Annotated in this window: 197 protein-coding genes, 2 tRNA genes and 4 pseudogenes (1 of these 203 running past the window's edge); 88 read left to right on the top strand and 115 right to left on the bottom strand. The window is 66.4% G+C overall.

The window, feature by feature from the left end; genetic code table 11:
- A protein-coding gene (locus ASC94_RS24470; protein WP_056402080.1) for an APC family permease crosses the window boundary here: on the bottom strand, positions 1–560 show its beginning. 1,402 nt of this gene lie to the left of the window's left edge; the window shows 560 of its 1,962 coding nt (coding positions 1–560); it begins with the start codon at positions 558–560; the stop codon falls past the left edge of the window.
- A gap of 123 nt (positions 561–683) precedes the next feature.
- On the opposite strand from ASC94_RS24470, the gene ASC94_RS24465 reads away from it, so the two are divergent.
- The 3 genes from ASC94_RS24465 to ASC94_RS24455 all read left to right on the top strand — a co-directional run bounded on the left by ASC94_RS24465 (position 684) and on the right by ASC94_RS24455 (position 5,517).
- Positions 684–768 (top strand) — tRNA-Leu (locus ASC94_RS24465).
- Between the two features lie 187 nt (positions 769–955).
- Positions 956–4,528 carry an MHYT domain-containing protein gene (locus tag ASC94_RS24460; RefSeq protein WP_056402077.1) on the top strand — a complete coding sequence of 1,191 codons (3,573 nt, stop codon included), beginning with the start codon at positions 956–958 and terminating at the stop codon, positions 4,526–4,528.
- Complete coding sequence (locus tag ASC94_RS24455) at positions 4,525–5,517, top strand: HD domain-containing phosphohydrolase (RefSeq protein WP_056402075.1); 993 nt, start codon at positions 4,525–4,527, stop codon at positions 5,515–5,517. Before ASC94_RS24460 ends, ASC94_RS24455 begins: the two co-directional genes overlap by 4 nt.
- Positions 5,518–5,669: 152 nt before the next feature.
- Here ASC94_RS24455 and ASC94_RS24450 read toward each other — a convergent pair whose 3' ends face one another.
- From ASC94_RS24450 to ASC94_RS24430, 5 genes are all read right to left on the bottom strand, one after another.
- Positions 5,670–6,800: a glycosyltransferase family 4 protein gene (locus ASC94_RS24450; protein ID WP_056402072.1), complete on the bottom strand. Its 1,131-nt coding sequence runs from the start codon at positions 6,798–6,800 to the stop codon at positions 5,670–5,672.
- A gap of 4 nt (positions 6,801–6,804) precedes the next feature.
- The gene (locus ASC94_RS24445; protein WP_307718850.1) at positions 6,805–7,938 is read right to left on the bottom strand and encodes a glycosyltransferase family 1 protein; all 1,134 of its coding nucleotides are present in this window, start codon (positions 7,936–7,938) and stop codon (positions 6,805–6,807) included.
- 5 nt (positions 7,939–7,943) lie between these two features.
- Complete coding sequence (locus ASC94_RS24440; RefSeq protein ID WP_157201567.1) at positions 7,944–8,888, bottom strand: NAD-dependent epimerase/dehydratase family protein; 945 nt, start codon at positions 8,886–8,888, stop codon at positions 7,944–7,946.
- Positions 8,888–9,931, bottom strand: a complete 1,044-nt coding sequence (gene gmd / locus ASC94_RS24435) for a GDP-mannose 4,6-dehydratase (RefSeq protein ID WP_056402494.1) — start codon at positions 9,929–9,931, stop codon at positions 8,888–8,890. The genes ASC94_RS24440 and gmd overlap by 1 nt, the downstream gene beginning before the upstream one ends.
- A 124-nt stretch (positions 9,932–10,055) precedes the next feature.
- Entirely contained in the window at positions 10,056–12,374 is a 2,319-nt protein-coding gene (locus tag ASC94_RS24430; protein ID WP_056402065.1) for an NADP-dependent malic enzyme, read from the bottom strand.
- A gap of 276 nt (positions 12,375–12,650) precedes the next feature.
- Between ASC94_RS24430 and ASC94_RS24425 the strand changes: the two genes are divergently transcribed.
- Both ASC94_RS24425 and thiL read left to right on the top strand, forming a co-directional pair.
- On the top strand, positions 12,651–12,866 hold the full coding sequence (locus ASC94_RS24425; RefSeq protein WP_056402061.1) for a hypothetical protein: 216 nt from the start codon (positions 12,651–12,653) through the stop codon (positions 12,864–12,866).
- A 20-nt stretch (positions 12,867–12,886) separates the two neighbouring features.
- Positions 12,887–14,047, top strand: coding sequence for a thiamine-phosphate kinase (gene thiL, locus ASC94_RS24420; protein ID WP_056402058.1), 1,161 nt, complete (start codon positions 12,887–12,889; stop codon positions 14,045–14,047).
- Between the two features lie 254 nt (positions 14,048–14,301).
- On the opposite strand, the gene ASC94_RS24415 is transcribed toward thiL, so the two are convergent.
- Genes ASC94_RS24415 through ASC94_RS24405 form a run of 3 tightly spaced genes read right to left on the bottom strand, consistent with a single transcriptional unit; the run spans position 14,302 to position 19,546 of the window.
- Positions 14,302–16,911 carry an EAL domain-containing protein gene (locus ASC94_RS24415; RefSeq protein WP_056402055.1) on the bottom strand — a complete coding sequence of 870 codons (2,610 nt, stop codon included), beginning with the start codon at positions 16,909–16,911 and terminating at the stop codon, positions 14,302–14,304.
- The gene (locus tag ASC94_RS24410) at positions 16,908–18,986 is read right to left on the bottom strand and encodes an ATP-binding protein (RefSeq protein WP_229417390.1); all 2,079 of its coding nucleotides are present in this window, start codon (positions 18,984–18,986) and stop codon (positions 16,908–16,910) included. Before ASC94_RS24410 ends, ASC94_RS24415 begins: the two co-directional genes overlap by 4 nt.
- The gene (locus tag ASC94_RS24405; protein ID WP_056402052.1) at positions 18,983–19,546 is read right to left on the bottom strand and encodes a YfiR family protein; all 564 of its coding nucleotides are present in this window, start codon (positions 19,544–19,546) and stop codon (positions 18,983–18,985) included. Before ASC94_RS24405 ends, ASC94_RS24410 begins: the two co-directional genes overlap by 4 nt.
- A gap of 156 nt (positions 19,547–19,702) precedes the next feature.
- Here ASC94_RS24405 and ASC94_RS24400 point away from each other — a divergent pair, with 156 nt between their 5' ends.
- From ASC94_RS24400 to ASC94_RS24380, 5 genes are read left to right on the top strand one after another with little or no spacing between them, the layout of a single operon-like run.
- A complete protein-coding gene (locus tag ASC94_RS24400; RefSeq protein ID WP_229417389.1) occupies positions 19,703–20,209 on the top strand; it encodes a CinA family protein in 507 nt (168 codons plus the stop codon).
- Between the two features lie 40 nt (positions 20,210–20,249).
- On the top strand, positions 20,250–20,978 hold the full coding sequence (locus ASC94_RS24395; RefSeq protein WP_056402049.1) for a hypothetical protein: 729 nt from the start codon (positions 20,250–20,252) through the stop codon (positions 20,976–20,978).
- Positions 20,979–20,990: 12 nt separating this feature from the next.
- Positions 20,991–21,497 (top strand): hypothetical protein, encoded by a 507-nt coding sequence (locus ASC94_RS24390; protein ID WP_056402046.1) that lies wholly within the window; start codon positions 20,991–20,993, stop codon positions 21,495–21,497.
- Positions 21,498–21,547: 50 nt separating this feature from the next.
- The gene (locus ASC94_RS24385) at positions 21,548–21,850 is read left to right on the top strand and encodes a helix-turn-helix transcriptional regulator (protein ID WP_056402043.1); all 303 of its coding nucleotides are present in this window, start codon (positions 21,548–21,550) and stop codon (positions 21,848–21,850) included.
- A 3-nt stretch (positions 21,851–21,853) separates the two neighbouring features.
- Positions 21,854–22,957 carry a cation diffusion facilitator family transporter gene (locus ASC94_RS24380; protein WP_056402039.1) on the top strand — a complete coding sequence of 368 codons (1,104 nt, stop codon included), beginning with the start codon at positions 21,854–21,856 and terminating at the stop codon, positions 22,955–22,957.
- 28 nt (positions 22,958–22,985) lie between these two features.
- Here ASC94_RS24380 and cysK read toward each other — a convergent pair whose 3' ends face one another.
- Entirely contained in the window at positions 22,986–23,921 is a 936-nt protein-coding gene (gene cysK, locus ASC94_RS24375) for a cysteine synthase A (protein ID WP_056402037.1), read from the bottom strand.
- Positions 23,922–24,006: 85 nt separating this feature from the next.
- A complete protein-coding gene (locus ASC94_RS24370; protein WP_056402034.1) occupies positions 24,007–24,507 on the bottom strand; it encodes an FKBP-type peptidyl-prolyl cis-trans isomerase in 501 nt (166 codons plus the stop codon).
- A gap of 35 nt (positions 24,508–24,542) precedes the next feature.
- On the opposite strand from ASC94_RS24370, the gene thpR reads away from it, so the two are divergent.
- Complete coding sequence (gene thpR / locus ASC94_RS24365) at positions 24,543–25,079, top strand: RNA 2',3'-cyclic phosphodiesterase (protein WP_056402031.1); 537 nt, start codon at positions 24,543–24,545, stop codon at positions 25,077–25,079.
- An 82-nt stretch (positions 25,080–25,161) separates the two neighbouring features.
- Here the strand turns inward: thpR and tcdA are convergent, their stop codons facing one another.
- Positions 25,162–25,992, bottom strand: a complete 831-nt coding sequence (tcdA, locus tag ASC94_RS24360) for a tRNA cyclic N6-threonylcarbamoyladenosine(37) synthase TcdA (protein WP_056402029.1) — start codon at positions 25,990–25,992, stop codon at positions 25,162–25,164.
- A gap of 81 nt (positions 25,993–26,073) precedes the next feature.
- Here tcdA and pdxH point away from each other — a divergent pair, with 81 nt between their 5' ends.
- Entirely contained in the window at positions 26,074–27,285 is a 1,212-nt protein-coding gene (gene pdxH / locus ASC94_RS32050) for a pyridoxamine 5'-phosphate oxidase (protein WP_082616813.1), read from the top strand.
- Between the two features lie 15 nt (positions 27,286–27,300).
- The gene (locus ASC94_RS24350; protein ID WP_056402026.1) at positions 27,301–28,518 is read left to right on the top strand and encodes a cyclopropane-fatty-acyl-phospholipid synthase family protein; all 1,218 of its coding nucleotides are present in this window, start codon (positions 27,301–27,303) and stop codon (positions 28,516–28,518) included.
- Positions 28,519–28,530: 12 nt separating this feature from the next.
- Here ASC94_RS24350 and ASC94_RS24345 read toward each other — a convergent pair whose 3' ends face one another.
- The 3 genes from ASC94_RS24345 to msrA are packed head-to-tail and all read right to left on the bottom strand — an operon-like array spanning position 28,531 to position 32,419.
- On the bottom strand, positions 28,531–30,762 hold the full coding sequence (locus ASC94_RS24345; RefSeq protein WP_056402023.1) for a PAS domain-containing hybrid sensor histidine kinase/response regulator: 2,232 nt from the start codon (positions 30,760–30,762) through the stop codon (positions 28,531–28,533).
- 21 nt (positions 30,763–30,783) lie between these two features.
- Complete coding sequence (locus ASC94_RS24340; RefSeq protein ID WP_056402022.1) at positions 30,784–31,818, bottom strand: HD-GYP domain-containing protein; 1,035 nt, start codon at positions 31,816–31,818, stop codon at positions 30,784–30,786.
- Positions 31,819–31,876: 58 nt separating this feature from the next.
- Complete coding sequence (msrA, locus tag ASC94_RS24335) at positions 31,877–32,419, bottom strand: peptide-methionine (S)-S-oxide reductase MsrA (RefSeq protein ID WP_056402017.1); 543 nt, start codon at positions 32,417–32,419, stop codon at positions 31,877–31,879.
- Between the two features lie 125 nt (positions 32,420–32,544).
- Between msrA and ASC94_RS24330 the strand changes: the two genes are divergently transcribed.
- Positions 32,545–33,048, top strand: a complete 504-nt coding sequence (locus ASC94_RS24330) for a flavin reductase family protein (RefSeq protein ID WP_056402015.1) — start codon at positions 32,545–32,547, stop codon at positions 33,046–33,048.
- Positions 33,049–33,167: 119 nt separating this feature from the next.
- Positions 33,168–34,352, top strand: a complete 1,185-nt coding sequence (locus ASC94_RS24325; protein ID WP_056402012.1) for an acyl-CoA dehydrogenase — start codon at positions 33,168–33,170, stop codon at positions 34,350–34,352.
- Positions 34,353–34,443: 91 nt separating this feature from the next.
- On the opposite strand, the gene ASC94_RS24320 is transcribed toward ASC94_RS24325, so the two are convergent.
- From ASC94_RS24320 to ASC94_RS24260, 13 genes are all read right to left on the bottom strand, one after another.
- Positions 34,444–35,124: an OmpW family protein gene (locus tag ASC94_RS24320; RefSeq protein WP_200955814.1), complete on the bottom strand. Its 681-nt coding sequence runs from the start codon at positions 35,122–35,124 to the stop codon at positions 34,444–34,446.
- A 27-nt stretch (positions 35,125–35,151) separates the two neighbouring features.
- Positions 35,152–36,525, bottom strand: coding sequence for an SGNH/GDSL hydrolase family protein (locus ASC94_RS24315; protein WP_056402008.1), 1,374 nt, complete (start codon positions 36,523–36,525; stop codon positions 35,152–35,154).
- 154 nt (positions 36,526–36,679) lie between these two features.
- Complete coding sequence (locus ASC94_RS24310) at positions 36,680–38,197, bottom strand: S9 family peptidase (RefSeq protein ID WP_082616812.1); 1,518 nt, start codon at positions 38,195–38,197, stop codon at positions 36,680–36,682.
- Positions 38,198–38,271: 74 nt separating this feature from the next.
- On the bottom strand, positions 38,272–39,936 hold the full coding sequence (locus tag ASC94_RS24305; RefSeq protein WP_082616811.1) for a S9 family peptidase: 1,665 nt from the start codon (positions 39,934–39,936) through the stop codon (positions 38,272–38,274).
- Between the two features lie 53 nt (positions 39,937–39,989).
- On the bottom strand, positions 39,990–41,192 hold the full coding sequence (locus tag ASC94_RS24300) for an L-threonylcarbamoyladenylate synthase (RefSeq protein WP_056402000.1): 1,203 nt from the start codon (positions 41,190–41,192) through the stop codon (positions 39,990–39,992).
- Positions 41,189–42,412 carry a 5-(carboxyamino)imidazole ribonucleotide synthase gene (locus ASC94_RS24295; protein WP_056401997.1) on the bottom strand — a complete coding sequence of 408 codons (1,224 nt, stop codon included), beginning with the start codon at positions 42,410–42,412 and terminating at the stop codon, positions 41,189–41,191. Before ASC94_RS24295 ends, ASC94_RS24300 begins: the two co-directional genes overlap by 4 nt.
- A 4-nt stretch (positions 42,413–42,416) precedes the next feature.
- Positions 42,417–42,914 carry a 5-(carboxyamino)imidazole ribonucleotide mutase gene (purE, locus tag ASC94_RS24290; RefSeq protein WP_056401992.1) on the bottom strand — a complete coding sequence of 166 codons (498 nt, stop codon included), beginning with the start codon at positions 42,912–42,914 and terminating at the stop codon, positions 42,417–42,419.
- A 2-nt stretch (positions 42,915–42,916) separates the two neighbouring features.
- A complete protein-coding gene (locus ASC94_RS24285; RefSeq protein ID WP_056402480.1) occupies positions 42,917–43,810 on the bottom strand; it encodes a phosphoribosylaminoimidazolesuccinocarboxamide synthase in 894 nt (297 codons plus the stop codon).
- Positions 43,811–43,927: 117 nt separating this feature from the next.
- Entirely contained in the window at positions 43,928–44,992 is a 1,065-nt protein-coding gene (gene fba, locus ASC94_RS24280; RefSeq protein ID WP_056401987.1) for a class II fructose-bisphosphate aldolase, read from the bottom strand.
- Positions 44,993–45,078: 86 nt separating this feature from the next.
- Positions 45,079–46,527 carry a pyruvate kinase gene (pyk, locus tag ASC94_RS24275; protein WP_056401983.1) on the bottom strand — a complete coding sequence of 483 codons (1,449 nt, stop codon included), beginning with the start codon at positions 46,525–46,527 and terminating at the stop codon, positions 45,079–45,081.
- Between the two features lie 127 nt (positions 46,528–46,654).
- Positions 46,655–47,866 (bottom strand): phosphoglycerate kinase, encoded by a 1,212-nt coding sequence (locus tag ASC94_RS24270; RefSeq protein ID WP_082616810.1) that lies wholly within the window; start codon positions 47,864–47,866, stop codon positions 46,655–46,657.
- A 63-nt stretch (positions 47,867–47,929) separates the two neighbouring features.
- Positions 47,930–48,262, bottom strand: coding sequence for an AzlD domain-containing protein (locus tag ASC94_RS24265; RefSeq protein WP_056401980.1), 333 nt, complete (start codon positions 48,260–48,262; stop codon positions 47,930–47,932).
- Positions 48,255–49,031 (bottom strand): AzlC family ABC transporter permease, encoded by a 777-nt coding sequence (locus tag ASC94_RS24260; RefSeq protein ID WP_082616809.1) that lies wholly within the window; start codon positions 49,029–49,031, stop codon positions 48,255–48,257. The genes ASC94_RS24265 and ASC94_RS24260 overlap by 8 nt, the downstream gene beginning before the upstream one ends.
- Before the next feature lie 152 nt (positions 49,032–49,183).
- Between ASC94_RS24260 and ASC94_RS24255 the strand changes: the two genes are divergently transcribed.
- From ASC94_RS24255 to ASC94_RS24240, 4 genes are read left to right on the top strand one after another with little or no spacing between them, the layout of a single operon-like run.
- Positions 49,184–49,393: a zinc-finger domain-containing protein gene (locus ASC94_RS24255; protein ID WP_056401977.1), complete on the top strand. Its 210-nt coding sequence runs from the start codon at positions 49,184–49,186 to the stop codon at positions 49,391–49,393.
- Positions 49,394–49,437: 44 nt separating this feature from the next.
- Positions 49,438–49,857 carry a nuclear transport factor 2 family protein gene (locus ASC94_RS24250; protein ID WP_056401975.1) on the top strand — a complete coding sequence of 140 codons (420 nt, stop codon included), beginning with the start codon at positions 49,438–49,440 and terminating at the stop codon, positions 49,855–49,857.
- A gap of 13 nt (positions 49,858–49,870) precedes the next feature.
- On the top strand, positions 49,871–50,863 hold the full coding sequence (locus ASC94_RS24245) for a YheT family hydrolase (RefSeq protein ID WP_056401972.1): 993 nt from the start codon (positions 49,871–49,873) through the stop codon (positions 50,861–50,863).
- A gap of 3 nt (positions 50,864–50,866) precedes the next feature.
- Entirely contained in the window at positions 50,867–51,484 is a 618-nt protein-coding gene (locus tag ASC94_RS24240) for a DUF2946 family protein (RefSeq protein ID WP_056401969.1), read from the top strand.
- Between the two features lie 20 nt (positions 51,485–51,504).
- On the opposite strand, the gene ASC94_RS24235 is transcribed toward ASC94_RS24240, so the two are convergent.
- Positions 51,505–57,780 (bottom strand): papain-like cysteine protease family protein, encoded by a 6,276-nt coding sequence (locus ASC94_RS24235; protein WP_056401966.1) that lies wholly within the window; start codon positions 57,778–57,780, stop codon positions 51,505–51,507.
- Positions 57,781–57,926: 146 nt separating this feature from the next.
- Complete coding sequence (locus tag ASC94_RS24230) at positions 57,927–59,423, bottom strand: M48 family metalloprotease (protein ID WP_056402472.1); 1,497 nt, start codon at positions 59,421–59,423, stop codon at positions 57,927–57,929.
- 113 nt (positions 59,424–59,536) lie between these two features.
- Here ASC94_RS24230 and moaC point away from each other — a divergent pair, with 113 nt between their 5' ends.
- A complete protein-coding gene (moaC, locus tag ASC94_RS24225) occupies positions 59,537–60,040 on the top strand; it encodes a cyclic pyranopterin monophosphate synthase MoaC (RefSeq protein ID WP_056401963.1) in 504 nt (167 codons plus the stop codon).
- 111 nt (positions 60,041–60,151) lie between these two features.
- Positions 60,152–60,865, top strand: a complete 714-nt coding sequence (locus ASC94_RS24220) for a flagellar brake protein (protein WP_056401959.1) — start codon at positions 60,152–60,154, stop codon at positions 60,863–60,865.
- Between the two features lie 80 nt (positions 60,866–60,945).
- On the opposite strand, the gene ASC94_RS24215 is transcribed toward ASC94_RS24220, so the two are convergent.
- From ASC94_RS24215 to recA, 7 genes are all read right to left on the bottom strand, one after another.
- Positions 60,946–61,452, bottom strand: coding sequence for a pilin (locus ASC94_RS24215; protein WP_082616808.1), 507 nt, complete (start codon positions 61,450–61,452; stop codon positions 60,946–60,948).
- A 181-nt stretch (positions 61,453–61,633) separates the two neighbouring features.
- Positions 61,634–62,359, bottom strand: coding sequence for an FHA domain-containing protein (locus ASC94_RS24210; protein ID WP_056401953.1), 726 nt, complete (start codon positions 62,357–62,359; stop codon positions 61,634–61,636).
- Positions 62,360–62,481: 122 nt separating this feature from the next.
- On the bottom strand, positions 62,482–63,363 hold the full coding sequence (gene sucD, locus ASC94_RS24205) for a succinate--CoA ligase subunit alpha (protein ID WP_056401948.1): 882 nt from the start codon (positions 63,361–63,363) through the stop codon (positions 62,482–62,484).
- Between the two features lie 13 nt (positions 63,364–63,376).
- Positions 63,377–64,546 carry an ADP-forming succinate--CoA ligase subunit beta gene (gene sucC, locus ASC94_RS24200; protein WP_056401945.1) on the bottom strand — a complete coding sequence of 390 codons (1,170 nt, stop codon included), beginning with the start codon at positions 64,544–64,546 and terminating at the stop codon, positions 63,377–63,379.
- A gap of 83 nt (positions 64,547–64,629) precedes the next feature.
- Positions 64,630–65,199 (bottom strand): DUF2889 domain-containing protein, encoded by a 570-nt coding sequence (locus tag ASC94_RS24195; RefSeq protein WP_056401941.1) that lies wholly within the window; start codon positions 65,197–65,199, stop codon positions 64,630–64,632.
- A 220-nt stretch (positions 65,200–65,419) separates the two neighbouring features.
- Positions 65,420–65,875, bottom strand: coding sequence for a recombination regulator RecX (gene recX / locus ASC94_RS24190; RefSeq protein ID WP_056401938.1), 456 nt, complete (start codon positions 65,873–65,875; stop codon positions 65,420–65,422).
- A gap of 175 nt (positions 65,876–66,050) precedes the next feature.
- Positions 66,051–67,118: a recombinase RecA gene (gene recA, locus ASC94_RS24185; RefSeq protein ID WP_056401935.1), complete on the bottom strand. Its 1,068-nt coding sequence runs from the start codon at positions 67,116–67,118 to the stop codon at positions 66,051–66,053.
- A 160-nt stretch (positions 67,119–67,278) separates the two neighbouring features.
- Between recA and ASC94_RS24180 the strand changes: the two genes are divergently transcribed.
- The 11 genes from ASC94_RS24180 (at position 67,279) to ASC94_RS24130 (ending at position 85,559) form a co-directional block, all read left to right on the top strand.
- On the top strand, positions 67,279–67,971 hold the full coding sequence (locus tag ASC94_RS24180; protein ID WP_056401932.1) for a response regulator transcription factor: 693 nt from the start codon (positions 67,279–67,281) through the stop codon (positions 67,969–67,971).
- A 3-nt stretch (positions 67,972–67,974) separates the two neighbouring features.
- On the top strand, positions 67,975–69,513 hold the full coding sequence (locus ASC94_RS24175) for a sensor histidine kinase N-terminal domain-containing protein (protein ID WP_373888137.1): 1,539 nt from the start codon (positions 67,975–67,977) through the stop codon (positions 69,511–69,513).
- Positions 69,506–69,853, top strand: a complete 348-nt coding sequence (locus ASC94_RS24170; RefSeq protein WP_056401929.1) for a DUF4212 domain-containing protein — start codon at positions 69,506–69,508, stop codon at positions 69,851–69,853. The genes ASC94_RS24175 and ASC94_RS24170 overlap by 8 nt, the downstream gene beginning before the upstream one ends.
- Complete coding sequence (locus ASC94_RS24165; protein ID WP_056401926.1) at positions 69,850–71,898, top strand: sodium:solute symporter family protein; 2,049 nt, start codon at positions 69,850–69,852, stop codon at positions 71,896–71,898. The genes ASC94_RS24170 and ASC94_RS24165 overlap by 4 nt, the downstream gene beginning before the upstream one ends.
- A gap of 65 nt (positions 71,899–71,963) precedes the next feature.
- Positions 71,964–73,988 carry a S9 family peptidase gene (locus tag ASC94_RS24160; protein WP_082616807.1) on the top strand — a complete coding sequence of 675 codons (2,025 nt, stop codon included), beginning with the start codon at positions 71,964–71,966 and terminating at the stop codon, positions 73,986–73,988.
- Between the two features lie 11 nt (positions 73,989–73,999).
- Positions 74,000–75,997, top strand: coding sequence for a S9 family peptidase (locus tag ASC94_RS24155; protein ID WP_056401923.1), 1,998 nt, complete (start codon positions 74,000–74,002; stop codon positions 75,995–75,997).
- Between the two features lie 45 nt (positions 75,998–76,042).
- On the top strand, positions 76,043–78,067 hold the full coding sequence (locus ASC94_RS24150; protein ID WP_056401920.1) for an alpha/beta fold hydrolase: 2,025 nt from the start codon (positions 76,043–76,045) through the stop codon (positions 78,065–78,067).
- Complete coding sequence (locus tag ASC94_RS24145; protein ID WP_056401917.1) at positions 78,057–80,144, top strand: prolyl oligopeptidase family serine peptidase; 2,088 nt, start codon at positions 78,057–78,059, stop codon at positions 80,142–80,144. Before ASC94_RS24150 ends, ASC94_RS24145 begins: the two co-directional genes overlap by 11 nt.
- A 44-nt stretch (positions 80,145–80,188) precedes the next feature.
- Positions 80,189–82,207: a S9 family peptidase gene (locus ASC94_RS24140; RefSeq protein ID WP_056401914.1), complete on the top strand. Its 2,019-nt coding sequence runs from the start codon at positions 80,189–80,191 to the stop codon at positions 82,205–82,207.
- Positions 82,208–82,282: 75 nt separating this feature from the next.
- On the top strand, positions 82,283–84,286 hold the full coding sequence (locus tag ASC94_RS24135) for an alpha/beta fold hydrolase (protein WP_056401911.1): 2,004 nt from the start codon (positions 82,283–82,285) through the stop codon (positions 84,284–84,286).
- 52 nt (positions 84,287–84,338) lie between these two features.
- Positions 84,339–85,559 (top strand): 6-phosphofructokinase, encoded by a 1,221-nt coding sequence (locus ASC94_RS24130; protein ID WP_056401908.1) that lies wholly within the window; start codon positions 84,339–84,341, stop codon positions 85,557–85,559.
- A 33-nt stretch (positions 85,560–85,592) separates the two neighbouring features.
- Here the strand turns inward: ASC94_RS24130 and ASC94_RS24125 are convergent, their stop codons facing one another.
- From ASC94_RS24125 to ASC94_RS24110, 4 genes are all read right to left on the bottom strand, one after another.
- A complete protein-coding gene (locus ASC94_RS24125; protein WP_056401905.1) occupies positions 85,593–85,982 on the bottom strand; it encodes a nuclear transport factor 2 family protein in 390 nt (129 codons plus the stop codon).
- A 65-nt stretch (positions 85,983–86,047) separates the two neighbouring features.
- On the bottom strand, positions 86,048–86,698 hold the full coding sequence (locus ASC94_RS24120; RefSeq protein ID WP_056401902.1) for a DsbA family protein: 651 nt from the start codon (positions 86,696–86,698) through the stop codon (positions 86,048–86,050).
- Positions 86,695–86,934 (bottom strand): 4-oxalocrotonate tautomerase family protein, encoded by a 240-nt coding sequence (locus ASC94_RS24115; protein WP_056401899.1) that lies wholly within the window; start codon positions 86,932–86,934, stop codon positions 86,695–86,697. The genes ASC94_RS24120 and ASC94_RS24115 overlap by 4 nt, the downstream gene beginning before the upstream one ends.
- 33 nt (positions 86,935–86,967) lie before the next feature.
- Entirely contained in the window at positions 86,968–87,729 is a 762-nt protein-coding gene (locus tag ASC94_RS24110; RefSeq protein WP_056401896.1) for an SDR family NAD(P)-dependent oxidoreductase, read from the bottom strand.
- Positions 87,730–87,855: 126 nt separating this feature from the next.
- Here ASC94_RS24110 and ASC94_RS24105 point away from each other — a divergent pair, with 126 nt between their 5' ends.
- Positions 87,856–88,773: a LysR family transcriptional regulator gene (locus ASC94_RS24105; RefSeq protein ID WP_056401893.1), complete on the top strand. Its 918-nt coding sequence runs from the start codon at positions 87,856–87,858 to the stop codon at positions 88,771–88,773.
- Positions 88,774–88,873: 100 nt separating this feature from the next.
- Here the strand turns inward: ASC94_RS24105 and ASC94_RS24100 are convergent, their stop codons facing one another.
- Together ASC94_RS24100 and ASC94_RS24095 are read right to left on the bottom strand one after the other, a co-directional pair.
- A complete protein-coding gene (locus tag ASC94_RS24100) occupies positions 88,874–89,857 on the bottom strand; it encodes an enoyl-CoA hydratase/isomerase family protein (RefSeq protein ID WP_229417388.1) in 984 nt (327 codons plus the stop codon).
- 13 nt (positions 89,858–89,870) lie between these two features.
- Positions 89,871–90,425 (bottom strand): flavodoxin family protein, encoded by a 555-nt coding sequence (locus tag ASC94_RS24095; RefSeq protein WP_056401889.1) that lies wholly within the window; start codon positions 90,423–90,425, stop codon positions 89,871–89,873.
- A gap of 285 nt (positions 90,426–90,710) precedes the next feature.
- Here ASC94_RS24095 and ASC94_RS33875 point away from each other — a divergent pair.
- Positions 90,711–90,874, top strand: a pseudogene (locus ASC94_RS33875) (type VI secretion system tube protein Hcp); the annotation flags it as partial.
- Positions 90,875–91,201: 327 nt separating this feature from the next.
- Here the strand turns inward: ASC94_RS33875 and ASC94_RS24090 are convergent.
- The 3 genes from ASC94_RS24090 to purM all read right to left on the bottom strand — a co-directional run bounded on the left by ASC94_RS24090 (position 91,202) and on the right by purM (position 93,209).
- Entirely contained in the window at positions 91,202–91,633 is a 432-nt protein-coding gene (locus ASC94_RS24090; RefSeq protein ID WP_056401886.1) for a DUF86 domain-containing protein, read from the bottom strand.
- Positions 91,608–92,051, bottom strand: coding sequence for a nucleotidyltransferase domain-containing protein (locus ASC94_RS24085; protein WP_229417387.1), 444 nt, complete (start codon positions 92,049–92,051; stop codon positions 91,608–91,610). Before ASC94_RS24085 ends, ASC94_RS24090 begins: the two co-directional genes overlap by 26 nt.
- Positions 92,052–92,165: 114 nt before the next feature.
- A complete protein-coding gene (gene purM / locus ASC94_RS24080; RefSeq protein ID WP_056401880.1) occupies positions 92,166–93,209 on the bottom strand; it encodes a phosphoribosylformylglycinamidine cyclo-ligase in 1,044 nt (347 codons plus the stop codon).
- Positions 93,210–93,348: 139 nt separating this feature from the next.
- Between purM and ASC94_RS24075 the strand changes: the two genes are divergently transcribed.
- From ASC94_RS24075 to panB, 7 genes are all read left to right on the top strand, one after another.
- A complete protein-coding gene (locus ASC94_RS24075) occupies positions 93,349–94,431 on the top strand; it encodes an AI-2E family transporter (protein ID WP_056401876.1) in 1,083 nt (360 codons plus the stop codon).
- A 36-nt stretch (positions 94,432–94,467) separates the two neighbouring features.
- Entirely contained in the window at positions 94,468–95,136 is a 669-nt protein-coding gene (gene hda / locus ASC94_RS24070; RefSeq protein ID WP_056401873.1) for a DnaA regulatory inactivator Hda, read from the top strand.
- On the top strand, positions 95,136–95,807 hold the full coding sequence (locus ASC94_RS24065; RefSeq protein ID WP_056402459.1) for an HAD family phosphatase: 672 nt from the start codon (positions 95,136–95,138) through the stop codon (positions 95,805–95,807). The genes hda and ASC94_RS24065 overlap by 1 nt, the downstream gene beginning before the upstream one ends.
- Positions 95,800–97,413: a polynucleotide adenylyltransferase PcnB gene (gene pcnB, locus ASC94_RS24060; protein ID WP_082616804.1), complete on the top strand. Its 1,614-nt coding sequence runs from the start codon at positions 95,800–95,802 to the stop codon at positions 97,411–97,413. Before ASC94_RS24065 ends, pcnB begins: the two co-directional genes overlap by 8 nt.
- A complete protein-coding gene (gene folK, locus ASC94_RS24055; protein WP_056401870.1) occupies positions 97,410–97,907 on the top strand; it encodes a 2-amino-4-hydroxy-6-hydroxymethyldihydropteridine diphosphokinase in 498 nt (165 codons plus the stop codon). The genes pcnB and folK overlap by 4 nt, the downstream gene beginning before the upstream one ends.
- Positions 97,908–97,914: 7 nt before the next feature.
- A complete protein-coding gene (locus ASC94_RS24050; RefSeq protein WP_056401868.1) occupies positions 97,915–98,250 on the top strand; it encodes a DMT family protein in 336 nt (111 codons plus the stop codon).
- A gap of 176 nt (positions 98,251–98,426) precedes the next feature.
- The gene (gene panB, locus ASC94_RS24045) at positions 98,427–99,299 is read left to right on the top strand and encodes a 3-methyl-2-oxobutanoate hydroxymethyltransferase (RefSeq protein WP_056401865.1); all 873 of its coding nucleotides are present in this window, start codon (positions 98,427–98,429) and stop codon (positions 99,297–99,299) included.
- Positions 99,300–99,413: 114 nt separating this feature from the next.
- On the opposite strand, the gene ASC94_RS24040 is transcribed toward panB, so the two are convergent.
- The 31 genes and pseudogenes from ASC94_RS24040 to ASC94_RS23890 all read right to left on the bottom strand — a co-directional run bounded on the left by ASC94_RS24040 (position 99,414) and on the right by ASC94_RS23890 (position 138,361).
- Positions 99,414–100,901, bottom strand: a complete 1,488-nt coding sequence (locus tag ASC94_RS24040) for an aldehyde dehydrogenase (RefSeq protein ID WP_056401862.1) — start codon at positions 100,899–100,901, stop codon at positions 99,414–99,416.
- A gap of 104 nt (positions 100,902–101,005) precedes the next feature.
- Entirely contained in the window at positions 101,006–101,845 is an 840-nt protein-coding gene (locus ASC94_RS24035; RefSeq protein WP_056401859.1) for an ABC transporter permease, read from the bottom strand.
- On the bottom strand, positions 101,842–102,759 hold the full coding sequence (locus ASC94_RS24030; protein ID WP_056401855.1) for an ABC transporter permease subunit: 918 nt from the start codon (positions 102,757–102,759) through the stop codon (positions 101,842–101,844). The genes ASC94_RS24035 and ASC94_RS24030 overlap by 4 nt, the downstream gene beginning before the upstream one ends.
- Before the next feature lie 16 nt (positions 102,760–102,775).
- The gene (locus ASC94_RS24025; RefSeq protein WP_056401851.1) at positions 102,776–103,912 is read right to left on the bottom strand and encodes an ABC transporter ATP-binding protein; all 1,137 of its coding nucleotides are present in this window, start codon (positions 103,910–103,912) and stop codon (positions 102,776–102,778) included.
- Between the two features lie 161 nt (positions 103,913–104,073).
- Positions 104,074–105,450 carry an aspartate aminotransferase family protein gene (locus ASC94_RS24020; protein ID WP_056401848.1) on the bottom strand — a complete coding sequence of 459 codons (1,377 nt, stop codon included), beginning with the start codon at positions 105,448–105,450 and terminating at the stop codon, positions 104,074–104,076.
- 12 nt (positions 105,451–105,462) lie between these two features.
- Positions 105,463–106,833: a glutamine synthetase family protein gene (locus tag ASC94_RS24015; RefSeq protein ID WP_056401846.1), complete on the bottom strand. Its 1,371-nt coding sequence runs from the start codon at positions 106,831–106,833 to the stop codon at positions 105,463–105,465.
- 79 nt (positions 106,834–106,912) lie between these two features.
- Complete coding sequence (locus ASC94_RS24010; protein ID WP_056401842.1) at positions 106,913–107,668, bottom strand: gamma-glutamyl-gamma-aminobutyrate hydrolase family protein; 756 nt, start codon at positions 107,666–107,668, stop codon at positions 106,913–106,915.
- Between the two features lie 136 nt (positions 107,669–107,804).
- Positions 107,805–110,534: a nitrate reductase gene (locus ASC94_RS24005; protein ID WP_056401838.1), complete on the bottom strand. Its 2,730-nt coding sequence runs from the start codon at positions 110,532–110,534 to the stop codon at positions 107,805–107,807.
- 19 nt (positions 110,535–110,553) lie between these two features.
- On the bottom strand, positions 110,554–111,762 hold the full coding sequence (locus tag ASC94_RS24000; protein WP_056401835.1) for an NAD(P)/FAD-dependent oxidoreductase: 1,209 nt from the start codon (positions 111,760–111,762) through the stop codon (positions 110,554–110,556).
- On the bottom strand, positions 111,762–112,109 hold the full coding sequence (gene nirD, locus ASC94_RS23995; protein ID WP_056401832.1) for a nitrite reductase small subunit NirD: 348 nt from the start codon (positions 112,107–112,109) through the stop codon (positions 111,762–111,764). Before nirD ends, ASC94_RS24000 begins: the two co-directional genes overlap by 1 nt.
- Before the next feature lie 11 nt (positions 112,110–112,120).
- Positions 112,121–114,652, bottom strand: coding sequence for a nitrite reductase large subunit NirB (nirB, locus tag ASC94_RS23990; protein WP_056401830.1), 2,532 nt, complete (start codon positions 114,650–114,652; stop codon positions 112,121–112,123).
- A gap of 18 nt (positions 114,653–114,670) precedes the next feature.
- Positions 114,671–115,969, bottom strand: coding sequence for an MFS transporter (locus tag ASC94_RS23985; protein WP_056401827.1), 1,299 nt, complete (start codon positions 115,967–115,969; stop codon positions 114,671–114,673).
- Positions 115,970–116,184: 215 nt separating this feature from the next.
- Positions 116,185–116,994 carry a uroporphyrinogen-III C-methyltransferase gene (gene cobA / locus ASC94_RS23980; protein ID WP_056401823.1) on the bottom strand — a complete coding sequence of 270 codons (810 nt, stop codon included), beginning with the start codon at positions 116,992–116,994 and terminating at the stop codon, positions 116,185–116,187.
- 11 nt (positions 116,995–117,005) lie between these two features.
- Positions 117,006–117,680, bottom strand: coding sequence for a methyl-accepting chemotaxis protein (locus ASC94_RS23975; RefSeq protein WP_056402456.1), 675 nt, complete (start codon positions 117,678–117,680; stop codon positions 117,006–117,008).
- 34 nt (positions 117,681–117,714) lie between these two features.
- A complete protein-coding gene (locus tag ASC94_RS23970; RefSeq protein WP_056401820.1) occupies positions 117,715–118,857 on the bottom strand; it encodes a CmpA/NrtA family ABC transporter substrate-binding protein in 1,143 nt (380 codons plus the stop codon).
- 48 nt (positions 118,858–118,905) lie between these two features.
- Positions 118,906–119,523, bottom strand: coding sequence for an ANTAR domain-containing response regulator (locus tag ASC94_RS23965; protein ID WP_082616803.1), 618 nt, complete (start codon positions 119,521–119,523; stop codon positions 118,906–118,908).
- Positions 119,524–119,584: 61 nt separating this feature from the next.
- A complete protein-coding gene (locus tag ASC94_RS23960) occupies positions 119,585–120,823 on the bottom strand; it encodes a dipeptidase (protein ID WP_082616802.1) in 1,239 nt (412 codons plus the stop codon).
- A gap of 59 nt (positions 120,824–120,882) precedes the next feature.
- Entirely contained in the window at positions 120,883–121,755 is an 873-nt protein-coding gene (locus ASC94_RS23955) for an ABC transporter permease (protein ID WP_056401814.1), read from the bottom strand.
- 272 nt (positions 121,756–122,027) lie between these two features.
- Positions 122,028–122,903, bottom strand: a pseudogene (locus tag ASC94_RS23950) (ABC transporter ATP-binding protein); the annotation flags it as partial.
- Positions 122,904–122,909: 6 nt separating this feature from the next.
- Positions 122,910–123,914 carry an ABC transporter substrate-binding protein gene (locus tag ASC94_RS23945; RefSeq protein WP_056401811.1) on the bottom strand — a complete coding sequence of 335 codons (1,005 nt, stop codon included), beginning with the start codon at positions 123,912–123,914 and terminating at the stop codon, positions 122,910–122,912.
- Between the two features lie 17 nt (positions 123,915–123,931).
- Positions 123,932–124,807, bottom strand: coding sequence for a TauD/TfdA family dioxygenase (locus ASC94_RS23940; protein WP_056401808.1), 876 nt, complete (start codon positions 124,805–124,807; stop codon positions 123,932–123,934).
- A 72-nt stretch (positions 124,808–124,879) separates the two neighbouring features.
- Positions 124,880–126,364, bottom strand: coding sequence for a UdgX family uracil-DNA binding protein (locus tag ASC94_RS23935; RefSeq protein WP_082616826.1), 1,485 nt, complete (start codon positions 126,362–126,364; stop codon positions 124,880–124,882).
- Between the two features lie 11 nt (positions 126,365–126,375).
- The gene (locus ASC94_RS23930; RefSeq protein WP_056401802.1) at positions 126,376–127,617 is read right to left on the bottom strand and encodes a putative DNA modification/repair radical SAM protein; all 1,242 of its coding nucleotides are present in this window, start codon (positions 127,615–127,617) and stop codon (positions 126,376–126,378) included.
- 155 nt (positions 127,618–127,772) lie between these two features.
- Positions 127,773–128,447 carry a carbonate dehydratase gene (gene can / locus ASC94_RS23925; protein ID WP_056401799.1) on the bottom strand — a complete coding sequence of 225 codons (675 nt, stop codon included), beginning with the start codon at positions 128,445–128,447 and terminating at the stop codon, positions 127,773–127,775.
- Positions 128,448–128,585: 138 nt separating this feature from the next.
- Complete coding sequence (gene dnaJ / locus ASC94_RS23920) at positions 128,586–129,713, bottom strand: molecular chaperone DnaJ (protein ID WP_056401797.1); 1,128 nt, start codon at positions 129,711–129,713, stop codon at positions 128,586–128,588.
- A 123-nt stretch (positions 129,714–129,836) separates the two neighbouring features.
- Positions 129,837–131,783, bottom strand: a complete 1,947-nt coding sequence (gene dnaK / locus ASC94_RS23915) for a molecular chaperone DnaK (RefSeq protein ID WP_056401795.1) — start codon at positions 131,781–131,783, stop codon at positions 129,837–129,839.
- 93 nt (positions 131,784–131,876) lie between these two features.
- Entirely contained in the window at positions 131,877–132,422 is a 546-nt protein-coding gene (gene grpE, locus ASC94_RS23910) for a nucleotide exchange factor GrpE (protein WP_056401793.1), read from the bottom strand.
- 400 nt (positions 132,423–132,822) lie between these two features.
- Positions 132,823–133,932 (bottom strand): ferrochelatase, encoded by a 1,110-nt coding sequence (gene hemH, locus ASC94_RS23905; protein ID WP_056401789.1) that lies wholly within the window; start codon positions 133,930–133,932, stop codon positions 132,823–132,825.
- A gap of 126 nt (positions 133,933–134,058) precedes the next feature.
- The gene (locus ASC94_RS23900; RefSeq protein WP_082616801.1) at positions 134,059–135,669 is read right to left on the bottom strand and encodes a patatin-like phospholipase family protein; all 1,611 of its coding nucleotides are present in this window, start codon (positions 135,667–135,669) and stop codon (positions 134,059–134,061) included.
- Positions 135,670–135,771: 102 nt separating this feature from the next.
- Positions 135,772–137,439, bottom strand: a complete 1,668-nt coding sequence (recN, locus tag ASC94_RS23895) for a DNA repair protein RecN (protein WP_056401782.1) — start codon at positions 137,437–137,439, stop codon at positions 135,772–135,774.
- A 19-nt stretch (positions 137,440–137,458) separates the two neighbouring features.
- Positions 137,459–138,361 carry an NAD kinase gene (locus tag ASC94_RS23890; protein WP_056401780.1) on the bottom strand — a complete coding sequence of 301 codons (903 nt, stop codon included), beginning with the start codon at positions 138,359–138,361 and terminating at the stop codon, positions 137,459–137,461.
- A 172-nt stretch (positions 138,362–138,533) separates the two neighbouring features.
- On the opposite strand from ASC94_RS23890, the gene ASC94_RS23885 reads away from it, so the two are divergent.
- The gene (locus tag ASC94_RS23885) at positions 138,534–138,914 is read left to right on the top strand and encodes a VOC family protein (RefSeq protein ID WP_056401777.1); all 381 of its coding nucleotides are present in this window, start codon (positions 138,534–138,536) and stop codon (positions 138,912–138,914) included.
- Between the two features lie 15 nt (positions 138,915–138,929).
- Here ASC94_RS23885 and ASC94_RS23880 read toward each other — a convergent pair whose 3' ends face one another.
- Entirely contained in the window at positions 138,930–139,850 is a 921-nt protein-coding gene (locus tag ASC94_RS23880) for a DUF3667 domain-containing protein (protein WP_056401774.1), read from the bottom strand.
- 146 nt (positions 139,851–139,996) lie between these two features.
- Between ASC94_RS23880 and ASC94_RS23875 the strand changes: the two genes are divergently transcribed.
- From ASC94_RS23875 to ASC94_RS32740, 19 genes are all read left to right on the top strand, one after another.
- Positions 139,997–140,257 (top strand): hypothetical protein, encoded by a 261-nt coding sequence (locus tag ASC94_RS23875; protein WP_229417386.1) that lies wholly within the window; start codon positions 139,997–139,999, stop codon positions 140,255–140,257.
- 29 nt (positions 140,258–140,286) lie between these two features.
- The gene (locus tag ASC94_RS23870; RefSeq protein ID WP_056401772.1) at positions 140,287–141,618 is read left to right on the top strand and encodes a sorbosone dehydrogenase family protein; all 1,332 of its coding nucleotides are present in this window, start codon (positions 140,287–140,289) and stop codon (positions 141,616–141,618) included.
- Between the two features lie 96 nt (positions 141,619–141,714).
- Positions 141,715–142,236 carry a PRC-barrel domain-containing protein gene (locus tag ASC94_RS23865; protein WP_056401769.1) on the top strand — a complete coding sequence of 174 codons (522 nt, stop codon included), beginning with the start codon at positions 141,715–141,717 and terminating at the stop codon, positions 142,234–142,236.
- 53 nt (positions 142,237–142,289) lie between these two features.
- Positions 142,290–142,700, top strand: a complete 411-nt coding sequence (gene gloA / locus ASC94_RS23860) for a lactoylglutathione lyase (RefSeq protein ID WP_082616800.1) — start codon at positions 142,290–142,292, stop codon at positions 142,698–142,700.
- 11 nt (positions 142,701–142,711) lie between these two features.
- Complete coding sequence (locus tag ASC94_RS23855; RefSeq protein WP_056401766.1) at positions 142,712–143,590, top strand: hypothetical protein; 879 nt, start codon at positions 142,712–142,714, stop codon at positions 143,588–143,590.
- 556 nt (positions 143,591–144,146) lie between these two features.
- A complete protein-coding gene (locus ASC94_RS23850) occupies positions 144,147–145,526 on the top strand; it encodes a radical SAM/SPASM domain-containing protein (RefSeq protein WP_056401764.1) in 1,380 nt (459 codons plus the stop codon).
- Entirely contained in the window at positions 145,523–146,578 is a 1,056-nt protein-coding gene (locus ASC94_RS23845; RefSeq protein WP_056401761.1) for a hypothetical protein, read from the top strand. The genes ASC94_RS23850 and ASC94_RS23845 overlap by 4 nt, the downstream gene beginning before the upstream one ends.
- A 217-nt stretch (positions 146,579–146,795) precedes the next feature.
- On the top strand, positions 146,796–147,653 hold the full coding sequence (locus ASC94_RS23840; protein WP_157201565.1) for a hypothetical protein: 858 nt from the start codon (positions 146,796–146,798) through the stop codon (positions 147,651–147,653).
- Entirely contained in the window at positions 147,650–149,683 is a 2,034-nt protein-coding gene (locus ASC94_RS23835; RefSeq protein ID WP_056401757.1) for an MFS transporter, read from the top strand. The genes ASC94_RS23840 and ASC94_RS23835 overlap by 4 nt, the downstream gene beginning before the upstream one ends.
- Positions 149,670–150,761 (top strand): ABC transporter substrate-binding protein, encoded by a 1,092-nt coding sequence (locus ASC94_RS23830; protein WP_056401754.1) that lies wholly within the window; start codon positions 149,670–149,672, stop codon positions 150,759–150,761. Before ASC94_RS23835 ends, ASC94_RS23830 begins: the two co-directional genes overlap by 14 nt.
- Before the next feature lie 106 nt (positions 150,762–150,867).
- Entirely contained in the window at positions 150,868–151,038 is a 171-nt protein-coding gene (locus tag ASC94_RS32755; RefSeq protein ID WP_157201564.1) for a hypothetical protein, read from the top strand.
- A 36-nt stretch (positions 151,039–151,074) separates the two neighbouring features.
- A complete protein-coding gene (locus ASC94_RS32750; protein ID WP_157201563.1) occupies positions 151,075–151,230 on the top strand; it encodes a hypothetical protein in 156 nt (51 codons plus the stop codon).
- 34 nt (positions 151,231–151,264) lie between these two features.
- Complete coding sequence (locus ASC94_RS32745; RefSeq protein WP_157201562.1) at positions 151,265–151,414, top strand: hypothetical protein; 150 nt, start codon at positions 151,265–151,267, stop codon at positions 151,412–151,414.
- 135 nt (positions 151,415–151,549) lie between these two features.
- Positions 151,550–153,172, top strand: a complete 1,623-nt coding sequence (locus ASC94_RS23825; RefSeq protein WP_162251449.1) for a TolC family protein — start codon at positions 151,550–151,552, stop codon at positions 153,170–153,172.
- Between the two features lie 20 nt (positions 153,173–153,192).
- A complete protein-coding gene (locus tag ASC94_RS23820) occupies positions 153,193–154,458 on the top strand; it encodes an NHLP bacteriocin system secretion protein (protein ID WP_056401749.1) in 1,266 nt (421 codons plus the stop codon).
- Positions 154,458–156,665, top strand: coding sequence for an NHLP family bacteriocin export ABC transporter peptidase/permease/ATPase subunit (locus ASC94_RS23815; protein WP_200955813.1), 2,208 nt, complete (start codon positions 154,458–154,460; stop codon positions 156,663–156,665). The genes ASC94_RS23820 and ASC94_RS23815 overlap by 1 nt, the downstream gene beginning before the upstream one ends.
- A complete protein-coding gene (locus tag ASC94_RS23810; protein WP_056401746.1) occupies positions 156,658–159,555 on the top strand; it encodes an NHLP bacteriocin export ABC transporter permease/ATPase subunit in 2,898 nt (965 codons plus the stop codon). Before ASC94_RS23815 ends, ASC94_RS23810 begins: the two co-directional genes overlap by 8 nt.
- Before the next feature lie 9 nt (positions 159,556–159,564).
- Positions 159,565–160,782, top strand: coding sequence for an ABC transporter substrate-binding protein (locus ASC94_RS23805; protein ID WP_056401743.1), 1,218 nt, complete (start codon positions 159,565–159,567; stop codon positions 160,780–160,782).
- 93 nt (positions 160,783–160,875) lie between these two features.
- Complete coding sequence (locus tag ASC94_RS32740; protein ID WP_157201561.1) at positions 160,876–161,052, top strand: hypothetical protein; 177 nt, start codon at positions 160,876–160,878, stop codon at positions 161,050–161,052.
- Between the two features lie 119 nt (positions 161,053–161,171).
- On the opposite strand, the gene ASC94_RS23800 is transcribed toward ASC94_RS32740, so the two are convergent.
- The 5 genes from ASC94_RS23800 to ASC94_RS23780 all read right to left on the bottom strand — a co-directional run bounded on the left by ASC94_RS23800 (position 161,172) and on the right by ASC94_RS23780 (position 165,235).
- Positions 161,172–162,491 (bottom strand): TolC family outer membrane protein, encoded by a 1,320-nt coding sequence (locus ASC94_RS23800; RefSeq protein ID WP_056401740.1) that lies wholly within the window; start codon positions 162,489–162,491, stop codon positions 161,172–161,174.
- Between the two features lie 26 nt (positions 162,492–162,517).
- Positions 162,518–162,841 (bottom strand): rhodanese-like domain-containing protein, encoded by a 324-nt coding sequence (locus tag ASC94_RS23795; protein ID WP_056401738.1) that lies wholly within the window; start codon positions 162,839–162,841, stop codon positions 162,518–162,520.
- An 18-nt stretch (positions 162,842–162,859) separates the two neighbouring features.
- Positions 162,860–163,510: a protein-L-isoaspartate O-methyltransferase gene (locus tag ASC94_RS23790; RefSeq protein WP_056401735.1), complete on the bottom strand. Its 651-nt coding sequence runs from the start codon at positions 163,508–163,510 to the stop codon at positions 162,860–162,862.
- A gap of 148 nt (positions 163,511–163,658) precedes the next feature.
- On the bottom strand, positions 163,659–164,321 hold the full coding sequence (locus ASC94_RS23785; RefSeq protein ID WP_056401732.1) for a TetR/AcrR family transcriptional regulator: 663 nt from the start codon (positions 164,319–164,321) through the stop codon (positions 163,659–163,661).
- A 203-nt stretch (positions 164,322–164,524) separates the two neighbouring features.
- Entirely contained in the window at positions 164,525–165,235 is a 711-nt protein-coding gene (locus ASC94_RS23780; RefSeq protein ID WP_056401729.1) for a cation transporter, read from the bottom strand.
- Between the two features lie 377 nt (positions 165,236–165,612).
- Between ASC94_RS23780 and ASC94_RS23775 the strand changes: the two genes are divergently transcribed.
- The 9 genes from ASC94_RS23775 (at position 165,613) to ASC94_RS33870 (ending at position 176,763) form a co-directional block, all read left to right on the top strand.
- On the top strand, positions 165,613–166,749 hold the full coding sequence (locus tag ASC94_RS23775; RefSeq protein WP_056401726.1) for a sensor histidine kinase KdpD: 1,137 nt from the start codon (positions 165,613–165,615) through the stop codon (positions 166,747–166,749).
- A gap of 157 nt (positions 166,750–166,906) precedes the next feature.
- The gene (locus ASC94_RS23770; RefSeq protein WP_056401722.1) at positions 166,907–167,098 is read left to right on the top strand and encodes a hypothetical protein; all 192 of its coding nucleotides are present in this window, start codon (positions 166,907–166,909) and stop codon (positions 167,096–167,098) included.
- Between the two features lie 137 nt (positions 167,099–167,235).
- Complete coding sequence (locus ASC94_RS23765; RefSeq protein WP_056401719.1) at positions 167,236–167,472, top strand: hypothetical protein; 237 nt, start codon at positions 167,236–167,238, stop codon at positions 167,470–167,472.
- A 241-nt stretch (positions 167,473–167,713) separates the two neighbouring features.
- On the top strand, positions 167,714–168,847 hold the full coding sequence (locus ASC94_RS23760; protein ID WP_200955812.1) for a sensor histidine kinase KdpD: 1,134 nt from the start codon (positions 167,714–167,716) through the stop codon (positions 168,845–168,847).
- Between the two features lie 107 nt (positions 168,848–168,954).
- Positions 168,955–170,310: a chromate efflux transporter gene (gene chrA / locus ASC94_RS23755; protein ID WP_056401717.1), complete on the top strand. Its 1,356-nt coding sequence runs from the start codon at positions 168,955–168,957 to the stop codon at positions 170,308–170,310.
- Between the two features lie 169 nt (positions 170,311–170,479).
- Positions 170,480–171,985, top strand: coding sequence for a DUF4331 domain-containing protein (locus ASC94_RS23750; RefSeq protein WP_056401714.1), 1,506 nt, complete (start codon positions 170,480–170,482; stop codon positions 171,983–171,985).
- A gap of 10 nt (positions 171,986–171,995) precedes the next feature.
- On the top strand, positions 171,996–172,256 hold the full coding sequence (locus tag ASC94_RS23745; protein ID WP_056401711.1) for a hypothetical protein: 261 nt from the start codon (positions 171,996–171,998) through the stop codon (positions 172,254–172,256).
- Between the two features lie 65 nt (positions 172,257–172,321).
- Positions 172,322–173,626, top strand: a complete 1,305-nt coding sequence (locus ASC94_RS23740; protein WP_229417385.1) for a hypothetical protein — start codon at positions 172,322–172,324, stop codon at positions 173,624–173,626.
- Positions 173,623–176,763 carry a TonB-dependent receptor domain-containing protein gene (locus ASC94_RS33870; RefSeq protein WP_082616799.1) on the top strand — a complete coding sequence of 1,047 codons (3,141 nt, stop codon included), beginning with the start codon at positions 173,623–173,625 and terminating at the stop codon, positions 176,761–176,763. Before ASC94_RS23740 ends, ASC94_RS33870 begins: the two co-directional genes overlap by 4 nt.
- Before the next feature lie 9 nt (positions 176,764–176,772).
- Here ASC94_RS33870 and ASC94_RS23730 read toward each other — a convergent pair whose 3' ends face one another.
- From ASC94_RS23730 to ASC94_RS23705, 6 genes and pseudogenes are all read right to left on the bottom strand, one after another.
- Positions 176,773–177,486: an anti-sigma factor domain-containing protein gene (locus ASC94_RS23730; protein ID WP_056401708.1), complete on the bottom strand. Its 714-nt coding sequence runs from the start codon at positions 177,484–177,486 to the stop codon at positions 176,773–176,775.
- Positions 177,483–178,070, bottom strand: coding sequence for a sigma-70 family RNA polymerase sigma factor (locus ASC94_RS23725; RefSeq protein ID WP_056401705.1), 588 nt, complete (start codon positions 178,068–178,070; stop codon positions 177,483–177,485). The genes ASC94_RS23730 and ASC94_RS23725 overlap by 4 nt, the downstream gene beginning before the upstream one ends.
- Positions 178,071–178,193: 123 nt before the next feature.
- Positions 178,194–178,916: a GGDEF domain-containing protein gene (locus ASC94_RS23720; protein ID WP_056401702.1), complete on the bottom strand. Its 723-nt coding sequence runs from the start codon at positions 178,914–178,916 to the stop codon at positions 178,194–178,196.
- Positions 178,909–179,298, bottom strand: a complete 390-nt coding sequence (locus ASC94_RS23715; protein ID WP_056401700.1) for a DUF1987 domain-containing protein — start codon at positions 179,296–179,298, stop codon at positions 178,909–178,911. Before ASC94_RS23715 ends, ASC94_RS23720 begins: the two co-directional genes overlap by 8 nt.
- Before the next feature lie 17 nt (positions 179,299–179,315).
- Positions 179,316–179,873, bottom strand: coding sequence for a SiaB family protein kinase (locus ASC94_RS23710; RefSeq protein WP_056401695.1), 558 nt, complete (start codon positions 179,871–179,873; stop codon positions 179,316–179,318).
- A gap of 13 nt (positions 179,874–179,886) precedes the next feature.
- Positions 179,887–181,125, bottom strand: a pseudogene (locus ASC94_RS23705) (SpoIIE family protein phosphatase).
- A 210-nt stretch (positions 181,126–181,335) separates the two neighbouring features.
- Here ASC94_RS23705 and ASC94_RS23700 point away from each other — a divergent pair.
- The 4 genes from ASC94_RS23700 to ASC94_RS23685 all read left to right on the top strand — a co-directional run bounded on the left by ASC94_RS23700 (position 181,336) and on the right by ASC94_RS23685 (position 184,614).
- The gene (locus ASC94_RS23700) at positions 181,336–182,319 is read left to right on the top strand and encodes a CHAD domain-containing protein (RefSeq protein ID WP_056401692.1); all 984 of its coding nucleotides are present in this window, start codon (positions 181,336–181,338) and stop codon (positions 182,317–182,319) included.
- Positions 182,320–182,471: 152 nt separating this feature from the next.
- Complete coding sequence (locus ASC94_RS23695) at positions 182,472–183,149, top strand: HlyD family efflux transporter periplasmic adaptor subunit (RefSeq protein WP_082616797.1); 678 nt, start codon at positions 182,472–182,474, stop codon at positions 183,147–183,149.
- Positions 183,150–183,201: 52 nt separating this feature from the next.
- On the top strand, positions 183,202–183,477 hold the full coding sequence (locus ASC94_RS33865; protein WP_056401690.1) for a YkgJ family cysteine cluster protein: 276 nt from the start codon (positions 183,202–183,204) through the stop codon (positions 183,475–183,477).
- Positions 183,478–183,525: 48 nt separating this feature from the next.
- Positions 183,526–184,614: an alpha/beta hydrolase gene (locus ASC94_RS23685; RefSeq protein WP_056401688.1), complete on the top strand. Its 1,089-nt coding sequence runs from the start codon at positions 183,526–183,528 to the stop codon at positions 184,612–184,614.
- A 65-nt stretch (positions 184,615–184,679) separates the two neighbouring features.
- Here the strand turns inward: ASC94_RS23685 and ASC94_RS32735 are convergent, their stop codons facing one another.
- Complete coding sequence (locus ASC94_RS32735; protein WP_157201560.1) at positions 184,680–184,853, bottom strand: hypothetical protein; 174 nt, start codon at positions 184,851–184,853, stop codon at positions 184,680–184,682.
- Positions 184,854–184,949: 96 nt separating this feature from the next.
- Complete coding sequence (locus ASC94_RS23680; protein ID WP_056401686.1) at positions 184,950–185,930, bottom strand: aldo/keto reductase; 981 nt, start codon at positions 185,928–185,930, stop codon at positions 184,950–184,952.
- A 106-nt stretch (positions 185,931–186,036) separates the two neighbouring features.
- On the opposite strand from ASC94_RS23680, the gene ASC94_RS23675 reads away from it, so the two are divergent.
- Complete coding sequence (locus ASC94_RS23675) at positions 186,037–186,963, top strand: LysR substrate-binding domain-containing protein (protein WP_056401684.1); 927 nt, start codon at positions 186,037–186,039, stop codon at positions 186,961–186,963.
- Here the strand turns inward: ASC94_RS23675 and ASC94_RS23670 are convergent.
- On the bottom strand, positions 186,902–188,110 hold the full coding sequence (locus tag ASC94_RS23670; RefSeq protein WP_056401681.1) for an MFS transporter: 1,209 nt from the start codon (positions 188,108–188,110) through the stop codon (positions 186,902–186,904). The two genes, ASC94_RS23675 and ASC94_RS23670, sit on opposite strands and share 62 nt — an antisense overlap.
- 203 nt (positions 188,111–188,313) lie before the next feature.
- Here ASC94_RS23670 and ASC94_RS23665 point away from each other — a divergent pair, with 203 nt between their 5' ends.
- The gene (locus ASC94_RS23665; RefSeq protein ID WP_056401678.1) at positions 188,314–189,147 is read left to right on the top strand and encodes an undecaprenyl-diphosphate phosphatase; all 834 of its coding nucleotides are present in this window, start codon (positions 188,314–188,316) and stop codon (positions 189,145–189,147) included.
- 8 nt (positions 189,148–189,155) lie between these two features.
- Positions 189,156–190,982, top strand: a complete 1,827-nt coding sequence (gene recQ, locus ASC94_RS23660; RefSeq protein ID WP_056401677.1) for a DNA helicase RecQ — start codon at positions 189,156–189,158, stop codon at positions 190,980–190,982.
- Between the two features lie 56 nt (positions 190,983–191,038).
- Here the strand turns inward: recQ and ASC94_RS23655 are convergent, their stop codons facing one another.
- Positions 191,039–191,971, bottom strand: a complete 933-nt coding sequence (locus tag ASC94_RS23655; RefSeq protein WP_056401675.1) for a helix-turn-helix domain-containing protein — start codon at positions 191,969–191,971, stop codon at positions 191,039–191,041.
- A gap of 255 nt (positions 191,972–192,226) precedes the next feature.
- Here ASC94_RS23655 and ASC94_RS23650 point away from each other — a divergent pair, with 255 nt between their 5' ends.
- A complete protein-coding gene (locus tag ASC94_RS23650; RefSeq protein ID WP_056402431.1) occupies positions 192,227–193,129 on the top strand; it encodes a DMT family transporter in 903 nt (300 codons plus the stop codon).
- 18 nt (positions 193,130–193,147) lie between these two features.
- Complete coding sequence (locus ASC94_RS23645; RefSeq protein WP_056401672.1) at positions 193,148–194,932, top strand: amidohydrolase; 1,785 nt, start codon at positions 193,148–193,150, stop codon at positions 194,930–194,932.
- A 3-nt stretch (positions 194,933–194,935) separates the two neighbouring features.
- On the opposite strand, the gene trmB is transcribed toward ASC94_RS23645, so the two are convergent.
- The gene (trmB, locus tag ASC94_RS23640; protein WP_056401670.1) at positions 194,936–195,616 is read right to left on the bottom strand and encodes a tRNA (guanosine(46)-N7)-methyltransferase TrmB; all 681 of its coding nucleotides are present in this window, start codon (positions 195,614–195,616) and stop codon (positions 194,936–194,938) included.
- A 178-nt stretch (positions 195,617–195,794) separates the two neighbouring features.
- Here trmB and ASC94_RS23635 point away from each other — a divergent pair, with 178 nt between their 5' ends.
- Both ASC94_RS23635 and ASC94_RS23630 read left to right on the top strand, forming a co-directional pair.
- Positions 195,795–196,274: a hypothetical protein gene (locus ASC94_RS23635; RefSeq protein ID WP_056401668.1), complete on the top strand. Its 480-nt coding sequence runs from the start codon at positions 195,795–195,797 to the stop codon at positions 196,272–196,274.
- A 27-nt stretch (positions 196,275–196,301) separates the two neighbouring features.
- Entirely contained in the window at positions 196,302–197,783 is a 1,482-nt protein-coding gene (locus ASC94_RS23630) for a DUF4214 domain-containing protein (RefSeq protein ID WP_056401665.1), read from the top strand.
- Positions 197,784–197,796: 13 nt separating this feature from the next.
- On the opposite strand, the gene ASC94_RS23625 is transcribed toward ASC94_RS23630, so the two are convergent.
- From ASC94_RS23625 to ASC94_RS23615, 3 genes are all read right to left on the bottom strand, one after another.
- Positions 197,797–197,870, bottom strand: a tRNA-Gly gene (locus ASC94_RS23625).
- 80 nt (positions 197,871–197,950) lie between these two features.
- Positions 197,951–198,304, bottom strand: a complete 354-nt coding sequence (locus ASC94_RS23620; RefSeq protein ID WP_082616795.1) for an energy transducer TonB — start codon at positions 198,302–198,304, stop codon at positions 197,951–197,953.
- A 147-nt stretch (positions 198,305–198,451) separates the two neighbouring features.
- Positions 198,452–199,609, bottom strand: coding sequence for a sugar-transfer associated ATP-grasp domain-containing protein (locus ASC94_RS23615; protein ID WP_056401659.1), 1,158 nt, complete (start codon positions 199,607–199,609; stop codon positions 198,452–198,454).
- 144 nt (positions 199,610–199,753) lie between these two features.
- Here ASC94_RS23615 and ASC94_RS23610 point away from each other — a divergent pair, with 144 nt between their 5' ends.
- Positions 199,754–201,025, top strand: a complete 1,272-nt coding sequence (locus tag ASC94_RS23610) for a M28 family peptidase (protein WP_056401655.1) — start codon at positions 199,754–199,756, stop codon at positions 201,023–201,025.
- Between the two features lie 113 nt (positions 201,026–201,138).
- Positions 201,139–202,776 carry a methyl-accepting chemotaxis protein gene (locus tag ASC94_RS23605; RefSeq protein WP_056401651.1) on the top strand — a complete coding sequence of 546 codons (1,638 nt, stop codon included), beginning with the start codon at positions 201,139–201,141 and terminating at the stop codon, positions 202,774–202,776.
- Here ASC94_RS23605 and ASC94_RS23600 read toward each other — a convergent pair.
- Positions 202,773–203,804 (bottom strand): TraB/GumN family protein, encoded by a 1,032-nt coding sequence (locus ASC94_RS23600; protein WP_056401648.1) that lies wholly within the window; start codon positions 203,802–203,804, stop codon positions 202,773–202,775. The two genes, ASC94_RS23605 and ASC94_RS23600, sit on opposite strands and share 4 nt — an antisense overlap.
- A gap of 80 nt (positions 203,805–203,884) precedes the next feature.
- On the opposite strand from ASC94_RS23600, the gene ASC94_RS23595 reads away from it, so the two are divergent.
- Complete coding sequence (locus ASC94_RS23595; protein ID WP_056401646.1) at positions 203,885–205,066, top strand: dienelactone hydrolase family protein; 1,182 nt, start codon at positions 203,885–203,887, stop codon at positions 205,064–205,066.
- Between the two features lie 90 nt (positions 205,067–205,156).
- Here ASC94_RS23595 and ASC94_RS23590 read toward each other — a convergent pair whose 3' ends face one another.
- The 11 genes from ASC94_RS23590 to leuS form a co-directional block, all read right to left on the bottom strand.
- Positions 205,157–206,773, bottom strand: a complete 1,617-nt coding sequence (locus tag ASC94_RS23590; protein ID WP_056401639.1) for a tetratricopeptide repeat protein — start codon at positions 206,771–206,773, stop codon at positions 205,157–205,159.
- Between the two features lie 16 nt (positions 206,774–206,789).
- Positions 206,790–209,078 carry an EAL domain-containing protein gene (locus ASC94_RS23585; RefSeq protein ID WP_082616793.1) on the bottom strand — a complete coding sequence of 763 codons (2,289 nt, stop codon included), beginning with the start codon at positions 209,076–209,078 and terminating at the stop codon, positions 206,790–206,792.
- Positions 209,075–211,234, bottom strand: a complete 2,160-nt coding sequence (locus ASC94_RS23580) for an HDOD domain-containing protein (protein WP_056401637.1) — start codon at positions 211,232–211,234, stop codon at positions 209,075–209,077. Before ASC94_RS23580 ends, ASC94_RS23585 begins: the two co-directional genes overlap by 4 nt.
- Before the next feature lie 201 nt (positions 211,235–211,435).
- Complete coding sequence (locus tag ASC94_RS23575; RefSeq protein WP_082616792.1) at positions 211,436–212,719, bottom strand: multidrug effflux MFS transporter; 1,284 nt, start codon at positions 212,717–212,719, stop codon at positions 211,436–211,438.
- 136 nt (positions 212,720–212,855) lie between these two features.
- The gene (locus ASC94_RS23570) at positions 212,856–214,058 is read right to left on the bottom strand and encodes a class I SAM-dependent RNA methyltransferase (RefSeq protein WP_373888136.1); all 1,203 of its coding nucleotides are present in this window, start codon (positions 214,056–214,058) and stop codon (positions 212,856–212,858) included.
- Between the two features lie 56 nt (positions 214,059–214,114).
- A complete protein-coding gene (locus ASC94_RS23565; RefSeq protein ID WP_056401630.1) occupies positions 214,115–214,717 on the bottom strand; it encodes a 2-hydroxychromene-2-carboxylate isomerase in 603 nt (200 codons plus the stop codon).
- Positions 214,718–214,728: 11 nt separating this feature from the next.
- Positions 214,729–215,160 carry a CopD family protein gene (locus tag ASC94_RS23560; RefSeq protein WP_056401627.1) on the bottom strand — a complete coding sequence of 144 codons (432 nt, stop codon included), beginning with the start codon at positions 215,158–215,160 and terminating at the stop codon, positions 214,729–214,731.
- A gap of 22 nt (positions 215,161–215,182) precedes the next feature.
- On the bottom strand, positions 215,183–216,448 hold the full coding sequence (locus ASC94_RS23555) for a glutamate-5-semialdehyde dehydrogenase (RefSeq protein WP_056401624.1): 1,266 nt from the start codon (positions 216,446–216,448) through the stop codon (positions 215,183–215,185).
- A 359-nt stretch (positions 216,449–216,807) separates the two neighbouring features.
- Entirely contained in the window at positions 216,808–217,824 is a 1,017-nt protein-coding gene (gene holA, locus ASC94_RS23550; RefSeq protein ID WP_056401621.1) for a DNA polymerase III subunit delta, read from the bottom strand.
- A 19-nt stretch (positions 217,825–217,843) separates the two neighbouring features.
- The gene (gene lptE / locus ASC94_RS23545; protein WP_056401618.1) at positions 217,844–218,428 is read right to left on the bottom strand and encodes an LPS assembly lipoprotein LptE; all 585 of its coding nucleotides are present in this window, start codon (positions 218,426–218,428) and stop codon (positions 217,844–217,846) included.
- Between the two features lie 2 nt (positions 218,429–218,430).
- A complete protein-coding gene (leuS, locus tag ASC94_RS23540; protein WP_056401615.1) occupies positions 218,431–221,082 on the bottom strand; it encodes a leucine--tRNA ligase in 2,652 nt (883 codons plus the stop codon).
- A gap of 55 nt (positions 221,083–221,137) precedes the next feature.
- Here leuS and ASC94_RS34075 point away from each other — a divergent pair, with 55 nt between their 5' ends.
- The 4 genes from ASC94_RS34075 to map all read left to right on the top strand — a co-directional run bounded on the left by ASC94_RS34075 (position 221,138) and on the right by map (position 223,535).
- Positions 221,138–222,001 (top strand): helix-turn-helix domain-containing protein, encoded by an 864-nt coding sequence (locus tag ASC94_RS34075; RefSeq protein ID WP_056401612.1) that lies wholly within the window; start codon positions 221,138–221,140, stop codon positions 221,999–222,001.
- A 70-nt stretch (positions 222,002–222,071) separates the two neighbouring features.
- Positions 222,072–222,437 (top strand): VOC family protein, encoded by a 366-nt coding sequence (locus ASC94_RS23530; protein WP_056401609.1) that lies wholly within the window; start codon positions 222,072–222,074, stop codon positions 222,435–222,437.
- A gap of 71 nt (positions 222,438–222,508) precedes the next feature.
- The gene (locus tag ASC94_RS23525; protein ID WP_056401606.1) at positions 222,509–222,751 is read left to right on the top strand and encodes a ParD-like family protein; all 243 of its coding nucleotides are present in this window, start codon (positions 222,509–222,511) and stop codon (positions 222,749–222,751) included.
- Positions 222,744–223,535 (top strand): type I methionyl aminopeptidase, encoded by a 792-nt coding sequence (map, locus tag ASC94_RS23520; protein ID WP_056401603.1) that lies wholly within the window; start codon positions 222,744–222,746, stop codon positions 223,533–223,535. Before ASC94_RS23525 ends, map begins: the two co-directional genes overlap by 8 nt.
- 1 nt (position 223,536) lies before the next feature.
- On the opposite strand, the gene ASC94_RS23515 is transcribed toward map, so the two are convergent.
- From ASC94_RS23515 to ASC94_RS33030, 6 genes and pseudogenes are all read right to left on the bottom strand, one after another.
- Positions 223,537–224,364 (bottom strand): PoNe immunity protein domain-containing protein, encoded by an 828-nt coding sequence (locus ASC94_RS23515; protein ID WP_056401600.1) that lies wholly within the window; start codon positions 224,362–224,364, stop codon positions 223,537–223,539.
- The gene (locus tag ASC94_RS23510) at positions 224,361–225,170 is read right to left on the bottom strand and encodes a PoNe immunity protein domain-containing protein (protein ID WP_056401597.1); all 810 of its coding nucleotides are present in this window, start codon (positions 225,168–225,170) and stop codon (positions 224,361–224,363) included. The genes ASC94_RS23515 and ASC94_RS23510 overlap by 4 nt, the downstream gene beginning before the upstream one ends.
- On the bottom strand, positions 225,167–225,418 hold the full coding sequence (locus tag ASC94_RS23505; RefSeq protein ID WP_056401594.1) for a PoNe immunity protein domain-containing protein: 252 nt from the start codon (positions 225,416–225,418) through the stop codon (positions 225,167–225,169). The genes ASC94_RS23510 and ASC94_RS23505 overlap by 4 nt, the downstream gene beginning before the upstream one ends.
- Positions 225,415–225,951, bottom strand: a complete 537-nt coding sequence (locus ASC94_RS23500) for a DUF1910 domain-containing protein (RefSeq protein ID WP_056401591.1) — start codon at positions 225,949–225,951, stop codon at positions 225,415–225,417. Before ASC94_RS23500 ends, ASC94_RS23505 begins: the two co-directional genes overlap by 4 nt.
- An 18-nt stretch (positions 225,952–225,969) precedes the next feature.
- Positions 225,970–226,959 (bottom strand): PoNe immunity protein domain-containing protein, encoded by a 990-nt coding sequence (locus ASC94_RS23495; RefSeq protein ID WP_082616791.1) that lies wholly within the window; start codon positions 226,957–226,959, stop codon positions 225,970–225,972.
- Positions 226,956–228,278: pseudogene (locus tag ASC94_RS33030) on the bottom strand (hypothetical protein); the annotation flags it as partial. The pseudogene ASC94_RS33030 and the gene ASC94_RS23495, both read right to left, overlap by 4 nt.

Raw genomic sequence — 228,278 nt, 5'->3', positions numbered from 1 at the left:
ACGATCAGGATCAAGTGGGTGACAACGAAGCCGACGAAGATCGGCAGCAGGATCTGGATCGCCTCCTTCAGGCCGCGCAAGTTCATCACGATCAGCAGCCCGATGAAGAACACTTCCGCCCACAGCTTGTAGGGCTGGAAGCCGAGCGGCAGGAAGGACGCCAGCGCGTCCACCCCGGAGGCGATGGAAATGGCGATGGTGAGCACGTAGTCGAGCACCAGCGCGCAGCCCGATATCAGGCCCATGTAGGGGCCGACCAGCTTGGTGGCCACGCGGTAGCCGCCGCCGCCGGTGGGGAACAGCTCGATCACCTGGTTGTAGGCCAGCGCGATGATGAACACCGTGATGGCGGTGGCAATGGCCATGTAGAGGCCAAGGTGGGTGTGCGCGCCCAGCGCGCGGAAGGTTTCCTCTGGGCCGTAGGCGGACGAGGACAGGCCATCGGCGCCCAGGCCCACCCAGGCCAGGAAAGCCACCAGCGCCATCGAATGGCGGGTTTCGCTGCGCATCGGGTCGAGCGCTTTGCCCAGAATGATTTCGCGTATCTTTTTGTTTTTCATGCGTTTGGCGCCCACAGAGGGCGGTTTGCATCCGTAGCCAGAATGATGACACAGCCCGGCTGTGAGCAGGCTTACAATTTCTCCGGGGCTGGACTATAATGTATGCCTTGCGCGAACCGTGCCGCCCTGGTGGTGGAACTGGTAGACACAGCAGACTCAAAATCTGCCGAAGAAATTCGTGCCGGTTCGATTCCGGCCCGGGGCACCATTACCGCAACGTAGTAACAATCAACGTAGTAACAATGCAGAACCCGCATGTCTTTCAGGCAGTGCGGGTTTTTTGTTGCCCGCATTCTTCGGCATGGCCGCAACAAGTGATCAATTTCCACATGGAAATGTGCTACTGTATGTAGCTGACATTTATTGCAACAGGTTATATTCAACCGCCAACCGCCATGGACCAAAGTTCCCTGCTGCAGCTGTTCTCTCCGCCGGCCGATCCGACCTTGATGACTTATGGCCAGTACGACCCAAAATTGGTAGCGCTGTCAGTGCTGGTGGCGGTGTTTTCTTCGTGGATGGGCTTGCAGCTGGCGGGCCAGGCGCGCGGCGGCAGCCACCGCATGCTGCGCACCGTGGCGCTGCTGGCCGGCAGCCTGGCGCTGGGCTGCGGCGTGTGGTCGATGCACTTCATCGGCATGCTCGCCTTTAACCTGTGCACCAGCGTCAGCTACGAACCCACCCTCACCATCTTGTCCCTGCTGCCCAGTTTGGGCGCCTCCTGCGTGGCGTTGGCACTGGTGCGGCGCCGCAGGCTGACCGGCAGGACGCTGGCCTGCGGCGGCCTGCTGGTGGGCATGGGCATCGCCGCCATGCACTACGCGGGCATGGCGGCCATGGAATCGCCCCTGGCGCTGCGCTACGATCCGCTGATGTTCGGCCTGTCCATCCTGGTGGCGGTGGCGCTGGGCACGGCGGCGCTGTGGGTGCGCTTCGGCCTGCGCGGCGCGCTGCACCTGAAGAACGGCACCCGGCTCGCGCTGAGCGCCCTGTTCATGGGCTGCGCCATCGCCGGCATGCATTACACTGGCATGTCGGCGGCGCGCTTCGTGGGCGTGCCGCCGCCCGGCTCGGCGGCCGGTCCCGGCAGCGGTTTCCTGGCGCTGGCGATTTCCGTCATCACGGTGGCCTTCACCGTGTTCGTGACCGGCGCCTACGGCCTGCTGCGCTACCGCGAGCTGTACCGCAGCCTGCGCCGAAGCGAGAGCTGGATGCGGGCCCTGCTCACCACCACGGTGGACGGCGTGGTGTCGGTGGACGGCGACGGCATCATCCAGGACTTCAATGCCTCGGCCGAGCGCATCTTCGGCTGGCGCCGCAGCGAGATCGTGGGCCGCAACGTGGCGCTGCTGGTGGCCGATCCGCTGCAGTCTGCGCAGGACGGGCTGCTGTACCACCTGCGCCAGCGCAATCCGGCCGCGGTGCGCGAGGCGCATGCCGGCACCGAGCTGTACGGCCTGCGCAAGGACGGCAGCCTGGTGCCGATCCGGCGCGCGCTGGGGCACGCCAGCCTGGGCGGCGAGGACGTGTTCGTGCTATTCATCACCGACATCAGCGAACGGCGCGCCATGATGCAGGCGCTGGGCGAGAGCGAGCAGCAGTTCCGCTCGCTGATCGGCCATATCCCCGGCATCTCCTTCCGCTGCCTGGCCGGCGGCGCGCATCCGCTGGTGTTCCTGAGCGACGGGGTGGAGCTGGTGGCCGGCTACCCGGCGCGCGACTTCGTCGGCCCGGCGGCCTGCCGCACCCTGACCGAGCTGATCGTGCCGGCCGACCGCCCCAACGTGGTGGCGGCGCTGGAACAGAGCGTGGTCAGCGAGCAGCCTTACCTGATCGAATACGCCCTGCAGCACGCGGACGGCAGCCTGCGCTGGATCTGGGAGCACGGTGCCGTGGTGCGCGACGCAGCCGGCGAAGTGCGCTGGATCGACGGCGTGATGCTGGACATCACCGAGCGCCGCCACATGGAACAGGAGCTGCGCCGCGCCAAGGACCACGCCGAGCAGGCAGCGGCCGCGCGCGCCAGTTTCGTTGCCAATATGAGCCACGAGATCCGCACGCCGATGAATTCCATCCTCGGCTTCACCGACGTGCTGCTCGATACCGAGCTGCAGCCGGAGCAGCGGCGCCACCTGAACACGGTGCGTAGCGCGGGCCGCGCCCTGCTGCGGCTGCTCAACGAGATACTCGACACCGCCAAGCTGGACAAGGGTGCGGTGGAACTGGAACTGGCGGACTACGATTTCCTGGCCCTGATCGACGAGCTGACCTCGGCCAGCGGTGCCACCGCGCGCGCCAAAGGGCTGGCGATGGAGGTGAGCTACGCGCCGCAGCTGCCGGCGCGGCTGCACGGCGACGCGCTGCGCATGCGGCAGATCCTGAGCAACCTGCTGGACAACGCCATCAAGTTCACCGCGCGGGGCAGCGTGGCGCTGCACGCGGCGCTGCGCGAGGGCCAGCTGCACCTGGCGGTGCGCGACACCGGCATCGGCATTGCGCCGGAGCGGCTGGACGCCATCTTCGATCCCTTCACCCAGGCCGACCCGTCGATGACGCGGCGCTACGGCGGCACCGGCCTGGGCACCACCATCAGCAGGCAGCTGGTGGAGCTGATGGGCGGACGCATCTGGGCCGAGAGCGTGCCGGGACAGGGGACGGTGTTCCATGTGCTGCTGCCGCTGGTGCCCGCGCAGGCGCAGGCCCATGCCGCGCAGGACGGCGCGCCGGCGCTGCCGGCGCTGCCGCCGCTGCGCATCCTGGCGGCCGACGATGTGGCGCAGAACCTGGAGCTGCTGCGGCTGCTGCTGGAGCGGCGCGGCCACAGCGTGACCACGGCGGCCGACGGCGCCGCCGCCGCGCAGCTGGCGGGCCACGCGGATTTCGATGTGATCCTGATGGACATGCAGATGCCGGTGATGGACGGCCTGGCCGCCACCCGCGCCATCCGCGCGCAGGCGGCGCAGGCAGGACGGCGGCGCGTGCCCATCATCGCGATGACGGCCAGCGTGCTGGAGGCGCACCGCCAGGCCTGTTCGGCGGCCGGCATGGACGGCTTTGCCTCCAAGCCGGTGGACCTGGCGCAGCTGTCGCGTGAACTGGCGCGCGTCCTGTCGCTGGCCGCGCCGGCGGAACTGTACCGGCCGCGCGCGGAGCTGGGACTGCATGTGCTGAACCAGGCCGCGGGCCTGCGGCGCTGGGACGGCCACGAAGCGGGCTACCAGGCGGCGCTGGCGCACTTCCTCACCGAGCATGGCGGGGACGCGCAGCAGTTCGACACACTGCGCGCCGCAAGCGATGTCCCCGCCATCCTGGCGCTGGCGCATCGCGCACGCGGCGTGGCCGCCAACCTGGGCCTGGAGCAGCTGGCGCAGGCGCTGGCGGACATCGAACAGCAGGCGGCCGCACGGATGCAGGGCAATGCGGCGGACGATGCGCCAAGCGACGCGACGGGCCGCACGCTGAACGGCGCGATGGCCGGTGCGCTGGACGACGCCACGAACGGTGCACTGAACGGCTCGGTAGGCCGTGCGCTTGACGCCCCCACGGGCGCGGCACCGGGCGACGCGACGGGCGACGCGCTGGACGTGGCGCTGGCCGGCGGGGCGCTGCACCTGGCGGCCGCGCTGAAAGCCATCCGCGAACTGGCGCAGCCGGGGCCCGCCACAGCCGCGCCGGCGCCGCCGGCCTCTGCGCAAGCAAGCTCGCCTTCGAACACGATGGCCGCGCTGGCGCTCGACATGGCGGCGGCGCGCGCGGACGCCGAGCGCCTGCTGCAATCGCTGCGGCGCGGCGCGCTGGACGACGACGCGCTGGCCAGCCTGTCGCACCGCGTGCGCGGCCACGTGGCGCCAACCGCGCTGGATCAGCTGCACCAGGCCGTGGAGAATTTTGACTTCCCGCTGGCGCAGGCTAAACTGGATGCCGTCATGGCCGATGCGCTCCCCCTTCCCCGAGAAAGCCCGCAATGAACCAAGCCCCTTTGCAGCCGCTGATCCTGGCGGTCGATGATGAAGCGAGCAACCTGCAGCTGCTGCGCCACATCCTGCAAGACCATTACCGCCTGCTGTTCGCCAAGGACGCCGCGCGCGCCCTCGACCTGGCGCGCCAGGAACGCCCCGACCTGATCCTCATGGACGTGATGATGCCGGGGATGACGGGCTACGACGCGTGCCGCGTGCTGAAAGCCGATCCGGTCACCGCCGCCATCCCCGTGATTTTCGCCACCGCCCTGAGCGACCCGGACGACGAAGTCACGGGCTTCGAGGCCGGCGCAGTGGACTATATCGCCAAGCCGCTCAGCCCGCCCATCGTGCGCGCCCGCGTGCGCACGCACTTGTCGCTGGTGCGCGCCGACGAACTGAAGGAAACGCGCCTGCAGATCGTGCAGCGCCTCGGCCTGGCCGCCGAATACAAGGACAACGAGACCGGCCTGCACGTGATCCGCATGAGCCACTACGCGCGCGTGCTGGGCCTGGCCGCAGGCCTGAGCGACACCGCTGCCGAAGACCTGCTGCACGCGGCGCCCATGCACGACGTAGGCAAGATCGGCATCCCGGACCGCATCCTGCAAAAGCCGGGGGCGCTGGACAAGGAAGAGTGGAAGATCATGCAGTCGCACGCCACGATCGGGGCGGACATCATCGGCGAGCATCCCCACGGCATGCTGGCGCTGGCGCGCAATATCGCGCTCACGCACCATGAGAAGTGGGACGGCAGCGGCTATCCGCGCGGCCTGGCCGGCGAGGATATTCCGCTCGAAGGGCGCATCGTGGCCATTGCCGACGTGTTCGACGCGCTGACCTCGGCCCGGCCCTACAAGGCTGCCTGGCCGGTGGAGGAAGCGGTGCAGTACCTGCGCCAGCAGCGCGGCCTGCATTTCGATCCGGAGCTGGTGGACATGTTCCTGGAACGGCTGCCGGCCATCGTCGAGATCAAGGAGCGCTGGGCGGAAGCCTGAGGCGGCGCCGGCGGGTTACGGCGCTGCGCGCCTAACCCGCCCTACGGTCAGCAATCGGTGCGTTCCTGGCGCCGGCGGATTACGGTCAACAATCGGTGCGGTCTTGGCGCCGCCGGGTACGACCAACAAGGTGCGTGCGACCGTAGGGCGGGTTAGCGCGCAGCGCGTAACCCGCCATCAGCCAGCTCCCGGTACAGCGCCAGATAACTGCCGGCCATACGCTCGGCCGTAAACAACTCCTGATAGCGCTCGGCGGCGCGCCTGCCCATGGCGGCGGCCAGCTCCGGCTGTTCCCACAAGGTGCGCATGGCGGCCCCAAATGCCTGCGGGTCGCTCGGCGGCACCACCAGTCCCGTCACCCGGTCCACGTTGATGTAAGTTGTGCCGGTGCCGATCTCGCTCGAAATCATCGGCTTGCCATACATGGCCCCTTCCAGCAGCGAGATGCCGAATGCTTCCGAACGCAGGTGCGACGGGAAGGCCATGGCGTAGCACAGCTCCAGCAGCGCCACCTTGTCCTCTTCCTCCAGCGCGCCGACAAACATCACATGGGTCAAGCCCAGGCGCTCCGCGTGCGCCTTGAGTTCCTGCTCCAGCGGCCCGGCCCCCACGATCACCACCGGGTAGTCGGTGCCGGCCAGCGCGTCCAGCAGGATGTGCAGGCCCTTGTAATAGCGCAGCATGCCCACGAACAGGAAAAAGCGCTCGCCGCAGCGCGCGCGCCATTTATCCAGCACCGCCTGCGGCGGCTTGGGATAGATCGACTGGTCCAGGCCGTAGGTGATGGTGCGGGTCTTGTGCTTGTAGCGGCCCAGCACCGGCGACGAGGCCAGGTAGTTGGGCGAGGTGGCCACGATGGCGTCCACGCTCTTCAGGAAGCGCTGCTTGAGCGGCGTGTACACCCGCAGCAGCGCCTTCTGGCGCACGATGTCCGAGTGGTAGGTGACCACGCTGGGCTTGTCGATGCGCGCCATGAAATGCGCCAGGTCCATGAAGGGCCAGGGGAAATGATAGTGGATCACGTCCGCATTGCGCGCCAGGTGCTTGAGCTTGCGGATGGCCGCGAACGACATGGCGTTCGAGGCGATCTCGAAATTGAGCGGCACCCGGTGCACGGTGTGGCCTTCGATTTCCATCTGCGCGGGGCCGCCGTTGCGGGTCAGGGTCAACACGTCGTTCTTCACGCCCAGGCGCGAGGTGCCCACACACATCTGGCGTATCACCTGCTCGATGCCGCCCCACGAATCGGGGTAATAGGTCTTGTAGAAATGGAGGACGCGCATAGATTCAGGATAAGAGGGTGTGGTACACGGCCGCCGTCTTGCGGGCGGTTTCGGCCCACGTCAATTCGACGGCGCGCACGCGGCCGGCGGCCACGCAGCGGGCCCGCAGCGCATCGTCGCGCGCCAGCTCCAGCATGGCCGCGCCGATGGCGGGCACCGACAGCGGGTCGACTTCCAGCGCAGCGCCGCGCGTGACTTCCGGCAGCGAAGAGGTGTTGGATGCGATCACCGGCACGCCGGAGGCGAAAGCCTCCACCACCGGGATGCCGAAGCCCTCGTAGAGGGACGGGAAGACGAAGGCGCCGGCGCCCGCATACACGTGGCGCAGCTGCTCTTCGTGGGTCAGGCGGTCCAGCCACAGCACGTTCTCGCCGTTCTGCACCGCAGCCTTCATCTGCGCCTGCAGTTCCTCGCTGCGCCAGCCCGGCGCGCCCACCACCACCAGCTGGCGTTTGGCGCGCACCACCGGCGGCAGGGACAGGTAGGCTTCCAGCACGCGGCCCAGGTTCTTGCGCGGCTGCAGGGTGCCGACAAACAGGAAGTAGCCCGGCTTCAGGCCGTACTGCGCCTGGGTGGCCGCCACCGCCTCCGGCGCAGGCGCGTCGAGCCAGCGCTCGTCCACGCCGTTGTGCACCACGCTGATGCGGCGCTCGTCGATGCCGAAGCACTGCACCAGCTCGCGCACGGCGAAGTGCGACACCGCGATCACGTGGTCTGCCTTGCGCGCGGCCTTGCGCTGCAGCCAGTTCTTCAGGCCGCGCAGGCGCGGGCTGCACCACTCGGGGTGCGCCAGCGGCAGCGCGTCGTGCAGGGTGGCCACCACCATGCAGTCCATGCGCACGGTGCGGTAGTCGGTGGAATGGTACAGGTCCACGCTGGGCATGTGCTCGCGCACGGCGCCGGGCGTGCACAGGTCGCGCAGGGTGGTGACGGGGAAGGAGTGCGGCATGGCGGCGCCCACGCGGAGCGCGTCCGCGCCGCTGCCGGACAGGGCGAACGGCGCAAACGACATGGCCTGCACGGCGCACCCCGCCGGCGGCAGATGCCGCAGCAGGGCCTGGCTGTAGACGCCTATGCCGTCAAGCCGGCCACCGGTCAGGACCGGTTCAACAGTGGTGGTGGAAAGGCCAATGCGCAAGACACTCAAGCCTCGTACATCCAGCGCAGCGTCTGCTCCAGCGGCACCGGCACGATCTGTCCCACCACGCCGGCCAGGCGGGTGTTGTCGCCGACCAGGCGCACCACTTCGTTGGCGCGCACAAAGGCGGGGTTCACATGCACGTTGATCTGGTAGCCGGCGATGCGGCCCATCATGTCCAGCGCTTCGCCCAGCGAATAGCCGGTGCTGGAGCAGATGTTGAAGGTCTGCCCTGCCGGCGCCCTGGCCAGCAGCTGGCGGTACGCGGCGGCGACCATGCGCACGTCGGAAAAGTCGCGCCACACGTGCAGGTTGCCCAGCTCGATGTCGGCGGCCTTGCGGCGGAAGTGCGAAACGATTTTCGGCAGCAGGAAGTTCTCATGCTGGCCCACGCCCGTGTAGTTGAACGGACGCGTGATGATGATGGGCAGCTTGTCCATCCACAAACGGGCCATGTATTCCATGGACAGCTTGGAGACGGCGTAGTCGTTGGCGGGGGCCGGGGCCACCTCCTCGCCCAGGATGGGCAGGTCGGCATTGCCGTAGATATTGGCGCTCGACGCCAGCAGCACGGCGGACGGCTTCTTCTCCAGCGCGGCCAGGCCTTCCAGCAGGTTGCGCGTGCCGACCACGTTGACGCGGTAAATCTGTTCGATGTCGGCGTGCGCCACGAAGGCGATGGCCGCCAGGTGCACCACCACATCGGGCTGCACCTGCTGCACCATGGCCGCCACGGCGGCGCGGTCGGTCAGGTCCACCGCCAGCATGTCCTCGGACACGCCGGCGTGGCCCGGCACGGTAGTGCCGGTGACGCGGTAGCCCGCCGCGCGCAGCTCGGCCGCCACGTACTGGCCGGTGAAACCGGCCAGTCCCGTGACGAGGGCGCGCTTGCCGGCGCCTTCGGTGGCGGGCGACAGCAGCTGCAGCAGTGCCTGCGGCTGGCCGTTCATCAGAACGAGAAACCGATCTCGTTGCGGCGCAGGTCGGCGTCCACCATCAGCTGGCACAGCTCTTCCAGCGTGGTTTTCGGCGCCCAGCCCAGTTCCTTGGTGGCCTTGGCCGGATTGCCGATCAGCAGTTCCACTTCGGCAGGACGGTAGAACTTCGGATTGACGCGCACCAGCGTTTTGCCGGTCTTGGCGTCGTGCCCGGTTTCATTCTCCGCTTCGCCCTTCCATTCGATGGCGATGCCGGCGGCCTTGAAGGCCATGGTGACGAAGTCGCGCACGGTTTCGGTGCGGTTGGTGGCCAGCACGTAAGTGCCTGGTTCATCAGCCTGCAGGATGCGCCACATGCCTTCCACGTATTCCTTGGCGAAGCCCCAGTCGCGCTTGGCGTCCATATTGCCCAGCTCCAGCACGTCCAGCTTGCCCAGCTTGATCTTGGCCACCGAGTCGGTGATCTTGCGGGTGACGAACTCGCGGCCGCGCAGCGGCGACTCGTGGTTGAACAGGATGCCCGAGGAGCCGAAGATGCCGTAGGATTCGCGGTAGTTCACGGTCATCCAGTGGGCGTACAGCTTGGCCACGCCGTAGGGGCTGCGCGGGTAGAACGGGGTGTCTTCCACCTGCGGAATGGCTTGCACCTTGCCGAACATTTCCGAGGTCGACGCCTGGTAGAAGCGGATCTTCGGATTGACGATGCGGATCGCTTCCAGCAGGTTGACCGGGCCCACGCCGGTGATTTCGGCGGTGGTGACAGGCTGTTCGAAGGACACGCCGACAAAGCTTTGCGCGGCCAGGTTGTAGATCTCGTCGAAGCCGCCATTCTGCAGCAGGCGGATGCTCGAACTCAGGTCGGTCAGGTCGTATTCGACCAGTTTCAGATTCGGGTGGTTCTGGATGCCCAGTTCTTCAATGCGCCAGAAGTTCACGGAACTGGTGCGGCGGTAGGTCCCGGTGACTTCATAGCCCTTGCCCAGCAGCAGTTCTGCCAGATAGGCGCCATCCTGGCCGGTAATGCCCGTAACGAGCGCTTTTTTAGTCTTTTGCATGATATTCACGTTTTCCAACAGAACTTTGACAGCCGGTTATTGTAACAGAGGCACGAAGCCCGCCCGGTTTGCACCGGGGCGGGCTTACACTAGTTACATCTTGTTACAGGGCAACTAATTACTGTCAAGCCTTGCGCTGGGCCACCGCGTCCACCACGCACAGCGCCGTCATGTTGACGATGCGGCGCACGGTGGCCGACGGGGTCAGGATGTGCACCGGCGCGGCGCAGCCCAGCAGGATGGGGCCGACCGCGATGCCGTTGCCGGCCGCCGTCTTCAGCAGGTTGTAGGCGATGTTGGCCGAGTCAATGTTCGGCATCACCAGCAGGTTGGCGTCCGCCGTGAGGGTGGAATCGGGCATGATCTTGTTGCGCAGCTTGGAATCCATGGCGGTGTCGCCATGCATTTCGCCGTCCACTTCCAGCTCCGGCGCCTGCTGCTTCACCAGCGCCAGCGCGGCGCGCATCTTCTGCGCCGAGGCGCTGTTGGACGAGCCGAAGTTCGAATGCGACAGCAGCGCCGCGCGCGGCTGCAGGCCGAAGCGCTTCATTTCCTCGGCGGCCATGATGGTGATGGCGGCCAGCTGGTTGGCGTCCGGGTTCTCGTTGACGTGGGTGTCGACGATGGCCAGCTGGCGCTCGGGGAGCACCAGCACGTTCATGGCGGCGTACACGCAGGCGCCGACACGGCGGCCCAGCACCTGGTCGATATACTTCAGGTGCAGGTCGGTGGTGCCGAAGGTGCCGCAGATCATGCCGTCGGCATCGCCCTTCTTGATCATCATGGCGCCAATCAGCGAGTGGCGGCGGCGCATTTCCAGCTTGGCGTATTCCTGCGTCACGCCCTGGCGGTTGGTCAGCGCGTAGTAGGACTGCCAGTAATCGCGATAGCGCTCGTCGAAGTCCGGGTTGATGACGTCGTAGTCGACGCCCTGCTTCAGGCGCAGGCCGAATTTGTGGATGCGGCTCTCCAGCACCGGCGGGCGGCCCACCAGGATCGGGCGCGCCAGGCGCTCGTCGACCACCACCTGCACCGCGCGCAGCACGCGCTCTTCTTCGCCTTCGGCGTAGACGATGCGTTTCAGGTCGGCCGGGGTCTGCTTGGCCACCGCGAACAGCGGCTTCATGAAGGTGCCGGAGCGGTATACGAACTGCTGCAGGCTGTCGGCGTAGGCTTCCAGGTCCTTGATCGGACGGGTGGCCACGCCGGACTCAAAGGCCGCCTTGGCCACGGCCGGGGCGATCTTGGTCAGCAGGCGCGGATCGAACGGCATCGGGATCAGGTACTCGGGGCCGAACGACAGGTTCTGGATGCCGTAGGTGGTGGCCACGATGTCGGACTGCTCGGCGTGCGCCAGCTCGGCGATCGCGTGCACCACGGCGATTTCCATTTCGCGGGTAATCGTGGTGGCGCCGCAGTCAAGCGCGCCGCGGAAGATGTAGGGGAAGCACAGCACGTTGTTGACCTGGTTCGGGTAGTCCGAACGGCCGGTGCAGATGATGGCGTCGCCGCGCACCGCTTTCACGTCTTCCGGCAGGATTTCCGGGTTCGGGTTGGCCAGCGCCAGGATCAGCGGGTTGGGCGCCATCTGCTTGACCATGTCCTGCTTCAGCACGCCGCCGGCGGACACGCCCAGGAAGATGTCGGCGTCCGGGATCACTTCGGCCAGGGTGCGGGCCGGGGTGTCGCGCGCGAAGCGTTCCTTGTCCGGGTCCATCAGCTCGGTGCGGCCCTTGTAGACCACGCCGGCCAGGTCGGTGACGAAGATGTTTTCCAGCGGGAAGCCCAGGTCGACAATCAGGTCCAGGCAGGCCAGCGCGGCCGCGCCGGCGCCGGAAACCACCAGTTTGCATTCCTTGATGTTCTTGCCCACCAGCTGTATGCCGTTCAGCAATGCCGCGCCCACGATGATGGCGGTGCCGTGCTGGTCGTCATGGAACACCGGAATCTTCATGCGGTCGCGCAGCTGGCGCTCGATGGTGAAGCACTCGGGGGCCTTGATGTCTTCCAGGTTCACGCCGCCGAAGGTCGGTTCCAGCGAGGCGATGATGTCGCACAGCTTGTCCGGATCGGATTCGTTGATCTCGATGTCGAACACGTCGATGCCGGCGAATTTCTTGAACAGCACGCCCTTGCCTTCCATCACAGGCTTGGCGGCCAGCGGACCGATATTGCCCAGGCCCAACACGGCGGTGCCGTTGGTGATGACGGCAACCAGGTTGCCGCGCGCAGTGTACTTATAGGAGTTGGCGGGATCGGCGACGATTTCTTCGCAGGGGGCAGCCACGCCGGGAGAATAGGCTAGCGCGAGGTCGCGCTGGTTGGTCAACTGCTTGGTGGGGGTAACACTGATTTTGCCGGGTTTGGGGCACTCGTGGTATTCGAGCGCGGCCAGGCGCAGTTGTTGTCTCAATTCCTCTTTTTTATCAGATGACGAATCCATGCTGTACTGCCTTCCTGTTTGTCTATCGGGAAAGCTTCCGATTCTATCAGACCAATTCTTTCAGTTAGCTAGGTATTTTCACCAATCAGGCAGAATAACTATCGGCGTTATCAATATTATCAATTTTTTCTATGGTCGCGGCAGCTATCAGATCGCAACTATTGCGCAAAGTTAAGAAAGTTGCATCAAAGTCTTAGTTCTTGTAGACAATATGGCATTCAGGGTATAGACTGGCTTGATTGACATCCCTTGTCATCCTTGAAAGAAAGGCACGCGATGAGCTACCAGTTTTGGCACAACTGCTTTCGACTCTCCAGTGTGGCCTTTCCCGCCGCCACCGTGATGCTGTGCTTTGCCGAACCCGGCTCGGCGCAGTCGGCGCTGCTGGCTGCGGCCGCCGTGGTGTCCACCGGCGTCTGGGGCTACAGTTCCAGCCGCCACAAGCGCCGCATGGTGCTGGAAGACGAACTGGCCGAGGGCGGCAACGCCTAGGACGCTAGTACAATGGCGGCATGCTCTCCGAATTCGACCTCATCGCAGAATACTTCAACCGCCCCCGCCCTGTCCGCGCCACGCTGGGCATAGGCGACGACTGCGCCCTGCTCACGCCCGGCGCCGGCATGCAGACCGCCATTTCGTCCGACATGCTGGTGGAGGGGCGCCATTTCTTTGCCGGCGCGGACCCGGTGCGGCTGGGCCATAAGAGCCTGGCGGTGAACCTGTCCGACCTGGCGGCCATGGGCGCGCGGCCGGTCGGCTTCACGCTGGCGCTGGCGCTGCCGGCAGCCGACCGCGCCTGGCTGGCAGGCTTCTCGGCCGGCCTGTTCGCGCTGGCCGACGCGCACGGCTGCGAGCTGATAGGCGGCGACACCACCAAGGGCCCGCTCACCATCTGCATCACCATCTTCGGCGAACTGGCGCCCGGCGAGGCGCTGCGGCGCGACGCGGCCCGGCCCGGCGACGACATCTGGATATCCGGCACGCTGGGCGACGCGCGCCTGGCGCTGGCGGCCTCCCTGCGCGAACCGGGTGCCGGCGAGGAACTGGCGCGGGCGGCCGCTGGTGGCGATGGGAATGGCCTTGCCGGCGGTGGGGGCGGTGCTGGCGATGCTGGCCTTGCCGGCGATGCTGGCGGTAATGGCGGTAATGGCGGCGCTGGCAGTGCTGGCAGAGCTGGCAGCTCTGGCCGTGCTGGCGGTACTGGCGGTAATGGCGGTGCTGGCGGCGCGGAAGGCGCGGCGCGCTTCGCGGCGGCGTCGGCCAGGTTGCACGCGCCCACGCCGCGCGTGGCGCTGGGTCGGCTGCTGGCGCAGCAACGCATCGCACACGCGGCCATCGATATCTCGGACGGGCTGGTGGGCGACATCGGCCATATCCTCAAGCTGTCGGGCGTGGGTGCGGTGCTGGACGTGGACGCGCTGCCGGCCGGGCCGGTGCTGGCCGGCTGCGCGCAGAAATGGCGCCGCGCCTACATGGCGGCCGGCGGCGACGATTACGAGCTGTGCTTCACGGCGCCCGTGTCGGCGCGCGAGGCAGTGATGGCGGCCGGCGCCCAAAGCGGCACGGCGGTCACGCGCGTGGGCCGTATCGAGGCCGGGCCGGGCCTGCGGCTGGTGGACGCGCACGGCGAACCGCTGGCGCTCAATCTGCAGGGTTTCGACCACTTCGGCTGAACGCCGGCGGGTTACGCTCCGCTAACCCGCCCTACGGTCAACGCTCGATGCATTATCCAGGGCCGATGCATTATTCACGCCCGATGCATTCCAGGGCCGACGCATTATCCTGGGCCGACGCATTATCGGGACCGACGCATTGTCCGGGACCGATGCATTATCGCGGCCCGATGCATAATCTGCGGCCGGACGCACGTTCCGCGGCCCAATGGGGGATCGTAGGGCGGGTTAGCCCGAAGGGCGTAACCCGCCGCTCAGGCCAGCGACGTGTGATCCTCGCCCGGCTCTCCCGCGCGCCGCCCGGTGCCGTGCATCAGCCAATAATGGTGGAAAGCCAGCCGGATATTGTCCCGCAGCTGGATATCGTCCCACGGCTTGGTGTAGAAGCGGTAGATCGCACCCCGGTTGATCGAATCGAGCACCGCCTCCAGCCCGGTATAGCCGGACAGGATAATCCGTATGGTATCCGGATACATCTCCTTCACCTTGCTCAGGAACTCGGTGCCGCTCATGATGGGCATGCGCTGGTCGCACACGATCACCTGTACCGGGTACAGCGCCAGCAACTCAAAGCCCTCGGCCGGCGTGGCCGCCGTCAAGATACGGTAGCCGTCGCGCCGGAACAGCCGGTGCAGCGAGGACAGCACGTTGACATCATCGTCCACGATCAGCAACGTCTGCGGCGGCTCGGATGCCTGGTTCGGGTCCGGCGGCAGGCTGCGCCCGCCCTCCACCAGCTGCCCCATGTCGTCGGCCGGCAGCGGACGGCTGAAGAAATAGCCCTGAATCTCATCGCAGCGGTTGCGGCGCAGGTACTCCAGCTGCGGCCGCGTCTCCACGCCCTCGGCGATCACGCGCAGCTTCAGGCTGTGCGCCATGCTGATGATGGCCAGCGCAATGGCCGCGTCGTTGGGATTGGTCGTGATGTCGCGCACGAAGGCGATGTCGATCTTCAGCTTGTCGATCGGGAAGCGCTGCAGATAGGCCAGCGATGAGTAGCCGGTGCCGAAATCGTCGATCGAGCACTTCACGCCCAGCTCCTTGAGCCGCCCCAGCACGCCGATGGTACGCTCGGCGTTCGACATCAGCGCAGTCTCGGTCAGCTCCAGCTCCAGCAGCTCGGGCGGCACCTTGTGGCGCTCCAGCGCACTGCGCACCTCCGCCTCAAGGTCGCCCTCGACGAACTGGCGGCTCGACACGTTCACCGCCACCGTCACCGGCCCCACCATGGAACGGCCCCAGGCCGCAATCTGGCGGCAGGCCGCGTCGATGATCCAGGCGCCCACCCGCACAATCAGCCCGGTATCCTCCAGCACCGGCACGAATTCGGCCGGGAACACCATGCCGTAGCCGGGCCGCTGCCAGCGCAGCAGCGCCTCGGCGCCGCTGATGCGGCCCGTGGTCAGGTTCACCTTGGGCTGGTAGTACAGCAGCAGTTCGTTATCGTCCAGCGCGCGGCGCAGCGCCAGCTCCAGGTCCAGGCGCGCCAGCACCTGCACGTTCATGCCGGCGGTGAAGAAGCGGTAGCCGTCGCGGCCGGCCTGCTTGGCGCGTTCCATGGCGGTGTCCGCGTATTTCACCAGCGTCTCGGGATCGGTGGCGTCGTCCGGGTACATGGCGATGCCGATCGACGCCGTCAGCGCGGCAGGGTGGCCCTCCAGGTCGAACGGCGCGCGCAGCGCCTCGCGCACCTCGTTGGCCACCAGCACCGCGTCCTGCTGGTTGCGCGTCATGGTCAGGATCAGCGCGAACTCGTCGCCGCCCAGGCGGCCCACGGTGTCGCGGATGCGCACGCACTGCACCAGGCGGTTGCTGAACTGGCGCAGCAGTTCGTCGCCGGCCGCCGGCCCCAGCGAATCGTTGATGTTCTTGAAACGGTCCAGGGCGATGAACAGCACCACGATGCGCCATTCCTTGTCCTGCGCCAGCTCGATGGCTTCGGCCAGGGTCTGGAAGAACAGGGTGCGGTTGGGCAGGCCGGTCAGGCTGTCGTAGTGGGCCATGTGCAGCAGGCGTTCCTCGGCCAGGCGCCGCTCGCTGATGTCGCGCGCCACGCAGATCAGGGTGGGCGGCACGCCGGCCGGGTCGGGGCCGGTGGCGTCGCCATGCTGCAGCTGCCAGTACAGTTCCACCGGCACCGCCGCCAGGTCCTGGCGCGTCAGCTCGGTTTCCAGCAGGTCCGGCGTGCGCGAGGCGGCCATGGTGGCCTTGGCCGCGTCGCAGTGCGCCTGCAGTTCTTCACGCTCGCCCAGGCCGATGCGCGCCGGTTCCATGCCGAGCAGCGGCGCGCGTCCGTAGCCCAGCATGCGGCAGGCGCCGTCGTTCACGTCCACCAGCGCCAGCGTGGCGATGTCGATCAGGAAGATGGCATCGGCGGTGGCGTCCATGGCGCTGCGGAAGCGCTGCAGCTCGGCGGTGCGCTCGCGCACGGTCTGCTCCAGCAGCGCGCTGTAGTTCTTAGCCTCGCGGTGCATCAGCCGCACCTCCAGCATGTTGCGGATGCGGGTGAGCACTTCCACCGGATCGAAAGGCTTGCTGACGAAGTCGCGCGCGCCCGCCTCCAGCGCGGCCAGCTTGTGGTCCGGCTGCGCCGTCACCACCAGCACCGGCAGGTAAGCCTCCGCCTCCAGCGGCTTGAGCGCGTTCATCACGTCGAAGCCGCTCATGCCGGGCATGTGCAGGTCGAGGATGATCAGGTCGTAGCAGTGCTGCTCGTGCCACGGCGCCACCACGCGCGGGTCGGTGGTGGAGCTGACCGACTGGTAGCCGGTGGTGGTGAGCAGGTATTCCAGCAACTGCACGTTGACCGCCTGATCGTCCACGATCAGGATCTTTGCGTTGTGGATATCGGCCTGGGTAATCATGACAGTTCCTTGCTGGCTTTGCGGTCGCCGCGTTCTGCGATATGGGCCAGCGTACTGTTGATGGCCTCCGTGAACTCATCGATGTTGATCGGCTTGATGAGGTAACGGAAGAATCCTGCCGCAACGCCTTTTTCTATGTCGCGCGGCATGGCATTGGCGGTCAGCGCGATGACCGGAATGTGCTGGGTGCGGCTGTCGCTGCGCAGCACCCGCATGGCATCGAGCCCGCTCATGCCGGGCAGGTTGATGTCCATCAGGATGATGTCCGGCTGGTGCGCGCGCGCCAGTTCCACGCCCAGGTGGGCATCCGGGGCCGACAGCAGGCGCAGGTCGGGCCGGAAGCTGATGATTTCCTCCACCAGCTTCAGGTTGGCCGGATTGTCCTCCACATACAGGATGGCGGCCGGGGCATCCGGCGCGTGCTGGCCGGCGTTGTCGGCCAGCGCGCGCGCGGTCTCGCTGTCGAGCGACGGCAGCGGCTCGGTGGCGCGCAGCTCGATCCAGAACAGGCTGCCCACGCCCTGGCTGCTGGAGGCACCGATCACCCCGCCCATCAGCTCCACCAGGCGCTTGGTCACCACCAGGCCGATGCCGGTGCCCTCTTCCGGACCGGTTTCCTGGCCCAGGCGGTTGAAGGGCTGGAACAGCATGGCCACCTGGTCGGGCTTGAGGCCGATGCCGGTGTCCTGCACCGACAGGCGCAGCAAGCCCGGCGCGCTGCTGCTGCAGTCCACCACCACCGCGCCGCCCTCGCGGTTGTACTTGATGGCGTTGGACAGCAGGTTAAGCAGCACCTGCTTGAGGCGGGTGCGGTCGGCGCCCACGGTGGCGCGGCAGTTATCCGGGAACAGCATGCGGATGCCGCGCGCGGCCGCCAGCGGTTCGGTCATGCTCTGCACCTCCTGCAGCATTTCCTGCAGCGCCACCGGCTCCATCGACAGCGCCACCGCGCCCGATTCGATCTTGGCCAGGTCCAGGATTTCGTTGATCAGGGTGAGCAGGTGGCGGCCGGACTTCAGGATATGGTTGGCGAATTCCTTCTTCTGCACCAGCGTGGACGGCAGCTTGTCCGAAGTGAGGATCTGGGCGAAGCCAAGGATGGCGTTGAGCGGCGTGCGCAGCTCGTGGCTCATGGACGACAGGAAGGCCGACTTGGCCTGGTTGGCGCTCTTGGCCTCCTCCATGGCCATGGCCAGCTCGCCGTTGGTGGCCTCCAGCTGCAAGGTGCGCTCGTGCACGCGCTGCTCCAGCTCCTCGTTCAGGCGCATCACCTCCTGCTGCGCCAGGGTGCGCTGCTCGGCCTCGCGCGCCAGCTCGCTGTTCGACTCGGCCAGTTCGCGCTGGCGGATCTCCACTTCGCTCAGCATGGAGTTGAACGATTCCACCAGCTGCGCCACCTCGTCCTCGCTGGTGGGCGCGGCGCGGCGCGAATAGTCGCCGGTCTGCACCACCTCGCGCGCCACGTCGCGGATGTCGAGGATGGGGCGGGTGATGATGTAGTCGGTGCGGCGCATGATCAGGTAGGCGATGCCCATGGCCGGCAGCATCACCAGCAGCGCGATGCCCAGGTAGTCGCCCAGGCGGCCCACCATTTCGTATTCGGCGCGCAGGTAGACGGTGCCCTGCAGCTCGCCGTTGTCGACGATGCGCTTGAACATGGTGAGCTTGCCGTCCTCGAAGCGCATGGCGTCGGCCTCGGCCTGCTGCGGGAAGTGGTCGTCCTGGCCGGGCGCCACATAGCTGGCGAACAGCTTCCCCTTGGCGTTGTAGATGGCGCCCGCGTTGATCTTCGGGCGCAGGCGCAGCAGCGACAGGGTCTGCTTGGCCAGCGCCTTGTCGTCGAAGGCCAGCGCGGCGCTGCTCATGTGGCCGATCAGTTCCGACTGCGTGCTCATGTCGCCGCTCACGCTCTGGTGGTAGGCGCGCAGGTCGTAGGCCACGATGGTGGCCAGCGACACCAGCAGCGCCACCAGGGTGGACAGCATGACCACGCCCAGCAGCTTCTGGCGCAGGGAGCGCATCCGTATCATGCGGCCGCCTTGCCTGCGTTCGCCGTCCACGTGGCCGTGCTTCATGTGGCGTCTCCCGGCGCGACCCGGTAGGCCGCCGACAGCATGCGCGCGCTGATGCGGATGCGGGCGCTGGCGGCCGGCTTGAGCGCCACCTCGAAGCGCAGCCGCTCGTCGGCCAGCACGAAATTGATGATGCTGCCCAGCGCGTGCGCCTCTTCGCTGTCGGACACGGTGAGCATGGGCTGGCTGCGCGTGGCGGCCAGCACTTCCGCCAGGCTGGCCTTGTCCAGCGTGCCGACAAACAGGATGTGCAGGTGGCCGGGCGGCTCGCCCTTGCGCAGTTTTTTCACCTGCAGCGGATGGCCGTTGGCGCTGTGGCCGGCCGCGCTGCGCTCCAGCTGGTCGGCCAGCGCGTCGGCGCCCATCACGCCGATCAGCAGCGGGCTGTCGGGCCGCACGAAGCTGCCTTCGGGCCATTCGACAAAGCCGGCGAACTTGATCAGGTAGGCAGCCTTGACCTGGCGCTCCAGGTTCTGGTCCTGGGCCCGCGCATGCAATTGGACCGCCAGGGACAGGAGCAGGAGCAGCAGACTCAGCAGTCGCGGCAGGCTTGCAAACTGCATGTCTCCCCTCCCTTTAACTTAGATAGCAAGCGAATCCTGGCCAGTCGAGTGTACGCATTTTTGGCTTTGCTGAGCAGAATTTTTTGACCGTGCGCAAAGCCCGGCGGGCTAGAATGTGCACACGAATAAAGTACACAAAGCAAGAGGAGTATGCAAATGGACAAGCAGGCAACGGAACAGGCCATGCCGGCGCTGGACCGGCTGGCGGCGGAGGTCGGCACAATTCTGCACGGCAAGGGCATGCTGCTGGCCACGGCCGAATCCTGCACCGGCGGCGGCGCGGCGCAGGCGGTGACGGAAATCGCCGGCTCCAGCGGCTGGTTCGAGCGCGGCTTTGTTACCTATTCGAACGCGGCCAAGAGCGAGCTGCTGGGGGTGCCGTCCGGCCTGATTGCGCAGCACGGCGCCGTCAGCGAGGAGGTGGCGGCGGCCATGGCGGTGGGCGCGCTGGCGCACAGCGCGGCGCAGGTGGCGCTGTCGACCACCGGCATCGCCGGGCCGGGCGGCGCGGTGGCCGGCAAGCCGGTGGGCACGGTGTGCTTCGGCTGGGCCGGGCCGGCCGGGGTGCGCACCGAGCGCCTGGTGTTCAGCGGCGACCGGCGCGCCGTGCGCGAGCAGGCCGTGGCGCATGCACTGCAAGGGCTGCTGCGCTTTTTGGTATAGTGCGTGCCGGGCAAGCCTAACTAATTACAGAGAAAACTCGATGCAGAACACCGTACATTTCATCCTGCAGGGCAAAGGCGGCATCGGCAAGACCCTGGTCTCGACGATACTGGCGCAATGGCTGGCGGCCAAGGACGACACCCCGCTGCGCTGCTACGACACGGACCAGGAAAACGCCACCTTCTCGCGCTACAAGGCGATGGATGTCAAGCACGTGCCGGTGATGACGGAGGCGCGCACCATCGACCCCAAGCGCTTCGACGCCCTGATGATCGACATCCTGGAAGAAGACGGCAACTGCGTGATCGACAACGGCGCCAACACCTTCTCGCCGCTGGTGGCCTACCTGATCGAGAACGACTGCTTCACGCTGTTGCAGGAATCGGGCCGCAAGGTCTACATCCACACCATCGTGGGCGGCGGCGACACGCTGCACGACACCGCCATGGGCTTCCTGTCCACCGCCAAGTCGACCTCGGTGCCGCTGGTGCTGTGGGAAAACGAGCATTTCGGGCCGCTGGTGTCGGCCTCGGGCAAGTCCTTCATCGAATCGCAGACCTATGCCGACAACGCCGCGCGCGTGGTGGGCCGCGTGGTGCTCACGCAACGCAATGCCGACACCTTCGGCGCCGACATCAAGAAGATGAACACGGCGCGCCTGACTGCCGAGGAAGTCAAGGCCAGCGACAAGTTCAACGTGATGGAAAAGCAGCGCATCAAGGTGGTGTTCCGCGACCTGTTCGAACAGCTCGACAAAGTGAGCTGGTAAGAGGACCGCGCCATGGACCAGCACAAGCTGCGCAGTCTCGTGTTTGAGAAAACCGGGGTCAAGGTCGATATCGACGATCCCATCTTCGCGCTGGTGGCGCTGAACGAGGCGGTGCTGGCCGAATCGGTGGAGCGCCATATCGCGCGCATCGACGCCGCCTCGCAGGAACTGGCCGAGCAGGTGCGCGCCGCGGGCGGCCTGGCGCCGGCCCGCGCCGCCGCCGCCGGCTTCGAACCCGCGCCGGCGGCGCCGGTGAAAGCCATCGCCACCCAGTCGCTCCTGGTCACGCCGCGCGAGCAGCGCCTGCTGGTCGCGGCCGCAAGCCTGGCGCTGCTGGCGGCGCTGCTGGTGGTTGGCCTGCAGGCGCTGTTCAAACCCGCCGCCCTGCCGCCGCCCGCGCCCGCCGCCCTGACGCAGCAGCAGGCCGACGCCCTGGCCCGGGCCGACAAGCTGGCCCGCGCCATCGACAAGCTGGACCCCAAGACCCGCGCCCAGATCCAGGCCGAGCTGCAAAAATAGCCTCCTCCGGTAGTGTGCTAACATGTGAACACCTATTCACATGTTGAGCTATGTGCACACCACCCGAATCCGACGCGGCCATCGCGCAGCTGGCCGACCTGTTCCACCTGCTGGGCGATCCCACGCGCCTGCGCATCGTGCTCGCCTGCGTGGCGGCGCCGGTGGCCGTGGGCGACATCGCCGCCTCGCTGCAGCTGAGCAGTTCCCTCGTCAGCCACCATTTGCGCCTGCTGCGCGCGGCCCGCATCGTCAAGTCCGAGCGCCAGGGCAAACAGGTCTTTTACTCCGCCGCCGACGCCCACATCAGCGGCGTCCTCCACGACATGCTTGAACATATAGACGAACCGGAATAAGCCATGCCACACGACCACGACCACCAGCACGAAGCGCAGCGCGGCCACGGCCGCACGCACGACCACAAGCATGGCCACGCGCACGACCACGACCAGGACCATGACGACGAGCGCGACCGCGACCACCGGCATGCGCGCGGCCACGGGCATGAGCACGGACATGAGCACGGGCACGGGCATAAGCACGACCATGAGCACGGGCATGGCCACGGCGGCCATCACCACCACCATGGCGACCCGAACAGCCAGGGCCGCGCCTTCGCCATCGCCATCGCGCTGAACACGGTGTTCGTGGCCATCGAATTCGGCTACGGCTTCATCGCCAACTCCACCGCGCTGATGGCCGACGCCGGGCACAACCTGTCGGACGTGCTGGGCCTGATGCTGGCCTGGGGCGCCGCCATCCTGGCCAGGCGCGCGCCCAACCAGCGCTACACCTACGGCCTGCGCAGCAGTTCCATGCTGGCCGCGCTGTTCAATGCCATGCTGCTGATGGCCGCCTGCGGCGGCATCGCCTGGGAAGCCGTGCAGCAGCTGATGAACCCGACGCCGGTGCAAGGCCTGACGGTGTCGGTGGTGGCGGCGGTAGGCATCGCCGTGAACGGTTTCTCGGCCTGGCTGTTCATGGCCGGTGCCAAGGACGACCTCAACATCCGCGGCGCCTATCTGCACCTGGCGGCCGACGCCGCCATCTCGCTGGGCGTGCTGGTGGCCGGCCTGGTCGTGCTATGGACCGGCTGGAGCTGGCTGGACCCGCTGGTCAGCATCGCCATCGTGTTCTTCATCGTGGTGAGCACCTGGTCGCTGCTGCGCGAGGCGCTCAAGCTGGTGCTGGCGGCGGTGCCCGATTCGGTGAACGCGCCGGAAGTGGAGCGCTTCCTGCGCGGCCGTCCCGGCGTCAACGAAGTGCATGACCTGCACATCTGGGCCATGAGCACCACCGAAACCGCGCTCACCGCCCACTTGGTGATGCCGTCCGGCCATCCGGGCGACGAAGCGCTCGACGAGATCGCCGCACGCCTGCAAGCCGACTTCTCGGTGCACCACTGCACCCTGCAGGTGGAAATGGGCACCACCGACCACGCCTGCTGCCTGAAGGCGCCCTGAGGCGGCAGGCGCGCGCCGGCTGCTTAGCTTACTGGTCGGCCAGCCCGGAGAACAGCGCCGTGCTCAGGTAACGCTCGCCGAACGAAGGAATGATGGTGACGATCAGCTTGCCCGCGTTCTCGGGCCGCTGCGCCACCTGGATGGCCGCCCACAGCGCGGCGCCCGAGGAAATGCCCACCATCAGGCCCTCCTGCGCGGCCGCCGCGCGCGCGGTGGCGAAGGCGTCCTCGTTCTTCACCCGTATCACTTCCTGATAGACATGGGTGTTCAGCACGGCCGGCACGAAGCCCGCGCCGATGCCCTGGATGGGGTGCGGCCCCTTCGGCCCGCCCGACAGCACCGGCGACGCGTCCGGCTCCACGGCGATGCACTGGAACGCCGGCTTGCGCGCCTTGATCACTTCGCCCACCCCGGTGATGGTGCCGCCGGTGCCCACGCCGGCCACCAGGATGTCGGCGCGGCCGTCGGTATCGCGCCAGATTTCCTCGGCGGTGGTACGGCGGTGCACGTCCGGATTGGCCGGGTTGTTGAATTGCTGCAGGATCAAATAGCGCGGGTCCGACTCGGCCAGCTGCTCGGCGCGGCGGATGGCGCCCAGCATGCCCTCGGCGCCCGGCGTAAGTATCAGCTCGGCGCCATAGGCGCGCAGCAGCATGCGGCGCTCGCGGCTCATGGTGTCGGGCATGGTGAGCGCGCAGCGGTAGCCGCGCGCGGCGCACACCATGGCCAGCGCGATGCCGGTGTTGCCGCTGGTGGGTTCGAGGATGATGGAATCGGGGCGGATCTGCCCGGCGGCTTCGGCGGCCTCGATCATGGCCAGGCCGATGCGGTCTTTCACGCTGTGCGCGGGGCTGTAGAACTCGAGTTTGGCAAGGATTTGCGCCGGTGCGCCGGCGGCCATCCGGTTGATGCGAACCAGCGGCGTGTTGCCGATCAGTTCAGTGACGTCGTTGGCAATATTCATGGCGTGGCTCCGCACGAGTGGCTGGAAGCCCCAGTCTACGCCGAATTGCGGGCCGCGCACCAGCGGGCGCGCGGCCGGTCCCGCATTATTTCACGTCCAGCAGTTCCACTTCAAAGGTAAGCGCCGAATTGGGCGGGATCTCGCCGGCCGAGCGCGGGCCGTAAGCCAGTTCCGCCGGGATGATGAGGATGCGCTTGCCACCCACTTTCATGCCCTGCACGCCCTGGTCCCAGCCCTTGATGACCTGGCCTTTGCCCAGCGTGAATTCCAGCGGCTCGCGGCCGATGGAGCTGTCGAACTTCTTGCCGCGCTGGTTCTTGGCCAGCGGGCGATACAGCCAGCCGGTATAGTTCACGCGCACCAGATGGCCGGCGGTGGCTTCCTTGCCGGCGCCGACTTTCACATCGTTGACGATCAGGGAATCGGCGGCCGGGCCGGGCTGGGCCGAGCCGACCACCACCGGCGCGGGTGCGGCTGCGGGTGCGTCAGCGGGCGCGGCGGCGGTGGCGGGCGCCTGGCCGGCGGCCTGCGCCAGGGTGGCGGTGGCGGCGAAAAGGAGAGCGAACAAAACGGAACTACGGGCCATGATGTATTCTTTCGTTGAAGTTTCAAGCGACGCACATGATAACAAATCAGCCACCCGATGCAATTATTCAGCCGTCCGGCCACAAGCTTTTTTTCGCGCTGTGGCCGGATGAGGACACGCGCGCCGCGCTCGCGGGCCTGCAGCCGCTGGCGCCGGGACGCGCCATCGCGCCGGCCAAGCTGCACTTGACGCTGGCCTTCCTGGGGCAGCAGCCGGCCGCCGCGCTGGCGCCGCTGCTGGCGATACTGGAAGGGCTGGCGGTGCCGGAGCTGCGGCTGCGGATCGATTGCCTGGGCTACTTCCAGCGTCCACGCATCGCCTGGGCCGGCATGTCGACGCCGCCGCCGGCGCTGCTGGCGCTGCAGGCCGAGCTGATGGCGCGGCTGGAAGCGGCCGGATTCTCAGCCGCCACGCACGGCCAATTCAAGCCCCACGTCACGCTGGCGCGCGACGCCCAAAGCGCCCCGCCCGCCACCCCGTTCGCGCCCGTGCCCTGGCGCGCCGCCGAAGTCGCGCTAGTCGAATCCTTCCCCAGCGGCATCTACCTCCCCATTGCCGTAAAACATGCGTAAGTAAATCAAGCCCTTACGCAGGCGAGCTAAGCCGCATTTTTCCCCAATTCGGGGTCAGACCCCGAAGTGGGGAAAATGCGGCTCAGGCTGCTTGGGGGGTGGGGGTGGCGGCTTGGGCGGCGAGTTTGTTGAGCACGTGGCCGGCGGCGACCATGCCGAAGGTGGCGGTGACCACCACGGCGGAGCCGTAGCCGGCGCAGTTCAGGCCCGTCACGGCGCGCTCGTCGCCGTCGATCGAGCACGCTTCGCCAGTGTTGGGCAGCTGCAGCGGTTCCATCGAGAATACGGCGTCGATGTGGTATTTGTTCTTCATGCCGGGCGGGAAGCCGTAGTCGCTGCGCAGGCGGCGCCGCACTTTCTTGAGCAGCGGCTCTTGCTCGGTCTTGGACAGGTCGCGCACTTCGATCTTGGCCGGGTCGGTCTTGCCGCCCGCGCTGCCGATCACGATCAGCGGAATCTGGTGGCGGTGGCAATGCGCCACCAGCGCCGTCTTGGCCTTGGCGCTGTCGATGGCGTCGACCACGTAGTCGTAGCGGCCCACGCCCACCATCTGCTCCAGGTTATCCGGCTCGATGAAATCTTCCACCTGGGTCACCTGGCAATAGGGGTTGATCTGGGCGATGCGCTCGGCCAGCGCGTGGATCTTGGCCTGGCCCACGGTGCCGGTCATGGCCTGGATCTGGCGGTTGATGTTCGATTCGGCCACGTTGTCGAGGTCGATCAGCGTCAGGCGGCCGATGGCGCTGCGCGCCAGCGCCTCGACAATCCAGGAGCCGACGCCGCCCACGCCGATGACGCAGATGTGGGCGTTGCGGAAGCGTTCCAGCGCCGGCTGGCCGTACAGGCGGCCGATGCCGCCAAAGCGGCGCTCGAAGTCGACCTCAGGGTTTGGGGGGGATGTCAGTGCAGTCATGCCGCCATTTTAGCGGACGCGGGCGGAAAGGATTTATTCTAGAATGGCTGACTATCCATAGCCAACCCGACGAGCCCCACCATGAGCACCTCCCTGATCGACACGGCGCCCGACTTCGGCCAGCCCATCGCCGTCCTGAAGCATTGCCACGACCGCATCCGCAAGCAGCTGCAGACCCTGCAGAACCTGCTGGCCCACCTGCCGCAGCACGGCGCCGACGAGCAGGCGCGCCAGGCGGCGCAGGCGGTGCTGAAATACTTCAGCAACGCCGCCCACCTGCACCACGAGGATGAAGAGCAGAACCTGCTGCCCATGCTGGACGCCACCGCGCGCGGCGAGGATGCCGCCGTGCTACACGATCTGGTGCCGCGCATCCTTGCGCAGCATCAGCAAATGGACGCGGATTGGCATATAATAAAATCACAACTTAACAAAATTGCCACAGGGACAGATACGGCCCTGTCCGCTTCAGCGGTGGCGCAGTTCGTGGCCGACTACACCGCCCACATGGAGCAGGAAGAACAAAAGATCGCGCCGATGGCCAAGCGGCTGTTCAGCCCGGCGCAAATGCAGGAACTGGGCGAGGCGATGCAGGCGCGCCGCGGCCTGGCCCCGGCAGCGGCGCCCCAGGCGGCCGCCAAGGCGGTGGCGGCCGGCGTGGACATCGCCGACCTGCGGCTCGATTACGGCCGCGCCAGCCTGGATGAAACGGATACGCTGGACCACCCTGTGGACCAGTTCGCCAAATGGTTCGATGAAGCCATGAAAGCCGAAGTGCTGGAAGCGAACGCCATGAGCGTGGCCACCGTGGGGGCGGACGGCAAGCCCACCTCGCGCATCGTGCTGATCAAGCAGTACGACGCGCGCGGTTTCACCTGGTACACCAATTACGAGAGCCAGAAAGGCCGGCAGCTAGCGCAGAACCCGCATGCGGCCCTGCTGTTTTTCTGGCGCGAGCTGGAACGCCAGGTGCGCATCGAGGGCCGCGTCGAGAAAACCTCGGCCGAGGAGAGCGACAAGTATTTTTACAGCCGGCCCGTGAAGAGCCAGTTGGCGGCGATCGCTTCGCAGCAAAGCGAGCACATCGACAGCAGGAACGCGATGGAACAGAATTATGCGGCCGTGGAAGCGGCCAGCGGCGGCCAGCCGCAGCGCCCGCCGCACTGGGGTGGCTACCGCCTGGTGCCGGAGCGGGTGGAGTTCTGGCAGGGCCGCCGCTCGCGCTTCCACGACCGGATTGTATTTACGCTGCAAGCGGACGGCAGCTGGAAGAAGGAGCGCTTGCAGCCCTGACCATGGGAGGCAACCGTGTTCGCGCAAAACCGACTCAGCGCATGGATGGCAGGCGTCCGGCATCAAATCGCCACGCCCTTGCGCATCGAACTGTGGAACGGCCAGCAGTTCGATTTTTCCCCTGAGCCGCCGCGCGTGACGATACGGCTGCCGCACGCGTCGGCCGCGCGCTACCTGCTCACGCCGTCGCTGTCGAACCTCGGTTCGGCTTACGTGGAAGGCCTGATCGAGGTGCGCGGCGCGGCGCGCGACATGATCGCCGTGGTGAACGCGCTGGCGCGCTCCACGCTCAAGGAGCGCGGCCGCTTCGCCCGCATCGCGCGCAACTTCAGCCACGACCGCAAGAAGGACGCGGAGGCGATCCGCTACCACTACGACGTTTCCAACGCCTTCTATCAGCAGTTCCTGGACCCGGCCATGGTGTATTCCTGCGCCTATTTCGAACGCGGCGACGAGGACCTGGCCACCGCCCAGGCCAGGAAAATCGACCACATCCTGGCCAAGATCCGGCTGCAGCCCGGGCAGACGCTGCTCGACATCGGCTGCGGCTGGGGCGCGCTGGCCATGCGCGCGGCGGAGCGCTACGGCGCGCGCTGCGTCGGCATCACGCTGTCGCAGAACCAATATGAGCTGGCGCGGGAACGGGTGCGCGAGGCGGGCCTGGCGCACTTGGTGGAGATCCGGCTGGAGGATTACCGCGACGTGCGCGGCCGCTTCGACCGCATCACCAGCGTGGGCATGTTCGAGCACGTGGGCCTGAAGCATTTGCCGGACTATTTCAGCACCATGAACCGCCTGCTGGCGGAGGATGGCGTGGCCATGAACCATGGCATCACCAGCACCGATCCGGACAACGGCGAAACGCCGTACGGCGGCGGGGAATTCATCGACAAATACGTGTTCCCGCACGGCGAACTGGTGCACCTGGGGCAGGTGCTGAAAGCCATGCAGCAGGGCGGCCTGGAGGCGTATGACGTGGAGAACCTGCGGCGCCACTATGCGCGCACCTGTTCGATCTGGACCGACAATTTCGAGGCCAACGCGGATAGCATCAAGGCGCTGGCGGGCGAGAAGCGCTTCCGCATCTGGCATGTGTACCTGGCGGGCTGCGTGTACGGCTTCGAGCAGGACCTGCTGAGCTTGTACCAGATCGTGTGCGGCAAGGCCGGGCGGCATCCGCGCGCCCTGCCCTGGTCGCGCGGGTATATGTACCAGCAGCAGCCGTTGCCATAACCCGGGCGCGGATCAAGCGGGGCCCCCAGGGAGCGGGGCGCCAGCGGCCAGGGCCTCGCACAGCGCGGCGTAGAGCTGCTGCAGCGCCGCCTCCAGGGCGGCCATGCTCCGGCTGTCTGCCGCGGCGATGGCGCGCGCGGCGCCGAAATTCATCAGCACCCCCTTCAGGCTGTGCACGGCGCGCGCCGCGCCTTCAACGTCCTGCGCGGCCAGCGCGTCCGCCACGTCGCGCCACAGCTGCGGGCCGTCCTGCAGGAACAGCGCGGCCAGTTCGCGCAGCAGCTCCGCGTCGCCATCGAGCCGCTGCAGCGCGGCTTGCCAGTCCAGCACCGGCGGGCCGCCATGTTCACCGCACCCGTCACCGCGCGCGTCACCGCGCCCGCCGCCATATGCGCATGCGGCGGTGCAGCGCTCCAGCGCTTCGCGCAAGCGCGCCAGGCTGATGGGCTTGGACAGATAGCCGTCCATGCCCGCTTCCAGGCAGCGCTCGCGGTCGCCCGCCATGGCGCGCGCAGTCATGGCGATGATGGGCAGGCGTCCGCGTCCCGGTTCCGCGGACTGCTCCCTGGCCTGTTCCCACAGGCGGATGTGGCGGGCGGCGGCCAGGCCGTCCAGGCCGGGCATCTGCACGTCCATCAGCACCGCGTCGTAAGCCACGCCGGTGGCGTATTCCAGCGCCGCCACGCCGCTGTCGACCAAGGTGGCGCGGTGGCCCAGTTTTTCCAGCAGGCGCAGCGCCAGGCGCTGGTTGACCGCGTTGTCCTCCGCCAGCAGCACCCGCAGGCTGCCGGCGCGCGCCTCGGCCGGCGCGCCGGGCTGGCCAGCCGAGGCGGCGGCGCGGCGGTCGTGGCCGCTGCGCGCATCGCCCCCCTCGGGCACCGGCAGTGCGCGCGGCGGCGCCTGCTGGACGGCCAGCGGGGCGGCCGGCGCCACGCCGGTGTGCCGCAGCGGCACCGTGAAGCTGAAGGTGCTGCCCGCGCCCGGCGCACTGAACACGCCGATCTGGCCCTGCATCAGGATCACCAGCCGGCGGCAGATGGTCAGCCCCAGCCCGGTGCCGCCGTATTCGCGCGTGGTGGAGCCGTCCACCTGGGCGAAGGCTTCGAAGATCAGCTTCTGCTTCTCCAGCGGGATGCCGATGCCGGTGTCGGTCACCGAGAAGGTCACGTCGCAGCGCTGGTCGTCCTCGCGCCCGGGCGCCGCCGCCACCGTGACGCTGCCGGCAGCGGTGAACTTGATGGCGTTGCCGATCAGGTTGATCAGCACCTGCCGCAGCCGGCCCGGGTCGCCCTTCACGGCGCGCGGCAGCGAGGCCGGCAGCTCGCAGCGCAGCGCCAGCCCCTTCTGGCGCGCCCGCAGCGCCATCACGCGCACGCTGTCCTGCACCATCTGGCGCAGGTCGAAAGGCACGTCCTCCAGGTCCAGCTTGCCGGCCTCGATCTTGGAAAAATCCAGGATGTCGTTGACGATGGCCAGCAAGGCATCGGCCGAGGCTTTCACCAGGCCGATGTCGGCGCGCTGCTCGGGGGTGAGGCCGGACTCCAGCACCAGCTCCGTCATGCCCAGGATGCCGTTCATCGGCGTGCGCACCTCGTGGCTCATATTGGCCAGGAACTCGCTCTTGGCGCGGCTGGCCGCTTCGGCCGATTCCACCGCGCGCTGCATGGCGTCGCGCGCGGCGCGCTGCTCGCTGATGTCGATGAAGTAGCCCAGCATATAGCTGCGCCCGCCGCTGTTGATGACGCTGCGGCTGACCAGCACGTCGCGCGGCGGGTCAAAGCTCATCAGGCGCCGTTCGCTGGTCACCATGCGGCCGCTGCGCCAGGCCAGGCTGTCCTCGGCGCGCGTGGCCTCGGCCCAGCGCGGCGAGGCGATATGGTCGATGGTGCGGCCCAGGATTTCCTCGCGCGTGCGCTGCGTGAATTCCTCGAAGCGCTTGTTAAAACGCAGGAAGTGGCCCTCGCGGTCCTTCAGGAACACCGGGATGGGCAGCTGGTCCAGGATCTGCTCGGTGAGCTCCTGGCGGTGGCGCACGTCTTCCTCCGATTCCGGCTGCGGCTGCGGCGGCAGGCCGGGGCCCGGGCCCGGATCGGCGCGCTCGCCTTCCACCAGCAGGGCCAGCAAGCCGTTGGCCAGGGTGGTTTCGCCGATGGCGCGCAGCTGCGCCAGGCGCTGCTGCATTTCCGCGTCGTCCTGCGCGCCCAGCGCGCGCTGGACCAGGTTGAGCAGGCGGGCGTACTGCATGGCGGCGCAGCCGGCCGGGCCTCAGGCCGGCCGGCCCTCGTCCCGGTAGCGCGCGCTGATGGCCAGCACCTCGCCCCAGCGCGCCAGCAGCGCGTTCACGCAGCGCGCATCGAAATGGCTGCCGCTGTTGTCCAGCAGGTACTGGCGCGCCTGCTCCATGCTCCAGGCCTGCTTGTAGGGGCGCACGCTGGTGAGGGCATCGAACACGTCGGCCACGGCCACGATGCGCCCCACCAGCGGAATGCGCTCGCCGGCATGGCCGTTCGGGTAGCCGCCGCCGTCCCAGCGCTCGTGGTGGCTCAGCGCGATCTCGGCGGCCAGCTGCAGCATGCGCGCCTGGCTGCCCTTCAGGATGTCGTAGCCCATTTGCGCATGCTGGCGCATCACCGCCATCTCCTCCGCGTTCAGGCGGCCCGGCTTGAGCAGGATCTGGTCCGGCGTGCCGACCTTGCCCACGTCGTGCATGGGGGCCGCGTTCAGGATGTCCTCCTGCTCCTGCTCGGACAAGCCCAGCTCGGCGGCGATCAGGCGCGAGTAATGCGCCATGCGCAGGATGTGGGCGCCGGTTTCGGGATCGCGGTATTCGGAGGCCCGCGCCAGCAGCATGATGGTTTCGCGCTCGCGCGCGCGCAGTTCGGCGGTGGCCTTGCGCACTTCGTCGCGCAGGCCCACGGTGGCGCGGCGCAGCTGCAGCATGTTGCGCGTGCGGGCCAGGAATTCCACCTTGTCGATCGGCTTGATCAGGAAGTCGCTGGCGCCGTTTTCCAGCGCGCGGTGGCGCACGTCCACGTCGGTGCTGGCGGTGACCATCAGCACCGGCGGGCGCTCGCGCGGGTCGGCGTGTTCGCCATGGGCCAGCGCCGCGATCAGCGCCAGGCCGTCCATGTCCGGCATCATGTAGTCCAGGATCAGCAAATCCCAGGCATGGCTGTTGCACCAGTCCAGCGCCGGGCGCGCGGCCTGGAAGCTGACGGTTTCCACGCCATCGAGCTTGCCGATCAGGCGCGACATCAACACCAGGTTGATGTGGGTGTCATCGACGATCACGACCTTCATGGCAGCCACGCTTTTCCGCGTTGTTGTCTGTTGTTATAAGGGCCCGGCGGCGCCGGCGCTATTTCAGGCGGCTGCCGTAGGTCTTGCGGAACTTGGCTACCTTGGGCGCCACCACGAAGGCGCAATAGCCTTGCAGCGGATGCTGCGCGAAGTAGTTCTGGTGGTAGTCCTCGGCCGGGTAGTAGGGCTGCGCGGGCGACAGTTCGGTGACGATGGGCGCGTCCCACACCACCGCCATTTCGGCGATCACCTGGCGCGCGGTGGCCTCCTGCTCCGGCGACTGGTAATAGATCACCGAGCGGTACTGGGTGCCGGCGTCGTTGCCCTGGCGGTTCAGGGTGGTGGGATCGTGGATGGTGAAGAAGATTTCCAGCAGGTCGCGGTAGCTGATGACGGCCGGGTCGAACTCCAGCCTCACCACTTCGGCATGGCCGGTGGCGCCGGTGCACACCTGCTCGTAGCTGGGGTCGGGCTGCTGGCCGCCGGTGTAGCCCGATTGCACGCTGAGCACGCCGCGCACTTCCAGGTACACGGCTTCGAGGCACCAGAAACAGCCGCCGCCGAGCACGGCCACGTCGGTCGCCGCCGCATTGCTAGTCATACCGCCCCTCCCTGTACAGAGTATGCCTTGATGATGACTAATGTAACGCAAAGCGCAGGCGCATGCACCTGCAAATGCTGTGCAGTGCGGTTCTTTGGCATAATGTTGGAAAATACAGGTTCCCCATGAATATTAGCTCCCCCCGTGCCGACTCGCGCGAATTCGATACGCTGCACTTCCGCCAGGCGCTGGCCCAGTTCGCCACCGGCGTCACCGTCATCACTACCCGCCTGGCCGACGGCAGCTTCCGCGGCCTGACTGCCAGCTCCTTCAATTCGGTCTCGCTCGATCCGCCGCTGGTGCTGTGGAGCCTGGCCAACGGCGCCAACAGCCTGCCCATCTTCACCGGCAATTCGCACTACGTGATCAACGTGCTCAACGCCAGCCAGGCGCACCTGGCCAAGCTGTTCTCCAGCCGCGGCCAGGATCCCTGGAGCAGCGTGGAGTACGAGCTCTCGCGCACCGGCCAGCCCATCCTGAAGGGCGCGGCCGCGTGGTTCGAATGCCACAACCGCAGCCGCTACCCGGAGGGCGACCACGTCATCTTCGTGGGCGAGGTGGAGCACTGCGAATCGGCCCCGCAGGCGCCGCTGGTGTTCCACGGCGGGCAGTTCCGGGGCTTGCTCTGAGCCGGCGCGCCAAGCGGCGCTAAAAAACGGAAATTGGTGTCGCCATTTGAAAAGCGCGGCGCAGGCCGCCGCTCTAGAATGCTGGGATCATTCACCAAAACCAGAGACTAGGACACACGATGAGCCACGCCCGCGCGCAATTCCACTGGGACGATCCCCTGTTGCTGAACGACCAGCTGACCAGCGAGGAGCGCATGGTGCGCGACGCCGCCGCCGCTTACTGCCAGGACAAGCTGGCGCCGCGCATCCTGGAGGCGTTCCGCCACGAGCGCATGGACACCAGCATCTTCCGCGAGATGGGCGAACTGGGCCTGCTCGGCCCCACCATCCCGGAGCAGTACGGCGGTCCCGGCCTGAACTACGTCAGCTACGGCCTGATCGCGCGCGAAGTCGAGCGCGTGGACTCGGGCTACCGCTCCATGATGAGCGTGCAGTCCTCGCTGGTGATGGTGCCCATCTTCGAATTCGGCACCGAGGAACAAAAACAGAAATACCTGCCCAAGCTGGCCACCGGCGAATGGATAGGCTGCTTCGGCCTGACCGAGCCGAACCACGGTTCCGACCCCGGCTCCATGATCACCCGCGCCAAAAAAGTCCCCGGCGGCTACGCGCTGTCCGGCGCCAAGATGTGGATCACCAACTCCCCGGTGGCGGACGTGTTCGTGGTGTGGGCCAAGGACGATGAAGGCGCGATCCGCGGCTTCGTGCTGGAAAAAGGCATGGCCGGCCTGTCCGCGCCCGCCATCCACGGCAAGTTCGGCCTGCGCGCCTCGGTCACCGGCGAAATCGTGATGGACAATGTGTTCTGCCCGGAAGAGAACGCCTTCCCGGACGTGCGCGGCCTGAAAGGCCCGTTCACCTGCCTGAACTCGGCGCGCTACGGCATCGCCTGGGGCGCGCTGGGCGCGGCCGAAGCGTGCTGGCACACCGCGCGCCAGTACACCATGGACCGCCAGCAGTTCGGCCGTCCGCTGGCCGCCAACCAGCTGGTGCAGAAGAAGCTGGCCGACATGCAGACCGAGATCACGCTGGGCCTGCAGGGCTGTCTGCAGCTGGGCCGCATGAAGGACGCCGGCACCGCCGCCGTGGAAATCACGTCCATGATGAAGCGCAACTCCTGCGGCAAGTCGCTGGACATCGCCCGCGTGGCGCGCGACATGCTGGGCGGCAATGGCATTTCCGACGAGTTCGGCGTGATCCGCCACATGGTGAACCTGGAAGTGGTCAACACCTACGAAGGCACGCACGACATCCACGCGCTGATCCTGGGCCGCGCCCAGACCGGCATCCAAGCCTTCCAGTAACAAAAAAATGGGGTCAGGGTTAATTAAATAATTAACCCTGACCCCATTTTCGGGGAAACCGCCTAGCGGCGGTTTTTTTCGCCCGTGGCGCTTAGAAGTGGTAGCCGACCGCGACGGCGAACGACAGCGGGTCGAGCGCGGCGTCCATGGTCTGGCCGGTGGAGTAGCGCGCCGAGGTCTTCAGCTTGGTCTTGACCACGTTCACGTCCGCGAACCACTTGGCGTTGATGGCCATGGTGGCGCCCAGCTGCGCGCTGACGGCCCACTTGTTCTTCATCGAGAAGGTGGACGGGTCGCCGCCCGGGTTGAGCAGCGCGGTCAGCTGGCCGGAGCCGGTTTCCTTGCGGAAGTAGGCAAACGTCGGGCCCACGCCGGCGTACGGGCGGATCCTGGCGCTTGGCTCGAACAGGTGGTATTGCAGGAACACGGTCGGCGGCAGCACTTCCGACGAGGCCAGCTGGCCGGTGCCGGTCAGCGAACCGGCGCCGTAGATCTTGTGCTTGTAGGGCAGGCCCAGGTCCAGCTCGACCGAGATATTGTCGGTCAGCATGCGGCCGATGGTGAAGATGGGCTGGGTGTCGGCGCCGATGTCGGCTTTGCTCTCCGGCAGCGCCGGCGCGCTCACCACGCCGCTCTTGACCTTGGGCGTGATCTTGTTGATACCGGCTTTCACCACCCACTCGCCGGCCGCCTGCGCCGAGGCGCCCGAAGCGGCGCCCATGGCGGCGGCCAGCGCCAGCAATTTCACTGCGTGATTGATACGAATTTTCATCTTGTCATGTCTCCAGAATTGCAGTGATTACAGCCAGCCCTTGACGACCATCTTCTCGGCCACGTAGCGCGCCAGCAGCTGGTGCAGGAACGGGGTCGGGTGCACGGTGTCGGCGTAGGAGTAGTGGCTGACGTCGCCTGCTTTCAGGTTCGACGCGTTACACGCCAGCGAGCTGCTCAGCGGGTTCTTGGCCGGGGTCAGGTCGCACGCGGTTTCCTTGACGTTGGTCAGGCCGTACGGCGCCGGATTGGTGGCCTGGGTGTGGCTTTCGGCGAAGGTGTCGATGATCAGCACGCTGTCGGTGGTGCCCAGCTCGGCGCTCAGGGTGTCGTTGAAGGCCTTGACCATGGCGTTGATCAGCGCGCGCGACGATTCGGACTGCGACAGGCCGGACGGCGTGTTGGCCACGTCCGGGATGTTGTTGACCACCACGTACTTGGCGCCGTTGGCCAGGATCTGGCTTTTCACCAGGGCCGAGATGTCCTTGGCGGCGGTAACCATGGCCGGCACCAGCGCCGGGCCGTTGGCGGCGGCGTAGTCGGCACCGGCTTTGGCGCCGGCGGCGGCGCCGTCGGCCTTGGCCTTGTCGACGATGGCTTTCTGCGTGGCCGGCAGCGCGGCGCTGGTATTGCCGGCCAGGACGGCGGCAGTCACGGCAGCGGTCACCACCGAGGTTTCGGTCTTGGTGGGCTTGGCGTTTTCCGTGGCCAGCGCCAGGCCGATGGCGGCAGCGGCGGTTTGCGGATTGGTGGCGCCGGCCGCCAGCTGGGCAACCAGGCTGTTGGCGAAAGCGGTGTTGCCGGCGGCGGTGCCGGCGGCGGTGGCCGCGGCCGACAGCCCGCCCAGGCCGACCAGCAGGTCGTTATTGCCGCCCCAGACGAAGACGATCTCGTCACCCTTGAACTTGCCGCCCACGGCTGCCAGGTGGTTCTTCACCTGGGTCACCACGGGCACGGTCAGTGCGCCCACTTCGCTGCCGGTGAGCTTGTGGCCTTCGCCGACCGGGTTGGTGACGCGCGCGCCGCCCTGGCCATAGGCGTAGCAGCCGGTATGGTTTTGCACCGGCACGCTGAAGCCCTTGGCGGCATTGCCGTCCAGGCCGGTCTGCGCGGCGCAGGGGGCCGGCAGGCCGAACTGGGCGGCCAGCAGCTCGATCCAGATCTTGCCGGTCAGCGCAGGCGCGGCGGCGCTGTTGTTGCCGTTGATGGTGAATTTGCCGCCGCCCAGGGCTGCCACGGTGCCGACCTTGTAGCTGCCGACGTCGGACAGGCTGTCGCCGAACGACACCTGCGAGGCGAATTTGACTTTGAGGGTTTGGTCGCCGGGGCTTGGGCTGCCGCTGCCGCAAGCGGCCAGAATAGCCGAAGCCATGACCGCCAGGGCCAGTTTGGTGTGACGCATTGTATCTCCTGAAAAAAATTTTCTTGTTCTAAACGCACGAGCGTGCTATTTGCAACCCAACTAATATGCCAGCCCGGACCGAGGTTGTATAGCGCATTTTTGTAAATTGGGCAGCGTAGCCTAAACGGCTACTTAGTTGCTTTCAAGATACAACTCAGCGCGCGCGGAAAAAGTCGCGCGCGGCCCGCAGGCAGAATGGTGCCACCAGGCCGGCGTGGTAGGCGTCGCGCACGGCGGCGTCGCCGGAGCCGCCGCTGAGGGCGGCATTGGCGCGCACCGCGGTTTTGGCGGCCAGGAAGCCCAGCTTGGGCTGGCTGTAGTCGTCGCCGAACAGCGACGGCGTGGAGTCGACATTAACCACGTGCAGCGTGCCGGCGGCATTTTGCGCGCGGAAGTAGTCGGCCGCCGCGCTGGTGTTGTAGTAGGGAACGAGGGGGTCGGCGTCGCCGCCGCACAACAGTAGCGGCGCTGCCGGCGTGTAGCTGCGCAGGTCGTTTTTCTTCAGCCACTGGCGCAGCGTATGCTGCGGCGCGCAAGCGAGCGCATTGGCAGCGTTGGCGGCAGTGGTGCCGGCGCCGCAGGGCTGTTGCTGCAGGTCGGCGTTGTAGCTGTCACGGTAGCTGGTGCGCACCAGGTGGCCGTTTCCGAAGAAGGCCTTGCTGCCATCGGCCTGCGGCAGCGAGTTCAGGGCGAACAGCGCACTGGCGGGCAGCCTGCCCTGGCTGGCGAGGTCGCCCAGGCTGACCGTGCCGGGCAGGATGTCTTCGATGGCGGCGGCGTACGGCGCTTCATAGACGTCGCCGGGACCGGCGTACAGGCGCGCGCCGGCGTGCTGGCCCGCGTTGACCAGCATGGGCAGGAAGGCGGTGGCACCCAGCGTGGGGGCGCCGCCGAACATGGCGTCGCCGAACTTGAGCAGCGCGTATGGGCCGGACAGGCCGGCGGCGGCCGTCACGGGAAACTCGGCTGCATGCCGCGTCTGCATGGCGCGCTGGGTGGCCAGCGCCACGTAGCCGCCCTGGGAATAGCCGGTGACGTAGAGCTGAGCCGTGGCGCTGGCGCCGATCTGGCCGAAGGCGGCGCGGGCGGCGCGCAGGCCGTCCACCATGTCCGCCGATTGCTGTTCGGCGTCCAGGTAGGCGTGGTAGCCCAGCGTTGAGCCGGCGTAGCCCGCGTAATTGGGCGCGACCACAAGATAGCCCTGGGCGGCGAAGATGGCGGCGATCAGGCGCGCCTCGGTGCCGTCCAGCTTGCTCATATCGTAGGATTTCAGCGGCGACGTGCCGTGCGCGTACAGCAGCACCGGGCGCGCGCCGCTGCAGGCGGAGTCGGCGCCGGTCGGGCGCATGACGGCGGCGCTGGCTTCGGTGTCTTCGCCGGCCGAGCCGATGGTATGGTAGCGCACGGTATAAGTGCTGACGCCGCACAGCGGCGTGCTGGTAATGCCGCTCATGCCGCTTTGCACGCTTTCCAGCATTTGCTTGAGCGCGCCTGCATCATAAGCGGAGACGGCGGCCGCGCCGCCGACAAGATTGCCGCGCTGGGAAGGCGCCACCACCACCGGGATGGTGGTGCCGGGGCCGGCGGGACCGCCACCGCCGCTGCCGCCCCCTGTGCCGCCGGCGCCGCCGCAGCCAGCCAGTGCGGCCAGTGCGGCCGCTGCGGCCGCCATTACTGAATTCGCAACAATCTTCTTGTAAAACATCCCAACTCCGCTGATTTCTTCGTCAAATCAGCATAGCAGAGTCAGGGCATTGCAGATTGGAAAAAGCTGCGCGCAGCCATCAGACAGAACTGCGCGGCCAGCCGGCTGTGGTATCGATCGGACACCGCCTTGACAGGATCATTACCCTTTTTGACAGCATCGGCGCGCATCGTGTCGCGTTCCTTCGCGAAAGCTTGCTTGAACGGCAAATACGGGTCGCCCTCTTCCGGCGTTTCCAGGTCCACCAGCACCGGGGCCGCGCCATGCGCCTTGAAGTAGGCATGGGTGGCGGCGGTGTTGGCGAAGGGCACCACCGGGTCTTTGCCGGCGCCGCACAGCATCAGCGGCGAGGACGGCGTGTAGGTGCGCAGATCGTTGCGCTGCATCCATTTGCGCAGATTGTGCTGCGGGCTGCAGGCCAGCGGTTCGGCCGGGTCGCGCTCGCAGGGGTTGCTGGCCATGTCCTGCAGGTAGGCGTTGCGGTAGCTGGTGCGCACCAGGTTGCTGTCCGCGAAAAAGGCGGAGGCGTCGGCCGCCTGCGGCTGCGAGTCGCGCGCGAACAGCGCGCCACCCTTGGGCAGCCTGCCTTTGCTGACCAGGTCGTCCAGCCGCACCTTGTTGGGCAGCAGGCTTTCGATGCCGCTGGCGTAGCGCGCTTCGTACAGGTCCTCGGGGGCCGCGTACAGGGCGGCGCCGGCGCGCTGGCCGGACGTGGTGAGCAGCGGCAGATAAGAGGTGACGCCAGTGTTGGGGTGGCCGCTGAAGATGCTGTCGGCCATTTTCACCAGCGCGTAGGGACCGGACAGCGCGGCGGTGGCGGTGACGGTGAATTCGTCGGCGTGCTGCAGCTGGATGGCGCGCTGCGTGGCGAGCGCGACGAAGCCGCCCTGCGAATAGCCGGTGAGGAAGAGCTGCGGCGACGGATGCGCGCCCAGCGCGGCATAGGCGGTGCGCGCGGCGCGCAGGGCGTCCACCATGTCGCCGGCTTGCTGCTCGGCGTTCAGGTAGGGGTGATAAGGCAGGCTGGAGCTGCCGTAGCCGGCGTAGTCGGGCGCCACCACGATGTAGCCCTGGGCCGCGAACATGGAGGCGATCAGGCGCGCTTCGCCGTTCAGGCGGGCCATGCTGAAGGTTTTGTCGAGCACGGTGCCGTGGGCATACAGCAGCACGGGCCGCGGCCCGCTGCACTCCGGGCCGGTGCCGGAGGGCAGCATGATGACGGCGCCGGCGTCGGCCGGTTCGCCCTGCCCGCCCACGGTCTGGTAGCGCATGCTGTGGACGGCGATGCTGCAGCGCGGCTCGCCGGTGACGGCAAGCAGGCCGTCGCGGCGCTTGAGCAGGGTGCGCAGCAAGGCCGGCTCCAGCTTGTGCACCGTATCCGTGATGAGATCGATGGGCACGACCGTGGGCCCGGCGAGCAGGGTGCCCCGCGGCGGCACGGGGCGCCCGGCGGCGGAGATGGGAGCCGGGGTCCGGGCCGGAGCCAGGGCCGGGCCGGGAAGCGGGCTTGCGCCAAGCGTGGCAGGCGAGGCAGCGGGCGAAGCGAAGAGCGAGGCGGCGGGTGTGGCGGCCCCGCCCGGTTTGGGCATGCTGACAGGGGCGAGCACCGGGGGCGCGTCCGGGACCGGGGGCGCGCCGGCGGCCAGCAGCGCCGCAGGAGCGCCGGCCAGCGCCGCCGCCAGCCAGGCATACAAAGTTGGGGTCATGGCGACCTCCTCTACTTGCTATGCGCGCCGGACCGCTCCGGCGTGGTTCTGTTTCAGGATTGCAGGAACATCTCAACAATACCAGAAGAACCGAATGCTGCGCGCCGTAATCGATCGTTGACGCCAAGCCACGCATCGTGTTGTGGCGGGGTTTCGACGAGGATCAATTCGGCGCCGGTCTGGTCCATGGCGCGCAGCGCGGCGTACAGGCCGAAGGCGTAGCCGGCGGCGTCGGCCGGCATGTGCTGGTGCGCTGCGGCCGCGCTGCCCTGCGAGGACTGCGGCAGGGCCGAGTAATGGATGACGGCGGCCTTGCGGCCCCTGGCGGACAGCCTGGCCAGCGTGTCCGCCAGCGCGGCGCCGTCGACCAGGGCGACCGGGGCTTTCGGCGCGTAGTGCGATTCCAGCGTGCCGGAGGCGCGCGGCGCGGTCTGGTCCGGCAGGTTGGGCATCACGCCGATGACGTCGGCGATGTCCTGCGCGCCGATGTGGCCGGGGCGCAGCAGCACCGGGCCGTGCGTGGCCAGGCGCGACAGGTCGAGGATGGTCGATTCGATGCCGACCTGGCTGGAGCCGCCGTCCAGCACGGCCAGGCGCAGCGCTGCCGCTGCCGCTGCCGCAGCTGCTGCATTTACTGCCGGCGTGCCGGCCGGGCCGGCGTTGGCAACCGCGCTGCCAGGGCCTGCGTCGGCCGGGTCCGCCATGCTGGCGGTGATGGCGGCAGCGTAGGCGTGCGCGGCGGCTTCGGCCGCTTGCGCGTCGTCCAGCACCATGGCGCCGAACTCGTCGCGCACGTGCTGCGCGGTGGTGGGGCTGACGTTGCCGAACTTGTTGGCGGACGGCGCCGCCACCCCGCCCTTGCCGCCCTTGAAGGCGCTCAGCAAGGCAATGGCCACCGGATGCGACGGGCAGCGCATGCCCACCGTGTCCTGGCCGCCGGAGACGGCGTCGGGAATGTGTTCGTTGCGCTTGAGGATCATGGTCAGCGGACCGGGCCAGAAGGCTTGGGCCAGTTGGTACGCTTCGTCGGGGATGTCGCTGCACCAGTAGCCGAGGTCGGCGCCCGGCGCGACGTGCACGATGACGGGATGGTCCTGCGGCCGGCCCTTGGCGGCGTAGATGGCCGCCACGGCCTGCGGGTTTTCAGCGTCCGCGCCGAGGCCGTACACGGTCTCGGTGGGAAAGGCCACCAGCTTGCCCGCTTCCAGCAGGACGGCGGCCGCGCGGATGGCGGCCAGGTCGAGCGCTGCGGTCACGGTGCGATGCCCAGGATGGCGCAGGCGGCGTTGAGCTGCCGCTGCGCTTCGGCCAGGGTGGGCGCGACAAAGGTCAGGTGGCCCATCTTGCGCGCGCGGCGCGGGTCGTCCTTGCCGTACAGGTGCAGATTGGCGCCCGGCAGGGCCAGCACCTGGTCCCAGGCCGGCTCGCGCGTGCTGTCGGTGCTGTCGGTGAACCAGAGGTCGCCCAGGATGTTGAGCATCACGGCCGGCGAGTGCTGGCGCACGTCGCCCAGCGGCAGGCGCGCCATGGCGCGCACCTGCTGCGCGAACTGGCTGGTGACGCAGGCGTCCATGGTGTAGTGCCCGCTGTTGTGCGGACGCGGCGCCATTTCGTTGACCACCAGCGAACCGTCTTCCAGCACGAAAAATTCGATGCACAGCACGCCCACGTAGCCGAGCTCGGCCACGATGGCTTGCGCCGCCGCCTGCGCCTTCCTGGCGCAATCGTCGGACACGTTGGGACCCGGCACCGTGGTGGTGAACAGGATGCCGTCGCGGTGCACGTTCTCGGCGATCGGGTAGACCACCGACTGGCCGTCCGCGCCGCGCGCGGTGAGCACCGACACTTCGTAGGCCAGCGGCAGCATTTTCTCCAGCAGGCAGGTCACCTGCCCCATCGATTCAAACGCGGCGCGCACGTCCTCGCGGGTGCGCACGCGCACCTGGCCCTTGCCGTCGTAGCCCATGCGCACGGTTTTCAGGATGCCGGGCAGCAGCTCGTCGCCGATGGCGGCGATGTCCTCCTGCGAGGCGATGACCTTGTGCGGCGCCGGCTGCACGCCGGACTTGGCGGCGCAGCCGACAAAGAAGCGTTTTTCAGCGATGCGGTCCTGCGCCACCGACACGCCGTGCGCATCGGGCGCCACGAAGACGTGCTGCGACAGGCGCGACAGGCTGCCGGCCGGCACGTTCTCGAACTCGGTGGTGACGGCGAAGCACTGCGCGGCCAGCACGTCCAGCCCCTGGCTGTCGCTGTAGCCGGCGTTGATCAGGCGCTGCGCAACCTGCCCTGCCGGGCAGTCGTCGGATGGTTCCAGCACGGCCACCTGGTAGCCCATGCTTTGTGCGGCTTGTGCGAACATGCGGCCCAGTTGGCCGCCTCCCATCACGCCCAGCCAGGCTTGCGGACTGGCGCTGGGCAGGAAGGGAGTGGACTGCGGCGCGGACTGCGGCGGTAAAGACTTCGAATTGCTCATTGCGTTATTCAAGCGGTAAGGTCATGGCCTGGGCCACGCCGGTTTGCTGGACGCGGAAGGCTTCCAGCTTGTCGGCCAGCGCGTCGTCGGTGGCGGCGATCATGGCCACCGCGGTCAGCGCGGCATTGGCGGCACCCGCTTCGCCGATGGCGAAAGTGGCCACCGGCACGCCCTTGGGCATCTGCACGATGGACAGCAGCGAGTCCTCGCCGCGCAGGTACTTGGACGGCACCGGCACGCCCAGCACCGGCACGATGGTCATGGCGGCCACCATGCCCGGCAGGTGGGCGGCGCCGCCGGCGCCGGCGATGATGGCGCGCAGGCCGCGCGCGCGGGCGCTCTTGGCGTAGGCGTACATCTCGTCGGGCATGCGGTGCGCGGAAATGACCTGCGCTTCGAAGGGCACGCCGAACTGCTTGAGCACGGCCACCGCGTTCTGCATCACGTCCCAGTCCGAAGACGAGCCCATGATGACGCCGACCAGGGGTTTGTTTTCAGCCATGCTTATACCTTCAGCTTCTCGCCGGTCAGGCGTTCAATGGCTTCGAAGTACTTGGCCTGGGTCTTGTTGATCACGTCGGCCGGCAGCGCGGGCGCCGGTGCGGTTTTGCCCCAGGTCAGGGTTTCCAGGTAGTCGCGCACGAACTGCTTGTCGAACGACGGCGGCGACATGCCGGGCTGGTAGGAATCGGCCGGCCAGAAGCGCGACGAGTCGGCGGTCAGCACTTCGTCCATCAGGTGCATCACGCCGTTTTCGTCCAGGCCGAATTCGAACTTGGTGTCGGCGATGATGATGCCCTTGGTGGCGGCGTATTCGGCGGCGGCCTTGTACAGCGCGATGCTGGTGTCGCGCATCCTGGCGGCCAGTTCGGCGCCGATGCGGCTTTCCATTTCGGCAAAGCTGATGTTTTCATCATGCTCGCCCAGGTCCGCCTTGGCGGCCGGGGTGAACAGCGGCTCGGGCAGCTTTTCAGCCTGCTGCAGGCCGGCCGGCAGGGCGATGCCGCAGATGCTGCCGGTATCCTGGTAGTCCTTCCAGCCGGAGCCGATGATGTAGCCGCGCACCACCGCTTCCACCATGATGGGCTTGAGGCGCTTGGCCACTACCGCGCGGCCCTTTACCTGCTCCACTTCGTCCGGCGCCACCACCGATTCCGGCGCCACGCCGGTCAGGTGGTTGGGCACGATGTGGCCCAGTTTCTCGAACCAGAAATCGCTCATCTGGTTCAGGACCATGCCCTTGCCCGGAATCGGCTCGTTCATGACGACGTCGAAGGCCGACAGGCGGTCGGTGGTGACGATCAGGATCTTGTCGTCGCCGACAGCGTAGTTATCGCGGACTTTGCCGTGGCCGAGCAGTGGCAGGGACTTGATGGAGGATTGGTAAAGGCTGTTCATAGCGGGGAAGGTGATGTGGTAAGGCGAAAATAGCGCGGAACCGGCGCGCAGGCCTGCGTGCCCGCCGGTCAAGAAAATCGGGCCGGGGAAAGTCCCCGGCCCGTTCCAGACAGAATTTTACTTCACAATCTGCGCCAGGGCGCCGGCCTTGTAACGCTCGGCCATTTTTTCCAGCGGCAGCGGCTTGATCTTGCCGGCCTGGCCTTCGCAGCCGAACGCCAGCAGGCGCGCCTTGACGATCTCTTCGGCGGCGGCACGGGCCGGCTTCAGGTAGTCGCGCGGGTCGAACTTGGACGGGTTCTCGAACAGGTACTTGCGGATGGCGGCAGTCATGGCCAGGCGGATGTCGGTGTCGATGTTGATCTTGCGCACGCCGTGACGGATGCCTTCCTGGATTTCTTCCACCGGCACGCCATAGGTTTCCTTCATGTCGCCGCCGAATTCGCGGATGATGGCCAGCAGTTCCTGCGGCACCGAGGAGGAACCGTGCATCACCAGGTGGGTGTTCGGGATGCGGGCGTGGATTTCCTTGATGCGGTCGATCGCCAGGATGTCGCCGGTCGGCTTGCGGGTGAACTTGTAGGCGCCGTGCGAGGTGCCGATGGCGATGGCCAGCGCGTCGCACTGGGTGCGCTGCACGAAGTCGGCGGCCTGGGCCACGTCGGTCAGCAGCTGTTCGCGGGTCATGGTGCCGTCGGCGCCGTGGCCGTCTTCCTTGTCGCCCTTCATGGTTTCCAGCGAACCGAGCACGCCCAGTTCGGCTTCCACCGTCACGCCGATGGCGTGCGAGAACTTGACCACTTCGCGCGACACGTCCACGTTGTAGTCGTAGGAGGCTACCGATTTGCCGTCCGCTTCCAGCGAACCGTCCATCATCACCGAGGTGAAGCCGGAGCGGATCGCGGCCATGCAGACCGCCGGCGACTGGCCATGGTCCTGGTGCATCACGACCGGGATGTGCGGATAGGCTTCGACGGCGGCGTCGATCAGGTGGCGCAGGAAGGCTTCGCCTGCATATTTGCGGGCGCCGGCCGAGGCTTGCATGATGACCGGGCTGTTCAGGGCATCGGCGGCAGCCATGATGGCTTGCACCTGCTCCAGGTTGTTGACGTTGAAGGCGGGGATGCCATAGCCGTTTTCGGCGGCATGGTCCAGCAGCTGACGCATGGATACGAGGGACATGGTATTACTCCAAACAATAAAAAAATCGGTGCGGCGGGCGGTGCGGGCGGCGCGGGCGGCGGCTGCGCGCGCAGCGCTGACCCGCCCTACGTGAACTCGCCTACTTTCACTATCTTCAATGCATTCGTGCCGCCCACCTGGCCCATCGGCTCGCCCCAGGTGACCACGATCATGTCGCCCTTCTTGACGATGCCGTATTCCACCAGCAGGTCCTCGACCTGGCGCAGCACCACGGCGCTCTCGGCGCCCTGCGCCAGCTGGTAGGCGCGCACGTTGCGGTACAGGGCAGCCTTGCGGGCGGTGGTCACGCTCGGCGTGAGCGCGAAAATCGGGGTGTCGATGCTGTGGCGGCTCATCCACAGCGCGGTGGAGCCGGACTCGGTCAGCGCCACGATGGCCTTCACGCGCAGGTGGTGCGCGGTAAACAGCGCGCCGTAGGCGATGGACTGGTCGATGCGGGTGAAGCGGACGTTGAGGAAGTCGGCGTCCAGCTTGTTGTATTCGGATTGCTCGGCCTCGACGCAGATCGCGGCCATCATTTCCACGGTCTCGATCGGGTATTTGCCGGAGGCGGTTTCAGCCGAGGTCATGACGGCGTCGGTGCCGTCCAGCACGGCGTTTGCCACGTCGGACACTTCGGCGCGGGTCGGCACGGCGTTGACGATCATGGACTCCATCATCTGGGTCGCGGTGATGGCCAGCTTGTTCGATTCGCGCGCCATCTTGATCATGCGCTTTTGCAGCGCCGGCACGGCGGCGTTGCCCACTTCCACGGCCAGGTCGCCGCGCGCCACCATGATGCCGTCGGACGCGTCCAGGATCTCCTGCAGCGCCGGAATCGCTTCGGCGCGCTCGATCTTGGCGATCATCATCGGCTTGTGGTGGTAAGGCTCGCCGGCGATATTGGCCAGCTGGCGCGCCATCGCCATGTCGGTGGCGTTCTTCGGGAAGGAGATGGCCAGGTAGTCGCACTGGAAGCTCATCGCGGTCTTGATGTCTTCCATGTCCTTGGCGGTCAGGGCCGGCGCGGTCAGGCCGCCGCCCTGGCGGTTGATGCCCTTGTTGTTGGACAGGTCGCCGCCGATCTTCACGGTGGTGTGGATTTCGCTGCCGTTGATGCGGTCCACCACCAGCACGATCAGGCCGTCGTTCAGCAGCAGCACGTCGCCGGGGCGCACGTCGGTCGGCAGCGCCTTGTAGTCCAGGCCGACGCGCTCCTGGTTGCCCAGTTCGCCGTTCTCGCCCCACTTTGCGTCCAGGATGAACTTGTCGCCGTTGGCCAGCTCGATGCGGCCGTTTTCAAACTTGCCGATGCGGATTTTCGGGCCCTGCATGTCCGCCATGATCGCCACCTCGCGGCCGCATTCGGCGGCGGCCTTGCGCACCAGCGCGGCGCGCTCGATGTGGTCCTGCGCCTTGCCGTGCGAGAAGTTCAAGCGCACCACGTCGACGCCGGCCCGTATCATCTTGACCAGGATGCCGAAGTCGGTGGAAGCGGGGCCGATGGTGGCGACAATTTTGGTACCACGGGACATAAGATTCCTTTGCGGGGGTTGGCGGGTTACGCGCCTGCGGCGCTAACCCGCCCTACGGTGAACCGGCGTTGCGGCGTAGGGCGGGTTAGGCGCGCCGCGCCGTAACCCGCCAACGAGCCGTCGAAACTCAAGCAGCGCGCTGAACCAGGATTTCCACTGCCGGCAGGGTTTTGCCTTCCAGGAACTCCAGGAAAGCGCCGCCACCGGTCGAGATATAAGCAATTCTATCGGTAATGTCATATTTTGCAATCGCCGCCAGCGTATCGCCGCCGCCGGCGATCGAATATGCCTTGGAGTTGGCGATGGCCAGCGCCAGCGTCTTGGTGCCTTCGCCGAACTGGTCGAACTCGAACACGCCGACCGGGCCGTTCCACACCACGGTGCCGGCGGCGGCGATCTTGTCGGCCAGCAGCTTGGCGGTTTTCGGGCCGATGTCCAGGATCATGTCGTCGTCCGCCACGTCAGCCACGTCCTTGATGGTGGCCGCCGCGGTGGGCGAGAATTCCTTGGCGCACACCACGTCCACCGGGATCGGCACTTCGGCGCCGCGCGCGGCCATGATGTCGATGATGGCCTTGGCTTCCGCCACCAGGTCGTTTTCCACCAGCGACTTGCCGATGTTCAGGCCAACCGCCTTCATGAAGGTGTTGGCAATGCCGCCGCCCACGATCAGGCCGTCCACTTTCTCGGACAGCGCCTTCAGGATGGACAGCTTGGACGATACCTTCGAGCCGGCCACGATGGCCAGCAGCGGACGGGCCGGGGCGCCCAGCGCCTTGCCCAGCGCGTCCAGTTCGGCGGCCAGCAATGGGCCGGCGGCAGCCACCGGCGCGAACTTGGCGATGCCGTGGGTGGAGGCTTCGGCACGGTGCGCGGTGCCGAAAGCGTCGTTGACGTAGACGTCGCACAGGGCGGCCATCTTCTGCGCCAGCTCATCCGCATTCTTCTTTTCGCCCTTGTTCACGCGCACGTTTTCCAGCAGCACCACCTGGCCGGCCTGCAGGCCTTCCAGGCCAGCGCCGTCCACCCAGTTCTGCTTCAGTTCGACCGGCTGGCCCAGCAGCTCGGACAGGCGCTTGGCGACCGGCGCCAGGCTGTCTTCCGGCTTGAACTCGCCCTCGGTGGGACGGCCCAGGTGGGAGGTCACCATCACTTTGGCGCCAGCGGCCACGGCGGCGCGGATGGCCGGCACGGAAGCGCGGATGCGGGTATCTTCGGTGATGTTGCCGGCGTCATCTTGCGGCACGTTCAAGTCGGCGCGAATGAACACGCGCTTGCCTTGCAGCGCATTTTGGTCGATCAGATCTTGCAGACGAATGAAGTTCAGAACAGCTTGCATGGCTACCCAAAGGACGAAGGTTGGAAAGACCGCTATTCTACCGCAACGCAGCGCACGATTCCCTTAGAAAATATGCAACAGTCTCAGGGCTGTGAAGAAAGCCATGCCAAAAATGATGGTTTCCAACATGTTACGGCGCACCACGTAAAACGCGATGGATACGGCGCCGGCCACCAGTCTCAGGTTGTCCAAACCGATATGAATCTGGCCGCCCGGAGCCAGCAGCAGGTCCGGCGCAACGATGGCCGCCAGCGCGCAAGCGGGCGCGTAGCGTAGCATTTCATTCACACGTTTCGGAATGGCAATATGGTGGCCGATCAGCCAGAACGAGGCGCGCGTGGCGGCCGTGGCCAGGCCCAGCGCCAGGATGGTGAGCCAGATCTCCCAGTCAGCCATGTTTGTTGAACCTTTCCGTTAATTCTTCCACGGCCATGGCGCTGAGCATGCCGATCACCACGGCAGCGAGCAGGCCCAGCTTGTACGGCAGGCCGGCGCCGGCCACCGCCACCGCGCCCGCCACGATCACGCCGCACACGGCGGGCCGGTTGGCCGTCAGCGGCACCATGATGCAAATGATGGCCAGCGTGCCCGCAAAGCCCAGGCCCCACTCGGCCGGCACCGCGCTGCCCAGGAATACGCCGGCGATGGAACCGATCTGCCAGGCTGCCCAGTTGGGATACATCAAGCCTTTTAAATAGGAAACCTTGCCGGGCACCGGCTCCGCGCTGGGGTATTTCTGCAAAAAAAGCGCGGCGGTCATGTCGCCGGAGCAGTAGCCGAGCACGAAGCGCTGACGCCACGGCAGGCCGGCGAAATGCGGCGCCAGGATGACGGAAAAGATCACGAACCGCAGGTTGACCGCGAAGGCGGTCAGGAAAATCACCCAGATCGGTGCGCCGGCCGCGATCAGCGGCAGCGAAGCGAGCTGGGCCGAGCCGGCGAACACCATCAGGGTCATGCCCAGCGCCTGCGGCACCGTCAGGCCGCTCTTGACCATGGCCACGCCCACCACCAGGCCCCAGGCGCCGATGCCGAACAGGGTGGGTATGCCGGTGCGCAAGCCTTCACGCCAGGAAGCTTCGTCGTGCTGGCCTACGTCAACAGGGGTGGGGGCTGGCGCAGCGTTGGCGGCTGCGGGCACGGGGGCGGGCGTGGCTTCATTCATGTGGTTTTCCTGCCACGCGCGCCCCGTTTCAGTGGAGGCGAACGCCAGCGGCCGGTACTGTAGATCAGGCGCTATTTTACCGATGATTCTTGGAATTGCGCGAATCCGTTAAAATCGGTGTTTTCAGCCTAAGTTTCACGGAGATAGCCAAGATGACCAACGCCACCCAGCCAGCAGCAGCCGCCAACGCAGTTGAACTCGACGGTAAAGACCTGCCGGCCCACTGCCCGAACCCAGCCATGCCGCTGTGGTCCTCGCACCCGCGCGTATTCCTGGAGTTCAACCACGACGGCGTGGCCAAGTGCCCGTACTGCGGCACCGCCTACCGACTGAAGCCAGGCGCCGTGGTCCCGCATCATTAATCACTGTCAGCACTGTCAGACATATAACCGGCCCGGAGGCTGCCATGCCAAAAAAGCAATTAAACGGTAGCGCAAGCGAAGTCGAAGCGGCTTTCTATGAAGCGCTGAACCGGGCCGATGTGGAAGCCCTGATGGCCCTGTGGGCCGACGACGAGGAAATCGCCTGCATCCATCCGGGCGGTCCGCGCCTGGTGGGGCACCGCGCGATCCGGGAATCCTGGTCCATCATCCTGGAGCACGGCGGCCTGCACATCCGGCCGGCGGTGCTGCACGAAACGCACAACCTGATGAGTTCCATCCACTCCGTGGTGGAAGGCACCACCGCCGCCACCGGCGAGCCGGCCCACCTGGTGGCCAGCAATGTCTACATCAAGACGCCCAAGGGCTGGCGCATCGTGCTGCGCCACGTGTCCGTGGCGCCCGGCCCCATTCCGGTGGACAACCCGGCGCAGGTCCTGCACTAAGCCGCTTCCCGAGATGAAGTACACCGCACCGCTGTGGCTGCCCAGCGGCCACCTGCAAACCATCTACCCCGCCACCTGCATCAGCAAGCCGCAGGTGGCCTTCCGCCGTGAACGCTGGCAGACCCCGGACGGCGACTTCGTCGACGTGGATTTCGTCGACGGCCAGCCCGGCCAGCCCTTCGTGGTGCTGTTCCACGGCCTGGAGGGCTCGTCCGGCAGCCACTACGCGCGCGCCCTGATGGCCGACGTGCAGGCGCGCGGCTGGTCCGGCGCGGTGCCGCATTTCCGCGGCTGCTCGGGCGAGGCCAATTTGGCGCCGCGCTTCTACCATTCCGGCGACGCGGCCGAAATCGACTGGATCATCCGCCGCCTGCACGCGCGCGCCGGGGACGCGGCCTGCAGCCGTTTTTACGCCACCGGCGTATCCCTGGGCGGCAACGCGCTGCTGCGCTGGCTGGGCGAATCGCAGCACGGCGCCGAGATAGTCGATGCGGCGTGCGCCGTGTCCGCCCCGCTGGACCTGGCACGCGGCGGCGAATCGCTGTCGCGCGGCTTCAACCGGATCTACACGCGCATGTTCCTGAACACGCTCAAGCCCAAGTGCGTGGCCAAGCTCAAGCAGTTCCCCGGCCTGTACGACCTGGACGCGCTGATGGCCGCCAACGACCTGTACGCCTTCGACAACGTGGTGACCGCGCCGCTGCACGGCTACCGCAACACGGACGACTACTGGGACCGCGCCAGCGCCAAGCACGTGCTGCTCGACATCACCGTGCCGACCCTGGTGCTGAATGCGCAGAACGATCCCTTCCTGCCCGGCGTCCACTTGCCGCGCAAGGCGGCGCCCGGCGTGCTGCTGGAGTATCCGGAGCACGGCGGCCACGTCGGCTTCGCCGTGGGCGGGCCGCCCGGCTCGCTGGACTGGCTGCCCAGGCGCATGATCCACTTCCTCGAAGGCGAAAACGCCAGCCGTGCGTCCGGCCGGGACCAGATGTGCGAAGCTTGAACCATGGATGACATCGTAAAACAGGCGCTGGCCAAATGGCCGAACGTGCCGCACTGCTACGGCTGGCTTGGCCTGGACGCGCGCGGCAACTGGCGCATGCGCGACGAGCGCGCGCAGCATTTCAACCTGCCCGGCGACAAGCTGACCAATGCGGCGCTGGTGGGCTTCATCGTGCGCAACTACGCCAGCGACGAGCGCGGCTGCTGGTATTTCCAGAACGGTCCGCAGCGGGTGTATCTGAACCTGGAGACCACGCCATATGTGGCGCGCACCGATCCGGCGCAGGGCTTCGTGCTGCACACCGGCGCGGCGCTGGGCCGGCCGGACGCGGCCTATTTGACCGAGGCGGGCGAACTGCTGCTGCAGCGCGGCGCCGTGGTGGCGCAGCTGGACGACCGCGACGTGGCGCAGGCCCTGGAGCGGCTGGAGATGGATGGCCATGCCATCGGCGACGAGACGCTGCTGGCGTGGCTGGAGGACAGCGCCGCCACCGCAGCGCTGGCGCTGCGCATGGGCGATGGCGCGGTGCCGGTGCAGCGCCTGCAACGCGGCGACATCCCCGCCCGCTTCGGCTTCGTGCGCCAGCCGCAGCCGCCGGCGCCGCAGCCCGCCGCCCCGTAAGGACGAGGCCAGCCAGCCCGCTACGGGTTGCGCGCCACCACGGCCGTATCGAGCAACACGAACAGCGCGGACAGGTCGCTGCGGTGCTGCGCCGGCGCCGAGCCGAGCACAACCGCAACGTAGCGCAGATGCTTGCCGGACACGGTGCGCTCGATAATTGCGCAGTCGTGGCTGAAGCTGTCGTCCCCAAATCCGATCTTCGACGATAGCGCAGACGGTGCGCGCCCGGCAGCGGACAGCGCACTCTCCGCGTAGCTCCCAATGCCGCCCGCCAGCTGGCTGGCCAGCGTGCGCATCTCGGTGCAGGCGGCCGCATCCACCAGCTTATCCTGGGCCATTGCGGTCATCAAGCGGCCCACCTGCAGCGCGTTGGCGACAAAGTTGCTCTTCGTGCGTCCTTGCGCCGTGGCCCAGCGCGGCGCCAGGGCGACACCGGCGGCGTTCGCGGCTTGCTCGGCTGCGCTTTTTACCCAGTCGTGCCCGGTATAGTCGCCGGAGATCCACAAGCCTTTTCCCGTGGCCGCATCAAAGAACCCAGCCTTGGCAAACAGGCCGTTGATGTAGAAGTAGCCCAGCGCCAGCACGCAGCGGCTGGCGGCGGCATTGTTCGACCACCGCATCATGAGGCGCATCCATTCATGGAACCGGCCCACCGGCGCGCCGAACTCGCCTGCGGCATCGAGGTCGGCATCGCTGATTGCAGTCGTGGCTGCCGCGAACTCGATCTTGCCGGCAGCCGACAAGGTGAAGAGCTTGGCGAACTGGGGAATCGTCACGTCCTGGCCGTTTTTGAAGCTGGTGGCCGAGCGCGCCGGGAACGTGGCCTTGAGCTTCGGCGTCCAGGCGCGCTTGATCAGGCTGAACAACTCGGGCGCAGCGGTGATGCCGTTGGCCTTGGCGGCATCGGCGAATGCCTGCACGCGGGCGCGCAAGGCGAAGGCGGCATACATCACGCCGACTTTGAGCAGGCTGGCGGCATACACCATCTCGTCGTCGTGCAGGCCGGCAAACGGCGCCGATGCAGGGGCACCGGTGACGTCGGCCAGCGCCGCGCACAGATGGTTCGACGTGCTGCCTGCCACGGGAGCGAAAGCGGCGTTCATCGCCACGTTGCCGCGGTCAATGCTCAGCGCCACGCTGCCCGGGAACGGATCGACGGCGTCGGCCCATGCCGGGAGGGGCGCCGCACCCTCGCCGCCCCCGCCTGCCGCGCCGCCAAAGTGCACGATCTGGATAAACAGGGCGCCGGGGTTGTCGGTCACCATCTGCTCATAGGCGGACAGGAATTTGCTGAATGGCTCGCTGATCTCTGTGCCGCTGGCCGGATCGATGAAGACAAAGCTGGTGCCGCTGCCGTCCGCGCTGCCCGTCCCGGTAATTTTCGTCACCACGCGCGCGTGCGGCGAGAACTGGCCGTCGGCGTCGGCCGCATCGGTGGTGATCCAGAGCGGGCCGTGGTCCTTGACCCAGTCAATATACTGCTGGACCGAATAGCTCGCCGGTGCTTCGCCGCGCATGCCCAGCGCGCCGATGAATGCATCCTTCTCGGACGAGGCCAGCCCTTCCTGGTTCTCGAACTTGGCGACATATTGCGCGCCAGCCTTTTGCAGCACTTCCTGCACCGTCATCTTGCGGCCTTCCTTCCAGCTCACCATCATGGCGGCGACGGTCGCCCAGCAAGCCATGCTGTTTTCCTGCTTCATCCTGGGCACCGTGCCCGGCACGCTTGCCAGCACCTGGTCCGCGCCGCCCGGCGTTACCTCGATCGATTCGCTGTTGCCATCGGTATCGCTCTTCTGCGCCTTGACGTTCTTGCCCTGGTCCACCGCCCTGACGGCGGCCGAGGCCAGGCTGGACTTGCTCGCAGCATCCTTTTCGCTGGCGGCATTGTCCTTGTCCCCGCCATCGATCTGCTTCTGCAGATGTTCCTTGACCAGCTTGCCGTAGTCGTCCTGCGAGATCGCGCCGTCCTGCCGCGCGGACTTGATGGTGTCCATGATCTTGTCGGAATTGGCGGTGTTGTGCCCCTGCATCGACAGCTTCTGCGCCATTTCCGCAAACGCCTTGGCATTCTCCTGGTTCGACAGGTAGGTGCGGATCACGTTCTGCTGGTTCGCGTCCAGCCCGGTGATGTCCTTGAAGACGCCGGCCTTGCCAAGCAGGTCCGCCAGGCCGGCCAGGCCGGCGCCGGGTGCCGGCGCAGCCGGCGCGTTCTGGATATTGATCAGGGGGGTCGCGAAGTCCTTGAAGGCCGCCTTCCAGTCGGTGATGGTGGGCGTGGGCGGCGTCAACGGGGCGATCGGGCTCGGCTCGTCGGTGGCGAAGCGCACCCAGTCCTGCGACGAATTGTCCTTGACCTTTTCGCACGCGTCGCAAGCGCCCTGCACCGCTTCCAGGAACACTCCGCGTGAAGGCACGCTGATGCGGAAAGGCGGCGGCGCGGTCAGCGGCCGGTAATGATCGAACAAGGGCGCTGCCGCATCTTCCTCTTCGGCGCGGGCCTGCACGATGTACGACTGGCTGACCCGGTAGCCCGGCGCCACCGGGAATACCAGCGAGTTCCCCGTCACGCAAACCAGCTCGTTCTTGACCACCGAGGCCAGGCTGCGAAATACCAGCGGCGCGCCGCCATCGTCGTACACCTGGATGGAAAAGCCGTCGAGCAGCATGTAGCGGCGGTCCGGATCGAGCCGGTACCACAATGCCTTGTTGTAGTGCTCCAGGTTGCTGTTGAGGTGTTCGGTCAGCTTGTTTACCAGGAAGACGTCTTCCTTGCGCGGCGAGCGCTGCTCGTCCGAATTCATCGGCGTCGCCTGCGTGACGCCGTCAAACAGGTCATTGCCCACGTAGCCGCTGAAGATGCGGCCGTTGTAGTGCGGCGTGGCATAGTTGACGTTCAGGCTCTCCAGCACCACGGTGAGTTCGCGCTTGAGCGTATCCCAGTTCGCCTGCGCCACGCCGACACCCGGCTGGTAACGCACCTCGATCGCGCCGATGGCCGCGCGCGCCGACGTGCTGCGCGCCTGGAAATTGTAGCGCAGCAGCTGTTCCCTGGACGAATAGCGGTTCAGGGCGGTGATATCGAGCGAGCTGAAGGGCTTCAGCGCCACGGTCGACTCGTGGATCAGGCGGCTCACCAGCTGGGGCGCGATGTCGCTGAAAAATATACGGTCCCAGTCCGCGATGACGTTGTTGGCGAACTTGTTGAGCAGCTCCAGCGTGGTCATGTCGAGCACGTCCGCATAGGCGTCCCAGATTTTCCGGTCGTCCGGCATGCCGTGGAAAAAGTCGATCGTCACCAGCGTGCCGTTGACGAGAATTTTCTGGTCTTCGAAGGTATGCACGCGGATGCAGTGCGCGGGCGAGACTGCCTCGTAGTTCTCGTCGAGCGTCATGAACAGATCGAAGATCTTGCCGGGCGTCAGGACATCGTGGGTTTCGGTTTCATATTTCACCGAAGGCCCGCCGCCAAAGAGCAGCGACAGCCCGCCCGTTGCGGCGGCAATCGCGGACGACTTGATGTTGTCGCGTATCGTGCCCTGCACATCCACGCCGGCCTGCGTGGTGACGGTCTTGCGGATGATAGGCAGGGAGAGGATGCGGTCGAACTTGGTTTTCGGGCGCGGCAGCACCATGCGGATGCTGAAGCTGCCCTTGACGTCGCTGATCGCCTCGTCGCAATAGCGGCCGGCCGGAAAATCCACGTGCGCGTAATTGGTCCGGATGCGCTCGTTGGCGTCGAAGCCGGCCAGCAGGGGATGGCGGCGCACCCAGCTGAACGGCCGCAGATAGGTATTGGACGGCGCCGGCAGCAGCGCCACGGCCAGCACGTCGGCCCATTTGCGGATGTTCTCCATGGTGAAGTTGGTCATCAGCAGCGGCACGAACACGCACTCCTCCACCTGCACCAGCTCCTGGAACACGGCGAAATGCCGCAGCACCTCGAAATACATCATGGTGAGCGAATGGCAGTGGTTGTGGTTGCCGACCACTTCGGTGGTCGCGTTGTAGTGCTGGCCCTCCTGCACGCTGGTCACCACGGAAGCGTTGAGCTGGCGGTAGCTGTCGGCGTTTTGCATGACGGCCTGGCGCAGTTTCTCGGCAAAAAACTGCGAGGTATTGCGGCTGCTGTTCTGCGAGGCCGAACTGCTGGAACTGGCGGTGCCGCCGGCCACGCCAAGCGAGCCCGACACGACGCCGAGGCTGCCGCCCAGTCCCAGGCCGGCGCTGACGCCGCTGGTGCTGGCCGAACTGCGTCCTTGCATGGCTTCGCCCAGGAATCCGCTGAGCTCATCGGCGATGCCTCTTTCTGCCACGATATCGGCAGCCAGGCGCTCCCCTTGCGACAGGCTCTGCGATTCTGCCCCTTGCAGCGCATGGCTTGAATCGAACACGACGATCTGCTTCTTCTGGCCCGGCGCCAGCGGCAATGAATACAGCAGGTTGCCAAGCGAGTAGCCGTCGGCCTTGAAGACGGATTTGTAGTGCAGGATGTGGCCGGTGGCCACCGTCACGGCCTGGTAGAACGACAGGTAGTCCTGGTCGGCCGGCGTATCCTGCCAGCGGATCGGGTTATCGAGGTTGACCGGCTGGCGCGCAATTTTCCCGGCCCCGCCTTCGAGTTCGAAGCCGGACACCTCCTCCCCCTGCAGGGTGGTCAGGGTACGCTTCCTGAGCGTGTAGTTGGCCACGTCCGGGTCCGACGTGCGCACGATGCCGGTGTAGTTGTACTCGCTCAGGGTGCGGTTGGGCGTGGACAGGTTCACGCAGGAACCGCCAATGTCCTGGGTATATTCGTCGGAGTTGATCAAGTCTTCCTGGCTGGGCAGGCGCCCGGCCTTGACCGGCGCGGCGCAGTCGCAGTCGGCCTTTTTTTCCGTTTCCGCATCGGGGCAAACCGGATCTTTCACCAGCAGGAAAAGGAAGTCCGGGGCGATGGTTTCGTTGGGCGTGCCCTGCACCACGGGAATGTCGGCCGGGCTGTCCGGCGCCAGCGACACCAGTGCCTGGGCCGCCGCATAGGCGCCGTACGGATACGGCATGGAGAAATTGCCGTTGCTGTCCGCGCTCGCGTGTCCCACCACGCGCCAGGCCGCATCGCCGTCCGCCTTGGCCTGGACCAGCACCACCGCATCGTTGAGCGGACAGGCTTTGCTCAGGCCCACCAGCTTGCCGCGCAGGCGCTTCGCGCCGCCCGCCGGATGTTCCACGCCGGGGGTGATGGCGGGAGGGCGGTGCTCGGCCAGCTCGATCTGCACTTCCTTCAATTGCGGATCGTCGGCGGCGAAATCCCTGCGCCACAGCTCGGCGCCGTCAAAGCCGCGCACCCGCACCGTGATCGCGCCGCGCACACTGTTTCGCAGCAGCTGGTGCTCGCCCGTCAGCGTAAAGGCGATGCGGTTGTCCACTGGTGCGCCGGGGCCCTGGCGCCAGTCGTGGGCAATATGCCGGTACACGGCGTTGCCGGCGATATCGGATGCCGTGTACTCCGCGTCCAGCGCGTAAAAGTACAAGTCGGCCATGGCCAGCTGGCGGTTGCCGTCGGTGGCGACGTGCAGGTGTCCGGCAATGTCCATGCCCTCCAGCGCGTCGACTTCAATACCGAAATCGAACAGCGCGAAGACGTGCCGCTTGAGGAAGTCAACGACATCGTCGACGTTTTCCTGGTGCAGTCCGTGGACGATGGCTGGCAGCCTGTCGTTGATGACGCTCTCGGGCCGAACTGGCCCCTGCGGGGACAGACCGTTTTCTTCCGCCAGCAGTTTCAGGAAAGCCAGCAGGCTGATTCGTGAGCGCTGGTTGGTGATTTGCTGGAAGGCCGGCAGCACTTCGTCGTAGCGCTGTTTGTTGACCAGGAAGAGATGGTCGCCGACCGGCTCCGCCAGCTGTCCATCCGCGTTCAGGCCCTTGACGAAATACAGGCAGCTAAATACGCCGGCGTACGGCACTTCGCACTCAGCGGCGCTGAGCTGCAGGCGCACGGGAAACGCCAGCCTGGAAACGGCGGCTTCCCCCTGCCGCATGATGGCTGCGGTGTAGTCATGAAACTTGCGCACGGCCGCGCCCGTGCCGGCCAGGCCGGCAGACGGCAGGGCGGCCTCGTAGCTGCTGTCGCTGAGATCGACATCCAGGCGCTGGGACGACGTACCGGTCTGCGACCGTTGGAACTCGTCGTTGCCGTTGTTGTTGCGGTCGGAATAGCTGAAAACCGGGGCCTGAAAAGTGACCGTGATTTGCTGGACAGGCGCGGCATCCGGATCACCGGCGTAATGGAAGGACCAGTGCAGGTACATCATGTCAGACTCCCCTTGGCTAGGTGGACGACAACGTACGCTTCGGTGCGGGAGTGATGATTTTTAAGAGCGCGGAACTGAGCCAGTATAGGACACGACCCGCGAATTGCAATTGATATATCGTTGCCAGGCGGTGGCTCCGGACGGCGTCACGGCTCCTTGTACTTGTCGCCCATCGCATCCTTGCGCCGCTGCTTGAGCTCGCGTTCGCGCGCATCGATTTGCGCCTGGTCATAAAACGACGCATCGCTGGCCTTGCGCGCCAGGTTCAGCTGGTCCAGCGCCGCCAGCGTGCCGCCCTGCAAGGTGTATGACTCCGCCAGCGCCATGTGCTGCAAGGCCATCTTTCCCTGCTTCGAATACGCCTTGGCCAGCAGATCGTGCACCTCCGGCTCGTCCTTGTAAAACTGCGCCTGCTCGCGCAGGAAGCGCGCCGCCTCCTCCAGCTGGCCGGACGCGATCATTGCCTCCGCGTACTGGTGCGCGATGCCGCGCGACAGCGGAAACTGCTGGTGCGCCGCCGTCGCCTCCTTCAGCGCCGCCGCCACCATCGCCTCGTTCGACTCCTGCGCCAGCTTGATATCCAGCGACAGGCTGGTGAACACGGTCGGCGCCGTGTCGCGCTTGCCCATGCCGAACACGCCGGCCGGCATCGGCGCCTCGATGGTGGCGCGCGCCTTGTCCAGCCAGCGCTGCGCGGCCACGAAATCGTTCTTCTTGAACATGGCGAACGCCATGCCGTACTGCCCCGCCGTTTTCTGCTGGCGGTTATCCTGCTGCATCAGGCCCTCGAAATACTGGATCGACTCCGCCAGCCCCTGCGTGCTCAGGTCCTGCAGCACGCGCGCGCGCGAACGCACCAGGTAGAAGGCCAGGCTGTCGAGGCGCTGCTTGTAGGGCTGCTCGCGGATGCGGGCCTGGATGTCGGCGATGCGCTCGGTGGTCAAGGGGTGCGTCAGCAGATAAGCCGGCACCAGGTCGCTGTAGTTGCGGCTGGCCGTCTGCATGCGCTGGAAAAAGGCCACCATGCCGCTGGTGTCGAAACCGGCCTCGCCCATGATCTGGAAACCGACCCGGTCCGCCTCGCGCTCGGCGTCGCGGCCGAAGTTGAGCTGGCGCTGGATGGCCAGGCCCTGGCCGCCCATCATCACGCCCATGGCCGCGTCCGGGCTGGACTTGGCCGCCAGCACGGCCAGGATCATGGCCGCCAGCGGGATCAGCGCGTCCTGCTTCTGCTGTCCCAGCTGGCGCGCAATGTGGCGCTGCGCCACGTGGCCGATCTCGTGGCCCAGCACGGATGCCAGCTCGGACTCCGTCTGCGCCGCCAGCAGCAGCGCCGAGTGCACGGCGATGAAGCCGCCCGGCAGCGCGAAGGCGTTGAGCTGGCCGTCGCGCACGGCGAAGAAGAAGTAATTGAAACTGGCCTCGCCGCGCGCGCCCGGGTGGGCCTGCACCAGCGTGTTGCCCAGCGTGTTCAGGTATTCCAGGATGGGGGCATCGTCGAGGTAGTCCTTGTTGCTGCGGATGTCATACATGATCTCCTCGCCCAGCTTGCGTTCGATCAGCGGCGACAGCTCCTGCCGCTCGGTGTCGCCGAGGCTGGGGAGATTGAAGGGCTTGGATACCGGCATCTGCGCCATGCCCATGGGGGCGGCCAGCAGCAGGGATGCAGCGAGGGGAAGCAAGCGCAGCAAAAAACGTTTTGATTTCACAATGATATGATACCTGTCGATACCCGCAACTGACGAACTATACTCCAATGACCAGCACCCCAGCTCCAGCCGCAGACCAGCTCACGCACTTCGACACCACCGGCCAGGCCCACATGGTCGACGTGGGCGCGAAACAGGAAACGCACCGCACCGCCGTGGCCGCCGGCAGCATCCGCATGAAGCCGGAGACGCTGGCGATCATTTTAGCGGGAAGCGCGAAGAAAGGTGACGTGCTGGGGATCGCGCGCATCGCCGCCATTATGGGCGCCAAGCGCACCAGCGACCTGGTCCCCTTGTGCCACCCGCTGGCGCTGACCCGCGTGACGGTGGACTTCACCACCGACGAAGCCAGTTCGAGCGTGCACTGCACCGCGCAGGTGGAGACCTATGGCAAGACTGGCGTGGAAATGGAAGCACTGACGGCCGTGCAGGTGGGCCTCTTAACCGTGTACGACATGTGCAAGGCCGTTGACCGCGGCATGGTGATGTCCAACATCCGCGTGATGGAAAAGCACGGCGGCAAGAGCGGCGACTGGAGCGCGACCAGTTAAGCTTGCTTCAACCTGCCCTGGACAATTCCCATTTTATTGCAATAGTGTAAAACTTTTTCTGCCGGTATATAATTGTTTTTATAGACATAGGCACAACAAAAGGTCGCACGAATGAGCAGTGGTACGTCGCCAGCCGAGATCAAGCCGCAGGAATACGAATTCGAGCAGATGAATCTGCAGGTGGGTGGCAGGATACAGTTCATCACGCACCGGACCATGAAGCCTGTCCAGCACTTTTCCACGCTGATCGGCTGGGTGAAGGACGAGTACATGATCGTCAAGGTGCCGTTCGAAAACGGGGCGCCGATCTCGGTGAACGAGGGCGACAAGCTGACCATACGGGTGTTTTCGGGCGTGAACGTGTGCTCGTTTTCTGCCATCGTGCAGCGCGTGTTCGGGCGGCCGCTGTTTTATGCCCACCTTTCCTTCCCGTCAAAAATCCAGGGCACCAGCTTGCGCACGGCGATGCGGGTGAAGGTGGATATTCCGGCGCAGTTGAGCTGCGAGTCGGGCGGCAGTGTGCCGGTATTTCTGGTGAACCTGAGCGTGTCGGGCGCGCTGATCGAGTCGAAGCGGCAGCTGGAGTCGGATGATGCGAAGGTGGGATTGTCGTTCACGCTGATCGCGCAGCCGGGCAACCGGCAGGTGCTGGTCAATACGCACGCGAGCATCCGCAATATCAACGTGATCAAGCCGGCGACTGCCGACAAGCCTGAAGTGTTCACCTATGGCGTGCAATTCGTCAACCTGGACCCGACCCACTACACCCTGCTGCAAAACCTCACCTACGAAGCACTGATTGCCGACAGGCAGAAGATAGTGTGAGCGCAGAAGCAAGAAACCTGGCCGAAGCCAGGTTTTTTCGTCAGTGCCGGAGCGCTAGGGGCGGATGATGCGGTGTTAGCTTAAGGCGTGGTTGGGGCTGCTGGTGGGGTTGGGGTAGCAGCTGCCGCGACATTGTTCTTCTCGATCGCGGCTTTAGCGGCTGCGTTATCGGCGTCGGTAATGTCCGTGCTGTTAACCCAGGTTACCGCGCTAGTACCAACAGTCGGAACCATCGTGATCTTCTTACCCGACAAGTTTTTACCGATATCGGCCAGGGTCAGTTCAATAGTGCCATTCGTAACGGTTGCGGAGGTTACTTCCTTAGTTGCGGTGAAGGTAGGCACGCCGTTGCTGCCAGCGTCACAAGGAGCAGTATCGTTGCCAGCTTCTTGCGCACACAGCGCTACGCCAGTCTTCAGCGAGCCGGCTGAGGCCAGCGCGTTTGCAACTTTGGCTTTCACGGTATAGTCGCTGTACGCAGGGATGGCCACCGCTGCCAGGATACCGATAATGGCCACAACGATCATCAGTTCGATCAGGGTGAAGCCGGCCTGGGCTTGTTTCTTCATCATTTTCATGGATTTCATTTTGTTGCTCCTCAAGAGGTGAACTGGTTGTTTGGTGCCACACTTGGGTAAGAGCAATTGGTGTGCCAGCCCGAAAACCGCCTTTTGAAAGCGATTTGCGCCAATTTTCGTCACTTCCGCCCGCGCTGGTTGACGATTTTTGTCAGTTGGGCTAGCGAAATTTGGCAGTTGACGATTTTTGTCAGGCTAAATCTTGTTTGAATGCCATTTGCGTGCCGCTCAGGTCGAGCACGTCGCCGTGTTGCAGGCGCTGGGGCTGCTTGCCGAGGGTGGCGCCGTTCAGGGTGGCGATGGCGTCGCCTTCGGACTGGACCACTGAATAGCCGTCCGGCGCGCGCGCGATGACGATCACCTGCACGCCGGGCCGGCCCAGTGTGGTCAGGGGCTTGGTCAGGGCGAGCTGCTTGCCGGCGTTGGCGCCGTTGAGCACTTCGATGCGGCCGAGGATGGGGGCTGGGGCGGCGGGCGGCGGCGCCGGAGCGGCGGCGGGGCCCGGGGCTACGGCCGGGGCGCGGGCCGCCGCGCTGGCGGGGGCTGAGGCGCTGGCGACGGCGGGGCGCGGTTGCGGCGGCACGGGGATGGTGGCGCTTTCGCCCATCGGCGCGGGCGCCGGCCGCACGCCGTCGGCCAGGTATTCGATCCGGTACTTGGCGATCTTGATGGTGTCCTGGTGCTGCAGGAAATGCTTGCCCACGCGCTGGCCGTTGACGAAGGTGCCGTTGGTGCTGCGCAGGTCTTCCAGGAAGGATTCGTCGAGGATGGTGGTGATGACGGCGTGCTCGCCACTCACAGCCGGGTGGCTTAGCACGATGTCGTTGCGGCTGCGGCGGCCAATGGTCATGCGCTCACGGCTCAGCGGGACTTCCTGTTCCACCACGCCTTCGCGCGAAATGATGATTTTCCCCAAACCTGGTCTCCGAGCAGATGGCGGCGGCGGCGCGGCGGCGGGTTACGCTGCGCTAACCCGCCCTACGTACAATAAAAAACGGGGAGCCTAAGCTCCCCGTTATTATTCACTAAAACAGTGAATTACAGCATTGCCTTCAGCAGACGCGCCATTTCGGACGGGTTCTTGGTGACGGTGATGCCGCAGGCTTCCATGATTTCCAGCTTGGCTTGCGCGGTGTCTGCGCCGCCGGAGATCAGCGCGCCGGCGTGGCCCATGCGCTTGCCCGGAGGAGCGGTAACACCAGCGATGAAGCCAACTACCGGCTTCTTCATGTTGTCCTTGATCCAGTAAGCAGCGTTGGCTTCGTCCGGACCGCCGATTTCGCCGATCATGATGACCGCGTCGGTATCTGGATCGTCGTTGAAGGCCTTCATGATGTCGATGTGCTTCAGACCGTTGATCGGGTCGCCGCCGATACCAACTGCCGACGACTGGCCCAGGCCCAGGGCGGTCAGCTGTGCTACTGCTTCATAGGTCAGGGTGCCCGAACGGGAAACCACGCCGATGCGGCCCTTGCGGTGGATGTGGCCTGGCATGATGCCGATCTTGATTTCGTCAGGGGTGATCAGGCCTGGGCAGTTAGGGCCCAGCAGCAGGGTCTTGGAACCTGCTTTGGCCATGCGGTCCTTCAGGGCCATCATGTCGCGGACAGGAATGCCTTCGGTGATGCAAATGGCCAGGTCCATTTCGGCTTCCACGGCTTCCCAGATGGCGGCAGCTGCGCCTGCTGGTGGAACGTAGATTACGGAAACGTTGGCGCCGGTTTCTTTTTTCGCTTCGGTCACGTTAGCGAAAATTGGAATGCCTTCGAAGTCTTCGCCGGCTTTCTTCGGGTTCACGCCTGCAACGAAGGCGTTTTTGCCGTTCGCGTATTCGCGGCACATACGGGTGTGGAACTGGCCGGTCTTGCCGGTGATGCCTTGGGTGACGACTTTGGTGTCTTTATTGATCAGAATGGACATGTTGATTCCTTAATTAAGCTTGACCGGCTGCAGCGGCGACAACGCTCTTGGCTGCATCTTCCATGGTGTCGGCTGCGATGATAGGCAGACCGGATTCGGCCAGCATCTTCTTGCCCAGGTCTTCGTTGGTGCCCTTCATGCGCACAACCAGTGGCACTTTCAGGGAAACGGCTTTCGATGCGGTGATCACGCCTTCGGCGATCACGTCGCAGCGCATGATGCCGCCGAAGATGTTGACCAGGATGGCTTTCAGCTCTGGGTTCTTCAGCATGATCTTGAACGCTTCGGTGACTTTTTCGGCCGTTGCGCCGCCACCCACGTCCAGGAAGTTGGCAGGCTCGCCGCCGAACAGCTTGATGGTGTCCATGGTGGCCATGGCCAGGCCGGCGCCGTTCACCAGGCAGCCGATGTTGCCGTCCAGGGAGATGTAGGCCAGGTCGAATTTCGATGCTTCGACTTCAGCTGGGTCTTCTTCGTCCAGGTCGCGGTAAGCAACGATTTCCGGCTGGCGGAACAGGGCGTTGGCGTCGAAGTTGAACTTGGCGTCCAGGGCGATCACTTTGCCCGAACCGGTCAGGATCAGCGGGTTGATTTCGGCCAGCGAGGCGTCGGTTTCCCAGTAGGCTTTGTACAGGCCTTGCAGGTTGGTGACGGCGTCGGCGATCGAACCTTCCGGTACGCCGATCTTGGCGGCGATGCCGGCCGCTTCAGCGTCGGTCAGGCCGACGGCTGGATCGATGGCGATGGTGTGGATCAGTTCCGGGTGGGACTCGGCAACTTCTTCGATGTCCATGCCACCTTCGGAGGAAGCCATCAGGACGACGCGCTGGGTAACACGGTCGGTCACCAGGGAAACGTACAGTTCCTTCTTGATGTCCGCGCCTTCTTCGATCAGCAGGCGGCGTACTTTCTGGCCTTCAGCGCTGGTCTGGTGGGTGACCAGCTGCATGCCCATGATCTGGTCAGCGTATTCTTTCACTTGTTCCAGGGACTTGGCCACTTTCACGCCGCCGCCTTTGCCGCGGCCGCCAGCATGGATCTGCGCTTTGACTACCCAGACCGAACCGCCCAGCGTCTCAGCAGCTTTGACTGCTTCGTCTACGGACAGGCACGGGATACCGCGCGGAACCGTCACTCCGAATTTTCGGAGGATTTCTTTGCCCTGATACTCATGGATTTTCATGCTGGCTTCCCTTCTGATTTACTGATATGTAAAGTTACGATTGTGTGAAAACTGAGGTAAGAAACGATGGTGTGCTGCGTGCGCTAGACCAATCCGGGTTTCGCTACCCAGCGCGGGTAGAACTGGGCAACTGCCCCGCCGTCGGTGCGGAGGGCGTGGCATTTGTCGAGCTGGAAAGGCTTTTGGTGCGGAACGTTGTCGCTAGCCGCATCGTGCGTCGGCCAGACATCGTTGGCGAAGGCCTGGACTGCCGCCGTTGGCAGGATCTGGGCCAGTTCCGTCAGATGGGTGCAGCCGGCGATGCCATGCAGGCGCTGCTTGAGTTCATGCCGGAATCCCTGCATCAGGTTCAGCCCCACCAGGGCCGCGTAAGCAGGACCGATGGTGTTGCAAAAACCGGGATAGGGAACCGCGTCAGAGACGGCTTCGGCGGCAACGATGTTCAGTTGGCGGTCGACCGTAATGCGTAAGGAAAGGTCATGCAGGGGCGTACCGCCTTCGCGCACGCCGGAGGCGAGCTTGGTGGCGTTAACTTTGATGTCGGTGATATGGGCGTCCAAATCCCATAGCCCATCCTCGCGCGCGAACGCCTGGATGTCTATTGCGCGCGTGTGCCGCAGCGCACGTCGGGAGACTGGAGTTGACAGGGACATAAGACCGATGCCGCTTTCGCGGCCAAATTAGTAAGCAGCCTTGCACTATTCTCTTAACAAGAATGCACGTTGCCGCAGCTTCTACGGACAACCACCGCACCCGCGGTGCTGCAAAAACCCCAAAAGTGTAGCACACCCCGGAGCGACTTGCGACGTGGCTTATAACAACTAGTTGCAAATAGTTAGCCGCCACGGGGAGTTTTGCGCTTGCACGCGGGGATCAGAATTCGTCCAGGTCCACGCCTTTCATGGCGGCCTGGATGGCGCGCTGGGAGAAGCCGCGCTGCAGCAGGAAACGCATTTGCTTGCTGCGTTCCTGGGCGTCTTGCGGCAGTTCGCCGAACTTGCGGCGCCAAACTTCGCAGCAGCGCGCCGTTTCGTCTTCGGCCAGGCCGGCTTTTAGTTCGCTCAAGGCTTCGCCCTTGATGCCGTGCTGCTGCAGCTCGGCCACGATGCGGGCATTGCCGTAGCGCGCGGAGCGGCGGTGGATCAGGGATTCGGAGAAGCGCTCTTCGGACAGCCAGTTGTTTTTTTCGAGGAAGTCGAGCAGGGCTTCGATGTCGTCGCCCTCTTCCGCGTGGCGCGCCAGCTTGCGCGCCAGTTCCATGCGGCTGTGCTCGCGCGTGGAAAGCAGGCGCAAGGCGCGGGCTTTGAGGCTGAGGGGAGGCATGGGCATGGTGATGGGCGGAGCGCAGGTTCGGCGGGTTACGGCTGCGCCTAACCCGCCCTACGCCGCATGTGCAAAGGACCGTAGGGCGGGTTAGCGCCGCAGGCGCGTAACCCGCCAACAGCCCGCGTCATATCGTCTAGGGCGGGTTAGGCGCAGAGCGCCGTAACCCGCCAAGGCCCGCTTACTCTACGGCCTTGAGCTTGGGCGCCGGTTCGTTGCCTATGGCCGGCAGCTCGCGCACGCCCAGCGAGGCGCGCACCTTGTTTTCGATTTCGTGCGCCAGCTCGGGACGCTCCACCAGGAAGGTGCGGGCATTGTCCTTGCCCTGGCCGATGCGCTCGCCGTTGTAGCTGTACCAGCTACCGGATTTCTCGACGATTTTCGCTTCCACGCCCAGGTCGATGATCTCGCCTTCGCGCGAGGTGCCGGCACCGTACAGGATGTCGAAGTGCGCTTCCTTAAAGGGCGGCGCGATCTTGTTCTTGACCACCTTGACCTTGGTTTCGTTGCCGATCACCTCGTCGCCGGACTTGATGGAGCCGGTGCGGCGGATGTCCAGGCGCACGGAAGCGTAGAACTTCAGCGCGTTGCCGCCGGTGGTGGTTTCCGGCGAACCGAACATCACGCCGATCTTCATGCGGATCTGGTTAATGAAGATGACCAGGGTGTTGGTGCGGTTGATGGAGCCGGTCAGCTTGCGCAGCGCCTGCGACATCAAACGGGCTTGCAGGCCCGGCAGGGAGTCGCCCATGTCGCCTTCGATCTCGGCGCGCGGCGTCAGCGCGGCGACCGAGTCGACCACCACCATGTCCACGGAACCGGAGCGCACCAGCGCGTCGCAGATTTCCAGGGCCTGTTCGCCCGTGTCCGGCTGCGAGATCAGCAGCTCGTGCAGGTTCACGCCCAGCTTCTGGGCATAGCCCACGTCCAGCGCGTGCTCGGCGTCGATGAAGGCGCAGGTGCCGCCCAGTTTCTGCATTTCAGCGATGGTTTGCAGGGTCAGCGTGGTTTTACCCGACGATTCCGGGCCGTAGATCTCGACCACGCGGCCGCGCGGCAGGCCGCCCACGCCCAGCGCGATGTCCAGGCCCAGCGAGCCGGTGGAGACCACCTGCACTTCTTCGATCGGGGCGCTGGCGTCCATGCGCATGACGGAGCCCTTGCCGAATTGCTTCTCGATTTGAGCCAGCGCGGCGGCGAGCGCCTTGGCTTTTTCCGCTGCGGGTACTGCGCCTTTTTTATCGTCCATGATTGATCTTTCGGCAAGTGGTTTGTCTGTACAGGTGGTACTGTATAAAAAACCAGTGCTTTTTGCAAGCATTGTTTTCAGTTGTGTTTGCGGCCGATCAAAAGCTAGCCACCTTAAGTGAAATGAAACACAATGGCAGCTTCAGAAGCCGGGTGACATTATGCGTATTTTACTTGCCGAGGACGATAGCGTGCTGGCCGACGGGCTGACCCGTTCGCTGCGCCAGTCCGGTTATGCGATCGACTGCGTGAAGAACGGCCAGGAGGCCGACACCGCCCTGTCGACCCAGGAGTTCGACCTGCTGATCCTGGACCTGGGCCTGCCCAAGCTGTCCGGCCTGGAAGTGCTGCGCCGCCTGCGCGCGCGCTCCTCGCTGCTGCCGGTGCTGATTTTGACCGCCGCCGACTCCATCGAGCAGCGCGTGAACGGCCTGGACCTGGGAGCGGACGACTACATGGCCAAGCCTTTCGCGCTGTCCGAACTGGAGGCGCGGGTGCGCGCGCTGACCCGGCGCGGCCAGGGCGGCGGCTCCACCATCATCAAGCACGGCCCGCTGAGCTACGACCAGGTGGGCCGTTCGGCCTACATCAACGAGCAGATGCTGGACCTGTCGGCGCGCGAGCTGGGCCTGCTGGAAATCCTGCTGGCGCGCACCGGGCGCCTGGTGTCCAAGGAACAGCTGGTGGACCACCTGTGCGAATGGGGCGAGGAAGTGAGCAACAACGCCATCGAGGTCTATGTGCACCGGCTGCGCAAGAAGATCGAGGTGGGCGGGGTGCGCATCGCCACCGTGCGCGGCCTGGGCTACTGCCTGGAAAAATACAGCGACGCGCCGCGCGGCGAAGCCAAGTAAGCCGTGAGCGAGCGCGACGCCGGCAGGGATCTGGACCCGGACGAAGACGATGCGTCCTGGCGCGAGCCCGCCGGCGCCGGCAAGGAAGACGATATCCAGCACTCGCTGTTCGGCGAGATCCTGGACTGGATGCTGGCGCCGCTGCTGCTGCTGTGGCCGATGAGCATCGCGATTACCTACCTGGTGGCCAAGTCCATCGCCAACCAGCCTTTCGACCATGCGCTGGAAGACAGCGTGACGGTGCTGGCGCAGCAGATCCACGAAGTGAACGGCAAGCTGGCGCCGCGCCTGCCCGGCTCGGCGCGCGACATCCTGCGCGCCGACGACGTGGACAGCGTGTACTTCCAGATTGTCGGCCCCAACGGCGCCTACGTGGACGGTGACCGCGACCTGGCGCCGCCCACAGAGGACGACCGCAACAAGCCCGGCGTGGTGCACTTCCGCAACGGCAATATGCACGGCACGCCGATCCGCATCGCCTATTCCTGGGTGGGGCTGGAGGACCAGGGCGCCGAGGAATCGCGGCTGGCGCTGGTGCAGGTGGCCGAGACGCTGGAGAAGCGCGCAAAGCTGGCCAATGAAATCATCAAGGGCGTGATCCTGCCGCAGTTCATCGTGCTGCCCATCGTGCTGGCGCTCGTGTGGTTCGCCTTGGCGCGGGGCCTGTCGCCGCTGGCGCAGCTGCAGGAGCGCATCCGCGCACGCAGCTCGGACGATTTGAGTCCCATCGATTCGCGCCAGGTGCCGGAAGAGATCACGCCGCTGGTGCGCTCGCTCAACGAGATGCTTGGCAGGCTGTCGCTGTCGATCGAGATGCAGAAGCGCTTCATCGCCGACGCGGCGCACCAGATGAAAACCCCGCTGGCGGGCATGCGCATGCAGTCCGAGCTGGCGCTGCGCCAGACCGACCAGGGCGAAATCCACCGCTCGCTGGAGCAGCTGGCGAAAAGTTCGGAATCGGCCACGCGGCTGGTGAACCAGCTGCTGGCCCTGGCGCGCGCGGAAAACCAGCCGCAGGCCGGCGCCGCGCTGCTGCCGGTGGACCTCGCCGAGCTGGCGCGCAGCGCCGTGCGCGACTGGGTGCCGGCCTCCTTCAATTACCGCATCGACCTGGGCTTCGAGGCGCCTGCCGAGGACGAAGTGCCGATCGAGGGCAACCCCACCATGCTGCGCGAGGCGCTGTCCAACCTGATCGACAACGCGCTGCGCTACACGCCGGCCGGCGGCGCAGTCACGGTGCGCGTGCGGCGCACCGAGCACGAGGGCGTGGTGGAGGTGGAGGACACCGGCCCCGGCATCCCGCCGGCCGAGCGTACCCACGTGTTCGAACGCTTCTACCGCATCCTGGGCAGCAGCGCCGAGGGCAGCGGCCTGGGGCTGGCCATCGTGCGCGAGATCGCGCACCAGCACGGCGCGGACGTGGACATTTTCAGCAACCCGCGCAGCAACAACGCCAAGCTGCCCGGCAGCCTGTTCCGCCTGACCTTCCCGCTGCGCGCGCCCGACGACGAACCCGAGCCGGACCCACCTTATTATGGATAACACCCCCAGCCCGCCGGACCTGCCCGGCGCCGGCCACGCCCCGGGCTCATTGCGCGCGCGCCGCGCCCTGCACTGGCGCACCACGCGCCGTCTCACCGCCGCCCTGCTGCTGCTGTGGCTGGGCACCAGCTTTGGCGCCGTGTTCTTCGCGCGCGAGCTGACCGGGCTGATGCTGTTCGGCTGGCCGCTGTCGTTCTACCTGGCCGCGCAAGGCGCGTCGCTGGTCTACCTGGCCATCATCGGCGCCTATGCGTGGCGCATGCGCCGGCTGGACCGGCAGTTTGCCGCCACTGCACTGGCGCAGGCGCCGGCACCGGCGCAGGCCGGAGAGCGCCCATGAGCGCGAAACCCGGCTACTTCCGGCGCCTGTCGCGCTACTACCTGCTGTTTTCCGCCGGCTTCGCCTGCTTCCTGGTGGCGCTGGCAGTGCTGGAAAACGAGGGCATGCCGCGCGTGTGGATAGGCTATCTGTTCATGCTGGCCACCATCACGCTGTACGCCGCCATCGGCCTGGTCAGCCGCACCTCCAACGTGGCCGAATACTACGTGGCCGGGCGGCGCGTGCCGGCCATGTTCAACGGCATGGCCACCGCCGCCGACTGGATCTCGGCGGCCAGCTTCATCTCGCTGGCCGGCACCTTGTACCTGCACGGCTTCGACGGCCTGGCTTACGTGATGGGCTGGACCGGCGGCTACTGCCTGGTGGCGCTGCTGATCGCCCCCTATCTGCGCAAATTCAGCCAGTACACCATCCCGGACTTCCTGGCGGCGCGCTACGGCGGCCCGCACCACGGGCGCTACGTGCGCATCATGGCGGTGGCGGCCACCATCATCGTCTCCTTCACCTACGTGGTGGCGCAGATCTACGCCGTGGGCCTGATCGCCTCGCGCTTCACCGGGGTGGACTTCTCGGTCGGCATCTTCCTCGGCCTGGCTTCCATCCTGGTGTGCTCCTTCCTGGGCGGCATGCGCGCCATTACCTGGACCCAGGTGGCGCAGTACATCATCATCCTGGTTGCCTTCCTGCTGCCGGCCATGTGGCTGTCGGCCAAGCACAGCGGCAACCCCATCCCGCAGGTGGCTTACGGCAAGCTGCTGCCGACGCTGGGCGCGCGCGAGGCCAGCCTGGCGCACGATCCCAAGGAGCGCGAAGTGCGCGCCATCTTCCTGCAGCGCGCCGACGACTACGGCCAGAAACTCGACGGCCTGCCCGCCAGCTGGGACGCCGGGCGGGTGGAGGCGCAGCGCCGGCTGGACGCGGTCAAGCAGCGCAACGCCACCCTGCTGGAAATCCGCGCGGCGGAAAAGGCGCTGATCAACTATCCGAAAACCGTGGAGGAGGCGGCGGCCGCCTGGGACGCCGCGCGCGCCTACAACCTGCGCCGCGCGGCGCCGCCCACGCCGCACGCCGAGCCCTTCCCGGCGCCGGACCGGGCCCAGTCGGACACCAAGCGCAACAACTTCCTGGCGCTGGTGTTCTGCCTGATGGTGGGCACGGCCGCCCTGCCCCACATCCTGATGCGCTCCTACACCACGCCGTCAGTGCACGAGACACGGGTGTCGGTGTTCTGGACCCTGTTCTTCATCCTGCTGATCTACCTCACCATCCCGGCGCTGGCGGTGCTGGTGAAGTTCGACGTCTACACCGCCATGGTGGGCAGCGACTTTTCCAAACTGCCTACCTGGGTCTCCTACTGGGCCAACGTGGACAAGCTCAATCCCCTGATCAGCATTGCCGACGTGAACCGCGATGGCATCGTGCAGCTGGCCGAGATCGCTATCGACGGCGACGTGCTGGTGCTGGCCACGCCCGAGATCGCCGGCCTGCCCTATGTGATTTCCGGCCTGGTGGCGGCAGGCGGCCTGGCTGCCGCGCTGTCCACTGCGGACGGGCTGCTGCTGGCCATTTCCAACGCCCTATCGCACGACATCTACTACCGCATCGTCGATCCCAACGCGTCCACGCAAAAGCGCGTGACGATCTCCAAGCTGCTGCTGCTGGCGGTGGCCTTCATTGCCGCCTACGCCGCCTCCACCAAGCCGGCCGACATCCTGTCGCTGGTGAGCGCCGCGTTCTCGCTGGCCGGCTCGACCATGTTCCCGGCGCTGGTGCTGGGCGTGTTCTGGCCGCGCGCCAACCGCCAGGGCGCGGTGGCCGGCATGCTGGCCGGCTTCGGCGTGTGCCTGTACTACATGCTGCACACCAACCCCATCCTGGGCGGCAGCGCGACGGGGCAGTGGTTCCAGATCGCCCCGGTCTCGGCCGGCATCTTCGGCGTGCCGGCCGGCATGCTGGCCATGGCCGTGGTCAGCCTGCTGACGCCGCCGCCCGGGCGCGAGACCCAGGCGCTACTGGCGCATATCCGGTCGCCGGAGCAAAACTAGGCAAGTACACCAGAAAATGTTATCGTGTGGCAATTATCTAATTTGCAACCACGCTAGCCGACCTTATGCCAATTTTCAAGCCGATGCGTGCCGCTGCGGCCTGCATCCTAGCCGTCACGCCCGCCTTGGCCACCTCGGCCGCCCCAGCCGCCCTCCCAGCGGCACCTCCCATTCCAGCCACCAGTTTCTTTCAGCTGCCGGCAGCCAGCTCGGCCGCCCTGTCCCCCGGTGGACACTTCCTGGCAATCCAGGAAGCCGGGCCGAAGCACCAGCAGGTCAGCGTGATCGATTTGCGCGACAACAGCCGCAAGGTAGCCGCACGCTTCGGCGACGCCGACGTGGGCTACTTCCGCTGGGTGAACGACGAGCGCCTGTTGTTCACGGCGGGCAATCGCTACGCGCAGCGCTTCTCGGAGCGCTACGCGCCCGGCCTGTACGCGGTGAACCGCGACGGCAGCGCTTACCGGCAGCTCGCGGCCCGCACCAACAGCGTGCTCTGGTCCGACACCGCCAGCCGTATGCTGCCGTGGCACACATTCATGCTGGATGGCGTGGGCGCCCAAGACTCGGACTGGGTGTATGTGGCTGACGTGGACTATGTCGGCGCAGGCTACGGCTATACCGAGAAGCTGCTCCGGCTCAACACTGTCACCGGCGACCGCCAGCCTGTTGTTTCGCCTCCCGGCACGCGCCGCTATCTGCCGGATTACCAGGGCATTCCAAGGCTAGGCATTGCCGGGGCGAACGGCAACGTTGCCATCCATTACCTCGACCCTGCCAGCGGCAGCTGGAAAGTGGCAGCCAGCTTCCCGGAATTCAGCAGCTCATCCGGCAGCTTCCAAGCGCTGGATTTCGCCGCGGACGGCCGGCTGTACGCCGCAGCCCGCACCAGCGGCGACACTACCGGCCTGCATCTGCTCGACTTGGCCAGTGGCACCGCCTCTTCCGAACCGATCCTCACGGTTCCCGGCCACGACCTGACCGCCGCGCTAGTGAGAGGCAAGGATGGCTTGCTCGGGGCGCGCGTCCTGGCCGACAAAATGCAGATGCGCTGGTTCGATCCGGCGCTGCAGGCCGTGCAGGCGGCCATCGACGCCAAGCTGCCTGACACCACCAACCTGGTGACGCTGCCGCTGCGCCGCGCCACGGACTGGGTGCTGGTGGAATCCTACTCGGACCGCCAGCCGCCGTTCTACTCGGCCTACAACACCTCCAGCCAGGCGCTGCTGCGCGCCGGCGCCAGCCGGCCCGCTATCGACCCTGGCCGCATGGGCCAGCAGCGCGTGCTGCGCTACACCGCGCGCGACGGTTTGCAGATCCCTGCCTTGCTGACCGTGCCCGCCGGCCAGCAAGGCAAGTTGCCGCTGGTGGTGCTGGTGCATGGCGGTCCGCATGAGCGCGGTACACGCTGGGAATGGAACGCCGACAACCAGTTTCTGGCGTCGCGCGGCTACGCAGTGCTGGAACCCGAGTTTCGCGGCAGCACCGGCTACGGCGACCAGCATTTCCGCGCCGGCTGGCAGCAATGGGGCAAGAAGATGCAGGACGATATCGCCGATGGCGCCAGCTGGGCCGTCGAGCAGGGCATCGCGGACGGCAAGCGCATCTGTATCGCCGGCGGCGGCTATGGCGGCTATTCCGCGCTGATGGGTCTGGTCAACGATCCGCAGCTGTTCAAGTGCGGTATAGCCTGGGCTGCCATCACGGACATCCAGCAGCTGTACGATGGCCACTGGCGCTTCGATTCCGACTTGTCCAAGGACTTCCAGCAATACGGCATGCCCACGCTGATCGGCGATCCGGCCACGCACGCCGAGCAGTTCCAAGCCACCTCTCCGCTGCATCAGGCCGCGCGCATCACGCAACCGCTGCTGCTGGCCTACGGCGACGACGACCGGCGCGTGCTGCCGGTGCACGGCACCCGGCTGCGCAAGGCGCTGCGCGCCGCAGGCAACCAGCAGGTGGAATGGATCGAATACGAAGATGAAGAGCACGGCTGGGGCAAGCCGGCCACCCAGATCGACTTCTGGACCCGCGTCGAGAAATTCCTGGGCCGCCACATTGGTCCGGATCAGAAAACACAATTTTGAGAAAGCAATTCATGCACATCGTCCCGCTCCTGCTCGCAGCCGCGCTGGCTGCCGGCCCCGCCGCCCCGGCACTGGCCGCGGCTCCGGCCGATATTCCCGCTAGCTATTTCTTTCAGAATCCGCAGTTCAGCGCGGCAGCCCTGTCCCCCAACGCGCGCTACCTGGCGGTGCGCACCGGCGCCGAAGGCCGCCGCCTGGGCCTGGCCGTCATCGACCTGGAAACTGACAAGATCGAGGTCGTGGCGCAGTACGGCGACGCCGACGTACGCCAGTTCTACTGGATTAACGATACGCGCCTGGTATACGACATGGGCGACAAGCAGCGCGCACCCGGCGACCGCCTTGCGTACCCGGGCATTTACGCCGTCAACCACGATGGCAGTGGCCAGCGCCAGCTGGCACTGCGCACCGAAACCGAGCGTACCATGTCGTCCCGCTTGTCGCAGCGGGCGCTACCGTCGAGCACCCAGCTGCTGGGCCAGGCGGGCGGACAGGATTCCGAATGGGTGTACGCAGTGCGGCCGGTATGGGACGAGGACACCTGGCTGCTCGAACAGCTGAATCTGGTGCGCATCGACACGCTGACCGGCCTGGCCGAAGACGTCAAGCGCCCAGTGCCCATGCAGGACTGGCTGCTGGACCAGCAAGGCGAGCCGCGCTTGGCCATGTCACTGAAAGACGGCAAGCGCAGCGTGCACTACCTGGAGCCGGCCAGTGGCGCCTGGCGCACCCTCAGCACGTTCGACGCCTACGGCAATACCGCCGGCAGCTACACGCCGCTGGGCTTCGGGCCGGCCGGCAAGCTGCTGGTCAGCGCGCACAACGGGCAGGACAAGGAAAGCCTGCGCCTGCTGGACCTGGCGACGGGCGAACTGGGCAAGGACGCGCTGGTGGCGCTGAAGGATTTCGACTTCAGCGGCAGCCTGGTCTACACCAAAGGCAAGCTGGCCGGCTACGAAGTGCTGGCCGACGGCCGCACCATGGTGTGGCTGGACCCGCAGATGCAGGCGGTGCAGAAAGCGGTCGACGCGCTGCTGCCCGGCACCATCAACCTGGTGACGCCGGCCGCCCGGCCGCAGGCGCCATGGGTGCTGGTGCGCAGCTATTCGGACCAGCAGCCGTCCATCTTCCTGCTGTACAACACCGCCACCGGCAAGCTGCGTCCGGTCGGCGCCACCCATCCGCAGATCAATCCGGCCGACATGGCGCAGCTGGACTTGAAGCACTACCAGGCGCGCGATGGCATGACCGTGCCGGCCTGGCTGACGCTGCCCAAGGGACAGAAGAAGAACCTGCCGCTGGTGGTGCTGGCGCATGGCGGCCCTTATGTGCGCGGCACTGAACTGGACTGGGACGCGGAAGTGCAGTTCCTGGCCTCGCGCGGCTACGCCGTGCTGCAGCCGGAGTTTCGCGGCAGCACAGGCTACGGTGCGCAGCATTTCCGTGCCGGCTGGAAGCAATGGGGCCTGGCCATGCAGGACGACATCACCGACGCGGCGCGCTGGGCCATCGCCCAGGGCATCGCCGATCCCAAGCGCATCTGCATCGCCGGCGCCAGCTATGGCGGCTACGCCACCCTGATGGGCTTGCTCAGGGAGCCGCAGCTGTTCAAATGCGGCGTGAGCTGGGCCGGCGTGAGCGACATCGGCCTACTGTACACCAACAGCCGCTCCTTCATGTCGGACCTGCCGCAGGCCTGGAAGCAGTACGGCATGCCGCAGCTGGTGGGCGACCTGGTGCAGGACGCGGCCCAGCTGAAGGCCACGTCGCCGCTGGAGCAGGCAGCCCGCATCAAGCAGCCGCTGCTGCTGGCGCACGGCACCGACGACCGCCGCGTGCCGATCCAGCACAGCCGCCTGTTCCACGCCGCAGTCAAGCAGGGCAACCCGGACGCCAAGCTGGTGGAGTACACGGGCGAGGAGCACGGCTGGTCGCTGCCCAAGACCCGCATTGATTTCTGGACCCGCGTGGAAAAATTCCTGGGCCAGCACATCGGTCCGCAGCCGTGATGCAAAACTTTGCTATATTATCTATTTTGCAATTCAAGGACCACCATGCCGCGTCTGTTCCAACGCACCATCCTGGCCGCCGCGCTGTCGCTGACGGCGCTGGCCGCCCCGTTCGCCTGCACCGCCGCGCCGTCCGCTGCGGCGGCCGCACTGCCGCCGGTTGAGGACTTCTTCAGCACGCCGGAATTCAGCAGCCCCACCCTGTCGCCCAGCGGCCGTTACCTGGCCGCGCGGCTGGGCGGCAAGGGCCAGCGCGACCGCCTGGCCGTGCTGGACCTGAAGGACAACAGCGCCAAGGTGGTGGCGCAGTTCAACAACGCCGACATCAGCAACATCACGTGGGTGAACGAAGAGCGCATCGTGTTCGACTCCACCGACCGCACGGTGGCACAGCGCGACGTCACGGCCGGTCCCGGCCTGTACGCTGTGAACCGCGACGGCAGCGGCTACAAGGCGCTGGTGAACCGCAACATCGCCTATGACCATCCGTCGGCGGCGGCCAAGCTGGTGCCCTCCAGCGTCGCCCTGCTGCTGCAGCGCGGGCCGCAGGACAGCGAGTACGTCTACGTCACCAGCCCGCAATACAGCGCCGGCGGCGTCGACCACGTGGACCTGCTGCGCCTGAACACGCTCACCGGCAAGGCCAGCCAAGTCAGCCGGCCCGGCCCGGCGCACGCCTGGCTGCTCGACTTCAAGGGCCAAGCGCGCGTGGCCCTGACGGTCGAGCGCGACCAGGCCGCCATCCACTACCTGGACCCGGCCACGGACAAGTGGCGCCAGCTCACCGCCTTCCCCGCCTACGCAGGCACGGGCGGCTTCATGCCGGTGGGCCTGGGCCCGGACGGCACCCTGTACGTGAGCGCGCGCGCCGGACAGGACAAGACCTCGCTGTACAGCTACGACATCGCGAGCGGCAAACTCAGTGCCAAGCCTTTGGTGACGGTGGCCGACTACGACTTCACGGGCGGCCTGATCATGGACAAGGACAAGCTGCTCGGCGTGCGCTACTCGGCCGACGCCACCGACACGGTCTGGCTGGACCCGGCCATGAAGGCGATGCAGGCGCAGATCGACGCCCTGATGCCGCACACCACCAACCTGGTGACCCTGCCGCGACGCCCTGAAACCCCGGTGGTGCTGGTGACGGCGTATTCGGACGCGCAGCCGGCCAGCTACTACCTGTATGACCGCGAAAAGAACAAGCTGGACCGCGTGGGCAGCAGCCATCCGAAGATCGACGCCGGCGCCATGGGCAAGCAGGCGGTGGTGCGCTACGCCGCGCGCGACGGCCTGCAGATCCCGGCGCTGCTGACGCTGCCTCCCGGCCGCAACAAGAACCTGCCGCTGGTGGTGCTGGTGCACGGCGGTCCGTACGTGCACGGCAGCAGCTGGGGCTGGAATCCGCAGACCCAGTTCCTGGCCACGCGCGGCTACGCCGTGCTGCAGCCGGACTACCGCGGCACCACCGGCCTGGGCGAAGCGCACTTCCGCGCCGGCTGGAAACAGTGGGGCCTGAAGATGCAGGACGACGTGGCCGACGCGGCCAAGTGGGCCATCGCGCAAGGCATCGCCGACGGCAAGCGCATCTGCATTGCCGGGGCCAGCTACGGCGGCTACGCTGCGCTGATGGGCCTGGTCAACGACGGGGACCTGTTCCAGTGCGGTATCAACTGGGCGGGCGTGACCGACATCCCGCTGATGTACACCGCCAGGGGCAAGTGGAACATCCGCCCCGACCTGAGCGACGACTGGAAGCAGTACGGCATGCCGCTGCTGGTGGGCGACCCGGACAAGGATGCGGACCAGTTGAAGGCCACCTCGCCGCTGCAGCAGGCTGCGCGCATCAAGCGCCCGCTGCTGATGGCCTACGGCGGCGCCGACCATCGCGTGACCCTGGAGCACGGCACGCGGATGCGCGATGCGCTGCAGGCGGCCGGCCATCCGGCCGAGTGGGTGCTGTACCCGGACGAGGGCCACGGCTGGGCACTGCCCCAGACGCAAGTGGACTTCTGGAACCGCGTGGCGCAGTTCCTGGACCGGCACATCGGAGCGCAAGCGCATGGCAAATAGGCACCGGATGACGAGGGCCGCGCGCGGCGCCGTGCTGGCCGCCGGGGCGGCGCTGGCACTGCCGCTGGCCGGTCCCGCCGCCGCGCAGGCGCAGCCGCAAACGCCTGCAGCGCAGGCACCGTCGCAAACACCCGCAGCACCGGCGCCGGCGCAGGCGCCCACCGCCCTGCCGACGCTGCAGGACTTCTTCAGCAATCCGCAGTTCAGCGCGGCCCAGCTCTCGCCGAGCGGGCGCTACCTGGCGGCCAAGCTGGCCCAGGCCAACGGCCGCGAGCGGCTGGCGGTGGTGGACCTGGAGGCCGGCAGCGCACAGGTGGTGGCCAGCTTCCAGGACACCGACGTGGGCCAGTTCGCGTGGGTGAACGACGAACGCCTGCTGTTCGACACCGCCGACTACCAGTCCGGCCAGGGCGACCAGCGCTACGCGCCCGGACTGTACGCGGTCAACCGCGACGGCAAACAGTTCCGTCAGTTGGCCAGCCGCAGCGGCGAGACGCCCAGCGGCCTGGCGGCGTCGCGCGTGCTGCCATGGCACACCTATATGCTGGGCCAGCGCGGCGCGCAGAACAGCGAACAGGTCTACGTGACCAGCAAGAAGATCACCGGCCCCGGCCAGGTGGACTATGTCGACCTGATGCGCCTGGATACCAGGACCGGCTACAACGTCACCATCAACCGCCCGGGCGACGTGCAAAGCTGGCTGCTGGACGCCAAGGGCGAGCCGCGCCTGGCCACGGTAACGGAGAAGGGCCGCAGCTCGGTGCACTATCTCGACCCGGCCACCAAAGAATGGCGCGAACTGGTCTCCTTCGGCCAGTTCACCGGCGGCAAGGGCTCATTCCGGCCGCTGGCCTTCGCGCCGGACGGCACGCTGTACGTGGTGACCCACGCCCACAAGGACAAGTCCACCGTGCACAGCTACGACCTGGCGTCCGGCAAGATCAACGAGCGGGCGCTGGTGGAACTGGAGCATTACGACTTCAGCGGCCAGCTCATCATGGGCCAGGACAAGCTGCTCGGCGTGCGCTTCCTGGCCGACGCGCCGGGCACGCGCTGGCTCGACCCGGCCATGCAAGCGGTGCAGGAGCAGGTGGACGCCCTGCTGCCCGGCACCATCAACCTGGTGTCGCCGCCGGCGCGCCCGGAATCGCCCAACCTGCTGGTGGAAGCGTTCTCAGACCGCCAGCCGCGCGTCTACCTGCTCTACAACAGCGCCACCAAAAAGCTCAGCAAGGTGGGCGAGGCGCGGCCGCAGATCAAGCCAAGCCAGATGGGCAAGCAGGAGCTGGTGAGCTACGCGGCGCGCGACGGCCTGAAGATCCCCGCCTGGCTCACGCTGCCCAAGGACAAGGACAAAAACCTGCCCATGGTGGTGCTGGTGCACGGCGGCCCATATGTGCGCGGCAAGCAGTGGGGCTGGCACGCGGACGCGCAATTCCTCGCCTCACGCGGCTACGCGGTGCTGGAGCCGGAATACCGCGGCAGCACCGGCTTCGGCCAGGCGCACTTCCGCGCCGGCTGGAAGCAATGGGGCCTCAAGATGCAGGACGACATTGCCGACGGCACGCGCTGGGCCATCGCCCAAGGCATCGCGGACGGCAAGCGCATCTGCATCGCCGGCGCCAGCTACGGCGGCTATGCCACCCTGATGGGACTGATCAGGGATCCGGACCTGTACCGCTGCGGCATCGACTGGGCCGGCGTCACCGACATCAAGCTGATGTACACCGGCCACTGGAGCTTCCAGTCCGACCTGCCCGATTCGTGGAAGCAGTACGGCATGCCCTACCTGGTGGGCGACCTGGAGAAGGATGCCGAGCAGTTGAAAGCCACCTCGCCGCTGGAGCAGGCTGCCCGCATCACGCAGCCGCTGCTGCTGGCTTACGGCGGCTCGGACCGCCGCGTGCCCATCTACCACGGCAAGAAGTTCCGCGACGCGGTGCAAAAGACCAACCCGCAAGTCGAGTGGGTGCAGTACGACGAGGAAGGCCATGGCTGGGCCTTGCCGAAGAACCGTTACGACTTCTGGGGCCGGGTGGAGAAGTTCCTGGAGCGGCACATCGGCCCGCAACGGTAAGCCGGCACCCGCCGCCAATGAATCAGCCACTGAAGGGAAATCCCATGCAAAGTATGTTTCAACGCGCCGTGCTGGCGGCCGCGCTGGCGCTGGCGGCGCCGGCCGGCACGGCCGCCGCCGCGCTACCCGCCGTCGAGAGCTTTTTCAGCCGGGCCAGCATCAGCGCGGTGCAGCTGTCGCCGGACGGGCGCTACGCCGCCTTCCGCATCAACAACGGCACTGAACGCGATGGCCTCGCGGTGGTCAACCTGGAATCGAACGCCGTGAACGGCGTGGCACGCTTCAGCGACGTCGACATCGGCCACTTCCAGTGGGTGAACAACCAGCGCCTGGTGTTCGACACCGTGGACCGCAACCAGGCGCCGGGCGCGGTGCACTACGCCCCCGGCATGTATGCGGCCAACCGTGACGGCAGCGACCTGCGCCAGCTGGTCGAGCGCGCCACGTATGCGCGCGACACCACCGGCACCAACATCCGCAACCGCGTGCTGCCGTATAACACCTACCTGCTGCCGCAGGAGGGAGCGCAGAACTCCGATTCCGTGTACGTGCGGCGCGCCAACTTCAACGAGGTGCGCAACGAGGTGAAGAGCTTCGACCTGCTGCGCCTGAACACCGTCACCGGTGCGGTGGAAACGCTGGCGCGCCCCGGCGATGTGCAGGACTGGCTGCTGGACCAGGACGGCGTGCCGCGCCTGGCCGTGACGGAAGCAGCAGGCCAGAGCGTGCTGCACTACCTGGATCCGGCGCAAAACAGCTGGCGCCAGCTGGCTGGCTTTGCCACCTACGGCCTCACCACCGGCGCCTTTCACCCGCTCGGCTTTGGCGCCAACGGCAAGCTGTACGTCACCGCGCAGGCCGGCGCCGACAAGCGCAGCCTGCGCACCTACGACCTGGCCAAGACCGAGCTGGACAAGGAAGCGCTGATCGAGTTGGCCGACTACGACTTTTCCGGCAGCCTGGTGTATAGCAACGGCCGCATGCTGGGCGTGGAGCTGCTGAGCGACGCGCGCGGCATGACGTGGCTGGACCCCGCCATGGCCAAGGTGCAGCAGGCGGTGGACGCGCTGCTGCCGGATACCGCCAACCTGCTGCGTCCGCCCCGGTATCCGCAGTCGCCATGGGTGCTGGTGAGTGCGTTTTCCGACAAACAGCCAGTTATCTACATGGTGTACAACACCGAAACCAAGGTACTCAACAAGCTCGGCGGCGAGCATCCCGCCATCGATCCGGGGCAGATGGCACAACAGGACCTGCACCGCGTGAAGGCGCGCGACGGCATGGCCATCCCCACCTGGCTGACCCTGCCCAAGGGCAGCGAGAAGCAGGCCAAGCCGCAGCTGCCCATGGTGGTGCTGGTGCATGGCGGGCCGTTCGTGCGGGGCGAGGAATGGGGCTGGGACGCGCAGGCCCAATTCCTGGCCTCGCGCGGCTACGCCGTGCTGCAGCCTGAGTTCCGCGGCAGCACCGGTTTCGGCGCACGCCACTTCCAGGCGGGCTGGAAGCAATGGGGCCTGGCCATGCAGGACGACGTGGCGGACGCCACCCGCTGGGCGGTAGCGCAAGGATATGCCGACCCCAAGCGCATCTGCATCGCCGGCGCCAGCTATGGCGGCTATGCCACGCTGATGGGCCTGGTCAATGATCCGCAACTGTACCGCTGCGGCGTGAGCTGGGCCGGCGTGACCGACCTGGCCATGCTGGCCGGCCAGGACAACCGCTTCATCTCCGACATGGGCGACAGCTACCGCCAGTTCGGCATGCCGGTGATGGTGGGCGATCCGGTCAAGGACGCGGCCCGGTTCAACGCCACCTCGCCGCTGCGGCAGGCAGCCCGCATCACGCGTCCCGTACTGCTGGCGCACGGCAGCGCGGACCGGCGCGTGCCCATCGCCCAGGCCAAGGCCTTCTTCAACGCAGTCAAGGCCGGCAATCCCGGCGCTGAACTGGTCATCTACGACGACGAGGGCCACGGCTGGTCGCTGCCCCAGACCCAGTTCGACTTCTGGACCCGGGTGGAGGCATTCCTGGAGCGGTATATTGGCCCTGCGGCCGCACGCTGAACGGGCACGAATCGCGCGCCGCGCGCGACAGCCGTGCAGTACGCTGGCTCATCTATAACGTCGGAAGGGTGAACCATGGCCTCGAAACGGATGCGTGGCTGGCTGGCGGGCGCAACGGCCTTCATGATCGCGGCCGGCGCCGCCGCTGCGGTGCCGGTTGCGCACTTCTTCGAGGCGCCACCGTTCAGCGGCGCCAAGCTCTCGCCCAGCGGCCGCTACTTGGCGCTGCGCACCGGCGGCGATGGCCGGCATGACGGCCTGACCGTGATGGACCTGGACACTGGCAAATTGCAAGCGGTGGCGCAGTATGGCGACGCCGACGTGAACCAGTTCATTTGGCTTAACGACCAGCGCCTGGTGTACGACCTGGACGATCACAAGACCGCCCAAGGCGACCTCAGCTATGGGCCCGGGCTCTACGCCGTCAACCGCGATGGCGGCGGCGAGCGCCAGCTAGTGCACCGCGAAACCTACAGGTCCAGTCCGGTCAAGCGTAGCATCTCGTCCCGTACCCTGCCCTACAACACCTACCTGCTAAACCAGCAGCACGGGCGGGACGGCAACGCTGTCTATGCCTTGCGCGCCAATTGGGACGCCGACACCGACCTGCTGGATGATTTCGACCTGCTGCGTATCGATACCCTGAGCGGCCAGGCAGAAGCGGTGCCGCGCCCCGCGCCAGTGCAGCGGTGGCTGCTGGACACGCAAGGCATGCCGCGCCTGGCCAGCTCGCTCAAAGACGGCCAGACTACCATCCACTATTTGCCACCGGGCAGCAGCAGCTGGCGCGTGCTCGCCAGCTTCGACGCCTATACCCAACCGCCCAACAGCTTTGAGCCGGTGGCCTTCAGCCCGAACGGCAAACTGCTGGTGCGTGCGCGCGCCGGCGGCGACAAGCTGGCTTTGCGCCAGCTGGACCTGGCCACCGGTGAAATCGAACGCGACGCGCTGGTTGCGCTACCCGCCTTCGACTTCAGCGGCAATCCGGTATACAGCGGCGGCAAGCTGCTCGGCTACGAGGTCCTGTCCGACGGGCGTACCATGGCCTGGCTGGACGAGGACATGAAGGCCATGCAGAAACACATTGATACGCTGCTGCCCGGCCTGATCAACCTGGTGACGCCGCCCCTGTGGCCGCAATCGCCATGGCTGCTCGTGCGCAGCTACTCGGACCAGCAGCCCTTGATCTACATGGTCTACAACCGCGACACCAAGGCCTTGCGCACAATAGGCACCACCAGGCCGGCCATACACCCTTCCGACATGGCGCAACTGGACCTGGTCTGGCTCAAGGCACGCGACGGGCTGCCGCTGCCGGCCTGGCTGACGCTGCCCAAGGGACAGAAAAAGAATCTGCCCATGGTGATGCTCGCACATGGCGGCCCCTGGGTGCGTGGCGGCGAACTGAATTGGGATGCGGAGGTGCAATTCCTGGCTTCGCGCGGCTATGCGGTGCTGGCCCCGGAATTCCGCGGCAGCACCGGTTACGGCGACAAGCATTTCCGCGCCGGCATCAAGCAATGGGGCCTGGCCATGCAGGACGACGTGGCCGATGCAGCGCGCTGGGCCATAGCGCAAGGCATCGCCGATCCCAGGCGCATCTGCATCGCCGGCGCCAGCTACGGCGGTTATGCTGCGCTGATGGGGCTGCTGAAGGACGCGCAACTGTTTAAGTGCGGCATCAACTGGGCCGGCGTCACCGACATCAGCTTGATGTATGAGGAAAAGCTGTTCTACCCGTCCGACCTGCCTGCCGACTGGCGCAAGCGCGGCATGCCGGTGCTGGTGGGCGACCTGAAGCAGGACGCGGCGCAGCTGGCGGCCACCTCGCCCTTGCAGCAGGCAGCGCACATCCGGCAGCCCTTGCTGATGGCCTACGGCACCAGCGACATGCGCGTGCCGCTGACGCATGGGCGCCGCCTCTACGCGGCGGTGAAAGAACACAATCCGCAAGCCGAACTGGTGGAGTACGTCAGCGAAGGCCACGGCTGGTTTGTTCCGAAAACCAAAATAGACTTCTGGAGCCGGGTGGAAAAATTCCTGGCCCGGCATATCGGCGGGGCCGCCAAAGCCGAGTAAGGATGGCGTAAACGGAGTAAGCTGGCGGCAGTCCATTCACGAGGAGATGCGCATGCCGTCGGGAAAAATTCTGGTCGCACAGGGAGGCGGACCCACCGCCGTCATCAACCAGTCGCTGGTGGGCGTGGTGCTGGAGGCGCGGCGCTTCCGCCACGTGACGAAAGTGTACGGCGCACTGCATGGCGTGCGCGGCATCATTAACGAGGACTTCGTCGACCTGACCCAGGAGACCAGCCACAACCTGGAACTGGTGGCCGCCACGCCCTCCTCCGCCCTCGGCTCCACGCGCGACAAGCCGGACGCGGCCTACTGCGAGCAGATCTTCGAGGTGCTGCGCGCGCACGAGATCGAGCACTTCTTCTACATCGGCGGCAACGACTCGTCCGACACCGTGCGCATCGTCAGCGAGCGCGCCAGTGCGGCCGGCTATCCGCTGCGCTGCATCCACATTCCCAAGACCATCGACAACGACCTGGTGGGCAGCGACCATACGCCCGGCTTCCCCTCCGCGGCGCGCTTTGTGGCGCAAGCCTTCGCCGGCGCCAACCTGGACAACGCTTCCCTGCCCGGCGTCTACGTGGGCGTGGTGATGGGGCGGCACGCGGGCTTCCTGACCGCCGCCGCCGCGCTGGGCAAGAAATTCCCCGACGACGGCCCGCACCTGATCTACCTGCCCGAGCGCCTGTTCTCGCTGGAGCAGTTCCTGGCGGACGTGAAAGCCACCTACGAGAAACACGGGCGCTGCGTGATCGCGGTGTCCGAAGGCATCCATGACGCGTCCGGCGAGGCCATCGCCAGCCTGCTGGCCAAGGAGGTAGAGCGCGACGCGCACGGCAACGTGCAGCTGTCCGGCACCGGCGCGCTGGCGGACCTGCTGTGCGACGAGATCAAGGCCAAGCTGGGCATCAAGCGCGTGCGCGGCGACACCTTCGGCTACCTGCAGCGCTCCTTCATCGGCTGCGTGTCCGACGTAGACCAGCGCGAGGCGCGCGAGGTAGGCGAAAAGGCGGTGCAGTTCGCCATGTGGGGCGAGCGCTGCGGCTCGGTGGCCATCAAGCGCACCGGCTACTACTCGGCCGACTACGAACTGCTGCCGCTGGACGCGGTGGCCGGCAAGACGCGCACCATGGAGGACGAATTCATCAGCGCCAGCGGCACCGACGTGACGGACGCCTTCCGCCTCTACCTGCGCCCCCTGCTCGGCTCCGGCATGCCCGACGCCTTCCGCCTGCGCCCCGCGCCGGTGGCGAAAATCCTGCGTAGGGCGGGTTAGGCGAAGCCGTAACCCGCCGTGCGGCGCCCGCATCTACGGCACATGGGCAAAGGTCTTGTTAACGATGCGCCAGCCGCTCTCGCCGCGGCGCAAGGTCAGGTAGAGGTGATAGTTAAACCCCAGCATGGGCGAATGCAGGCGCACATTGCCGATATTGCCCATGACATCGGCCGACAGCACGCGCATGCGGAAAGGCTCGCCCAGCGATTGAGGGCTGGCGCGGCCCGCCACGCCTTGCAGATAGGCGGCGATAGTCTTGAAATAAGGCTGGCCGTTAATGTTGCCATACACTTGCGCGTCGGGCGCGAACAGCGCGGCCAGCGCCGTGGTGTCGCCTTCATAGACGCCGCGCAGGTACGCATCGGCAACGGCGGCAACGGCGGCAATGGCTTCGGCGGCGGGCTGGTCAGATAACTCGTTCATCTCACACTCCTGTTCAAAAGGGAGGCGCCGGCTGGCGCCTCCGTTACCACGTTGCTACTGCGGTGCTACGCTGCCTTGGCGAGATGCTGCAAGGTCGCCTGCAGTTGCTGCTCCAGCTTGTCCGCATGGGCATAGCCCGGGCTGATTTCATACAGCCCGTCCGCAGTCTCCAGCAGCAGCGCGGGGAAGCTGCGGATGCCCAGCGAACGCACATGCGAGAACTCGGCCGCCGTGACGGCGATGGCCGACGCGCTGTCCCATTCCGCATGCAGCGCAGCCGCCGTCACCGCGTGGCCATCCTTCGCCAGCGCCGCCGCTGCCACCTCCGCCAGCACCTTGCCGTCGGTGGTATCCAGGCCATCGACGTAGAAGGCGTGCTGCAGGGCGCGGAACACGGCCAGCTGGTCCGCCTGCGGCGCCACGCGGCGCGCCGCCACCACCGCGCGGCAAACCGGCTCGGTGTCGTAGACGAAGTTCTCGCGCGCCAGGAAAGCGGCGCGGTTGAACGGCAGGCCGCTGGCCTCTTCAACCCGGGCCCAGTGGCCCAGGCGGAACTGCTTGCCCGTGGCGTCCAGCAGGTCGGTGGCGCCGGCGCGCACGCCGCCCACCAGGATCTGCAGCTCCAGTTCGGGGTGGCGCTGCGTCAGCTGCGCCAGCTCCTTGCCGAAGCCGTAGCACCACGAACACATCGGGTCGCCGGCGAAGACCAGTTTCATGACTTGTCCCCCAGCTTGGCCGCCGCGCGCGCCGCCGCTTCGCGCGCGCGCATGGTGACCACGTTCTCGCGGTTCACGCCCCAGCTGTCCATCTCCACTTCGTCGATGATGACGAAGGTGGTGGCCGGATTCTTGTTCAGCACGCGCTGCAGCAGGTCGGTTGCGCCTTCGATCAGCTGCAGCTTCTGATCAGGGGTGACGCCTTCCTTGGTCACGCGGATATTTACGTACGGCATGGTGATTCTCCTTGAGGTAGGGTTGAGGTTGGCTTACCAGGTACCGGCCGCTGCGCCGCCGTCGACCACGGCCACGGTGCCGCTGACGAAGGACGAGCCGGTCAGATAGAGCACGGCGTTGACGATGTCGTCGGTCTCGCCGATGCGGTTACTGGGCGACAGGCCTTTCAGGAAGTTCTGCGTGCCTTCGTCGGTGCCGTGCATCGGGGTGCGGATGATGCCGGGCGCCACCGCGTTGACCTGCACATTGGCGCCGGCCAGTTCGATCGCCAGGCCGCGCGTGGCGTGGTTCAGGCCGCCCTTGATCAGGATCGGCAGCAGCGCGTTGACCTTGGCGTTGGGCTGCTCGGCGATGGACGCGGTGATGGTGACGATGTGGCCGGCCTTATTGGCGCTCATGTGGCGCGCAGCCTGCTGCGACGGGTAAAAGAAGCCCATCAGGTTGGTGCCGACGATGGTGTTGACTTCTTCTTCGGTGTACTCGCCCACCGCTTTCGGCAGGAAGATGCCGGCGTTGTTGATCAGGATGTCCACTTTGCCGAAGGCGGCAATGGCCTTGGCGAACAGGGCGGCGGCGGTGGCGGCCAGCGCGATGTCGCCGGGCACTTGCAGGAAGTTGGCCGGGTTGCCCAGCTGGGCGGCGGCGGTCTGCAGGCCGTCGGCGCTGCGGGCGTTGCCGACCACGTTGTAGCCGCGCTCCAGGTAGGCCTTGGCGATGGCAAAACCGATGCCGCTCGATGCGCCGGTGACGATGACGGTTTTGGCGGCGTTGCTGCTGTTGGTAGTGGTGCTCATGGTGTGCTCCAGTTCAGTTTGAGAGGGTTACCGCTGGGTTTGTCTGCGGCATGGACACACTTTACTTATTCCATAGATGGCGATAAATGGCTAATATGGAACATGACTTAATACACGGTGTAATCTATGCAGCGTAACTTCGACGAAATGCAGCTCGGCACGATCGAGCTCTTCTGCCAGGCGGCGGAACTGGGCAGTTTTACGGCGGCGGCCAACCTGAGCGGCGTGACGCCGGCGGCGGTGAGCCGCTCGATCGCGCGGCTGGAGGAGCGGCTGGGGGTAAGGCTGTTCGTGCGCACCACGCGCCAGATCCGGCTCACGGACGGCGGCCAGCGCTACTACGAGCAGTGCCGCGAGGCGCTGGACCGGCTGCTGGAAGCCGAGCGCGAAGTGACGGGCGCGCAGAAGGCGCCGGCCGGGCCGCTGCGCATCAGCGTGCCCACGCCTTACGGCCACTACCGGCTGCTGCCCATGCTGCCGGAGTTCCGCGCGCTGTATCCAGAGGTGACGGTGCAGGTCCACATCAGCAACCGCAATATCGACTTCGCGGAGGAAAGCTACGACATGGTGGTGCGCGGGCGCGACCCGGCCGATTCATCGCTGATCGCGCGCAAGCTGGAGGATGCGGAACTGGTGCTGGTGGCGGCGCCGGCCTACCTGAAGCGGGCCGGCACGCCCAAGTCGCTGGAGGATCTGCATCAGCACGAATGCATCCAGTTCGACCTGCCCAGCAGCGGGCGCAAGATTCCGTGGCAGTTCAAGGTAGAGGGCAAACAGGTCGACCTGATGACCAGCGGCGGCTACACCTGCGCCGAAGATGTGCTGGGCATTGTGACCCTGGCGCGCGCGGGCGCGGGGCTGGTGCAGACCTACCGCTACATCGTGGAGCGCGACCTGGCGGAGGGCTCGCTGGTGGAGCTGCTGCCGCAGTTCGGCGGCACCTCGCGGCCCTTCATCCTGCTGTATCCGCACGCGCGCCACTTGTCGCTGCGGGTGCGCGCCTTCGTCGACTTCATGACCGCGCGGCTGGGGCAGCGGGGCTGAAGGGCCAGGCCGCAGCGTCAGCCTTGGCGGCGCATTTAGCGTGCAGGTTGCCGGCCGAAGCTGATGGCCGACAACTCGCGCACCTGTGGTTGCCAGATGCTTATTTGCGGTAGGCGGCGGTGGCGCGGCCGAGGTTGTCCTCGATGGCGCCGGGCTGCTGCAGGCCTTGCTCCACCAGCGCTTTCAGGCGCTGCTGGGTGGCGGGCCGCTTGACCGAGGCGATGAAGGCGTCCCAGCCCGGCTGCATTTCAGCGTCCGGCGGCAGGCTGGCCAGGTTCACCAGCGCCTTGGTGTCGACAATGGCGGCACGCTCGAAGGAGGCGATGCGGCGCGCCATGGTGTCCACAAAGGCGTCCAGCTCGGCGTCCGGCAGCGAACGGTTGACGTAGCCGTAGCGCTCGGCCACGTCGCCGTTGATGTCGTCCGACGCGACCAGGATCTCCAGCGCGCGGCCGCGTCCCACCAGGCGCGGCAGGCGTGCCATCGGGCCGCCGCCCGCCACCAGGCCGGCGCCCACTTCCCATTGCGACAGCACGGCCTTCTCGCGGCTGGCGAAGCGCATGTCGGTGGCCAGAATCAGCTCGCTGCCGATGCCGGTGGCGCGGCCGCGTATCGACGAGATGGTGACGATGGGCAGGCGGGCGATGCGCACCATGATGTCCGGCACCGGGTGCATGCCGGTAGGGCCGGGCGCCATGCCGGTGGAGTCTTCCAGCGGCGTGAGCAGGTCGTAGTGGGCGATGAAGCTGCCCGGGACCGCGCTGTCGAACACCACCACCTGCACTTGCTGGTCCGCTTCGATCGCTTCCACGATCTTGACCAGCTCGCGCACCTCTTTCGGGCCAACGATGTTCAGCGGCGCGTTGGCGAAAGTGACTTTCCAGTAGGCCGGCGTGACGCGGGTCAGGCGGATTTTCGCGTCCGGCGCTTCGGCGCCGATGGGGGCGGCGCTGGCGGCAGCCACTTTCGGCACGGCGGCTTTCGGTGCAGCAGCCTTGGCGGCGCCGGCGAAGCCGGCGGCAAAAGTGACGGCGGCGAAGGCGCCGGTCAGCGCGGCGGCCGCGCGCTTCATGGTGGAGTTCATGACGGTTCTCCTTTCAGGCAAGACGTGCGGTGACTTGACGGATGCGTTCGCCGAACAGGCGCGCGGTCTTCAGGTCGCCGGCCGGGATCTCGTCCACCGACGCGTCCGACGGCGTGGCGGTGGCCAGGCCGGCGAAGGAGGACAAGTAGTTCACGTCATCGCGGTGCGCGCTCTTGGCGTTGCTCGGCATCATGCCAGTGCCGGCCCACAGCATGCCGTGCTGCTGCGCCAGGGTGAACAAGGTGTACAGCGTGGTCTGTTTGTCGCCCGCCACCGAGGCCGAATTGGTGAAGCCGGCCGCCAGCTTGTCCTTCCAGCCCTGCTTGAACCACACCGACGAGGCGGTGTCGGCGAAACGCTTGAACTGCCAGCTCACGTTGCCCATGTAGGTGGGCGAGCCGAAGATGATGGTTTGTGCGTTGGCCAGCAAGTCCCAGCCGGCTTCAGGCAGCTGGCCTTCGGCGTCGATGGCCAGCAGGGTGCCCTGGCTGCCTTCGGCAACTGCCTCGGCGATCTTGGTGGTGTGGCCGTAGCCGCTGTGGTACACGATGACGATGTTCGAGCTCATGGTTTTCTCCAGAATTGTGATGTTGGGCTTAATTGCTGCCGCCGTTTCCGTTCGGCATGGAACCACTATAGTTGTTCCTAACCGCGACATAAATCCCAAAATCAGCAATTCATTTGATACACCATGTAATTAATTGAACGCTAGAAGGCATGCCATATGCCAGTTTTCCGTACGCCGTGTCTAGCTCGGCGCTGGAACGGCAATTTGGTTTGACACATCCCGACTCGCCTCAGCGAAGACCGGGCAACACTGCCTCTGGTATCCCATTCCCATTACGGCGGCATCATGGCAATTGACGTGTATCTGCAAATCGATGGCATCAAGGGTGAGTCGGCGGACATTGCGCACCAAGGCTGATCGAGATTACCTCCGCGCACTGGGGCGTGTTTCAGCCCGAGAGCGCTACTGCATCAACCGCCGGCGGCGACACCGCTGAACACTGCGAGCACACCTGATGTACCGCGGTTGCTAAGATGTACAGCGGAGCTTTGATTAGCGAAGGAATTGTGCCCGCCGACGGTATTCCGCGTCATCTAGGAATTTCACCTCGCGACGTAGAGAGGCTTTGCCATTTACGAGAAAACTACTTTGATACACCAGCCGAAGTGCTAGAACTCGCTACGCTGCGCGCAGCGAGAGCAGTGGAAAAATGCCCCACCATACTGACCGCAATGCTGGATCTGTGGTGTCATCCGCAAAATTCAAAAAGTAAATCGGGCGTCAGGCTCGAGCTCTAGCAGGATCAAGTATCGTTCCGATGCCCGGTGTGAGCCAGGTCAATCTTCCCGATGGCGGAGCACAACATCGCTGAAGGCTAAGAAGTCATTTAAATGGTTTGTAACAATGGCCACTGTAATGGCCGACTGCAATGCCTGATAGTCATGGACCGCGATGTTGCGGAAGCCAACCATACGTTTCATAACGTCGCTCAGCGGTGCGTCGATCCACCCCGCCTGGTACAGCAGGGTGAACACATCGCGCGAACTCTGCGGTACACCCAGCCCCTCCCGGCGGATCAAATGCTGCCCCACATCCAAGGCGGCCTCGCAGGCTCTTTGAATATTCAGGATGGCGGCATCATGGCGGGTGTGGTCGCTGGTGAAGGTGGCGGGATCTTTCGCATACTCCTCGCGCGCCCGCGCCACGCAGCGCTCTATGGTGGCGGCCTTGTTGATAACGACGTCATCGCCTCTGCGCTGTTCTGCCATACACCTTGCCCTCGCATTGAATATCCCGCAGTAATCCAGCCCGGCCCTCGTCCAGCTTGGTTTTTTCGCTCAAAACCACACACTCAAACAGTCCGGCCTGGGCATCCTTTGCCCACAGCCGTCTGCCGGTAGTGATGACCTGGTACTGCATCACGGTCGAGACCTCGCGCAAGTCGAGCAGATCGACGTCGTGGTCGAGCCGGATGGCCAGTGTCTGAGCCAGGTCCCAGGCTTGCAGAGGTGGCACCTTACCAGCTACCAGGACTGCCAGGTCAAGATCGCTGTCCAGCGACGCCGTACCATGCACGCGGCTGCCGAAGGCGTACACCGCCAGCAGGTTCGGCAAGGCCGCTTGCAAGATGGCGACGATCTCGCCTTCAGATACCGAAGTCATTCGTGCTGGTATTGCCGCCGTCATGCTGGCTCCAAAAAAGAGAAAAGCGGACGATGCCGGGGCATGGTCCGCTTAGTCAGCAAGTGCGCGGCATGTGCGCGGCATCGCGCGGCGCGGATCAGGTCCGCGCCTTAGCCATTAAACCACAACGCACTGGTGTTCGCCTTCCGCCGAGGCGCGGATGGCGCCGATGCGGTAGACGGTTTCGCCTGCTGCTTGCAGCTGCGCCATGGCGGCGTCCGCATTCTCGGCCGAGACGATCACCGTCATACCGATGCCGCAGTTGAACACGCGGTGCATTTCAGCGTCGGCCACGCCGCCGTGCTGCTGCAGCCACTGGAACAGCGGCGGCAGGGTCCACGACTTGCCGTCCAGCTCGGCGGTCAGGCCAGGCTGCAGCACGCGCGGGATGTTTTCCACCAGGCCGCCGCCGGTGATGTGCACCAGGCCTTTGACTTCCATCGACGCCATCAGCGCCAGCAGCGGCTTGACGTAGATGCGGGTCGGCTCCATCAGCACGTCGGCCAGCTTGCGGCCGTGGAAGTCGCCTTCCAGGTCCGGCTTGGCCACTTCGATGATCTTGCGCACCAGCGAGTAACCGTTGGAGTGCGCGCCCGACGAGGCCAGGCCCAGCACCACGTCGCCCGGGACGATCTTGGTGCCGTCGATGATTTTCGATTTTTCCACCACGCCCACCGCGAAACCGGCCAGGTCGTATTCGCCGGCCGGGTACATGCTCGGCATCTCGGCGGTTTCGCCGCCGATCAGCGCTGCGCCGGACTGCTCGCAGCCCTTGGCAATGCCCTTGATGACGTCGGTCGCCTGCGGCACGTCCAGCTTGCCGCACGCGAAGTAGTCCAGGAAGAACAGCGGCTCGGCGCCCTGCACCAGAATGTCGTTCACGCTCATGGCCACCAGATCGATGCCCACCGTGTCGTGGCGGTTCAGCTCGAAAGCCAGCTTGAGCTTGGTGCCCACGCCGTCCGTGCCGGACACCAGCACCGGCTCCTGGTACTTCTTGCTGATCTCGAACAGCGCGCCGAAGCCGCCGATGCCGGCCATCACGCCTTCACGCATGGTGCGCTTGGCAAACGGCTTGATCGCTTCGACTAAAGCGTCGCCCGCGTCGATATCGACGCCGGCGTCACGGTAGGACAGGGAAACATTAGAAGGTTGGCTCATGGTGTATTTCGCAGCGGAGGCGGTAAAATAGAAGGCGGTGGCCGGAATTCGTGCATTTGTGACGCAAAACCCGGCAAGTCCGCTATTTTATCAAAATGCCCCGTCAACCTGCCGTTTTTACGAAAAACATCTTCCCCACATGCCATTTCCCCTCTCGGTCGAACAAAAACAAACGGCATTCTGGGTAGTTTTATGGCTGGCATTCGGCGTGTTGCTGGTGGCCCTGGGCCCCGTGCTCACCCCCTTCCTCGCGGCGGCCATCATCGCCTACGCGCTCAATCCCGGCGTGGACCGCATCGACCACCTGCGCCTGGGCCGCTTCGACGTGCCGCGCCCGCTGGCGGTGGTGGTCGTGGTGCTGCTGTTCTTCTGCGCCGTGCTGTCGCTGGTGCTGATCGTGGTGCCGGTGCTGCAGACCGAGATCCCGCTGCTGCAGGCGCAGATCCCGGCCTTCCTGGCCAAGGCCAACGACGTGCTCAGCCCGCGCCTGCGCGAGATGGGCATCAAGGTGCAACTCGACAGCGCCGGCATCAAGAAGCTGGTGTCGCAGCAAATGGTCACCAGCGGCGACGAGATCTGGACCGCCGTGCTGGCCTCGGCGCGCGTCGGCGGCACCGCCGTGCTGGGCTGGATCGCCACCGTGGTGCTGGTGCCGGTGCTGCTGTTCTACCTGCTGCTGGACTGGCACCAGATGATCGCCCGCATCGCCGGCGCCGTACCGCGCCGCTACATCGGCGCCACCGTGGCCATGGCCGAGGAAGTCGACACCCTGCTGGCCCAGTACCTGCGCGGCCAGCTGCTGGTGATGGTGGTGCTGGCGGTGTACTACTCGACCTGCCTGGCCATCGCCGGCTTCGACGTGGCCCTGCCGGTGGGCATCCTGACCGGCCTGCTGGTCTTCATCCCCTACCTGGGCTTCGGCCTGGGCCTGGTGCTGGCGCTGATCGCCGCCGTGTTACAGTTCACCGACTGGAGCGGCGTGGTCGCCGTGGCCATCATCTACGGCGCCGGCCAGGTGATCGAGGGCTTTTTCCTCACCCCGCGCCTGGTGGGCGAGCGTATCGGCCTCAATCCGCTGGCCGTGATCTTCGCGCTGCTGGCCTTCGGCCAGCTGTTCGGCTTTGTCGGCGTGCTGCTGGCCCTGCCCGCCTCGGCCATCCTGATGGTGGCCTTTAAGCATCTTCGCAGCCACTACTTGCGCAGCAGCTTTTATAATGCGTAGTGTGAAGACGAATTTAACAACCGCGGGACGCGAGCCATGAAGCAACTGGTGCTGGATTTAGGCGCCGAGCCTGTGCTCACCCTCGATTCCTTCGAAGTGGGGCAAAACGCCGAGGTGGCCGCGCTGATGCGCGAGTTCGCCGGCCGCAGCTCGCGCGAGCATTTCGCCTACCTGTGGGGCGACATCGGCGCCGGCAAGAGCCACATCCTGAAAGCGCTGGGCGCCCTGGAAGGGGCGCGCTACATCACGCCGTTCTCGATCGAATCCGAATTCGTCTACTCGCCGGAAGTGGACCTGTACCTGCTGGACGACTGCGAAAAGCTCTCGCCGCTGGCCCAGATCGACGCCTTCGCCCTGTTCAACGAGATCCGCGCCAACAACGCCTTCATGGTGTGCAGCGGCGCCGTGGCGCCGGCCGTGCTGCCGGTGCGCGAGGACCTGCGCACGCGCATGGGCTGGGGCCTGATCTACCGCCTGCACGGCCTGACCGATGATGAAAAGGTTGCCGCTTTGACCACGGCGGCGGCCGCCCGCGGGTTGACGCTGTCGCCCGGCGTGTTACCCTATTTGCTTTCGCATTACCGGCGCGACATGCGCTCGCTGTCGGAAATGCTGGACGCGCTAGACCAATATTCCCTTGAAACCCAACGTCCCATTACCCTGCCGCTGCTGCGCGAATGGCTGCAGGCGGAAGCGAAAGAATGATGAACCTGGCCCTGTTTGACCTCGACCATACCCTGCTGCCCATCGATTCGGACTACGAATGGGGCCAATTCCTGTGCCGCATCGGCGCAGTCGACGCGCAGGCCTTCGCGGCCCGCAACCAAGCCTTCTTCGAGCAATACCAGGCCGGCACGCTGGACCCGGTGGAATACCTCGAATTCTCGCTCGGCACCCTGGCCGGCTTCCCGCGCGCCAAGCTGGACGAGATGCACGCGCAGTTCATGCGCGAAGTGATCGCCCCGGCCATCCGCCCAACCGCGCGCGCGCTGCTGCAAAAGCACCTGGACGCCGGCGACCTGGTGGCCATCGTCACCGCCACCAACCACTTTATCACCGCGCCCATCGCGCAAGCGCTGGGCATCGAGCACCTGATCGCGGCCATGCCGGAAGTGGCGGCCGACGGCAGCATCACCGGCAAACTGGTGGGCACCCCCACCCAGGGCCACGGCAAGGTGGTGCACACCAAGGCCTGGCTCGAAAAACTGGGCAAGCGCCTGGAAGACTTCGAGACCGTGTATTTCTACAGCGACTCGCACAACGACATCCCGCTGATGTCGGTCGTCACCCACCCGGTGGCCACCAATCCGAACGCCGCACTGACCAGCCACGCCGCCGAACAAGGCTGGCCAACGATAAAACTATTCAATGATTAAGAAATTGATCCGCAAAATCCTCGGCGTCAAAGAAGCTCCCGCACGCGACACCAGCGTGCCGGTGATCCTGGGCGCCAACCAGCACGGCATCGACCCGCGCCTGCTGTCCTCCAACGCCGTGCGCGTGACCAGCACCCTGCAGGAAGCGGGCTACCAGGCCTTCGTGGTCGGCGGCGCCGTGCGCGACCTGCTGCTGGGCGTGAAGCCGAAAGACTTCGACATCGCCACCGACGCCACGCCCGAGCAGGTGAAACGCCTGTTCCGGCGCGCCTTCATCATCGGCAAGCGCTTCCAGATCGTGCACGTGATGTTCGGCCAGGACCTGCTGGAGGTGACCACCTTCCGCGGCCCGTCGATCGAGAACGCGCCGAAAGATGAACACGGCCGCGTCCTGCGCGACAACACCTTCGGCAGCATGGCGGAGGACGCCGAGCGGCGCGACTTCACCATCAACGCCATGTACTACAACCCAGCCAACGAGGAAGTGTGGGACTACCACGGCGGCATCGAGGACATCCGTGCCAGGACGCTGCGCATCATCGGCGTGCCGGAAGCGCGCTACCGCGAAGATCCGGTGCGCATGCTGCGCGTGACGCGCTTCGCCGCCAAGCTGGGCTTCCAGATCGAGCCGGGCACGCGCGAGCCCATCACCGTGATGGCACCGTTGATCAACAATGTGCCGCCGGCGCGCGTGTTCGACGAGATGCTCAAGCTGCTCATGTCGGGCCAGGCACTGGCCTGCCTGCTGCAGCTGCGTAAAGAAGGCCTGCACCACGGCCTGCTGCCGCTGCTGGACGTGGTGCTGGAACAGCCGCTGGGCGTGAAGTTCGTGACGCTGGCGCTGGACTCGACCGACAAGCGCATCCACGCCGGCAAGACCGTCTCGCCGGGCTTCCTGTTCGCATCGCTGCTGTGGCACCAGGTGCTGGAGAAATGGAACGCCTACAAGGCGGCCGGCGAATTCCCGATCCCGGCGCTGCACCTGGCGGCGGACGACGTGCTGGACTCGCAGACCGAAAAACTGGCCCTGCAGCGCAAGATCGGTTCCGACATGCGCGACATCTGGTCGATGCAGCCGCGCTTCGAGCGCCGCACCGGCAAGAACCCATACAAGCTGCTGGAACACCTGCGCTTCCGCGCCGGCTACGACTTCCTGCTGCTGCGCTGCGCCTCGGGCGAGATCGACGCCGAACTGGGCGAATGGTGGACCGCCTTCTACGACGGCGACGAAACCGAACGCGAACAGCTGGTCGCTGGCCTGAGCCACGGCGGCGCGGCAGCCGGCGGCGCGAAACGCAAGCGTCCTCCACGCCGTGGCGGCCGCAGCAAAGGCGAAGGCAGTGAAGGCGGCGGCGAGTCGGGCCAGAGCGGCCAGGGTAGCCAGGACGGCTACGGCGACAACGAATACAGCGGCACCAGCCATGCCGACGCCGGCCGGGCCGGCGGCCGGGCGGCCGGCGGCGCGCAGGCGGAAGCCGGCGCTGACGCAGGCGCCGATACCGCGCCGCGCGAACCGCGTCCACCGCGCTCGCGTGCGCCGCGCGCGCCCCGCAAGCGCGCCCCTGCCGGCGCCGAGTCCGGCAGCGGCGGCAACGACAGCGAATGAACGCCGTGCCGAGCCCCGTGCGCACCACCGCCTACATCGGCATCGGCGCCAACCTGGGCGACGCGCAGGCCAACGTGCAGGACGCCATCGCGCGCCTGCGCGCCCTGCCCGGCTGCACAGTGAGCGCCGTGTCCTCGCTGTACCGCACCGCCCCGATCGACTCCAGCGGCGACGACTACATCAACGCCGTCGCCTGCCTGGAAACAGAGCTGGATGCGGAAGCGCTGCTGCAGGCGCTGCAAGCGATCGAGCTGGCCCACGGCCGCGAGCGCCCCTACCGCAATGCCCCGCGCACGCTGGACCTGGACGTGCTGCTCTACGGTCAGCAGGAAATCAGGACACCCGCGCTGCAGGTGCCGCATCCGCGCATGTGCGAACGCGCCTTCGTCATCGTGCCGCTGCTGGAAATCGCCGGCAACATCGCCATCCCCGGCCGCGCCCCGGCACGCTGCTATGAATCCGCCGTCGCAGACCAGGCCATCACCAGGCTGTAAGCCCACCATGCAAACACTCCTGCTCCTCGCCGCTTCCAACATTTTCATGACCATCGCGTGGTACTGGCACTTGAAGGGCGGGATGAACAAGCCGCTGTTCACGGTCATCATGATCAGCTGGGCCATCGCGTTCGTGGAGTACTGCCTGGCGGTGCCGGCCAACCGGATCGGCTTCGCCAGCGGCTGGAGCGCGGGGCAGCTGAAGGTGACGCAGGAGGCGATTGCGCTGATCGTGTTCGGCGTGTTCATGGTGACCGTGCTGGGCGAGCCGGTGAGCTGGCGCCACCTGGCGGCGTTCGGCTGCATCATGGCGGCCGTGGCCTTCCTCTTTGTCGGCAAGTAGCGGCAAGTAGCGGCAAGCAGGGGCAAGTAGTGGCCGCCATCTATTTCCGTTTTCCGCGCTGAAAAGAAAGTTCGTTCGCAGGTAGAATACGCGGTTTGGCGGCAGGGATTACACTGGCGCCACCGGAATTACACTACTTGAGGAATCCCATGTCTGGTTATTTGCAAGGTAATGAAATGGCGGGCAGCGCTCCGGTGCCGGCCGCTGGCACGAGCTCTGGCGCACCGGCGGCTGCCGCGCCGTCAAAGCCTGTGGCGCAGAAGGCGGTCACCATCCCCGCGCTGAACGCGCGCAAGGCCGCCGGCGACAAGATCACCATGCTGACCTGCTACGACGCGAGCTTCGCTTCGCTGATGGACCGCTGCGGCGTGGAAGTGCTGCTGATCGGCGATTCGCTGGGCATGGTGTGCAACGGCCTGGATTCGACGCTGCCGGTGACGCTGGATGAAGTGGCTTACCACACCAGGGCTGTCGCGCGCGGCAACAAGTCGGCGCTGGTGCTGGCCGATATGCCGTTCGGCACATACGCCAACCCGCAGCAGGCTTTCGACAACGCGGTCAAGCTGATGCAGGCCGGCGCGCACATGGTGAAGATCGAGGGCGGCGCCTGGCTGGCCGAGACCGTGAAATTCCTCACCGAGCGCTCGGTGCCCGTTTGCGCGCACCTTGGCCTGACGCCGCAGTCGGTGCACCAGCTGGGCGGCTACAAGGTGCAGGGCAAGACCACCGAGAGCGCGGAGCTGCTGAAGGCGGATGCGCTGAAGCTGCAGGCAGCCGGTGCCGCGATGGTGGTGCTGGAGGCGATTCCCACGCAGCTGGGCAAGGAAGTGACCGAGCTGCTGACCATGCCGACCATCGGCATCGGCGCCGGTCCGGATTGCTCGGGACAGGTGCTGGTGATGCACGATCTGCTGGGCGTGTTCCCGGGCCGCAAGGCGCGCTTCGTGAAGAACTTCATGGAAGGGCAGACCAGTATCGACGCGGCGGTCGGCGCGTATGTGGCGGCGGTCAAGGATGGGTCGTTCCCGGCGCTGGAGCACTGCTTTTAGGCGCGGGCAGCGGCGGGTTACGAGCCTGCGGCTCTAACCCGCCCTACGTGCCCGCGTTACCGTGGCGGGCAAGGTCGTAGGGCGGGTTAGCGCTTGCGCGTAACCCGCCGGGCGCTAGCCTATCTGTATCCACGTGGTTTTCAGCTCGGTGTACTTGTCGAAGGCGTGCAGCGACTTGTCACGGCCGTTGCCGGACTGTTTGTAGCCGCCAAAGGGCACGGTGATATCGTCGCCATCGTACTGGTTCACGTGCACCGTGCCCGCACGCAGCGCCCGCGCCACCTGGATCGCCTTGCTCATGTCGGCGCTCCACACCGCCGCCTGCAAACCGTAGGGCGTGGCGTTGGCCTGCTTCACGGCGTCCTGCACGTCGCTGAAGCTGAGCACCGACAGCACCGGCCCGAATATCTCTTCCTGCGCGATCTTCATGCCGCTGTCCACCTGGTCGAACAGGGTCGGCGCCACATAGTAGCCGCCGCTTTGTGCGCGCTCCTGCGCGCCGCCTGCCAGCAGGCGCGCCCCGCCATGCTTGCCGGCTTCGATATAGCCCAGCACCGTTTTCATCTGCACTTCGTCCACGATGGCGCCCATCACGGTGGCCTCGTCCAGCGGGTCGCCCGGCTGGTAGCGCGGCACCATGGCCAGCGCCTTCTCGATGAACGCGTCCTTGACCGACTCTTCCACGAACAGCCGCGAAGGCGCATTGCAGCTTTCACCCTGGTTGAAATAGATGGAGCCCACCGCCGCCGCCACCGCCGCATCCAGGTCCGGGCAGTCGGCGCAGACGATGTTGGCGGACTTGCCGCCCAGCTCAGTCCAGGCGCGCTTCAGGTTCGACTGTCCGGCCATCTGCATGATCTGCTTGCCCACCCGCGTGGAGCCGGTGAAGGCGATGCAGTCGACGTCCATGTGCAGCGCCAGCGCGCTGCCGGCCTCGTTGCCGTAGCCCGGCAGCACGCTGAACACGCCGGCGGGAATGCCGGCCTGCAGCGCCAGTTCGGCCAGCCGCAAGGAGGTCAGCGGCGCTTTCTCGGACGGCTTGAGCACCACGCTGTTGCCGGCCGCGAGCGCCGGGGCAATCTTCCAGGCGGCCATGATCATCGGGTAGTTCCAGGGGATGATGGCGCCCACCACGCCCACCGGTTCGCGCGTGATCAGCGCGAGGCTGCTGCTGGCGGTCGGGGCGATTTCGTCGTACACCTTGTCCACCGCTTCGCCGTACCAGCGGATGCAGTTGGCGGCCGAGCCCACGTCCACGCTCTGGCTGTATTTGATGGGCTTGCCCATGTCCAGCGTTTCCAGCAGCGCCAGTTCGGCGGTGTTTTGCTGGATCAGGTCAGCGAAGCGTATCAGTACGCGCTTGCGTTTGGCGGGCGGCATGCCGGACCAGCGGCCGTCCTCGAAGGCGGCGCGGGCGGACTGCACGGCGGCGTCCACGTCGGGCGCACCGCAGCGGGCCACGGCGGCCAGCTTGCGGCCGTCGATGGGGGAGTGTTTGTCGAACTGCTGCTCGGTGCGGGACCAGGCGCGCTCTCCGTTGATGAAGGCGCGGCCGTCGATGTTCAGCGCAAGTGCGCGCTCGTGCCAAAGTGCGTCTGCCATGCTGGGCTCCTTGTCGTTTGGGGGACGCGGCGCTGGCGGGTTACGGCGCTTTGCGCCTAACCCGCCCTACGTTGCTGCGTGGGCGCGGCCGGTTCCATACGATTTTACGCCTTGGCGGCGTGGGCGACTTGTTTCATTCGTGCGCGCTGGGTGCGCGCCATGATGACGCTGGAGGCGATCACCGCCACCGTGACCACCAGGATGGTGATGGCCGCCACCGCGTTGACGCGCGGGTCCAGGCCCAGGCGGGCGCGCGAGAAGATCACCAGCGGCATGGTGGACGAACCGGGGCCGGACAGGAAGGCGGACAGCACCACGTCGTCCAGCGACAGGGTGAAAGTCAGCAGCCAGGCCGAGGCCAGCGCCTGCTTGATGTTGGGCAGGGTCACCAGGAAGAACACCTGGTGCGGGCGGCAGCCCAGGTCCATGGCCGCCTCTTCCAGCGACTTGCTCATCTCCTGCAGGCGCGATTGCACCACCACGGTGGCGTAGGCCATGCCCAGCAGGGTGTGGCCGATCCAGATGGTGCTGAGGCCGCGCTCGGGGAAGCCGAACATCTTCTGCACCGACACCAGCATCAGCAGCAGCGACAGGCCGATGATCACTTCCGGCATCACCAGCGGCGCGCTGGCCATGGCCGAGAACAGGGTGCGGCCGGCGAAGCGGCGGTAGCGGTTCAGCACGAAGGCGGCAAAGGTGCCCAGCACCACGGACGAGCAGGCGGTGAGGAAGGCGATGCGCAGCGAGAGGCCGAAGCCGGAAATGATTTCGGCGTCGTTCATCAATTCGCCGTACCACTGGGTGGAAAAGCCGGTCCACACCATGTCCTGGCGCGAGCTGTTGAACGAGAACACCACCAGCACGATGATGGGCAGGTAGAGGAACAGGTAGCCCAGCGAAAGCCAGCCGCGGCCAAACCAGCGCGGGATCGATGCACCCTTCATTTGCGGCCTCCTTCGCCTTGTTCGGCCTGGTATTTGTTGAGGATGGCCATCGGCACCAGGATCAGCAGGATGACCACCACGGTGACGGAAGACGCCATCGGCCAGTCGTTATTGGTAAAGAACTCGTCCCACAGCACGCGGCCTATCATCAGCGTTTCCGGGCCGCCCAGCAGCTCGGGGATGACGTACTCGCCCACCGCGGGTATGAACACCAGCATGGAGCCGGCAATGATGCCGGACTTCGACAGCGGCACCGTGATGCGCCAGAACGCCTGCCACGGCGTGGCGCCCAGGTCGGCCGCCGCTTCCAGGAAGCGCAGGTCCATCTTGGCCAGGTTGGTGTACAGCGGCAGTATCATGAACGGCAGGTAGGCGTACACCATGCCGATCACCAGCGAGAACGAGGTATTCATCATGTGCAGCGGCTCGGCGATCACGCCGCTGGACATGAGGAAGTGGTTCAGGATGCCCTGGTTGGCCAGGATGCCCTTCCAGGCGTAGATGCGCAGCAGGAAGGAGGTCCAGAACGGCAGCATCACCATCATCAGCAGCACCGGGCGCAACGAGGGCCTGGCGCGCGCCATGAAGTAGGCGAAGGGGTAGCCGATCAGCAGGCAGCAGGCGGTGGTGATGGCGGCGTACTTGAGCGAGCTGAGATAGGTCAGCACGTACAGCTCGTCGGCCGCGATGAACAGGTAGTTCGATACCTTGATCTTGATGTCGACGATGCCGTCGGCGTAGGTGGCCAGGGTGCCGAAGGGATTGCCGGCATCGACCTCCGTGAAGCTGATGCGCGCCACGATCAGGAAGGGGATCAGGAAGGCACCGATCAGCCACAGGTAGGGCACGGAGATGACGGCGCTGCGGCCGTTCAGCCAGCGCAGCGTCAGCAGGTCTTTGAAGAATGTGAACATGGAGCGCCCCTGCCGGTCAACGGGTCAACACGACAACGTCGCTGCCGTCCCACCATGCGTGCACGCGCTGGTCGCGCTGCAAACGGGCTTCGGCGTGGCGCGCGGAATTGGTGCGCGCCACCTTGAGCTGCATGCCGCTGTCCAGCTTCACCTGGTAGTGGGTTTCGTTGCCGAAGTAGGAGATCGCGGCGATCACGCCTTGCACGCAGTTGTGGCCGTGCTCCTCCACCTTGGCGCGCTGCGACATGGTGGGCGCGTTCGGCTGCAACACGATCTTCTCCGGGCGCACCGCCACGCCCACTTCCATCTTGTCGGTGCCGGTGATGCCGTGGCTGACGTAATGCGTGGTCTCGTCCGTTTCAATGATCACATAGCCCGGCTGGTCTTCGATCACGCGGCCTTCAAACAGGTTGACCGAGCCGATGAAGTCGGCCACGAAGCGGCAGTTCGGCGTTTCGTAGATCTCGCCCGGCGCGCCCACCTGCAGGATGCGGCCTTCGCTCATGATGGCGATGCGGGTGGCCATGCTCATGGCTTCGTCCTGGTCGTGCGTCACCATCACGCAGGTCACGCCGACCTGTTCGATGATGTTCACCAGTTCGACCTGGGTCTGCTCGCGCAGTTTCTTGTCCAGTGCCCCCAGCGGCTCGTCCAGCAGCAGCAGCTGCGGGCGCTTGGCCAGGCTGCGCGCCAGCGCCACGCGCTGCTGCTGGCCGCCGGAGAGCTGGTGCGGCTTGCGCTTGCCGTAAGCCGACAGCTGCACCAGCGACAGCATCTTGTCCACGCGGTCGGCGATCTGGTCTTTCGGCAGGCCGTCGCGGCGCAGGCCGAAGGCGATGTTGTCCCACACCGACAGGTGCGGGAACAGCGCGTAGGACTGGAACATCATGTTGATGGGGCGCTCGTACGGCGGCGTGCTGATGATGTCCTGCCCGCCCAGCGTGATGGCGCCCGAGGTCGGCGTTTCGAAGCCGGCCAGCATGCGCAACAGGGTCGATTTGCCGCAGCCCGAACTGCCCAGCAGCGCGAAGATTTCGCCCTTGTTGATCGTCACCGACACGTCGTTTACGGCGCGCACGCCGTCGAAATCCTTGACCAGATTGCGGATTAACAGAAAGGGCTGGCCAGCGTCGGCGGGGTGGGCTGTCGTCATATTGGCGAATTGATAATCTTAATCGGGATGCACGCGCGCGGCAAATCCGCACGGCAAAAGACGTGATTATAAATGCAGCATATCGAGGAAGACTACCAAAATGCAGGCGGGTTACGCACTCCGTGCTAACCCGCCCTGCAAAACCGCCGCCTGCCGCCCATTCACACCCAGCCCTTCGCGCGAACTTCTTGCAGGGTCAGGTCCAGCGCGCGGCGGATCAGCGCCACCATCTCGTCGATCTGCGCGTGCGTCATCACCAGCGGGGGGGCGATGATCATGCGGTCGCCCACGGCGCGCATGATGATGCCGGTGCTGAACATGTGGGCGCGGCACAGCATGCCCACGCCCTGGGCCGGGTCGAAACGCACCTGGTAGTGCACGTTTTCCGCCTTGCGCCTGACCAGGTTGAGGCCTGCCATGAAGCCGCAGGTCTCGGCCGTGCCGACCAGCGGGTGTTCGGCCAGCGTGCCGAAAGCGCGCTTCAGATAGGCGCCGGCATCGTGCGCCACGCGCTCGACCAGGCCTTCGTCCTCGATGATGCGCAGGTTTTCCAGCGCCGCCGCGCACGCCACCGGGTGGCCCGAGTAAGTGAAGCCGTGATTGAAGTCGCCGCCCTGCCCGATCAGCACGTCGGCCACGCGGTCGCTCACCAGCACCCCGCCCAGCGGCACGTAGCCGGAAGTGACACCCTTGGCGAAGGTGATCAGGTCCGGCTTGAACGGTTCGGAGGCGAACCAGCGGCCCAGCCGCCCGAAGCCTGTGATGACTTCGTCGGCGATCAGCAGGATGCCGTACTTGTCGCAGATGCGGCGGATCTCGGGCCAGTAGCTGTCCGGCGGGATGATGACGCCGCCCGCGCCCTGCACCGGCTCGCCGATGAAGGCGGCCACCTTGTCCGGCCCCACTTCCAGTATCTTGGCCTCCAGCCAGGAGGCGGCGCGCAGGCCGAATTCGTCCGGGGTCAGGCCTGCGCCGTCGTCGTAGTAATTGGGCTGGCCGATGTGGACAATGCCGGGAATCGGCAGCCCGCCCTGCTCGTGCATGCCGCTCATGCCGCCCAGCGAGGCGCCCGCCATGGTGCTGCCGTGGTAGGAGTTGTGGCGGCTGATGATGACATGGCGCTCCTTGAAGCCCAGCAGGTCCCAGTAGCGGCGCACCATGCGCACGTTGGTGTCGTTCGCCTCGGAGCCGGAGCCGGTGAAGAACACGCGGTTGAAACCGGCCGGCGCCAGCTGCGTCAGCCGCGCCGCCAGCTGCACGGCCGGCACATTGGTGGTGTTGAAGAAGCTGTTATAGAACGGCAGCGTCTCCATCTGCTCGTACACGGCCTTCGAGATGCTGGTGCGGCCGTAGCCCACCGCCACGCACCACAGGCCGGACATGCCGTCCAGGATCTTGTTGCCCTCCGAATCCCACAGGTAGATGCCTTCGCCGCGCAACATCACGCGCACGCCCTTCTCGCCCAGCGCCTTGTGGTCGGTAAAGGGGTGCATGTAGTGGGCGTGATCCTGCCGCTGGATGGTCTTGGTGTCCGTCATGGCGGCCTCTCCTTAAACGTGCAGCAGCAGGTGTTCGCGTTCCCATGGGCTGATCACCTTCATGAACTCCTGGTGCTCCACGTCCTTGATGGCGGCGTACACGTCGATGAAGCGGTCGCCCAGCACTGCGCGCAGCTTGTCCTCCTTGCGCAGCGCGGCCAGCGCCTCCGGCAGGCCTTGCGGCAGTTCGTACTTCATGTCGTAGGCGCTGCCGGTGGTGGCCGGCGTGGGTTCGATCTGCTCGGTCATGCCGAGGTAGCCGCAGGCCAGCGTGACAGCCAGCGCCAGGTAGGGATTGGCGTCCGCGCCGATGATGCGGTTTTCGATGCGGCGGTCCTGCACGCCGGATTCGGGCACCCGGAACCCCACGGTGCGGTTGTCCACGCCCCACTGGATGTTGATCGGCGCGGCCGTGTGGCGCACCAGGCGGCGGTAGGAGTTCACGTAGGGCGCCACGATGGCCATGGCGGACGGCATGTAGCGCTGCAGGCCGCCGATGTAGTGCTTGAACACGGCGGCCGGCGAGCCGTCCTCGTTGCTGAAGATGTTGCGGCCGGTCTTGCCGTCCACCACGCTCTGGTGCACGTGCATGGCCGATCCCGGCTCGCCCGCCATGGGCTTGGCCATGAAGGTGGCGTACATGTCGTGCTTGAGGGCGGCCTCGCGCAGGGTGCGCTTGAAGAAGAACACCTTGTCGGCCAGGCCGAGCGGGTCGCCGTGCAGAAAGTTGATCTCCATCTGGCCGGCGCCGATCTCGTGGATCAGGGTGTCCACGTCCAGGCCCATCAGGTCGCAGTAGTCGTAGATGTCCTCGAACAGCGGGTCGAACTCGTTGACCGCATCGATGCTGTAGATCTGGCGGCTGGTTTCGGCGCGGCCGCTACGGCCGATGGGCGCCTTGAGCGGCAGGTCGGGATCGATATTCTTGGCGGTCAGGTAGAACTCCAGCTCGGGCGCCACCACCGGCTTCCAGCCGCGCTCCGCGTACAGCTTGAGCACGCGCCGCAGCACGGTGCGCGGCGCGAAGTCCACCAGCGCGCCGTCGGCGAAGTAGCAGTCGTGAATCACCTGGGCGGTGGGGTCGGTGGCCCATGGCACCATGGTGATGGTGGTGGGGTCGGCCTTGAGGATCATGTCGCGGTCGGTGGCCGAGATGGCGCGGTCGTAGGCCGCGTCGTCGGTGGGATAGTTGCCGGTCACGGTCATGCCCAGCACCGCTTCCGGGATGCGCATGCCGCGCTCCTGCGTGAATTTCCCGCGCGGCAGGATCTTGCCGCGGGCGACGCCGGTCAGGTCGGGGACCAGGCATTCGATTTCGGTGACCCGTTTCTCATTGAGCCACAAGTCCATATCGGTGTAGGTAAAATTTTCGCGAATTGCCATGGGGACGCTTTCTAAAGTCTTGATCTGACACGGCCGGTTGCGGGCCGCGCTGGCGGGTTACGGCTTGGCCTAACCCGCCCTACGGAATGCGTTCCTGGTAGCTACGGCATGCCTGCCCGAAGGCTTTGAACATCTTCATTGAATCCTGGTTGGCGGCAGCCTGCCATTCAGGGTGCCACTGCACCGCCAGCGTAAAGCCTGGCGCGGTGGCGACGGTGCAGGCTTCCACCAGCCCGTCGTCGGCGGTAGCTTCCGCCACCAGCCCGGGTGCGAGGCGGTCCACGCCCTGGCCGTGCAGGGAGTTGACCATGATCTCGCGCGCGCCATCGAGGATGTGCGCGAGCTTGCCGCCCGGCGCGATATGCACGCGGTGCGCCGGGCCGTACTGTTTTTCGAGGGGATCGTCAGGCAGGTCGCGGTGGTCCATCATGCCGGACACTTCCTGCACTGCCTGGTGCAGGGAACCGCCCAGCGCCACGTTGAGTTCCTGGAAGCCGCGGCAGATCGCCAGCAGCGGTATGCCGCGCTTGAGGGCGGCGCGTATCAGCGGCAGCGTGGTGGCGTCGCGCGCGTGGTCCTGCGGCAGTTCCAGGTTGAGCACTTCCTGGCCGTACAGGATGGCCTGCAGGTTGGAGGCCGAGCCGGTGAGCATGATGCCGTCGGCGGCCGAGAGCACGGCCTCGAAATCGGTCTGCTCGCCCAGCGCGGGCAGGATGAGCGGCATGCACCCTGCCCCCTGTACAACGGCGTCGATGTACTTGGAATGCACGGCATGGTCGGGATGGGTTCCGATGTGCCGCGTGCAGGCGGGGACGATGACAATGGGCCGGCGCATGGCTTCAGTCTCTATGAAGAGGCCTCCGTTTAAGCGATAAGCCAATTTATCACATTTCCCGAATTCCGATCATGACGCAGAGCACATTTGCCGCGAAGCTACACTTCGCGGCCACGGACCGAGGCCAAGCCCAAGCTTACGCCGGAGCGTCCGCCACCATCTCCAGCCGGGTTTCGGCCAGCAGTTTTTTCAGCTCCGGCACGCAGGAGCCGCAGTTGCCGCCCGCTTTCAGGCAGGCCGTCACTTCCGGCACCGACTTCAGGTCCTGCTCGCGGATGGCCGAGCAGATGGTGTTGCGGCCCACGCCGAAGCAGGAGCACACGGTGGGGCCGACGTCCACGCCCTTCTTCAGCGGGCGGCCGATCAGCAGGCTGGCGCGGTCGGCGTCCGCCAGTTCCTCCTCGGCGAACAGGCCGGCCAGCCAGCTGCGCGCCGGCAGGTCCAGGCGCGGCGACAGGAAGATGCACTGCTCGATGCGGTCATCCACCACGTGCACCGCGCGGTACATGCCCTCGGTGCGGTCGGCGTATTCCAGCCAGTCCGCATCCGGGTCCTGCACGCCCAGCAGCTCGCGCGCCCATTCGCTGAAATCGGCGATGCTGTTGCGGCCCGCCAGTTCGTAGCGTGCGAATTCCCTGCCCTGGATGCGGGTCCAGTGCGCCACGCTGTCCAGGTCCAGCTCCGTGCGGCTCAGGATGAAGGCGTGCCAGCTCACGCGGAACTGCTCGATGCGCACCGGCGTATGCTTGAACTCGGGCTCGCCCGAGACCGGGTCCACCACCGGGTTGACCACGCCGCCCACGCGCGCGTCCGACGACGTCTGGCCGCTCCAGTGGATGGGAATGAAGACGCCGCCGCGCGCGATGCCGCCGCCGTGCTGCACGCGCGCCACCATGGAGCCCCACTGGCTGCTCACGCGCGCCAGCTCGCCTTCGCGCACGCCGTGGATCAGCGCGTCCTGCGGATGCATGTCGATGAACGATTCGGGCACGTGGTCGGCCAGCTTGGCCGAACGGCCGGTGCGCGTCATGGTGTGCCACTGGTCGCGCACGCGGCCGGTGTTCAGCGACAGCGGGAAATCCTCGTCGACCTGGTGCACCGGCAGGCGCGGCACGGTGGCGATGAAGCGCGCCTTGCCGTCCGGGTGCGAATAGCGGCCGTCCTCGAACAGGCGCGCGGTGCCGCCGGTGCCCGCGTGCTCCAGCACCGGCCACTGGACCGGGGCCATGCCGTCGTAAGCGCTGCGGCCCATGCCGGCCAGGCCGCCGATGTTGAACACGCGCGGCAGGTCGCCGGCGCTGTTGCGCCATGCGCTCAGGCGGGCGTGCTCGTCGAATACCTCATCCGCGCCGGCGAAATCGAAGCCGGCGTAGCCCATGCGCTGGGCGAAGCGGGCAATGATCCACCAGTCGCCGCGCGCCTCGCCGGGAGCCGGCAGGAAGGGGCGCTGGCGCGACACGCGGCGTTCGGAATTGGTGACCGTGCCGTCCTTCTCGCCCCAGCCCAGCGCGGGCAGCAGCACGTCGGCATAGGCGTTGGTGTCGGTGTCCTGGATGATGTCGGAGGCCACCACCAGCTCGCACTTGGCCAGCGCGCGCCTGACCTGGTCCGCGTTCGGCAGGCTGACCACGGGATTGGTGGCCATGATCCATACCGCCTTCACGCGGCCCGATTCGATGGCCTCGAACAGGTCCACCGCCTTCAGGCCCGGCTTGTCCGCCATGCGCGGCGCATCCCAGAAGGTCTGCACCGCGTCGCGGTGGGCCGCGTTGTCCAGGTCCATATGCGCGGCCAGCATATTGGCCAGGCCGCCCACTTCGCGCCCGCCCATGGCGTTCGGCTGGCCGGTGATGGAGAACGGCCCCATGCCCGGCTTGCCGATGCGCCCGCCCACCAGGTGGCAGTTGATGATGCTGTTGGCCTTGTCCGTGCCGGCCGAGGACTGGTTCACGCCCATCGAGAAGGCGGTGATGACCTTGGCGGTGGCGGCGAAGGATTCATAGAATTCCATCAGCGCGCCCAGGCTGATCTTGCAGGCCTTGGCGACGGCGGCCGGATCGGCGCAATCGACTTCGGCGGCGGCCAGGGCGGCCTCGAAGCCGCTGGTGTGGGCCGCCACATAGTCCGGATCGACCGCGCCGATGCGCGACAGGTAGCTCAGCAGGCCATTGAACAGCCACACGTCCGTGCCGGGCTTGACCGGCAGGTGCAGGTCGGCCAGTTCGCAGGTGGCGGTGCGGCGCGGATCGACCACCACCAGCTTCAGGTTGGGGCGCTTCTCGCGCTCGCGCGCGATGCGCTGGAACAGGATGGGATGGCACCAGGCCATATTGGAGCCCACCAGCACGATCATGTCGGCCAGCTCCAGGTCTTCGTAGCAGACCGGCACCAGGTCTTCGCCGAAGGCGCGCTTGTGGCCGGCCACGGCGGACGACATGCACAGGCGCGAGTTGGTGTCGATGTTGGCGCTGCCGACGTAGCCTTTCATCAGCTTGTTGGCCAGGTAGTAGTCTTCCGTGAGCAGCTGGCCGGAGACGTACAGCGCCACCGCGTCCGGGCCGTGCTCGGCGATGACGGCCTGCCATTTGTCGGCCACCTGGTCCAGCGCCTCGTCCCAGGACACGCGGCGCAGCGCATCCGAACCCCGTTCATCACGCACTTGCGGATAGAGCAGGCGCCCTTCCAGTCCCACGGTCTCGCCCAGCGCCGAACCCTTGACGCACAGCTTGCCCAGGTTGGCCGGATGGTCCTGGTCGCCGGCCACCGCAACGGTGCCGTCGCCGTTCGGCGTGGCCTTCACGCCGCAGCCTACGCCGCAGTACGCGCAAGTGGTTTGGACCGACAGATTATCTTGGGACAGGTTCACGATGGTTCTCACTCGTTTTTTATGCGGCGCACAGGGCCTGGCCGAACAGCAGGTGCTGGCGTATCGGGGTGATGTCGGTGCGGTTCTGGATCAGGTCATAGTACCAGGGGCCGTCCTGCACGTCGCCGTAAAGCACCGCGCCGGTGACGCAGCCGTTCTTGAGCACCAGGCGCTTGTAGACGCCCCGCTTGGCGTCGCGCAGCACCAGGTCTTCGCTGCCTTCGCCGCCGATGAAGTCGCCCACCGAGTACAAATCCACGCCGGTCACTTTCAGCCGCGTGGGCGAAGTCTGCTGCACGTAGCGGCGGTGGCCGGCGCCGGCCAGGTGGGCGCCGCACACGCGCGCCTGCTCCCAGATCGGGGCCACCAGGCCGAAGGTGGCGCTGCGGTGCTGCACGCATTCGCCCACGGCGTAGACGCGCGGGTCGTAGGTTTGCAGGGTGTCGTCGACCACGATGGCGCGGTCGCAGTGCAGGCCTGCATCCTTGGCCAGCGCGATGTTGGGGCGCACGCCGGCCGTCATCACCACCAGGTCGGCCGGGATTTCGCTGCCGTCCTTGAAGCGCACCGCCGTCACGCGGTCCGGGCCGACGATCTCGGCGGTCTGGGCGCTGAGCATGAACTGCAGGCCCTTGTTTTCCAGCGCCTTCTGCAGCAGCTGGGCGGCCGGCTTGTCGAGCTGCTGGTTCATCAGCGCGTCGGTGACGTGCACCACCGTCACCTTCATGCCCTGGCGCAGCAGGCCGTTGGCCGCTTCCAGGCCGAGCAGGCCGCCGCCGATCACCACCGCGTGCGTGTGGTTGCGCGACGCTTCCAGCATGGTTTCCACGTCCTGGATGTCGCGGAAGGCGATCACGCCGGGCAGCTGGTGGCCGGGCACCGGGATGATGAAGGGCTTGGAGCCGGTCGCCAGCAGCAGGCGGTCGTAGCGCACCTCCTTGCCCGACTGCGCGCGCACGATGCGCTTGCGGCGGTCGATGTGCACCACCGGGTCGCCCGCGTGCAGCGTGATGTTGTGCGCCTCGTACCACTCGCGGGTGTGCAGCATGATGTCGTCCACCGTCTTCTCGCCCGCCAGCACCGGCGAGAGCAGGATGCGGTTGTAGTTACCGTATGGCTCGGCACCGAACACGGTAATGTCGTACAGGTCCGGCGCCAGCTTGTGCAGCTCCTCGACGGTGCGCATGCCCGCCATGCCGTTGCCGATGACGACCAGTGCCGGTTTCATTACGCACCCACCCAGACTTTGCCGCCGTCGATGCGCGCCGGGTAGGTGACCACCGAGTGCTCGGGGGCTTCCAGGCATTCGCCGGTCTGCAGGTCGAAATGGTGCTTGTAGATCGGCGAAGCGACCACGATGCGTTCACCCAGGTTGCCGACCAGGCCGCGCGACAACACGGAGGCTTGCGAGTTGGGGTCGTAGTTGTGGATGGCGAACACGCGCTGTTCGCCGTCGTTCACATGGAACACGGCCACGTGCTCGCCCTGCAGCAGCGCGCACACGCCGGTGTTGGGGACGATGTCTTCCAGTGCGCAGATGGCGGTCCAGCGGTCGTTTTGGATGTCGCGGTGCATGGTGGTTCTCCTCAAGCTACTTTGATCGGGATGACGACGGCCTTGCGCTCTTCCAGCGTGGCCGGGCGGATCTGGCCGCGCTCTTCCATGAAGATCACGTTCGGGTCGGCCTGCTCGCTGTTGACGAAGTGGCGGAAGCGCTTGCGCGTTTCAGGGTCGGTGACGGCCACTTTCCACTCGCACTCGTAGGTGTCCACCACGCTTTGCATTTCCGCTTCCAGCTCGGCGGCGATGTTCAGCTTGTCGTTGATGACCACGTCCTTCAGGTAATCCAGGCCGCCTTCCAGGTTGTCGCGCCAGGTGCTGGTGCGCTGCAGGCGGTCTGCGGTGCGGGTGTAGAACATCAGGAAGCGGTCGATGTACTGCACCAGGGTGGCCTTGTCCAGGTCGGAGGCGATCAGTTCGGCGTGGCGCGGCTTCATGCCGCCGTTGCCGCACACGTACAGGTTCCAGCCCTTCTCGGTGGCGATGATGCCGACGTCCTTGCCCTGCGCTTCGGCGCACTCGCGGGTGCAGCCGGACACGCCGAACTTGATCTTGTGCGGCGTGCGCAGGCCCTTGTAGCGGTTTTCCAGTTCGATGGCCAGGCCGACGCTGTCGTCCACGCCGTAGCGGCACCAGGTGGAGCCGACACAGGATTTCACGGTGCGCAGCGACTTGCCGTAGGCGTGGCCGGTTTCGAAGCCGGCCGCGATCAGCTCTTCCCAGATCAGCGGCAGCTGCTCGACGCGGGCGCCGAACAGGTCGACGCGCTGGCCACCGGTGATCTTGGTGTACAGGCCGTATTTCTTGGCGACCGTGCCGACCGCGATCAGGCCGTCCGCCGTCACTTCGCCGCCCGGCATGCGCGGCACCACGGAGTAGGTGCCGTCCTTCTGGATATTGCCCAGGAAGTAGTCGTTGGTGTCCTGCAGGCTGGCGTGTTCCTTCTTCAGCACGAAGTCGTTCCAGCAGGAGGCCAGGATGCTGGCGGCCAGCGGTTTGCACACGTCGCAGCCCAGGCCCTTGCCGTGCTGCGCCAGCAGCGCGCCGAAGGTGCGGATCTGGCCGACGCGGATCAGGTGGTACAGCTCCTGGCGCGAATAGGCGAAGTGTTCGCAGACGTGGTTGTTGACGTCCATGCCGAGCTTCTTCATCTCGGCCTTCATCACCTGGGTCACCAGCGGCACGCAGCCGCCGCAGGCCGTGCCGGCCTTGGTGCAGGACTTGAGGGCGCCGATGCTGGTGGCGCCGTCGCCCACGGCAGCGCAGATGGCGCCTTTCGAGACGTCGTTGCAGGAGCAGATCTGGGCGCCGTCCGGCAGCGCATCCACGCCCAGGCCCGGCTTGGCCTTGCCGTCCGACTGCGGCAGGATCAGGAACTCGGGCGACTCGGGCAGCTCGATCTTGTTGAGCATCATCTGCAGCAGCGTGCCGTATTCGCTGGCGTCGCCCACCATCACGCCGCCCAGCAGGTAGCGGCCGCAGCTCGACACCACGATCTTCTTGTAGATCTGCTTGCGCTCGTCCATGAACTGGTACACGCGGCTGCCCTCTTCCTTGCCGTGCGGGTCGCCGATGGAAGCCACGTCCACGCCCATCAGTTTCAGCTTGGTGCTCATGTCGGCGCCGTTGAACTCAGCCGCCTCGCCCAGCAGGTGCTTGGCCGCCACGCGCGCCATTTCGTAGCCGGGGGCCACCAGGCCGTAGATCATGCCGCCCCACAGCGCGCATTCGCCGATGGCGTAGATGTCGCGGTCCGAGGTCATGCAGTTGTTGTCGATGACGATGCCGCCGCGCGGGCCCACTTCCAGGCCGCTTTCCTTGGCCAGCATGTCGCGCGGGCGGATGCCGGCCGAGAACACGATCATGTCCGCGTCCAGGTGCGAACCGTCGGCGAACTCCATGCGGTGGGTGCCGTCCACGCCGTCCACGATGGCGGTGGTGTTCTTGGCCGTGTGCACGGTCACGCCCAGCGCTTCGATCTTGGAGCGCAGCACGCGCGCGCCGCCGTCATCCACCTGCACCGCCATCAGGCGCGGCGAGAATTCCACCACGTGGGTGTCCAGGTTCATGTCGCGCAGCGCCTTGGCGCATTCCAGGCCCAGCAGGCCGCCGCCGATCACCACGCCGGTCCTGGAGCGCTGGCCGCATTCCAGCATCGCTTCCAGGTCTTCGATGGTGCGGTAGACGAAGCAGTCCTTGCGGTCCTTGCCGGGCAGCGGCGGCACGAAGGGGTAGGAGCCGGTGGCGATCACCAGCTTGTCGTAGCCGAGCACTTCGCCGTCGCTGGTGGTGACCGTCTTGGCGGCCGCGTCGATGGCGGTGGCGCGGGCGTTCAGGCGCAGCACCATGTCGTCGCGCTCGAAGAAGCCGGGCTTCACCAGCGACAGGTCTTCGGCGCTTTTCCCGGCGAAGAACTCGGACAGGTGGACGCGGTCGTAGGCCGGGCGCGGTTCTTCGCACAGGATGGTCACGTTCAACTTGGCGTTGCCGCCGTGCGTGGCCAGGCTTTCGAGGAATTTGTGGCCTACCATGCCGTGGCCGATGACGATGATGTTCATTGCTATGCTCCTAGATTCTTAAGCTGCGGCCAGGGCCGATTCTTCTTGCGCTGCGGGGCTGAAGCGCGCCGCGATGGCGCACACCGCCGAGGCGGCAACCAGCATGCCGAGGATGCTCAGGGTCTGCTGCACGTTGCCGCCCATGCCCTTCATGAGGAAGCCCGCCGCCACCGCGCCGACGTTGCCGCCCGCGCCGATGATGCCGGCCACGCCGCCCAGGGCGCGCTTGTCGACGAAGGGCACCAGCGCGTAGGTGGCGCCGCAGGCCATGTGTGTGAACAGGCCGAACACCAGCATGGCGATCACCGCGAAGGCGACGCTGTCGGCGTGGGCGAACCACAGCAGGCCGACGCCTTCGCCTATCATCATGATGAACAGCAGCGTGACGCGGCTATTCAGGTTGCCGCGCAGGGCGGCCTTGTCCGAGATCCAGCCGCCCAGGGCGCGGGCAAACAGCGCCAGCAGGCCGAAGCTGCCGGCGGCCATGCCGGCCTGGCCCAGCGACAGCTTGAAGTGGTCGGTGTAGTAGACGGCGGCGATGTTGTGGATGAAGATCTCCACGCCGAAGCAGGCGCCGTAGGTGACGAACAGCAGCCACACGCGGTAGTTGGCGGCGGCCAGCTTGAAGCTTTCCCAGCCGCCTTTTTTACCGCCTTCGATGGCGATGCCGGCTGCGCGCAGTTCGCTGTAATTGCCTTGCGGGCAGTCCTGCGTGAATTTGTAGTAGACCACGGCCATGATCAGCATCAGCACGCCCGGCACCACCAGGGCGGCGCGCCAGCCGAATTTCTCGCCCACGCCCATCATGACCAGGGCGGCCATCAGCAGCGGCATCAGCGCTTGCGCGGCGCCGCCGCCGGCATTGCCCCAGCCTGCGGCGGCCGCGTTGGCGGTGCCCACCACGTTGGGGGCGAACATCACCGAGGTGTGGTACTGGGTGATGACGAAGCTGGCACCCACCGCGCCGATCAGCAGACGGAAGAATAAAAAGCTTTCGTAGCTCTGCGCCGCAGCCACGCCCAGCACGGGGATGGCGCCCAGCAGCAGCAGGCCGGTGTAGGCTTTGCGCGGGCCGAAATGGTCGCACAGCGGGCCGATGATCAGGCGCACGACGATGGTGATGGCGACGGCGGCGATGTTGATGTTGGCGATCTGCGCCATCGTCAGGCCGAACTCCCCTTTAATGACCGGCATCAGCGGCGCGCAGGCGAACCAGGCGAAGAAGCAGATGAAGAACGCCATCCAGGTCAGGTGGAAGGCACGCATCGGCGGCGTGGAGATGGTGAAGAGCTTGATGCTGGTAGCTTTGCTGGCCATTTTTTTATCCCGTCTAGAAAACAAAAAAGCGTCCGCGCAGCCTTGATCTAACATCAAGCTGGGCGGACGCCGTTGTCCTGCCAGTCCGTCGTTAGACCAGCGCATTTGTTTGGGGGATCGCCATTGATCCTGTCCTTATCCTTTGCAAGAGGCGTGCCAGACAGGCGCAAGGCGGTTTACAGGGGGGAGCGGCCGAAATTGTTACTTCAACGAATTTAATTCAGGGTGCCTGTGACATATTGCGGTGCAACAGCGCACTCGCTTGGTGCGCGCCCGGGTGCACCATGTTGCACACCCCATGCATCGGCACAGCGCACCACGTCGCCCACCACGATGATGCTGGGGCTACCCAGGCCGCTGGCGGCCAGCGCCTGGGGCAGTTCACCCAGGGTAGTGATCAGCTGGCGCTGCGCGTCGCGCGTGGCCGACTGCACCACGGCCACCGGCGTGTCCGCGCCGGCGCCGCCGGCCATCAGCCCGGCCTGGATGGCGGCGCAGCGCGCCACGCCCATATAGATCACCAGCGTCAGGCCGCTTTGCGCCAGCGCCGGCCAGTTCGGCTCGGAGCCCGCGTCCTTGCCGTGGCCGGTGACGAACACCGCGCCCTGGCTCCAGGACCGGTGCGTGAGCGGAATGCCGATGCTGGACGGCGCGGCCAGGCCGCTGCTGATGCCGGGTACCACCTCCACCTGGACGCCGTGCGCCAGCAACTGCGCGCGTTCCTCGCCGCCGCGCCCGAACAGGTAGGGGTCGCCGCCCTTCAGGCGCACCACGCTGTGGCCGGCGCGCGCCTCGGCGATCATCAGGCGCTCGATGAATTCCTGCGGCGTGGACTGGCAGCCGCCGCGCTTGCCCACCTGGACCACGCGCGCCTGCGGCGAGGCGCAGGCCAGGATCTCCGGGTTCACCAGGTCGTCCACCAGCAGCACGTCGGCCGCCGCGATGGCCCTGGCGGCCTTGATGGTCAGCAGGTCGGGGTCGCCGGGACCGGCGCCCACCAGGGTGACTTTGCCTTGCTTGTTCATGACAGCTCTCCTTATGCGTTGGCGGTGTTGAGCGCCGTTTTCACCATGTCGTCGATTTCGCCGGTGATGTTGGACAGTACGCCGGCCACCACCGCGAACTCGCGCCCGGCAAAGCCGGCCCGCGCGGCCACGATGCGCGCGTTGAAGGCCACCATCTTGGCCTGCTTGGCGATGGTTTCGATTTCCGTGATCACGCCGCGCAGTTGCTTTTTCATCAGCAGCGCGTGCTTTTTGGACTGGTCTTCATAGATGGCGGTGATCTGGTTGAGCAGCGCCAGCACCGGCGTGGTCATCTCGACCAGCTGCGCCAGCAGCGCCTGGGCGCCGCGCGACCCGTCCTCGCAGGCCCGCAGCGTGCGCTCGGCCAGGTCCATGAAGTCGCGGATCTGGCGGTCGCCGCCGGGGCGGCCGAAATAGACCTCCTCCAGTTCCGGGCAGAAGATGCCCGGCACGGTGTCGCTGCCCTCCACCAGCGCGTGGTGCGCGCCGCGGAACAGCGCCAGCGCCTCGCGCGCGGTGGCGGCGGCGTTCTCCTGGCCTTGCCCGGCCAGCACCGCGTACAGCACCAGGCGCTGCGAGGTGAAACGCCGACGCCCGGAAAGGTTGATCAATGCGCCAAATACTTCGCCCGACAGCGGCGGTGCTTCCTTGGTGGTGGCCAGTGCGGCCGCTCCGTAATTTGCCATCTGCACCCTCTTGGTGTGTGGGGTTAAAGCTTCGCTACTGCCTGATGCTGAAGGACGCCGCATAGCGTTCCGGGTCGCTGCCATTCCACTGTTTGCCATCCATCAGCGTGGAGCTGCGCAGGACGCCTTGCGGCACGGGTGTCTCCGTCATTTCCGCTGCCTCGCGGTATAGGTTTATCTGGTGCACCGAGCTGGCCACGGCCAGGTAGTCGGGATCGGCCTTGAGCAGGCCCCAGCGCCGTTGCTGGGTCATGAACCACATGCCGTCCGACAGGTAGGGGAAATTCACCGCGCCTTCATGGTGGAAGCGCAGCGGGTGGGTGTCTTCCCAGCTCTTGCCCAGGCCGTCCTGGTAGTGGCCCAGGATGCGCTGGCAGATCACGTCCTTGCTGGTGTTCACGTAGGGCACGGCCGAAATGATCTCGGCCATGGCCATGCGGTTGGCGGCGCTGGCGTCGATCCAGCGGCTGGCCTCCAGCACGGCGGCGATCACCGCGCGGCAGGTGTTGGGGTGGGTGCGCGCGAATTCGGCCGACGCGGCCAGCACCTTTTCCGGATGCTCGGGCCAGATCTGCTGGCTGGTGGCGGCGGTGATGCCGATGCCGTCCATCACGGCGCGGTGGCCCCAGGGTTCCCCGGCGCAGAAGCCATCCATGTGGCCGGCGCCCAGGTTGGACACCATCTGCGCCGGCGGCACGGTGATCACGCGCGCATGGCGCATCGGGTCGATGCCGTGCGCCGCCATCCAGTAATACAGCCACATGGCGTGGGTGCCGGTGGGGAAGGTCTGGGCGAAGGTGTAGGTGCGCGGCGCGCTGTGCATCAGCGCGGCCAGCGAGGCGCCGTCCACCGCGCCCTGCTCGGCCAGGCGGCGCGACAGGGTGATGGCCTGGCCGTTGCGGTTCAAATTCATCAGGATGGCCATGTCGCGCTTCTGCCAGCCTATGCCCAGCTGGGTGCCGTACACCATGCCGTACAGCGAGTGCGCCGCGTCCAGTTCCCCGGTGAGCAGCTTGTCGCGCACGCCGGCCCAGGACGATTCCTTGCTCGGCACGATCTTGATGCCGTATTTTTCATCAAAGCCCAGCACCGCAGCCATGACGACGGAGGCGCAGTCGGTCAGCGGGTTGAACCCGATCCTGACCACCTGCTTTTCCGGTGCCGCATGCTTCGTCATCGCTCTTTTCCTCTAAAAAAATGCACTAACTTGGTGCAACGCACCAAATCAGCCTAGCAAATCCTCGACGTCGAGAATGCGCTGGGCGATCTCGGCGAGCTTCAGGTTCTTGTTCATGGCCATGGTGCGCAGCTTCTGGTAAGCCGCGTCCTCGGTCATGCCGTGGCGTGTCATGAGCAGCCCCTTGGCGCGGTCGATCACCTTGCGCTCGGCCAGCTTGTGGCGTGTGTCGTCCAGCTCGGCGAGCAGCTTTTGCTCCTGCTTGAAGCGCGCCAGCGCCACGTTCAGCACCGGCTTGATGCGCTCGGCCTGCAGCCCCGCCACGATGTACGCGGACACGCCGGCCGCCATCGCCGCTTCCATGCTGGAAGGGGCGTCGTCCTCGGTGAACATGACGATGGGGCGGCGCTCGTCGCGGGTGGCGATGACGATATGCTCCAGCACGTCGCGCGCGTCCGATTCGGCGTCGATGATGATCATGTCGGGCTGCAGCAGGGCGATCTGCTCGGGCAGGTGCATGTCGGCCGGGAGGGAGGCGACGATCTCGTAGCCGGCTTCCTGCAGGCCGGCGTTCAGGGCGTGCGCGCGCGTTGCCGCGTCGGCCGCCTGGACCACTACGATACGCAGATTGCGCGCTGGGGGCGCTGATTGTCGCTTGGGTGCCATCTTGGGGTGCTCTGATTCAATACCTTGTTACTAGCAAGAATCAAACCACCCCGAACGATCACTATTTTGCCGGCAGCACGGCGATGGAGGGGGCGCGCTCCTTTTGCAGGCGGGCGGCGACCTGTTCGGCCCTGGCAAGCGCGCGGATGAGGTTGCCGCCGGCCAGCTTGGCCAGGTCGGCATCCTTCCAGCCGCGCTGTATCAGCTCGGCGAACAGCGCCGGATAGGCGGACACGTCCTGCAGGCCTTCGGTGGTGGCGCCGCCGTCGAAGTCAGCCGCCAGGCCCACGTGGTCCACGCCTGCCACTTTGGCAATATGGTCGATATGGTCAGCCACCTGCTGCAGGGTGGTCTTGGGAGCGGGGCCGGCCTGCTTGATGTAGGCCGCCTCCACCACCTTGTAGGCGGGGCTGTCGCGCTCCATGGTGCGGGTGCGGGCAATCAGGCCGTCTTTCCAGCGCATGTAGTCGGTGGAGACGAAGGCCGGCACGAAGGTGACCATCACCACGCCGCCGTTGGCCGCCATGCGGGCCAGCACGTCGTCCGGCACGTTGCGCGGGTGGTCCACCAGCGCGCGGGCACTGGAATGGGAGAAGATCACGGGCGCCTCGCTGGTGTCGAGCGCCTGGCGCATCACGTCCGGGCTGGTGTGGCTCAGGTCCACCAGCATGCCAAGACGGTTCATCTCGCGCACCACTTCCTTGCCGAAGGGCGACAGGCCGCCGTTGCGCGACTGGTCGAGGGCGGCGTCGGCCCAGTCCAGGGTCACGTTGTGGGTCAAGGTCATGTAGCGGGCGCCCAGGTCGTAATAGGCGCGCAGCGCGCCCAGGCTGTTCTCGATGACGTGGCCGCCCTCCATGCCGATGAAGCTGGCCACCTTGCCGGCCTTGCGGGCCTTGGCGATGTCCGTGCTGCGGGTGGCCAGCACCAGGCGCTCGGGGTAGCGCGCGATCATGCGCTTGGCCAGGTCGATCTGCTCCAGCTGGGTGCGCGCCCAGCCCTGCTTCAACTCGCCGGGCACGAACACGCTCCAGAACTGCACCGCCACGCGGCCTTCCTTCAGGCGCGGCAAGTCGGTCTGCTGGGCGTTCAGCTTGCGCAGGTCGTAGGCGTCCACGTCCATCGGATGGGCCTTGTCCCCGCGTATGGTCCACGGCAAATCGTTGTGGCCATCGACCAGCGGCACCTTGTCCAGCAGCGCCTTGGCATGCTTGAGGGCCGCGTCGGCCGACGTATCGGCAGCGTGGGCGGCGGCGGTGAGTCCGAGGGCGAGCAACAGAGCATAGGAAGCATGACGCATGGAAGCCTTCTCCTGAATGAGGGAACAGGCATAGTAAACAATTTTCCGGCGCGGTGTGCTCAGCGTTGCATGCCCCAGCGGCGGATGGTGGCGCGTTCGAGGGTGCGGAACACCAGGCTGTCGACCAGCAGGCCGATCAGGATGACTGCGGCGAGGCCGGCGAACACTTTGTCCGTGTACAGCTCATTGCGGTTCTGGAAGATGTACCAGCCCAGCCCTCCCTTGCCGGACGAGACGCCGAACACCAGCTCGGCGGCGATCAGCGTGCGCCAGGCGAAGGCCCAGCCGATCTTCAGGCCCGACACGATGGCCGGCAGCGCGGCGGGCACCAGGATCTGCACCACCAGCGGCAGGCCCCGCAGGCCGTAGTTGCGGCCGGCCATGCGCAGTGTCTCCGGGACGCCCTGGAAGCCGGCGTAGGCCCCCAGCGCCAGCGGCCAGAGCACCGCGTGCACGATCACGAACAGCAGGCTGCCGTTGCCCAGCCCGAACCACAGCAGCGCGAGCGGCAGCAGCGCGATGGCGGGCAAGGGATTGAACATGGCGACCAGGGTCTCCAACAAGTCGCGCCCGAGGCGGGTGGTGACGGCCAGCGCGGTGAGCGCAAAGGCGGCGATCACGCCCAGCATATAGCCTTGCAGCAGGATGCTGAGCGACACCCGCACCCGTTCCAGCAGCTCGCCGCTGGCGATGCCGCCGATGAAGGCTTGCGCGGTTTGCAGGAAGGTGGGCAGCAGCAGGTCGTTGTCCTGCCAGCGGGCGATGGCTTCCCATCCGGCGGCCAGCGCCAGCAGGATCAGCGTCTTGCGCAGCCAGTCCTGCTGCCAGAGGCGCTGCGCGAGCGGCAGCGGACGCGTGACGCTGGCCGGCGCTGGCGGCGCGGCGGCGTATTCAAATTCCTGGCGGATCGGCGGTTCAAGCAGCAGGCTCATAGCGCGAGCCTCCGGCCGATGGCGTCCAGCGCGTCATGGCCGCCCGGCGGCGGCGCTGCCGTGAAGGACGGGACAGGAACCGGCAGGCCCGCCGCGCTGGCGATTGCAATGGCGGCGGCGGGCACCGCAAACTCTGGCGAAGCGGCGGCTGCACACCGGGTGACCGCCCCGGGCTGCGTTACGGCCGCTGCGGTTGCGGCGGCTGTCACAGCGCCGGATGAGGCGGAGGCGGAGGCGGAGGCGGGGGCGGAGGCAAGGGCCGCGTGGCTAGCCGCGTCGGCCTGCTCGTCAAACAGCAACCGATGGATGCGGTGGGCGGCAGCCTGGAATTCCGGGCTGCCGGTGCTGTGCAGGCCGAACTGGTGGCTGTTCAGTTCTGCCCGCACGCGCCCCGGGTGCGGCGACAGCAGCAGGATGCGGTTGCCCACGACGAGCGCTTCTTCGATCGAGTGCGTGACGAACAGCAGCGTGAAGCGCGCCTCTTCCCACAGGCGGCCCAGCTCTTCCTGCATCTTGCGGCGCGTGAGCGCGTCCAGCGCGGCGAAAGGTTCATCCATCAGCAGCACCTCGGGCTGCATGGCAAGCGCACGCGCGATCGCCACGCGCTGCTTCATGCCGCCGGACAGCGTATGCGGATACGCGTCCGCGAATCCGGCCAGGCCCACCTTGCCGATCCAGTGCATGGCTCGCTCTTCAGCCTCGCCGCGCTTCAGCTTTTTGGACGCCAGCAGCGGGAACATGACATTTTGCCGGACCGTCTTCCACGGCGGCAGCTGGTCGAATTCCTGGAACACGGCCACGCGGTCCGGCCCGGGCCCGCTCACCGCCCGGCCGTTGACGCTGATGCTGCCCGCGCTCGGCGCAAGGAAGCCGCCCGCCGCCTTCAGCAGCGAAGACTTGCCGCACCCCGACGGCCCAAGCAGCACGAAGCGGTCGCCGCGATACACGTCGAAACTCACATCATGCGTGGCGCGCACGGTGTGCGCCCGGCTGCGGTATTCCAGGCTGACGCCCTCGGCGCGCAGCAGCGGCTGCACGGCATGCTGTACGGCCTGCTGCGGTGAACCCGGCTGCGATGTGTGCCGCTTCGGCACGGCGTGCAGTTGCGGCGGCTGGGGCTGCGCCTGTGTTTGCGGCTGATGAATCATGTCCGCCTACCCGCCCTGGCCGATGGCCGGATCTTCAAAGAAGTAGTCGCGCCAGCTGGTGGGCTGGTTCTTCAGCACGCCCACCCGGTGCAGGAACTGCGCCAGCCCATACGTGTTCTGCGGCGCCACCTTGAACTGCACCTGCGGATTCTTGATGATCTTCAGGAGCAGGGCCCGGTCCACCTTGCTCTTGCTCACGCGCAGATACGCATCCGCCGCCCCTTCCGGATTCGCGCTGGCAAACTGCGCCGCTTCCGCCAGCGCGGCCGTGAAGGCGCGGTAGGTCTTGGGATTCTCGTTGCGGTATTTCTCCGTGGCGTACAGCACCGTGGACGAACTCGGCCCGCCCAGCACGTCATAGGAATTCAGCACAATGCGCGCGTTCGGATTCTGCGCCAGCTCCTGCTCCTGGTAAGGGGAATTGCCGAAGTGCGCGTTGATCTCCGTGCCGCCCGCGATAACGGCCGCTGCGGCGTCCGGATGCGGCAGCGTTTGCGTCAGCTTGTCCAGGCGGTTGAACTCCTTGTCGCCCCACTGCCTGGCCACCGCCATTTGCAATATGCGCGACTGCACCGACACGCCCGCAGCCGGCAGCCCGATGCGGTCCTTCTCGGTAAAGTCGGCAATGGTCTTCACCTTGGGGTTGTTGCTGACCAGGTAGTAGGGGAAGTTGCCCAGCGAGGCCACGCCGCGCACGTTCTGCTTGCCGTTGGTGCGGTCCCATATCGTCAGCAGCGGGCCGACTCCCGCGCTGGCGATATCGATGCTGCCGGACAGCAGCGCGTCGTTGATGGCCGCACCGCCCGAAAGCTGCGTGCGTTCGACGGCGATATCAATGCCCTGCTGCTTGCCGTGCTTCTCGATCAGCTTCTGGTCCTGCGCGATGTTCAGCAGCAGGTAGGTGACGCCGTACTGCTCGGCGATGCGGATGCGCCCTTCGGCCTGCGCCTGTGTGCTCAGGCCCAGGGCCACGGCCGCAACGGCGGCGGCGATGAACTTCAATTTACTCATGCTTGCTCCAGGTGTAGTCAGAACGGGACGTCGCCCTCGATGGTGGTGCGGTACAGCTTGCGGCGCATGTGGGGCGGACAGCCCGCCGCCAGATGCATCAGCGAGCGGTTGTCCCAGAACACCATGTCGTGCGGGCGCCACTGGTGGCGGTAGATGTGTTCGGGCTTGACGCTGTGCGCAAACAGTTCCGCCAGCAGGGCCTTGCTCTCGTCCTCCGGCAGGCCGGCGATGCGCGTGGTGAAATGCTCGCTGACGAACAGCGCGCGGCGGCCCGTCTCCGGATGCACGCGCACCACCGGCTGCAGCACCGGCTTCACTTCCTCGATCTGCTCCTGCGTCAGCGGCGGGCGGAAGGGGTTGCGGCGGCGCAGTTCCTCGTACTGCGCCAGATAGCTGTGCTCCGCGCGCAGGCCCTGCACCGCGCGGCGCAGCGCCACCGGCAGCGTTTCGTAAGCCAGGTGCATATTGGCGAACAGCGTGTCGCCGCCCTCCTCGGGCAGCTCCTGCGCGTGCAGCATGGAACCCAGGCTGGGCTTCTCCTTGTAAGACAGGTCCGAGTGCCAGAAGTGGCCGGCGTCGCCCAGCCCCGTGGGCTGGCCGTTCTCGATGATGTTGGAAATGACCAGCACCTCGGGCGCCTCGGCCAGCTGGAAATTGCGCAGCACGTGGATCTGCAGCGGGCCGAAGCGGCGGCTGAATTCCACCTGCTGCTGCGGCGTGATGCGCTGGTCGCGGAACACAAGCACGTGGTGGTCCAGGTGGGCGCGATGCAGGCGCTGGAATTCACGGTTGCCGAGCGGCTGCGACAGGTCCAGGTCCGTCACCTCCGCACCGAGCGGGGCATCGAACACCTTGATATCGAAACTCTGGACAGGATGGAGAACGGCAGACATGGGACTGGTCCTTGCGTTGAATATGCCCCCAGTCTATGCCGCTCCCTTCATGAAGAAAACGAAGCTTATCGGCTATTCATATGCGATTTTCGCCGCTGCGCGCAGCGCGGCGACCATGGCGGCGAGGGCGCGTGCTTTTTCGTCGGCGCCGGGGACGCGCAGCACGTAGGCCGGGTGATAGGTGGCGACCACCCAGCGGCCGGCGTGCTGCACCGGCTGGTCCATGTAGTCTTTCAGCGCGGCGTGGCTGTCTTCCAGGACGGCTTTCAGGGCCGTACTGCCCAGCGCAACCACCACTTGCGGGGCGACGTGTTCCAGCTCGCCTTCCAGCCAGTAATGGCAGGCCAGGATCTCTTTTTGCGCGGGCGTCTTGTGCAGGCGGCGCTTGCCGCGCGGTTCCCATTTGAAGTGCTTCACGGCGTTGGTGACGTAGACTTTGCTGCGCTCGATGCCGGCTTGCGCCAGCGCACGGTCGAGCAGCGTGCCGGCCGGGCCGACGAAGGGGTGGCCCTGCAAGTCTTCCTGGTCGCCGGGCTGCTCGCCCACCAGCATGATGCGCGCTTTCTTCGCGCCCTCGCCCGGCACGGCCTGCGTGGCGTGCTCCCATAGCTCGCAGCGGCGGCATTCATCCAGCGTGTGCGGCTGCTGGCGTTCGGGCTGCGCTTTCTCGGCAGCGATGGGAATGGTGGTGCCGCTGCGCCGGCCGACCGCGCTGGCCTGGCCCACACGGCGCGCGCCGGCGGCGGCTTGCGACACCATGTCCGGCACCAGCGCACCTTCCGGCATGTTTTTCCAGAAGCGCGAACGCACATGGCTGTGCATCACGTCCGGATTCAGGCGGGCGGGATTGAAGATGCTGCGGTAATACGTGAGCCACAGCGCTTCGCCTTCGTCTTCGATGTCGGCGGCGCCGTGCGCCAGCGGGCCGGTGGTGTGCAGGGCCGCGCCGTCCCACAGCACGGTGGCGTCCGGTGTGGCGATCAGCCAGGTGGTGCGGCCCATGCGCTCCGCGAAGTGGCGCGCCACCTGCGGCAGCACATCGTGCGCGGGCTCGAACCAGGCCACGAAACGCGGCTCGCCCTCGCCTGCGGGGCGCTCGCGGAAGCGCAGGTAGGCATGCATGTCGTGTTCTTCGCGGCGCACGGCGCGGGCCATGCCGTGCAAGCGGCTGCCGTCTTCATCTGCCATCGACATCACCTCCCGCTGGCCTTGCTGCCAGCGCCACAGGATTTTGTACAGGAAGGCCCAGCGGTCGTCCGCGCGGTAGCAGGCAGCCCGCTGCAGCAGGTCCATCAGCTCGCGCGGAACGCGCGGCGCAGGCAGCGCAGGCGCTGCGCTAACCGAGGCGGCGGCCACGCAAGCTGCGCCCTGGTTCACTGACGCAGCGGGCTGATCGGCAGCACCGGGCGCGGGAGCCGGGCCGGCCACGGCGCCGAACAAGTCGCCGCCGCCTCCAGGTGCCGTCCATTGTACGGATTCAGGCGGCACGCGGCGCACGATCAGCTCGCGCGCCGCTGCGCGCCAGTCGTCGAAACCGGCCACGGCAATGGGTTGCATGAAGCCGGCCATTACGCCGCCTGCAGCTCCGGCCACAGGTTCATCTGCTGCGGCGACTCGGCCATGGCGCGGCGCAGCGTTTCCGACGGGGTGGTGTCGCGCGCGGGCACGTAGTCGGCAACGATGATGAAGGGCGCGATCTTTTTCATGCTGCAGCGCAGGCGCGACAGGTCCGCATAGCGCACGCGCCGCAAGCGCCGCAGCTCCACGATGCGCTGCGCATTGCGCAGGCCGATGCCGGGCACGCGCGCGATCATGCCGACGTCGGCGCGGTTCAGGTCCATCGGGAAATGTTCGCGGTTGGCCAGGGCCCAGGCCAGCTTGGGGTCGATGTCGAGCGCCAGGTTGCTCGGTTGCGTGCCATCGCCGGGCAGCAGTTCGCTGACCTGGAAGCCGTAGCTGCGCAGCAGGAAGTCGGCCTGGTACAAACGGTGTTCGCGCTGCATGGGCGGCGGCGCCAGCGGCACGCTTTTCGGGCTGTCCGGGATGGGGCTGAAGGCGGAGTAGTACACGCGCTTGAGCTTGTAGCTGCCGTACAGCGTTTCGGCGGTGCCGAGGATGTGCCTGTCGTCGCTGGCGTCGGCGCCCACGATCATCTGCGTGCTCTGGCCTGCCGGCGCGAAGGCGGGCGCTTTGGGTTCTTCGGCCTTTTCATCGAGCCGCAGGCGGATGGCGCCCATGGCCAGCTTGATGGTGTGCACGTTCTTTTCAGGCGCCAGGCGGGTGATGCTGTCCTGCGAGGGCAGTTCGATGTTGACGCTGAGCCGGTCCGCGTACAGGCCGGCGGCGGCAATCAGCGCGGGGTCGGCGTCGGGGATGGTTTTCAGGTGGATGTAGCCGCGGAATTGGTGCGTTTCGCGCAGTTCGCGGGCGATGGCCACCAGCTGCTCCATGGTGTAGTCGGCGGACTGGATGATGCCGCTGCTCAGGAACAGGCCGTCGATGTAATTGCGCAGGTAGAAGTCGACCGTGAGCTTGACCACTTCCTGCACCGTGAAGCGGGCGCGCGGCACGTTGGAGGTGCGGCGGTTGACGCAGTACTGGCAGTCGTAGATGCAGAAGTTGGTGAGCAGGATTTTCAGCAGGGAGACACAGCGGCCGTCCGGCGTGTAGCTGTGGCAGATGCCCATGCCGGTGCTGGCGCCCAGCCCGTCCTTGCCGATGGAGTTGCGCTTGGGGGCGCCGCTGCTGGCGCAGGAAGCGTCGTACTTCGCGGCGTCGGCCAGGATTTCAAGCTTGTCGGTGAGCTCCATTTGCTGCCTCTATACTGTATGTATAAACAGTATATCGCAGGCTGGGCGGAAGCGCGGAATATTGGCGGGTCAAGGGCGGGTCAGTGCTGAGCGTGGCGGGTGAGCGTGGCGGGTTACGCGCCGAGGCGCTAACCCGCCCTACGGTCCTACGGTTGTCAGGACATGGCGGCGTATTTGCCGAGGCGGCCTTCGAGGCGGGCGGCTAGTTCGTGGCCGGCGCTGACGGTCATATCCAAGTCGTGCAGATGGCCGTCCTTCAGTCCGTAGACCCAGCCGTGCACGGTCAGTTGCTGGCCGCGGTCCCAGGCGTCCTGCACAATGGTGGTCTGGCAGACGTTGACCACCTGCTCCACCACGTTCAGTTCGCACAGGCGCTCGGCGCGTTCGCGCGACGGCAGCACGTCGCCCAGGTAGCGCTCGTGCTTTTGTGCCACGTCATTCACATGGCGCAGCCAGTTGTCGACCAGGCCGACGCGGGTGCCGGTCATGGCCGCGTGCACGCCCTTGCAGCCGTAGTGGCCCACCACGATGACGTGCTTCACTTTCAGCACTTCGATGGCAAATTGCAGCACCGACAGGCAGTTCAGGTCGGAGTGCACCACCACGTTGGCGATGTTGCGGTGAACGAACACGTCGCCAGGGGCCAGGCCCAGCAGCTCATTCGCCGGAACGCGGCTGTCGGAACAGCCTATCCACAGGTACTCGGGCGAGGCTTGCTGCTCCAGGCGCTTGAAGAATTCCGGGTCGCGCTGGACCATGGAGTCGGCCCAGGCGCGGTTGTTGACCAGCAGGTCTGCCAACGACGAATTGCTTACGTTTTGTTCGCTCATATGTCCTCTCAAACGTGCGAAGACCGCCCGTTTGCCGGGTTGGCAAGGGGCGGTCCGGGAATAACGCTATGTTACCTGATTTGGTGCGACGCATCATCTGTCTGGGACAATGATGCGTATGGCAAACTTATCGCCAGCTTACTCGAAGAAGTCCTTCACCTTGTCGCGCCAGGTCTTGCTTTGCGGGCTGTGCTTGGAACCGCCTTCCACGGTGGCGCGGTCGAACTCGCGCAGCAGTTCCTTCTGCTTGTCGGTCAGCTTGACCGGCGTTTCCACGGCCACGTGGCAGAACAGGTCGCCCGGATAGCCGGAACGCACGCCCTTGATGCCCTTGCCCTTCAGGCGGAAGGTCTTGCCCGACTGGGTGCCCTCGGGGATGGTGAAGGACACCTTGCCCGACAGCGTAGGCACTTCGATTTCGCCGCCCAGCGCCGCGCGCGCAAACGAGATCGGCATTTCGCAATGCAGGTCGTCGCCTTCGCGCTGGAACACCGCGTGCTGCTTGATGTGGATTTCCACGTACAAGTCGCCCGGCGGCCCGCCGTTGGTGCCCGGTTCGCCGTTGCCGGACGAGCGGATGCGCATGCCGTTGTCGATGCCGACCGGGATCTTCACTTCCAGCGTCTTGTTGCGCTTGATGCGGCCCGCGCCGCCGCAAGGCGAGCAAGGATCGGTGATGATCTTGCCGGTGCCGTGGCATTTCGGGCAGGTCTGCTGGATGCTGAAGAAGCCCTGCTGCATGCGTACCTGGCCGTGGCCGCCGCACGTGGAGCAGGTCACCGGCGAGGTGCCGGGCTTGGCGCCGGAACCGTGGCAGGTGTCGCACTTGTCCCAGGACGGTACGCGGATCGTGGTGTCGAAACCGTGCGCCGCCTGTTCCAGGGTGATTTCCAGGTTGTAGCGCAAGTCCGCGCCGCGGTAGACCTGCGGGCCGGAGCTGCGGCCGCGGCCGCCGCCGCCGAAGATGTCGCCGAAGATGTCGCCGAAGGCATCGCCGAAGCCGCCCGCGCCGAAACCGCCGCCGCCGCCGCCCATGTTCGGGTCCACGCCGGCGTGACCGTAGCGGTCATACGCTTCGCGTTTTTCCGGGTTGGTCAGCATCTCGTAGGCCTCTTTGACCTCCTTGAACTTCTCTTCCGATTCCTTGCTGTCCGGATTGCGGTCCGGATGGTATTTCATCGCCAGTTTGCGATAGGACTTCTTGATTTCGTCTTCGGACGCATTCTTTGCGACCCCGAGGATCTCGTAAAAATCACGCTTTGCCATGTCGTAGGCACCTTGCTGTGTACTGGTACTGATTATGCGAAAAAGCCGAGCCGGCCCCTTTGCAGGGATGCACGGCTCGGCGTCAGTCTTGCGGCCGCAGCCGGGGACTTGGGAGGATGCGGATTACTTGCTGTCTTTGACTTCTTTGAAGTCGGCATCCACCACGTCGTCCTGCTGCGCTTTGGACTCTTGCTGGCCGCCAGGCTGCTGGCCGGCTTCGGCACCGCCGGCAGCGCCCTGCTGGGCCTGCATGTCGGCGTACATCTTCTCGCCCAGCTTCTGCGAGGCAGTCGACAGCGCCGCCACCTTGGCGTCGATGTCGGCCTTGTCGCCGGCCTTGATCGAGGCTTCCAGATCGGTAATGGCCGCTTCGATCTTCTCTTTCTCGCCCGCTTCCAGCTTGTCGCCGTATTCGGTCAGGGACTTGCGGGTCGAGTGCACCAGCGCGTCGGCCTGGTTGCGCGACTCGGCCAGTTCCTTGACCTTCTTGTCTTCTTCCGCGTTCAGCTCGGCGTCCTTCACCATCTTCTGGATCTCGTCTTCGGTCAGGCCGGAGTTCGCCTTGATGGTGATCTTGTTTTCCTTGCCGGTGGCCTTGTCCTTGGCGCCCACGTGCAGAATGCCGTTGGCGTCGATGTCGAAGGTCACTTCGATCTGTGGCGTGCCGCGTGCTGCCGGCGGGATGCCTTCCAGATTGAATTCGCCCAGGCCCTTGTTGCCGGCCGCGATTTCACGCTCGCCCTGGTAGACCTTGATGGTCACGGCAGGCTGATTGTCGTCGGCGGTCGAGAACACTTGCGAGAACTTGGTCGGAATCGTGGTGTTCTTGTGGATCATCTTGGTCATCACGCCGCCCAGGGTTTCGATACCCAGCGACAGCGGGGTCACGTCCAGCAGCAGCAGGTCCTTGCGGTCGCCCGACAGCACGGAACCCTGGATCGCGGCGCCAACAGCCACGGCTTCGTCCGGGTTCACGTCCTTGCGTGGATCCTTGCCGAAGAACTCTTTGACCTTTTCCTGCACCTTGGGCATACGGGTCATGCCGCCGACCAGGATGATGTCGTCGATGTCCGACACTTTCACGCCTGCATCCTTGATGGCGGTGCGGCATGGCTCGATGGTGGCGTTGATCAGCTCTTCCACCAGCGATTCCAGCTTGGCACGGGTCATCTTCAGGTTCAGGTGGACCGGGGCGCCGTTCGCCATGGCGATGTAGGGCTCGTTGATCTCGGTCTGCTGCGAGGACGACAGTTCGATCTTGGCGCGCTCGGCCGAAGCCTTGATGCGCTGCAGGGCGATCGGATCCTTCTTCAGGTCCAGGCCGTTGATCTTCTTGAACTCGTCGATGATGTAGTCGATGATGCGCTGGTCGAAGTCTTCGCCGCCCAGGAAGGTGTCGCCGTTGGTCGACAGCACTTCGAACTGCTTCTCGCCGTCCACGTCCGCGATTTCAATGATCGACACGTCGAAGGTACCGCCGCCCAGGTCGTACACGGCGATCTTGCGGTCGCCCTTGTCGGTCTTGTCCAGGCCGAAGGCCAGTGCCGCCGCGGTCGGCTCGTTGATGATGCGCTTGACGTCCAGGCCGGCGATGCGGCCGGCGTCCTTGGTGGCCTGGCGCTGCGAGTCGTTGAAGTAGGCCGGCACGGTAATCACGGCTTCGGTGACTTCTTCACCGAGGTAGTCTTCCGCCGTTCTCTTCATCTTGCGCAGCACTTCAGCCGAGATCTGCGGCGGTGCCAGTTTCTTGTCGCGCACGCCGATCCACGCATCGCCGTTGTCGGCTTTGGTGATCTGGTAAGGCATCAGCGCGATGTCCTTCTGTACTTCTTTTTCTTCGAATTTGCGGCCGATCAGGCGCTTCACCGCGAACAGGGTGTTCTTCGGGTTGGTGACTGCCTGGCGCTTTGCAGGCGCGCCGACCAGGATCTCGCCGTCATCTTGATAAGCAATGATCGATGGCGTGGTACGCGCGCCTTCCGCGTTCTCGATTACCTTAGGCTGACCGTTTTCCATGATGGAAACGCAGGAGTTCGTGGTTCCCAGGTCAATACCGATAATTTTGCCCATGATTTATTTTCCTTGTTTGCTAAGTTTCAGATGCTTCTTATATGTGGGAAATGCTGTGTGATTTCAAGTGCTTGCGCTGAGCTACTCTTACTATTACTTTGCCTGCGCGGCGGTCACGATGGCCGGACGCAGCAGGCGGTCGGCAATCATGTAGCCTTTTTGCAGCACGGACACCACGGTGTTGGCTTCCTGCTCGGCAGGAACAACGGCCACGGCCTGGTGTTTGTTCGGGTCCAGCTTGTCGCCCTGCGCCGGCATGATTTCCAGCAGGCGGTTCTTTTCAAACGCGGAATTAAGCTGCTTGAGCGTCATTTCCACGCCTTCCTTCAGCGACTCCAGGGTGGGCGCTTCCACTTTCAGGGCCATTTCCAGGCTGTCCTTCACCGGCACCATGGCTTCGGCAAAGCTCTCAACGGCAAATTTGTGGGCTTTGGCAACGTCTTCCTGGGCACGGCGGCGGATGTTTTCGCTGTCGGCCTTGGCGCGCATGAAGGCATCGTGCATCTCAGCCAGGCGGGCTTCGGTGCTGGCCAGCTGCTCTTCCAGCGTAGGAGCGGCGGCGTCGGCGGGAGTCGATGGCTGCGCTGGCGCTGCTTCCGCCTCGGGATTAGGGACTGCTTGATTTTCCTGATCTTGCATCTGAAAGACTCCTACAAATCGAGTGTTAGACATTACTGGTGACGGCACGGGCAGCAAGTGGGGCTATAACCTACCTTTTCAAGGGTTATTCGCGCGGCATTGCAATATGTGTAACAACGCCGTTACAAACTGACTCACAAGAGAGATATTTTTTTGCACCGCAGCAGCTACTATGTAATGGAGGTCGGCGCCGCCGCCCGTCATCCAGCGTGGGGAGCGCATCATGAAGTTGCCACTCATCGCAGCGTCCATCGTGGCCTACATCGTTCTGGCCGTCGCCTGGATCTGCTACTCCGAATTACTACAATAGTTGCCGCCCGAAGAACGGGTATTGTAACAGGCTGGCACTCACCGACGGCAAGTGCTGATTATCACCTGGACACCATGTGCGCAGCCAGTGTCAGTTTTCCGCACCCAGCTTGAGCGCGGCCGCGCGCGCGGCTTCGCCCGCCTTCTTGAGCGCATCGCGCTGCGGCTGGGCCATCATAGTCGGCCAGCCTATCATGTGCTGCTCGGCGATCTCGGCCAGGGCGGCGATCCAGCCGGGCGCGGCGTTCAGGCAGGGGATGTAGTGGAATTCCTTGCCGCCGGCGGCCATGAAGTCGTGCCGCACCTCCATGGCGATTTCCTCCAGGGTTTCCAGGCAGTCGCTGGTGAAGCCGGGGCAGATCACGTCCACCCGGCGCACGCCGTCGCGCGCCAGCTGCTGCACGGTGGGCGCGGTGTAGGGCTGCAGCCACTCGGCCTTGCCGAAGCGCGACTGGAAGGTGACCAGGTACTGCTCCGGCGTGAGCTTCAGCCTGGCGGCCAGCAAGCGCGCGGTTTTCAGGCATTCGCAGTGGTAGGGGTCGCCCAGCAGCAGCGTGCGCCGGGGCACGCCGTGGAAGCTCAGCACCAGCTTTTCCGGCCGGCCGTGCGCGTCCCAGTGCGCCAGGATGGATTCCTGCAGCGCATGGATGTAGCCGTCGTGGTCGTGGTAGTTGCGGATGAAGCGCAGTTCCGGCACGTTGCGGATCTGCTTGTAATGGGCGAACACGGCGTCGTAGATGGAGCCGGTGGTGGTGCCGGAATACTGCGGATACGCCGGTAGCAGCAGGACGCGCTCGCAGCCGTCCGCCTTCAGGCGCGCCAGCACGTCCGGCAGGGACGGCGAACCGTAGCGCATGGCCATGGCCACGGTGACGTTGTCGTGGCCGCGCTCGCCCAGCGCGGCGCGCAGCAGCAGCGCCTGCTCCTGGGTGTTGACCTTGAGCGGCGAGCCCTCGCGGGTCCAGATCGACGCGTATTTCCTGGCCGACTGGCCGGAGCGGAACGGCAGGATGATGAGGTTGAGGATGAACCACCAGACGGCGCGCGGAATCTCCACCACGCGCTGGTCGGACAGGAATTGCTTCAGGTAGCGGCGCACAGCCGAGCGCGTGGGCGCGTCCGGCGTGCCAAGATTGACCAGCACCACGGCGCTGCCGCCGTTGCTGCCATGGGTATGGGGAGGTTCTTTAAGGAAGGCCATGAATCTGCAATGACGAGGTCGAGGCGTCATTATAGATTAGTTGGCAAGCCTTAAACTTTCAGGATGATTTTCATGCTTCGACTCCTATTCACACAGGGATAAAGGTAGGCCGGAACACGCGGCCTGTCAATGTAAGTGATGCACGGCAACACTCCAGGCGGACCCGGCGTTGTCGATCGCCATGCCGCGCCCGCGCATGTTGGGAAACACCGGGATCGGCGTGAGTGCCTGGATTTCCGCCTCCGTCATGACGCGGCCCGGCTGCGCCGGGTCTTCCGGCGTCAACAGCAGGTGCAGGTCTTCGTGCGCAAACAGTACCAGCTCGACGCAGCCGACCACGCCGTCGGCGCGCTGCGGGTAGAAGCCGATGGCGTCGGCGTGCGTATTAAACAGCTCTATCATCAGATCGGTGCCGTTTTCCTGGAAATCGATGGTGTAGGGGCCGCTGCGCGGCGGCAGCGGTGGCGTGAAGAACAGGCACAATTCGCGGTCGCCGTCGGTGCACTCGCCGGGCTTGCGCAGCATGGCCAGCTGCAGGAAATCGGTGCGTTCGCCGGCCGGCCCGGTCACCGTGCAGCGCGCCGTCTCGCTGGAAAAAGCTGCCTCTTCGGACTGTTCCGTCAGCCCGATGCTGAGGCAATGCAGCGCTTCGGCGCCGGTGCGGATTTTCAGGTGGAACTGCACCAGGTCGGGTGCGCTGGCATGCTGGTCGCCCACCGGGCGGCCGCCGTTGGTATAGACGGTGAGGCGGCAGCTGTCGTAGTGCAGCAAGCCGCCGCGCAACTTGAAATACAGTTCACCCACGTCGCGCATCATGCGCACGGCGGTCGGATTGGTTTCCTTCCAGGGATTGGTGACCGCGCGCCGCCTGGCAGCGTTGATGCGCTGGATATGCTCCTGCAACTGCCTGGCCGTATCGGCTTTGATGCGCTCGTATTCCGCCTCGAACCCGGGCGACAGCGCCTTGTGGAAACTGAACGTGGTCAGCGAGGTCTGCACCTCCACGAGGTGGCCCTTGAAGGCTTCGCGCGTCAGCGCCATGGTCGACGCCATGGCGGAGTCGAGCAGGCTGGCGGAAAAGCTGACGAAACTGTCGGGCCGGTCGGTGGCCGCTTCGGCAAAGGTGACCGCGATCATTTCACCGTAGGCGGGATCGGACACCGTCAGCAGCTTGGCCGGCAAATTGTTGGCGATGCCGCCGTCCACCACCGTGGGCGCCGTGCTGCCGGCCCATATCCTGAAAAAATACGGCAGCGCGCAAGAATCCACCAGGGCGTCCGCCAGCGTTTCACCGCCCTGCGCCAGCACCGTGGCGCGGCTGCCGAGGTCGGTCTTGGTGATCTGCAGGCGCGTGCCCTTGCGCTCGGCGTCGGCCACTTTCACCACGTTCTTCTGGGCGAATTTTTCGTTGAGCCAGCCGCGCAGGCCAACCGTGTCACGCAGGGATTTGTTTTTCACAAGCAGGCAATAGGCTGCGGCCAGCTTGCCCGGCACGGTGATGCCGCGCATGAGCTGGGCGCCCCTGCCGCCGCGCAGTTCAGCCATGATGGACTGTGCGGAAATGCCGGCCGCGAGAAAACCGGCCACGATGGCGCCGGCGGACGTGCCGGCCACCTGGGTTACCTCGATTTTATGATCGGCCTTGAACTCCTGGATGGCTTCTGCGACCGCCAGCAGCGCTGCGATCCGCGCGCCGCCGCCCTGGAATGCGAACTGCATCTTCACAGGCGTACTCATGCGACACCTCCGCAATGGACTGGGCGCGCGCCCAGCGCGCGCCCAGCTGTTCCATGCTACTGCTGCGCTGTCGGCCTGGCGTTGAGAAAACGCAAAGCGGCGCTAGGAGGCCAGCAGCTCGCGGGCGTGCTTGCGGGTGGTGGCGGTGATTTCCAGGCCGCCCAGCATGCGCGCCACTTCTTCCACGCGGGCCTTGCTGTCGAGCACGTCGATGCGGGAGGCGGTCTTGCCGTTCTCCAGCGTGCCTTTGGCCACCTGGAAGTGCTGGCTGGCCTGGCTGGCTACCTGCGGCAAGTGGGTCACGCACAGCACCTGGCGTGCCTGGCCCAGGCGCTTGAGCAGCCGCCCCACCACTTCGGCCACGCCGCCGCCGATGCCGCTGTCGACCTCATCGAAGATCAGGGTCGGGGTGGTGGTGGCGTTGGAGGTGATCACGGAAATAGCCAGCGCAATGCGTGCCAGTTCGCCGCCAGACGCCACCTTGACCAGCGGGCGCGGCGCCACACCGGCGTGGCCGGCCACCAGGAATTCCACCTGCTCCAGGCCGCGCGCGCCCGGCTCGCAGGGGTGCAGCGCGATGTCGAAGGCGCCGCCCGTCATGTTCAGGTCCTGCATGGCCTGGGTGACGGCCGCGGCCAGCGTCCTGGCGGCCGCCGCGCGCGTGGCCGACAGCTTGCGCGCCACGTCCATGTAGGCCGCCTTGAGCTTCTCTTCCTGCCGGCGCAGGCCGTCCAGGTCGCTGGCGTCGGCCAGCTGGCGCAGCTTGGCCGACAGCTGCGCGTGTTCTTGCGGCAAGTCGTCCGGCGCCACGCGGAACTTGCGCGCGGCCGAGTGCAGCGCCTCCATGCGCGCGTCCACCTGGCGCAGGCGGTCCGGGTCCAGTTCCACCCGGTCCAGGTAGGTGTTCAGCGCGTAGACCGATTCCTGCAGCTGGATGCGGGCCGATTCGATCAGGTCCACCGTGGGCTGCAGCTCGGTGTCGATGGCGGCCAGCTTGCCCAGCTTCTGGCTCAGCGAACCGAGCTGCGAGACGATGGGATGGTCTTCCGATTCAGATATGGCGGCCAGCGCTTCCTGCGCGCCTTCCAGCAGGCTGGCCGCGTGCGACAGCCGGCTGTGCTCGTTGGCGATGTCCTGCCATTCGCCGGGCTTGGCGGCCAGCTTGTCCAGCTCGCCCACCTGCCACTCCAGGCGCTCGCGCTCGTAGGCCAGGTTGGCGGCGCCGGCCTCGTACTCTTCCAGCTGGCGCGCCAGCGCGCGCCAGGCCTTGTGCGCGGCGGCCACGGCTTTCAGGTCGTCGGCGGCGCCGGCATCCTTGATGGTGGACTGGCTGTCGAGCAGCTCGCGCTGCGCATCCGTTTTCAGCAGCGACTGGTGGGCGTGCTGGCCGTGGATATCGACCAGCATGTCGCCCAGCTCGCGCAGCTGCGCGGCGGTGGCGGCCACGCCGTTGATGTAGGCCTTGGAGCGGCCGGCGTTGTCGATCACGCGGCGCAGCAGGGCGCCGCCCTCGTCGGCGGCAAACTCGTTGGCGGCCAGCCAGGCGGCGGCCTGTTCCGTCACCGCGAAGTCGGCCGTGATGTCGGCCTTGGCCGCGCCGTCGCGCACCACGCTGGCGTCGCCGCGTCCGCCCAGCGCCAGGGTCAGCGCGTCGATGAGGATGGATTTGCCGGCGCCCGTTTCGCCGGTGAAGACGGTGAAGCCAGCGGAAAATTCCAGTTCGATGGTGTCGACGATGACGAAGTCGCGGATGGACAGGGTACGCAGCATGGGCAGTAACAGATGAGGGTTAGACTAACTTCCCGTCGGTGGACGGGTATTCGTTCCAGTGCAGCTTTTCGCGCAGCGTGTTGTAGTAGCTCCAGCCTTCCGGATGCAGGAAGGTGATGGCGTGCGGCGAACGCTTGATGATGATGCGGTCCTGCGCCTGCAGGCTGGCGAAGGTCTGCATGTCGAAGTTGACGGTGATGTCGCGCCCGCGCACGATCTCCACCTGGATCTCGCTTGAATCGGGCAGCACGATGGGCCGGTTCGACAGCGCGTGCGGCGCGATCGGCACCAGCACGATGCCGCCCAGGGTCGGATGCAGCAGCGGGCCGCCGGCCGACAGCGCGTAGGCGGTGGAGCCGGTGGGCGTGGAAATAATCAGGCCGTCCGAGCGCTGGTTGTACATGAAGTGGGTGTCCACGTCCACCCGCAGCTCGGCCATGCCGGCGCCCGCGCCGCGCGACACCACCACGTCGTTGACCGCCAGGCCGACATGGATTTCCTTGCCGTCGCGCCGCACGCTGCCTTCCAGCAGGGTGCGCCGCTCGGCCTGGTAGTTGCCGCGCATGATCTGCGCCAGGATGGGCAGCATGCCTTCCAGCGGAATGTCGGTCATGAAGCCGAGCCGGCCCTGGTTGATGCCAATCAGCGGCACGTCGTAGGGCGCCAGCTGGCGCGCCAGGCCCAGCATGGTGCCGTCGCCGCCCATCACGATGGCGGCGCTGGCGTGCCGGCCGATCTCGTCCGGCGTCATGACGGGATAGTCCTGCATGCCCAGGTGCGCCGCCGTCTCGGCCTCCAGCACCACGTGGTGCCCGCCTTCTTTCAGGAAGGCCAGCAGGCTGCGGACCTGGGCTTCGATGCCCGCCGTGTTCTGTCGGACAACCAGGGCAATGGTGGAAAATAAGGCTGGCGTGGCGGGCATAGATCTCTCGGGCGTGATTGGGGGGTAGCAACACTAGTCAGAGTAACCGATAATGCAGCCTTCTGCCATGCATCAACACGCATCCATATACTGTATATGCAAACAGTATAAAACGGCAAGCAACGGAGTGCAAGCCGGGGCACACGGCACAACATCACGACAGGAGAGCGGCATGGCAAAAGCATTGGGCGTGGGCGGGGTCTTCTTCAAATCGCGCAACCCGCAGGCCCTGATGGCCTGGTACCAGGCGCACCTGGGCTTCCCCGGCGAGTCCACCGACTACGCCTCCTTCTTCCCGGCCGCCATGCCGGCCGGCAGCTGCACCACCTTCAGTCCCTTCAAGGACACCACCGGCTACTTCGCGCCGTCCAAGCGCGAATTCATGTTCAACCTGGTGGTGGACAACCTGGACGAGGCCCTGGCCCAGGTGGTGGCCGGCGGCGCCGAACTGGTGGGCGATCCGCAGACCTTCGACTACGGCCGCTTCGGCTGGTTCATGGACCCGGACGGCAACAAGATCGAGCTGTGGCAGCCGGCCGTGGCGCCCGGATAAGCCGGCGCGCACTGCTCAGTGCGCGGCCACGCCCGCGCCCATGGCGATGCCCACCGCGGCCGCCAGCGAGATGCAGTGCGCCAGCATCAGCACGCTCCAGCGCACGAAGATGCCGAACTTGCCGCCGCCGTACACGCGCCGCATGGCCCACGGCAGGTAGCCCACCAGCCAGCAGATCAGCACAAAGGCGGCGAAACTGGTATCGCCCACCAGCTTGATGGCGGCGAACTGCACGAAGGCAAACGCGCTCACGTGCAGGCTGAACAGCAGGTGCTCGCCGTAGCGCCGCCCCGAGCCCAGGTACAGCAGTTTCAGGTACAGCGCGAACAGCGGCAGCAGCGCGAACATGGCGTAGGGGCCGTAGTGGAAGAAGCCGTCCGTGAGCGCCTGCTGGCGCTGCGGCACGGTCATGTGCTCGAAATTGTCCACCGCGCGCGCCACCTTGGGCGCCTCCTCGCGGAAGCGCTGGTCCAGCTGCACCACCTCGCCGGTCTGCTTGTCCTTCACCGCGCCGTTCCTGCGGATCTCATCCTTGATCGACGCCGCCCCCTCGGCCATTTCCTGCACCGCGGCGGGCCGGCTGTCGTTGTCGTTGAGGATCAGCGGCTCGGTGTTGGTGAACTTGAGCAGCGCGAAAAACAGGATGCTCAACGTCAGGTACAGGCGCAGCGGCTCCACGTAGCGCTTGCGGCGCCCGGCCAGGTATTCATTGGTGAGCGCGCCCGGCCGGAACAGCAGCCGCCCGAAAGTGCCCCACAGCCGCCCCTCCAGCGCCACGTAGTGGCCGATGAATTCGTGAGCGAACTCCGCGAAGCTGGGCGCGTGGGTACGTGTTTCCTGGCCACAGTTGTGGCAGTAATTGCCGCTCACGGCAGCGTTACAGTTCAGGCAGCTGGCGGGCGCGGCGTGGTGGTGGTCGGCAAGTTCTGGCTTCACGGCTGAGTTCTCTTATCGGCAACGGAACAAGCGGGAATGTTACCTGAGTTCATGCTAAAGATGCACTATTTCAATAAAGTTCAATTGCGCGACTGCGCCCGGTTCACGGCGCTAAGATGATTCCTCCATGACGACAAGCGAGGCGAATGATGGTTACCGAAGCCAAAGACCGCCAGGTCAACACCGACGCCCAGGTCCGCAGCGACGACGGCAAACGCCTGCCGCACGAGCGCGACGAGTCGCCGGAAGGCCATCCGAACGAGACGCGCAGCGTGATCAAGCAAGCGGCCAGCGACCTGGAACAGGGCCTGGTGGACACCGATCTGCGCGGCACGCCCGGTGTGGAAAAAGTGCAACCCCACGCGCCCGGCGAAGCCCGGCCGCAGCCCGGCAACAAGCGCGACTGACCAACCCCAGTGAAAGCGAAAGGCCAGCCATGAGTTCTCCCGCCGCACCGATCCGCCCCGCCATCGCCATCGCCGCCTTCACCGTGGCCGCGCTGCTGGTGATGGCCAGCGCAGCCGAGGCCCAGCAGTATCCGCCCGGCTACGGGCCGCAGCCGGTGCTGCCCGCGCCCGAGCGCTCGCTGGTGCCCACCGTGAACGTGGCCCCGGTGGCGCGCTGGAGCGCCAGCGCCGCGCCGGTGCCGGCGGCCGGCTTCACGGTGCGCGCCTATGCCCGCGACCTCGACCATCCGCGCTGGGTGTACGTGCTGCCCAACGGCGACGTGCTGGTGGTGGAAACCAATGCCCCGCCCAAGCCGGAGGACAGCAAGGGCATCAAGGGCGCCATCATGAAATCGCAGATGAAGAAGGCCGGCGCCGTCACGCCCTCGGCCAACCGCATCACGCTGCTGCGCGACATCGACGCCAACGGCGTGGCAAAGACGCGCACGGTGTTCCTGTCGAACCTGAACTCGCCGTTCGGGGTGGCGCTGGTGGGCAAGGAACTGTACGTGGCCAACACGGACGCGGTGGTGAAGTTCCCCTACCAGGAAGGCCAGACCGAGATCACCGCCGCCCCCGTGAAGGTGATGGACCTGCCGGGCGGCCCGCTGAACCACCACTGGACCAAGAACATCATCGCCAGCCCGGACGGCAAATTCCTGTACGCCACCGTGGGCTCGAACAGCAACGTGGGCGAGAACGGCCTGGACAAGGAAGAAGGCCGCGCCGCCATCTGGCAGCTGGACCTGGCCACCAGCAAGGCCAGGCTGTTCGCCACCGGCCTGCGCAACGCCAACGGCATGGCCTGGCAGCCGCAATCGAAGGCGCTGTGGACCGTGGTCAACGAGCGCGACGAGCTGGGCAACGACCTGGTGCCGGACTACCTGACCTCGGTCAAGGAAGGCGGCTTCTATGGCTGGCCCTACAGCTACTTCGGCCAGAACGTGGACGCGCGCGTGAAGACGCCCAAGCCGGAGCTGGTGGCCAAGGCCATCGTGCCGGACTATGCCCTGGGCGGCCACACCGCCTCGCTGGGCCTGGCCTTCTACGAAGGCAAACTGTTCCCGGAGCGCTACCAGAACGGCGCCTTCATCGGCCAGCACGGCTCGTGGAACCGCAAGCCGCACAGCGGCTACAAGGTGGTGTTTGTACCGTTTGCCAACGGCCAGCCGTCCGGCCCGCCGCAGGACTTCCTGGCCGGATTCTTGAACCGCGACGGCAAAGCGCAAGGCCGTCCGGTTGGCGTGGCAGTCGATAAAAGTGGCGCCCTGCTGGTGGCCGACGATGTCGGCAACATCATCTGGCGCGTCACGCCGAAATAAAGGGAAGCTAAAAGAAAAGGGAGCTGAAAGAGCACGCACGATGGGCAACCTTCTGCCGGTTTCTGCCCGGCCGGCCTTACTCGATTGGAGACGATAATGAGCTATCTGGACCGAGACACTTTTGGCATTTACCGCGACACCGACAGCGGCCCCGGCCCGCGCCTGATGGGGGCCGACACGCTGATGGGTGAAGACGTGTACAACCGCATGGACGAGGACCTGGGCGACATCAAGGAAATCATGCTCGACATGCAGACCGGCCAAGTCGCATACGCGGTGCTGTCGTTCGGCGGCATCCTGGGCATGGGCGACAAGCTGTTCGCCGTGCCGTTCCAGGCCCTGGAACTGGACACCGTGAACAAGCGCTTCATCCTGGACGTGAGCAAGGAGCGCCTGGAAAACGCCCCCGGCTTTGACAAGGACAACTGGCCGGACATGGCCAGCGCCGAGTTCAGCAACACCATCCACGGCTACTACGGCACCACGCCGGGCGCGGGCTACCGCACCTCCAGCGGCAGCGTGATGGGCTCGGCAAGCAGCACGCTGCAGAGCGACCTGGGCGGCAGCACCTTGCAGGGCGGCACCACCGGCAGCGGCTACAACCCCGGCAACCGCTAAGCCAGCAGGATCGCCGCAAAGCGCATAGAATCCTGCTTTTACAGAGGATTTCTATGCGCATACTGCACACCATGCTGCGGGTCGGCGACCTGCAACGTTCCATCGATTTCTACACCAAGGTGCTGGGCATGACACTGCTGCGCACCAGCGACAATCCCGAATACAAGTACACGCTGGCCTTTGTCGGCTACGGCACCAATCCCGAGCACGCGGAACTGGAGCTGACGTACAACTATGGCGTCACCGAATACGAGCAAGGCACGGCCTACGGCCACCTGGCGATCTCGGCCGACGACATTTACGCCGCTTGCAGCGCCGTCAAGGCCAACGGCGGCAACGTCACGCGCGAACCCGGCCCGGTCAAGGGCGGCAGCACCGTGATCGCCTTCGTCACCGACCCGGACGGCTACAAGATCGAGCTGATCGAGCGCCGGTTCGACGGCCAGGGCGGCGGCCTGCGCTAGCCAGCCGCACCATGCGCGGCGGCCCCCATGTGCGCGACTGGATGCCGGCCTTCTGGCTGGCCTACGACGCCGCCCATGCTGCCGCACGGCCAGGCGAGGCCCTGTTCTCGCGGTTTTTCAAGCCACGGCTGGCGCTCTACCGCGCAGCCGGGCTGGCGCCCGAACCGGCGCTGGTGGACCAGTGGCTGCGCCGCTTCGCGCCCATGGCGGCGCACGCGCGCGCGCGCTCGGCCCGGATGCCGGCAGCCCTGCAGGCGCAGCTGGCCACGTTCCAGGCGGCCTTTCCCGACTTCGACCAGCGCCCGGTAGCGGTGCATTTCCTGCCCTCGCTGTTCCAGTTCGACGCGCACCTGGAACCCTGCGGCGCCACGCTGCCGCTGTACATCGGCATCGACGGCATCCTGTACTACCACGGCGCGGACCCGGGCACGGCGGTACTGTTCAGCCATGAGCTGTTCCACCTGTACCAGGCCCAGCACAATCCCGGCGCGATGCTGGACCCGGCGCCGCCGCTGCATGCGCTGCTGTGGAGCGAAGGCACCGCCACCTACGCCAGCCAGCTGCTCAATCCGCGCGCCACGCGCGGCGAGCTGCTGTTCGACAATGGGCCGCTGCTGCACCTGGCGCCGGGCACGGCGGCACGCATCGCCGCCGACCTGCTGCTGCAGTGCGACTCGGCGCAGGATGCCGACGTGCAGCGCTACTTCAGCACCGGCTACCGCGGCGACATCCCGCCGCGCAGCGGCTACCTGATCGGGCTCGACATCGCCGCGCACGCGCACGCGGGCGGCATGACGCCGCAACGCATGGCCGCCCTGCCCTCCGCCGCGGCGCGCGAGGTGGTGCGGCGCCGGTTGCAGCAGCTGAGCTCGGGGCAAACCCGGCCCTGACACCGCCCCGCTGTCTCCCCGGCAGCGCTGCGCAAGCATTTTCCCGCCCCGTGTGGAAAAGCAGCAACAGCGGCGCGGGGTTCCGCCAAAGCCATTTCCCCCTCCTTTCCCAGCGCCGCCGAGGCGCGCGAAGCCGCATATTTACAGGCCCCGGAAGTTGCTTTTTATTTAAAAGAAACGCCAGCGGTCCGGAGCCGCAGCCGCGCTGTTTCGCATTCTTCTGACCGGCATCAAGGAATATCATAAAAAAATAATATTGACGGAAATTAAACTCATCAATTAGCATCAACCGTCGTTCAAGTTATTAACAAAAACACATAGTCGATATTAAATAAGAAGCCATGCGAAGTTAACTTTCAATAAAGTAGGAAATACCCCGCGCTTTAATCAAGGCGGTTAAATCAGGCAGCAAACAGCAGCTTCAGCAACCGCACAGGCGGCGCTGATGGCAGGGGGTTCTTTTGCCCGCCGCTGCAGGCGCTGCCAGCAATTCATGTGGCGGCATTACTATTGAGACCGCGCGGCCAGCAGTTCCGCGTCATATAAAAGCATTTTCATGACAGCCAACTACAAGCTTTCCTCATATATCGTCCTGACCGACCTGATTAACCCGGAATTCGACAGCGACCCCTCCCGCTTGTTATATGCAACCCGCACGGGCAAAACATTCCTGATTAAAGACAGGGTCTATTCCAATTTAAAAGCCGGTGATTTCACGGCGCTCAACACGCGCCATCTGGCCACCCTGATCGACCTGGAAGCGATCGTGCCGGCGGACGAGGACGAGTTCGCTGAAATACTCAAGCGCAACGTCGCCGCGACGGCCGACACCAAGATCCTGAGCGCCACCATCCAGCCCACCGCGAATTGCCAGCTGGGCTGCACCTACTGCGGCCAGGTTCATTCCAAGAAGAACCTGGACCAGGCCACCAGCGACAAAATCGTCAACCGCATCTTCAGCAACCTGGCCAAGCCGCAATACGAACGCCTGGCCATCCAGTGGTTCGGCGCCGAGCCGCTGATGGCCTACCGCGAAATCCTGTCGATGAGCGAGCGCCTGCGCAGCCACTGCGCCGAGCGCGGCATCCGCTACAGCGCGCACATGATCACCAACGGCCTGAACTTCAAGCCGGCCATCTTCCTCAAACTGGTGGAGCAGCAGATCAAGCACTTCCAGATCACGCTGGACGGCGTGGGCGCCACGCACGACCTGATGCGCATCACCAAGGAGGGCAAGAAGACCTTCGAGATCATCGTGCGCAACATCCTGGAGGTGACCAGCCTGCCCGAGTTCGGCGCCGAGAAATGCGGCATCGCCATCCGCGTCAACGTCAACCGCACCAGCGTGAAAGCCATCTACAAGCTGATCGACCGGCTGGCGCAGTACGGCCTGGGTGGCAAGGGCGTGACCATCGACTTCCAGCCCATCGTGGACTGGGGCGGCAACAATGCCGACGACTACAGCTTGACCAAGGAAGAGTTCGCAGAAGCGGAAATCGACTGGATCATGTACGCCATCCGCAAGGGCTTCAAGTTCAGCAATATCGTGCCGGGCCGCCGCACCCAGCCCTGCATGGTGGTGGAGAAGGACGCCGAGGTGTTCGACGTGTCGGGCAATGTGTTCCCCTGCTACGAGTTTCCCTACACGCCCAAGTACGAGGACGCGCGCTACCGCATCGGCCACGTCGACACCATCGACGCCGTGCGCAACGACAAGGCGGTCACCAAGCAGTGGTACGAGGAAATCAAGACCGACGTGGCGCCCTGCCGCAAGTGCAACCTGCTGCCGATATGCGGCGGCGCCTGTCCCAAGCAATGGCTGAACGGCGACGTGGCCTGCCCGTCCTACAAGGCCAATATCGAGGACAAGCTGCTGCTGAACCACCTGCTCAAGCAGGGCGGCCTGAGCGAAGCGCCAGCGGCGGAGGCGGCATGATGGCGCGCGGCGGTATCCACCCGGCGCAGCCGCCTGGCGACCTGCTCGCCGAGCTGCTGGCCAGCGGCGGCGAGCCGGCCGCGCTGTTCAAGCGCGACCATATTTTCTACGACATCCTGGCCTACTGCAGCGAGGCTGAACCGGCCGCCGGCCAGCTGGACATGATGTACCGCCACAGCCTGATCCGCAAACTGGTGGCCAGCGTGCGGGCCCGGGAAACGGCGCAGATCGCGCACTGGCGTGGCGCGCTGGACGGCGCCACATGGCAGCCGCAATCGGCCACCGCGCGCGCCGGCATCGCCGCGCTGTATCAGCCGGCAGTAGCCTTGCAGGCCTATTACGAAGACCGCTACGAGGAAGCGCTGGCGGGACTGGAGCGCGGACTGGATGCGCTGGGCGAGCTGCACGCCGGCGGCTTCGCGGTGGCCCTGGTGGGCGCTGCCGACCAGCTGCTCAACCTGCTGCGCGCGCACGCCGCCTACCGCCGCGCCGACGCGGCACTGCACAGCGCCATTGAACTGCTGGACCTGCTGTACGGCACCGGCCCTTCCGCGCGCTATCCGCACGGCAGCCTGGAGCAGGCGCTGGACCCGGCCGCGCTGGCGTCCTGCGCCAACCACTACGCCGACGAAGTGCTATTCAAGATCCTCGGCAGCGGCGATACGCAGCTGATTGCGCGGCTGGCCGCCGCCGTGGCCGCGCGCTGCGGCGCCTGGCGCGACAGCCCGGTGCGCCAGGGCTTCCTGCTGCTGGCCGCGCTGCAGTCAGGCGCGCCGATGGTTCCGGGCCAGCTGCCGGGTCCATTGCCGGGCCAGCTGCCGGACCAGCCGGCGGCGCTGCAACTGGCGCCGCTGCCGTCCACGCTGCAATTGCTGCTGCTGACGGCGCTGCTGGACCAGGCGGGGGGGCCGCACGGCCCGCTGGGAGCGGCGGTGCAGGCAAGGCTGGAGGGCTTGCGCCAGGCCGCCCGCATGGACGGCACCGTGCGCGCCGGCGCGGCCCACTGGCTGCAGGCACTGGCGGCGGCGCCGCCGGCCATGCTGGCGGCCTGATCCGGGCCGGCACAAGGGCCGGCACCAGGATCAGCAGCGGCAGCAGCGGCAGCGGCATCAGCAGCGGCATCGGCAGCAGCAGCATCGGCACCATCGCCGGCACGGCCGGCAAGCACATCGACACAGGGACTTCCGGGACGCCAGCGCCCCGGCGGGTAGACACGTATCGCAACGTGGCGCAACGCAACGTCACGCAACGCAACGCAAGGGAGGGCATATGGCAGCGAGCGCAAAGCAGCACGGCACCCCGTCCGGAACGGCGCCGCAACCCCGGCGCATCTGGTGGCGCATCGCGGCGTTGCTGTGCCTCGTGTTCGCCGTCATGCTGGCGCTGCAGGTCTTCCTGAACTATTCGAACTACCGTAAAACCTATCTGAACCTGAACCTGAGCCGCCATCTCGTGCTGGCGAAGGACGTGCGCCAGACCGTGGAAGCGGGCCTGAACCTGGGCCTGCGCCCGACCGCCAACGTGCAGCTGATGGCGGTGCTGGAACGCATCGGCCTGCGCCAGACCGGCATCAGCTACGTCGCCATCGCCGATGATGCCGGCGAGGTGGTGGGCAGCGGCGCGCTACCGGCGCTGAGTCCCGCCGCCTGGCGCGCGCTGGCCGGCAAGGCCACCGCCGACGCCTACTGGCAGGACGCGGACGACGCCACCCTGCAGCTGGGCATGCCTTTCGCCAACAGCTTCGGCGGCAAGGCCGGCGTGATCGTCATCGGCTATGCGCGCGCGCCGGTGGAACAAGCCATCGCCGCCATGCGCACCAAGCTGGCGCTGGACTACCTGGCCGTGGTGGCGCTGGCGGCGCTGTGCGTGAGCGGCGCTGTGCTGCTGATGACGCGCAGCTTCGCCGCCCAGCTGGAACGCCTGGCCGGCGCCATCGCCGGCGCGCTGGCACCGGCCCCGGTGCCGGTTCCGGCCAGCGCGCAGACTGCCGACGGCGCCGGCGGCGACATGGCCGACGACGTGGCGCAGTTCATCGCGGTCAGCCGCGAAGCCGCGCAGGCGCTGGCCCAGGCACAGCACCAGACACAGCAACAGCCCGGCGCCGCGCCGGCGGGAGCGCAGCCATGAAAAGCCTGCAAACCCGGCTGAGCCTGATGGTGGCGGCGCTGATGATACTGGCCACGCTGGCGCTGGCCGCGCTGGTGCTGCGCAACTTCCACCACGACCTGCCGCCGGAGATGGCGCGCACCGTCACCGCGCTCAGCTACTCCGTATCGGATGTGCTGGAAAAAGCCTACGTCAGCGGCATCCCGCTGGAACAGCTGGTGGGCACAGAGGAATTCCTGGACGGCGTGCTGAAGGACCATCCCGCCATCGCCTACGTGGTGGTGGCAGACGCGCGCGGCACTGTGCTGTACCAGCGCGGCCAGCCGCGCTGGCAGGCGCCGCCGCCGCTGCTGGCCCTGTTCGGCCGCGCCGGCAGCGACATCGGCACCGACACCGTGGACGGCTTTTTCAACACCAGCGTGCCCCTGGTGTTCCAGCGCCAGCGGGTCGGCACCCTGCACCTGGGCCAGCGCGCCTCGCTGGTGCAGCAGCGCCTGCAGGAAATCTCCTACGACGTGGCCACCGTGCTGGTGGTGGCCAGCCTGATCGCCTTCGAACTGATGCGCTTCGTGCTGTCCTTCGTCATCGCCACCCCGGCCTGTGCCATGCGCGACTTCCTGCAGCACATCCGCGCCGGCGACTTCCGCCACTACCTGCCGTTTGACCGGCTGGGCGGCGTGGGCCAGCTCAGTGCGCATTTCAACCACGTGGTGGCGGTGCTGAACCAGCGCTACCACGCCCTGGCGGACGGCGCGGCGGCGGCGCGCTTCCGCTTCCACGCGCCGGGCCAGCGCAGCACTCTGTACGCGGCCGCGCTGGACCATATCCGCTGGCCCTTCTTCCTGCTGATCTTCGCGGACTCGCTGTCGCTGAGCTTTTTCCCGGTCTACGTGGGCCAGTTCTACGAGCCCGGCATGGGCCTGGCGCGCGACCTGGTGGTCGGCCTGCCGATCTCGGTGTTCATGTTCGTCTGGGCGCTGTCGATGCCCTGGGCCGGCGCCTGGAGCGATCACGTGGGCCACCGCAAGGCCTTCGTGGTGGGCGCGGCCATCACCACCGCCGGCCTGGTGCTCACGGCCGGCGCGCACAGCCTGTACGACCTGCTGCTGTGGCGCTCGCTGACCGCACTGGGCTACGGCCTGGTGTTCATCACCGCGCAAAGCTACGTCACCGCGCATACCCCGCCGGCGCAGCGCACGCGCGGCATGGCGGTGTTCCTGTCGAGCTTTTTCGCCGGCTCGCTGTCCGGCTCGGCCATCGGCGGCATCCTGTCGGACCGGCTCGGCCACAGCCACACCATCCTGCTGTCCGCTTTGCTGAGCCTGGCTGCCGCCGCCTTCGTGCTGCGCTTCCTGCATGCCGACCCCAACCGCAGCGCGGCGCCGCGCAAAAAGCTCAACCGGCAGGACTTCAAGATTTTGCTGGGCAATAAGCACTTCGTGGCCATCACCTTCCTGGCAGCCGTGCCGGCCAAGATCGCCCTGACCGGCTTCCTGTACTACTCGGCGCCGCTGTACCTGAAACTGCTGGGCAACAACCAGTCCGCCACCGGGCGCGTGATGATGGCCTACGGCCTGGCCATCATCCTGCTCTCGCCGGCCATCGCCAAGGCGGCCGACCGCCTGGGCCGGCTGCGCGGCTTCGTCAGCGTGGGCGGCTACGCGGCGGCGGCGGCCATGTTCGTGATCTATTTCTACGACAGCACGCCGGGCGCGCTGGCCGCCATCACCCTGCTGGGCGTGGCCCACTCGATCGGCGTGTCGCCGCAGCTGGCGCTGATCAACGACTTCTGCCAGGACGTGGTGCAGCAGGTCGGCAGCGGCACGGCCACCGGCATCTTCCGCCTGATCGAACGCTCCGGCAACGTGCTCGGCCCCATCATCGCCGGCCTGCTGATCTCGCAGTTCGGCTTCCGCCAGGCGTTCCTCGGCATCGGCCTGATTTCACTGCTGTGCACGACCTGCTTCACCGGGCTGTTCTTCTGGTTCGAACGTCAACAGGGGCGCGCCGCCCTCTTCCAAGGAAAGGAAACTGGCAATGCTGTTTCGTAATCTCGCACTGTCGCTGTGCCTGTTCGCCTGCGCCGCCGGCGCCCGCGCCGACGGCCCGGCCACCGCCTCGGTGCCGGCCTCCGCTGCGGTTTCCGCGTCCGCCGCCGCGCCGGCGCCGGCCACGGTCAAGCCCTACCGCATCATGATGATCCTGTACCGCGGCGCCACCGACGCCGAGCGCGGCTTCATGGACTACTTCCGCCGCCACAACATCCCGGTCGAGTTCATCGTGCGCGACGCGCAGGCCGACAATGCCCGCATCGCCGGCTTCGTGCGCGAGGCGCGCGAGCTCAGGCCGGACCTGATCTACACCTTCGGCACCACCGTCACGGCCGAAGTGGCCGGCCAGGTCGGCAAGGTGGACCCGGCGCGCAACATCACCGACATCCCGGTGGTGTTCAACATCGTGGCCGACCCGGTCGGCGCCGGCCTGGTGACCAGCATGGCCGCCTCCGGCCGCAACCTGACCGGCGCCTCGCACATGGTGCCGCTGGGCGACCAGATGAAGGCGCTGCAAGCCATGCGCAGCACGCGCACCATGGCCGTGGTGTACAACCCGCAGGAGCGCAACTCGGCGCTGGCGGTGCAGCAGCTGGAGCAGATCGCGCCGCGCTACGGCATGACGCTGGAGATGGCGCCGGTGCCCGACGAAGGGCGCGGCAAGGTGTCCGAGGCGGCCCTGGCGGCGCTGATGCGGCAAGTGGTGGCGAAGAAGCCGCAGTTCATCTACCTGCCGTCGGACTCGCTGCTGATCAAGCACGCGCGCACCGTGGTGCAGGCCGCCTACGCGGCGCAGATTCCCGTGTTTTCCGCCACCGAGGCGCCAATCCGCCAGCACGGCGCCCTGCTGGGCGTGGTCAGCACCTACGCCAACGTGGGCGAGCTGGCCGCCTCCAAGGCCCAGCTCATCCTCAGCGGCCAGCAACAGGTGTCGCAGATCCCGATCGAGCTGCTGAACCGGTTCACCTACCTGGTCAACATGGCCTCGGCGCGCAAGCTGGGCGTGTTCCCGCCGCTGTCGGTGGTCAAGCTGGCCGAGCTCATTTCGCCGGCCGAGGCAGCCGACGCGCGCGAGTAGGCGCAGCGCGGAACCCGTTACGCAGTCCCTGTTTCTTCTTGCAAGAAAAGACCGATCAGGCTTGATGTCTTAAAACTAGCAGTCGTTACTTCTGAAGGTAGACAACATGAGCAATAAAAATCTGGCCAATGAACTGGGCGACAAACTGAAAGAAGCACTGGTCAAGACCGGCCACACCGGCCCGGTGCAAGACCTGGAACTGACCGATTCCGAGCTGGACGACGTGGCCGGCGGCGGCTCCTGCGGCGCCATGTGCCAGTCGTTCTCGCTGGCCTAAGCATCCGTTTCCCTCAACCCGACTGACAGGACCATCATGAGCAACAAACAATTGAACGAGACCCTGGCCACCACCCTGAACCAGGCCGACGTGCCAGCCACGCAGGACGTGGAACTGACCGACGCCGACCTGGACGACGTGGCGGGCGGCGGCTCCTGCGCCGCCATGTGCGGCACCTTCTCGCTGGCCTGACAGCCCTTTTCCCCTTTTTTAAACGGAGCACACCATGAGCAACAAACAACTGAGCGACGCCCTGAAAGACACCCAGCCGCAACAAGAGCAAGACCTGGAACTGACCGACACCGAACTGGATGACGTGGCCGGCGGCGGCTCCTGCGCCGCCATGTGCGGCACCTTCAGCCTGATGGATAACTAAGCAGCGCTGACGCGGGCGGCCGCGCTGCGCCGCCGCCCGCCCGACGTACTACCGAACACCGAATTCGAATCCGATTTCCCGACCGATGCTGATGCATCCCGAATAGCCGCACCCTATCCGAACATGGCCGACGCAATGCCGACACCGCCTCCCGCTGCATCCGCCGCACCAGCGCGCCGCCTGCTGGCCGCGCTGGCGCTGGCCTGCGCGGCGGTCCCCGCCGGCGGCGCACAGGCCGCGCCGCTGCAGCTGGCCGACGCGCTGGCGCAGGCGCTGGCCCGGCATCCCGGCATCGCCGTGCAGCGCAGCGAGATCGACGCCGCCGCCGCCCGGCTGCAACAGGCCCGGGGCCGCTTCGACTGGCTCAGCGCCGCAGGCGTGCACCACGAGCGCACCGTGCGCCCGCTGGGCGACAGCGCGCTGGTCCCGCCGGACGGGCTGACCCAGTCGCGCCTGATCGCCACCGGCTACCAGGCCGAGGTGAGCCGCCTGCTGGCGCAGGGCGCGCGCGTGGGCGCCGGCCTGGCGGCCACCGGCAACGACAACCTGGCGCCGGGCGCGGCGCGCGTGCAGCAAAAGCTGCTGGAGCTGCGCCTGGACGTCACCCAGCCGCTGCTGCGCGGACGCGGCAGCGCGGCCGGCGCGGCCGCCGCCGAGGAGGCGGCGCGGCTGGAACTGGTGGCCAGCCGTTACGCCTTGCGCGAGCGCGCCGCCCAGACCATCTACAGCGTGCTGACGGCCTACTGGACCTACCGCGCGCGGCTGGAGCTGGAGCAGGTGGCGGCCAGCAGCGCGCAGCGCAGCACCGCCCTGCTGGCCTCGATCCAGCAACTGGTGGACGCCGGCGAACGCCCGCGCGCCGACATGGTGCTGCTGCGCGCCGACGCCGCCGACAAGGAAGCCGCCTTGGCCGCCGCTGCACTGTCGCGCAGCGAGGCGCGCGACGCGCTGGGCCGCCTGCTGGGCGCTGACGCGGCCGCCATCGCCGCGCTGGCCGAGCCGGCCGAGGCGCTGCCGGACCCGCTGCAGCACACCCTGCCCGAGGCGCTGCCGGCGCCCCGCCTGGCCGCCTGGCGCAGCGCGGCCCGCGCGCGCCGGCCCGACGTACAAGTGCTGGCCTGGCAGCGCGAGGCCGCACTGCGCCAGCTGGCCGCGGCGCGCAACGCCCAGCTGCCCCAGCTCGACCTGCAGGCCGGCCTGGGCTACGCCAAGGTCATGGAGGGCGGCCGCCACTACGGCTTCCTGGACCAGGGCGGCCGGGTGCAGTCCGGCCCCTCCGTGTACGCCCGCCTGAACTGGGAATTCCCCCTGCAAAACAACAGCGCGCGCGGCGCCGCCGCCGAGCGCGCCGCCCAGCTGGCCCAGCTCGACATCCGCCAGCGCGACTTGGACACCGCCGTGGCCACCGAGATCGACGGCGCCGCGCGCGCCCTGCAAGCCAGCCAGGCGCAGCTGCGCAGCGCGCGCGAGGGCCTGGCCTGGTACGAGCTGGCGGTGAGCCAGGAAATCACCAAGCAGAAAAACGGCATCGCCACGCTGATCGACGTGATCAACGTGGAGAGCCGCTACGTCAGCGCGCGCGTCACCGCCCTGCAGCTGCAGCTGGCCTGCGCCGAGGCGCTGGCGCGGCTGCGCCTGGCCACCGGCACGCTGCTGGCCGGCGGCCCGTCCGCCGCCGCCGAGCCGGACCGCTACAGCCTGGACCCGGCCGCGCTGGCCGGCCTGGGCCCGCTGGCGCTGGCGCCGCCGCCCGATTGACCCTCAACCCAACTGTCCCCATGACCAAAGGCATTTTCCGGCCAGCCGCGCTGGCCCGCTTATCCTCCCCCGAGGAACTCGACCGCCTGCTGCAGGTGACCACGCCGCGCGGCTGGCTGGCGCTGGCCGGCATCGGGCTGCTGCTGCTGGCGGCGGTGCTGTGGTCGGTGTTCGGCAAGCTGCCCACCAAGCTGCCCGGACAGCAGTGCATGCTGCTCAAGCACGGCGGCGTGGGGGTGCTGACCACGGCCGCCAGCGGCCGCCTGTCGGACCTGTCGGTGGAGGTCGGCGACCGGGTGGCGGCGGGCCAGATCGTCGGCCGTCTGGAACAGGGCGACCTGCTCAAGAAGATCCACGCCGCCGAGAGCCGGGTGCGCGAAGTGCAGGCGCAGTACCAGCAGGCGCAGGCCATGGCCGAGCAGGGCGCGGCGCTGCGCGCAGCCACCGCGCGCCAGCAGCGCCAGAGCCTGGGCGAGCACCTGGCCTCGGCGCGCCAGCGCACCGGCCTGCTGCGCGAGCGCATCGCCACCCAGGGCGCGCTGCTGGACCAGGGCCTGATCACGCGCCAGACCCTGATCGCTTCGCAGCTAGAGCTGACCGCCGCCCAGCTTGAAGAACAGAACGTGCTGGGCCAGTTCAAGCAGCTGGACGTGACGGTGCTGGAGCAGCAGAAGCAGAGCAGCAACGAGCTGGTGCTGGCGCGCAACGCGCTGGAGGACGCGCGCCGCGGGCTGGACCTGATGGTGCGCGAGACGCGCGAGTTCAACGCCGTGGTCAGCCCGTACAGCGGGCGGGTGCTGGAGATCAAGGCCAGCGAGGGCCAGCTGGTCGAGCGCGGCACGCCGCTGCTCAGCGTGGAGGCCTCCGGCATCGACGCCAACGAGATCGAGGCCTACCTCTACCTGCCGGCGCTGGACGGCAAGAAGGTGGCGCGCGGCATGCGCGTGGAAATCAGCCCCAGCACCGCCAAGCGCGAGGAGTTCGGTTTCCTGCCGGCCTACGTGTCGGCGGTGGCGGACTACCCGTCCACCGACCAGGGCCTGATGCGGGTGTTCGGCAACGACAAGCTGGTGCAGCAGCTGAGCGGAGCGCAAGCGCCGATCCAGATCCGCGCCGCGCTGCAGCCGGCGCCGGGGAACGCCAGCCGCTACCGCTGGTCGACCCGCACCGGGCCGCCCTTCCCGCTGCAAAGCGGCACCTCGTGCTCGGCCCTGATCACCATCGCCGAGCAGCGCCCCATCGAACTGCTGATCCCGCTGCTGAAAAAAGCCGCGGGCCTGGACTAGTGCGCCCGTTGCTGCTGCAGGCGGCGCGGGCGCTGCTGGCACTGAAACCGCGCTGGCGCCGCCTGGCCCCGCGCCGGCCGGCGCGCTCGCCGTCGGTGCTGCAGATGGAGGCGGTCGAGTGCGGCGCGGCCGCGCTGGCCATGGTGCTGGCCTTTTACCGCAAATACGTGCCGCTGGAGGAACTGCGGGTGGCGTGCGGCGTGTCGCGCGACGGCAGCAAGGCGCTCAACGTGGTGCGCGCCGCGCGCGGCTACGGCATGGAGGCGCGCGGCCTGCGCAAGGAACCGGCCGAACTGCGCGCCATGCCCATGCCGCTGATCGTGTTCTGGAACTTCAACCACTTCCTGGTGGTGGACGGCTTCGACGGCGACCAGGTCCTGCTGAACGACCCGTCCATGGGGCGGCGCACCGTGAGCGCCGAGGAGTTCGACCAGAGCTTCACCGGCGTGGTGCTCAGCTGCGTGCCCGGCCCCGGCTTCGTGCCCTCGGGGCGTCCGCCCAGCCTGCTGGCCAGCCTGCGCCGCCGGGTGCGCGGCGCCGGCGGCGCGCTGGGCTACCTGGTGCTGGCGGGCCTGGCGCTGGCGCTGCCCGGGCTGGTGCTGCCGGCTTTCACCTCGGTGTTCATCGACCGTGTGCTGGTGGGCGGGCTGCAGTCCTGGGCCGCGCCGCTGGTGGCCGGCATGGCCGCCACCGCCGCGCTGATGGCCGCGCTCACCGCGCTGCAGCAGCACTACCTGCTCAAGCTGGAAATGCGCATTGCGCTGCGCAGCGCGGCGCACTTCTTCTGGCACGTGCTGCGCCTGCCGATCGGCTATTACCACCAGCGCTCGGCCGGCGAGATCGGGGCGCGCGTGGGCCTGAACGACCGCGTGGCGCATGTGCTGTCGGCAGAGCTGGTGTCCGGCCTGCTCAGCGTGCTCACCGGCCTGTTCTTCGCCACCGTGATGCTGTTCTACGACGTGGCCATGAGCCTGGTGTCCATCGGCATCGCCGCGCTCAACGTGCTGGTGCTGCGGCTGGTGGCGCGCCAGCGCACCGAGCTGAACCAGAAGATGTCGATCGACGCCGGCAAGGTCATGGGCACGTCCATGAACGGCCTGCTGCTGATCGAGACGCTCAAGGCCTCCGGCACCGAGGCCGACTTCTTCAGCCGCTGGGCCGGCTACCAGGCGCGCCTGATGAACTCCATGCAGGAGATGAGCCGCAGCTCCATCGTGCTGGACCTGCTGCCCAAGTTCCTCACCGCCGCCAGCGCCGCGCTAATCCTCGGCCTGGGCGGGCTGCGCGTGATGGACGGCGACCTGACCATCGGCGCGCTGGTGGCTTTCCAGGCCCTGTCGGCCAGCTTCGTGGCCCCGGTCAACGCGCTGGTGGCGCTGGGCGGGCGCCTGCAAGCCTTCCAGGGCGACATGGACCGGCTCGACGACGTGCTGCGCAGCAGCTGCGAGGACGCCAGCGCCGACGGGCCGCCGCCGGACAGCCCCAAGCTGAGCGGCGCGCTGGAGTTCCGCAATGTCACTTTCGGCTACAGCCGCCTGGAGCCGCCGCTGCTGGAGAATTTCAACCTGGTGCTGCAGCCGGGCCAGCGGGTGGCGCTGGTGGGCGGCTCGGGCTGCGGCAAGTCCACCCTGGCCAAGCTGGTGGTGGGGCTGTACCAGCCGTGGGACGGCGCCATCCTGTTCGACGGCCGGCCGCGCCAGGAATGGCCGCGCCAGCAGCTGCTCAACTCGCTGGCTGCGGTGGACCAGGACGTGGCGCTGTTCAGCGGCACCGTGCGCGACAACCTCACCATGTGGGACAGCACCGTGGCCCAGGCCGACCTGCTGCAGGCCGCGCGCGACGCCTGCGCCCACCAGATGATCGCGGCGCGCCCTGGCGGCTACGACAGCGTGGTCGACGAGGGCGGCGCCAACTTCAGCGGCGGCCAGCGCCAGCGCCTGGAGATCGCGCGCGCGCTGGTGGGCAACCCCACCCTGCTGGTACTGGACGAGGCCACCAGCGCGCTCGACCCGCTCACCGAGCAGACCGTGGACGGCCACCTGCGCCGGCGCGGCTGCAGCTGCCTGGTGGTGGCGCACCGCCTGAGCGCGGTGCGCGACTGCGACGAAATTATCGTGCTCGAACGCGGCAAGGTACGCGAGCGCGGCACCCACGAGCAACTGATTGCCCTGCAGGGCAAGTACGCGGAGCTGATCGCCAATGAATGACCGTCTCCCCTCCGGCCTGCAGCAGCGCCTGCGGCAACTGGGCCAGGCCGGCGCCGCCGGCGCGCCGGCCAGCCAGGCCGAGGGCGCGGCGGCCTGGCTGGCCGAGCACGGCGGCGCCGACGTGTTCCTGGTGGCGCCGGGCGGCCAGCGCCACCACCTGCTGGGTGCCGCGCCCGGCCAGCCGCTGCTGCTGGCGCCCTGCCCGGCCGGACTGGCGGCCGGCTGGCAGCTGGCGCTGGTGCCGGCGGCCGGCGCGCGGCTGCGCCAGGTGGCGCGGGACGACCTGCTGGCGCTGCTGGACCAGGCCGATACCAGTCAGGCCGCCGAGCTGCTCGACCAGCTGGCCGCGCCACTGGCCGGCGCCTGGCCCGCGCCGCCGCCCGGCAGCGTGGCGCTGCAGGGGCCGGCGCACGCCGCACCGGCCGAGGGCACGCCGGCCTGCGTGCACAGCGAGCGCAGCGGCCTGTGGGCGCTGCCGGCCGCCGGCCAGGCCGGCTATGCGGGCGCGGCGCCGTGCGGCGTGGGCGAGGTGCTGGCCGTGCCGCCGGGCAGCTGGCTGGAGCTGGCGGTCGGCGGGACGCTGGAGCTGCAGCACACCGCCGAGCTGTACCAGCGGCTGCCGCCGGCGCGCCTGCTCGATGCGCTCGGCAGCCTGAGCGCCGCGCTGTGCAGCCAGGCTATCGCGGCGGCCGGGCAGCGCCAGCAGCAGGAACTGGCGCGCCTGCAGCGCCAACGCCAACTCAACGGCGAAGCCATGGCCGGCGCGCTGGACGGCATGGCCGCGCTGATCCGCGGCGGCACGCCGGCCGCGCCGGCGGGCGACGCCGACAACCGCCTGCTGGCGGCCTGCCGCCTGGTGGGCGCGCACGCCGGCATCGCGTTCCCGGCGCCGCCGCCTTCGGCCGGCCCGGCCGGCGGCAAGCTGGCCGCCCTCACGCGCGCGGCCGGGGTGCGCATGCGCATGGTGGTGCTGCGCGACGGCTGGTGGCGCCACGACAGCGGCGCCCTGCTGGGCCTGACCGAGGACAAGCAGCCGCTGGCGCTATTGCCCGAGCCGGGCGGCGGCTACCGCATCTGCGATCCGGTCAGCGGCGAGCAGCGCCGGGTGGACGCGGCCAGCGCCGAAACGCTGCTGCCGCACGCGTATATGTTCTACCGCAGCCTGCCGGCGGCGCCGCTGGCGTGGACCGACCTGGTGCGCTTCGTGGCGCGCGAGACGCGCGGCGACCTGCCCACCATTGCCGCCATCGCGCTGGCCAGCACCGTGCTGGCCATGGCCATCCCGCTGGCCAGCGGCCACCTGTTCGACAGCGTGTTCCCGGCCGCCGACCGGGGCCAGATGGTGCAGGTGGTGGCCATGCTGTTCGTGGCCAGCCTGGTCACGCTGATGCTGGAGGCCGCGCGCGCCGTGGCCACCTTGCGCATCGAGGGCAAGGCCGGCAGCAGCCTGCAGGCGGCCGTGTGGGACCGCGTGCTCAAGCTGCCGGTGCCTTTCTTCCGGCGTTACACGGCGGGCGACCTGGCCACCCGCATCAACGGCATCAACGAGATCCGCCAGGCGCTGTCGGGCACGGTGATCGCCAGCATCATCAATAGCGTGTTCTCGCTGTGCAACCTGCTGCTGCTGCTGCACTACAGCGCCCGCCTGGCGCTGCTGGCGCTGGCGCTGCTGGCCGTGGCGATAGCGGTCAACCTGGCGCTCGGCTACGCCAGCCTGCGCGTGACGCGCGTGGCCGGCGAGCTGCGCGGACGCCTGGCCGGCCAGGTGTTCGAGTACCTGGGCGGCATCGCCAAGCTGCGCATGACCGGCGCCGAAAGCCGCGCCTTCGCCAACTGGGCGGCGCGGTTCACCGAGCACAAGCGCCACGCGCTGCGCGCCGGGCGGCTGGCCAACGCCAGCGCGGTGTTCGGCGCCGCCTTCCCGGTGGCCGCCTCGGCCATGCTGTTCGGCGGCATTGCCGCCATGCTGGCCGAGCCGGAGACGGCGCGCCTGTCGAGCGGCGACTTCATCGCCTTCAACGCGGCCTGGACCGTGCTGCTGGCGGCCGCGCTGTCGCTGGTGCGCACCGGCATGGACGTGCTGTCGATCGCCTCCACCTACGAACGGGCCCAGCCCATTTTGCTGGCGCAGCCAGAAATGGATGCCAGCCAGGCCGATCCTGGCGAGCTGAGCGGGGCGATCGAACTGAGCCACGTGAGCTTCGCCTACGCGCCCGGCAGCCCGCCGGTGCTGGACGACCTGTCGCTGGCCATCGCCCCGGGCGAGTTCATCGCGCTGGTGGGCGCGTCCGGCTCGGGCAAGTCGACCCTGCTGCGCCTGCTGCTCGGCTTCGAGCAGCCCAGCCACGGCGGCATTTATTACGACGGCCACCTGCTCAGCGACATCAACATCGGCAGCCTGCGCCGCCAGCTGGGCGTGGTGCTGCAAAGCGGGCGCCTGGCCGGCGGCGACATCTTCAGCAATATCGCCGGCGGCAGCACGCTCACCTTGGACCAGGCCTGGGCTGCCGCGCGCGCCTGCGGGCTGGAGGAAGACATCCAGGCCATGCCGATGGGCATGCACACCATCATCAGCGACGGCGGCGGCACCCTGTCGGGCGGCCAGCGCCAGCGCCTGCTGGTGGCGCGCGCCCTGGTGCACCAGCCGCGCATCCTGTTCTTCGACGAGGCCACCAGCGCGCTGGACAACCGAAGCCAGGCCATCGTCAGCGCCAGCATGGAGCAGCTGAAGGCGACCCGGGTAGTGATCGCGCACCGCCTGAGCACCGTCCGCAACGCCGACCGCATCTACGTGCTGGAACGGGGCCGCATCGCCGAGTGCGGCAACTACGACGAACTGATGGCGCGGGACGGCGTGTTCGCCAGCCTGGCCAAGCGGCAACTAGTGTAAAGGACCGATATGAACAAGAGACGCCGGGCGGCCGCCCTGCCGCTGCTGGGATTGCTGGAACTGCTGGGCTTGCCGGGCTTGCTGGCCTTGGGCGGTTGCGACGAGCAGCCCGCCGCGCGCCGCCGCGCCGAGCGGCTGGCCGCGCCGCAGGCCGAGCTGCTGGTGGCCGTGGCCTGGCCGCTGAACTCCAGCAAGGCCGCCATGGTGGACGGGGTGCGGCTGGCGCAGGAGGAGATCAACGCCGCCGGCGGCGTGCTGGGCGGGCGCAAGATCCGCCTGCTGGTCAAGGACGATGCCAGCTCGCTGTCCACCGGGCGCCAGGTGGCGCAGGAGATCGCCGACAACCTGGACGTGGCGGCCGTGATCGGCCACCTGAACACCTACGTGGCCGCACCCGCCTCGCAAATCTACGAGCGCGCCGGGCTGCTGATGATCACGCCGGGCGCCAGCGGCCAGAAGGTCACCGAACAGGGCGGGCGGCTGGTGTTCCGCAGCCTGCCCAACAACCGCGACCAGGCGCGCCAGATCGGCGACTACGCGCTGGCCCAGGGCTACAAGCGGGTAGCCATCTACTACATCAAGAACGACTACGGCAACGACCTGGCCAACTGCTTCGAGCAGCGCGCCCACGAGCTGGGCATCGTGGTGGCGGACCGCCGCTCCTACTCTATGGAGGCCAACGAGCACCGCACCTTGATGGCCGACTGGTCCACGCTGCTCAAGACCGACGCCATCTTCCTGATCGGCTCCATGCCGGACAGCCCGGTCATCATCCGCGAGGCGCGCGCGGCCGGGCTGCGGGTGCCGGTGTTCGGCGGCGCGGGGCTGGACTCGCAGGAACTGATCGCGCGCGGCGGGCGCGACATCGAGGGCACGGTGATTTTCTCGCTGTTCAGCGCCGACGATCCCAGTCCGCAGGCGCGCGCCTTCGCGGCGCGCTACCGGCAGCGCTACGGCAGCCTGCCCGACAGTTCCGCCGCCCAGGGCTACGACGCCCTGCAGCTGCTGGCGCACGCGGTGCGGCAGGCCAACAGCGCGGTGCCCGAACAGATGGCGGCGGCGCTGCGCGCCACGCGCGGCTGGCAGGGCGCCACCGGCAGCCACGTCTACAACGACAAGGGCGACCCGGTGGCCAAGCGCCTGGCCAAGGTGGTGGTGCGGAACGGCCGCTTCGAGTATTTCGACGCGGCCCCGCCGGCAGGGCCGGCCTGGTCGGCGCTGCCCTGAGCGCGGCCCCCAGTCCCTGTTGCTTCTTGCAGGAAAGACCGATCAGGCTTGATGTCTTAAAACTAGCAGTCGTTTCTTGTGAAAGTAGACAGCATGAGCAATAAAAACCTGGCCAATGAACTGGGCGACAAACTGAAAGCAGCACAGGTCGAAAAAGGGCCAACCGATCCAGTGCAGGATCTGGAACTGACCGACCCCGAACTCGACGACGCGGCAGGCGGCATCTCCTGCGCCGTTCTGTGCGCCAGCTACTATATCGACGAAACCTGAGCAGCGCCGGCGCCAGCCGCTCAGCCAGCCGTGGCGGCCGGCGTCTGTCAATAAGACAAAAAACCCCGCAGCTGCGGGGTTTTCTTCGGGCGGAGGCAGGCCGGGCCTACGTCACGGGCTTACTTCACCAGCAGCTCGTTGATCGGCGCCAGGTCCGCTTCCTTCAGCGTGCCGGCGGCCGATTTCAGGCGCAGGCCGTTCATGATGGTGTCGTAGCGGGCACGCGACAGGTCGCGCTGGGTGGAGTACAGCTGGCGCTGCGCGTTCAGCACGTCGATGTTGATGCGCACGCCGACCTGGTAGCCCAGCTTGTTCGAATCGAGCGCGGACTTGCTCGACACTTCCGCCGCTTCCAGCGCGCGCACCTGCGCCAGGCCGCTGTTCATGCCCAGGAAAGCCGTGCGCGCGTTCTGCGCGGCGGCGCGGCGCGTCGCTTCCAGGTCGTTGCGCGCCTTGTCTTCCAGCGCGATCGATTCGCGCACCTTGCTGGTCACGGCAAAGCCGCTAAACAGCGGCACGTTCCACTGCACACCCACGGCGTTGGTCTTGGTGATGCCGGACGCGGTGACGCTGTCGCGGCCCTTGTTGGCCACCAGGTCCAGGGTCGGCAGGTGGCCGGCGCGGTTGCGCGAAATCTCGCGCTTGGCGATCTCCAGGTTCAGCTGGGCGCCCACCACCGAATAGTTCTGCTGCTCGGCCGAGGCGATCCACGGCTCGATGGCGGCCGGCTGCGGCGCGGCGATGGTCACGCCCGGGCGCAGCGTGGACAGCGAGGCCGGCGCGGTGCCGATGATCTGCTGCAGCGCGTTGCGCTTCACTTCCAGGTCGTTGATGGCGGCAAACTCCTGCGCCACCACCAGGTCGTACGCCGCTTGCGCTTCGTGGGTGTCGGTGATGGTCTGGGTGCCGACCTCGAAGTTGCGCTTGGCCGAGGCCAGCTGCTCGGTGGTGGCTGATTTCTGCGCCTGGATCGAGGACAGGTTGTCCTGCGCGGTCAGCACGTCGAAATAGGCTTGCGCCACGCGGGTGATCAGGTCCTGCTGGGCCTGGGCGAACACGGCTTCCGTGGAGGCCTGGCTCAGCTTGCTCTGCTGGTAGCTTTCCCAGCGGTCCCAGCGGAACAGCGGCTGCGACAGGCTCAGCGACCACTGGTTGCGCGAATTGTCGCGCGAACCGCTGCCGGCGCCCAGGGGATTGTCGGATTTCGATTCGAAGTCGCCGGTGATCTTGGTGCTGGAACCGCCCAGGCCGATAACCGGCAGCAATCCGGAGCGCCCTTGCGTCGTCCTTTCCTGACCCGCAGCAAGTGCAGCGCGTGCGCTGGCATAGGTGGCGTCGTTGGCGAGCGCCTGCTGGTACACTTGGATGAGGTCGGCCGCCTGTGCATTCATGGTCAACAGTGCGCTGCTGATCAGCAAGGCGATTAAGGGTTTCTGCATTGCGTTCTCCGTGGAATCAATAACAATTAGTATTTTGGCATGCTGCTGTCGACCTGAACAGCCCATGCATGGATGCCGCCCGTCAAATTCGTGATCTTGCCGAAACCGTTGCGCTCCAGGAAAGCCGCCACCTGCATGCTGCGCGCACCGTGGTGGCAGATGCAGACGATGGCCGCCTCTTCATCGAGGTCGTCGATGCGGGCCGGGATGGAGTTCATCGGCATCAGCGTGGAACCGTCGATGTGGCAGGTGTCGTATTCCCAGTTCTCGCGCACGTCCAGCAGAAACGGGCTGGGGCGCGCGTCGTCGGCCAGCCAGTCGGCCAGTTCCAGCGCAGTGATGTGTTCCATGCGACGCTCCCGTTCCGCTTAGAACGTGAACTGCGACGGCTTGGCGGCCTGTTGCAGCGGCTTGACGTCGGTTTCAAACAGTTTCTTCTGCTCGTAGCCGTCCGAGGTGCGGGTGACCAGCACGCCCGACATGACCGGCGCTTCGCCAATCAGCGCGAAGATGCGGCCGCCCACCTTGACCTGCTGCAGGAACGCCTCCGGCAGCTTGGGCAGCGCGCCCGACAGCACGATGACGTCGAACGGGGCGCCGTTGGGCCAGCCTTGCGCGCCGTCGCCCAGTTCCACGGTCACGTTGCTGACGCCGGTGGCGGCCAGGTTCTGTTCGGCACGCGCCTTCTGTTCCGGCGAAATCTCGACGGTGGTGACGTGGCGGCCGCGGTGCGCCAGCAAGGCAGCCATGTAGCCGCTGCCGGTGCCGATTTCCAGCACATTTTCATGTTTTTTCAGCTGCACGTCCTGCAGGATGCGCGCTTCCAGCTTGGGGGTCAGCATGGTGTAGCCGTTGCCCAGCGGGATTTCGGTATCGGCGAAGGCCAGGTTCTTGTGCTCGGCAGGGACGAAGTTCTCGCGCTTGACCACGTTCAGCACCTCCAGCACGTCCACATCCAGGACGTCCCATGGACGGATTTGCTGTTCGATCATGTTGAAGCGGGCTTGTTCGATATTCATCTTTAAACTCGGTGAAGGATTAAATAATCCGTCATTTTATCGTTGAACTGGTCAGGACGGCATATTAACGATATCGGCGACGGACAGAGGGAAATTGCGACAGTCTGCAGATTCAAGGGGCTGAACGCGCAAAAACCGTCCGGCCTGCTCATTTTTTAAGCGGTCCTGCTTCCGCGTCCGGCGCCAGGCCGCGCAGGGCCAGGTCGAGAAAGGCGGCCATGTACTGGTCCGGGTCGATGGCGCTGCCGCCGCCGCAGGGCAGGAAGGCGTTATTCCACATCATCAGCATCAGCACCGGGGCGCTCAGCACGGGCATCATCACCTGCGGGTCGTGCGGGCGGAACTCGCCGCGCGCCAGGCCGCGCTCCAGCACGCGCACCAGCAGCGCGTTGCCGCGCGCGATCACCTCGTCTTCATAGAAGCGCACCAGTTCCGGGAAATTGCCCGACTCGGTCATCATCAGCTTGGTGATGCCGGCCAGCTTGGTGGCGCCGATCTGGGCCCACCAGCGCATCAGCATTTCCTTGAGGAGGGCGGCGCTGGGCGCGTCGGAGGCGGCCAGGTCCAGCTCGGCCTGGCCGATCGCCTGGCCGATGGTGGCGCGCACCACAGCCTTGAACAATTCTTCCTTGTTCTCGAAATACAGGTACAGCGTGCCCTTGGAGACGCCGGCGCGGCGCGCCACGTCTTCCAGCCGGGTGGCGGCGAAGCCGCGCTCGACGAACAGCTCCAGCGCCGCCTCCAGCAATTCCTGCGGCCGCGCGTCCTTGCGCCGTTCCCAGCGCGGTTTGGTATCAGTTGGAGCTTGCATGAGGATAGGGATGTCTTGCCATCTTACTTACTTTTGAGTCATTTATATTAGACTCCGGGCAAGGGAGCGTCAAGTTGGCATGTGTCTAGCCGGCACGGCAACTGGAAACGGGCTGTTCGTTTTCGCCACCTGCCCCTGTCCGCTGGCCCCTTTGCGCTGCGCAGCCGGCTTGCGCGGGATCGGCCCTGGTCCCGGCGGCTCCGTTAGCGGCGTTTCATTTCGGTTACCCGCGTTTCCCCGGTGGCACGAGGCGCTTCGGCTGGCGTGGGCGCGATGTGCTCCAGGGCGCCGCCTGGCGCGCTGCCGCCCAGTTCCCGGCGTCCTTGCGCGATGACCGTGCGCGCCGCCGTCAGGCCTAGCACCGCCATGACGGCCGCAACGGCCAGGTCGGGCCAGTGGGTGCCGGTGCCGAACACCCCCAGCGCGGCCAGCATGACGGCGACATTCCCGATCGCATCGTTGCGCGAACACAGCCATACCGAGCGCATATTGGCGTCGCCGTCGCGGAAGGCGTACAGCAGCAGCGCGACAGTGCCGTTGGCCAGCAGCGCGATGAAGCCGATCAGGCCCATGGTTGCGGCCTCAGGCGCCGTGCCCGCCGCAACGCTCCACCCGGCTTTGCCCAGCACGAACACGCCGTAAATGCCCATCATTACCCCTTTGCCCAGCGCGGCACGGGAGCGCCACGCCGCCGCCATGCCGAGCACAAACAAGGAGAGCGCGTAGTTCGCAGCATCGCCGAAGAAGTCGACGGCGTCCGCCAACAGCGAGACCGAGTCCGCCCGCAGCCCTCCAGACAGTTCGACAACGAACATGGCGGCGTTGATGAACAGGGCCAGCCATAGGATGCGCCGGTAGCGGGGATCGACCGGCGGTTTGCTGGACGCGCAGGCGTCCCCACAACAGTTGGACATCTTCGTCTCCCGACAAGCTCAAAGGTTCACCGAACCATGCGGCGGGTCTCTTCCAAGGCGCGCGCGATCACACCTGAAATTACCTGCGGCCGGACTGTACATCGCCCCGTCTCCGCCAAGCGGCAGGAGCGCAGCATGCCGCTCACAAACATGATCCCGATTGTACCCGCGCCGGCCGCGTGCCCCCTCGCGGCTGCCAACTATTCGCTGCTCGGCCGGGCCGGTGCACGCGGCAGGCGTTCCTGCAGGCCAGGCACGGGGCGGCAAAGCCAGCCAGCGAAGCGCAGCCTGGAACAGTGCTATGATGGTGGACCGCCAAGATTGCCTCGCACATCTGCGGCCTCTCGCACCTTGTGCCGAGCATGGAGGTTGTCGTGATGCATGTTTTCCTGGCCAACAATCGGGAGGAACTGGCCCGCCGTTGCAGAATCAAAGTCGGCTGCCGTCCCGGCAGGTCCGCCACTGAGCGTCAGTTGCAGGACGGCATTCCACTGTTCCTGGAACAGTTGATCCATACCCTTGAGATCGAGCAATCGAACCGTCCCCAGGACAGCCGACGCATTTCCGGCCCGGCCGGCGGCGGCGCGGCGCTGTCGGACATCGGCGCGGCGTCGGCCCTGCACGGCAAGGCGCTGCTGGGCCTGGGCCTGTCGGTCGATCAGGTCGTCCACGACTACGGCGACCTGTGCCAGGCCATCACCGATCTCGCGATGGAGCGCGACGCGCCGTTCCGGGTTGACGAATTCCGCACCCTGAACCGCTGCCTGGACAACGCCATCTCCGACGCCGTGACCGAATTCAGTTACCAGCGCGACATCTTGCTGGCTGACGCCTCCGCCGACGAGTCGAACAAGCGGATGGGATTTTTCGCATACGAACTGCGCGACCATCTGGGGACGGCGGCCCTGGCCTTCACCGCGGCCAAGGCCGGAAGCCTCAGCCTGAGCGGCGCCACGGGGGCGATCCTCGAACGCAGCCTGCTCAACCTGGAGCGGCTGATTTCCAGTTCGCTGGACGATGTGAGGGTGGCGCGCGCCGCCACGCAAATCCTCCGCGCTTTTTCACTCTCGCATTTTATTGACGAGATAGCGGCCGCTGCGGCGCTGTCGGCCGGCATGCATGGCTGCACGCTGTGCGCGCCACGCGTCGACAACGAACTCGCGCTGACAGGCAATCGCGCTCTGCTCATCGCAGCGGTGGCCAATCTGCTGCAGAACGCGTTCAGGTTCACCCAACCCGGAAGCGAGGTCAGGCTGACCGCCTACGCGGCAGGGAACCTCATCCTGATCGACGTGGCGGACCACTGCGGCGGACTCGCCAAGGGCGTGGCCGAGACCATGTTCCAGCCTTTCTGCCGGCACGCTTCCGACCGGACCGGGCTGGGGCTGGGGCTGGGGCTGACGATCGCACGCCAGAGCGTGCTGGCCAACGGTGGTGACCTGGGTGTGCGGGACGTTCCAGGCACCGGCTGCATATTCACGATCAGCCTTCCCAGAAATAAAATGCCGACATGATAGCGGTGTGCCATTGCTGTAGCGCCTCCCTTGCAGGACTACGCCTACGCCGTTGCGGCCACTCCGGACTAGGCGGTGGCACCTTATGGGCGCATGCTACATGGGCAGCCAGTCAAGGACGGCCTCGTCCTGTGCATGTGCCGCGAGGAGAACAAGGATGAGCCCCGAAAAAGTTGGCGACACCGAAGCAGTTATTCCCATTGCACCGCAGCAACCCGGCGGGCCTCTGCTGGACAAGACGTACCAGCCGGCCAGGACCAAATGGCACAAGTGGCACGGCAACCATCAGACTGTGCGCAATGTCATCAATAACGACATCACGCGCTTGCCCAACCAGCGTCCGGGCTAAAGCGCAGCCGGGGCCCACATGGACAACATCAGCCAACTACGGGCCTTGCAGCCGGCACGCATACTGGGTGCCAGCCGAACAGCCCACGGCAACCGGCACGCTGCGCGGGTTCCGGAACGGCCCGCGGACGCGCTGCCATGAGCCGCCCCTGGAAGATCGGCCTGGCCGACATCCGTTGCGACCACGAACAGGCGCAGCGGATTGACGAGTCCTTGCTGCTGCAACGCGTCCGGGGAACCGGCGTCGCCGCCTGCTACCTGCAATACCACCAGGTCGCAGCAGAAACGGCGCTGCGGGTGCTGCTGACGCTGCCGCGTCGCCGCAGCGCCGCCACTACTGCCGTGCCGCCGGGCGGAGCCGCATTCATGGCTTGAGCCTGTCCGGCGGCACACCCCACTAGCGGACCGCGCAGCCGTCCCCCACTTTCCGTCAGCTTCGGCGCAGCCGCGCTCGGCGCAGCCGGCCGCCGAACACAGCAGACGGGGCTGGAACGGCGCGCCAGGCGCGCCGCAACGCGGCGCAAGATGCGCAGGCACGGTGCTACTATTGAACGCCGCCTGGATTGCGCAGCGCCCTGCGGCCAGGCGGATGTGGTGCTTGCGTACGGAGATCGTCATGATGCATGTTTTTCTAGCCAACAACCGGGAGGAACTGGCCCGCCGATGCAGAATGAAAGTCGAAAGCCGCGCAGGCAAGTCGGACTCCAACCGCCAGCTGAGACACGGCATCCCCCTGTTTCTCGACCAGCTGATCCGCACCCTTGAGATCGAACAGACGAAAAATCCCCAGGCCAGCCGCCGCGTGTCGGGCCCGGCCGGCGGGAGCGCGGCGATGTCGGACATCGGCGCGGCGTCGGCCCAGCATGGAAAAGCGCTGCTGAGCCTGGGGTTGACGGTCGACCAGGTGGTCCACGCCTGCGGCGATCTCTGCCAGGCCATCACCGACCTCGCCGTGGAGCGCGACGCGCCATTCGAGGTTGACGAGTTCCGCACCCTGAACCGTTGCCTGGACAACGCCATTTCCGACGCCGTGACGGAATTCAGCTATCAGCGCGATATATTGCTGGCCGACGCCTGTGCCAATGAATCGAATAAACGGATGGGGTTTTTCGCGCAAGAATTGCGCAACCATCTCGGCACGGCGTCGCTGGCCTTCTCGGCTGCCAAGGCCGGCAGCCTCAGCCTCAATGGCGCCACCGGGGCCATCCTCGAACGCAGCCTGCATAATCTGGACAAGCTGATCGCCAACTCGCTGGAGGACGTCAGGGTGGCCGATGCCGCCAGCCAGATTCTCAGCGCTTTCTCCCTCGCGCACTATATTGACGAGATAACAGCGCCTGCGGCGCTGTCTGCCATGGCCTACGGCTGTACCCTGTGCGTGGCAGCCGTCGACCAAGAGCTGGCGCTGAGCGGCAACCGCGACCTGCTCATCACGGCGGCGGCCAACCTGCTGCAGAACGCATTCAAATTCAGCCAGCCCGGGACCGAGGTCAGGCTCACCGCCTACGCCGCAGGAAACCGCATACTGATCGACGTGGCAGACCACTGCGGCGGGCTCGGCCCAGGTGTGGGAGAGAGCATGTTCCAGCCCTTCTCGCAGCCCGGCGCCGACAGGACCGGGCTGGGGCTGGGACTGACAATCGCACGGCAGAGTGTCCTGGCCAACGGCGGCGAACTGCTGTTGCGCGACGTGCCCGGAACAGGCTGCATTTTTACCATCAGCCTGCCCCGGCACAAAGTGTCCACCTGACGCCTGCGCAGCCGAGCCTGCCCGGCTCCTGCCGGACGGCGCCGCATCATGGCTTGAAGGCGGCATCTTGCTAGAATGGCCGTCATTGCCACGACCAGCCCAGCCGCATGCGCACACCAGCCCCGCCAGACCAAGCCTCACCTGCCCCCGTCCGCTTCGGCGATGCCTTCCGTTTCTGGCTCAAGCTGGGCTGCATCAGCTTCGGCGGCCCGGCCGGGCAGATCGCCATCATGCACCAGGAGCTGGTGGAGCGCCGCCGCTGGATTTCGGAGCGGCGCTTCCTGCACGCGCTCAATTACTGCATGCTGCTGCCCGGCCCGGAGGCCCAGCAGCTGGCTACCTATATCGGCTGGCTGATGCACCGCACGCGTGGCGGCCTGGTGGCTGGCGGGCTGTTCGTGCTGCCATCGCTGCTGCTGCTCACCGGCCTGTCCTGGGTCTATATTGCCTTTGGCGATTTGCCGCTGGTGGCCGGCCTGTTCTACGGCATCAAGCCCGCCGTGACAGCCATCGTGCTGCAGGCGGCGCACCGCATCGGCGGACGCACGCTGAAGAACGGCTGGCTGTGGGCCATCGCCGCGGCGTCCTTCGTCGCCATCTTCGCCGGCGGCGTGCCCTTCCCCGCCATCGTGCTGGCCGCCGGGCTGGCCGGCTATGCGGGCGGGCGCTTCATGCCGGACAAATTCCAGCTTGGCGGCGGCCACGGCGCGGCGGCGCGGTCCTTTGGCGCCGCGCTGATCGACGACGACACGCCCACGCCCGCGCACGCGCGCTTCAGCTGGCGCAAGCTGGCCGGCATCGCCGCCGCCGGCGCCGCGCTGTGGGCCGTGCCCATGGCGGCGCTGGCGGCCCTCTTCGGCTGGCAGCACACGCTGACGCAAATGGGCTGGTTCTTCACCAAGGCCGCCCTGCTCACCTTCGGCGGCGCTTACGCGGTGCTGCCCTACGTCTACCAGGGCGCGGTGGACCATTACGGCTGGCTCAGCGCCGCGCAGATGATGGACGGCCTGGCGCTGGGCGAAACCACGCCCGGCCCGCTGATCATGGTGGTGGCCTTCGTGGCCTTCGTGGGCGGCTACGCCAAGGCCGCGCTGGGGCCGGACGCGCTGTTCCTGGCCGGCGCCACGGCAGCCGCGCTGGTGACCTGGTTCACCTTCCTGCCCTCCTTCCTGTTCATCCTGGCCGGCGGCCCGCTGGTCGAGTCCACGCACGGCGACCTGAAGTTCACCGCGCCGCTCACCGCCATCACGGCCGCCGTGGTGGGCGTGATCGTCAACCTGGCGCTGTTTTTCGCCTACCACGTGCTGTGGCCGCAGGGCTTTGCCCTCCGCTTCGACTGGCTGTCCGCGCTGATTGCGCTGGGCGCGGCCGTGGCGCTGCTGCGCTACAAGGCCAATGTGATGCACGTCATCGCCGCCTGCGCGCTGGCCGGGCTGGCGCTGCGGCTGGCCGGCGCCGCGTAGGCCGCCATGCCGCCATGGCGCCATGCGCCGCCCCGGCCCTAGCGGCGGATAGCCAGGGTCCGGTGCCGGACGCCCTGGCCAAATTTATATTTTTCTGAATCCGATTCCTTCCCCGTCCCGTATATGCGTGTGCAGCACCTCCACACCACACTACAAAAGGGGAATTAGCATGGCACATTTCAGACCGTACCCGTTGCGGACCTGGTTGATCGGCAACCTGATCGCCCTGGCACTGGCACCGCAAGCGTTCGCATCGAGCCACCGGGAAGCACCTTTCATCACTAAACAGCCCAAAGTCGACGCCACCGACTTTTATATGTTCCGCAGCTATGAGCCCGGGCGCGAGAAATTCGTCACCCTGATTGCCAACTACGTACCGCTGCAGGACGCGTACGGCGGTCCGAACTACTTCGCCATGGACCCGGACGCGTTGTACGAGATCCACATCGACAACAACGGCGACGCCAAGGAAGACCTCACCTTCCAGTTCCGCTTTTCCAGCACCAACAAGGACACCCAGCTCACCGTGGGTGGCAAGAAGGTATCGATCCCGCTGGTGATCAACGGCGGCGCGGTCAACGACCTCAACCCCGCCGGCCTGAATGTGCGTGAGACCTACAGCGTGGCCGTGGTCCGCGGCGACCGGCGCGGCGGCACGCGCACGGCAGTCACCAACGCGGCCGGCGGCGGCGGCACCTTCGACAAGCCGGTGGACAACATCGGCAACAAGACCATCCCGGATTACGCAGCCTACGCCGCCAAGCACGTGTACGCGGTGAACATTCCCGGTTGCGCCACCCCGGCGCGCATGTTTGTCGGCCAGCGCAAGGATCCCTTCGTGGTCAACCTGGGCGAAACCTTCGACCTGATCAACATCAAGGCCCCGGCAGTGGAGTTCCTGGCCACCGCCGAGAAAAACGCGCGCGACGACCTGGCGCTCAAGAACGTCACCGCGATCGAGCTGGAAGTGGCGGCCGACTGCCTGACCGCGGCAGCCGCCGGCGGCGATCCCGTGATCGGCGGCTGGACCACGGCCAGCCTGCGCCAGGGCCGCATCCTCAACGCCACGCCAGGCAGCGCCGTGGGCGCCTCGAAAGAAGGCGGCGCCTGGACCCAGGTGTCGCGCCTGGGCGCGCCGCTGGTCAATGAGGTGGTGATCGGCCTGAAGGACAAGGACCGCTTCAACCACAGCAAACCGTCGGCCGACGGCCAGTTCGCCGACTACGTGACCAACCCCACCCTGCCCGCGCTGGTGGAGATCCTGTACGGCAGCGCCGGCGCCAAGGCGCCCACCAACTTCCCGCGCAACGACCTGGTGGCAGCCTTCCTCACCGGCGTGAAAGGCCTGAACCAGCCCGCCACGGTGACCGCATCCGAGATGCTGCGCCTGAACACCTCGATCGCTCCCACCGCCCCCGGCGCGCAAAAACGCCTGGGCGTGATCGACGGCGACAACGCGGGCTTCCCCAATGGCCGCCGCCCGGGCGACGACGTGGTCGATATCGCGCTGCGCGTCATGATGGGCAAGCTGTGCACCCTGAACCTGGGCTGCACGCCGGCCGACGCTCCTGCCGGCGCGCTGCGCTTCACCGACGGCGCCTACCTGGACGAGACCTTCGTCACGGCCGGCTTCCCCTACCTGAAGACGCCGCTGGCCGGCTCGCCGCAGAAATAAGGAGGGCGCCATGAAAACGCCCATCCGCATCACAACACGCGCGCCGCTGGCAGCGTTTGCCCTGGCCCTGCTGCTGTCCGCCTGCGGCGGCTCCGGCGGCTCCGGCGGCGGCGCAACGCCGCCGGTGGTCGTGCCACCGCCGGTGACCATGGCCGACGCCTTCTATTCCTCGGTGCTGAGCCTCATCGGCGCCAGCCCGGAGGACAAGGAACCGGTAGCGATCGACGGTGTAGCCCTTACTGCGCCGGAAAACACCGAACCGGCGGAGTAGCCGGCAACGCCCTGCGCCGCGCCCAACCCCGCGCGGCGCAGGGTTTTCCTTTGGATGGCACTACCATGAACAGCGTCTGCAATCCCGTATCCGTTCCCCCATCCGCCAACGCGGCGGTCATGGCCCCCTTGCTGATCGCGGCCGCCTTCGCCGCCATCGTCGCGCTGCAGGCCCCGGCCGCGCAGGCAGCGCCCTATCTGCCCCGCAGCGGCGCCGAGGTGCTGGAAACCCTGCCGCGCCGCGCCGACCCGCAGCAGCAGGAACTGCGCCGCATGCGGCTGCAGCTGGCGGCCGCGCCGAAGGACGTGCAACTGGCCGCCACGCTGGCCCAGCGCTACATTGCCGCCGGCCGCAGCGAAGCCGACCCGCGCTACTTCGGCTATGCGCAGGCCGCGCTGGCGCCCTGGTGGAGCCAGGCGGCGCCCCCCGTCCCCGTGCGCCTGCTGCGCGCCACCCTGCTGCAGGGCACGCACCATTTCGCTGAAGCCATGGCGGACCTGGACGCCGTAACGGCGGCCGATCCGGCCAATGCGCAAGCCTGGCTTACGCGCGCCACCGTGCAGACGGTGCTGGGACAGTACCGCGCCGCCACGGCCAGTTGCGCGCGCCTGTCCGCGCTGGCGGGCGAACTGGCCAGCATCACCTGCCTGACCAACGTCGCCGGCCTCACAGGGCAGCTGCGCAGGAGCGAGCTGCTGTTGGCCACCACCCTGCAGCGCAGCGGCGGCGCCGACCCCGCCATGCAATCCTGGACACTGACGCAGCTGGCTGAAATGGCCACCCGGCGCGGCGACGCCCGCGCCGCCGAAGCGCGCTATCTGGCCGCGCTCAAGCTGGCCCCGCGCGACAGCTACCTGCTGGGCGCCTACGCCGACTTCCTGCTGGACCGGCAGCGGCCCGGCGAAGCGGCCGGCCTGCTGAAAGAACAGCGCCGCATCGACGGCCTGCTGCTGCGCCACGCGCTGGCCCTGAAGCAAAGCCAGGACTTGCAGCCCTCCGCAGCGGGGCAAGCGGCGCTGGCCGAAGACGTGCGTGAACTGCAGGCGCGCTTCGACGCGGCCGCACTGCGTGGCGACAGCGTGCACCAGCGCGAGCAGGCCCGCTACGAACTGCATTTGCGCGGCAACGCCAAGGCTGCACTGGCGCTGGCGCTGCAAAACTGGGCGGTGCAAAAGGAGCCGGCCGACCTGCGCATCCTGCTCGAAGCGGCCCGGCAGGCGAACGACCGCGCCGCCGCAGCGCCCGCATTGGCCTGGCTGGCGCAAAGCGGCCTGGAAGACGGCAGCATCCAGCCGCTCGCCGCGCAGCTGGCCACGCAGTCTCCCCTGCCGCGGGCCGCCATCACCGTTGCCGCGCGGAGCCTGCCATGATGGGCAGCCTGCTCGCATCGACCATCCAAGCCCTGCCGGCAGCCGTGCTGGCGACTGTGCTGGCGACTGGCACCGCGCACGCCCACAAGCCCAGCGACAGCTACCTCACCCTGCGCGCCGCCGGCCAGCAGATCGACGGCCAATGGGACATCGCCCTGCGCGACCTGGACTACGCGCTGGGCCTGGACAGCGACGGCGACGGCCAGCTCACCTGGGACGAAGTGCGCGAGCGGCACCCGCAAATAGCCGCCTACGCATTGTCCCGCCTCAGCCTGGCCACCGGCGGCGCCGCTTCCGCCCCCTGCACCATCGCCGCCGGCGCGCAACTGATCGACAACCACACCGACGGCGCATACTCCGTGCTGCGCTTCCGCGCCCACTGCCCTGCCGTCCCCGAAGCCCTGCGCATCGGCTACCGCCTGTTCGCCGACACCGACCCGCAGCACAAAGGCCTGCTGCGCCTGGAGCACGCGGCCGGCGGCTCGCCGCACAGCAGCAGCGCCATCTTCGGCAGCGACCAGCCGGAGCAAGTGCTGCAGCTGGCGCAGTCGTCCCGCCTGGCGCAGTTCAGCGCCTACCTGAAGCACGGCGTGTGGCACATCTGGATCGGCTACGACCATATCCTGTTCCTGCTCTCGCTGCTGCTGCCGTCCGTACTGGTCTGGCGCGACCGCGCCTGGCGCGAAGCGCCCGACTTCCGCGTGGCCGCCATCGACGTGCTGAAGACCGTCAGCGCCTTCACGCTGGCGCACTCCATCACCCTCAGCCTGGCGGCACTCGGCGTGGTGGCGCTGCCGTCTCAGCTGGTCGAATCCGTGATCGCCGCCTCGGTGGTCGCCGCTGCGCTGAACAACCTGAGGCCCTTCGTGCACACGCGGCGCTGGGTGGGTGCTTTCGCCTTCGGCCTGATCCACGGCTTCGGTTTCGCCGGCGTGCTGGGCGACCTGGGACTGCCGGAGGGATCGCTGCTACTGGCCCTGCTGGGCTTCAACGCCGGCGTTGAACTCGGGCAGCTGGCCATCGTGGCGGCATTCCTGCCGCTGGCCTTCCTGCTGCGCGCCACCTGGTTCTACCGCCGCGTGGTGGTGATGGGCGGCTCGACGATGATCATCGTGGCGGCCAGCATGTGGTTCGGCGAGCGGGCCTTCGCGGCCGAACCGCCGCTGGTGGTGGCCGTGGTGGGCCACTACGACAACGCCGTCGGCACCTCCGACGCATCCAGCCAGGGCCGCATCACGTCCAGCCTGATCGCCAGCCGGCCCGCGCTGCGCACCGGCGAACTGCTGGAGTTCGTGCCCGGCATGATCGTCACCCAGCACAGCGGCGACGGCAAAGCCAACCAGTACTTCCTGCGCGGCTTCAATCTGGACCATGGCACCGACTTCGCCACCTATATCGACGGCATGCCGGTCAACATGCGCAGCCACGCACATGGCCAGGGCTACGCGGACATGAACTTCCTGATCCCGGAGCTGGTGCAGCGCATCGACTACCGCAAAGGCCCCTACTTCGCCGAAGACGGCGACTTCTCCTCCGCCGGCGCGGCCCGCATCCGCCTGGCGGACGAGCTGCCGCCCGTGGCCAGCGCCACCATGGGCGGCAACGGCTTCATGCGGGCCGTGGTGGCAGGCAGCGCCGGCATGACTGCCGCCGGCGGCAGGCTGCTGTATGCGCTGGAAGCGAACCACAACGACGGCCCCTGGGACACACCCGAACGCGTGCGCAAATACAGCGCAGTGCTGCGCTACAGCGACGGCGCGGCGGACAAGGGCTACAGCGTCACCGCCATGGCCTACCGCAACCGCTGGAACGCCACCGACCAGGTGCCGCTGCGGGCGGTGGCATCCGGACAGCTTGGCCGCTATGGCACGCTCGACGCCAGCGACGGCGGCGACAGCACGCGCTACAGCCTGTCCTACCAGCTGCACCGGCGCAGCACCAACACCCGCTCCGAACTGAGCGCCTACGCAATCCATTCAAGGCTGGACCTGTACAGCAACTTCACCTATCTGCTGGCCGATCCCGAACAGGGCGACCAGTTCAAGCAGAGCGAACGCCGCAACCTGGCAGGCTTCGACGCCAGCCATACCTGGCTGCATGCGGTAAACGGCATCGAGATGCGCAGCAGGATCGGTGCACAGGGCCGCTACGACAGGCTGTCACCGGTGGGCCTGTACACCACACGCGCGCGCCAGCGCACCGGCACCATCCGCGAAGACCGCGTCGCCGAAAGCAGCGCCGCGCTGTACGCCGAGCACGTGGCCCAGTGGCTGCCGCGGTTCCGCTCCGTGGCCGGGATGCGCTACGACGCATACCGCTTCTCGGTCGCCGGCGCCACGGCCGACGCCGGCAGCGGCGGCAAAGCCTCCGCCGGCATCGTGTCGCCCAAGCTGTCGCTGATCTTCGGCCCCTGGGCGCGCACCGAATACTTCCTCAACTTCGGCAAGGGCTTCCACAGCAACGATGCGCGCGGCGTAACGCAAACCCGCCTGGCCGACGGCACGCCGTCGCAGCCGGCCACGCCGCTGGCCGCCACGCGCGGTTATGAAGCCGGCGTGCGCAGCGAACTGCTGCCCGGCCTGCAAAGCTCACTGGCCCTGTGGCGGCTGGATCTGGATTCGGAACTGGTGTTTGTCGGCGACGCGGGCGAAACGGAAGCCAGCCGCGCCAGCCGCCGCAGCGGCATCGAATGGAACAACCACTATGTCGCGCGGCCATGGCTGCTGTTCGACCTGGACCTGGCCGTCTCCCGCGCGCGCTACCGCGACGACGATCCGGCGGGCAAACACATTCCCGGCGCGCTGGAAAAAGCGGCTTCCTTCGGCGTGACGGTGACGGACTTGCAGCGCTGGTCCGGCGCGCTGCAGCTGCGCTACTTCGGCGCGCGGCCGCTGGTGGAGGACAACAGCGTGCGCTCGGCCGCCACCACCCTGGCCTACGCGCGGCTGGGCTACAGGATCAGCGGTAAAACCAGCCTCGCGCTGGACGTCTTCAATCTGTTCGACAAGCGTGCCAGCGACATCGACTACTTCTACGCCTCGCGCCTGCCGGGCGAAGCGGCCGAAGGGGTGGCGGACCGCCATTTTCACCCCGTCGAGCCGCGCGCCGTCAGGCTCACGCTGACGCACAAGTTCTGACCCGGCGCTTTACAGCAACCTCACCCAGTTACCCTTGTATAGCACCGGCCCGGTGGGGCCGTTTGGATTAGGCGAGCCGCCTTTCGGCTCCAGGCTGATCGCCAGGAGCTGCACGTCGCTGCCGATGGCGCGCTCGGACAGCGCCAGCTTCGCGCTGCGGTTGTCCGGCAGGATGCCCAGCGAGCGCGGGTTGCCCTGCTTCGGTATCGCCCACAGCTGCAGCGTCTTGTCGTCCGCCACGGCCACGCTGTTCACCACGCGCACCTCCAGCACCTGGCGCCGGCTGTCGCCGGTCAGCAGGATGGCGGTTTGCGATTGCTCGTCCGTCAGCGTGGCGGCGTAGTTGATAGCAGGCGCTTCCACGGGCGCCTGCGTCAGCGTCACCGCCACCACCACGGCGAGTGCCGCCACCGCGCCGGATGCCAGGCTCAAACCGCGCCAGAAGCCCACCGATTCCTGGCGCCAGAACTGCCAGGCCGGCGCCGGCCCCTTCAGGTTCAGGCGCCGCTCGATGCCGCGCCAGACCTCCGCGCGCGGCTTTTGCTCGCCGGCGAATTCGGACAGCGGCAGCAGGCGCTCCTGCCATTCGCCCACGGTGCGGCGCAGTGCCGCATCGTTATGCATATGGCCCTCGAAGCGGCGCCGCGCGCCGCCTTTCAGGGTGCCCAGCACATATTCGGCGGCCAGCTTTTCGCGCAGGCCCGGCTTGTCGCGGAGGTTCATTTGCTTTCCTCCTTCGCCAGGCAGGTCTTCAGGCGCTCCAGGCTGCGGCGTATCCAGGTCTTTACCGTGCCGATCGGGATGGCCATCTGCTGCGCCACCTCGCTATGCGACAGGTCATGGTAAAAGGCCATGCCGATCACCTGCCGGTGCAGCCCTTCCAGCATCGACATGCAGTAGGCCAGGGCCCTGGCGTCGCTGCTGATCTGCAGCGCCTCGATGGGCGTGGCGCCTGGATCGTGCAAGGCGTTCAGGATGCTGCTGTCGAAAGTTTCCACATTGATCTCCAGGGTTCCGTCCGTGCGGCGCAGCGCATCGAGCGCCTTGTTGCGCACGATGGCTGCCATCCACGTCATGGGCGCGGCCAACTGGCTCTGGTAGCTGCGGGCGCTGTTCCAGATAGAGACGAAACTCTCCTGCAGCACTTCCTCGGCCAGCTCGCGCTTATGCAATATACGCAGCGCGTAGCCAAACAGTTTCGGGGAAGTTGCGTCGTACAGGGAGCGGAAGGCCTTGGCATCGCGGGCGGCGGCGGCGGCCAGCCAGGTGCGCAGTTGCTGGGGATCGGGTTGGGACGCTGATGCCAAGGTATGCCTCGGTGAAGCTTGCGTTAATCGGGCGGCGCGGATGGGTCAGGAGCGCCGTAGAGATTAACGCAGTTTCAACGTTGAAGCGAGCACTGTCTCCGTGGAGACCGGTTCAATTCCCGTTCACCGGCCCGCCGGCGGCGCCAGGCGCACGCAGTTGCGGCCGGCGCGCTTGGCGTCGTACAGCGCCTCGTCGGCGCGCAGGTAGGCCGCGTCGAAGGGCGTACCGCGCCGGTTCCAGCTGATGCCCACACTGGCCGTCACCGGCCGGTCGATCGGCGCGGCGAACACTTCGCGCGCGATGGCGTGGCAAATGCGCTCGCCCAGCACGGCCGCTTCCGCCATGTGGCGGGTCGGCCACACCACCGAGAACTCTTCGCCGCCCACCCGTCCCACGTCGACCTGCTCGCCCAGCAAGGCGGTCAGGCAGCGCACCACGGCCTGGATCACGGCGTCGCCGGCCGGGTGGCCGAAGTCGTCGTTGACCTGCTTGAAGTGGTCGATATCGAGCACGATCAGGGCCACGTCGTCCTGCTCCAGCAGGCCGCTGGCGCGTTCGATCAGCGCGGCGCGGTTCAGGGCGCCGGTCAGCGGGTCGTGCGTGGCGCGGTATTCCAGCTGGCCGGCCAGCTCGTGCAGCTGGCGGTTCAACTGGTTCATGTCGCGCTCGGCGCGGTCGCTGCGGCGGATCAGGCGCCGCGTCTCGCGCATCAGGCGTTCGTAGTGCACCATCATTTCGCCCAGCACGCGGCGGTACTCGGCGGCGCCGGCGCCGTCGTCCTCGTGCGCCGCGCGCGCGGCGGCCAGCACCGCGCTTTCGGCGGCGAACAGGTCCGGTTCAGCCATGGACCACGGGATGGTTGCTGAACTCCAGAGCGCCGAAGTCGTCCTGCAGCTCCTGGCCGAACTCCAGGATGGTGTCGTCGTCCTCGTCGTAGTACCAGTTCAGGCGCACCGTGCAGCCGTCCATGGCAGCCTGGTTGAGCGCCTCGAACAGCGTAAACAGCATCTTGGTGCTGGAGCTGTTGAAGTAGGCCAGCGACACGTTGACGGTGATGTCGGCCTGGCCGCAGGCGGCCAGGTAGGCGCGCACTTGCTCGATCACCGGGCCGTAGAACTGCGCGGCGTTTTCCGGATACGATTCACCCTTGATCGACAGCGTGTGCTGGTCGAAACGGAAATCGATCTCGGGCGAAGTGGGGGAAGCGGAGATGTAGTAGGGTTCCATGACGTTGATCTTCTTTTTCAGATAATGGCCTTGATGCAGAACACCGTGGTAGCCGGGTCGTGCGTCTCCTTGACGAACTCAAACTCCAGCGGCGCGCTGGCGTCGCGCGCCATGGTGAGGAAGCCGAGGCCTGCGCCCTTGCTGTCGGCAGGGGTTTCGTCGCGCAGCGCCTTCTTGTAGGCCGACTTGATCTCTTCCATGGTCATGCTGTGCAGCGGTTCCAGGCGCGCGCGGATGTTTTCCACGCTCTCGGTCGATACCGGGTTGGCGCACAGCAGGAAGAAGCTGTCCTCGCGCATGCCGATGCAGAACGAGCCGCGCCGCATCTGGTTGGCCAGCGCATGGTCCGGCGTCAGCGTGTCCGACGAGTAGTGCATGATGTTCTGCGACATTTCGACAAAGGACGAGAAAATGCGCCGCCGCGTGGGCCCCGCTGCGCCGGCCGTGTCCAGGCGCGCCTTGATGGTTTCGGCGATGGCCGCCACCACGTGCTGCGAGAAGTAGCCGGCGTAGAAAAAGATGATGTTGCGCTTGCGCGCCACGTCCCAAAATTCGTTGAATTCTTCGTAGAGCAAAATCGTTCCTTCCTTAGGGACGGCAGCAGAAAAAGGTGAGGTCGTCGCGGCGCGGCTGCGCGCCTTGCCAGGCCTGGAAGTCGTCCAGCAGGGCCTGGCTCAGCTGGGCCGACTGCGCCGCGCGCTGCGCCAGCAGCACGTCGCGGATGCGGCGCTTGCCGTAGGCGATCTCGCGCGGTCCGCCGATCTGGTCGACCAGGCCGTCGGTGGTGACGAACAGCAGGCTGCCCGGCGCCACCTCCACCGTGCGCGCAGTTCAGGCAAAGCCGAACGGCGTGTCCACGTAGCCCACGCCCATGCGGTCGCTGTCGATGTTCTGCACCAGCGGCTCCTGGCCGTCCTGCGGCGGCGGCACGATCTGCAGCGCCAGGCGGGCGCCGGCGAAACTGAGCTTGCGGCTGGCCGGCTCGAACCACAGGAAGGCGGCGTCCATGCCGTCGTCCGACTCGGCCGCGCCGCCCTGGCCTTCCATCTGCCCCAGCATGGACTTCACGCCGCGGCTCACTTCGGCCAGCAGTGCGGCCGGATCGCGCGGACCCTGCGTCTGCAGGGCCTGGGTCAGGATGGACGACGAAATCAGGGTCATGAAGGCACCCGGCACGCCGTGGCCGGTGCAGTCGGCGATGGCGGCGAACCAGCCGTCCCCGTATTTGGCGAAGTAGTAGAAATCGCCGCCCACCACGTCGCGCGGCTGCCACTCCAGGTGCGCGTCCGGCAGCGTCTCGGCCAGCGCGGCGCGCGAGGTGCGCAGCATGGCGCGCTGGATCACGCTGGCGTAGTCGATGCTGTGCATGATCTGGCGGTTCTTCTCGGCCTGCATATTGGCCACCACGTTCATCAGCTGCAGGCCAAAGCCCACCCCGCCCAGCGTACCGCCGCGCGTGATGATGAAACCGTCCGCCAGCGCCTTCTCGCCCGACTCCACGGCGCGGAAGGTGAGCGCCTCGATGCTCATGGCCGCGTCCACGATCAGCGGCTCCTTGTCCATGAAGGCGATGCAGCTCTTTTTGCCGTACACCTCGTGGTAGAAGGGCTTGGACATTTGCGACATGAAGATGTTGCGGCTGATGAGACCTATCGGGCGCTCGTTTTCAATGACAGGAAGGCTCATCAAATCGCGCCGTTCGGTGAACAGTTCCAGCACACCGAAGTTGCTCATGTCCGACTGCACGGACACGGTCTCGATGCACAGATCGGCCGCCGTCGACAGGCGGAAGCGCGGCAGATCCAGGCGCGATGCGTTGAACTCCACAGCCGGTTCCTTTAGAAAGTGGAAAAAAAGCGGCCCGCACCGGGAAGTGTGCGGGCCAAAACATCCATTGGGAGAGAGATGAACAGGCGGAATCTTGCCATGCCTTTGTTACATCAGTATGACCACCAGAGCAACGTTGGTTGTCGGCAAGCTAGCGCGGCTGAAGGGCCCGCGATGCTAAGCTGGGGCTTCAGCATCAGGAGGAACGCCATGAACGCCGATCTCGAAGTGGCGCAACAGCCCGCCGCCGCCGAAGCGCAGCGCGCGGAACCCGACACCGCCGCCGTGCGCGCCGCCCCGCTCAGGCTGACCAGGCGGCTCACGGCGGAGCAGGCTTTCCGCCGCATCGCCGCCAATTGCCGCGAGCAGATCACCGCCAACCACGCCGCCGTCGCGCGCGGCAACGCGCCCGAGGCGCTACACCAGATGCGGGTGGGCCTGCGCCGGCTGCGCTCGGCGCTGCACCTGTACGCGCCGCTGCTGGAACTGCCCGAGCCGCTGCAGGCGGACCTGCGCTGGCTGGGCGAGCAGCTAGGCGCGGCGCGCGACTGGGACGTGCTGGCCTCGTCCACCTTGCCGCGCGTGGCCGAAGACCTGCCGGACGACATGGAGCTGGTGCTGGTGCGGCTGGCGGCCGAGACGCGCGCCAACGAGCTGCGCGCCGCCGCGGCGGACGCCGTCAGCACCGAGCGTTATGCGGAGCTGATGCGCTGCCTGGGCGAATGGCTGCACGACGCGGCCTGGCGCTGCCACTGCAGCGAGAGCCAGCGCAGCGCGCTGGACAAGCCCACGCTGCGCTTTGCGGCCGAGGCCCTGAAACGGAGCCGCAAGCGCCTGCTCAAGCGCGGCCGCAAGCTGCGCACGGCCGGCGCCAAGCCGGGCGCACAAACGCGCCACCGCGTGCGCATTGCCGCCAAGCGCGCGCGCTACGCGGCCGAGTTTTTCCAGTCGCTTTATCCGCGGCGCCTGGTGCGTTCCTATATCGAACGGCTGGCCACGCTGCAGGATGAACTGGGCTGGCTGAACGACACCGCCGTGGCCGACCGCCTGCTGAAAAAGCTGCAGCACGGCGAAGCGCGGCTGGACGGCAGCGCCGCCTTCACGCGCGGCTACCTGGCTTCCGCCCCGCGCGGCGGGCGGCGCAAGCTGCGCAAACTGTGGCGCAGCGTGACGGCCGCGCGCGCGCCGGCTTGAGCAGGGAAACTTAAGCACGGAAACAACAGTCGCCAGAATTTGCATGCTTTCTGCGCAAGTGTTTTATATACTCGGCAACTTGCCTGCGCGTGCCCCACCCCCGCAATGCGTCGGCATGATAAAAAATATAACACTCTTGGGACGCATCAATCATGCCTCGAACCTTGCAGGGGCCAGCCTCACAATCGCTGGCCGGTATCACCTTGTGCGCGCTCGCCGCGCTATCGTCGCCGCTGCTGCCGCTGCTATCACTGCTGCCGCTGCAGGCCGCCCACGCGGCCAGCGCAACCGCCACCGCAACCGCCAGCGCGGCCGCGGCGCAGGAAACCAATGAAACCCGCATCAGCGACGCTTACGCCGAAGCGCTGCGCCAATGCACGCTGCGCGCCAGCGTGGCCGGCGAGATCACCGAGCTGACGGTAAAAGCCGGCGACCGCGTGAAAGCCGGCCAGGTGCTGGCGCGCATCGGAGGCAGCGAGATCAGCGCGCCCTACGACGCCATCGTCTCCGCCGTGATGGCCAAGGTGGGCGACGTGGCCATGCCGGGCCGGCACGTCATCACCGTGTTCGACCCCAGCCGCATGCGGGTGGTGGCGTCGGTGCCGCGCTCGCGCCTGCGCGAACTGAACCTGGACGAACCGGTGCAGGTGGAAATCGCCGCGCTCAAGCAACGCGTCAAGGCGCAGAAGGTGATCGTGATCTCGCAAGGCGACAAGCCGATGCAGATGGCCAAGCTGTACTTGGAGCTGGGCGAAGTGGCCGGACTGCAGCCCGGCCAGCAGGCGCGCGCCACCTTCGCGCTAAGCAGCTGGCCCTCGCTGCGGCCCTGAGTTTTGGCGGCCGGACCGGGTATACTGTGGGCCTCCAATTCGAAACGCCATCATGACAACTGCAAACACCGCAGTGCAGTGCCGCGCCCGTTGCGCGGCGTGCTGTATTGCCCCGTCCATTTCAAGCCCCATTCCCGGAATGGCCGGCGGCAAGCCCGCGGGCGTGCGGTGCGTGCAGCTGCTCCCGGACGACCGCTGTGCGCTGTTCGGCAAGCCGGAACGCCCGGCCGTTTGCGGAACACTGCAGCCAGCGGCCGACATGTGCGGCGAGAGCCGGGAGCAGGCCATGACCTGGCTTGCGGCCTTGGAGCGTGAAACCAGACCATGACACGGCCATGCGCTGCATTGACCGGTAGCCGACAATAAGGACTAGATAATGCACATTCTCAAACAAGGGAGCAGGTTGCTATTGTGTGCCGCGCTGACTGCGGCGATGTCGGGCGCGCTAGCCGCGCCGCCAACGCCGCGCGGCATCATCGGCGATGTCAGCCGCATCGTTGCGCCCAATGGCGTGCAGGAGAACTTCAAACTGCGCATCGGCGGCATCGACCAGTGGATCTACACGCGCGGGCAGGACCGCAAGAATCCCGTGCTGCTGTTCCTCCATGGCGGCCCGGCCTCGCCCAGCGCGCCGACCATGTGGATGTACCAGCGGCCGCTGGAGGAATACTTCACGGTGGTGAACTACGACCAGCGCGGCGCCGGCCGGACTTATCTGGAGAACGACGCCGAGGCCGTGCGCCCCACCCTGCGCATCGGGCAGTTCGTCGACGACGCAGTGGAGATCGCCCAGGCTGTCTCGAAGCGCTACGGCAAACGCAAAATCATCCTGGTCGGCCACAGCTGGGGCACGGTGGTGGGCATGCGCGCGGTGCTGGCGCATCCGGAGCTGTTCCACGCTTACGTGGGCATAGGCCAGGTGATCAGCATGCTGGACAACGAAAAGGTCAGCTTCGACTTCGCCATGGCGCAGGCGCGCAAGGAAAACAACCAGCAGGCGATACGCGAGCTGGAATCGATCGCCCCGTATCCGGGCGAGACGCCGATCACCCGCGAGCGCATCGTGACCGAGCGCACCTGGGCGCAGCACTACGGCGGGCTGGCCGCCTACCGCGGCGATTTCTCGTACTACTTCAACTCGCCGCTGCTGTCGCCCGAGTATGACGACAAGGCGGTGCAAGCCATCGACCAGGGCAGCATGCTGACGCTGGAACGCGTTCTGAAGGAATGGCTGGAAGTCGATTTCAAGCCGGTGGCCAAGTTTCCGGTGCCGGTCGTGATGTTCATGGGCCGGCACGACTACACCACGCCGTCGGAACCGACGGCCGCGTGGCTATCGAAAGTCAAGGCGCCGTACAAGCGGGCGGTGTGGTTTGAAAACTCCTCGCACCTGGTGCAGTTCGAAGAGCCGGGCAAAACACTTGTGAGCCTGCTGGAATACGTGCGCCCCCTGGCCAAGGACTAACCGGCGATAGACAGCACGGCACAGGCGCGCCCGCGCCCAGCCACGGGCCAGCCGCAGGCCGGCGCTTACTGGCCGCGCGGGCCCTTGTCGGCGCCCTTGTGGTCCTTCTGGCCGTCGTTCTTGTGGCGGCCCGCCACTTCGGCTTCCTCGGCGCGCTGCTGGTTTTTCGCCGCTTCCTGCTGCGCCTGCTGCGCCTCGCGCTGCTGCTGGTCGCGCGGATCGTTGCTGTGCTTACTCATGGCAATCTCCTCTGATGGCTGGAACAACCACCTTACGCCCCTGCCGCCAGGCACACTGTGCGCTGGCGAACAGAGCCGCCGAGACTGCCCGCCGTGTCAGTTGAAGCCCGCCACCGGGTGCGGCACGTAGGCTGATTCGAGCAGCGCCAGCTCGTCCTTGGTCAGCTGCACCGACAAGGCCTGCACCGCGTCGTCCACGTGGGAGAACTTGGCGGCGCCGATGATGGGCGCGGTGACCACGGACTTCTGCAGCACCCACGCCAGCGCCACCTGCGCGCGCGGAATGCCGCGCGCCTCGGCCACCTGCTTGACGCGCTCGGCCACCAGCCGGTCCGACGCTTCGGTGGCGGTGTACATTTCCTTGGCGACCAAGTCGGTGTCGGAACGCTTGCTCGCTTCGGCCCAGTCGCGCGTGAGGCGGCCGCGCGCCATCGGGCTCCAGGGGATCACGCCGATGCCTTCGGCGGCGCACAGCGGCAGCATCTCGCGCTCTTCCTCGCGGTTGATCAGGTTGAGCTGGTTCTGCATGGTGACGAAACGCGTCCAGCCGTGCCGGTCGGCCGTGTACAGCGCCTTGGCGAACTGCCAGGCATACATGGACGAGGCGCCGATGTAGCGCGCCTTGCCGGCCTTGACGATGTCGTGCAGCGCCTCCAGGGTTTCCTCGATCGGCGTGTCGTAGTCCCAGCGGTGGATCTGGTACAGGTCCACGTAGTCGGTGCCCAGGCGGCGCAGGCTGTTGTCGATTTCAGCCATCAGCGCCTTGCGCGACAGGCCGCGCTGGTTCGGGCCTTTCCCCTGCGGGAAGTAGACCTTGGTGGCGATCACCACCTCGTCGCGGCGCGCGAAGTCGCGCAGCGCGCGGCCGACGATTTCCTCGCTGGTGCCGTCCGAATAGGAATTGGCGGTGTCGAAGAAGTTGATGCCCGATTCCAGCGCATGGCGGATAACGGGGCGGCTCTGCTCCTCGCCCAGCGTCCATTCATGGCCGCCGCGGTCAGGCACGCCGTAGGTCATGCAGCCCAGCGCCAGGCGCGATACTTTCAGGCCGGTGCGGCCGAGATTCACGTATTCCATGCAAGCTCTCCTTGTGGTCCGGCAGGCTACTATAGCGCGCCGGCGGCGTTGTATCTATATCATGCATGGTAAAACAGAAACCACTACAGGTTGCAAGTGAGGATGTATGAGAGGAATCGAACTTCGGCAGCTGCGCTATTTTGCCATCGTGGCGAAGGAACTGCATTTCCGGCGCGCGGCGGAACTGGCGTTCGTCACGCAGCCGGCGCTGAGCCAGCAGATCGCCAAGCTGGAGCAGACCGTTGGCGTGGCGCTGCTGCGGCGCGACCGGCGCGGCGTGGAACTGACCCCGGCCGGCGTGGTGCTGCGCGATGAACTCGACGCCATGTTCGGCCAGATGGAGCGCGCCCTGCGCCTCACGCGCGAGGCCGGCCAGTACCGCAGCTGCACCTTGTCCATCGGCCTGGTGGAATACACCAACCTGGCCTTCATTCCGCCGGCGCTGATCCGCCTGCAGGCGCTGTATCCCACTATGCGCGTGCAGCGCCACGAGATGAGCTCCGTGCTGCAGGCCGACGCGCTGCAGAAGCACACCATCGACGTGGGCTTCGGCGTGCAGGTGGCGCCGCTGCCGGAGGACGGCAGCCTGCTGGCGCAGCCGATCTTCGATTCCGGCTGGGCCGTGCTGGTGCGCGAGGACAGCCCCCTGGCCGCGCGCCCCGCCGTGACGGTGGACGACCTGCGCGGCGAGCGCCTCATCATGTTCGAGCGCGGCGTGAACCCGGTGCTCTACGACCGCATGGTGGACGCGTGCCGCGCGCGCGGCTTTACGCCCAACTTCGTCTACCAGACTGCGCAGGCGCAGATGGGCATGTCGCTGGTGGGACAGGCCATGGGCGTGATGGTGGGCACCACCTATGTGTTCTCCTCGCCGCCGGCCGGGCTGGCGGTCAGGCCGGTGGCGGACATGGCGCCGCTGCAGGTGCAGGTGTTTTCCCGCAGCGGCGAGGACCGCCAGCTGATACTGGAGTTTATCGAACTGGTTGCGGCCGAAGCGCGCCGCGCCCAGCTTGATCTTGCTGCCAGAAGCTGACCGCCACCGCCAGGCCGGTTGCGGCGATGCCCAGCGCGCTCACGCCGTGCCAGGCCCACGCGCTCCACACCCAGGCCGTGAGGCCGGACATGACGGCCGCGCCGATGAAGATGCCAAGGATGTAGATGGTGCTGACGCGGCCGCGTATGTCCTGCCCCAGGTGGTAGATCATGGTCTGGTTGGACACGTGGGACGCGGTCACGCCCAGGTCCAGCAGCAGCACGCCCACCACCAGCCCGGCCAGGTGCTGGCCGAACAGCGCCATCACCAGCCAGGCCAGCAGCGCCGAGCCGGTACCGAGACGCACCGCGTACACCGGGCCGCGCTTGTCCGCCACCTTGCCGAACAAGGGCGCGGCGAAGGCGCCGGCCGCGCCGATCACACCGAACAGGCCGGCCACCTCGCTGCCCATGTGGAAGCGCGGCGTCTCCAGGTAGAACACCAGGCTGATCCAGAAGGCGTTGAAGGCGCCGAACACCAGGCCCTGGCGCGCGGCCGCGTAGCGCACCACGGGCTGCTGGCGAAACACGGTCCAGATGGAGGCCAGCAGGCGCGGATAACTCAAGTCGCTGCGCGGCGCGGTGGGCGGCAGGCGCCAGGCCAGCAGCGCCGTCATCACCAGCATCAGCGCGGCGGCGGCCCAGTACACCGTGCGCCAGTCCGTGTAGTGGCCGATGGTGCCGCTGGCCGTGCGCGCCAGCAGGATGCCGGCGAAGATGCCGCGCGCCAGCAGGCCGGTGACGTGGCCGCGCTGCGCGGGGCCGACGATCTTGGCGGCGTAGGCCGGCAGCAGATAGGGCGTGATGGTGGTGACGCCCATCAGCGCGCTGGCCCAGGTGAGCGAAGGCGCGGACGGCGCCAGCGCCACCAGCACCAGCGCGCCCACGTGCGCGGCGGCCATAGCGAGTATCAGCTTGCGGTCATTGACAATGTCGCCCAGCGGCAGGAACAGCAGCGCGCCGATGGCGATGCCGATCTGCGTAAACATGGGCAGCGCGCCGGCGTAGGCTTCCGACACGCCCAGTGCGCGGCCGATATCGCCCAGCAGCGGCTGCGCGTAATAGCCGCTGGCGATGGACACGCCGCACACCAGCGCCAGCAGCGTGATCAATCCTTTCGGTACCTTGTTTGTTTCGTGTGTTTTCATGACGGCCTCCGGCTTCAGTGGATGGCCGAAGTATGGAATTGCCGCCGGATTACATCCAATTCGAGTTTCGCCGCCCTGTGATAAGCGGCACTTATCACCGGCAAGGTACAATGCTGGCCGCGCCCGATTGGGGCCGTGGCGAACGCGGCAGGTCATGGTAAGCTTCGACGCCCTTTCCCCATCACTTGCTATTACGACAAAACATGGACATTACACTCGCGTTGCAGGCCCTCATCATGGGCCTGGTAGAAGGCTTCACCGAATTCCTGCCCATTTCCTCCACCGGCCACCTGATCCTGGCTGGCAGCCTGCTCAACTTCGTCGGCGAGAAGGTGAAAGTGTTCGAGATTGTGATCCAGACCGGCGCCATCGTGGCGGTCATGTGGGAGTACCGCGCCCGGCTGGCCTCGGTGCTGGGCGGCATGTTCAGCGACGCCAGGGCGCAGCGCTTCATCGTCAACCTGATCATCGGCTTCCTGCCGGCCGCCATCCTCGGCTTCCTGTTCAACAAGGCCATCAAGGCCCACCTGTTCTCGCCCGTGCCGGTGGCGTCGGCCTTCATCATCGGCGGCTTCGTCATCCTGTGGGTGGAAAAGCGCGCCAAGGCCAATCCGGCCGCCGTGCGGGTGGAATCCGTGGACGACATGAGCGCGCTGGACGCGTTCAAGGTGGGCTGCGCCCAGGCCTTCGCGCTGATCCCCGGCACCAGCCGCTCCGGCGCCACCATCATCGGCGGCATGATGTTCGGCCTGTCGCGCAAGGCGGCCACGGAATTTTCCTTCTTCCTCGCCATTCCCCTGCTGCTGTCGGCCACGGTATACTCGCTGTACAAGGAACGCGCGCTGCTGTCGGCGGCCGACTTGCCGATGTTCGGCATCGGCCTGGTGGCCGCGTTTGTGTCGGCCTTCCTGTGCGTGCGCTGGTTGTTGCGCTATATCAGCTCGCACGACTTCACAATTTTTGCGTGGTACCGCATCATATTCGGACTGGTGGTGCTTGCCACCGCCTATTCCGGCCTCGTAGTGTGGGCCGACTAAGTTAATAAATGACCAATCAGGACACCAGCGAACGCGCCCTCAATCTGCTCCAGACCGTTTTCGGCTACCCAGCCTTCCGCGGCCAGCAGGCAGAAATTGTCGACCATGTCAGCAACGGCGGCGACGCGCTGGTCCTGATGCCCACCGGCGGCGGCAAGTCGCTGTGCTACCAGATTCCGGCCCTGGTGCGCGACGGCGTGGGCGTGGTGATCTCGCCCCTGATCGCCCTGATGCAGGACCAAGTGGACGCGCTGGCCGAAGTGGGCGTGCGCGCCGCCTTCCTGAACTCCACCCAGACCTACGAGGAAGCCAGCCGCATCGAGCGCCTGGTGCGCACCGGCCAGATCGACCTGGTGTACGTGGCGCCCGAGCGGCTGATGACGCAGCGCTGCTTCGACCTGTTCCAGGCCTCCAACATCGCGCTGTTCGCCATCGACGAAGCGCACTGCGTATCGCAATGGGGCCACGACTTCCGGCCCGAGTACATCAAGCTGTCGATCCTGCACGAGCAGTTCCCCAACGTGCCGCGCATCGCCCTCACGGCCACGGCCGACCAGCAGACCCGCGCCGAGATCGTACAGCGCCTGCAGCTGGAAGACGCGATGCAGTTCGTGTCCTCCTTCGACCGTCCCAACATCCGCTACCAGATCGTTGAAAAGGCCAACGGCCGCAAGCAGCTGCTGGACTTCATCACCGCCGAGCATGGCGGCGACTCCGGCATCGTCTACTGCCTGTCGCGCAAGAAGGTGGAAGAGACGGCCGAGTTCCTGAACGAGAACGGCGTGCGCGCCATGGCCTACCACGCCGGCATGGAGCACGCCAAGCGCGCCGCCAACCAGGCCCGCTTCCTGCGCGAAGACAATATCGTCATGTGCGCCACCATCGCCTTCGGCATGGGCATCGACAAGCCGGACGTGCGCTTTGTGTGCCACCTGGACCTGCCCAAGTCCATCGAAGGCTACTACCAGGAGACAGGCCGCGCCGGCCGCGACGGCATGCCCGCCAGCGCCTGGATGGCCTACGGCCTGCAGGACGTGGTGCTGCAGCGGCGCATGATAGACGAATCCGAAGCCGACGAAACCTTCAAGCGCGTGCTGGGCACCAAGCTCGACGCCATGCTGGGCCTGTGCGAAACGCTGAGCTGCCGGCGCGTGCGCCTGCTGGACTACTTCGGCGAGCAGGCCACGCCCTGCGGCAACTGCGACACCTGCCTGATCCCGCCGGTAAGCTTCGATGGCACGGTGCCGGCGCAAAAGCTGCTCTCGGCCATCTACCGCGTGGACCAGCGCTTCGCCGCCGGCCACGTGATCGAAGTGCTGCGCGGGGTGGAAACGGAACGCATCAAGACCTGGCACCACGACAGCCTGTCCGTGTTCGGCGTGGGCGCCGACCGCAGCGAACAGGAATGGCGCGCCATCCTGCGCCAGCTGATCGCGCTCGGACTGGTGACGGTGGACCACGAACAATACAGCTCCCTCAAGCTCACCGACGCGGCGCGTCCGGTTCTCAAGGGCGGGCAGAAAGTGCAGCTGCGGCAGTACCAGAAGCCGGTCAAGCAAAAGCGCTCCACGGCGGCGGCGGCCAAGGGCTATGCCGAGACCGAACTGTCCGGCAAAGAGCAGGCCATCTTCGACAAGCTGCGCTGGTGGCGGGTGGAGACTGCGCGCGCGCACAGCGTGCCGGCCTACGTGATCTTCGTCGACGCCACCCTGCGCGAAATCGCCAAAGCCCAGCCCACCTCGCTGGACGACCTGCGCGGCATCAGCGGCGTGGGCGAGAAAAAGCTCGCCTCCTACGGCGACGAAATCGTCGCCCTGATCGCAGAAATGCTCTAACAACCGTAGGGCGGGTTAGCGCAGCGTAACCCGCCGGCGCCGCCGCGATGCCCGGCCTACGCAGCCACCAGTTGCCGGTAACGCCCCGGCGGCGCGCCGACAGCAGCGCGGAAGCGGTGGCTGAAGTGGCTCAAATCCGCATAGCCGCAAGCATCGGCCACCTGCTGCAGCGGCAGAGCGGTCCCCTTGAGCAAGCCGCGCGCCCGGTCCAGCCGGCGCTGCGCCACCCACGCCGACGGCGGCATCCCGAACGACACGCGGAACATGCGCGCCAGGTGGAACTCCGACATGCACGCCACCTGCGCCAGCATGCCCAAGGTAATGGCCTCGGCCAAGTGCGCCTCGATATACTCCGCCAGCCTGCGCCGCACCACCGGCGCCAGCCCGCCGCGCAGCCGCGCGCCCGGGTCTATCATCGACTGCGATTTCAGCAGCTCGCTCAGGGTGGCATGCGTGATCTCGTTCACGCGCAGCAGCGCATCCGCCCCTTGCCACGGCGTGGCCACCAGTTCCTCGCACAGCTGCACAAGGCGCGGATCCTCGAAATAGGTGCGGTCTGCCAGGGTCAGCTCGCGCGGCTCGCGGTCCAGCTCCACCACGGCGCGCCGGGTGAAGTGCTCCGGCATGAAATACACGTGCAGCAGGCGCAGCTTGTCGCGCACCAGCCAGTGCGACTCATGCCAGTCCGGCAAGGTGCACAAGCGCTTTGGTGCCCCATACTGCCCAGGCACCACGCCCGCGCCATTGCGCTCGGTGCGGTAACCGCCGCCCAGGTAGCAGGAAAACGTATGGTGCCCCGGCTGAGAGTAAGTGGTCACTTCCTCATCCGTCTCCCGTTCCCAGATCGCGGCGGCCAGGCCGTCGCCCAGCCAGGCGAAGCGCTCCAGCGTCGCATCGGTATTCGACATGGTCTTGAACACCGCATGCGAGATCGCCTCCGCGCCGGCCGGCGCAGCGGTATCGAAGACCGAAGGGGAAATGGTAGCCATGCAAAAAGTCTAGCACGCCCGCCCTTTCCCCGCCGGTCCCCGCCCACTTTTGCGCAAGATCAGACAATCCCTCACCATTCAGACATCTCCCACAAGCAGCCTGAGCCGCATTTTCTCGAATTCGGGGTCTGACCCCGAAGTGGGTGAAAATGCGGCTCAGCTCGGCAGAGCGGGGAGGACAAATGCGCAAGCGCAGACAAGCGGCGGCGGCGCGGGGGCAGCATGATGCAAGCTCGAATGTCACCGGACTACGCCATGAACGCTTTTCTCTATCTGATTACCGTCCTGATCTGGGGTACCACCTGGATCGCCATCAAGTTCCAGCTCGGCGTGGTGCCCGCGCCCGTGTCCATCGCCTACCGCTTCTGGATCGCGGCGGCGGTGCTGCTGCTGGTGCTGTTCGCCATGCGCAAGAAGGTGTGGCCGCCGCGCGCGGCCTGGCCTTATCTGGCGGCGCAGGGCCTGGCGCTGTTCTGCTGTAACTTCCTGTGCTTTTACTACGCCAGCCAGTGGGTGCCCAGCGGCCTGGTAGCCGTGGTGTTTTCCACCGCACCGATCTGGAACGCGCTGAACGGCCGGCTGTTCCTGGGCCGCGCGCTGCGCCCGCAGGTGGTGGGCGGCGCCCTGCTCGGCCTGTGCGGCATCGCGCTGCTGTTCCTGCCGCAGATGCAGGGCCACTGGGGCGACGGCGGCATGCTGGCCGGCCTGGGCCTGGCCTTGCTGGGCACACTGTGCTTCTCGACCGGCAACCTGCTGTCGAGCCGCATGCAGTCGCTCGGCCTGGCGCCGTGGCTGACCAATGTCTGGGCCATGATGATAGGCGCCTCCATCCTCACCGCCGGCGCGCTGGTGCTGGGCATGCCCTTCACCTGGGAGCCGGGCACGCGCTACGTGGGTTCGCTGCTCTACCTCGCCATCCCCGGTTCGGTGGTCGCCTTCACCGCCTACCTGATGCTGGTGGGCCGCATCGGCCCGGACCGCGCGGCCTATTCCACAGTATTATTCCCCATCGTGGCGCTGAGCGCGTCCACCCTGTTCGAGGGCTACCACTGGACCGCGCTGGCGTTTTGCGGCCTGGCGCTGGTCCTGGCGGGCAACCTGCTGGCCTTCATGCCGTCCTGGCCGGCCCTGGGCCGCGCGGAGGTCCGCGCAAGATAACTTTTTTGAGGAGCATGCATGCGCCGCACCGGATACGCCCTTTCGACCCTCCTGCTGTCCGCAGCGGCACACGCTGCCCCCGCCGCGCCGGCGGACACGGTCTACCGCAACGGCTATGTCTACACCGTGGACGCGCAGGACAGCGTGCAGCAGGCGCTGGCCGTGCGCGGCGGCCGCATCGTCTACGTGGGCGGCAATGCCGGCGCGGACGAGTACACCGGCGCCCAGACCCGCGTGATCGACCTGCAGGGCCGCATGCTGATGCCCGGCCTGGTGGACGGCCACATGCACCCGCAGTCGGGCGGCACGCGCCTGCTCAACTGCAGCCTGGATTACCAGCCGCTGACGGTGCCGCAGTTCCAGGCCCGCATCCAGGCCTGCCTGGACCAGGACCAGGCCAAGAACGTGAGCCCCAAGCGCTGGCTGCGCGTGGTGAACTGGTTCCAGCAAGGCATGCTGCCGGACGGCGTGGACGTCACCAGCGCAGTGCTGGACAGCCTGAAGACCAGCCGCCCGGTGGTGGTGCGCTCGTCCTTCGGCCACTCCGCGCTGCTCAATTCCCGCGCCTTAAAGCTGGCCGGCGTCACCCGCCGCACGCCCGACCCGGAGGGCGGCAAGATCGCGCGCGACGCCGCCGGCAACGCCACCGGCATCCTGGAAGACGCGGCGCAGGACATGGTGAGCAAGTTCATGCCCGTGCTCACGCCCAAGGAAAACCTGGCCGCCTCCACCAAAGCGCTGGAGGCCATGCGCCAGCAGGGCATCACCAGCTTCCTCGACGCCTACACCGACCCTGAAACCCTGACCGCGTTCTCGCAGCTGCAAAAGCAGGGCAAGCTGACCGCGCGCGCGCACTTCGCGGTGCTGGTCGATCCGAAGGACGCCATATCCGGCAAGGCCTTCAAGGAAATCCGCCAGCTCGCCAGGCAGTTCGACCAGGGCGCCACGCGCGTGGAACCATCCATGCAGGTGCGCCACGCGAAGCTGTTCATGGACGGCGTGATCGCCGCGCCCGCCCTCACCGGCACCATGCTGGCGCCCTACTACACCAACCAGGGCACGCCGCAGCAGCCGCACTGGGCGCCCGGCACCAGCAAGGGACCGGCCAGCTACTTCGCGCCGGCAGTGCTCAAGTCCACGCTATCCAGGCTGGCCAAGGCCCGCATCGACCCGCATATTCACGTGGACGGCGACGGCGCCGTGCGCGACGCCCTGGACGCGGTGCAAGCGCTGCGCGCCACGCCGGAGGGCAAGGACGTGCGTCCCGCCCTGGCCCACGACGAAATCGTGGACCCGGCCGACTTCCCGCGCTTCAAGCAGCTGGACGCGACCCCCGTGCTGTCCTTCCAATGGGCCAAGCCCGCGCCGGACACGGTGGGCGCGCTCAAGGAGTACATGGGCAAGGAACGCTACGCCATCGTGGAGCCGCAGTCCCTGCTGCTGGACGCGGGCGCGCGCATCGCCTACGGCAGCGACTGGCCGGTGGATCCGCTGGACATGTGGTTCGCCTTGAAGGTGGGCGTGACGCGCACCGCATCGCCGGCCGCAGGGCCCGAGTACGCAGGCCGCCTGGGCGATGCGCCCGGCATGCCGCGCGCGGCCGTGCTGCGCGCCGCCACGCTGAACGCGGCGTACACATTGAGGCAGGAGAAGGAGACGGGATCGCTGGAGGCCGGCAAGCTGGCCGACCTGATTGTGCTGGACCGGAACTTCATGGAAGTACCGGCCGAGGACATCGCCAACACCAGGGTCTTGCAGACCGTGGTGGGCGGGAAGGTGGTGTACGACGCGGGCGCCTTGTAAGGGCTACTTCTTGGTGAACACCAGGTCCCACACGCCGTGGCCCAGCTTCAGGCCGCGGTTCTCGAACTTGGTGAGCGGACGGTAAGCCGGCTGCGGCGCATAGCCCTCGGCCGTGTTCTGCAGGCCCGGCTCGGCGCCCAGCACTTCCAGCATCTGTTCCGCGTATTCCTGCCAGTCGGTGGCGCAGTGCAGGTAGCCGCCCGGCGCCAGCTTCTCGGTAAGCAGCTTGACGAACGGGCCCTGGATCAGGCGGCGCTTGTTGTGGCGCGCCTTGTGCCATGGATCCGGGAAGTAGATATGCACGCCGTGCAGCGAGCCGTCCGGGATCATGTGGTTCAGCACTTCCACCGCGTCGTGCTGGATCGCCTTCAGGTTGCTCAGCTGCTGCTCGCCGATCAGTTTGAGCAAGCTGCCTACGCCCGGCGTATGGACTTCCACGCCGATAAAATCCTTGTCCGGCATCACGCCGGCAATGTGCGCCGTGGTGCCGCCCATGCCGAAGCCGATCTCCAGCACCACCGGCGCCTTGCGGCCGAAGACCTGCGGATAGTCCAGCGGCGCTTTGCGGTACTCGATCAGGAACTTCGGACCCAGCTCTTCCAGCGCGCGCGCCTGCGCGGTGGACAGGCGGCCGGCACGCGTGACGAAGCTGCGGATGCGGTGTTCGGTCGGGTCATACAGCATGGCGCGTGCTGGATTGGTCGGGTTATCGTTTGGAGTATCGGAAGACATGGGATGGACAAATTCAAAGGACGATCCGCCATTATACGTGAGCCAACCGCCGCGGGCGCGGCCTGCGATAATACGGCTTTGACCGACCCGCCCCTTTACGACGATGACCGACGCACTCCTTCTTGCCATCATGGCACTGTCCCTGGCCGCCATGTACCTGCTGCTGAAAAAAGGCTTCCGGACCCCGCCGCCGCCCGCAGGCAAGGCGCCCGGCGCCGCCTATGAGCCAGCGCAACCGGCAGCGCCGGCCAAGCACTGGTCCGACGGCGGCCGCATGCTGACCGAAGTGGTGGCCGAATCGCGCTACAGCGCCGCCGTGCGCGAACTGGCGGGACAGCACGGCGACAAGGGCGCCGACACGCGCCTGCAGGCGGTGCTGGCGGTGGATCCGCGCAATCCCTACGACGACAAGCCGGTGGCGGTGTTCGTGGCGGGCCGCATGGTGGGCTACCTGTCGCAGAAAGACGGGCAGGCCTTCCGCGACCGCCAGCGGCGCGAGGAGATCGAAGGCCAGTCCGTATCCTGCGACGCGGCCGTGCGCGGCGGCGCGCTATGGAATGGCAAGCACTTGGCGTATGCTGTGTGGCTGGACATAGAACTGTCCCGATGACCGCTGTCCTTATCAAAGAGATACGCCATGACTACCGTTACCGTTAATTTCAGCCAGGCCGCGCTGACCACGCTGGAAGCCCACCGCGCCGCGCATCCCACCGCCACCCTGGCCGGGGAGGTCGAGAAGTTCATCAAGGCCGGCTACAACTTCACGGCCACCCACAGCGTGTACGCCAGCGGATCGCTGGCGGGACCGGAAGGCTACCTGGATTACCCGGACGGCACCTTCCAGACCTTCGCGGGCCTGGTCAACACCGCGCCCGGCGCCAGCAGCGGCACATTCTCGGCCGGCTCGCTGGAAGAACACGTATCGGGCAGCTACCGCCAGGTCTACGACGGCCAGCTGAACTTCGGCTACACCGCGTCCGCCGGCAAATATCTGATCACGGCCAAGGGCGGCACCTTCAGCACGCTCACGCTGCAGCAGCTGATCACCAGTGGCAGCGCAGGCTACGACAGCACCATCGGCAACACGGTGCTCAAGGCGCACGGCGCCATCGTCAGCGACGGCAACAACTTCTCCGGCGTGATCGACACCCTGAGCCGCACCACGGAGCTGTTCGAACAGGGCGGCCGCATCACCGGCAGCTTCAATCTCACCGGCGACGCCACCGCCATCAGCCAGAACGCGGCCAGCGCCACCGTGAGCGGCACCCTCACCTCCTACGCCCAGTACTATACCGACGGCAGCTCCGCCCTGATCAGCGGCGCGGCCATGGCTGTCAGCGGCAGCACCGTGGCCAACGAACAGCAGCTGCTGGCCAATGCCGCGAACTTCGGCGGCGACGACGTCATCGGCATCACCCTGCCCGCCAACGTCGGCAACGACTGGCTGATCGCTTCCGGCGCCGGCAATGACCGCATCAGCATCACCGGCGGCGGCGCACACCTGGCGGTGAACGGCGGCAGCGGGCGCGATACCGTGGTGCTGAACGACTACGGCCACGCCATCAACGGCGGCGAAGGGGTGGACACGGCGGTCTTCGCCGGCGCCCGCGCCAGCTACGCGGTAGCTGCGGTGGCGGGCGGCTACACGGTGGGCGCGGCAGCGGGAGGCGCCGTCAACACGCTGTCGAACATGGAGCGCATCCAGTTCGCCGACAGCAGCCTGGCGCTGGACGTGACCGGGAGCGCAGGCCAGCTGTTCCGCTTGTACCAGAGCGCCTTCAACCGCGCGCCCGATATGCTGGGCGCGGGCTTTTGGCTAAAAGCCATGGACAACGGCGCCACACTGGAGCAGATCGCCGCCGGCTTCACCCAGGCGCCGGAATTCGTGGCCCTGTACGGCTCTGCCGCCAACACCGACCGGGCAACACTGATCACCAAGCTGTATCAGAACGCGCTGGAGCGCGAGCCGGAACCTGGCGCGGTGGATTTCTGGCTAAGTGTGCTGGAACGCGGCGTGACGGTACCGCAAGTGATGTTGGGATTTTCAGAAAGCCCCGAAAGCCAGGGTTTGAACGCGGGACTGATCGCCAATGGCTACGCCTATACGCCGTTCGCCTGAGCGAAAATATGCCTGGAGCGGGTGAAGGGGATCGAACCCTCGTCGTAAGCTTGGGAAGCTTCTGCTCTACCATTGAGCTACACCCGCGTTGGCTGCATTCTACGCGGGTTTGCACGCTGTTGGCAAACCCGCAAGCCGGACAGCGTGCATGGCGGACGGGCCACCGGTCAGTTGATGACCCAGCTATAGCGCACGTCCACCCAGCCCTGGGCCAGATCGCTGTCCTTGGCCGCCGGCTTGAATTTGCATTTGGCGCTGGCCCGGAGCGATGCCTTGTCCAGCGCAGAGTAGCCGCTGGACTGCACCACTTTCGCGTCCTTCACGCTGCCGTCCGGCGCCACCAGCACCTTGACCTTGACGTCCCCCTGCTGTTCCTCGCTGCGCCACACAGCCGCGTAGTTCGGGACGGCGCACGCTGCTTTGTCGAACCGGGTCTGGAGATCGGCGGCGGACGCGTGGCCCGCAAACATGGACAATAATAGGGACGCTGCCACAGCGCTTGCACGTACATTGGTCGACATGATTCCTCCGAATGGTCAAAGAGCACGGTTGAGTAAATGAAAATCACTCGCTGCGGCTTCAATATACTGCGGTGCATCATATTTTTTAAATTTATTCTTTGACTAACTATTATTTCGGAAACGAATAACAGGCCGGCAGTGGCAGCGCTACAGCGCGGCCACCCATGGATGTGCCGCCGGGTTGGCGTGGCGCCGCAGGAAAGCGCGCATTTCCTCGGTCAGCAGGCCCCGGCCGTGGATTTGCGGGCCTATCGTCATGCCCAGGTCGTTCAGCTCCAGGATCAGCGGCCCCTGGTCGGTGAGCGCAAAGTCCCAGTGGTGGATGCGCATCAGCGGGAAGGTCGCGCCGCCCTGGCGGCAGGCTTCCAGCACCTTGTCCCAGCCCGGCACCTGGAAGCCCTCCAGCCGTGCGCCCGTCAGCGGATGGGTCAGGTGGATGGCCGTGTGGGGCCAGAACGCGGTCAGGGTGCGGGTAACGCTGCCGTCTTCGAGGTTAATGCTGGCCAGCAGGTTGCCGTACTTTCCTTTGCTGAAGTTGTCCACGTGATTGGGCGGCACGGCGATCTTCCAAAGCGCGGCAATGGGCTTGGCGCCTTCGGGGCCATTCAGGCAGATCACGCGCACGCCGCAGATGGCGGCCCAATTGGTCAGCGCGTGGATTTCCGGCGCCGGCGCCAGCGGGGACTGGAACACGAAGCCGCATTCGGGCCGGTGGTAGCGCGGGTCGATGCTCACCGTCAGGCGCTGCAGGAAGGCGTCCACCCGCATGGTGGCGCCGCCGAGGATGCGCAGGGTGTCGCTGGCGCGGTCGTATCCGGACAGGTACTCCGCGCCCTTGCCCTGCTGCGAGAAGGCGGGCTTGGCGAACAGGGGAAAATTGGCGGGCTCGCGCAGGAAGGCGCCTACTGCCTCCGGTGTCTTCAGGTGTTCGCCATGCGCGGCGGGGACCACTTCCGCGCGGTGGTAGTAGGCGCGCAGCGGCACGATGGGCAGGCCGGCGGCGCCGGCCAGCGCCGTGAAGGCGAGCTTGTCCCACGCGGGCAGGACGGCGTGGCGGGGATTGAGCGCCATCCCCAAGCTGGATTCGAGGCGCCAGCCGAGGAAGTCGCGCGCGCCGCGCCCCAGCTGGTAGCTGTCGTCGTACAGCTTGTAGCAGTAATAGTCCGACATGCCGCACTGGCCGCCCATGCCGCGCAGGGCGCGGATTTCGCGCAGCTGCGCCAGGATGCTTTTGCCGGTCTGCTGCCTGGCCAGCGCGCTCCAGCCGCGCCACTCGTTCACACTGTCAGCGTACTTTTTCAGCATGTCCCACTCCGATCTGTCTGGCGGCCGGATGCAAGATTCCAGAGTAGGCGAGAACCCCCGCAGGTTCAACCACAATCGCGGTTTGCCTGCCATTGCGCGATCTGCCATGATGGCCGGTATTGCTAACGAGCCGAGGATTCCATCATGTCACTTCGCAGCGCCGGCACTATCGCACTGGCCGTGTCTTTCGCTTTCGCCGCACAGCATGCGGGTGCGCAGCAGAAGGCGGAGGCGGGGGCAGGGGCCGACCCCGTGGCCCACCTGGTGGGCCAGCTGGACCTGGAAAAGTACAAGGCCACCATCAAGAGCCTGACCCGCTTCGGCGACCGCCGCCAGGGCACGGAACGCAACCGCCAGGCGCTGGACTGGATCGAGGCGCAGCTCAAGTCCTACGGCTGCAGCAACACCGAGCGCCTGCAGTACCAGTTCACGGAACCGGCCGTGCGCGGCAAGCCTGCCGTGCAGGCGGGCGGCGGCGCGGGCGGGCCGCCGGGGCAAGGCGGCAGCACGCTGTTCGGCAGGCGCGCCCCCATCGGGGTGAACACCGATCCCATGCTGCAGCCGGACGAGCGCCTGCGCGCGCTCAACGCGGAACAGACTCCGCAGGGCACGTCGCTGCGCGAGAACGTATATTGCACCAAGATAGGCGCCACGCATCCGGAGGAGATGTATATCGTCAGCGCGCACATGGACGGCATCGGCTTCGGCGAAGCGGCCAATGACGACGGCTCGGGCACCGCGCTGGTGATGGAGCTGGCGCGCATCTTCAGCGCGCCCGGCGTGGAGACGGAGCGATCCATCCGCTTCGTCCTGTGGAACAACGAGGAGACGGGCCTGAACGGCGCCAGCGCCTACGTGGCGCAGCGCCAGCACTTGCAGTGCATCGAGTCGCCGCCGGGATCGGGCAGGTACCCCGAGCCGAAGTGGCTGGGCATGATCCAGCACGACATGATGCTGTTCGATCACGGCATGCCGGTGCCCAAGCTCGATGCGGCAGGCAAGCCGGTGCTGGACGCCAAGGGCCAGCCGGTGTACACGGCGCCCAGGGAGCAGCGCGCCGAGGCGGACGTGAACATTGAGTACCAGGCGCAGTCGAAACAGGCCGACGGTTCGGCCAGGCTGGCCTGGGCTTTCCGCGCCGCGAACGACAAGTACGCCACGCACTACCCTGCCGCCGTGGGCTTCCACATGACCAATACCGACTCCACGCCGTTCATGGACCTGGTGCCGTCCATCTCCCTGCGCGAAAACGAACGCGGGCAACAAATCGGCGCCGGGTGGAATCCGCACTGGCACCAGCCCACCGATTTGTACGCCAATTATTCGGACCAGGATTTCCTGCTGGGCCTGAACGCGGCGCAGACCACGCTGGCCGGCGTGGCGCAACTGGCTGGTGCGCGTGTCAAGAAAAAGTGAAGAAAAAGCGGGTCCGGAATCACGCTGTTGCAATCATGCCATTTGGAAAATGTTGACACTTAAATCTGCTAGTATGCAGGCCACCCAGTCAACCCCCATCCACAGGATTGCACATGCGCAGTACACCGCAAGCGGCCGGCCACGAGACCGTCCTTGAAGACGGCAAGCCCATCGTCACCACCACGGACCTGAAGGGCCGCCTGACCTACGCCAACTCCACCTTTACCGACGCCAGCGGCTACGCGGACGAGGCCCTGGCGGGACGGGTGCAAAATACGCTCTACCACCCTGACATGCCGGGCGAGGTGGACGAGGACATGTGGCGCACCGTGCTGTCCGGCGAGCCGTGGCGCGGCCTGGTGAAGTATGCCCGCCGGGACGGCGGCTATTTCTGGTGCATCGCGAACGTGACGCCGGTGATCGAAAAAGGCAAGACCACCGGCTTCATGTCGGTGTGCACCAAGCCCAAACGCGAACAGATCGCGCAGGCGGAGCAGCTGTACCGCAGCGTCCGTGGCGGCAACCCGGATGGCGTGCGCATCGTGCGTGGCGCGGCCGCGGCGCGCGGCTGGAAAAAAGTGCGCAACGCCCTGCGCGACATCACGCTGGCGCAGCGCCTGGCGCTGTGCTTCGGCAGCATGACGCTGCTGGCGCTGGCAATGGCGGCGCATGCCGTGCTGCCCTACGGCGCGGGCGTCTTGCACGCGCAGGCGCTGCTGCTGGCGCTACTGGCACTGTATGGCTGGCGCAATCTGCACCAGGCGGTGGTGGCGCCGATCAAGGCCAGCATCAGCGCTACCCGCATCCTGGCCGGCGGCGACCTGACCACCCGCATGGCGGTGGACCGCCACGACGAACTGGGCCAGCTGCAAGCCTTCATCCGCCAGCTGAACCTGAACCTGGCTTCCATCCTCGTGGACATCCGTGGCAACTTCGCGCTCACGCGCAGCACCACCACCCAGGTGCGTGCTGCCAATGCCGACCTGTCGGCGCGCACCGAGGCGCAGGCCGCCAACCTGGAGCAGACCTCGGCCAATATGGGCCATATCACCGGCACCGTGGGCCAGACCGCCGACAACGTGAACGCCGCCAGCGGCGTGGCAAGCGAAGCAACCGCGCTGGCCGAACGCACAGGCGTGGCCGTGGCGCAGGTGGTGGCGGCCATGAACGACATCAGCGCCTCTTCGCGCCAGATCGTGGACATCATCAGCCTGATCGACGGCATCGCCTTCCAGACCAATATCCTGTCGCTCAACGCGGCGGTGGAAGCGGCGCGCGCCGGCGAGAGCGGGCGCGGCTTCGCGGTGGTGGCGGGCGAAGTGCGCAGCCTGGCCCAGCGCAGCGCGGCGGCGGCCAAGGACATCAAGGCGTTGATCGACGCCTCGGCCGGCAAGATCGCCACCGGCGCGGACATGGCCGGCAACGCCGGCAAGGACATGGATGCGGTGATCGCCGCCATCGGCCGCGTGGCCGGCATCATGGGCGACATCAGCCACGCCACGCGCGAGCAGAGCACCGGCATTGGCCAGATCAAGGACGCCATCGTGCAGCTGGACGAGGTGACGCACCAGAACGCGCAGATGGTGGAGGAAGCATCGGCCGCGACGGCCGTGCTGGACACCCAGACGCAGGCAGTGGCCAAGGCGCTGGAGGTGTTCAAGCTGCCGCCTCAGGCGCAGGAACGCAAGCAGCATCAGCATCAGCAGATGCTGCAGCGGCCCGCCCAGGCGGGCCTGCGCCGCGCCGCTTAGTCCGGGCTCTCGACCGTGTAGCCCTTGGCTTTCAGCGCGGCCAGGTAGCCGTCCGGCTTGAGGATGTCGGCCAGGCGCAGGGTGGCGAAGGTGGTGGTGTTGGCGGCCAGCGCTTTCTCGGCAGAGTCCAGCCAGGCGGCCTGGATGCGCTCTTTCACGTCCTGGTAGCCGGGACGGTTCCTGGTGAATTCGGCCGTCATCACGGCGTCGCGGCACTCGGTATCATGGTCCGGGTAGGTCAGCTTCTGGATCGCTTCCAGGTCGCCCTTGGCCCACGCATTGGCGCGCACACGCATGGCGTCGATGTCGCTTTCCAGGCGCTCCAGCGTTTTCGCAAAACAGGCCGTGTCGGCCAGCGGCGATTTTTTAAACTCCTTCAGCATGGCGGACGCGTCGTCGGTCGGCAGCGCGATGCCGGTCCTGACGACCTTGATGTTGTGCCGCTTGACCATGCCGTGGATCTGGCTCTCCACCTGGTGGCCCTGGGCCAGGCCGGCCTGCTGCAGGCCGGCGCGGTACAGCGTTTCGGCGGCAAAGATGGGACGCTCGCGCTCGACGCCGTCGTCATCGCCCAGGTATTTGGCCTTCAGCGGCAGCCAGCGTGCGTACACGTCGGCGGGCAGCACGTCTTTCAGCGTGGCGCCGTCCGGGTTCTTCTTCACGCCGATCAGCTTGGGCAGCAGCGTCAGGCCGCGGAAGAAGCCCACGCTCGCCAGCGCGCCCGGCGGCGCCAGGTATTCCTGCGACTGGGCCAGGACGTTTTCCACCTGCTGCGAACGCCATTCCATCTTTTGCGGCAACGGCGAGTAGGAGCCGAACACCCACAGCACGTGGCCGTCCTTGCTGACCTTCCACAGGCCCGGTCCCGGCTTCTGCCCCACCACCAGGATCTTTTCCGGGACAGCCACACTCTCGGCCGCAACGGCTTCGGCGGCCGGTGCAGACGCAGGCGCAGGCGCCTCGGTTTGCGCCCAGGCGGACGCCACGGGAACGAGCAGACACAGCACCGGCAGAACTTGTTTCAGCATGGCACGTCCTTTCAATAAAAGAGGTCCAAGGTTACTATTCTTCTATTTGTGCAGTGGCAATTTTTCAGGATGTTACAAATATGCCTAGACCGTTCCCCGGCCTGAGCGCGGCCCTGCTGGCCGCCGCGATAGCGCTGCCCGCCGCCGCGCAGGACCAGCCTGATTACCAGCGCACCGGCGTGGCCGACAACATGCCGGTGTTCCAGCAGGCGCTGAAGGCCAGGCTGACCTTCCCCATGGCCTGGTCGCCGCAGGTAAAGGACTTGCCGGCCTGGCGCAGCGCCGGGCGCGACAAGCTGTGGGAACTCACCCTGCAGGCACCGGACAACACGCCCTTCCAGCCGCAAGTGATCGCCGAAACGGACCGGGGCAGCTATGTGGCGCGCCAAGTGGTGTTCAACCTGAGCGCGGAGAGCCGCGTGCGCGCGCTGATGCTGGTGCCGAAAGGCGCTGGCCCCTTCCCCGCCGCGCTGATACTGCACGACCATGGCGGCAAATTCGACATCGGCAAGGAAAAAGCCATCCAGCCCTGGGGCGATACGCCGCAGGACGCGGCGCGGCTGGCGTCTTCGCAAGCGTGGGCGGACAAGCATTTCTCGGGCCGCTATCCGGGCGATGCGCTGGCCCGGCGCGGCTACGCGGTGCTGGCGGTGGACGCGCTGGGCTGGGGCGACCGCGGGCCGCTGACGGGCGACGCGCAGCAGGCGCTGGCGGCCAATGCCTTCAACCTGGGCAGCTCGCTGGCCGGCATCATGGCGGCGGAGGATGCGCGCGCGGCCGCTTTCCTGGCTGCGCAGCCGCAGGTGGACAAACGCAGGGTGGCGGCAATCGGTTTTTCGATGGGGGCGTTCCGCGCCTGGCAGGTGGCGGCGCTGTCGGACGCGGTGACGGCCGTGGTGGCGGCAAACTGGATGGCCACCACCGAGGGCTTGATGGTGCCGGGGAATAACCAGCTGCGCGGCAGTTCGGCGTGGAATATGCTGCATCCGGGGCTGCTGCGCTACATGGATTTCCCGGACGTGGCCAGCTTGGCGGCGCCCAAGCCGGCGCTGTTTTTCGCGGGCGAGGCCGACAGGCTGTTCCCGGCGGCGTCGGTGCGCACGGCGTTCGGCAAGATGGAGAAGGTGTGGCGCGCCTGGGGTGCGCAGGACCGTTTTGAGGCGCGCATGCTGCCGGGCGGGCATGTGTTTCCGCAGCAGGAGCAGGATGCGGCGTTTGACTGGCTGGAGCGGCAGTTCGGCGGGTTACGCGCTGCGCGCTAACCCGCCCTACGAGAGGCATCCTGGCCCGTAGGGCGGGTTAGCGCGTAGCGCGTAACCCGCCGGAGCCGCAAGAGCCCCGGCAGCCGCAGCCTAAGCTGGCGCCGGCAGCAGCTCCACGCGTTCGCGCAGCTGCGCCAGCTGCGGCGGGTCCATGCGGCCGGCGGCGTTCTGCAGATACCGCGTGGCCGCATCGACGCCGCCGCGTTCGGCCATCGACAGCCATAGCCAGGCCTGCGCCATGTCCGCCTCCGTGCCCTGCCCGCTGTAGTACATCAGGCCCACATTGAACTGCGCACGCGCATGGCCCTGTTCGGCTGCCTTGCGATACCAGGCCAGCGCCTCGGCATAGTCGCGCAGCACGCCGTGCCCAGTGTCGTAGCGCAGCGCCAGCGCGAACTGCGCCAGTGCGTGGCCCTGCTCGGCCGCCTTGCGATACCAGGCGCCGGCCTGCACGCTGTCCGGCGCCGGGCTGTCGTCGCTGTCGAGCAGCTGGCCCAGGCTGTACTGCGCGGCCGCGTATTCCTGCTCGGCCGCCTTGCGGTACCAGGCGATGGCCTTGCGCCCGTCCTGCGGCACGCCGCGTCCGGTTTCATAGCGCAGGCCCAAGTCGAACTGTGCGCGCAAGTGGCCCTGGTCGGCCGCCTTGCGGTACCAGAACACGGCTTCCTGCGTGTCCTGCGCCACGCCGTGGCCATTGTCGTACAGCAGGCCCAGATGGTATTGCGCGGCCGCGTAGCCTTGCTCCGCGGCGGTGCGGTACCAGTGCTGCGCCTGTTCGTAATCCTGCGCCACACCTTGGCCATGGTCGTAGCGCAGGCCGAGATTGTTCTGCGCGGCCGCGTGACCCAGCGCCGCCGCCTTGCGGTACCAGTGCAGCGCCTTCTGCTCGTCGCGCGGGACCTGCCCGCCGCCGTTGTCGTAGATCAGGCCCAGGTTGAACTGCGAGCTGGCGTGGTCCTGCTCGGCCGCGCAGCGATACCACTGGATGGCCTGCTGGCTGTCCTGCGGCACGCCGTCGCCCTTGTCGTAGCGCAGCGCCAGGTTGAATTGCGCCGGGGCGTAGCCCTGTTTGGCGGCCTTGCGGTACCAGGACATGGCCTGGTGCACATCCTTGGCCACGCCCTGCCCGTTGTCGTAGCGCAGGCCGAGGTTGAACTGGGCGCGCGCGTAGCCCTGCTCGGCCGCCTTGCGGTACCAGGCGATGGCTTGCCTGAAGTCCTGCGGCACGCCCTTGCCGGTGTCGTACATCATGCCCAGGTTGTTCTGCGCGCCCGCGTCGCCCTGCTCGGCGGCCTTGCTGAACCAGTGCATGGCCTGCTGCGTGTCCTGCTGCACGCCCTGCCCCTTTGCATACATCCAGCCCAGGTTGTACTGCGCGGCCGCGTAGCCCTGCTCGGCCGCCAGCTGATACCAGCGCGCCGCCTCGGCCAGGTCCTGCTTCAAGCCCTGGCCCTTCTGGCACATCACGCCCAGGTTGTACTGCGCGTGTTCCAGGCCGGCGTTGGCGGCTTGGCGATACCAGGCCACGGCCAGCTCGTAGCTCTGCGCCACGCCCTGGCCGTTGAAGTACATGAAGCCCAGGCTGTGCTGGGCGTTGGCCACGCCGCGCTCGGCCAGGTCCTTCACGCGCAGGTATTCGGCGGTGTAGTTTTCCGGCCCGTTGCCGGCGCCCGGGGCGTGCGCTTCCGAAGCCGAAAATTTCTGCATGGCCGGTCCCGCCGCGTCAGGCCTGGAAGGCGGCGATGACCGGCGCCGCGTGCAGCGCCGGCGCGTCGGCGCGCGCCTGCTCCGGCGACTGCTGCTGCAGCACGCCGATGAAGCTGGTGAGCGAAATCGGCCGGTGGTACAGATAGCCCTGCATGGTGGTGCAGCCGTTGGCCTGCAGGTAGCGCGCCTGGGTCTCGGTCTCCACGCCTTCCGCCACCAGGTGCAGGCCCAGCCCGCGCGCGATCGAGATGATGGCCAGGATCACCGGATAGTGGCCCTGCTCGTCGTGGATCTCCTTGACGAAGCTCTGGTCGATCTTGATGGTGTGGATGGGGAAGCGGTGCAGATAGGACAGCGACGAATAGCCGGTGCCGAAGTCGTCGATCGCCACCGACACGCCCAGCTGGCACAGCTTGTTGAGCTGTTCGATTGCGTACAGCGGATTGCGGATGCAGATGTTCTCGGTGATTTCCACCTCGATCTGCGCCGGCGAAATGCCGTAGCGCGTGAGCGCGCCGCGCATCTTCTCGAAGAAGTCGCCCCGGTCCAGGTATTGCGGCGACAGGTTCAGCGACAGGCGGATCGCCTCGCCGCCGGCCGCGTTCCATTGCAGCAGGTCGCGGCACAGCGCGCCCAGCATCCAGTCCGAGATCGGCAGCATCAGGCCGTTCTCTTCGGCGAAGGGCAGGAACTCGCCTGCCGACAGCAGGCCGCGCTGCGGATGGTTCCAGCGCATCAGCCCCTCGGCGCCGATGATGCGGCCGGTGGCCACGTCGATCTGCGGCTGGTAGTACATTTCCAGCTCGTTCTGCTCCAGCGCGCGGCGCAGCGCCTGCTCCAGCGCGATCTTCTGGTGCGACATGTCCAGCATGGAGTTGTGATAGAAGCTGTGGCCGTTCTTCCCCAGCGCCTTCACCTGGTACATGGCGATGTCCGCGTGGCGCAGCAGCTCGTCGATGCTCTCGCCGTCGCTCGGGTAGACCGCGATGCCGATCGAGGCCGAGATGTGCACCTGGTGGCCGTCCAGGTCGAACGGCTTTTGCAGGCTTTCCAGGAATTTTTCCGCGATCACCTTGGCGTCGGTGCGGTCGCGCAGCTCCGGCAGCACGATGGTGAATTCGTCGCCGCCCTGGCGCGCCAGCGTGTCGCCCTTGCGCAGGCATTCCTTCAGGCGCAGCGCGGCCTGCTGCAGCAGCTCGTCGCCCTTGACGTGGCCCAGCGTGTCGTTGACCAGCTTGAAGCGGTCCAGGTCCACGAACATCACGGCCAGCTCGGTGAGCTTGCGCTTGGCCTGGATCACGGCCAGGCCGAGACGGTCCTTGAACAGCATGCGGTTGGGCAGGTCTGTCAGGATGTCGTGGTAGGCCTGGTAGGAGATCACTTCCTCGGCGCGCTTGCGGTCCGTGATGTCGCGCGCCACGCCGTAGATGCCGTAATGCTCCTGGCGCGACTGGTCCTGCACGTGCACGCCGATGGCGTTCATGGGCATGGTCAGCAGGGTGTTGCTGAAGGTGCGCTCGATGCCGTTGCCCTTGCACTTCAGGCGCAGCTCGACGTTGCGCGAAGCGCGCTCCTCCACCCGGCGGCTCTCGCCGCGGCGCTCATCCACGCGGCGTTCGTTGAATACATAGCGCGCGCGCTCCAGGTCCTCGTCGTGGATCAGCACCGAGTAGTGCCGGCCCAGCAGCTCTTCGCGCGTGAAGCCCAGCAGCTGGTAGGCGCGGTCGTTTACGAAGGTAAACTGGCCGTCCTGGTTCAGGGTGTAGATGATGTCCGGCGAGCTGTCCACCAGGTTGCGGTACATGCGCTCGGAGGTTTCCAGGCGCTCGGCGATGCGCTCGTTGTCCACCGCCAGGCGGCGCTGCGCCAGCGCGTTCTCCACGGTCTTGAGCAGCTCTTCGCGGCTGTAGGGCTTGCGCAGGTAGTCGTAGGCGCCGCGCTTGAGGGCGCCGATCGCGGCCTCGATGCCGACGTCGCCGCTCATCACGATCACGTCGCTGTCGATGCCCCTGCCGTTCATGAAGTCCATGATTTCATGGCCGCTCATGTCGGGCAGGCGCAGGTCCAGCAGCACCAGGTCGAATTTCACCTTGGTCAGCTGGGCCAGGGCTTCGCTGCCGCAGGTGGCGGTCACCAGCTGGTAGTCGCGGTCGCGCAGCAGTTCATACAGGGAGGACAGCAGGCGCGGCTCGTCGTCCACCAGGAGCAGGCGGGGACAAAAATCGCCCGCCAGGGGTACGGCGGCGGTTGCACTTGTTGCGTCGGTTGCCAGATGCGGGGTTTGGGCGTTGGCAGCGTTTATCATACAGAATCCATCGCCCGCGTTTGCGCGCCGGCGGTGAGGGTGGTGCCGGCCCGTACGGGCAGCAAAATTTCAAAAGTGGTGCCGGCTTTGCCGCTGCGGCAGGTGATCATGCCGTCCAGCTTCTTCACCAGGCTGTGGACGATGGACAAGCCCAGTCCGTGGTGCTTGCCTTCCTTGTTGCTGCGCACCGGCGTAAACAGGTTGGCCAGCACCTCGGCCGACAGGCCGGGGCCATTGTCGCCGATCACCAGCTCCAGGTACAGCTGGCGCTCGCGGTTCACATGGCCGCGGTTGGCGATCTCGATCTTGCCGCCGTCCGGCAGCGCCTCGACCGCGTTCTTGACCAGGTTGACCAGGATCTGCTTGAGGATGTCGGCGTCGCCCTCGATCTCGGCCGGCTCGTCCTGCATGCGCACCAGGATCTGCACCGAGGCCGGCACGAAGTCGGTGGCGCGGAACAGGCGCAGCACGTCGTCCACCACGCGCGCGACGTCGGTGACGCGGTTGCCGTCGGACGGCTGCAGGTCGGCCAGGCCGTTGATCAGGGAGCCGACGCGGTCGATCTCTTCGTTCAGGATGGACATCTCGCCCACCACCGGCTCGCGCCGCGCCAGCTTGGAGTCCAGCACCGACAGGTAGTTCTTGATGATGGACAGCGGGTTGTTCACCTCGTGCACCACGCGCCGCGAGGCCTCGCGGTATTCCTCGGCCACGTGGGCGATCTGGCGCCGCGCGTGGCCGCGTTCGGAGAGCTGGGTTTCCAGCGCGGCGGCGGCCTGGTTGCCGAAGGCCTGCAGGAAGCGCTCGCGCTTGTGATACGAGGGCAGCTGCCAGGCGGCCGCGCCGCCCACCAGCACGCCCAGGCAGCGCTGCCCGGCCACCATGGGCACGCACACCATGCTCTCGGTGCCGAGCATGCGGAACAGCTGCTCTTCCGAGATGCCGACCGGCGCCGCGCCCTGTCCGGCCTTGCTCAGGTAGGCCACGCGGCGTTCGCGCGCGGCGTCCGCCACGGTGCCGCCCTTGGCCAGCGGGATGGAGAATTCGGCCAGGCGCTGTTGCTGCTCGCCGGCCGCCATGCCCACCAGGGCGTGGCCGGTGGGGTTCTCCAGCAGGATCACGGTGTTGTCGAAGTCGAACAGGATGCGCGCCGAGCGCGTCATCGCTTCCAGCATGCCGGTCTCGCCGGTCTGGCGCGCGAAGGTCTGGCCCATTTCCGATACCAGCACCATGTTGCGCACTTCCTCGGACAGGCGCTGCTGCACCGGGTCCACCGGCGGCGGCGGCGCGTAGGCGGCCGGGGCCACGATGTCGTCCGCGCCGGCCAGCTCGATGCCGAGGTAGGCGGCCGATTTCTCCACCTGGCGCGCGGCCGCGTGGCAGATCACGTGCAGCGCGTCGCTGTCGATGGCGCACAGGCCGGCGGCCGCTTCGATGGCGTCGTCCTCGTCCTCGTGGGAGCACAGCAGGTGCGCCAGGCGCACGATGCGGATCAGGGGGTGCGCCGCTTCCAGGCGCGCCACCGGCTCGTGGTGGTACAGCACGGAATCGGCCAGGAAGGAGTCCAGGTTCCAGCGCTCGATCAGCCAGGCGCCCGCTTCGGAGTGCGTGATCTGCAGGGTGCGCTGCTCCACCGCGCACAGGTCCTCGTCGTCGCGCGCGGTGAAGTTGAACGCGTATTCCTTGGGCGCGGTGGCCAGCAAGGCCAGGCGGCCCACGTTGTGCAGCAGGCCGGCCAGGTAGGCCTCCTCCACGTGCGGGTAGTCGAGCTGCTTGGCGATGTCGCGCGCGATGACGGCGGTGGTCAGCGAGCCTTTCCAGAAGCTGCGCAGGTCGGTGCTGCCGGAATGGGGGAAGCTGTTAAAGGTCTGGAACACGGACTCGCTGATGACCAGCGTCTTGATCATGTCCGTGCCGAGCGACACCAGCGACTGTTCCAGGCCGACCGCGCGGTTGTTGCGGTGGTAGGCGGAGCTGTTGGCGACCGACAGGATCTTGCTGGTCATGCCGGCGTCCTTGGCGATCAGCGCGGCCAGCTCCGGCATGCCGGCGTCGTCGGCCTGCAAGTGCTCGATCAACTTGATGAGTATCTGCGGCATGGCCGGCAGACGGGCAATCAGCAAGCGATTGCGAATATCATGGTCTGATTGATGCATCGTATCACGCATTGCCGCCAAGGAACTTCATCGAGGGAATAAGGGCGCTCAACGGCAAGGCGCCACTGCATTAATATTTAACCAACTGTAGAAACTGTAGAAAAATCAGGCACTCAGAAAGCGATAGTAGCATAAACAACTTAGATAACTTATCGGCAAGATAAATTTCCTCCTAAACTTATCACACTTCCCTGCCGATAACTAGCCGCCGCGCTGATGGGCTAGTAGCATGCTCCGGTAATAGCGCGCCGTCAACCACAAAGCAAGTGCCGTCACGGTAAAGGCCAGCTGGCCGTAGGCCAGCCACAACACCGAGTCCGACAGCACCGGCACGATGGCGCCGGCCACCACCGCGCCCAGCAGCGTCGTGGCGAAGGACTGGCAGGAAGCGACCGTGCCGCGGATGTGCGGGAACAGGTCCAGCCCCAGCAAGGTGGCGGCCGGCGCCACCACCGACATGCCGAAGGTGTAGAAGAACAGCGGCGCCACGCTCCACGGCAGCGACGGCGGCTGGAACCAATGGTAGATGACGTTGACGCAGGCGGCCGTGATCAGGAAACAGAAGCCGATGCCGATCTGGCGCGCGAAGCTCATCTTGCCGGCAATGCGGTTGGCCGCCAGCGCGCCGAGGAAGATGCCGCTCACGGCCGGGATGAACAGCCACGCGAACTGGTCCGGTCCGAGGCCGAGGTGGCGCGGCAGCATCACCGGCGCGGCCGTGATATAGACGAACAGGCCGGCGAAATTGAAGGCCACCACGCCGGACTTCATGTGGAACAGCGGCGAGGTCAGGATGGTGCGGTAGTTGCGCACCAGGTAGCGCGGATTGAAGGGCTGGCGCTTTGCGGGCGGCAGCGTTTCCGGCAAGCGGCGGTAACACACCACGAACAGGCCGATGGTGTAGACGAACAGGAACAGGAAGATGGCGCGCCAGTCCAGGTATTTGACGATGACGCCGCCCAGTACCGGCGCGATGGCCGGCGCGATCGAGAAGATCATGGTGACCATGGACAGCAGGCGCGCGGCCGGCGCGTCGTCGTACAGGTCGCGGATGATGGCGCGCCCCACCACCACGCCCGCGCCGGCCGACACGCCCTGCAGCACGCGGAAGAACCACAGGTAGTGCACCGAGTGCGAGGCGGCGCAGCCCATGGTGCCGATGGCGAACAGCACCAGCGACACCAGCACCACGTTGCGGCGCCCGAAGGCGTCCGCCAGCGCGCCGTGCCACAGCACCATGCCGGCGAAGGCCAGCATGTAGGCGGTCAGGCTTTGCTGTACTTCCAGCGGGGTGGCGTGCAGCGAGGACTGGATGTTGGGGAAGGCCGGCAGATAGGCGTCGATGGAGAACGGGCCCAGCATCGACAGGGAGGCCAGCACGATGGCCAGCGCGAAGGCGCTCAGCGGCCTGGCGTGGCTGGGTTCGGGCGGCGGGATCTCGGCGACGGGGTCGGGAGGGAGGTTGGCGGGCGGGGTGGGGAACATTGGGCGGTCTCGCTGGCGGTGCATCGGCGGGTTACGGCTGCGCCTAACCCGCCCTACTTGAATCGCTGCCCCGTTGTAGGGCGGGTTAGGCGGCACGCCGTAACCCGCCGTGGCGGGGCGGCGGCCGCACCGTATATCAAGATCTCGGCTTGGCTTCTTCGCGGCGGTTGTAGCCGGCCACCATATCGAAGCGGAACAGCCGGCATTCCAGCGCACCGTTGAAGAACGGCGTCTTGCGCGCTTCCTTCAGGCGCAGCAGCTTGGGCAGGCCCAGGTCCGCCGTAAACAGGAAGGCGGTCCAGCCGGCGAAGCGCTGCTTGAGCGTGGTGCCGAAGGCGGAATAGAACGAGGACGCCAGTTCGTCTTCCGGCAGGGTGCTGTCGCCGCGCACGCCGATACGCTCGCCGTACGGCGGGTTGGTCAGCAGGATGCCCGGCTGCTCGGTCGGCGCCTGCACCTGCTGCGCTTCGATCTGCTTGAGCGGAATATCGAACATGATGCCGGCGCACTTCAGGTTGTGACGCGTCATGGCCACCATGTCGCCCGAAATATCGGAACCGAAGATGGTCGGTTCGGACGGCAGTGGATTCGGCTTGATGGCGTTCTTCATGTCGGCCCAGGCGGACGGCTTGAAGTCGTGGAATTTCTCGAACGCGAAACGGCGGCGCGCGCCGGGCGGAATGCCCTGCACCATCTGCGCCGCTTCGCACAGGATGGTGCCGGAGCCGCACATCGGATCGAACAGCGGCGTGCCCGGCTTCCAGCCGGAGACGCGCAGCAGGCCGGCGGCCAGGTTTTCGCGCAGCGGCGCGTCGCCCGTTTCATCGCGCCAGCCGCGCTTGAACAGCGCCTCGCCCGAGGTGTCCAGGTAGACGATGTACTGGTGCGCGTCCAGGAAGCCGACAATGCGCATGTCCGGCTCGCGCGTGTTGACTGACGGGCGCGAACCGTACATGTCGCGGAAGCGGTCGCAGATCGCATCCTTGATCTTGAGCGTGGTGAATTCCAGGCTTTTCAGGGGCGACTTCACGGCCGTCACGTCGACGCGGATGGTATGGTCCACGCCGAACCACTCTTCCCACGGCTGCGCCAGGGTCAGGTCGTAGATGTCGTTCTCGTTCTTGTAGCCGCCGGCGGCCATGCGCATCAGCACGCGCGAGGCGATGCGCGAATGCAGGTTGACGCGGTAGGCGTCTTCCAGCGCGCCGGAGCAGTGCACGCCGCCGGGCACCTGGTTGTGCACCTTCAGGGTGCTGCCGGGCAGCTGCGTGATTTCAGTCAGTTCTTCGGCCAGTGCCGCTTCCATGCCGCGCGGGCATGGGCAAAAATAGGAAGCCATAGGGGTACCTTTTATCCGTTTAAAAAAAACGTTCCGCCTGCGCGGAACGGTGTACTTCAGGAGGCCAGGGCGCGTTCGAGGAAATCGAGCCTGTCCTGGCCCCAGAAACTTTCGCCATCGAGGATGTACCACGGCGAGCCGAAGATACTGGCGGCGGTGGCGTCCTCGGTATTCTTGTCGTACTCGGCCTGTACGCTGGCCGTCTCCGACGATTTGGCCAGCGCGCGGCCATCGAGGCCGCAGCTGTTCGCGATCTGCACCAGCGTCTCTTCGTCGCCGATGTTGCGCTCTTCGGCCCACAGGCCGCGCATGATGGCGCCGGACAGCTGCAGCGCCGTGTCCACGCCGTGCGTCAGGCGCGCGGCGATGATCAGTTTGGCCGCCGCGTCCGGCGACACCGGGAAGAATTTCGGCTGCACATTCATCGGCACGCCTAGAAATTTCGACCAGCGCGCCAGTTCCACCAGGCGGTAAGCCTGGCGCTGCGGCGCGCGCTTGGCCAGCGGCAGGCCGCCGGACACGCCAAACACCTTGCCCAGGTCGAAGGGGCGGATATCGATCTGCGCGCCGTGCGCCCTGGCCAGCGCCACAAAGCGCTCGTGGCCCAGGTAGCTCCACGGCGAGTGCGGGGCAAAGTAGTATTGGCAGGTTTTACTCATGCGTGGCTTCCTCAGAAAGGTTTGACGACGACCAGGATGACGATGGCCAGCAGCAGCAGCACGGGCACCTCGTTGAACCAGCGATACCAGGTGTGGCTGCGGGTGTTCACGCCGCGCTCGAACTTCTTCAGGATGGCGCCGCAGGCGTGCGAATAGCCGATGGCCAGCACCACCAGCGCCAGCTTGGCGTGCATCCAGCCGCCGGGCATCTTGAAGCCGCCCTCGCCGCCGTACTGCAGCCAGAGGAGCCAGGCGCCCAGCAGCACCGCCGGCACCGACAGCATCATCATGAAGCGGTACAGCTTGCGCGCCATCAGCAGCAGGCGTTCCTTGCTCACGCTTTCCTTCTCCATTGCCAGGTTGACGAAAATGCGCGGCAGGTAGAACAGCCCGGAGAACCAGGACACGACGAACAGGATGTGGAACGCTTTTACCCAGAGCATAGGCTTCCTTATTATTTGCGTCTTATTTACGAACTTCGCCGTGGCCGAACACCACGTACTTGAGCGAGGTCAGGCCTTCCAGGCCGACCGGTCCGCGCGCGTGCAGCTTGTCGTTCGAGATGCCGATTTCCGCGCCCAGGCCGTACTCGAAGCCGTCCGCGAAGCGGGTGGAGGCGTTCACCATCACGGAGGCGGAATCGACTTCGCGCAGGAAGCGCATGGCGTCGCTGTAGTCTTCAGTGATGATGGACTCGGTGTGCTTGGACGACCAGGTGCTGATATGGTCCATGGCCTGGTCGATGCCGTCCACGACGCGCACGGCGAGGATGGGCGCCAGGTATTCGGTGGCCCAGTCTTCCTCGGTGGCGTGCACCAGGTGCGGGTAGCCCTCCAGGAGCTTGTACGACTCCGGGTCGCAGCGCAGTTCCACCTGCTCGGCCGCGTACAGCTTGGCCAGCTCTGGCAGCACCTGCGGCGCGATGGCGCGCGCCACCAGCAAGGTTTCCATGGTGTTGCACGGGCTGTAGCGCTGGCACTTGGCGTTGAAGGCCACGTCCAGCGCCTTCCTCATGTCGGCCTTGGCGTCGATGTAGACGTGGCAGATGCCGTCCAGGTGCTTGATCATCGGCACGGTGGATTCCTTCATCAGGCGCGCGATCAGGCCCTTGCCGCCGCGCGGCACGATCACGTCCACGTATTGCGGCATGGTGATCAGCGCGCCCACGGCGGCGCGGTCGGTGGTGTCCACCACCTGCACGCCGTCTTCCGGCAAGCCGGCGCCCTGCAGGCCTTCCTTGACCAGCCTGGCCAGCGCGCGGTTGCAGTTGATCGCTTCCGAGCCGCCGCGCAGGATGGTGGCGTTGCCGCTCTTGATGCACAGGCCGGCCGCGTCCACCGTGACGTTGGGACGGGCTTCGTAGATGATGCCGATGACGCCCAGCGGCACGCGCATCTGGCCGACCTGGATGCCGCTCGGGCGGAATTTCAGGCCGCTGATTTCGCCGATGGGGTCCGGCAGCGCCACGATCTGGCGCAAGCCTTCGACCATGGTGGCGATGGCTTTGTCGGACAGGGCCAGGCGGTCCAGCAGCGCCGGCGCCATGCCGGCGGCGGAGGCCGCGTCCAGGTCGAGCTGGTTGGCGGCGCGCAGGGCGGCCGCGTCGCGTTCGATCGCGTCGGCGATCAGCAGCAGTGCGCGGTTGCGCTGCGCGCTGTCGGCACGGGCCATGGCGCGCGATGCAACGCGCGCCTGGCGGCCTACTTGTTCCATGTATTGCGTGATGTCCATTTCTGTCCCGTTCAGTTCCGGCGGGTTACGGCGCTGCGCGCCTAACCCGCCCTACATAAAGCCCGTGAAGCCATTTGCGACGCCGTAATTTACGTGATGCCCGTAAAGCCGTTCGCGGCACCGTAATTTACGTGATGCCCGTAACACCATTTGCGGCACCGTAATTTACGTCATGTCCGTAACGCCATTTGCGGCACCGTAATTTACGTGATGCCCGTAAAGCCATTTGCGGCACCGCAATTTACGTGATGCCCGTACCATTTGCGGCACCGTAATTTACGTGATGCCCGTAACGCCGTTTGGGGCACCGTAGGGCGGGTTAGCGCGCAGCGCGTAACCCGCCAATATCCGCCGCCAAATCAGCCGCGCGCCACCTTCAGCGCCAGCTGCAGCATTGCATCCCATGCATCGCCGGCGAAAGCCCTGGCGCGCAGGCCCTTGATCATCTTATCGATTTGCGCCGCTTCCTGCAGCGCAGCCTCCAGCAGCGGCAGCGTCACGCGCCGCAGCGCCGGTTCCATCATGCGCTCTTTCGGGCCCCAGATGCGGTACTCCTTGAGTAGCGCCCCAAGCGGCCGTCCCTGCGCCGTGCCGGCCTTGAGCTTGAGCAGCGTGCGGATTTCCTCCGACACCGCCCACAGCACCAGCGGCAGCGCCTCGCCTTCGCCCTTTAGGCCTTCGAGCATCCGCACCAGTCGCGCGGGATCGCCGGACAGCATCGCTTCACTCAGTTTGAACACGTCATAGCGCGCCACGTTCAGCACCGCGTCATGCACCTGTTCGTAAGTCAGTTTGCCCGCTTCATGCAGCAGGCCCAGTTTCTGTATCTCCTGGTGCGCCGCCAGCAGGTTGCCCTCCACGCGGTCGGCGATGAAGTCGATGCTCTGGCGGTCCGCGCTCTGGCCTTGCGCGGCCAGGCGGTTGCCGATCCAGCCGGGCAGCTGCGCGCGCTCGACATTCGGGATGTCGATGTACACCGCCGCCTGCTGCAGGGCAGCCACCCAGGCCGCCTTCTGCGTCTGCCAGTCCAGCTTGGGCAGGGTGATCAGCGTCAGGTTGTCCGGACTCAGATCCTTCACGTAGTTCTGCAGCGCCGCGCCGCCGTCCTTGCCCGGCTTGCCGGTCGGGATGCGCAGCTCGATCAGCTTCTTGTCGCCGAACAGGGACAAGGCCTGGTTCGCCGCCAGCAGCTCGCCCCACTTGAAGCTGCGCTCCACGGTCAGCACGTCGCGCTCGGAGTAGCCTTGCGCGCGCGCGCTGCGGCGGATCTTGTCCGCCGCTTCCAGCGCCAGCAAGTGCTCGTCGCTGGTGATGACGTACAGCTGCGCCAGCGGCTTGCTCAAATGCCCGTCCAGCGCGTCCAGCCTCAGTTGCATACGTTGTCCCGCATATGCTCTATTCCTTCGGTGCCGCGACCGGCGTGGCGGGCGCCAGCGACAGCGCAGCCACCGGCTTGATGGCGGCCATGCGGCGCATCATCTGCTGCACCAGGTCGGTCTGCATGTCCCTGTACAGCAGCGCCTCTTCCTGCTCCTTGGCCAGCAGCTGGGTTTCGTCGAACGTGATGGGACGATTCAGGCTGATGCTGGTAGGCGCCAGCAGCTCGTTACCGAGCTTGTCGCGCACGCGGAACACGATGGTGTAGGCCAGCAGGTATTCACGCACGCGGCCATTGCTGTTCAGCGACAGGATGCTCTTGGTGCGGGTCTTCTCCGGATCGCTCAGCACCTCGATCACGCCGTCGGCCTTGGCCGGATCGGAGACCACCACCGTGTTGCCGTTGACGCGGATGTTGCGCTTCAAATCGATCGCCAGCGGCGACGATTCCGGCAAGCCGACGTACATGGCCGGGAACGGCAGCGTGTAGTGGCCGCCCGAACCGCGCAGGTGGAAGCCGCAGGCCGACAGCGAGCCCGCCAGGGCCGCCGCCACCAGCAGCGCACCGGCGCCGCGTTTCAAGGTGTGAATGGTGGTCTTCATGCTTACACCACGATGTTGACGAGTTTGCCCGGCACCACGATGACCTTCTTCGGCGTGCCTTCGATGAACTTCTGCACGCTTTCCTCGGCCAGCGCGGCAGCTTCGATGGCGGCCTTGTCGGCGCCCTTGGCCACCTTCACGGAGCCGCGCAGCTTGCCGTTCACCTGGATCATCATCTCGATCTCGGACTGCTCCAGCGCTGCGGCGTCGACCTGCGGCCACGGTGCGTTCAGCAGGTCGCCGAGCGCCTTGCCATAGCCCAGCTCTTCCCACAGCACGTGGGTGATGTGCGGCGCAACAGGGTTCAGCAGGCGCAGGAAGATGGCGAAGCCTTCCGAGATCACCGCGTTCGATTCCGCGCTGTCATCCAGCTTGGCCGACTCCATGGTGTTGAGCATCTTCATGCAGGCCGACACCACGGTGTTGTACTGGATGCGTTTCAGGTCGTAGTCGGCCTGCTGCAGGATCTTGTGCAGTTCGCGGCGCAGGGTTTTCTGCGCGTCGCCGGCGACAGCCACCGGCACGGTGGCGGCGGAGCCTACGGCCTCGATGCGCGCCTTCTGCGCGTAGCCGAAGGCCCATACGCGGCGCAGGAAGCGGTTCGCGCCTTCCACACCCGAGCCGGACCATTCCAGGGTCTGTTCCGGCGGCGAGGCGAACATGGTGAACAGACGGGCCGTGTCGGCGCCGTACTGCTCGATCTGCGCGGCCGGGTCGATGCCGTTGTTCTTCGACTTGGACATCTTCTCGGTGCCGCCGATGTTCACCGGCTGGCCGTCTTCCTTCAGCAGCGCGCTTTGCGGGCGGCCCTTGTCGTCGGTGGTCAGGTTGATGTCGGCCGGGTTGTACCAGGTCTTCTTGCCTGCCGCGTCTTCGCGGTAGTAGGTCTCGTTCAGCACCATGCCCTGCGTGAGCAGGTTGACGAACGGCTCGTCGAATTTCACCAGGCCGAAGTCGCGCATGATCTTGGTCCAGAAGCGCGCGTACAGCAAGTGCATCACGGCGTGCTCGATGCCGCCGATGTACTGGTCCATTGGCATCCAGTAGTCGTTGCGCTCGTCCACCATGGCGTTGTTCGAGCCCGGCGAGGTATAGCGCATGTAGTACCACGACGAATCCACGAAGGTGTCCATGGTGTCGGTTTCGCGGCGCGCAGGCTTGCCGCACTGCGGGCAGTCGCACTTCAGGAAGGCTTCGTACTTGTTCAGCGGGTTGCCGGTGCCGTCCGGCACGCAGTCTTCCGGCAGCACGACAGGCAGGTCCTTCTCAGGCACCGGCACCGAGCCGCAATCGGCGCAGTGGATCATCGGGATCGGCGTGCCCCAGTAGCGCTGGCGCGAAATGCCCCAGTCGCGCAGGCGGAAGGTGATCTTCTTCTCGCCCAGGCCCTTGGCTTCCATGTCGGCCGCCACGGCATCGACAGCGGCGGCGTAATTCAGGCCGTCGTACTTGCCGGAGTTGGTGACGATGGACACTTCCTTGTCGCCATACCATTCCTGCCACTCGGTACTGGAGAACGCCGGGTTGGCAGCGGTGGTGATGACCTGCTTGATCGGCAGATTGTATTTGTTGGCGAAGGCGAAATCGCGCTCGTCGTGCGCAGGCACGCCCATCACGGCGCCGTCGCCGTAGGTGATCAGCACGTAGTTGCCGACCCAGACTTCCACCTGCGCGCCGGTCAGCGGATGGGTGACGAACAGGCCGGTCGGCATGCCCTTCTTCTCCATCGTGGCCATGTCGGCTTCGATCACGGAGCCCATCTTGCACTCGGCGATGAAGGCTTGCAGCTCGGGATTGTTCTGCGCGGCGTGCGTGGCCAGCGGGTGCTCGGCCGCCACGGCGCAGAAGGTCACGCCCATGATGGTGTCCGGACGGGTGGTGAAGACGAACATCTTGCCGTCCTGGATCAGCTTGCCGCCGGCATCCTTGATCTCGTGCGGGAAGGCGAAGCGCACGCCGGTCGACTTGCCGATCCAGTTGGTCTGCATGGTGCGCACGCGCTCGGGCCAGCCCGGCAGCTTGGTATCCACGTATTCCAGCAGCTCGTCCGCGTAGTCGGTGATGCGGGCGTAGTACATCGGGATTTCGCGCTTCTCGATCAGCGCGCCCGAACGCCAGCCGCGGCCGTCCACCACCTGCTCGTTGGCCAGCACGGTCTGGTCGATCGGGTCCCAGTTCACGGTGCCGGTCTTTTTGTAGATGATGCCTTTTTCCAGCATCTTCAGGAACATCCACTGGTTCCACTTGTAGTATTCCGGCTTGCACGCGGTCATCTCGCGCGACCAGTCGATGGCCAGGCCCATGGACTCCATCTGCTCGCGCATGTGGGCGATGTTGGAGTAAGTCCACTGCGCAGGCGGCACGTTGTTGGCCATGGCCGCGTTTTCCGCAGGCATGCCGAAGGCGTCCCAGCCCATCGGCATCAGCACGTTGTAGCCGTTCATGCGCAGGTAGCGGTACATCACGTCATTGATTGTATAGTTGCGCACGTGGCCCATGTGCAGCTTGCCCGAAGGGTAAGGCAGCATCGAGCAAGCGTAGTACTTGCCTTTTGGGAAACGTGGGTCGTTTTCTACCGCTTTGTAGGCGTCGATCGCCTTCCAATGCGATTGGGCGGCTTTTTCAACGTCGGCGGGACTATATTTATCTTGCATGATGTGTGCGGCCAGTATGAAATATTGGTGGATATGAACCGGTCATTATAACAGCATGCACTATAAGGAATTTCCGCCTCACCCCGCCTTGCGCGCGTATGTCGCCTGCCTGTGGGCGAGCGCGTCCGGCGGCCCGGTGCCAGGCGGCCGCGCGGCCTCGCACAGGGTGCTGCCGGACAACTGCATCGACATCCTGTGGCAGGATACGGGCGCGGCGGCTTTCGCCGTCGGCATGATGACGCGCGCCATCCACGTGGCGTCCTCGCAGGTAGTGCGCACCGTGGCGGTGCGCTTCAAGCCGGGCGCGGCGGGCATTTTCCTGTCGCCGCCGCACGGCCCCGCCCTGCCCCTGCACCACCTGGCCGACCAACGCAGCGACCTGGACCAGCTATGGGGCCGCAGCGACGCCGACCGGCTGGCCGACAGCCTGTGGGGCCGCGAACTGAGCGACGTCCAGCGCCTGGCGCTGATCGAGCGCAGCCTGCTGGCGCGGCTGCAGGCTGCCGCCGCCGGCGGAGACGCCGCCGCCGGCATGGCGCGCAGGGGCCGGCCGTCGGTCCTGGAACCGGGCGCACTGCCGCCTGCCGCGGCACCCGCAGGCGCGCTGGTCGGCGCGGCGCTGGACGTCATCGGCCGCAGCGGCGGCGGCCTGCGCATCGACACGCTGGCGGACGGCCTGGGCGTGTCGCGCCAGCACCTGGCCGCCCAGTTCCGCGCCAAGGTCGGCCTGACCCCGAAAATGTACGCCCGCATCTGCCGCTTCCGCCGCGCCACCGGCGCCTTGGCGCAGGCGCAGCCCCACGCCGGGACAACCGACTGGGCCCGGCTGGCCCAGGACTGCGGCTACTTCGACCAGTCCCACCTGATCCACGACTTCCAGGAATTCTCCGGCAGCGCCCCGGAAAATTTCCTGCGCTGACTTTCCATTTTTCCAATCGGGGCCGCTCCCGGCGTGGCAAGATAGCCATCTTTTCAACCAGGAGAGCAAGATGATCAAAGGATTACGCACCGCCATGTATCCCGTGCCGGACATGGAACAAGGCAAAGCCTGGTACACCAGCGTGTTCGGCGTGGGCCCCTACTTCGACCAGCCGTTCTACATCGGCTTCGCCGTCGGCGGCTTCGAGCTGGGCCTGTTCCCGGACGGCACGCCCGGCCCGTCGGGCAGCCGCGTCTACTGGGGCGTGGACAACATCGAAGCCGAAGTCGAGCGCATCACCGCGCTGGGCGCCACGGTGTTCTCGGCCATCCAGGAGGTGGGCGAAGGCATCAAGGTGGCCGAGCTGAACGACCCGTACGGCAACGTGCTGGGACTGATCTACAACCCGCTGTTCAAGCCCGAGGACGTACGCTGATCGGTGTACGCAAAACGGCAACCCATGGTAATATACGTTTCATATACACTTCATATATCAAACGAACAACCATGGGCATAGTAAAAATCTCCGACCAGATGCACGAAAACCTGCGGGTGGCGAGCGGCGCGCTGAGCCGCTCCATCAACGCGCAGGCCGAACACTGGCTGCGCATCGGCATGCTGGCCGAAACCAATCCCGAACTGCGCTACAGCGACATCTGCCAGATGCTGCTGCGCTCCGCCGCGCAGGACGGCCCCACTTTGGCCGACGCCATCGGCGCCCCCATCGAGGAGCGCCGGCACCATGCGTAAGAAAAAACAGAACGACATCCTCATCAAGAGCCCCGAGCAGATCGCCCAGGCACGCGTGGCGGCGCAGCTGGCGGCCGACGTGCTGACCATGATCGGTCCGCACATCAAGGCCGGCGTCACCACCGAAGACCTGGACAAGATCTGCAACGACTACATCGTCAAGGTGCAGCAAGTGATTCCCGCCAACGTGGGCTACGGCGGCTTCCCGGCCACCGTCTGCACCTCGGTGAACGAAGTGATCTGCCACGGCATCCCCTCGCCCAAGCGCGTGCTGCGCGACGGCGACATCATCAACATCGACGTGGCCGTGATCAAGGATGGCTGGCACGGCGACACCAGCCGCATGTACTACGTGGGCCAGCCCAGCAAGCAGGCCGAGCGCTTGGTGGACGTGACCTACAAGTCGATGTGGGCCGGCATCCGCGCGGTGAAGCCGGGCGCCACCTTGGGGGACGTCGGCCACGCCATCCAGACCGTGGCTGAAGCGGCCGGCTTCAGCGTGGTGCGCGACTACTGCGGCCACGGCATCGGCCTGGTGTATCACGAAGACCTGGAAGTGCGCCACTACGGCAAGCCCGGCACCGGCATGACGCTGCAGCCGGGCATGCTGTTTACCATCGAACCGATGATCAACGCCGGCAAGCCGCAATCGCGCCAGATGCCGGATGGCTGGACCGTCGTCACCGCCGACCGCTCGCTGTCGGCGCAGTGGGAACACATGGTGACGGTGACCGAGACCGGCTTTGAGGTGCTGACGCTGGCGCCGGGCGAACAGGCCCAATAGGCTAAGCGCCCCCGGCCGATTTCGGGCTAGGGGGCGGCGACTTGCGGGCGTAGTCAACCAGGTCCTTGGGATACACCAGCTCGTCGCGGTACCCGCTGTCGTCGATATCGTAGAGGTAGGTGAAGGCGGCCGCGCAAAATGCCCAGTAACCGACATAATCGGAATATTTGGGCGTCGCGTTTTCATGCTTGCCCCAGAAATGAGCGCGGCCCCTCATCGACGGATACCACCTTGCCACGTATCGCTTCATGGCCTCGGCCTTGGCGGCAGGGGCCTCGCTGTCGATCACGTCCACCAGCATGCCGTAGGGCTTCTCCCAATACCATCCATCGACGACAGGGCGGTCCGGCAAATAGAAGTTGAGTAACTCCTCAATCAGCAAGTCCGTTTCGTCATAGTCAGTCCCCGCCATGAGCGCGAAGACTCGCGGTATCAAATCCTCCCTATGCAGCAGCGCAGCTACGCTGATGATGCCAATGTAGTCCACGTATTCATCGATTGGATCATCCAGCGTGAACACCGCGCTGTATTCCTCTTCGGGTAGCTCGTCTTTCGCTTCCGCTTCGCGCTCGTATGCCTGCACTACCTTGGCCAGGAAAGCGGCGAGTTCATGGAGCGGATCACCGGCCGTGTACCTGAGCTGGAACTCACGCCAGCGGCCGGCCGCGATGTAGCCAAGGAGGACGTGCTGACCGCCTGGCTTGTCTTTGCGTTCCGTTAGTTTTTCCTCAGCAAGCTCGTCATTGCGCCGGTACGCCGCCAGCATGTTGGCAAAGCTTTGCTCGTCAATATAGGGCTGGCGACGCAGGGAAAGGAAATTCGCGTTCATGAAAGGCGGCGCGGCATGCTGCGCGCGTAGTCAACAAGATCTTTTGGATACACCAGCTCGTCGCGGTACGCGCTGTCGTCGAGATCGTAGAGATAGGTGAAAGCAGCGGCACAGAACGCCCAATATCCCACGTATGAAGAATAGGCAGGCTTGCTCTTCTCGTGCTTGCCCCAGAAATGCGCCAGCCCTTTCATCGACGGATACCACTTGGATACATACTTCTTCATCGCACCGGATTTGGCTGCAGCGCTGTCGCTGATGATGACTTCAACCAGCAAGCCGTAAGGCTTATTCCACAACCACTCATCCAGTGCCGGACGGTCTGGGAGATAAAATCTCAACAGCTCCTCGACAACCAAATCCACTTCGTCGTAGGCGCCGCCGGCAACCAAAGCGTGGATGCGCGGTATCAGATCCTCGCGGTGCAGCAAGGCGCAGGCACTGATCAAGCCGATGAAGTCCACATACTCGTCGATTGGGTCATCCAGCGCGAACACAGGAATGTACTCGTCATCAGGCAAGCGGTCCGAAGCAATCGCTTCGCGCTCATACGCAGCGACCACTTTCGTCAGCAGCTCAGCGAGCTCGGGAAGCGGATCGCCAGCGGTATACCTCAACTGGAACTCGCGCCACAGGAAGCCTGCCATGAACCCGAGAATTTCGGTTTGCTCTCGCGGCAGGTGCGCATTCTCAGGCAATTCCCGCTCGCCCTGTTCTTCCTCGCCGCGATAGTGCGCTATCGTATTGAGAAAGCTTGTCTCGTCAATGTACGGCTGGCGCCGGCGATCGGAAAACGTCGCGCTCATGATATTGCCCCGTCACTCGCGGTACGGACCACTTCGGCCCCGTCGTTCAGTGTGACCAACTGGCGTGGCACGCTGCGCGCGTAGTCGACCAAGTCCTTCGGGTAGACAAGTTCATCACGGTACGTGCTGTCATCGAGGTCGTAGAGATAGGTAAAGGCGGCAGCGCAAAATGCCCAGTAGCCGACGTATGAAGAATACTCAGGCTTCATTCTCTCGTGCTTGCCCCAGAAATGCGCCAGCCCTTTCATCGACGGATACCACTTCTATTCCAGAACCATTCATCTAGCTCGGGACGGTCTGGCAGATAAAAGCCCAATAGTTCTTCCACCACAGCATCCGCTGCATCGTACGGGCCGCCTGCTACCAAGGCGTGAACGCGCGGTATCAGATCCTCGCGATGCAGCAGGATGCAGGCACTGATCAAGCCGATAAAGTCGACATACTCATCGATAGGATCGTCCATGGCGAAGACTGGAATGTACTCGTCATCGGCCAAGCGGGCGGATGACTCTGCTTCTCGCTCATAGGCGGCGACCACTTTTGTGAGCAATTCTGCCAAGTCGGGAAGCGGATCGCCGGCTGTGTACCGCAGCTGAAACTCACACCACAAGAAGCTTGCCAAGAATCCGAGAATCGCGCTTCGCTCACGCGGCACGTGCCCGTGCTCAATCAGTTTTTGCTCGCCTTGATTTTTGTCGCGGCGATAGTGGGCTATCGTGCTGAGAAAGGTCTGCTCGCCGAGGTAAGGCTGACGCCGGCGGGCTACGAAAGGAGTGGTCATTTCATCCAGGCCCTATGCTCAGGTAGCGGAACTCCACTGCCAGATTGTCTGGCCGTATTCCGATGCATCGAATGAAGGCATGAGTTCTCCTTCGTTGAAATGCCGCGCGCTACCCTCCTTGGCTGGGCTGAACCAATTTCCTGCGCGTGGGCAAGGCTGACCTCCTGCAACGCGCAGGATTTCATTGCCATCCTTGAGGCGAACCGGTTGGCGCGGCTTGCTGCGGGCATAGTCCACCAAGTCCTTCGGATACACCGTCTCATTCCTATATCCGCTGTCGTCGATATCGTAGAGGTAAGTGAAGGCAGCGGCGCAGAACGCCCAGTAACCTACATAATCCGAATACTCCGGCGTGATCTTCTCGTGCTTGCCCCAGAAATGCGCAAGGCCCTTCATGGACGGATACCACTTCGTCACGTACTTCTTCATGGCCTTGGCTCTGGCGGCGGGTGTCTCGCTGTCGATCACCTCAACCAGCATACCGTAGGGCTTATCCCACAGCCACTCGTCTATCACAGGTCGGTCTGGCAGATAAAAGTTCAGCAACTCCTCTATCAAGAGATCTGACCCATCGTAATCAGTACCTGCCAGAAGCGCGTGGATTTTCGGAATTAGGTCTTCGCGATGGAGCAAAACAGCCGCGCTGAGAATTCCCAAATAGTCGACATATTCATCCAACGGATCATTTAAGGTAAAGACGGGGCGGTACTGGTCATCAGGAACCTCATCCATCGACTTTGCAGCAATTTCATATGCCTGCACAACCTTATCCATGAACGCAGCAAGCGTTCCTAGTCCCTCGCCCGCAGTGTATCGCAATTGGAACTCAGCCCAAATCTGCGCCGCCATGTGTTCAAGAGTAACGCTAGTTTTGTAAATGGAGTCCTTGTTCCGCTTTAAGTTATCATTGTAAATCACCACATCGCGCTCGTAGTGAAGAATAGTATTATTAAAACTTTCCTCATTTATGTATGGCTGTCTACGGCGGGAAAAAAAATTTTCGCTCATGGTTTTCTTCTTCCTGGTTTCTTGGGCTTACCATCTTCTATGTAGCTTTTATTTGCCGCATCCAATTCAGCTTCGCCAAACTCCGTCTTGACATTATGCGTAGAATGATCAGCGGCGTGCTCTTGTGCTTTGACTGGGTCACCAACCATGCCATCCGCAATTATCCGCAACGCAGCCGCCACATGCTGCACCGCTTCATCAGGCGTGACCAAAAACACATGCCGGGAATAATTTGAATCTATCCTCGAGGTCAGGCTACGAAAATCCCTTCTTATCCGCTTTTCTATCCACTGATGGCTCATCTGCAAAACCTTTTCTTTTGGCTGTTTTGGATGAGTCGCTGTTCCGACTGCACGGGTGGCTCTCTGCCGGTTTCCCTTGCGCCTACTCCCACCACCGGGGGCATCTTCCGCATTTGCTTCCCCCAACAAGTTCAACAATTTGGCTGCAGGATTCATGCTCGCCTTTGCCTCAACCACAGCAAACTGATGCGGTAGACCTCGATTAGTGAACCACAACGAATCAATCCCACTGGTCAATACGTGTGCGCTTGGCGTACAAAGATATAGCGGCGTTTCCAGATCGTTGATCTTCTTGTATTCACTTTGCCATCCGGTTTTCTTGCCGCCTCGCGCCGGAGACCTCATGTCATGCCGATTCCACTGAAGCCCCCAGTTTTTTTGCTCAATGACGTGATGGTCAACGATGTGCTCACCTAGCAGCCCCTTCAACGCAAAATTCAACGGCGCGTAGATGGAATACGCCATATTCTGCGTTGCGTTAGCAGTCTTGCCTCGCGCTTTCTTCCCTCTTACGACGGGGGTTTGTGCCACCTCGTTGTGCCGTCTCGGACTACGCGCACCGTTTGCCCGGCTGGCGGGAGCACCGCCGCCGCGCGACATGGCAGCGTTCCCTGCCACCGACATCGCCACCGCTGCCGCATGCTCGCCCAGCAGGCCTTCCAGGAATTTGCGGATCTCTGCTGCCGCCTCGCGGATCGGGGCGGCGAGCTTGCCGCGCATGGCGCGCAGGCTGGGGGCGGCATCGCGCGCGAGCTGTTCGATGCGGTCGGGGCACCACCAGTGTTTCTGGCCCAGGTAGTCCAGCATGGCGATGCAGCTTTCCAGCGCCATGTTGGCCTTGATGATGGCCGCTTGCGTGTTGCCCGCCCAGTCCAGCGCGCGCACCCAGCGCACGGCACCGCCCTTTTTTTTGCCCAACATGGTTTCGATCATCGCCACGCCGCTATTGATGACGCCCTTGGCGCGCTTGCGCTGCCGGTACAGGGGCTTGAACACGGTCTTGAAGGCGCTGCCCAC

The organism is Massilia sp. Root418 (assembly GCF_001425265.1).
In the GTDB taxonomy this organism is placed as follows: domain Bacteria; phylum Pseudomonadota; class Gammaproteobacteria; order Burkholderiales; family Burkholderiaceae_D; genus Rugamonas.
This window is presented reverse-complemented; position numbering and strand designations above follow the sequence as displayed.

Excerpts from the sequence above, each read along its gene's own strand:
- ASC94_RS32745 (WP_157201562.1), top strand. The coding sequence starts at position 151,265 with ATGAGCAACAAACAACTGAGCGACGCCCTGAAAGACACCCAGCCGCAA.
- ASC94_RS23820 (WP_056401749.1), top strand. The coding sequence starts at position 153,193 with ATGACCAAAGGCATTTTCCGGCCAGCCGCGCTGGCCCGCTTATCCTCC.
- ASC94_RS23845 (WP_056401761.1), top strand. The coding sequence starts at position 145,523 with ATGATGGCGCGCGGCGGTATCCACCCGGCGCAGCCGCCTGGCGACCTG.
- recX (WP_056401938.1), bottom strand. The coding sequence starts at position 65,875 with ATGCCCATGCCTCCCCTCAGCCTCAAAGCCCGCGCCTTGCGCCTGCTT.
- ASC94_RS24040 (WP_056401862.1), bottom strand. The coding sequence starts at position 100,901 with ATGGCAGACGCACTTTGGCACGAGCGCGCACTTGCGCTGAACATCGAC.
- ASC94_RS24345 (WP_056402023.1), bottom strand. The coding sequence starts at position 30,762 with ATGCAGTACGCCCGCCTGCTCAACCTGGTCCAGCGCGCGCTGGGCGCG.
- ASC94_RS23560 (WP_056401627.1), bottom strand. The coding sequence starts at position 215,160 with ATGCTCTGGGTAAAAGCGTTCCACATCCTGTTCGTCGTGTCCTGGTTC.
- ASC94_RS23855 (WP_056401766.1), top strand. The coding sequence starts at position 142,712 with ATGCGCGGCGGCCCCCATGTGCGCGACTGGATGCCGGCCTTCTGGCTG.
- msrA (WP_056402017.1), bottom strand. The coding sequence starts at position 32,419 with ATGACTAGCAATGCGGCGGCGACCGACGTGGCCGTGCTCGGCGGCGGC.
- ASC94_RS24090 (WP_056401886.1), bottom strand. The coding sequence starts at position 91,633 with ATGGCAGAACAGCGCAGAGGCGATGACGTCGTTATCAACAAGGCCGCC.
- ASC94_RS23700 (WP_056401692.1), top strand. The coding sequence starts at position 181,336 with ATGAACGCCGATCTCGAAGTGGCGCAACAGCCCGCCGCCGCCGAAGCG.
- ASC94_RS23570 (WP_373888136.1), bottom strand. The coding sequence starts at position 214,058 with ATGGCTTCCTATTTTTGCCCATGCCCGCGCGGCATGGAAGCGGCACTG.
- ASC94_RS24180 (WP_056401932.1), top strand. The coding sequence starts at position 67,279 with ATGCGTATTTTACTTGCCGAGGACGATAGCGTGCTGGCCGACGGGCTG.
- ASC94_RS23525 (WP_056401606.1), top strand. The coding sequence starts at position 222,509 with ATGGGCATAGTAAAAATCTCCGACCAGATGCACGAAAACCTGCGGGTG.
- ASC94_RS24015 (WP_056401846.1), bottom strand. The coding sequence starts at position 106,833 with ATGGCAATTCGCGAAAATTTTACCTACACCGATATGGACTTGTGGCTC.
- ASC94_RS24110 (WP_056401896.1), bottom strand. The coding sequence starts at position 87,729 with ATGAGCACCACTACCAACAGCAGCAACGCCGCCAAAACCGTCATCGTC.
- ASC94_RS24440 (WP_157201567.1), bottom strand. The coding sequence starts at position 8,888 with ATGAACGGCCAGCCGCAGGCACTGCTGCAGCTGCTGTCGCCCGCCACC.
- ASC94_RS23800 (WP_056401740.1), bottom strand. The coding sequence starts at position 162,491 with ATGCAGAAACCCTTAATCGCCTTGCTGATCAGCAGCGCACTGTTGACC.
- ASC94_RS23590 (WP_056401639.1), bottom strand. The coding sequence starts at position 206,773 with ATGCAGAAATTTTCGGCTTCGGAAGCGCACGCCCCGGGCGCCGGCAAC.
- hemH (WP_056401789.1), bottom strand. The coding sequence starts at position 133,932 with ATGGCCTTCCTTAAAGAACCTCCCCATACCCATGGCAGCAACGGCGGC.
- nirB (WP_056401830.1), bottom strand. The coding sequence starts at position 114,652 with ATGAACATCATCGTCATCGGCCACGGCATGGTAGGCCACAAATTCCTC.
- ASC94_RS24120 (WP_056401902.1), bottom strand. The coding sequence starts at position 86,698 with ATGAAACTGGTCTTCGCCGGCGACCCGATGTGTTCGTGGTGCTACGGC.
- ASC94_RS23900 (WP_082616801.1), bottom strand. The coding sequence starts at position 135,669 with ATGAGTACGCCTGTGAAGATGCAGTTCGCATTCCAGGGCGGCGGCGCG.
- dnaJ (WP_056401797.1), bottom strand. The coding sequence starts at position 129,713 with ATGGCAAAGCGTGATTTTTACGAGATCCTCGGGGTCGCAAAGAATGCG.
- ASC94_RS24010 (WP_056401842.1), bottom strand. The coding sequence starts at position 107,668 with ATGCGCCGGCCCATTGTCATCGTCCCCGCCTGCACGCGGCACATCGGA.
- ASC94_RS24035 (WP_056401859.1), bottom strand. The coding sequence starts at position 101,845 with ATGAAGGGTGCATCGATCCCGCGCTGGTTTGGCCGCGGCTGGCTTTCG.
- ASC94_RS24415 (WP_056402055.1), bottom strand. The coding sequence starts at position 16,911 with ATGATTACCCAGGCCGATATCCACAACGCAAAGATCCTGATCGTGGAC.
- ASC94_RS24260 (WP_082616809.1), bottom strand. The coding sequence starts at position 49,031 with ATGAATGAAGCCACGCCCGCCCCCGTGCCCGCAGCCGCCAACGCTGCG.
- ASC94_RS23530 (WP_056401609.1), top strand. The coding sequence starts at position 222,072 with ATGATCAAAGGATTACGCACCGCCATGTATCCCGTGCCGGACATGGAA.
- ASC94_RS24135 (WP_056401911.1), top strand. The coding sequence starts at position 82,283 with ATGGCCTCGAAACGGATGCGTGGCTGGCTGGCGGGCGCAACGGCCTTC.
- ASC94_RS23865 (WP_056401769.1), top strand. The coding sequence starts at position 141,715 with ATGAGCTATCTGGACCGAGACACTTTTGGCATTTACCGCGACACCGAC.
- ASC94_RS23610 (WP_056401655.1), top strand. The coding sequence starts at position 199,754 with ATGTCACTTCGCAGCGCCGGCACTATCGCACTGGCCGTGTCTTTCGCT.
- ASC94_RS23825 (WP_162251449.1), top strand. The coding sequence starts at position 151,550 with ATGCCGACACCGCCTCCCGCTGCATCCGCCGCACCAGCGCGCCGCCTG.
- ASC94_RS24455 (WP_056402075.1), top strand. The coding sequence starts at position 4,525 with ATGAACCAAGCCCCTTTGCAGCCGCTGATCCTGGCGGTCGATGATGAA.
- ASC94_RS32735 (WP_157201560.1), bottom strand. The coding sequence starts at position 184,853 with ATGAGTAAGCACAGCAACGATCCGCGCGACCAGCAGCAGCGCGAGGCG.
- ASC94_RS24385 (WP_056402043.1), top strand. The coding sequence starts at position 21,548 with ATGTGCACACCACCCGAATCCGACGCGGCCATCGCGCAGCTGGCCGAC.
- ASC94_RS23985 (WP_056401827.1), bottom strand. The coding sequence starts at position 115,969 with ATGGCCAGCAAAGCTACCAGCATCAAGCTCTTCACCATCTCCACGCCG.
- ASC94_RS23595 (WP_056401646.1), top strand. The coding sequence starts at position 203,885 with ATGCCTAGACCGTTCCCCGGCCTGAGCGCGGCCCTGCTGGCCGCCGCG.
- ASC94_RS23960 (WP_082616802.1), bottom strand. The coding sequence starts at position 120,823 with ATGCGTCATGCTTCCTATGCTCTGTTGCTCGCCCTCGGACTCACCGCC.
- ASC94_RS23810 (WP_056401746.1), top strand. The coding sequence starts at position 156,658 with ATGAATGACCGTCTCCCCTCCGGCCTGCAGCAGCGCCTGCGGCAACTG.
- ASC94_RS23875 (WP_229417386.1), top strand. The coding sequence starts at position 139,997 with ATGATGGTTACCGAAGCCAAAGACCGCCAGGTCAACACCGACGCCCAG.
- ASC94_RS23750 (WP_056401714.1), top strand. The coding sequence starts at position 170,480 with ATGGCACATTTCAGACCGTACCCGTTGCGGACCTGGTTGATCGGCAAC.
- pcnB (WP_082616804.1), top strand. The coding sequence starts at position 95,800 with ATGATTAAGAAATTGATCCGCAAAATCCTCGGCGTCAAAGAAGCTCCC.
- ASC94_RS23795 (WP_056401738.1), bottom strand. The coding sequence starts at position 162,841 with ATGGAACACATCACTGCGCTGGAACTGGCCGACTGGCTGGCCGACGAC.
- ASC94_RS23510 (WP_056401597.1), bottom strand. The coding sequence starts at position 225,170 with ATGAGCGCGACGTTTTCCGATCGCCGGCGCCAGCCGTACATTGACGAG.
- ASC94_RS23600 (WP_056401648.1), bottom strand. The coding sequence starts at position 203,804 with ATGCTGAAACAAGTTCTGCCGGTGCTGTGTCTGCTCGTTCCCGTGGCG.
- ASC94_RS24085 (WP_229417387.1), bottom strand. The coding sequence starts at position 92,051 with ATGACGGCGGCAATACCAGCACGAATGACTTCGGTATCTGAAGGCGAG.
- thpR (WP_056402031.1), top strand. The coding sequence starts at position 24,543 with ATGATAACAAATCAGCCACCCGATGCAATTATTCAGCCGTCCGGCCAC.
- ASC94_RS32755 (WP_157201564.1), top strand. The coding sequence starts at position 150,868 with ATGAGCAATAAAAATCTGGCCAATGAACTGGGCGACAAACTGAAAGAA.
- ASC94_RS33865 (WP_056401690.1), top strand. The coding sequence starts at position 183,202 with ATGACAACTGCAAACACCGCAGTGCAGTGCCGCGCCCGTTGCGCGGCG.
- ASC94_RS24250 (WP_056401975.1), top strand. The coding sequence starts at position 49,438 with ATGCCAAAAAAGCAATTAAACGGTAGCGCAAGCGAAGTCGAAGCGGCT.
- leuS (WP_056401615.1), bottom strand. The coding sequence starts at position 221,082 with ATGCAAGATAAATATAGTCCCGCCGACGTTGAAAAAGCCGCCCAATCG.
- ASC94_RS23615 (WP_056401659.1), bottom strand. The coding sequence starts at position 199,609 with ATGCTGAAAAAGTACGCTGACAGTGTGAACGAGTGGCGCGGCTGGAGC.
- ASC94_RS24330 (WP_056402015.1), top strand. The coding sequence starts at position 32,545 with ATGAATATTAGCTCCCCCCGTGCCGACTCGCGCGAATTCGATACGCTG.
- ASC94_RS23945 (WP_056401811.1), bottom strand. The coding sequence starts at position 123,914 with ATGAGTAAATTGAAGTTCATCGCCGCCGCCGTTGCGGCCGTGGCCCTG.
- panB (WP_056401865.1), top strand. The coding sequence starts at position 98,427 with ATGGCGGGCAGCGCTCCGGTGCCGGCCGCTGGCACGAGCTCTGGCGCA.
- ASC94_RS24145 (WP_056401917.1), top strand. The coding sequence starts at position 78,057 with ATGGCAAATAGGCACCGGATGACGAGGGCCGCGCGCGGCGCCGTGCTG.
- ASC94_RS24065 (WP_056402459.1), top strand. The coding sequence starts at position 95,136 with ATGAACCTGGCCCTGTTTGACCTCGACCATACCCTGCTGCCCATCGAT.
- gmd (WP_056402494.1), bottom strand. The coding sequence starts at position 9,931 with ATGCAAAAGACTAAAAAAGCGCTCGTTACGGGCATTACCGGCCAGGAT.
- hda (WP_056401873.1), top strand. The coding sequence starts at position 94,468 with ATGAAGCAACTGGTGCTGGATTTAGGCGCCGAGCCTGTGCTCACCCTC.
- map (WP_056401603.1), top strand. The coding sequence starts at position 222,744 with ATGCGTAAGAAAAAACAGAACGACATCCTCATCAAGAGCCCCGAGCAG.
- ASC94_RS24405 (WP_056402052.1), bottom strand. The coding sequence starts at position 19,546 with ATGCAGTTTGCAAGCCTGCCGCGACTGCTGAGTCTGCTGCTCCTGCTC.
- ASC94_RS24020 (WP_056401848.1), bottom strand. The coding sequence starts at position 105,450 with ATGACGGACACCAAGACCATCCAGCGGCAGGATCACGCCCACTACATG.
- ASC94_RS23740 (WP_229417385.1), top strand. The coding sequence starts at position 172,322 with ATGAACAGCGTCTGCAATCCCGTATCCGTTCCCCCATCCGCCAACGCG.
- ASC94_RS24050 (WP_056401868.1), top strand. The coding sequence starts at position 97,915 with ATGCAAACACTCCTGCTCCTCGCCGCTTCCAACATTTTCATGACCATC.
- ASC94_RS24430 (WP_056402065.1), bottom strand. The coding sequence starts at position 12,374 with ATGGATTCGTCATCTGATAAAAAAGAGGAATTGAGACAACAACTGCGC.
- ASC94_RS24150 (WP_056401920.1), top strand. The coding sequence starts at position 76,043 with ATGCCGCGTCTGTTCCAACGCACCATCCTGGCCGCCGCGCTGTCGCTG.
- ASC94_RS24165 (WP_056401926.1), top strand. The coding sequence starts at position 69,850 with ATGAGCGCGAAACCCGGCTACTTCCGGCGCCTGTCGCGCTACTACCTG.
- ASC94_RS24340 (WP_056402022.1), bottom strand. The coding sequence starts at position 31,818 with ATGAAGGTCGTGATCGTCGATGACACCCACATCAACCTGGTGTTGATG.
- ASC94_RS23635 (WP_056401668.1), top strand. The coding sequence starts at position 195,795 with ATGGCACTGTCCCTGGCCGCCATGTACCTGCTGCTGAAAAAAGGCTTC.
- ASC94_RS24410 (WP_229417390.1), bottom strand. The coding sequence starts at position 18,986 with ATGAAGCACGGCCACGTGGACGGCGAACGCAGGCAAGGCGGCCGCATG.
- ASC94_RS23975 (WP_056402456.1), bottom strand. The coding sequence starts at position 117,680 with ATGGCAAATTACGGAGCGGCCGCACTGGCCACCACCAAGGAAGCACCG.
- ASC94_RS23805 (WP_056401743.1), top strand. The coding sequence starts at position 159,565 with ATGAACAAGAGACGCCGGGCGGCCGCCCTGCCGCTGCTGGGATTGCTG.
- ASC94_RS24315 (WP_056402008.1), bottom strand. The coding sequence starts at position 36,525 with ATGCGTCACACCAAACTGGCCCTGGCGGTCATGGCTTCGGCTATTCTG.
- ASC94_RS23605 (WP_056401651.1), top strand. The coding sequence starts at position 201,139 with ATGCGCAGTACACCGCAAGCGGCCGGCCACGAGACCGTCCTTGAAGAC.
- cobA (WP_056401823.1), bottom strand. The coding sequence starts at position 116,994 with ATGAACAAGCAAGGCAAAGTCACCCTGGTGGGCGCCGGTCCCGGCGAC.
- ASC94_RS24380 (WP_056402039.1), top strand. The coding sequence starts at position 21,854 with ATGCCACACGACCACGACCACCAGCACGAAGCGCAGCGCGGCCACGGC.
- gloA (WP_082616800.1), top strand. The coding sequence starts at position 142,290 with ATGCGCATACTGCACACCATGCTGCGGGTCGGCGACCTGCAACGTTCC.
- ASC94_RS24160 (WP_082616807.1), top strand. The coding sequence starts at position 71,964 with ATGCCAATTTTCAAGCCGATGCGTGCCGCTGCGGCCTGCATCCTAGCC.
- ASC94_RS23780 (WP_056401729.1), bottom strand. The coding sequence starts at position 165,235 with ATGTCCAACTGTTGTGGGGACGCCTGCGCGTCCAGCAAACCGCCGGTC.
- folK (WP_056401870.1), top strand. The coding sequence starts at position 97,410 with ATGAACGCCGTGCCGAGCCCCGTGCGCACCACCGCCTACATCGGCATC.
- purM (WP_056401880.1), bottom strand. The coding sequence starts at position 93,209 with ATGAGCCAACCTTCTAATGTTTCCCTGTCCTACCGTGACGCCGGCGTC.
- sucC (WP_056401945.1), bottom strand. The coding sequence starts at position 64,546 with ATGAAAATCCATGAGTATCAGGGCAAAGAAATCCTCCGAAAATTCGGA.
- ASC94_RS24255 (WP_056401977.1), top strand. The coding sequence starts at position 49,184 with ATGACCAACGCCACCCAGCCAGCAGCAGCCGCCAACGCAGTTGAACTC.
- ASC94_RS24215 (WP_082616808.1), bottom strand. The coding sequence starts at position 61,452 with ATGAAATCCATGAAAATGATGAAGAAACAAGCCCAGGCCGGCTTCACC.
- pdxH (WP_082616813.1), top strand. The coding sequence starts at position 26,074 with ATGAGCACCTCCCTGATCGACACGGCGCCCGACTTCGGCCAGCCCATC.
- ASC94_RS24230 (WP_056402472.1), bottom strand. The coding sequence starts at position 59,423 with ATGGGCATGGCGCAGATGCCGGTATCCAAGCCCTTCAATCTCCCCAGC.
- ASC94_RS23685 (WP_056401688.1), top strand. The coding sequence starts at position 183,526 with ATGCACATTCTCAAACAAGGGAGCAGGTTGCTATTGTGTGCCGCGCTG.
- ASC94_RS34075 (WP_056401612.1), top strand. The coding sequence starts at position 221,138 with ATGCACTATAAGGAATTTCCGCCTCACCCCGCCTTGCGCGCGTATGTC.
- ASC94_RS24460 (WP_056402077.1), top strand. The coding sequence starts at position 956 with ATGGACCAAAGTTCCCTGCTGCAGCTGTTCTCTCCGCCGGCCGATCCG.
- ASC94_RS23620 (WP_082616795.1), bottom strand. The coding sequence starts at position 198,304 with ATGTCGACCAATGTACGTGCAAGCGCTGTGGCAGCGTCCCTATTATTG.
- ASC94_RS24325 (WP_056402012.1), top strand. The coding sequence starts at position 33,168 with ATGAGCCACGCCCGCGCGCAATTCCACTGGGACGATCCCCTGTTGCTG.
- ASC94_RS23630 (WP_056401665.1), top strand. The coding sequence starts at position 196,302 with ATGACTACCGTTACCGTTAATTTCAGCCAGGCCGCGCTGACCACGCTG.
- ASC94_RS23930 (WP_056401802.1), bottom strand. The coding sequence starts at position 127,617 with ATGGAGCTCACCGACAAGCTTGAAATCCTGGCCGACGCCGCGAAGTAC.
- ASC94_RS24115 (WP_056401899.1), bottom strand. The coding sequence starts at position 86,934 with ATGCCGTACGTAAATATCCGCGTGACCAAGGAAGGCGTCACCCCTGAT.
- ASC94_RS23830 (WP_056401754.1), top strand. The coding sequence starts at position 149,670 with ATGCTGTTTCGTAATCTCGCACTGTCGCTGTGCCTGTTCGCCTGCGCC.
- lptE (WP_056401618.1), bottom strand. The coding sequence starts at position 218,428 with ATGAAGACCACCATTCACACCTTGAAACGCGGCGCCGGTGCGCTGCTG.
- ASC94_RS23555 (WP_056401624.1), bottom strand. The coding sequence starts at position 216,448 with ATGGACATCACGCAATACATGGAACAAGTAGGCCGCCAGGCGCGCGTT.
- ASC94_RS24125 (WP_056401905.1), bottom strand. The coding sequence starts at position 85,982 with ATGAACGAGTTATCTGACCAGCCCGCCGCCGAAGCCATTGCCGCCGTT.
- ASC94_RS24270 (WP_082616810.1), bottom strand. The coding sequence starts at position 47,866 with ATGCAAGCTGTTCTGAACTTCATTCGTCTGCAAGATCTGATCGACCAA.
- ASC94_RS23870 (WP_056401772.1), top strand. The coding sequence starts at position 140,287 with ATGAGTTCTCCCGCCGCACCGATCCGCCCCGCCATCGCCATCGCCGCC.
- ASC94_RS24095 (WP_056401889.1), bottom strand. The coding sequence starts at position 90,425 with ATGAGCTCGAACATCGTCATCGTGTACCACAGCGGCTACGGCCACACC.
- ASC94_RS32750 (WP_157201563.1), top strand. The coding sequence starts at position 151,075 with ATGAGCAACAAACAATTGAACGAGACCCTGGCCACCACCCTGAACCAG.
- cysK (WP_056402037.1), bottom strand. The coding sequence starts at position 23,921 with ATGAATATTGCCAACGACGTCACTGAACTGATCGGCAACACGCCGCTG.
- ASC94_RS23715 (WP_056401700.1), bottom strand. The coding sequence starts at position 179,298 with ATGGAACCCTACTACATCTCCGCTTCCCCCACTTCGCCCGAGATCGAT.
- ASC94_RS24425 (WP_056402061.1), top strand. The coding sequence starts at position 12,651 with ATGAGCTACCAGTTTTGGCACAACTGCTTTCGACTCTCCAGTGTGGCC.
- ASC94_RS23835 (WP_056401757.1), top strand. The coding sequence starts at position 147,650 with ATGAAAAGCCTGCAAACCCGGCTGAGCCTGATGGTGGCGGCGCTGATG.
- can (WP_056401799.1), bottom strand. The coding sequence starts at position 128,447 with ATGAGCGAACAAAACGTAAGCAATTCGTCGTTGGCAGACCTGCTGGTC.
- ASC94_RS23495 (WP_082616791.1), bottom strand. The coding sequence starts at position 226,959 with ATGAGCGAAAATTTTTTTTCCCGCCGTAGACAGCCATACATAAATGAG.
- ASC94_RS23575 (WP_082616792.1), bottom strand. The coding sequence starts at position 212,719 with ATGTTCCCCACCCCGCCCGCCAACCTCCCTCCCGACCCCGTCGCCGAG.
- purE (WP_056401992.1), bottom strand. The coding sequence starts at position 42,914 with ATGGCTGAAAACAAACCCCTGGTCGGCGTCATCATGGGCTCGTCTTCG.
- ASC94_RS24000 (WP_056401835.1), bottom strand. The coding sequence starts at position 111,762 with ATGAAACCGGCACTGGTCGTCATCGGCAACGGCATGGCGGGCATGCGC.
- pyk (WP_056401983.1), bottom strand. The coding sequence starts at position 46,527 with ATGTCCCGTGGTACCAAAATTGTCGCCACCATCGGCCCCGCTTCCACC.
- ASC94_RS23745 (WP_056401711.1), top strand. The coding sequence starts at position 171,996 with ATGAAAACGCCCATCCGCATCACAACACGCGCGCCGCTGGCAGCGTTT.
- ASC94_RS24235 (WP_056401966.1), bottom strand. The coding sequence starts at position 57,780 with ATGATGTACCTGCACTGGTCCTTCCATTACGCCGGTGATCCGGATGCC.
- ASC94_RS23505 (WP_056401594.1), bottom strand. The coding sequence starts at position 225,418 with ATGAAAGGGCTGGCGCATTTCTGGGGCAAGCACGAGAGAATGAAGCCT.
- thiL (WP_056402058.1), top strand. The coding sequence starts at position 12,887 with ATGCTCTCCGAATTCGACCTCATCGCAGAATACTTCAACCGCCCCCGC.
- ASC94_RS24025 (WP_056401851.1), bottom strand. The coding sequence starts at position 103,912 with ATGACGACAGCCCACCCCGCCGACGCTGGCCAGCCCTTTCTGTTAATC.
- ASC94_RS23500 (WP_056401591.1), bottom strand. The coding sequence starts at position 225,951 with ATGACCACTCCTTTCGTAGCCCGCCGGCGTCAGCCTTACCTCGGCGAG.
- ASC94_RS23655 (WP_056401675.1), bottom strand. The coding sequence starts at position 191,971 with ATGGCTACCATTTCCCCTTCGGTCTTCGATACCGCTGCGCCGGCCGGC.
- ASC94_RS24285 (WP_056402480.1), bottom strand. The coding sequence starts at position 43,810 with ATGAACAGCCTTTACCAATCCTCCATCAAGTCCCTGCCACTGCTCGGC.
- ASC94_RS24390 (WP_056402046.1), top strand. The coding sequence starts at position 20,991 with ATGGACCAGCACAAGCTGCGCAGTCTCGTGTTTGAGAAAACCGGGGTC.
- recN (WP_056401782.1), bottom strand. The coding sequence starts at position 137,439 with ATGCTGCGTACCCTGTCCATCCGCGACTTCGTCATCGTCGACACCATC.
- ASC94_RS23970 (WP_056401820.1), bottom strand. The coding sequence starts at position 118,857 with ATGACGAAGCATGCGGCACCGGAAAAGCAGGTGGTCAGGATCGGGTTC.
- ASC94_RS24220 (WP_056401959.1), top strand. The coding sequence starts at position 60,152 with ATGAGCAGTGGTACGTCGCCAGCCGAGATCAAGCCGCAGGAATACGAA.
- ASC94_RS24320 (WP_200955814.1), bottom strand. The coding sequence starts at position 35,124 with ATGAAAATTCGTATCAATCACGCAGTGAAATTGCTGGCGCTGGCCGCC.
- ASC94_RS23770 (WP_056401722.1), top strand. The coding sequence starts at position 166,907 with ATGAGCCCCGAAAAAGTTGGCGACACCGAAGCAGTTATTCCCATTGCA.
- ASC94_RS23765 (WP_056401719.1), top strand. The coding sequence starts at position 167,236 with ATGAGCCGCCCCTGGAAGATCGGCCTGGCCGACATCCGTTGCGACCAC.
- ASC94_RS23760 (WP_200955812.1), top strand. The coding sequence starts at position 167,714 with ATGATGCATGTTTTTCTAGCCAACAACCGGGAGGAACTGGCCCGCCGA.
- ASC94_RS24030 (WP_056401855.1), bottom strand. The coding sequence starts at position 102,759 with ATGTTCACATTCTTCAAAGACCTGCTGACGCTGCGCTGGCTGAACGGC.
- ASC94_RS23965 (WP_082616803.1), bottom strand. The coding sequence starts at position 119,523 with ATGGCACCCAAGCGACAATCAGCGCCCCCAGCGCGCAATCTGCGTATC.
- holA (WP_056401621.1), bottom strand. The coding sequence starts at position 217,824 with ATGCAACTGAGGCTGGACGCGCTGGACGGGCATTTGAGCAAGCCGCTG.
- ASC94_RS23670 (WP_056401681.1), bottom strand. The coding sequence starts at position 188,110 with ATGAAAACACACGAAACAAACAAGGTACCGAAAGGATTGATCACGCTG.
- ASC94_RS23890 (WP_056401780.1), bottom strand. The coding sequence starts at position 138,361 with ATGCCCGCCACGCCAGCCTTATTTTCCACCATTGCCCTGGTTGTCCGA.
- chrA (WP_056401717.1), top strand. The coding sequence starts at position 168,955 with ATGCGCACACCAGCCCCGCCAGACCAAGCCTCACCTGCCCCCGTCCGC.
- ASC94_RS24400 (WP_229417389.1), top strand. The coding sequence starts at position 19,703 with ATGGACAAGCAGGCAACGGAACAGGCCATGCCGGCGCTGGACCGGCTG.
- ASC94_RS24310 (WP_082616812.1), bottom strand. The coding sequence starts at position 38,197 with ATGGCGGCCGCAGCGGCCGCACTGGCCGCACTGGCTGGCTGCGGCGGC.
- ASC94_RS24075 (WP_056401876.1), top strand. The coding sequence starts at position 93,349 with ATGCCATTTCCCCTCTCGGTCGAACAAAAACAAACGGCATTCTGGGTA.
- grpE (WP_056401793.1), bottom strand. The coding sequence starts at position 132,422 with ATGCAAGATCAGGAAAATCAAGCAGTCCCTAATCCCGAGGCGGAAGCA.
- ASC94_RS24195 (WP_056401941.1), bottom strand. The coding sequence starts at position 65,199 with ATGTCCCTGTCAACTCCAGTCTCCCGACGTGCGCTGCGGCACACGCGC.
- ASC94_RS24105 (WP_056401893.1), top strand. The coding sequence starts at position 87,856 with ATGCAGCGTAACTTCGACGAAATGCAGCTCGGCACGATCGAGCTCTTC.
- ASC94_RS24155 (WP_056401923.1), top strand. The coding sequence starts at position 74,000 with ATGCACATCGTCCCGCTCCTGCTCGCAGCCGCGCTGGCTGCCGGCCCC.
- ASC94_RS23515 (WP_056401600.1), bottom strand. The coding sequence starts at position 224,364 with ATGAACGCGAATTTCCTTTCCCTGCGTCGCCAGCCCTATATTGACGAG.
- ASC94_RS24130 (WP_056401908.1), top strand. The coding sequence starts at position 84,339 with ATGCCGTCGGGAAAAATTCTGGTCGCACAGGGAGGCGGACCCACCGCC.
- ASC94_RS23840 (WP_157201565.1), top strand. The coding sequence starts at position 146,796 with ATGGCAGCGAGCGCAAAGCAGCACGGCACCCCGTCCGGAACGGCGCCG.
- ASC94_RS23885 (WP_056401777.1), top strand. The coding sequence starts at position 138,534 with ATGGCAAAAGCATTGGGCGTGGGCGGGGTCTTCTTCAAATCGCGCAAC.
- ASC94_RS24450 (WP_056402072.1), bottom strand. The coding sequence starts at position 6,800 with ATGCGCGTCCTCCATTTCTACAAGACCTATTACCCCGATTCGTGGGGC.
- ASC94_RS32740 (WP_157201561.1), top strand. The coding sequence starts at position 160,876 with ATGAGCAATAAAAACCTGGCCAATGAACTGGGCGACAAACTGAAAGCA.
- recA (WP_056401935.1), bottom strand. The coding sequence starts at position 67,118 with ATGGACGATAAAAAAGGCGCAGTACCCGCAGCGGAAAAAGCCAAGGCG.
- ASC94_RS24265 (WP_056401980.1), bottom strand. The coding sequence starts at position 48,262 with ATGGCTGACTGGGAGATCTGGCTCACCATCCTGGCGCTGGGCCTGGCC.
- ASC94_RS23850 (WP_056401764.1), top strand. The coding sequence starts at position 144,147 with ATGACAGCCAACTACAAGCTTTCCTCATATATCGTCCTGACCGACCTG.
- ASC94_RS23775 (WP_056401726.1), top strand. The coding sequence starts at position 165,613 with ATGCATGTTTTCCTGGCCAACAATCGGGAGGAACTGGCCCGCCGTTGC.
- ASC94_RS24170 (WP_056401929.1), top strand. The coding sequence starts at position 69,506 with ATGGATAACACCCCCAGCCCGCCGGACCTGCCCGGCGCCGGCCACGCC.
- ASC94_RS24305 (WP_082616811.1), bottom strand. The coding sequence starts at position 39,936 with ATGACCCCAACTTTGTATGCCTGGCTGGCGGCGGCGCTGGCCGGCGCT.
- ASC94_RS23790 (WP_056401735.1), bottom strand. The coding sequence starts at position 163,510 with ATGAATATCGAACAAGCCCGCTTCAACATGATCGAACAGCAAATCCGT.
- ASC94_RS23650 (WP_056402431.1), top strand. The coding sequence starts at position 192,227 with ATGAACGCTTTTCTCTATCTGATTACCGTCCTGATCTGGGGTACCACC.
- ASC94_RS23955 (WP_056401814.1), bottom strand. The coding sequence starts at position 121,755 with ATGAGCCTGCTGCTTGAACCGCCGATCCGCCAGGAATTTGAATACGCC.
- ASC94_RS24140 (WP_056401914.1), top strand. The coding sequence starts at position 80,189 with ATGCAAAGTATGTTTCAACGCGCCGTGCTGGCGGCCGCGCTGGCGCTG.
- tcdA (WP_056402029.1), bottom strand. The coding sequence starts at position 25,992 with ATGACTGCACTGACATCCCCCCCAAACCCTGAGGTCGACTTCGAGCGC.
- dnaK (WP_056401795.1), bottom strand. The coding sequence starts at position 131,783 with ATGGGCAAAATTATCGGTATTGACCTGGGAACCACGAACTCCTGCGTT.
- ASC94_RS23720 (WP_056401702.1), bottom strand. The coding sequence starts at position 178,916 with ATGGCTGAACCGGACCTGTTCGCCGCCGAAAGCGCGGTGCTGGCCGCC.
- ASC94_RS24370 (WP_056402034.1), bottom strand. The coding sequence starts at position 24,507 with ATGGCCCGTAGTTCCGTTTTGTTCGCTCTCCTTTTCGCCGCCACCGCC.
- ASC94_RS23675 (WP_056401684.1), top strand. The coding sequence starts at position 186,037 with ATGAGAGGAATCGAACTTCGGCAGCTGCGCTATTTTGCCATCGTGGCG.
- fba (WP_056401987.1), bottom strand. The coding sequence starts at position 44,992 with ATGTCCCTCGTATCCATGCGTCAGCTGCTGGACCATGCCGCCGAAAAC.
- sucD (WP_056401948.1), bottom strand. The coding sequence starts at position 63,363 with ATGTCCATTCTGATCAATAAAGACACCAAAGTCGTCACCCAAGGCATC.
- trmB (WP_056401670.1), bottom strand. The coding sequence starts at position 195,616 with ATGCTGTATGACCCGACCGAACACCGCATCCGCAGCTTCGTCACGCGT.
- ASC94_RS23940 (WP_056401808.1), bottom strand. The coding sequence starts at position 124,807 with ATGTCTGCCGTTCTCCATCCTGTCCAGAGTTTCGATATCAAGGTGTTC.
- ASC94_RS24100 (WP_229417388.1), bottom strand. The coding sequence starts at position 89,857 with ATGAACTCCACCATGAAGCGCGCGGCCGCCGCGCTGACCGGCGCCTTC.
- ASC94_RS23585 (WP_082616793.1), bottom strand. The coding sequence starts at position 209,078 with ATGATAAACGCTGCCAACGCCCAAACCCCGCATCTGGCAACCGACGCA.
- recQ (WP_056401677.1), top strand. The coding sequence starts at position 189,156 with ATGACCAATCAGGACACCAGCGAACGCGCCCTCAATCTGCTCCAGACC.
- ASC94_RS24245 (WP_056401972.1), top strand. The coding sequence starts at position 49,871 with ATGAAGTACACCGCACCGCTGTGGCTGCCCAGCGGCCACCTGCAAACC.
- ASC94_RS24295 (WP_056401997.1), bottom strand. The coding sequence starts at position 42,412 with ATGAGCAATTCGAAGTCTTTACCGCCGCAGTCCGCGCCGCAGTCCACT.
- ASC94_RS23935 (WP_082616826.1), bottom strand. The coding sequence starts at position 126,364 with ATGCAACCCATTGCCGTGGCCGGTTTCGACGACTGGCGCGCAGCGGCG.
- ASC94_RS23785 (WP_056401732.1), bottom strand. The coding sequence starts at position 164,321 with ATGCAAGCTCCAACTGATACCAAACCGCGCTGGGAACGGCGCAAGGAC.
- ASC94_RS24395 (WP_056402049.1), top strand. The coding sequence starts at position 20,250 with ATGCAGAACACCGTACATTTCATCCTGCAGGGCAAAGGCGGCATCGGC.
- nirD (WP_056401832.1), bottom strand. The coding sequence starts at position 112,109 with ATGCACCGCGACATCCAAAACGACCGCTGGACCGCCATCTGCGCACTG.
- ASC94_RS23695 (WP_082616797.1), top strand. The coding sequence starts at position 182,472 with ATGCCTCGAACCTTGCAGGGGCCAGCCTCACAATCGCTGGCCGGTATC.
- ASC94_RS23580 (WP_056401637.1), bottom strand. The coding sequence starts at position 211,234 with ATGCATCAATCAGACCATGATATTCGCAATCGCTTGCTGATTGCCCGT.
- ASC94_RS33870 (WP_082616799.1), top strand. The coding sequence starts at position 173,623 with ATGATGGGCAGCCTGCTCGCATCGACCATCCAAGCCCTGCCGGCAGCC.
- ASC94_RS23645 (WP_056401672.1), top strand. The coding sequence starts at position 193,148 with ATGCGCCGCACCGGATACGCCCTTTCGACCCTCCTGCTGTCCGCAGCG.
- ASC94_RS24240 (WP_056401969.1), top strand. The coding sequence starts at position 50,867 with ATGGATGACATCGTAAAACAGGCGCTGGCCAAATGGCCGAACGTGCCG.
- ASC94_RS23565 (WP_056401630.1), bottom strand. The coding sequence starts at position 214,717 with ATGAGTAAAACCTGCCAATACTACTTTGCCCCGCACTCGCCGTGGAGC.
- ASC94_RS23680 (WP_056401686.1), bottom strand. The coding sequence starts at position 185,930 with ATGGAATACGTGAATCTCGGCCGCACCGGCCTGAAAGTATCGCGCCTG.
- ASC94_RS23730 (WP_056401708.1), bottom strand. The coding sequence starts at position 177,486 with ATGAACCTCCGCGACAAGCCGGGCCTGCGCGAAAAGCTGGCCGCCGAA.
- moaC (WP_056401963.1), top strand. The coding sequence starts at position 59,537 with ATGACCAGCACCCCAGCTCCAGCCGCAGACCAGCTCACGCACTTCGAC.
- ASC94_RS23665 (WP_056401678.1), top strand. The coding sequence starts at position 188,314 with ATGGACATTACACTCGCGTTGCAGGCCCTCATCATGGGCCTGGTAGAA.